Genomic DNA, 223,440 nt, shown 5'->3' on the forward strand with positions numbered 1-223,440 from the left:
GCCCGCCGCCGGCCGCCGCCGCGACCCCCGCCCCGGTTCAGACCGCCGATCCCTTTGGCCTCGAGACCATGCTCGAGTCGAAGAAGGTCGTGATGGTCAAGGGCACCGCCAATTGGGACTCCGCCTTCGACACGCTGATCGACGCCTTCAAGGCGTTGAACACGCTGCTCGACAAGCAGGGCATCAAGCCATCGGGCAATTCGATGATCGTCTACACATCGACGGACGATACCGGCTTCACCTTTCTTGCCCAGATCCCGGTCGATCAGGACCCGAAGAACCTGTCCAAGGACATGAGCATCGGCAAATCGCCTGAAGGCAAGGCGCTGAAATTCGTCCATCGCGGCTCCTACGACAACATGGACAATACGTATGAGGCGATCACCAATCATCTCGACGACAAGAGGCTGGAAGCCAAGGACACCTTCATCGAGGAGTACCTCACCGATCCCCTAAAGACGTCCGAGGACAAGCTCGTGATCAATGTTTTCGTGCCACTGAAGTGAGACTGATGAAAAAGCCTGCCCTACTCGCCGCCGCCCTCGCCGCCACGCTACTCGCCGCGCCCGCGCGCGCCGAGGATTTTCCCTCCGCAATCTCGGTGAGCGGCGAAGCCTCCGTGTCCGCGGCGCCCGATCTCGCGCAAATCGATGCCGGCGTCGCCAACGACGCCAAGACGGCGAAAGAGGCCTCCGATGCCAACAATGCCGCGATGGGCAAGGTGCTGCTGGCGCTGAAGGGCGCCGGGATCGCCGAGAAGGACTACCAGACCTCGCGGCTGTCGCTGCAGCCGCAATACGGCCAGAACAAATCCACCGGCGCCTCGCCGGTGGTCGGCTTCCGCGCCAGCAACCGCGTCACCGTCAAGATCCGCGACGTGACCAAGGTGGCCGGCATCATCGACACTCTGGTCAGCGCCGGCGCCAACGACATCGGCAATATCTCGTTCGAGGTGACGCAGGCGTCAAAGCTGCTCGATGATGCGCGCGAGCAGGCCGTTGCCGATGCGCGGCGCAAGGCGGAGATTTATGCGAAGGCTGCCGGCGTCACGCTGGGCGCGCCGCTCAGCGTCACCGAGGGCGGCGGCCCGGTGCCGCTGTTCAAGGGCCGCATGGCCGAACGGATGGCCGCAGCCCCACAGGCCGCCGTCGCGCCCGGCGAGGAGACGCTGACGGTGACGGTGAATGTGAGCTGGGCGATCAAGCAGGGGCAGTAGCCTCTTTCGTAAGAGGCGCATCGCCGCAACACCAATGGGCCGGCGACCCGATCATACGTCCGGCGGCAGGGGATGGCATTGTTGCCCGATCAATCATTCACGCTGATATCAGTAAAAAGAAACCCCGTCGGCGTCTTGGTAAAGACGAAGATGAGCTCGCCGCAGAAGACGAAGTAACTGTCGTTCTTATAGTCATCGCGATCGTAGACGGCCTTGCCGCGCTGGATACACGCGCGATTTTTCGCCGTGAACGAGGTCCGATAGGTCTTGGCGCCAAATTGCGCGGCGTCGCGAATTGCGTTGTCGTTCATGAACGGCAACCGTGTCATACCGGCGACGGCGGCGGAATCGTTTGCCTTCAGCGCCGCGCGAAACTTCTCGATGAAGCCATCGAATTCCTTCTGCAAGGCAGGAGAAGCGACGGCGTTCCTCGCCTGGGCGGCGGCCGGAGCAAGGTTCACGAGAGCGGTTGCAAGCACAATTCTCAGCAAAAATCCCACAGGCCGGCTTCATCCATCGATTAATAAAGGTCTTCCGACCAAAAGAAATCCATGGTGCTTTGTTGCGTCATGGGCTTTCTGGTTCAACGGCGCAGAACCGCACGCACCTGCCGCAATGGGAGCAAAGCGGACATTGCTTTCGTCGCATCAAGCCGCCGGGTTTATGGATACACGACCTAAATCTCCACCACCTGCCCCGGCAGCATCGCCACGAATCTTTCCTGCGGAATGTTCGCGGCATCCAGCGCCTCGACCAGCGCTGTCGCCGGCGCGTCGATCGCTTCGTCCGTCAGTTGGAACGTGCCGTGGTGATGCCCGAGCGCTTGCTCGGCGCCGCAATCGGCCAGCGCCTTCACCGCATCTTCGGGGTTCATGTGCTGGTCGCGCATGAACCAGCGCGGCTCGTAGGCGCCGATCGGGAGGATCGCCAAGCGCAGCTTGCCGTGCTTCTCGGCGACGCGGCGGAAATGGCGGCCATCGCCATAGCCGGAATCGCAGACCACGTAGATCTTCCCGGCCGGCGTCTCCAGGACAAAGCTCGCCCACAGCGCCTTGTTGCGGTCGAACAGGCCGCGCGCGGTCCAGTGCCTTGTCGGCACTAAATGCACCGCGACGCCTTCGCCGAGTTCGACGCGATCATGCCAGTCGAACGCCTCCACCTTGATGCCGGGATCCCAGCTGCGCATGGTGACGTCGTTGCCGAGCGGGGTGACCACGCGCGGGGCGAAATTCTTGGTGAGCCGCGACAGCGTCGCGATGTCGAGATGGTCGTAATGGCCGTGCGAGACCAGCACGACGTCGATCTTCGGCAGCTTCTCGAAGGCGATGCCGGGGTCGTTGTGCCGCTTCGGCCCGGCGAAGGCGACCGGCGAGACCCGCTCCGACCAGACCGGATCGACCAGGATGTTGAGGCCGCCGGCCTGGATCAGCCAGCTGGCATGACCGACGAAGGAGAGCCGCACCTTGTCGCCGTCAACGCGCGCTGGCGGGGTGTCGGCATGGGGACTGGGCGCCCAATCCGGCCAAGTCGCCCGCTGCCGCTTGCCGCCGAGCTGCCAGCGCAGCACCTCGCGCAGCGATTTCGGCGGCGCCCCGTCCGGATCGAAGAAGGTCAGGCCGTCGAAATGATCGGAGGCGGGGCCGTCATAGGTTTTCATGCTCGACATCCAGAGGGAGGGGACGCCGACCAGCGCACCGGTTCCGGCAAATAGTCCGAAAAGGCGGCGGCGGGTGATCGGCACGGCGGGCTTCTAGGGATGGTTGGAGGGGTAAGACATCACCGCCTATATGGGCGGGGCTGGCGGAAAAGGAACCTGCGACAAAAGGATCACGTTTTCAGAACCTTGCCTTACCAAGGGCGGGCCGACACCCTAACTTTCCTTGACTTTTGGGCGGGAGCGGCGTTTAACCCCGCCACTTTCTCGGAAAGGCTTTCTTTTCGACCCGCCGACCGGCCTCGAGGCCGGAGGTCAACGCCCGACAGCGCTGTGCGCCCTCGGGCGCAAAGGTGTTTGGAAGATGCTTATCCAGGAAGGTGTCATCGCCCGACTTGATCGGGCGATCCAGTATCCCAGAGGCGGCTCGGCTTGAACTGAGGTGCTGCGGCGTACTGGATGCCCCGCCTTCGCGGGGCATGACAGCGGTGAGTTACGGAGCGCTCTTCCCATCGGGAAGACAGCAACAGGACAACGGCATTGTTCGACAATCTGTCGGAACGGCTTGGTGGCATTCTCGATCGTCTGACGGGGCGCGGTGCGCTGACCGAAAAGGACGTCGACGCCGCGATGCGCGAGGTGCGCCGCGCGCTGCTGGAGGCCGACGTCGCGCTCGAAGTCGTCCGCAGCTTCACCGAGCGCGTCCGCGAGCAGGCGATCGGCGCCACCGTCGTCAAGTCGGTCACGCCCGGCCAGATGGTGGTCAAGATCGTCCATGACGAGCTGGTCAACACGCTGGGCGCCGAAGGCCAGACCATCGACGTCAATTCGGTGCCGCCGGTGCCGATCATGATGGTCGGCCTGCAGGGCTCCGGTAAGACCACCACCACCGCAAAGCTCGCCCGCCGCCTGGTCCAGCGCGACAAGCGCAAGGTGCTGATGGCCTCGCTCGACGTCTACCGCCCGGCGGCGATGGAGCAGCTGGCCGTGCTCGGCCGCGACCTCGACATTCCCACTTTGCCAATCGTTGCCGGCCAGCAGCCGCCGCAGATCGCCAAACGCGCGCTGGAAGCCGGCAAGCTCGGCGGCTACGACATCGTGCTGCTCGACACCGCCGGCCGCACCACGCTCGACGAAGAGATGATGGCAGAGGCGGCCGCGATCAAAGCCGCGGCCAATCCGCATGAAGTGCTGCTGGTTGCGGATTCGCTCACCGGCCAGGACGCCGTGAACCTCGCGCGCTCGTTCGATCAGCGCGTCGGCCTCACCGGCATCGTGCTCACACGCGTGGACGGCGACGGCCGCGGCGGCGCCGCGCTGTCGATGCGCGCCGTCACCGGCAAGCCGATCAAGCTGATCGGCACCGGCGAAAAGACCGACGCGCTGGAAGACTTCCACCCGGATCGTATCGCCGGCCGCATCCTCGGCATGGGCGACGTGGTGTCGCTGGTGGAGCGCGCCGCCGCCAATATCGACGCCGAGAAGGCCGCGCGCACCGCCGAGCGCATGCGCAAGGGTCAGTTCGACCTCAACGACATGCGCGAGCAGCTGCTGCAGATGGCCAATATGGGCGGCATCAGCGGGCTGATGGGCATGATGCCCGGCATCTCCAAGATGAAGAACCAGATCGCGGCCGCCGGCATCGACGACAAGATCCTGAAGCGTCAGGTCGCAATCATCGATTCCATGACGCGCGAGGAGCGGCGTCATCCGGACCTCTTGAAGGCCAGCCGCAAGAAGCGCATCGCGGCCGGCAGCGGCCAGAGCGTCGAGCACGTCAACAAGCTGCTGAAGATGCACCGGAACATGGCCGACGTGATGAAGGCCATGAGATCGGGCAAGCGCGGCCCGCTCGCCGGCATCGCGCAGGCGATGGGCTTCGGCGGCGGCATGAAGATGCCCTCGCCCGAAGAGATGAAGGCGCTGCAGGAGAAGATGCAAGGCGCGGGCGGCGGACAAGGCCTGCCGAATCTGCCGAAGGATCTGCCGCCCGGTCTTCGCCAAGGCCTACCGAACCTTCCGGGACTAACCGGGCTGAGCGGCAAGCCGACGCTGCCGGGCCTCGGCGGTTTCCCCGGCAAGAAGAAATGAGGAATTCGTCGCACGGGGATCATCAGCATCTCAGGCGACGCGGAATACCAATCGACCGAACAAAACGTACTTTGCAAAACCACACTTTCAAGGAGAACTGAATGTCCGTCGTTATCCGCCTCGCCCGTGCAGGCACCAAGAAGCGTCCCGTCTATCACGTCGTCGTCGCCGATTCGCGCTTTCCGCGCGATGGCCGCTTCATCGAGCGTCTCGGCCATTTCAATCCGCTGCTGCCGAAGGACAACGAGACCCGCCTCAAGCTCGACATGGACAAGGTGAAGGCCTGGCTCGCCAAGGGCGCGCAGCCGTCGGACCGCGTCGCGCGTTTCCTCGATGCCGCCGGCGTCAAGAAGCGCGAAGCGCGCAACAACCCTGAGAAGGCCGTGCCGCGCAAGGAGCGCAAGGCGCAGGCCGAAGCCGCCGCCAAGGCGTAAGGCCGGATCATGTCGGCGCTGGTCTGCGTCGCGCGGATCGGCGCCGCGCATGGTGTGCGCGGTGCGGTCAAGCTGTGGACCTTCACCGAGGATCCCTTTGCCGTCCGCCGCTACGGTCCGCTGTCGACCAAGGACGGCAGGCGCCAGTTCGAAATCGCGCAGGTGCGCGAGGCCAAAGATCATCTGGTCGCGACATTCAAGGGTGTCGTGACCCGCGATGAGGCCGAGCGCCTCAACGGCATCGAGCTCTACGTCGCGCGCGAAAAACTGCCCGCGACGGACGAGGACGAATATTACCACACCGATCTGATCGGGCTCGCCGCAGTCACAACTGATGGCGATGCGCTCGGCCGCGTGCTCGCGATCCATAATTTCGGCGCCGGCGACATCATCGAGATCGCGCCGCCCAAGGGCCCGACGATGCTGCTGCCGTTCTCCAACGCGGTGGTGCCGGAAGTCGACCTCAAAGGCGGCCGCGTCGTGATCGCGTTGCCGCAGGAGATCGAGGGCGACGCTCCATCCACGGGTCGTCCCGCCTAGTGCGCAAAGCGCACGGGGGCGGGGACCCATAACCACAGGCCGGAATTTTTCGCTAAGCTGATCGCTCCAGCTATCGCAAAACGGGCTGCGGTGGTTATGGGTCCCGGGCTCGCGCTTTGCGCGCCCCGGGACGACGAGATTAGGATGCAATGACCAATCCCTCACCCTGGCGCGCGACGGTGCTGACGCTGTTTCCGGAGATGTTTCCGGGGCCGCTCGGAGTGAGCCTCGCCGGCCGGGCGCTCGCGTCCGGGCTCTGGCAGATCGAGGCGCGCGACATCCGGGCGTCCGCGACCGACCGCCACCGCAGCGTCGACGACACCCCGGCCGGCGGTGGGCCGGGCATGGTGCTGCGGGCGGATGTTCTCGCCGCGGCGATCGATGCTGCCGAGATCGGGCAAGACCCGTCAAAAGCGCGGCCACGCCTGCTCATGAGCCCGCGGGGTCGGCCGTTGACCCAGGCACGGGTGGTCGAACTCGCCCGAGGCCCCGGCCCCCTGATCGTCTGCGGGCGGTTCGAGGGGGTGGACCAGCGGGTGATCGACGCGCGCGGCCTGGAGGAGGTCTCGATCGGCGATTACGTGCTGTCCGGGGGCGAAATCGCAGCTTTAGCCCTGATCGACGCCTGCGTCCGGCTGCTGCCGGGGGTGATGGGCAAGGAAGCCTCCGGAACCGAGGAAAGCTTTTCGGACGGCCTGCTGGAGTACCCCCAATACACCCGCCCGCAGCTGTTCGAGGGGGTTCCGATCCCTGCTGTCCTCACCTCCGGCGACCACGCCAAGGTGGCCGCCTGGCGGCGGGCCAAATCCGAGGCCCTGACGGCCGCCCGGCGCCCGGATTTGTGGGAAAAGGCCGCGAATCGGGGGAGCGGCCAAAAAACGCCAAAAACCAAGACAGACGGGTGACAAACGCTCCGGCTTGCCTTATAGGAGCGGCCAAATCCGCAATGGCTGGATAGACGAATTTTGCGCAGCCCCCCGTTTCCAGGGCTGGGCGCGCCGATGGAGATTTACCCATGAACCTGATCAAGCAGCTCGAGCAGGAGCAATTCGACAAGCTGTCGGCCGGCAAGGACATCCCGGAATTCGCCCCCGGCGACACCGTGATCGTCAACGTGAAGGTCGTCGAAGGCGACCGCACCCGCGTGCAGGCCTATGAGGGCGTCTGCATCGGCCGTTCCGGCGGTGGCCTCAACGAGAGCTTCACCGTGCGCAAGATCTCCTATGGCGAGGGCGTCGAGCGCGTGTTCCCGCTGCTCTCCCCGATGATCGACTCGATCAAGGTGGTGCGCCGCGGCAAGGTGCGTCGCGCCAAGCTCTATTATCTCCGCAATCTTCGCGGCAAGTCGGCCCGCATCGTCGAGAAGCAGGACCGCGCTGCTGCCGTCGGCGAGTAAGCTTTCGCCACCAGGCAGGTCTTTCGAAAGCGCGGGGCTCGGCTCCGCGCTTTTTTGTTGCGTCAGCCGTGCGCGTCAAAGCACTCGCGCTTCCAATTCGGCCTGCTATATATTCCTAGAATGTTTCCAGATCTAACCAGCTTCGCCCGCATCCAGCGCATCGTCATCGACGATCGCTCGCGGCTGCCTGGCCGGTTCTTCGGACGCTTCGCGACCTCGGCAACGTCAGAGCTTAGCCGCGCAGCCTGAAGGCTGCGCTGACGATTTTGTTGCCCGCGCGCTCTGCCGCGCTCATCGCTGACACACATTCTTTGGAGCTCGAGCTCATGTCCAAGCCGACCACCCTGTACGACAAGATCTGGAACGACCATCTGGTGCACGAAGCCGAGGACGGCACCTGCCTGCTCTATATCGACCGCCATCTGGTGCACGAAGTGACCTCGCCGCAGGCGTTCGAGGGCCTGCGCGCCACGGGGCGCAAGGTCCATGCGCCCGAGAAGACGCTCGCCGTCGTCGACCACAACGTGCCGACCACCGACCGCACCAAGCCGAATCCCGACCCTGAAAGCATCGAGCAGATCAAGGCGCTGGCCGAAAACGCCAAGGAGTTCGGCATCGAATATTACAACGAGTTCGACAAGCGCCAGGGCATCGTCCACGTCATCGGCCCCGAGCAGGGCTTTACGCTGCCCGGCACCACCATCGTCTGCGGTGACAGCCACACCTCGACGCATGGCGCGTTCGGCGCGCTCGCGCACGGCATCGGCACCAGCGAGGTCGAGCACGTGCTGGCGACGCAGACGCTGATCCAGAAGAAGGCCAAGAACATGCGCGTCACCGTCGACGGCAAATTGCCGGATGGCGTGACGGGCAAGGACATCATCCTGGCCATCATCGGAGAGATCGGCACCGCCGGCGGCACCGGCTACGTGCTGGAATATGCCGGCGAAGCGATCCGTGCGCTCTCGATGGAAGGCCGCATGACGGTCTGCAACATGTCGATCGAAGGCGGCGCGCGCGCTGGCCTCGTTGCGCCCGACCAGAAGGCGTTCGACTTCCTGCGTGATCGTCCGAAGGCTCCGAAGGGCGCGGCCTGGGACGCGGCGATGCGCTACTGGGAGAAGTTGCGCTCCGATGACGGCGCGCATTTCGACCACGAGCTGCGCCTCGATGCGGCAAAGCTGCCGCCGATCGTGACCTGGGGCACCTCGCCTGAAGACGTGATTTCTGTCACCGGTATCGTGCCCGATCCTGATAAGATCGCGGACGAGGCCAAGCGCATCTCCAAGCATCGCGCGCTGAAATATATGGGCCTGACGGCGGGCACCAAGATCACCGACATCAAGCTCGACCGCGTCTTCATCGGCTCCTGCACCAACGGCCGCATCGAGGACCTGCGGGCCGCGGCGAAGATCGCCGAGGGCAAGACCGTGTCGGCGAACGTCAATGCCATGGTCGTGCCGGGCTCCGGCATCGTGAAGGAGCAAGCCGAAGCCGAGGGTCTGGACAAGATCTTCATCAAGGCCGGCTTCGAATGGCGCGAGCCGGGCTGCTCGATGTGCCTTGCCATGAACCCGGACAAGCTGAAGCCGGAAGAGCGCTGCGCCTCGACCTCGAACCGCAATTTCGAAGGCCGCCAGGGTTTTAAGGGCCGCACCCATCTGGTGTCGCCGGCGATGGCGGCAGCGGCGGCGATCGCGGGCCACTTCGTCGACGTCAGGGACTGGCGCTAAGCTGGTCCCTGCAATCTGATGCGGTGGAAAGCTTCGTCGTGGAAGCTGAAGGATTGGCTCTAACCAGTCTCTCCGTCATGCCCGGGCTCGTCCCGGGCATCCACGAACTCTCTGCACAAGCCCCAAGAACGTGGATGGCCGGGACATAGGCGAGCGGAAGCGACGCCGTCCTTCGGACGGCTATGCCCGGCCATGACGAATGCAGAGCCAGCAATCCACTCACGTCACCAATAGCGGTACGGATAGTGCCACCGCGGCCAGTGGCAGACGCGGCGCGGACCGTAATAGGTCCAGATGATCCGGCAGCGGCGCGGATAAGAGTAGGAAGGATAGTAGCCGCCGACATAATAGGGCCGGTAGAAGTGACGATGCCGGAAATGGGGGCGGTGATGGCCCCAGTGCCGGTGGACCCCGCCATATCCGCCGTGGCGAAAGCCGCCATGGCGATGGATGCCGACATGTCTGTGGTGAAAGGCCGGCGCGGCGCGGAAGCCACCGCCGTGGAAACCGCGGCCGATATGCCCGCCGCCGCCGCGAAAACCGCCGCCGTGAAAATGCCCGCCGCCATGTCCGCCGTGCCCGCCACGGCGAACCTGCGTGACGAGATCGTCGGTCGCGGCCTTCGTCATCGGCGACGTCGCCGGATTGATCAAGGTGAGCGCTTCAGCGCGGCGCGCGCTGCCGGCCGACAGCATCAGCGTCGCGGCGGCCGCAAGCCCGAGCAGGCGCATCGGGCCAGCCCGGCGGCCAAACATTCTCAGCATGGAATCCTCCCTGAATCCGGACGGCAGAGCTGCGACGTCTCGGCCGCGCATTGCCGTTCAATTGCGGTCGCTCCCGAGATCAAGTTGCGGACAGCGATGTGAACGCGCCATGAATGAACGAGGCACAGCGCCGCGCTGCGACGCCGTGCCTCGCGCGATCGCAAAGCCGACGGTCCAAGGCGGCGCCTTACCAGAAGGGCCCATAGGTGAAGACGAACGGCGCCGGCACGCCATAGGGATAGGGACGATAATGGACAGGGCGCGCGTAGTAGCGCGGATCGCGGCGTATGGCAGGCCGTGCGATGTCATAGGTTCGCGCGTGTCGTCGCACATCGAAAACCGCGATCCCCGCCGACGCCTCCGGGACCGTCGCCCTTGGCGCGGCGGACGCGCGAGGCAGCCCAGTGGCCAGCGCGACGGCAAAGGCCCATGCGATCCATCTCGCCATCACACCCTCACGAGGTCGCCGCGAAGTCAGCCCCGGCGCCAGTAGCAGCTCACGCGCGGCACGATCACCGTGCCGCTTGGCCGGTACTCCTGCACATAGGTGGCATTGCAGACCCGGACCGCGTCGGGGCCGGGATTGTAGCGGGGATAGACGCCGTCCGGGCTGTAATAGGGCGTGATGCGCAGGCGCGGCCGCTTGCGCGGCGGGGGGACATCGTCCGGCGAGACCAGTTGGGCCATCCGGATTTCGGAACTGGCGGCCTGCGCCTCGGCGCCGATGCAAAGCTGCGAAAACAACCCCATGCACAGTAGAGTCAGCGCTGTTTTCGCTCGCATTTTTCCGCCCACCCTGAACCGTCCCATCGATCGCCCCACGCTCCCCGTTTTGGCGGCGCCCGTCAACCTCGCCGCGCTTATAAAGCCAGATGCATCAGCGGGAAACCCGCGCTAAGAGGTGCTCATGTGGACGGAATTGAAAGCCCCTTCGCTGGCCGAAATGGAAGCGATGGCTCACGACGTGTTCGAGCGCCTGCCGGCGGAATTTCGCAAGCTTTGCGCGGGCGTGATCGTCCGCGTCGACGACTTCCCGACCGAGGAGGTCCTGGACGAGATGGAATGCGAGAGCGAGTTCGACCTGCTCGGCCTGTTCCAGGGCGTCGGCCTGCCCCAGCAGAGCTTTGGCGACGTGGCACGGCTGCCCAACATGGTCTGGCTCTACCGCCGCCCGATCCTGGATTATTGGGCCGAGCACGACGAAAGCCTCGGCCACATCGTCCGCCATGTCCTGATCCACGAGATCGGCCACCATTTTGGTCTGTCGGACGACGATATGGCCGCGATCGAGGCTAAGGCGGAGTAGGACGCTCTCGGTCCACCTCTCCCCCACCGGGGAGAGGTGAAATTCCGATGCCGCGCCAGTTCGGCTTCAAACCCCCTACGGCAGATTAGATCTGCCGAATTCGGCCTAGGATTTCCGGCCCGATCGCGATAAATAGCCGGTTCCCTGAACCACGTGCGGGAAAGCGCAACCATGGACAAGTTCACCACGCTGGAAGGCGTCGCGGCGCCGCTGAAGATCATCAATGTCGACACCGACATGATCATTCCGAAGCAGTACCTCAAGACCATCAAGCGCACCGGCCTTGGCAAGGGGCTCTTCTCCGAGCAGCGCTACAAGGACGACGGCAGCGAGAATCCGGACTTCGTGCTCAACCAGCCCGCCTATCGCAATGCGAAGGTGCTGGTCGCCGGCGACAATTTCGGCTGCGGCTCGAGCCGCGAGCACGCGCCCTGGGCGCTGCTCGACTTCGGCATCCGCTGCGTGATCTCGACCTCGTTCGGCGACATCTTCTACAACAATTGCTTCAAGAACGGCATTCTGCCGATCCGCGTGTCGCAGGAAGACCTCGACAAGCTGTTCGACGATGCCGAGCGCGGCGCCAATGCGACGCTGACGATCGACCTGCCGAACCAGGAGATCCGCGGCCCCGACGGCGGCAAGGTCAAGTTCGAGATCGACCCGTTCCGCAAGCACTGCCTGATCAACGGCCTCGACGACATCGGCCTCACCATGGAGAAGAAGGCCTCGATCGACTCCTATGAGGACAAGCTCAAGCGCGAACGCGCCTGGGCCTGATCGCAAGTTTTTGTTGAGCCCCGGTGCCGCAAGCGCCGGGGCTTTTTCTTTGTTCTGATTATCCCTTATGACTTCCCGCATGCTGCCCGAGATCGTCACCTTCTGGCATGGCCCGATGGATGCGCTGCGCCAGACCTGTCTGCGCTCGCAACTGGCTGCCGGGCACAAGGTCACGGTCTACAGCTTCGACACTATTCCCGGATTGCCGGCCGGCGTCGCGAATGCCGAGGCCGAGGCGATCCTGCCGCATGCGTTCTCCGAACGCCTGCGGCCGCCGCAGCCGGACGGCAGCTGGCGCGACTGGACCATTCTGCAATTCAGCGACTTCTTCCGCATGAAGCTGATGGCAAAGGGCCTCGGCCTCTGGTTAGATGCCGACGTGCTGCTGTTGAGGCCGGTCGAGATCGATCCGGCAAAACCCTACTTCGCCTGGGAGCGGCCGCGCCAGCTCGGCAATTCCGTGCTCTATCTGCCGCCCGCGCACGGCATCGTTGCCGCCTTCGAAGAGCTGATGGAGCAGGAGGAGCTGACGCCGAACTGGCTGTCCGTGCGCCATCGCATCACCTTCATGATGCGCCGCCTGCGCGGCGGCTCGAACCGGCTCGCCGATATTCGCGTCGCGATCTACGGGCCCGCGGCGCTCACCGCGCTCGCGCGCCGTGCCGGCGAGCTGCAGAACGCATTGCCGAAGCAATCGTTCTACGCCGTGCATGCCGAGCCAAAGCTGTTCTTCGATCCCTCGAGCTATCTTGGCCTGGTCACCGACCCCGCCATCATCGGCCTGCACATCTCGCCGAAGGGACGCGGCGGCGAGAAGCCGATTCCCGGCAGCCTGTATGCCTGGGCGGCGGAGCGGTTCAGGTAGCTCTCCTTTACCTTGAACGATCACACAGCAGCGTAAGAGGTCGTCATGCCCGGGCTCGTCCCGCCTGCGCGGCCGAAGCCGCTTCGGCGAGGCGAAGGCCCGGGCATCCACGTTCTTTGCACTGCCCAGCAAGGCGTGGATGGCCGGGTCAAGCCCGGCCAGGACGATGTGGAAGGACTTACGCTCTCCTTACGATCACATCGTGCCCATCCCAGACACGCTGCAGCGCGTCCGGGACACGAGAGCCATGTCCTTACCGCATTCCCTGTTTGATCCAGCGCAACGCGCTTCTGCATCATTGTGCTTATCTCGCTCCAATTCCGACCGTCCGAATGGAGCTTTCCATGAGCACCGCAACCAGGCCCTACCCCATCGTCCAGGATCTCATCGAGTCCTTCGCGAACTGGGTGAAGCACCGCCGCGAGATCAACGAAATGCGGCAGCTCGACCGCGCCGATTTCGACCGGATCGCCAATGATCTCAGGATCGCGCCGGACGATCTGGAGGAGCTGGTCCGTCATGGCCGGCACGCCGCCGACGAGCTGCCGAAGATGCTCGAACAGCTCGGCATCAGCACTGAGGCGCTCGGCCGCGCGCAGCCGCTGCTGCTCCGCGACCTCGAGCGGGTCTGCTCGCTCTGCAATCACAAGGGACAGTGCGACCGCGATCTCACTGAGGGCACCGCCGCGGAGAATTACCATGGCTATTGCGCCAACGCCTCGACCCTGGAGACGCTCGAGCGTGCCGACCTCGTGCCGCGGTGAGGCATTGCGCTACTCGATCCATTTCGGCGCGTAAGCCATTCCTTGGCTTTGCGCCGTATCGTGATTGATCCAGATTTCGGCGTTCTCGACGCGTAGCAGCTCGACCACCTTGGCCATCGACGCAACCGTCGCCTGCGGGTCGGCATTGAACGACGGCACGCGCATGTGCCGGAGGTTCTCCCGGTTGTGCGCGACGTCACCGCTCAGCAGCACGGCGCCGCGCCGCGGCAGCTTCACCAGCAGCGAGCAATGCCCGGGAGTATGGCCGGGCGTGAAGATCATGCGCACCGCGCCGTCGCCAAATAGGTCGTGGTCGCCATCGACAATCTCGAAAGGCCGCTCCTGCAACGCCTCGTAGTGCGGCAGTGAGTAGCCGAACTCGTCGGGGTCAGGTCCGAACATGGCTTCGAACTCGGCCCGTTGAGCGATCCATCTTGCGTTTTCGAACAGGTCGACATTTCCGATATGATCGAAATGCGCGTGAGAGAGGAGGATGGTGCCGATATCGCGGGGCCGCACCCCGATTTCATCCAATTGGTCCGCGAGAGGCCGGCGCACGATGCCGCGTATGCCGTGTGCGATGATGCGCCCTTCCGGATACTTCGCCAGCTCATCCGCTATTCCCGTATCCCAGATCAGCCACTCACCGCGGTGACGAATGAGATAGGCATTGCAGCTCAACGTCATGGGAATGCCGACATTGATGCCGGGAGAATAGATCGAACCGTCTTCGACCTCAGCAATGCCTCCGTCGAGGATGTAGATCCGGTCGATCGTCGCCATGTGAGAACTCTTCAAGCCGCCGATTCGACGCGCCGCTTCGCCTCGCGCATGTCGCGCCCAGGCGGCATGCCGAACAATCGGCAATATTCCCGCGTAAACTGCGTAACGCTTTCGTAGCCGACCCGATGAGAGGCGGTCGCGATGCTCGCGCCATCGGCCAGCATGGTGCGGCGCGCCTCGATCAGACGCAACTGCTTCTGGAACTGAAGCGGGGTCAGCGACGTGATGCTGCGAAAGTGCAGGTGAAAGGCCGAGTGGCTCATCCCCGCGGCCTTGGCGAGCCGGTCGACACGCAAAGGCTTGGCATAGTCGGCGCGAATGATCGCAACCGCACGGCCGATCCGCTGCGCATGGCTGTCGGCCATACCGAGCGCCCTGATGGCACCACCGTGCCGACCGGCCAATAGCCAATAATGCAGCTCCCGCAGCACTTGGCTCTGGAGGATCGAGGCGGACGAGGGCCGATCGATCAGGCGCAACAACCGCAGCGCCGCATCGCTCACATCCCGCTCCGCTGGCTCGACCCGAAGCGGCTGCGACGGAACATAAGGCGCGGCCCCCATCTCGACGACCAGCCCCTCGATGACGATGGGATCGAGCTCGACGACGAGCGACAAATAGGGCACCGCGGCTGTGGCGCGCGTGATCTGGCTGACCGTCGGCACGTCGCTCGAGATCACCAGCGAATCGCCCGCACCCAGGTCGAACGACGTGGCGCCGACCGCAACACGCTTGGCACCTTGCAGCACCAAAGCGACCAGCGGCTTGGAGATCGCAAATTGGAGCGCGCTCGGCGCGGTCTCACGAATGATCGAGATGCCGGCGAAAGGCGTGGACGCAAGGCCTTTGCCGTCGGCGTGAGCTGCGGCGTAACGGCTGGCGATCTGGAGCAGCGTTTCGGTCACGGGCCCAATCTAGGCCGCGCCATGCATGCGGGCAATTGCCGAGGGGCGATCGGGCAAGAAGACGGGAGTTTCAGGCAAGGCTGCCGCCGGCCGCATTCCTGGAGGATTGGGCAAGACGATCACAGGATCCGGCAACATCGGATGCTCGATCACAGGCAGAAAGGCCCCACCGAAACTTCACGAGGAAGCCTCAAATGCCCACCATTTCGCTCGTCACCGGCGCCAGCCGGGGCCTTGGCCGCAATACCGCAATCGCCATCGCGCGTCACGGCGGCGACGTCATCGTGACCTATCGCAGCGGCGCCGCCGCCGCCCGCGAGGTCGTCACCGAGATCGAGGCGCTCGGCCGAAAAGCGGTCGCGCTCCAGCTCGACGTCACCTCCGTATCGACCTTTCCGGCGTTCGCCGCAAAAGTCGCGTCGGCGCTGGCGGAGCATTGGCACGCCGACAAGTTCGATCATCTCGTCAACAATGCCGGCCAGGGCGAAATGGCCGCCATAGCCGAGACGACGGAGCAGCAGTTCGACGCGCTCTTCGACACCCATGTCAAAGGGCCGTTCTTTCTGACGCAGGCCTTGCTGCCGCTGCTTGGCGACAATGGCCGGATCGTCAACTTCTCGAGCGGGCTGACGCGCGTGTCTTTCCCCGGCTTCTCGGCCTATGCCGCCGCCAAGGGCGCCATCGAGGTTCTGACCGTCTACATGGCAAAGGAGTTCGGCGAACGCGGCATCACCGCCAACGTCGTAGCGCCGGGCGCGATCGAGACCGACTTCCTCGGCGGCGCCGTCCGCGACATGCCGGATTTGAACAAGCAGTTCGCGCAAATGACCGCGCTTGGCCGCGTCGGTGTGCCCGACGACATCGGGCCGATGGTCGCGAGCCTGCTCGGTCCGGAGAATCGCTGGGTTACGGCCCAGCGCATCGAGGTGTCCGGCGGCCAGACGATCTGAGTGCGGCGGCATTGGCGCACTCCGTCGCGAGGCGACGGAGTGTGCGAGCCCTCAGCCCTTCCGCATCACCGCGATCGCATCCGCGATTTCGTCACCGCTACCGTCACCGAGAAAGACCGGACCATCTGCCGGACCGCTGATGGCAGCGTACAGCAGAGCTTTCGCTTGTGCGCATCGTCGGATGGCAACGGGCGTAAATAGTATGACTGTTTGCGCGGCGAGGATGCGGGGAAAGCTCACCGCAAATATCCGTGCTTGATCTCGATTATTAGCTCTGTTTGGATCGCTGCCGTTCCGCAATCCGCATTTCGGATAATCATGGCGAATGAAAGAGATGATTCCCGTCGTTCGTTGGGTGCTCGTTCAACAGAGGACACCGTGACTGCCCACCGCAAGGGCATCGGGAATCGGCTATTGGCGGCGCTGCCGCCGGCGGATCTCGCTTTGCTGACGCCCCACTTCCAGAAGGTCTCGTTCGAACCCGATGCCGTCCTGGTGCGATCGGGCGACGAACTCGACCCTGTCTATTTTCCCCATAGCGGCGCGATCGCCTTCATGCTCGATATGCCGGACGGGCAAACGGTCGCGACCAGCTTGATGGGACGCGAAGGCGCTTTGGCCTCGTTCTCCGTGCTCGGCCCCTCGCCTTCATCCGTGACCGCGATTGCCCGCACAGCCGGCACTGCATCGGTGATTTCCGCCGCCAAATTTCGCGCTGCCCATGCGCAAAGCGCAGCGATCAGGAATGTCGTGCAGGTCCACGCCCGCGCCGTGTTGCTGCAGCTCCAGCATGTCGCCGCTTGCAACGCGCTGCACCGGGTGGATGGCCGCATGGCGCGGTGGCTCCTGCAGCTTCACGACCGCGTTCCCGAGGACCTGCTTCCGGTGACGCAGGAGGCGCTGGCGCAACTGGTTGGGGTCCGGCGGACGACGGTGACTTTGACGATGAGCAAGCTACGCGAGGCCGGCGCCATCCCGTCCGAGCGGCGCGGGTTTGTCGAGATCCATCGGTCGCGGCTCGAGAGGATCGCATGCGATTGCTATGCGCTCATGCAGCGCACGATCGATCGAATGTATTGCCAGGAATTGGCGGCGCCCCAGCCTGCCGATGCGCGATTCCGGCAAAGCGCCATCGCCGCCTCCCACGGAGCAGGCGGTGAATTCAAAGCCGTTTCGCGGGCGGGACGATAGAGTGCAAAACCTGCGGCGCGTGGAGAAGTGGATCTCGCGCCTCAGCCCTTCCCCATCGCAGCGATCGCGTCCGCAATCGCGATCGTGCGCCGGGCCATGTCGGCGTGCAGGCGCTCCACCATCGCACCATCGAGGCGGATCGCGCCGCGCGAGGCGTTCTCCGGCAGTTCGAACGCCGCGATGATTTTTCGCGCGCGGGCGACTTCCTCCTCCGGCGGGGTGAAGATGGCGTTGCAAGCGTCGATCTGGGAGGGGTGGATCAGCGTCTTGCCGTCGAAGCCGAGATCGCGGCCTTGCGCGCATTCGGTGGCGAAACCGTCGGAATTTGCGATGTCGCTGTAGGGGCCGTCGAGGATCTCGAGGCCGTGCGCGCGGCTCGCCAGGATGCAATGGGTGATCATCGGGATCATCGCGGCGCGGCCCGGCAGCATCCGGATCCGCGTCTCGCGCGAGATGTCGTTCGGGCCGAACACGAAGCCCGAGAGACGGCGCGAAGGATCGCGGCCGGCGGCGGCCAGTTCCTCGGCATGCAGCACGGCGCGCGCGGTCTCGATCATGGCCCAGACTTTGACGGTCGGCGCGGCGCCGAGCTCGGCCAGCTTGCGGCCGATGGCGTCGAGATCCTCGACGCTTGAAACTTTTGGAACCAGGATGCCGTCCGGCGAGGCCTTGGCGGCCATGGCGGCGTCATCTGGCCACCAGGGCGTATCGAGGCCGTTGGTCCGGATCAGGACCTCGCGCCTGCCAAAACCCTTGGCGGCGATCGCCGCCGCAATGCCGTCGCGCGCCGCCGCCTTGGCCTCCGGGGCGACGGAATCCTCGAGATCGAGGATCAGGCCGTCGGCGGCGAGATTGCGCGCCTTTTCCAGCGCGCGCGGGTTGGAGCCGGGCATGAACAGATGGCTGCGGCGCGGGCGGGTCATGCTGGCGTTCCTTCCTGGTCTGTCGTCCCCCAGCCGATAGCATTTGGCCTGCCCATTCGAAAGGCTTGTCGGCCTTGGCGGTATGTGATTAGGCATGGGCCATGACGACATTCCCGACGCACTTGCTGGAAGGCTACAAGGCCTTCGCCACCCAGCGGCTGCCGACCGAGCAGAACCGCTATCGTGAGCTCTCGGTCAAAGGGCAGTCGCCTGAGACCATGGTGATCGGCTGCTGCGACTCCCGGGTCTCCCCCGAGGTGATCTTCGACGCGGGGCCGGGCGAGCTCTTCGTCGTCCGCAACATCGCCAATCTGGTGCCGACTTATCAGCCTGACGAAGGCGCTCACGGCGTCTCGGCAGCGCTGGAGTTTGCGGTGACAGTGCTGAAGGTGAAGCACATCGTGGTGCTCGGCCACGCCCAATGCGGCGGCATCCGTGCCTTCATCGACAAGATCGAGCCGCTCACGCCCGGCGATTTCATCGGCCGCTGGATGCAGATGTTCATCAAGCCGGGCGAGGTTGTGGAGCAGCGCGAGCACGAGACCATGGCGCAATTCGTCGAGCGCATCGAGAAGGCCGCCGTGTTCCGCAGCCTGGAAAACCTGATGACCTTCCCGTTCGTCCGCAAGGCCGTGGAGAGCGGCCGGATGCAGACCCACGGCGCCTATTTCGGCGTGGCGGAGGGATCGCTGTTCGTGCTGGACAAGGCGACCAAGGAATTCAGGAACGCACGCGAGGGATAATCCTGCCCACCCAGCGAAATGCGGGGCTATCGCATATGATTTGTGGCAGCGGCCTGCGCGCACGCCTCGTCCTTCGAGACGGCGCTTACGCGCCTCCTCAGGATGAGGCTAATCAGCGTCAGTGCTCCTTGAAACTGTTGCCGCGCACTCCGCCCTCATCCTGAGGAGCCCGCCCAAGCGGGCGTCTCGATGGATGGCCGCAGGGAAAAACTCTCAAAGCGATAGCCCTCCTTGCGCAATAGGGCATATCGGAAGTGCAAATCCTGCCTGACGAATGGCGGACAGGCGCCTGGTTCGCTAGAGTGTTCTCCATTCGCCACTCGCCATTTGCTCCATCATGCTGATCCTTGCCATCGATACTGCGCTCGAAGCCTGCGCGGCCGCCGTTCTCGACACCGACGCCGGCGAGCTCCTCGCACGGGAATCGCAGCTGATGAAGCGCGGCCATGCCGAGGCGCTGATGCCGATGATCGCGCGCGTGATGCAATCGGCCGGCCTTTCCTTCACCTCGCTCGACCGCATCGCCGTCACGGTCGGGCCCGGCAGCTTCACCGGCCTGCGCGTCGGCATCTCGGCGGCGCGGGGCCTTGCGCTTGCGGCGAAACGGCCGGCGGTCGGGCTGACGACGCTGTCGGCCTATGCCGCTGGGGTCGTCGCCAAGAGCGGAACGGTGCCGGTGATCTCTGCGATCGATGCGCGGCACGATCACGTCTATTTCCAGATCGTCGCCGGCGATGGCAGCCAGCTGGTGCGGCCGGCTGTCGCCTCCATCGACGCGGCGATCGCGGCCTCGCAATTCGGCGCGCCGCATCTGGTCGGCAATGCCGCCGGGATCCTCGCAGGTCGCTGGCCGAAGGACGGACCGCAACCCATCGCGGTCGACGCGCAGCCCGCGCCCGACATCAGTTGGGTCGCCTGGCTCGGCGCGGCGGCCAATCCCGACACCACACCAGCGCGGCCGTTCTATCTGAAAGCGCCCGACGCCAAGCCGGCGGCATCGACGCCGCTCGCAGCACAAGCCGCGACCTCATGATGGGATGGCTGTCGGAGTGGTGGCGCGGCGGCACCGCCGCCGTCGAGCCCGCGACCATGCGCGATGCCGCGCGCCTCGCGCAGCTTCACGGCGCCTCGTTCGCGCACGGCTGGGGCGAAGGCGAGTTCGAGAGCATGATGAGCGAGCGCAACACGCTGGTGCATCGCTTGCGGCTCGGCCGCAAGACGATCGGCTTTGCGGTGTCGCGGATCGGCGCGGACGAAGCGGAGATTCTCTCGATCGCGGTGGACGGGGCTTATCGCGGCCGCGGCCTCTCCCGCACGCTGCTGATGACCCATCTCGGCCACCTCGCCGGGCGCGGCGTACGCACCATATTTCTGGAAGTGGAGGAGAACAACCAGCCGGCGCGGCGGCTTTACGATCGAGCCGGATTCGTGGTGGTCGGACGCCGCGATCGCTACTATAAGCAGCCCAACGGGGAACAATTGAACGCCCTTCTGATGCGGCGTGACTTGTCGTAACATCGGCGGCAGAAAGCGCCCGCCCAGGCAGACAACGCTATGACCACACTGAAACATTCTTCTGCGTCCAAGGCATCCGAGATCGAGGCGCGCTGTGCCGCAACGGGCATGCGCATGACCGAGCAGCGCCGCGTCATCGCCCGCGTGCTGGCGGAGGCGGCCGATCACCCCGATGTCGAGGAACTGTACCGGCGCTGCGTTGCGGTTGACGACAAGATCTCGATCTCGACGGTCTATCGCACCGTGAAGCTGTTCGAGGACGCCGGCATCATCGAACGCCACGATTTCCGCGAGGGCCGCGCGCGCTACGAGCAGATGCGCGACAGCCATCACGACCACCTCATCAACCTGCGCGACGGCAAGGTGATCGAGTTCACCTCCGAGGAGATCGAAAAGCTGCAGGCGGAGATCGCCCGCAAGCTCGGCTATCGTCTGGTCGATCACCGGCTCGAGCTCTATTGCGTCCCGCTCGACGACGACAAGCCGACGAATTGATGAACAGTTCTTTCGGCGATCTTTCTTCACCTCTCCCCGTCGGGGAGAGGTGGTACCACCTGCGCGGCACCAGAGTGCCCGACCAAGTAAGGCTCTGATGCCCATCGATCTCATCATCTTCGATTGCGACGGCGTGCTCGTGGACAGCGAGGTGATCTCCTGCCGGGCGCATGCGGACGTGCTGACGCGCCACGGCTATCCGATCACGTCGGAGCAGGTGTTCGCGCGCTTCCTCGGCCGCTCGACAAAGCAGGCCAATCTCGAGATCGAGACCGAGCTCGGCCGCAAGCTGCCCGAGGCCTATCACGGCGATCTCCAGGACGAGCTGTTTCGCGCATTCGAAGCCGACCTCGAAGCGATCCGCGGCATCCACGATGTGCTGGATGTCGTCACGCAAGCCGTCTGCGTCGCCTCGAGCGGCTCGCATCAGCGGATGCGCGTGAGCCTCGGGAGCACCGGGCTCTACGAGCGCCTCGCGCCAAACATCTTCTCGGCCTCGCAGGTGAAGAACGGCAAGCCGGCGCCAGACCTGTTCCTGTTCGCGGCGAGCCAAATGGGCGTGCCGCCCGAGCGCTGCGTCGTGATCGAGGACAGTCTGGCCGGCATCGCCGGCGCCCGCGCCGCCGGCATGACGGTTTTCGGCTTTTACGGGGGCAGCCATTGCCGCGACGGCTATGCGGAAACTTTGCGCCTGGCCGGCGCCGACCTGCTCTTTGCCGACATGCATCAGCTGCCCGAGCTGGTCCGGCGGGTCGCGGCGGACGCTCTGGCGGGCTGATGTTGCCTCGAACCGTCATTCCGGGGCACGCGCGACGCGCGTGAACCCGGAATCTCGCAGTAAAACTCTGGATTCCGGGTTCGCAACTGCGTCGCGCCCCGGAATGACAGGCGGAAATGGCTCCATTCGCTGGATTTTCGGCCCTGCAGCCTATATCTGAGGGCCGTCCTCCAGCTCCATTTCGGGTTCCATGACGCCGCCGCGCAAGCTGCACATCAAATCATATGGCTGCCAGATGAACGTCTACGATGCCCAGCGCATGGTGGACACGCTGGCCCCGGAAGGATTCGTGGAGACGGCGAGCGCGGAGGATGCCGACCTCGTCATCCTCAACACCTGCCATATCCGCGAGAAGGCCTCGGAGAAGGTCTATTCCGAGCTCGGCCGGCTACGCGTCGCCAAGGACGAGGCCGCGCGTGCAGGCCGCGCGATGCAGATCGCGGTGGCGGGCTGCGTGGCGCAGGCCGAGGGCGAGGAGATCGTGCGGCGCGCGCCTGTCGTCGACGTCGTGGTGGGACCGCAGAGCTATCATCATCTGCCGGAGCTGTTGAAGCGCGCCGAGGGCGAAGGCCGCGCGATCGAGACCGAATTTCCCGCCGCGGACAAGTTCGGCTTCCTGGCCCAGCCGAAGCCGGACGCGATCCGCGCGCGTGGCATTTCCGCCTTCGTCACGGTGCAGGAAGGCTGCGACAAGTTCTGCACCTTCTGCGTCGTGCCCTATACGCGCGGCGCAGAGGTGTCGCGCCCCGTCGCGAAGATCGTCGAGGACGTGAAGCGGCTCGCTGACAACGGCGTGCGCGAGCTCACGCTGATCGGGCAGAACGTCAACGCCTATCACGGCGACGGACCGGACGGAAAAACCTGGCCGCTCGGCCGGCTGCTCGAACATCTGGCGGCGATTCCCGGCATCGCGCGGCTGCGCTATTCGACCAGCCACCCCCGCGATGTCGACGACAGCCTGATCGCGGCCCATCGCGACCTCGGTGCCCTGATGCCGTTCGTGCACCTGCCGGTGCAGTCGGGCTCGGACCGCATTTTGGCGGCCATGAACCGCAAACATACCGCCGATGATTACCGGCGGGTCATCGACCGTTTTCGTACCGCACGCCAAGACATTGCTTTTTCATCGGATTTCATCGTCGGCTTCCCCGGCGAGAGCGAGCAAGATTTTCTCGCCACCCTCGCGCTTGTCACGCAAATCGGCTACGCTGCGGCCTATTCGTTCAAATACTCCGCCCGGCCGGGAACGCCGGCCGCGGATATGCAGGAGACGGTGTCCCCCGCCGAGATGGACCAGCGATTGGAGCGGCTCCAGGAACTGATCGACAGCCAGCAATCGGCCTTCAACAAGGCCGCGATTGGCTCAACGGTCGACGTGCTGTTCGAGCGTCCGGCGCGCAAGGAGGGCCAGATCGTGGGCCGCACCGCCTACCTCCAGCCCGCCCACGTAATGGCCGCGCCCGACATCATTGGACAGATCCTGCCTGTCAGAATCGACAGCCTCGAGCGCTACAGTTTTCTCGGCGAGCTCGTGATGCCGCGCAAGGCGCGCGAGCCCGCTTTATCGCAAGCCAGTGGAGCCTGAACCCTTGCCCAAAAGCGCATCGGATTCGTCTTCGTTCGCTCCCAGCCGCAAATTTGACCGCGACATGCAAGTTCCGCCCGAGACCCAGGTCGTCATCGACTTCGACGACAACCGCGCCGCTTCCGCGCTGGTCGGCCCCTACGGCCAGCACCTGGCGCAGATCGAGCGGCGGCTCGGCGTCATCGTCGATTCCAAGGGCAACCACATCACCATCGGCGGCACCCGCGACGGCTGCGACGCTGCGCGCCGCGTGCTGGAGATGCTCTACGCGCAGGCCGCGAAGGGGCACGATCTCGACCAGGGCGAGGTCGAGGGCGCGATCCGCGCCGTGATCGCGCAGGGCTCGCTGTTCGAGTTCGACGCCAAATCGGCCAAATCGATCTTCGACAGCATCAACTTGCGCAAGCGTCCGGTGCGGGCGCGCACCGCCGCGCAGGATTCCTACATCCGCGCGCTGAAGCGGCACGAGCTGGTGTTCGGCATCGGCCCCGCCGGCACCGGCAAGACCTGGCTCGCCGTCGCGCATGCCGCGCAGCTGTTCGAGCGCAAGGAGGTCGACAAGATCATCCTGTCGCGCCCGGCGGTGGAAGCCGGCGAGCGGCTCGGCTTTTTGCCCGGCGATCTCCGCGAGAAGGTCGATCCTTATCTGCGGCCGATCTATGATGCGCTCTACGACCTCATGGATGCGCGCATCGTCGAGCGCGCGCTGCAGACCGGCGAGATCGAGATCGCGCCGCTCGCCTTCATGCGCGGCCGCACGCTGACCAACGCCGCCATCATCCTGGACGAGGCCCAGAACACCACGTCGATGCAGATGAAGATGTTCCTGACGCGTCTCGGCGAGAACAGCCGCATGATCGTGACGGGCGATCCCTCGCAGATCGACCTGCCGAACGGCCAGACCTCGGGCCTGGCCGAGGCGACCCGCCTCCTGAGCGGCGTCGAGGGCATCGCCCAGGTTCATTTCAAGGCGGAGGACGTGATCCGCCACGAGCTCGTGGCGCGGATCGTCGCCGCCTATGAAGGGCCGCCGCAGCGGCCGGCCACCGGTCAATCCTGACGAGGCAGCACCGGACCAAACAGGGCGCGAGCACGGCACCCTTCGTCCGAGACAACACAATGTCCCATTCCAACCTTCCCATGACCGAGGTCCTCGTCGTCGCCGATTGCTGGCAGCGCGAGCCCGATTCCGAAGCCGTGATCCAGCGCGCACTGGCGGCGGCCGCCGAGAGCGTCGACGAAGACGTTGCCGACGCCGAAGTGGCCGTGATGCTGACCGATGATGCCGGCATCCGCACGCTCAACAGCAACTGGCGCGGCATCGACAAGCCGACCAACGTGCTGTCGTTCCCGGCGCTGCAGCCGGAGGGCGCGTGGAAGCCGGGCGATGCCCCGCGCATGCTCGGCGATATCGCAATCGCCTACGAGACCATGCGGCGCGAGGCGGACGAGGAGCACAAGCCGTTCGACCATCATCTGAGCCACCTCGCCGTGCACGGCTTCCTGCACCTGATCGGCTACGACCACGAGAACGAGGGCGACGCCGAGGAGATGGAAGCGCTCGAAACCGAGATCCTCGCCCATCTCGGCATCCCCGATCCCTATGCCGACCGCCCGGGGACGCACTGAGATGCCGGATTCCGAGCCTACTCACGACAATCCCCGCACCACGGCCAATCTGCCGGTTGTGGTGACGCCGGGCGAGGTGCTGCGCCCGAGCGCCGAAAGCTGGCTGCTGCGCGCCATCCGCACGCTGTTCGGCTGGAAGGCGGGGTCGGTGCGCGACGACCTCCAGGTCGTGCTCGACGCCTCGACGCCCGACGACACCGGCTTCTCCGCGGTCGAGCGCACCATGCTGCGCAACATCCTCGGCCTGCACGAGCGCCGCATCGCCGACGTCATGGTGCATCGCGCCGACATCGTCGCGGTGAAGCGCGACATCCCGCTCGGGGAATTGATGGACCGCTTCGAGAGCGCCGGCCATTCGCGCCTCGTCGTCTTCAACGAGACGCTCGACGATCCCGTCGGCATCGTCCACATCCGCGATTTGCTCGCCTTCATGACCGCGCGCGCCCGCGTGTCGGAAGCCACCAAGACCAAGCGCAAGAAGCCGCTGCCGGCCGGGCTCGATTTGCGCGCGGTCGATCTCGCGCTCCCGCTTCACGAGGCGCACATCATCCGCAAGCTACTCTACGTGCCGCCGTCGATGCGGGCGATCGACCTGCTCGCGCAGATGCAGGCCTCGCGCATCCATCTGGCGCTGGTGGTCGACGAATATGGCGGCAGCGACGGGCTGGTCTCGATCGAGGACATCGTCGAGCAGATCGTCGGCGAGATCGACGACGAGCACGATAGCGACGAGCCGCCCTCGATCGTGCGCCTGCCCGACAACGCCTTCATCGCCGACGCCCGCGCCAGCCTCGACGACGTCCGCTCTGTGATCGGCGAGGATTTCGTCACCGGCGAGGCCGGCGAGGAGGTGGAGACGCTGGGCGGCTATCTCGTCAGCTTCGTCGGGCGCCTGCCGGTGCGCGGCGAGGTGATCTCGGGCCCCGGCAATTACGAGGTCGAGGTGCTCGATGCCGATCCGCGCCGCGTCAAGCGGCTGCGCATCGCGACGCGGAAGGAGCGCCCAGCGCCCCGTACCCAGCGCGAGAGCCGGCGGCGTGAAGCCACGCCGGAGAGCGGACAAGCGCCGGCCAGCGACACGCCGACATCGCCGCCGCGCGACGGGGCTGCCTCGCAGTGAGCCCATCGCAGCGCCTTCGGCAAATTGCGCTCGCCATCATCCTCACCTGGGGATGGCAGCGCGCAGTCGTCGCCATGGCGGCCGGAGCGCTGTCGGTGCTGGCGCTGGCACCGTTCAACCTCTTTCCGGTGCTGTTCGTCACCTTCCCGGTGCTGATCTGGCTGATCGACGGCGCCGGGGCCGGCCGCTATGGCGGCGTGCCCGCCGCCGCCCTGACCGGCTATTGGTTCGGGCTCGGCTATTTCGTGCCCGGCCTCTACTGGATCGGCTACGCCTTCTTCGTCGAAGCCGACACATTCGCCTGGCTGACGCCGTTCGCGGTGCTGGGCCTGCCGGCCTATCTTTCGATCTTCACGGCGATCGGCTTTGCGCTGGCGCGCCTGCTCTGGAGCAAGAACGCCACGCGCGTGCTGGCGCTCGCAGCGAGCCTCACCATCAGCGAATGGCTGCGCGGCCATGCGCTGACCGGCTTTCCCTGGAACACGTTCGGCTATGCGCTGTCCGAGCCATTGCCGCTGGCGCAGACGGCCTCGCTGATCGGCCTGTGGGGCGTGACGTTCCTGACGATTGCGATCTTCGCGAGCCCGGCGACGCTGATCGACCGCACGCCGGATCGGCGCCTGCAATGGCGGGTGCCGGCCGCGGCCGTCGCGCTCCTGCTCGTCATGAGCATCTTTGGCGCAATCCGCCTGTCGCTGCATCCGACCACGATCGTATCCGGCGCCAAGCTGCGCCTGATGCAGCCCAACCTGCAGCAGGACGAGAAATTCAACTATGCCGCCAAGCCGGAGGTGATGAAGAAGTACCTTGCGCTGTCGGACCGCGCCTCCGGCCCGCAATCGACCGGCGTGCGCGATGCCACCATCCTGATCTGGCCGGAATCCGCCTTTCCGTTCTTCTTGACCCGCGAAGCCGACGCGATGGCGCAAATCGCCGATCTGTTACCGAAGGGCACGGTGCTGGTCACGGGATCGGTCCGCGCGCCCGATGTGCCGCGGGGCACACCGATCACGCGGGCCTACAACTCGATCTACGTGATCGACCACGACGGCAGCGTGCTCGCCGTCTACGACAAGCTGCATCTGGTACCGTTCGGAGAATTTCTTCCGTACCAGTCGTTGATGGAGAAGCTCGGTTTCGAGCAACTGACGCGTGTGCGCGGCGGCTTCATTCCAGGCACCGTGCGGCATGCGCTCCCCGTTGCCGGCGCGCCGCCCGCGTTGCCGCTGATCTGCTACGAGGCGATCTTTCCCGACGAAGTGGCTGCACGCAACGAACGTCCGGGCTGGATCGTGAACCTGACCAATGACGGCTGGTTCGGCATCTCGACCGGTCCCTACCAGCACCTGGAGCAGTCGCGGATGCGCGCGATCGAGCTCGGATTGCCGCTGGTCCGCTCGGCCAATACCGGCATCTCCGCAGTGATCGATCCGGTCGGCCGCACGGTCGCGAGCCTCGGTCTCGGCCTCGAAGGCATTTTGGACGCAAACCTGCCGGCCGCGATCCCACCGACCGTTTATGCACGGGTGGGTGATGTGCCCGCAATCATGCTCGTCGCGGTGGCCGTGCTGCTGGCGGTCCGCCGACGAATAGGCAAACGCCAGCCCTGATCGCACCGCCGCCGCAGCGGCCGGAATCCTTTGACAACCGTAGTCCCACGGTTGACAGACTGCACGCGGGCTCCCCATTCTGCACCGGCTGCGAAAGATGGCGGTGCATTGCTAAATTTCTCCGCAATGTTTCCCAATAACAGGGTTTGATTTTGACGGTGCTGCACCCGAGGCATGCTTGATCATTGCGCCGAAGGTGGTGTTTGGAGGGCTGAGGAAATGTCGAAAGCGCCCAACCCTGTTGACAAATATGTCGGCAGTCGCGTGCGCATGCGCCGCATCATGTTGGGCATGAGCCAGGAGAAGCTCGGTGAAGCTTTGGGCCTGACTTTCCAGCAGATTCAGAAGTACGAGAAGGGCACCAACCGGGTCGGCGCAAGCCGCATCCAGCAGATCGCGGAGATTCTGCAGGTGCCGGTGTCCTTCCTGTTCGAGGGCGGCCCGAGCGGCGTGCCGGGTCCGGATGGCTTCAGCGAAGGCGCCTCGCCCTCTTACGTCTCGGACTTTCTCGCCACCTCCGAAGGGCTCGCTTTGACCAAGGCGTTCACGCGAATCACTGATTCGAAGATGCGCCGCTCGATCGTCGATCTCGTCGAGCAGATTGCGGCCCGCGAAGGTCCGGACAAGCGTTGAAGCTCATGTCCCCCGCGATTTGAGACTGCATCAAATCTGGCCTATGTCGTCATTTACGACCGCGCTTTGATGCGCGTCCGCTTCGATGATGCGATTCAAAGGCACAGATGCGTCCATGACCGGCTCCAATTGGTTCGATTCACAAACTATTCTCGATGGCATCCGCCGCTGGGTGGAGATCGAGACGCCGACGGAAGCACCTGAACAGGTCAACAAGCTGGTCTCCGTGGTCGCGGAGCAATACGGCGACCTGCCCGTCACGCTCGAGCGCATCGCCGGCACGGACGGCTGCGGCGATCATCTCGTGGCGCGCACGAATTGGGGGCAGGATCAGCCGGGCATCCTGGTGCTGAGCCATCTCGATACCGTCCATCCCATCGGCTTCATCGAGCGCCTGCCGTTCAAGGTCGAAGGCGACGTCGCGTTCGGTCCGGGCATCTACGACATGAAAGGCGGCGCCTACATCGCCCACCACGCCTTCCGCGCGCTTTGCGCGACGGGCGATCGCTCGCCGCTCGGCATCACGCATCTGTTCACCTCCGACGAGGAGATCGGCAGCCCGACCTCGCGCGCGCTGATCGAGCAGGAAGGGCGCAACGCCAAATACGTGCTGGTGACCGAGCCGGCGCGCGACGGCGGCAAGATCGTCACCGGGCGCAAGGGCGTCGGACGCTTCCGGGTATTCATCAAGGGCGTGCCCGCGCATGCCGGCTCGCGGCCCGAAGACGGCCGCAGCGCCGTCCGCGAACTCGGCAACGTCATCCTGGCGCTGGAAGGAATGAACGATGTTGCGCGCGGCGTGACCGTCAATGTCGGCGTGGTGCGCGGCGGCACGCGCCCCAACGTCACGCCCGAGGAGGCCTATGCGGAAGTCGATCTGCGCGTCGTGAGCCTCAAGGACGCGGACGAGTTCGTCGGCAAGATTCTCTCTTTGACCTCGAAGACCGAGGGCGTCACCGTCACGGTCACCGGCGAGCTCAACCGGCCGCCTTACGAGAAGAGCAATGCAGGCGCCTCGCTGTACGAGCATGCCAGGACGCTCGCCGGCGAGATCGGCTTCGAGCTGATCGACACCCACACCGGCGGCGGCTCGGACGGCAATTTCACCGCTCCCTTCACCGCAACGCTCGACGGGCTCGGCGTCGACGGCAAGGGTGCACACACCCATTATGAGCAGCTCTATGTCTCCTCGCTGGCCCCACGCGCGCGGCTGCTCCATCGGCTTTATCAGACGCTGCGATGAGCGAACGTAAATCAAGCCCCGACCGCGACGACAGCGAGCGCGCCTTCTTCGGGCGCCGCAAGGGCCACAAGCTGAGGCAACACCAGGCCGGCTTGATCGAGCAGCTGCTGCCGCATCTTGCCCTCGATATCGACGGTGAGGCGCCGGCGGACGCCTGCGACATCTTCGATCCCGCAGCCGACGACGTCAGGCTCGAGATCGGCTTCGGCGGCGGCGAGCATCTCGCGGCCGAGGCACAGAACTTCCCCACCACCGGCTTCATCGGCTGTGAGCCCTATGTCAACGGCATGGCCAAGATCCTCGCGCAGATCGAGGCGGCCAACATCGGCAACATCCGCCTGTTCGCGGGCGATGCCGCCGAGCTCTTGGCTTGGCTTCCCAAGGAGTCGCTGTCGCGGATCGACCTGATCCATCCCGATCCCTGGCCGAAGCGGCGACACTGGAAGCGGCGCTTCGTCCAGGACCGCACCATTGCCGCGATGGCGCGCGTGCTCAAGCGAGGCGGCGAATTCCGCTTCGTCTGCGACATCGACGATTACTGCGCCTGGACACTGTCGCATCTTGCGCGCTCGCAGGACTTCGTCTGGCTGGCCGAACGCGCCGACGATTTCCGGCTTCCATGGCCGGGCTACACCATGACGCGCTACGGCCGAAAGGCCGCGCGCGAGGGACGCAAGGCGGCTTATCTGCGGTTCAGGCGGGTGGGTTAGCCGTCATTGCGAGGAGCGAAGCGACAAATTGCAAGGCAATTTGCGCTGGCGACGAAGCAATCCAGAGCGTTTTCGCGGAACGAGTTCTGGATTGCTTCGCTTCGCTCGCAATGACGGAGTGGGACGCTAGATCGTCTGCCGGTTGCGCCAGAAATTCACGACGCGTTCGGCGGTGGCCGGCATCAGGCGCGTGAAGTTGATGCGGGCGGCCTCGATATCGGCATCGGCCGGCGTGCGGTTCGGCCCGTACCAAAGCAGGATGAGCGCGCGCACCGTGGGCCAACCGAGGTTCAGCACGCGGCCGAGGATCAGAAGCGGATCGTAGCGGTCGCCCGCAATCAGGCCATCGAGCACCGAGAGCCGAATGCCTGAAAGCGCCGACAGCGCGGCGATCGACTCCTCGTATTTGTGCGCCTTGGCGAAGCCGAGCAGCGCGCTCTCGCCGAGATGGCCCTCGCGCCGCAGGGTCAGCACGGTGTGATGTGCCGCGGAGTAGTCGCGGCGCGGACCCGGCGGCAATGCGGCCTCCTCGATCGCCGCCATCGCGCGCTTGATCTCGGCCTGGCGTGCGGGATTGACCACGGTGGAGAGGCGACGGCGGATGACGTCGAGCGTCCCGTCGAGCAGCTGCTTCAGGTGCTCGCCGGAAAGGTCGTTGCGCTGGCCGATCTTCAGCGTCAGCACGCCGTCCTGCGCCGCGCGCTTGATCATCTCGGAATAGCTGCCCGGTGAGAACACCGCACCGGCATTGGCGGCGGCACGGCGCACCACGTCGCGATCGCCGCGCTCGACCAGCACGTCGGTGACGGCGGGAGACAAAGCTGGACGCTCAGTCATCGCCAGAAGATGACCCTGGCCCTTCAAGCGCGCGATCTCGACCAGCGCCGCCTCCTCGAGCACGGGCGAGCGGCGCAGCACCGGGCCGGCCACCATGATCTCGTTCTCGCGCGCGAGCTGATTGACGAGGTGCGGCGGCGCGTTGTTCAGGCGCGAGAAGCGCTCGGACAGATCGACGCGCGATGCCAGCTCGGCATGGGGCACGAGATCGATCAGGAGATTGTCAAACAGATCGATCAGCTCGGGGCGGAGCTTGTCCGCATCCCGAAAGAACAATTGGGAGATGGCACGCGCGATCTCGCCGCGGCGGCGCGGATCGCCGCGCTTGACGATATCGTCCAGTCCAGGAATGAGCGACGTGGCAACGGTCATGAAAACGCAACTCGAACGGGGCACGCCGCGGGTGCGCCCTAGGTCCAAGCCGCCCCACAATCGGGAAATCTAGGCCTGCTTGATGAAGGAAGCGTTGCAGGGCCCGCAGACGGGCGCAAAAAGGCCCCGTTCCCGCTGCAATGGGCCTTGTCCGGAGAAGCGGAAAGGGCTATATCAGCGCCAATTCATCTTCTCATACGATCCGCGTAGTGAGAGTGGGCCCGCAAGGACCCGCTCTTTTTTATTACCTGAACGCGGCTCGGCGGGAGATGCGCCCGACGTGTGGTCGGGAAAGTTCCGAAGCGGGCTTTGAAATCGTAACCAAGCCTTAACCCAAGCCTTAACCAACGAGCGCTCTGACCCTGGACATGACCGAACCGAACCCTGGTTCCACGGATGCCGAATTGCTGGCCGAGCCGCGGCTCGTGGTCGAGCCCGGCGTCGCGGCACGGGTGTCCGCGGTGGCAGCTCCCGTGCTGCAGGGCATGGGCTACCGCCTGGTCCGGATCCGCATTTCCGGCGAGGCCGGCTGCACCGTGCAGATCATGGCCGAGCGGCCGGACGGCTCGATGCAGATCGAGGATTGCGAGGCGATCTCGCGGGCCCTGTCGCCCGTGCTCGACGTCGCCGATCCCATCGACCGCGCCTATCGGCTCGAGATCTCCTCGCCGGGAATCGACCGCCCGCTGGTGCGCCGCTCCGATTTCGAGCGCTATTCCGGGCACCTGGTGAAGATCGAGATGGCGGTCGCGCATGAGGGGCGGAAGCGCTTCCGCGGCACGCTCGGCGCGGTCGAGGGCGACCGCGTGCATCTGCATCGCGACGATGCCAAGGCTGGCGACGATGCCGACGTTCTCCTGACCATGGAGGATATCGGCGAGGCCCGGCTGGTGCTGACCGACGAGCTGATCGCCGAATCCATGCGCCGCGGCAAGGCCGAGGAGCGCAAGATGCGCAGGGATCTCGGACTGGAGCCGCCGGCTGCACCGCACGCGGAGATCAGTGCGAAGATCACCAAGAACACCAAGCCGAAGAAGAAGCCGGCCCCGACCAACACGAAGAAACATCGCCTTGCCGCCGAACGCGCGCGGCGCGGCGAGATCGAGCCTGACCAAGGAGACTAGCCATGGCAGTCAGCGCCAACCGACTCGAATTGCTTCAGATCGCCGACGCCGTCGCACGCGAAAAGTCGATCGACCGCGGCATCGTCATCGCGGCGATGGAGGACGCCATCGCCAAGGCGGCGCGCGCACGTTACGGCAGCGAGACTGACGTTCACGCCGAGATCGACCCGAAGAAGGGCGAGCTGCGGCTGTCGCGCCACATGCTGGTGGTCGACAAGGTCGAGAATCACTCCAACCAGATCTCGCTGGTGGACGCGCAGCGCGCCAATCCCGGCGCCCAGGTCGGCGACACCATCGCCGACACCCTGCCGCCGCTGGAATATGGCCGCATCGCCGCGCAATCGGCCAAGCAGGTCATCGTGCAGAAGGTGCGCGAGGCCGAGCGCGACCGGCAGTACCAGGAATTCAAGGACCGCATCGGCGACATCGTCAATGGCGTCGTCAAGCGCGTCGAATATGGCAGCGTGATCGTCGATCTCGGCCGCGGCGAAGCCATCATCCGCCGCGACGAGATGCTGCCGCGCGAGGTGTTCCGCAACGGCGACCGCGTTCGCGCCTACATCTTCGACGTCCGCCGCGAGACGAGAGGCCCGCAGATCTTCCTCTCCCGCACCCATCCGCAGTTCATGGCGAAGCTGTTCGCGCAGGAAGTGCCGGAGATCTATGACGGCATCGTCGAGATCAAGGCGGTGGCCCGCGATCCGGGCTCGCGTGCGAAAATCGGCGTGATTTCCCGCGATTCCTCGGTCGATCCGGTCGGCGCCTGCGTCGGCATGCGCGGCTCGCGCGTGCAGGCCGTGGTCAACGAGCTGCAGGGCGAGAAGATCGACATCATTCCATGGTCGCCCGACATCGCGACCTTCGTGGTCAACGCGCTGGCGCCGGCGGAAGTCTCCAAGGTCGTGATCGACGAGGACCGCGAGCGCATCGAGGTCGTGGTGCCCGACACCAACAACCAGCTCTCGCTCGCGATCGGCCGCCGCGGCCAGAACGTGCGCCTGGCCTCGCAGCTCACCGGCTGGGATATCGACATCCTGACCGAGCAGGAGGAATCGGAGCGCCGCCAGGCCGACTTCGAGAACTCGACCCGCGTCTTCATGGAATCGCTCAACGTCGACGAAGTGGTCGGCCAGCTGCTGGCGTCCGAGGGCTTCACCTCGGTCGAGGAGCTCGCGATGGTGGACGTCAAGGAGCTCGCCGGCATCGAGGGCTTCGACGAGGAGACCGCGCAGGAGCTGCAGAATCGCGCCCGCGAATATCTGGAGCAGCAGGAAGCCGAGCTCGAGGCGAGGCGCAAGGAGCTCGGCGTCGAGGACGCGCTCAAGGACGTGCCCGGCGTGACCTCGAAGATGCTGGTGAAGTTCGGCGAGAACGACATCAAGAGCGTCGAGGACCTCGCCGGCTGCGCCACCGACGATCTGGTCGGCTGGACCGAGCGCAAGGAAGGCAGCGAGCCGACCAAGCACGCCGGCGCGCTCGACGGCATCGACATCTCCCGTGACGACGCCGAAGCGATGATCATGCAGGCCCGCGTCAAGGCCGGCTGGATCACCGAAGCCGATCTCGCCAAGCCCACCGAGGAGGCCGAGGCGACCGAAGATCAACCGGCTTAAGGGCAAAGGAGAATGTCGCCCGGATGCTTGCAGATTCCGACCTCGAACTTGACCATGGCCCGCGGACCGAAAGGTCCGCGACCATGCGCATGTGCGCGGTCAGCCGCGAGGTCCGGCCGATCGACGAGCTGATCCGCTTCGTTGCATCGCCTGACGGACAAATAGTTCCCGATCTCAAGCGCAAGCTGCCCGGACGCGGGATGTGGCTCACCGCCTCCCGCAAGACGGTTGCGGAAGCGGTGCGGCGTCACCAATTTAGCAAGGCCTTCAAGCGCGAGCTGCGCATCCCTCAGACGCTTCCCACCGACATCGAGGCGCTCCTGGTCCGGAGCGTGACCGAAGCCCTTGGGATCGCCGCCAAGGCGGGTCAGGTCGTGGCCGGCTTCGGCAAGGTCGAGAGCGCCCTCCGGGAAGGAACGGTCGAGGTCCTGATCCATGCCAGCGACGGGGCCGCGGACGGAATCCGCAAATTGGACATGCTGGCGCGTCAGAATGCCGGGAATCGCGGTGCTAAGGCGCAGATTCCCGTCGTCACCGCTCTGAAATCGGTAGAATTGGATTTGGCACTGACCCGGTCAAATGTGATACATGCTGCCCTGCTCGCGGGCCCGGCGAGCAAGTCATTCCTGTCACGTAGCCAGATCCTGGTCCGATACCGGATGGCGGACGACGACAAGACTGCCGAAAAACCCGGCCAGGATTTCTGAGAGACAACGACGACCCGATTGGATGGTGCGGCAACGCACAACACTGATAAATCAGGATTAGGACTGCTGAATGGTTGATACCAAGACCCCTGGCGACAAGAAGCTGAGCGTTCCGAGCAAGACGCTATCGCTCAAGCCGCGCGTCGAAACGGGCACCGTGCGCCAGAGCTTCAGCCATGGCCGCAGCAAGCAGGTCGTGGTCGAGAAGCGCGGCAAGCGCCGCATTGGCGATGGACCCGAGCCGCACGCGCCCGAGGTGACGGCAAAGCCGGCGCCGGCCGCACCCGCCGCGCCGCCGCGTCCGGCTCCGCCCCCGCCGCGCAACGCCGGTTCCGGCGTGGTGCTTCGCACCCTCACCGAGGATGAGCGTTCGGCCCGTGCCAGCGCGCTCGCCGACGCCAAGCTGCGCGAGGTCGAGGAACGCCGCCAGGCCGAGGAAGAGGCCCAGCGCCGCGCCGCCCGTGAGGCTGCCGAGCGCGCCGAGCGCGAAGCCGCCGAATCCCGCCGCAAGGCCGAGGAAGAGCGCCACCGTCACGAGGACGAAGCCAAGCGGAAGGCCGAGACCGAGGCCAAGAAGCGTTTTGGCGAAGGCGAGCAGCCGTCCGCACCGCGTCCCGCCGCCGCGGCACCGGCCGCCTCCGCACCGCGCCCCGGTGCGCCTGCGTCCCGGCCTGGGACCACCACCACAGCACGTCCGGGAACCACGACGGCGCGCCCTGCAACCACGACCGCGCAGCGTCCGGGTGGACCGGCTGGCCGCGGCCCCGCCGTTGCGGCCGAAGCTGACGACGACGAGGCGCCGCGCCAGATCCGCCGCGGTCCCGGCGGCGCCGCGCGTCCCGTGGTAGCCCCCAAGCCCACCCACAAGCCCGGCCCGCAGAAGGAGCGCGGCCGCCTGACCGTCGTCACCGCGCTCAATGCCGATGAGGTGCGCGAGCGCTCGATCGCCTCGTTCCGCCGCCGCACCCAGCGCCTGAAGGGCCACGCCTCGAACGAGCCCAAGGAAAAGCTCATCCGTGAAGTGGTCATTCCGGAAGCGATCACCATCCAGGAACTCGCCAACCGCATGTCCGAGCGCGCGGTCGACGTCATCCGCATGCTGATGAAGCAGGGCGCGATGCACAAGATCACCGACGTGATCGACGCCGACACCGCGCAGCTGATTGCCGAAGAGCTCGGCCACACCGTCAAGCGCGTTGCCGCCTCCGACGTTGAAGAAGGTCTGTTCGACGCGACCGACGATTCGACCGACACCGAGACCCGTTCGCCCGTGGTGACCGTCATGGGTCACGTCGACCACGGCAAGACCTCGCTGCTCGACGCGCTCCGTCACGCCAACGTGGTCTCCGGCGAAGCCGGCGGCATCACCCAGCACATCGGCGCCTATCAGGTGACATCGCCTGAAACCGGCAAGAAGATCACCTTCATCGACACGCCCGGCCACGCAGCGTTCACCGCGATGCGCGCCCGCGGCGCCAAGGTCACCGACATCGTCGTGCTGGTGGTCGCGGCCGACGACGGCGTGATGCCGCAGACAGTCGAAGCCATTAACCACGCCAAGGCGGCAGGCGTGCCGATCATCGTTGCCATCAACAAGATCGACAAGCCCGATGCCAAGCCCGAGCGCGTGCGCACCGAGCTGCTCCAGCACGAGGTGCAGGTGGAATCTTTCGGCGGCGAAGTCGTCGACGTCGAGGTGTCCGCCAAGAACAAGACCAATCTCGACAAGCTGCTCGAGATGATCGCGCTGCAGGCTGAAATCCTCGACCTGAAGACCAATTCGGAGCGTCCCGCCGAAGGCACCGTGATCGAGGCCAAGCTCGATCGCGGCCGCGGTCCGGTCGCGACCGTGCTGGTGCAGCGCGGCACGCTTCGCGTCGGCGACATCATCGTCGCCGGTGCCGAAATGGGCCGCGTCCGCGCGCTGATCTCCGATCAGGGCGAGACCGTGCAGGAGGCCGGCCCCTCGGTGCCAGTCGAGGTGCTCGGCTTCAACGGCCCGCCCGAGGCCGGCGATCGTCTCGCGGTGGTCGAGAACGAAGCCCGCGCCCGCCAGGTCACCAGCTACCGCGCGCACCAGAAGCGCGAGAACGCGGCAGCCTCGATCTCCGGCATGCGCGGCTCGCTCGAGCAGATGATGTCGCAATTGAAGACGGCGGGCCGCAAGGAATTCCCGCTGATCGTCAAGGCCGACGTGCAGGGCTCGCTGGAAGCCATCCTCGGCTCGCTGGAGAAGCTCGGCACCGACGAGGTCGCCGCCCGCATCCTGCATGCCGGCGTCGGCGGCATCTCGGAATCCGACGTGACGCTGGCCGAAGGCTTCAACGCCGCGATCATCGGCTTCTCGGTTCGCGCCAACAAGGAGGCCGCTGCGGCCGCCAAGCGCAACGGCATCGAGATCCGCTACTACAACATCATCTACGACCTCGTGGACGACGTGAAGAAGGCGATGAGCGGTCTGCTCGCGCCGACCTTGCGCGAAACCATGCTGGGCAATGCCGAGATCCTGGAGATCTTCAACATCTCCAAGGTCGGCAAGGTAGCCGGCTGCCGCGTCACCGACGGCACCGTGGAACGCGGCGCCAATGTGCGCCTCATCCGCGACAACGTCGTCGTGCACGAAGGCAAGCTGTCGACGCTGAAGCGCTTCAAGGACGAAGTGAAGGAAGTCCAATCCGGCCAGGAATGCGGCATGGCCTTCGAGAACTATCACGACATGCGTGCCGGTGACGTGATCGAGTGTTATCGCGTGGAGACGATCCAGCGCTCCCTGTAAGTCCAAATCTTACCGAAGCGTTCGGATCTTTTTGAACTGAGATTGCGGGAGTGCGATGGCCGGTTTTTTCCGGCCATCCACCCCCTCTTCGTTTCAACAGGACAAATGACAATGCCCGTGTCCCAGATGCGGGCATGACGAGGTGATTTTCGAAAAAATGCCACGGCATCATCAGAAGAAGAGTTCCGCGCCCGGCGGCTCGCAGCGTCAGCTGCGCGTCGGCGAGCAGGTTCGCCACGCGATGGCCGATATTCTGGCGCAAGGCAATGTGCATGATGCCGACCTCGAAGGTCACATCATCACCGTGCCGGAGGTGCGGATGTCGCCCGACCTGAAGCTCGCGACGGTCTACGTGATGCCGCTCGGTGGCCGCGACACCGAGATCGTCATCGCTGCGCTCGAGCGCAACAAGAAGTTCTTGCGCGGCGAGGTCGCGCGGCGCGTTAACCTGAAATTTGCACCTGACATTCGCTTCCGCGTCGACGAACGATTCGACGAAGCGGAACGGATCGAGAAGCTTTTGCGAACGCCTGCGGTGCAGAAGGATTTGGAACAGGATCCGCATTCGGATCGGGAAGAAGAGCAATGACCATGGACCCCGCTCACGGCACGATCGGCGGCAACGACACCGATCAGCGCGACGCGCAGACCAACGATTTCGCGGAGATGGGCGGCAATTCGCAGCCGCATCAGGAGCCGCGCCGCGTCAACAACGATCCGCGCGCCAAGCAGCAGAAGGGCAACCAGGTCCGCCGCGACCGCCGCGACGTCCATGGCTGGGTCGTGCTCGACAAGCCGATCGGCATGACCTCGACGCAGGCGGTCGCCGTGCTCAAGCGCCTGTTCAACGCCAAGCGCGCCGGACACGCCGGCACGCTCGATCCGCTCGCCTCGGGGGGCTTGCCGATCGCGCTCGGGGAAGCCACCAAGACCGTCCCCTTCGTGATGGACGGCCGCAAGCGCTACCGCTTCACGGTCTGCTGGGGCGAGGAGCGCGATACCGACGACATCGAGGGCCGGGTGACCGCGACCTCGGACCAGCGCCCGAGCCGGGAGGCCATCCTGGCCCTGCTGCCCCGCTTCACCGGGGTGATCGAGCAGATCCCGCCGCGCTATTCGGCGATCAAGATCCAGGGCGAGCGCGCCTATGACCTCGCCCGCGACGGCGAGATCGTGGAACTGGCGCCCCGCCCGGTCGAGATTCACCATTTAACCCTTGTCGATCAACCAGATAACGACCGGGCCGTGTTCGAGGCCGAGTGCGGCAAGGGCACCTATGTGCGGGCGCTCGCCCGCGATATGGGCCGGATTCTCGGCACTTACGGCCATATCTGCGCGCTGAGGCGGACCCTGGTCGGCCCATTTGGCGAAAACGACATGATTCCGCTGGATCAGTTGGAGGCTTTGTGCGATAGAGCCGCGTCCGGCGAGGGCAGCCTCGCCGACGCGCTTTTGCCCGTTGAGACCGCGCTGGACGACATCCCGGCACTGGCCGTCACTCGGGCTGATGCGGCAAGGCTCCATCGGGGCCAGGCCGTTTTGTTGCGCGGACGGGATGCGCCCACTTGTAGCGGCACAGTCTATGTCACGGTGGCAGGCCGTCTTTTGGCGCTTGCCGAAGTTGGCAATGGCGAAATCATCCCCAAGCGTGTGTTCAACCTGACCGGCCTGACTGCCAGCCCCGGTCGCAACGAGAGAAATTGACGATGTCGATTGCCGCAGAACGCAAAGCGGAAGTCATCAAGACGAATGCCACCAAGGCCGGCGACACCGGCTCGCCCGAGGTTCAGGTCGCGATCCTGTCGGAACGCATCAACAACCTCACCAACCATTTCAAGACCCACGTGAAGGACAACCATTCGCGTCGCGGCCTCTTGAAGCTGGTCTCGACCCGCCGCTCGCTCCTCGACTATCTCAAGAAGAAGGACGAGGCGCGGTACAAGGCGCTGCTCGAGAAGCACAATATTCGTCGTTAAGAGTTCCTGCGCGCGCCACCGGCGCGCGTTTTCGCGCGTGGTTTCGAACGAAAGCGCTTGTTTTAAGCTTTTTGATCGAGGTTGCGCGCACGTCGGATGCAGGTCGTCGGCGGCCGGCATCCGGGCATGAACGGCGAAGACCGCGGTTCGGTGTTCGCAGTCGTGCCGACTGACAGTCCAGCAGCAATCCGGCGGCTGGGCACAACGGGCAAGGCGCCCGTATGACCCGAAAGGATGGACGCCATCCGACATCCAAAAACCATGGCAGGATCGCAGGACGCTGATCATCCGCTCCGATCAGCGTCCCGCAATCTTGCGCATGGTTTTTGTTTTTCGAGAGCCGTCCCTTCTTTCGAGAACCCATGAAAGAAGACCTCTATGTTCAATAAGCATTCAGTCGAAATCGACTGGGGCGGACGCCCACTCAAGCTCGAAACCGGCAAGATCGCCCGCCAGGCCGACGGCGCCGTCGTCGCCACCTATGGCGAGACCGTGGTGCTCGCCACCGTCGTCGCGGCGAAGGCGCCGCGCGAAGGCGTCGACTTCCTGCCGCTGACCGTCGATTACCAGGAAAAGGCCTACGCTGCGGGCCGCATTCCCGGCGGCTATTTCAAGCGCGAGGGCCGTCCGACCGAGAAGGAGACGCTGGTCTCCCGCCTGATCGACCGACCGATCCGCCCGCTGTTCGTCGACGGCTGGCGTAACGAGACCCAGGTGATCGTCACCGTGCTGTCGCACGACATGGAGAACGATCCCGACGTCGTGGCGATGGTCGCGGCCTCCGCGGCGCTGACGCTGTCCGGCGTGCCGTTCAAGGGCCCGATCGGCGCGGCCCGCGTCGGCTTCGCCAACGACGAGTTCATTCTCAATCCGACGCTCGACGAGATGGTCGACACCCAGCTCGACCTCGTCGTCGCCGGCACTGCCGACGCCGTGCTGATGGTGGAATCGGAAGCCAAGGAACTGAACGAAGACATCATGCTCGGCGCGGTGATGTTTGGTCACCGCCACTTCCAGCCTGTCATCAACGCGATCATCGAGCTCGCCGAGAAGGCCGCCAAGGAGCCGCGCGAAGTCACCGTCATCGACAACGCCGCGCTCGAGAAGGAGATGCTCGGCCTGGTCGAGCAGGAGCTGCGCGCCGCCTACGCGATTCCGATCAAGCAGGAGCGTTATGCCGCCGTCGGCGTCGCCAAGGAAAAGGTGATGGCCCACTACTTCCCGGAGGGCCAGGAGCCGAAATACGACAAGCTCCGTGTCGCCGGCGTGTTCAAGGAGCTCGAGGCCAAGATCGTTCGCTGGAATATTCTCGACACCGGCAAGCGCATCGACGGCCGCGACAGCAAGACGGTGCGCAACATCGTCGCCGAGGTCGGCGTGCTGCCCCGCGCCCACGGCTCGGCGCTGTTCACCCGCGGCGAGACCCAGGCGATGGTCGTGACCACGCTCGGCACCGGCGAGGACGAGCAGTACATCGACGCGCTGTCCGGAACCTACAAGGAAACGTTCCTGCTGCACTACAACTTCCCGCCCTATTCGGTCGGCGAGACCGGCCGCCTCGGCGGCACCAAGCGCCGCGAGATCGGCCACGGCAAGCTGGCCTGGCGCGCGATTCGTCCGGTGCTGCCGCCGCACCATGAATTCCCCTACACCACGCGCGTGGTCTCGGAGATCACCGAGTCCAACGGCTCGTCCTCGATGGCTTCGGTCTGCGGCGCCTCGCTGGCGCTAATGGATGCGGGCGTGCCGCTGAAGCGGCCGACCGCGGGCATCGCGATGGGCCTGATCCTCGAAGACAAGCGCTTTGCGGTTCTCTCGGACATCCTCGGCGACGAGGACCATCTCGGCGACATGGACTTCAAGGTCGCCGGCACGGAAGCGGGCATCACCTCGCTCCAGATGGACATCAAGATCGAGGGCATCACCGAAGAGATCATGAAGGTCGCGCTGGCTCAGGCCAAGGACGGCCGCATCCATATCCTCGGCGAGATGGCCAAGGCCCTCACCGCGGCCCGCGCCGAGCTCGGCGAATATGCGCCGCGCATCGAGACCTTCAAGATCGCCACCGACAAGATCCGCGAGGTGATCGGCACCGGCGGCAAGGTGATCCGCGAGATCGTCGAGAAGACCGGCGCCAAGGTCAACATCGAGGATGACGGCACCGTGAAGGTCGCCTCCAGCGACGGCGAGGCGATGAAGGCGGCGATCAAGTGGATCAAGTCGATCGCGTCCGATCCGGAAGTCGGCCAGATCTATGACGGCACTGTCGTCAAGGTGATGGAGTTCGGCGCCTTCGTGAACTTCTTCGGTTCCAAGGATGGTCTCGTCCACATCAGCCAGCTCGCGGCCAACCGCGTGCAGAAGACCTCCGACGTCGTCAAGGAAGGCGACAAGGTCAAGGTCAAGCTGCTCGGCTTCGACGATCGCGGCAAGACCCGCCTGTCGATGAAGGTGGTCGACCAGACCACGGGCGAAGACCTCGAAGGCAAGGACAAGGGCGGCGAGGGCGAGAAGGCCCCGCGCGAAGCCGCCGGCGAGTAAGGCCTCGCGACAGTCCGGAAACGCGAAGGGCGGCCGAGAGGCCGCCCTTTTTCTTTGCCATGCCGCCTGCATCATCGCGGGCCATGCGCGCTTCCGCCGCAGCGTCGGAGTGACCGCGATCGAAACCCGGAATGGTTGGTCTTGCGTAGCTATCGGACCGCCGTACGCTTCATCAGCGGATCGTCCCAAGACAGGAGAACCAAATGACGTCCATATCCCGGCGCCGCCTCATGTTCACTGCAACCGGCCTCGTCGCGGCTGCCGCTGCCCCGCGCATGGCGTTTGCGCAAGCCGGCGCGGCGGCCACAGGGCCGTTCAAGCTCGATCCTTTGGCCTATCCGGCGAATGCGCTGGAACCGCATATCGATGCCAAGACGATGGAAATCCACCACGACCGCCATCATCAGGCGTTCATCACCAACCTGAACAATTTCGCCAAGGACAATCCGCAGATCGCGGGAAAGCCGGTCGGCGAGGTGCTGGGCAATCTCGGGGCCATTCCCGACGCGATCCGCACCGGCGTCCGCAACAACATGGGCGGCCACGCCAACCACACGATGTTCTGGCAGATCATGGGACCGAACGGCGGCAAGCCGGAAGGTGCCCTGCTCGCCGCGATCGACAGCGACCTCGGGGGCATGGAAAAGTTTCAGGCCGACTTCAACGCTGCCGGCGGGCGCGTATTCGGCTCGGGCTGGGTGTTCGTGACCGTCAGCAAGGACGGCAAGCTCGCAATCGAGACGAGGCCCAATCAGGACAATCCGATGATGGACGGCAAGCGGGCCCTGCTCGGCAACGACGTCTGGGAGCACGCCTACTATCTGAACTACCAGAACCGGCGCGCCGATTATCTCAAGGCATGGTGGAATACGGTGAACTGGAAGGCGGTGGGCGAGCGCTACGCTGCCGCGAAGGCCGGCACACTCGACGTGTAACGCCGATCCGGGATGATGAAAAAAGGGCGGCCTCTCGGCCGCCCTTTTGTTTGCGGGCCCCCGATCAGGATCGCGCCGCGATGTCGTAGCGGTCGAGGTTCATCACCTTGGTCCAGGCTTTCGCAAAGTCCTTCACGAACTTCTCCTTGGAGTCCGAGGTGGCATAGACCTCGGCGAAGGCGCGAAGCTGCGAGTGCGAGCCGAAGATCAGATCGACGCGCGTTGCGGTCCACTTGACGGTGTTGGTCTTGCGGTCGCGGCCTTCGTAGACGCCGTCCGCACCGGGCGGTGCCCACTGCGTGCTCATGTCGAGCAGGTTGACGAAATAGTCGTTGCTTAGCGTTCCCACCTTCGAGGTGAAGACGCCGTGCTTCAACCCGCCGGCATTGGCGCCGAGCACACGCAGGCCACCGACCAGCACCGTCATCTCCGGACCGGTCAGCCCCAGCAGCTGGGCGCGGTCGACGAGGGCCTCTTCGGGCTGCATGAACTGATGCCGCTTGCCGATGTAGTTGCGGAAGCCATCGGCTCGCGGCTCCAGCGGGGCGAAGGAGGCCGCATCGGTCTGCTCCTGCGAAGCATCCATGCGGCCCGGCGTGAAGCCGACCTTGACGTCGACGCCGGCATCCTTGGCAGCCTTCTCGACGGCGGCGGTGCCGCCGAGCACGATCAGGTCGGCGAGCGAGACCTTCTTGGCGCCGGATGAGGCGTTGAAGTCCTTCTGGATCTCTTCGAGCTTGCCGAGCACCTTGGCGAGCTGAGCCGGCTCGTTGACCTCCCAGTCCTTCTGCGGAGCAAGGCGGATGCGCGCACCGTTGGCGCCGCCGCGCTTGTCCGAGCCGCGGAACGTCGAGGCCGAGGCCCAGGCCGTCGAGACCAACTCCGGCACCGTCAGGCCCGAGGCCAGGATCTTCGACTTGAGGGCCGCGATGTCCTGCTCACTGACCAGCTCGTGGTTCACGGCCGGGATCGGATCCTGCCAGATCAGCGTCTCCTTCGGCACCAGCGGGCCGAGATAGCGCTGGATCGGACCCATGTCGCGATGGGTGAGCTTGAACCAGGCACGGGCGAAGGCGTCCGCGAACTGATCCGGGTTCTCCAGGAAGCGACGCGAGATCTTCTCATATGCGGGATCGAAGCGCAGCGAGAGGTCGGTCGTCAGCATGGTCGGCCGATGCTTCTTCGACGGATCGAACGCGTCCGGAATGATCGCTTCGGCGTTCTTGGCGGTCCATTGCTGAGCGCCGGCCGGGCTCTTCGTCAGCTCCCATTCGAAGTTGAAGAGATTTTCGAAGAAGTTGTTGCTCCACTTCGTCGGCGTCTTCGTCCAGGTCACTTCCAGACCGCTGGTGATGGAGTCGGCGGAGTGGCCCGCCCCATGCTTGCTCTTCCAGCCGAGGCCCTGGTCTTCAAGCGCACCGGCTTCCGGTTCTGGACCGACCAGCGAGGGATCGCCGGCGCCATGGGTCTTGCCGAAGCTGTGGCCGCCAGCGATCAGCGCGACGGTCTCCTCGTCGTTCATCGCCATGCGGGCGAAGGTCTCGCGGATGTCCTTGGCCGCGGCGACCGGATCCGGCTTGCCGTTCGGGCCTTCCGGATTGACGTAGATGAGGCCCATCTGCACCGCGCCGAGCGGCTCGGCGAGCTGGCGCTCGCCGCTGTAGCGCTCATCACCGAGCCAGGTGCCTTCCGGCCCCCAATAGAGCTCTTCCGGCTCCCAGACGTCGACGCGACCGCCGGCGAAACCAAAGGTCTTGAAGCCCATCGATTCGAGCGCGACGTTGCCGGCGAGCACCATCAGGTCGGCCCAGGAAATCTTCTGGCCGTATTTCTGCTTGATCGGCCAGAGCAGACGGCGCGCCTTGTCGAGATTGGCGTTGTCGGGCCAGCTGTTGAGCGGGGCGAAACGCTGCTGACCGGCGCCGGCGCCGCCGCGGCCGTCGGTGGTGCGATAGGTGCCGGCGCTGTGCCAGGCCATGCGGATCATGAGGCCGCCATAGTGGCCGAAGTCGGCCGGCCACCATTCCTGAGAATCCGTCATCAACGCGGTCAGGTCCTTGATGACCGCGTTCAGGTCGAGCGACTTGAACTCCTTGGCGTAATCGAAGTCCTTGTCCATCGGATCGGACTTGTCGGAATTCTTGTGCAGCACCTCGATGTTGAGCTGCGTCGGCCACCAATCGCGGTTTGAGCGCGTGGGTTTTCCGCCCGAAAACGGGCACTTCGAAGTGTCGTCCATGAATACCTCCTCTGGCGGCGTCGAACTCGCGCCCTTGGCCAGGTAGAACCACTCTAAGCGTCGCGTCCTATCAGGGGAAGTTGACTTTAGTGATCGCTGCGATAGGATTTTCTGATGATCAATCTGACGCTGCGCCAGCTCCGGTATTTCGATGCGCTGGCGCGCCACGGCCATTTCGGCCGTGCCGCCGAGGCCTGCTCGATCTCGCAGCCGGCGCTGTCGATGCAGATCAAGGAACTGGAGGAGACGCTCGGCGGCCTGTTGCTGGAGCGCAGCGCGCGCCAGGTCGCGCTGACCCGGTTCGGCGAGGAGCTGGCGCAACGGGTCCGCGACATCCTGCGCTCGGTCGACGAGCTCGGCGATTTCGCGCGCGCTTCGCAGGACCGCTTCGCCGGCCGCCTGCGCATCGGCATGATCCCGACCATCGCGCCCTATTTGCTGCCCAAGATCACCAAGAACCTCACGCGCATGCACCCGGAGCTCGACATCCGCGTGCGCGAGACCATGACGCCGCGGCTGATCCAGGAGCTGGTGGAGGGCCGGCTCGACACCGCCATCGTGGCGCTGCCGGTGTCGGAGCCCTCGCTCACCGAGGTCGCGCTGTTCGAGGAGAAGTTTCTGCTGGTGCGGCCGGGCGCCGATGAAGGCACGCCGGTGCCGTCGCGCGAGATGATGCGCGAGATGCGGCTTCTGCTGCTCGAGGAAGGGCACTGTTTCCGCGACCAGGCGCTCTCCTTCTGCAACATGCAGGCCGCGCCGCCGCGCGAGATGCTCGATGCGAACTCGCTATCGACGCTGGTGCAGATGGTCAGCGCCGGCATCGGCGTCACGTTGATCCCGGAGATGGCGGTGCCGGTGGAGACGCGCTCCGCCTCGGTCTCGCTGGCGCGCTTCCGCGACCCCGAGCCGTCGCGAACCATCGGCATGGTCTGGCGCAAGACCAGCCCGCTGTCGCGGCAGCTGCTGCAGATCTCCGAGGTGGTGTGCCTGTCCGCGGGCAAGGTGCGCGCGCGGCAATCCCTGCGCGGCCAGAAGGCTTGACTGGCTCATGTCGCATCCGGTCATCCGCCTCGCCCGCTCCGACGAATACGATGAGATCGGCCGCGTCTGGATGGAGAGCTGGGTCTCGACCGGGCTCGGCGAAGCCAGCGACTTCCTGCTGGCCAATTTGCGTGCGCGCATCAAGCGCGAGATCGAGAACGGCTGGAGCCTGTTCGTCGCCGACGATCGCGGCACGATCGGAGCGATGCTCGCGCTGCACCTGCCGAAGCTCTATCTCGACATGCTGTTCGTCGCGCCTGCCCATCAGGGCCGATCGCTCGGCCGGCAATTGCTCGCTTTCACGCGCACGCAAATGCCCGACGAGATCTATCTGCGCTGCGTCCGCGAGAACGAGAAGGCCTGGCGCTGGTACGAGCGCGAAGGTTTTGTGTTCGAGAAGGAAGAGATCGAGCCGTCGAACGGGTTCGTGATGAAGTGTTACCGGTGGAAGCGGCAACGGCCAGGCGGCGGGTAGGACGAGCGGGTCTTCACCTTGCGGTTGTCATCGGCGCGCACTAGTAGATGTCTCTCGTCGATGAGAATATCCTGGAAACCGCAACCTGCATCAGCCGTCCCATGTTTCGCATCTGCTTGACTACGATCTTTCTGTTAGGGCTCATCGCAGGCGCGGCGGCCCAATCCGCTCCATCGCCGGCTCGGCCAGCCAAGAGCACCACGCCGAAAGCCGCCCCGAGCTCCAAACAGGCTGTCGCTGCGGATGCAGGACCGTGCGGGATTGGTCTCATTTCCGTCGTCGGCAACCGGTTCGGTGTTCAGCAGGTTGGCTTCACCATGTTTGGCAACGAGTACGTGCCCGTCGCGATCGATGGCTGGGGACTTGATGACATCGTCATGTCGCGGGTTCGCGCGGCCGCAGCCGGCAAATCTGTCAAGCGCCTCGCTTATTCACCAAGCGCCTGGGCGCAGGCTGGCGGATCCGGATCGCCGATGCTGAGACGAAACCAGGAGCGGCAGGAATTCGTTCAGCAGAGCGCGGCAGGCACCAAATGTCAGCTCTATGTCCTGGTCGAGAGATTTCAGAACGGCTTCAGCAACACGAATCAATCCGTCGAAGGATTTGGCATCGTGAAGTGGGGCAATCCCATCAAGCGACGCACGTTCCTGTTCGCGCTGACCTATATCACCGTGTACGACGGACAGTCGTTCGAGGTCGTCAAGAAGGGCGCGGCGTCAACGGATGCCGAACCCATGATGTCACGCTTGATCGGGATCAACCCGATCAGCGGCCCCAACAAGGAATTGGATGAGACGGCCTTTCCGGCGTCTGCCAACGAGGTGGCGGGCAACCAAGCGCTGCGCGATGGTGTCCGCACGCTGCTGACGACGAGTCTCGACAAAACGCTACCTCAGCTGCTCCAGCAATAAAGGTTCCCGCCATGATCAAGCTTTATTGGTCGCCCCGCTCGCGCTCGTTCACGACGCTCTGGCTGATGGAGGAGAGCGGCCTGCCCTATGAGCGCGTGCTGACCGACATCTCGACCGGCGCGCAGAAGGCGCCGGACTATCTGAAGATCAATCCGATGGGCAAGGTGCCGGCGCTGACCGACGGCGATGCCGCGCTCGCCGAAGCCGCCGCGATCTGCGCCTACATCGCCGACCGCTATCCCGAAACCAGGCTCGCGCCAGCCGTGACCGATCCGCGCCGGGCGCGCTACCTGCAATGGCTGTTCTTCTCGCCGGGCTGCATCGAGCCCGCCATTATCCAGATCTTCACCAAGATCGAGATCCCGACCTCGACCGCGGCCTGGGGCAGCGCGACGCAGGTGTTCGACGTGCTGGAGGCCGCGCTCGAGAAGGGCCCGTGGATTCTCGGCGAGGAATTTTCCGCAGCCGACGTCGTCATCGGCTCCGGCCTGAATTTCGCGGTGCGCCTGTTCAAGATGGTGCCGTCGCGCCCGGCGTTCGACGCCTATCTCGCGCGCTGCACGGCGCGGCCGGCCTTCCAGCGCGCGGAGAAGATCGCGGCGGGTTAAGCAAGCTCTCGTAGGGTAGGCAAAGCGAAGTAGCTGCAGTAGCCCGGATGGAGCGCAGCGCAATCCGGGGCAATCGCATCCGCGGATGAGCCTGTCCCGGATTTCGCTGCGCTCCATCCAGGCTACGAAGCTATTCCGATGACTTCAGATCATCCGGCCGCGGCATCAGGATGACGTTGTAGCCGGAATCCACATAATGGACTTCGCCGGTCACCCCGCCGGAGAGATCCGACAACAGATATAGCGCCGAGCCGCCGAGGTCGTCGAGCGTGACGCCGCGGCGCAGCGGCGAATGCTTCTGCATGAAGGCGAACATCGCCCGCGCCTCGCCGATGCCGGAGCCGGCGAGCGTGCGGATGGGGCCGGCGGAGATCGCGTTGACGCGGATGCCGCGCGGTCCGAAATCGGCGGCGAGATAGCGCACGGAGGCCTCCAGCGCCGCCTTGGCCACGCCCATCACGTTGTAGTTCGGCATCGCGCGCTCTGAGGCGCCGAAGGTCAGCGTGATCATGCTGCCCCCCTCCGTCATCAGCTCGGCGGCGCGCTTTGCGACCTCCGTGAACGAGAAGCAGGAGATCACCATGGTGCGCGAGAAATTCTCGCGGCTGGTGTCGGCATAGCGGCCCTTCAGCTCGTTCTTGTCGGCAAAGCCGATCGCGTGGATCACGAAGTCGAGCTTGCCCCACTTTTCGCGGAGCACCGCGAAGGTGGCATCGACGCTGGCGATGTCCTCGACGTCGCAAGGCAGCACCAGATCGACGCCGAGCTGCTCCGCCAGCGGCTTGACGCGCTTGCCGAGCGCCTCGCCCTGGAAGGTGAAGGCAAGCTCGGCGCCATGGGCATGAAGCGTCCGCGCCATGCCCCAGGCGATGGAATGATCATTGGCGATGCCCATGATCAGACCGCGCTTGCCTTTCATCAAACCTTCCATGCCGCCATCGCTCCTATTTTCGACGTCATCGCCCGCGCAGGCGGGCGATCCAGTATTCCAGAGACCGTCGTGATAAATAGAGAAGCCGCGGCGTACTGGATGCCCCGCCCCCCGTGCGCAATTGCGCACTAGGCGGGGCATGACAAAGTCAGAGATCACGCATCCAGCCGGCTGAACACCAGCGTGGCGTTGGTGCCGCCGAAGCCGAAGGAGTTCGACAGCACGGTGCCGATCTTGGCGTTGTCGATGCGCTTGCGCACGATCGGCATGTCGGCGAACACGGGGTCGAGCTCCTGGATGTGCGCGCTCTCGCAGATGAAGCCGTTGTTCATCATCAGCAGCGAATAGATCGCTTCCTGCACGCCGGTGGCGCCGAGCGAATGGCCGGTCAGCGCCTTGGTCGCCGAGATCGGCGGGCACTTCTCGCCGACGCCGAACACTTTGCGGATCGCCTCGATCTCCGGCGGGTCCCCGGCCGGCGTCGAGGTCGCGTGCGGGTTGATGTAGTCGACCTTGGTTTTCACCGTCGAAATCGCCATGCGCATGCAGCGCTCGGCGCCTTCGCCCGACGGCGCCACCATGTCGTGGCCATCAGAGGTCGCGCCATAGCCGACCACCTCGCCATAGATGCGCGCGCCGCGCGCCTTGGCATGCTCGAGCTCTTCCAGCACCAACACGCCGGCGCCGCCGGCGATGACGAAGCCGTCGCGATTGAGATCGTAGGGACGCGAGGCCGTGGCCGGCGTGTCGTTGTACTTCGAGGACATCGCGCCCATGGCGTCGAACAGCACCGACAGTGACCAGTCCAGCTCCTCGCAGCCGCCGGCGAAGATGACGTCCTGCTTGCCGATCTGGATGGTCTCGTAGGCATTGCCGACGCAATGGTTCGAGGTCGCGCAGGCCGATGAGATCGAATAGTTCACGCCCTTGATCTTGAACCAGGTCGCGAGCGTCGCGGATGCCGTGGAGGACATCGCCTTCGGCACCGCAAACGGGCCGACGCGCTTCGGTCCCTTGGAGCGGGTGATGTCGGCGGCTTCGACGATGGTGCGCGCCGAGGGGCCGCCGGAGCCCATGATGATGCCGGTGCGGATGTTGGAGACTTCGTCGGGCGACAGGCCGGAATCCTGGATCGCCTGCTCCATCGCGATGTGATTCCACGCCGCGCCCTGGCCGAGGAAGCGCATCGCGCGGCGGTCGACCACCGTCGACGGATCGAGCGACGGCTCGCCTTGCACCTGCGAACGGAAGCCGAGCTCGGCATATTTCTCAGCCCGCGAAATGCCCGACTTCGCCTCGTGAAGGCTCGCAAGCACTTCCTGGGTGTTGTTTCCGATCGACGAGACGATGCCCATCCCGGTGACCACAACCCGCCTCATGACAGCCTCGCCTCAATCGTTGTCTTCTTAGTGATGCGCTCAGCCCAGGCTCGTGCCCTGCTTGAACAGGCCGACCTTCAGATCCTTGGCGCGATAGATAATCTGGTCATCGACCGAAAGCCACCCGTCGGCGATGCCGAGCACGAGCTTCGAACGCATCACGCGCTTGATATCGACGTTGTACACAACCTTGCGGGCGTCGGTCAGCACCTGGCCGCCGAACTTCAGCTCGCTCAGGCCAAGCGCCCGGCCGCGGCCTTCCCCCCCGCTCCAGCCGAGGTAGAAGCCGACCATCTGCCACAGCGCATCGAGTCCGAGGCAGCCGGGCATGACCGGATCGTTCTTGAAATGGCAGCCGAAGAACCAGAGGTCGGGCTTCACGTCGAGCTCGGCGCGCACCAGACCCTTGCCGAACTCACCGCCATTGTCGTTGATGTCGGTGATGCGGTCGAACATCAGCATCGGCGGCAGCGGCAGCTGGGCGTTGCCTGGGCCGAACATCTCGCCGCGGGCACAGGCCAGCAGATCTTCATAGTCGTAACCGTTGCGCCTGTTCAGCATTCACGAGCCTCTGTTCAAATCCCGATTGAGCGGCGTTCCTGGCGAAAATGGGCCCGTCTCGATCGGACCGCCAATCGCCACCGCCGGCCGCGACTTGCGCAAGCTTCGCATGGATTGCCAACCGGGCCTCCATGCCCGGCTGCGCCAAAATCGGCTAAGCGGAACCGCGCGCTCTCTAACACAGGCCATTTCGGGTAGCAAAGCGCAGAGATGAAGGTAAAATGACGGGCTCCCCCAACCGGTTCCGAGCCTAATTAGAACGTCTCTAGTTGCGAGAAACTTGCATCTGCATCTTTCTCTTCTTATGTTACAGGGAGATATTGTTCACGTGTGCCCGAAATCTTGGAAATGAACGAGAATACCGCGTCCCAACACGACGACGACCATGCCGCGGCCCTCCTGTCCGGCCGCCAGCCGGCCCTGACCGGGTGTCCCTGGCACGACGTCAACGAAATGCTGCAGTCCGCGGGGTTGCGGCCGACGCGCCAGCGCATGGCGCTGGGCTGGCTGCTGTTCGGCAAGGGCGCACGCCACCTCACGGCTGAAATGCTCTACGAGGAAGCCACCCTCGCCAAGGTCCCGGTGTCGCTGGCGACCGTCTACAACACGCTGAACCAGCTCACCGATGCCGGCCTGCTGCGCCAGGTCAGCGTCGACGGCACCAAGACCTATTTCGACACCAACGTCACCACCCACCACCACTATTATCTCGAGAACAGCCACGAGCTGGTCGACATCGAGGATCCGCATCTGGCGCTGTCCAAGATGCCGGAGGTGCCCGAGGGCTACGAGATCTCCCGCATCGACATGGTCGTGCGCCTGCGCAAGAAGCGCTGAGCTAATCCTGCATCACTGATTTGGTCGTCATGGCCGGGCATAGCCGTCCAAAGGGACGGCGTCGCTTGCGCTCGCCTATGTCCCGGCCATCCACGTTTTGGGACTAGTCAGAAGAGCGTGGATGCCCGGGACAAGCCCGGGCATGACGTTGGGGCGGCAGATTGCTCCGCCGCCCGACGGCGTCAGTTGACCTGCTCGTCCGAATAGACGCCCCAGAGGCGCTCCTGCTGGATCCAGCCGTCGAAGCCATTGCCGATGACGCGGCACCAGCCTGCGGCGCATTTCTTGACCTGGGTGACGACGCCGGCCTGGAGCTTGGCCGCAACCGCGCTGTCGGGATCGGGCCGGTCATAGATCGGAGCCAGATCGTCCTTGTGCTTCATGGTGACGACCGCGGTGCGGCGGCCCGACAGCAGCGAATGATAGACCCAGCCCTCGGCGCCTTCGGAATCGCGCACCCGGCGCCAGTTCTCGAACTCGGCGGTAATTTCGACCGGCAGGCCGGCGCGGGTGTAGACCCAGGCGACGTCATTGTCCTTGGTCGGGCCGGCGCGGACGTTCACGTGATCCGATTTGAGGCTGACATAGCGCGGCACCGGCAAGCCGCTGGTGGTCTGCGGGGTATTGTCCTTCGCCGCATGCGAGGGCCCGACCGAGGCGCTCAACCAGGTGCAAACGAGCGCCATCACCCAACAAAAACGCCCCAACGCCATCAACCCGTCTCCTTCGAAGACCCGGCACACCGGGCCCTCACCCCAAATTCCAAACCCTGCCGCGCCTGCCCCTTCTCCCCGCCCCACGCGGGTTCCAAGCCCAAAGCCGTGGTTCTTGTCTTGGCCCGGCCTTCTGCTAGAGAGAACGGGCACTTGAGCAACCAATTGGCCCCGATTTTCCGGCCGGAAATGTCGGGTGAGCTTGGAGGAAACGCCGGGGACGGACACGGCAAGGGCAGTGTCGAACAACCGGGTTAATGAGGCCTCAACGACCGGCCTTTGGCGACAGAGGCGGCCTGCGATGTCTCATGAGAGCAGGACATGTCGGTGAAGAAAAAGCCCCTCGTCGTGGTGACGCGCAAGCTGCCGGATTCGATCGAGACGCGGATGCGCGAGCTGTTCGACGCGCGGATCAATCTCGACGACACGCCGATGTCGCCCGAGCAGATCGCGGAAGCCGCCCGCACCGCCGACGTGCTGGTTCCGACCGTGACCGATCACATCAGCGCCGAGGTCGTCAACCAGCCCGACTGCAAGCTCCGCCTGATCGCCAATTTCGGCAATGGCGTCGACAATATCGACGTCGCAGCCGCCCATGCCCGCGGCATCACCGTCACCAACACGCCGAAGGTCCTGACCGAAGACACCGCCGACATGACCATGGCGCTGATCCTCGCGGTGCCCAGGCGAATGATCGAAGGCGCCTCGATCCTGACCGAAGGCAAGCCCTGGGCCGGCTGGTCGCCGACCTGGATGCTCGGCCACCGCATCGGGGGCAAACGCCTCGGCATCATCGGCATGGGCCGCATCGGCCAGGCGGTGGCGCGCCGCGCCCGCGCCTTCGGCCTGCAGATCCACTATCACAACCGCCGTCCCGTCGCCCCCGTGATCGCCGAGGAGTTAGGCGCGACCTATTGGGAAAGCCTCGACCAGATGCTGGCGCGGATGGACATCATCTCGGTGAACTGCCCGCACACGCCGGCGACCTATCACCTGCTCTCGGCGCGGCGGCTGAAGCTGATCCGAAAAGACGCCTATATCGTCAACACCGCGCGCGGCGAGGTCACCGACGAGGACACGCTGATCAAGCTGATCGAAGGCGGCGAGATCGGCGGCGCCGGCCTCGACGTCTACGAGCACGAGCCCGCGGTCAATCCGAAGCTGGTGCGGCTCGCCAGAGCCGGCAAGGTGACGCTGCTGCCGCATATGGGCTCGGCCACGATCGAAGGCCGCGTCGAGATGGGCGAGAAGGTGATCATCAACATCCGCACCTTCCTCGACGCCCACAAGCCGCCGGACCGCGTGCTGCCGAGCATGCTGTGAGGCTGTGCTCCGGCGGACGGATGGTTATCCTATGCGCCCCCGGGCAAATTGAACCTAGCTCGCGATTTCAAGACTGGCCGCCACGTCCTCACCTGTACGTGCAAGCCGACGTATCCGCGTCTCCTCGATGCGTAACGAAAGATCTCGGATCAGCTCCATAACGTCTGGTGCGAGGCCAGCCGTGTTTACGATCTTGATGTTGTAAGGGGGCTTGAGTGCGTTCATTCCGCCCCCGAAGATTGAATCCAAAAAGGCAGCCACCATGTCGCCATGCCACTCCGGTGCCCCTATTGCTGCCTTGAGACCTGATCGAAAATCCTGAGCTGTTTTCCAACTACTGGCGTCGAGTTCTACTGTTCGCATAGTGCTCTCAGTGCCGTCCGGTGTCCTACTCGCGGTGGATGCTCAAGTCATCGAACACGGGCCCGTCGCCGTTGAGCGGATTGGCGGGATCGCGTGAATAGCGCAGCGTCTCGAAGCGCATCGCGCGCGCATCGATCATCAGGAGGCGGCCGACGAGGCCGTCGCCGAAGCCGACGATCTCGCGGATGGCCTCCAGCGCCATCATCGAGCCGAGCACGCCCGCGAGCGCGCCCATGACGCCGGCCTCTGCACAGGCCGGCACCGTGCCGGGCGGCGGCGCTTCCGGAAACAGGCAGCGGTAGGTCGGATTGAACTCGCCCTGCTCGTTCGTCTCATGCGCCCGGATGGTGGTCAGCGAGCCGTCGAAGGTGCCGAGCGCCGCTGATATCAGCGGCCGCTTGGCGAAGAAGCAGGCATCGGAAACGAGATAGCGCGTCGAGAAATTGTCGGAGCCGTCGAGCACCAGGTCGTAATCGCCGATCAGGCTGAGCGCGTTATCCGCGTTGAGCCAGGTGGCGTGACCGATGAAGCGGACATGTGGGTTGAGCGCCGCGATCCGCTCGGCGGCACTCTCGACCTTGTGCCGCCCGATATCGGGCGTCGTATGGATCACCTGACGCTGCAGGTTGGACAGCGACACCACGTCGTCGTCGACCACGCCGAGCGTGCCAACGCCGGCGGCGGCCAGATACATCAGCGCGGGCGCGCCGAGCCCGCCGGCGCCGATCACCAGCACCGAGGCCCGCTTCAGCGCCGCCTGGCCGGGGCCGCCGACGTCGCGCAACACGATGTGGCGGGCATAGCGTTCGAGTTCGTCCGGGCTCAGCATCGTCGTACGCCTCTCCTACCAAGCCGCCGCTCTCAACCCTCATGGTGAGGAGGCGCAAAGCGCCGTCTCAAACCATGCAGGCCCCGATTTCGCCGCGGCCATCCTTCGAGACGCGGCCTCGAGGCCGCTCCTCAGGATGAGGATCTCAGCTCGCGGCCTCTACGCCACTGAACCACCGCAACATTGTTCGCGACCAACGAGATGTGCTTCAATCGCATGCTTTTCAATGTTTTGGCGTTCAACGGGCTGGCTGGATTTGTCATGAGATCGATGCTTGCGGCAACACTGATGTTGGCGGCTGCCACGGGCGCGCACGCCCAGATGACGACGCCCCAAGTGCCAGGCGCCACCCCGAAAACGGTCCAGACCGTTCCGGTCAAGCCCCCTGCGATGCAGACGCCGTCCGCGACGGCCGATGGCATGGCCAAAGCCGAGCGGCTGGCGCTCCAGTCCGACCTCGCCTGGGTCGGACAATATAACGGCGCCATCACCGGCGACGTCAGCGAGCGCATGGTCAACGCCATCAAGGAGTACCAGAAGGCCAAGGGCGGCAAGCCGACCGGCGTGCTCAATCCGCAGGAGCGCACCGCGCTCACTGAGGCGGCACGCAAGAAGCAGGAGAGCGTCGGCTGGAAGATCGTGACGGAGCCGACCAGCGGCGCCCGGCTCGGCATTCCCGGCAAGCTGGTGCCGCAGCAGGCAAGCGACGCCAACGGCTCGAAATGGACCTCGCCGACAGGGACGGTGCAGGTGGTTCTCAGCCGCCGCAAGGAAGTGAGCCCGACCTCGGCCAAGCTCGCCGATCTCGAGAAGGAGCCGTCCGGCCGCAAGGTCGATTACACCGTGGTGAAGCCGGATTTCTTCGTGCTGTCGGGCTTGCAGGGCCAGAAGAAGTTCTACGTCCGCGGCACCTTCAAGGGTGACGAGGTCCGCACCATGACGATCCTCTACGACCAGGCGACAGAGAATACGGTCGAGCCGGTCGTGATCGCGATGTCGAGCGCGTTCAACGCGTTTCCGTCGGGACCGCTGGCCGGGCCGCCGCCGCGCAAGACCGTTGAATACGGCACCGGCATCGTCGTCAGCGAGGACGGCGCGATCGTCACCGACCGCCTCGTCACCGACGGCTGCCTTGCGATCACGATCGCCGGCCATGGCAGCGCCGACCGTCTCGCCGAGGACAAGGAGCACGATCTCGCGCTGCTGCGCATCTACGGCGCGCGCGACCTGAGGCCGCTCAGCCTCGCCGGAGGGGCCGCGAAGACCAATGTCGATGTCGTCGGCATCGCCGATCCGCAAAGCCAGGGCGGCGCCGCCGCGGTGTCGAGCCTCAAGGCCGCGTTGACGCCGGCGACGAGCGGCAATTCCGCGCTCGCGCCGCCGCCGGCGGTCGGCTTCTCCGGCAGCCCAGCGGTCGACGCCGACGGCAAGTTTGCCGGCATTGCGCTGCTCAAGCCGGCCATGGTCGCAGGGCCTGCGACCTCGGTCCCGGCATCACAGGCTTTGATGGTCTCGGCGGAGGCGGTGCGCGGATTCCTGAAGGCGAACGGGGTCACGGCGAACGGCGCGTCGACCGATGCCAAGGCCTCCGTCGTGCGCGTGATCTGCGTGCGGAAGTAGGGCGCGCGAGCGCACCACTCTCTCGTGTCCCGGACGCGGTGCGGCATGAAATGCCGCTCCGCTGCGCCGGGACCCAGATCCCAACAGTCGCGCTTGTGGCTTCTGGGCCCCGGCTCTGCAGCGCACCGCTATCGCGTTGCGCCTTGTCCGGGCCACGGCGGAGAGAACCGCCTCACGTACCTCTACGGAGCCGGTAATGGTACGGATTCGCTGGTATTCGCGATTCCGCCATCATCGTTACCGTTGATTCGGACCTCCGCGATCCCCTTTGGATCGGGCCGGCACGTCCTGAGCGAGAAGCGCTCAGCATCCAGAAGCGATGCACGTTCGCGTGGCGTATCCCTGACCCAGCACTCCAAAGGATTGACCTTCAATGCACACGATCGTACTGGCCACCCAAAAGGGCGGCAGCGGCAAGAGCACGCTCGCCGTCGGCCTCGCCTTGGCCGCCAAGCAGGCCGGCTTCACCGTCCGCCTGATCGAGACCGACCCGCAGGGCACCCTCTCCAACTGGCAGCGCCGCCGCTCTACCGACGATCTCGTCGTCGAGCCGATCTATCACGCCGCCGATATCGCGCCGCGTCTCAAGATGCTCGCCGACAGCGGCCTCCAGCTCGCGATCGTCGACACCGCCGCCGGCCTCAGCGCCGCCACCACCGCCGCGATCCGCCATTCCGACCTCTGCCTGATCCCGGCCCGTCCCAGCGTCGCCGACATCGAGGCGACCGTCTCGACGCTCAGCGTCGCCCGCGCCTGGAAGCGGCCTTACAGCTTCGTGCTCAACCAGACGCCGATCCGCGGACAGCGCATCGACAACGCCGCGACCGCGCTCGCCGAGGAAGCCGCGCTCGATCTTGCCGAGGTGCTCGCGCGTCCGCTGATCGTGATGCGCAACGATCACCAGGACGCGCTTGCGAGCGGCCTTGCCGTGAGTGAATTCGGGCCGAACGGCAAATCGGCGGACGAGATCCGCGGCCTCTGGCGCTGGATCGAGACCCGGCTCGAGCTCGAAGCCACCACCAATGTCCTGATCGACCAGGTCATCTCGGCTGCGCACGGCATGCTGCAGATCGCTGCGGAACAGGCGGCGGACGAGACCACGGCACTGGCGTCCTGAGCGGGGCGATCGCTCGGACGACAGTCGGGCTCTTCGCCATCCGGTGAACGGGCCCAAGCGACGAAGCAGTTCGGCCACCAGCCCGGCCGGATTGCTTCGCCTCGTGCGTTGTAGCGAGGGCTCCCGTAGCCTGGATGAAGCGAAGCGCAATCCAGGAAGGTCTCTCCGCGGAGAGGCCGGCCCCGGATTACGCTGCGCTCCATCCGGGCTACGACGCTGCGGCAATCCCGACGGTCACTTTTGACATTTCGGGCACCAGAAGGTCGAACGACCGTTCTGCACGAACCGCTTGATCGTGCCGCCGCAGCGCGGCGTCGTGCATTTTTCGCCTTCGCGGTCATAGACCTTGAACGAGTGCTGGAAATAGCCGAGCTCGCCGGTGGTCTGGCGGTGATCGCGCAAGCTGGAGCCGCCGGCCTTGATCGCATCGTTCAGCACGGTGTGGATCGCGCCGACCAAGCGCTGCGCATGATCCGTCGGCTCGCCCTTCCTGGTGGATAGCGTCGCAGCAATGCGCCGCGGCGACAGATGCGAGCGGTGCAGCGCCTCGCAGACATAGATGTTGCCGAGCCCGGCCACCACGCGCTGGTCGAGCAGCGCGGCCTTCAGGCTCGTGGTCTTGCCTTGGCAGGAGCGCGCCAGCATCGCGGCGTCGAATTCGTTGCCGAGCGGCTCGGGGCCGAGCCCGCGCAGCAGCGGCTCGTCTTCGAGCGCGCCACGCGCAATCACTTTCATGTATCCGAAGCGGCGCGGATCGTTGAAGACGATGTCGGCGCCCGAGGACATCCGAAACAACACGTGGTCGTGGGCGGAATCCTTGGCCTTCGGATAGTGAAACTCGCCGGGCTGAGCCTCGTTGTCCGGCTTGATGACGCGGAACGAGCCCGACATGCCCAGATGCATCAAGAGCACGTCGCCGGAGGCGAGATCGGCCATGAGATATTTTGCACGGCGCCCGAGGCCCGTGACGACCTGCCCCTTGAGCCTGGCCACGAAGTCGGGCTGGAACGGAAAGCGCAAATCTGGCCGGCGGGCCTCCGCGTCGAGGATTTTCGCGCCCTCCATCACGGGCTGAAGACCGCGGCGGACGGTCTCGACTTCGGGCAATTCAGGCATGGTCGGGCATTCACCTTATGAAGGCGGTGTGATAGCGCCATTGCGGCGGGCGGGCCTATGGTCCGCCGAGTGGAGTAGAGTAATGGATCGGCCGGGCGAAACCACGCATTTTGGCTTCAGGGACGTTCCCCTCGGGGACAAGCAGACGCTGGTGAACGATGTGTTTCGCAGCGTGGCGTCGCGCTATGACCTGATGAACGATTTGATGTCCGGTGGCCTGCACCGGGTCTGGAAGGACATCATGATCACCGCGCTGGATCCGCCGAGGGGCGACCGGCCGTTCGCGCTGCTTGACGTCGCCGGCGGCACCGGCGACATCTCGTTCCGTGCCGCCAAGTCCGCCGGCCCCGGCTTCCACGCCACGGTGTGCGACATCAATGCGGACATGCTGGCCGTGGGGCGCGAACGCGCCGCCAAGCGTCATCTGGACACCCAGGTCGATTTCGTCGAAGGCAATGCCGAATCGCTCGGCTTCGCCGACCGCAGCTTCGATGCCTATACGATCGCTTTCGGCATCCGCAACGTGCCCCGGATCGACCTTGCGCTGCGCGAGGCCTATCGCGTGCTGAGACCCGGCAGCCGCTTCCTGTGCCTGGAATTCTCCACTGTCGAGATGCCCGGCCTCGGCAAGCTCTATGATCTGTTCTCGTTCAAGGTGATCCCCCCGCTCGGGCGCATGGTCACGGGCGACGCCGAATCGTACCAGTATCTCGTCGAGTCCATCCGCAAATTTCCGAAGCCCGCCGCCTTCGCCGACATGATCCGCGAGGCTGGCTTTGCCCGCGTCAGCTGGCAGACACTCTCCGGCGGCATCGTCGCATTGCATTCGGGCTGGCGTTTGTGATCTCTGCCGTCACCCACATTGCGCGCCTGATCCGCGCCGCGTTCGTGTTTGCGCACGAAGGCGTGTTCGGCGCGGTCGATCCGAGCCTGGTGCCGCCGCCGGGACAGCTCGCGCTGAAGCTGGCGCGCATCATCGAGCGCCGTGGCGCCAAGCAGGGACCGCGGATCTCGCGCGCGCTGACGCGGATGGGCCCGGCCTATCTCAAGCTCGGCCAGTTCCTGGCCACGCGCCCCGACGTGGTCGGCGTCATCATGGCGCGCGACCTCGAAAGCCTGCAGGACCGCCTGCCGCCGTTTCCGCAGCAGGAAGCCGAGGCCACGATCGCGACCTCGCTGGAACGGCCGCTGACGGACATCTTTGTGAGCTTCGGCCCGCCGGTCGCGGCGGCCTCGATCGCGCAAGTGCATCGCGGCGAGGTGGTGCGCGACGGCATCCGCAAGTCCGTCGCGATCAAGGTGCTGAGACCCAACGTCGCCGCGCGCTTCCGCCGCGATCTCTCCGATTTCTTCTACGTCGCGCACAAGGCTGAGGCCTATTCGGCCGAGGCGCGGCGCCTGCGCCTGATCGAGGTCATCAACACCATGTCGCGCTCGGTCGCGATGGAGATGGACCTACGGTTAGAGGCTGCCGCGCTGTCGGAGATGGCGGAGAACACGCGCGACGATCCCGATTTCCGCGTGCCCGCCGTCGACTGGGACCGCACCACGCACAACGTGCTGACGATGGAATGGATCGACGGCATCGCGCTGAACGATCACAAGCGCCTCGCCGAGGCGCGGGTCGACCTGCCCGATCTCGGCCGCAAGGTGATCCAGAGCTTCCTGCGCCACGCGCTGCGCGACGGCTTCTTCCACGCCGACATGCATCCGGGCAATCTGTTCCTGGATGACGCCGGCCGCCTCGTCGCGGTCGATTTCGGCATCATGGGCCGGCTCGGCATGAAGGAGCGGCGCTTCCTCGCCGAGATCCTGCTCGGCTTCATCACCCGCGATTATCGCCGCGTGGCCGAAGTGCATTTCGAGGCCGGCTATGTGCCCGCGCATCATTCGGTCGAGAATTTTGCCCAAGCCATCCGCGCCATCGGCGAGCCGATCCACAACCGCACGGCGGAAGAGATCTCGATGGCGCGGCTGCTCACGCTGCTGCTCGAGGTCACCGGCCTGTTCGACATGACGACGCGGCCCGAGCTGATCCTGCTGCAGAAGACCATGGTGGTGGTCGAGGGCGTGGCGCGCGGCTTCGATCCCAAGCTCGACATCTGGCGGATCGCCGATCCCGTGGTGCGCGAATGGATCGAGCGCAACCTCGGACCCATCGGCCGCATCGAGGGCGCGCTCGCCGGTACCGGGGACATCGCGCGGGTCTTGATGCGCCTGCCTGAGATCGCCGAGCGGTCGGTGAAGGTGCTCGAGCAGCTCGAGACCATGACGCGGGAGGGCATCAGGCTTTCGCCGGAGAGCATCGCGGCGATGGGACGCAGCGAGGGCCGCAAGAACCGCTGGCGCACCGTGGCGCTCTGGATCATCGCCGCGACCTTCATCGGGATTCTGATCGCCGTCCGGAATCTGTGATTGCACTGCAATCACTGGAGTGATAGCATCGCTATCATTCCGTGCCGGAGGGCGTCATGGCAAGCCTGACCATCCGCAAGCTCGACGACGCCGTCAAAACCTATTTGCGGCTGCGCTCGGCCAAGAACCACAGGTCGGTCGAAGAGGAGGTCCGGGTCATCCTGCGGGAGCTGATCGAGGGCCGCGAGGAGCCGCTGACGCCGTTTGCGGTGCCCTCCGCCGCCCCGACGCCGCAGCGCAGCGGCGCCGTTCCCGAGGTCAGCGTCACCCTGATCATCGGCGGCGGGATCGCGGCCTATAAGTCGCTCGACCTGATCCGCAGGCTGAAGGAGCGCCGCATCGAGGTCCGCTGCGTGCTGACCAAGGCGGCGCAGCAATTCGTGACGCCGCTGGCCGCGAGCGCCCTGTCGCATGAGCGCGTCTATACCGACCTGTTCGACCCGCAGAGCGAGTTCGATGCCGGCCATATACGCCTCGCGCGCGACTGCGACCTGATCGTGGTGGCGCCGGCCACGGCCGACCTGATGGCGAAGATGGCGAACGGCCATGCCGACGACCTCGCCAGCGCCATCCTGCTCGCGACCAACCGCAAGGTGCTGCTGGCGCCGGCGATGAATCCGCTGATGTGGAGCAACGCGGCGACGCGCCGCAACGTCGCCCAGCTCCAGCGCGACGGCGTTGTGCTGATTGGCCCGAATGCGGGCGAGATGGCCGAGGCCGGCGAAGCCGGAACGGGCCGCATGTCGGAAGCCATCGAGATCGCCAATGCCGCCGAGCGCCTGCTGCGGCCGCCGACGCCGAAGCCGCTCGCGGGCACGCGCGTGCTGATCACCGCCGGTCCCACCCATGAGGCGATCGACCCGGTGCGCTATATCGCTAACCGTTCCTCCGGCAAGCAGGGCTTTGCCATTGCCGCCGCCGCGCAGGCCGCGGGCGCCGAGGTTACTCTGGTGAGCGGTCCGGTCGACCTCGACGATCCCCCGGGCGTGACGGTGAAGCATGTCGAATCGGCGCGGCAGATGCTGGAGCAGGTCAAGGCCGCGCTTCCCACCGACGTCGCGATCTTCGCCGCCGCAGTCGCCGATTGGCGCGTCGCCAATGAAGGCGAGCAGAAGCTGAAGAAAACCGCGGCCGGCATGCCGCCGCTGCAATTGGTCGAGAACCCCGACATCCTCGCCACGATCTCCAAGCTCGCCGACAAGCGCCCGAGGCTCGTGATCGGCTTTGCCGCCGAGACCGAGCACCTCATCGACAACGCCAAAGCAAAATTAGCGCGCAAGGGCTGCGACTGGATCGTCGCCAACGACGTCTCGCCCGCCACCGGCGTGATGGGCGGCGACCGCAACACGGTCCACCTGCTCAGCCGCAAGACCGGTGCGCCGGACGGCGAGATTGCAGTTGATTCCTGGCCGGCGATGACCAAGGAACAGGTCGCCATCGAACTGGTCGCGCATATCGCGAAGAGCGTGACCGGCAAATCCCTGGAGTCCGCATCTTGAGCACGAAGGTGACCGTCGAGCTGCAACGCCTCACCCACGCTGAGGGCCTGCCGCTGCCGGCCTATCAGACCAGCGAAGCCGCCGGCCTCGATCTGATGGCCGCGGTGCCGGACAACGAGCCCATGACGCTCGCACCAGGCCAATACGCGTTGGTGCCGACGGGCCTTGCCATCGCCTTGCCGCCCGGACACGAGGCGCAGGTGCGGCCGCGTTCGGGGCTGGCGGCCAAGCATGGCGTCACCGTGCTGAATTCGCCGGGCACGATCGATGCGGACTACCGCGGCGAGATCAAGGTGATCCTGATCAACCACGGCACCGCGCCTTTCGTGATCAAGCGCGGCGAGCGCATCGCCCAGATGGTGATCGCGCCGGTGCAGCAGGCCGCGCTGGTTCCCGTCGCCACATTGTCGTCGACCGACCGCGGCGCCGGCGGTTTTGGTTCGACCGGGCGCTAACCCAAGACAACTCCAGCCGAATCATCCGCAGAATCACGCGCCTTGGAACCGCGCGGCCCGCATTTTTTTGGGGCCGCCTTTGCGTTCACGATCTGGACTCTTACCGGCGGAGTCGCGGTGAGGGTATTGTCTTTTGATTCGCGCGCGACGGGGGTCGCCGCGCGCAGATTCGTGCGGTCTTGAATTTCCGCGTCTTGGGGCAACTATGTCAGGCGTGATCGTGTCGATGCGTCGGACGCTGCTGTCGTGCACCTCGCTGGCGCGCAACGGCTTGGTGGGAGGCGCTCTCGCAGCGCTGCTGCCGGCTGCGCCGGCCAAGGCCGCCGACCTCATCGACACCCTCGCCCTCGTGATGGATCTCAACCGGCAGGAACTCGCGGTGCTCGCCACCGCGCTGGCCCTGCTCGGCTTTTCGGTGATGGCCGCGATCCTGTTGATGCGCACGCGGGTGCGCACGGCGAAGAACGAGGCGCGGCTGCGCGCGCGGATCGGGGAACTTCAGCTCCAGGCCGACCGCTTCGGCGCACTGTTGTTCGCCGAGCCGCAGATCCTGATCTCATGGCCGGCGGGCGACAACCGCGCGCAGATTTCCGGCGATATCGCGCTGGTGCTGCCGCGCGATTCCTCGCCGCAGCGCGTGCTGGCGTTCGGAACCTGGCTGCCGCCGGAACCGGCGCTGCTGATGGACCATGCGGTCGATGCGCTGCGCGAGCGCGGCGACGGGTTCCAGCTGACGCTGACCACCGCGCACGGCCATATGCTGGAAGCGATCGGGCGCGCCATCGGCGGCCAGGCCATCGTCCGCATTCGCGAGCTCTCGGGCCTCCGCCGTGATCTGGCCGAAACCAATCTGCGCTACAAGGCGCTCTCCGACGAGACCGAGATGCTTCGCGGCTTTGCCGCGGCCGCACCGTGGCCGATCTGGGCGAAGGGCGAGAACGGCGCGCTGACCTACGCCAACCCGGCCTATGTGCGCGCCACCGAGGCGACCAGCGCCATCGATGCCCAGGAGCGCAAGCTCGAGCTGCTCGACAGTGACGACCGCAATGCGATGGAGCGGGGGCTCAAGGACGCCGCCAATTTCACCTCGCGGCTGCCGATCGTGGTCGGCGGCGAACGGCGCATCTACGACGTGCGCGCTGTCAATGTCGGCAGCGGCAGCGTCGGCGTCGCCATCGATGCCAGCGAGGCGGATGCGCTGAGCTCGGCGCTGGTGCGCATGGCGGAGGCGCACCGCCGCACGCTCGACCAGCTCTCCTCCGGCGTTGCCGTGTTCGACGGCCAGCGGCGCCTTGCCTTCTACAACGATTCCTATCGCCGGCTGTGGGATCTCGATCGCAACTTCCTCGACGCCCATCCGGACGATTCCAGCGTGCTCGACCAGCTCCGCGCCGCGCGCAAATTGCCGGAGCAGCCGGATTTCCGCGCCTGGAAGGCCAAGCTGCACGAGGCCTATCGCGCGGTCGAGACCGCCAAGGACACCTGGTTCCTGCCTGACGGCCGCGCGCTCTCGGTCGTCACCACGCCGAACCCGGAAGGAGGCGTCACCTATCTGTTCGACGATGTCACCGAAAGCCTCGACCTCGCCCGCCGCTTCGACGGCCTGATCCGCGTCCAGCGCGAGACGCTGGACAGCCTCGCCGAGGGGGTCGCGGTGTTCGGCAGCAACGGCAAGGCGCAGCTGTTCAATCCGGCCTTCGTGCGGATGTGGAAGCTGTCGAGCGATGCCATGCGCGACGAGCCGCATATCCAGACCGTCGAAGGCTGGTGCCATCAGCTGTTCGACGATCCGCAAGTCTGGCGCCAGATCCGCGAGGCCATCACCGCGATCGAGAACCGCGCCGACCTGCCGCTGAAGCTGGAGCGCAAGGACGGCAGCGTGCTCGACGGCATGATCCGGCCGCTGCCGGACGGCGCCACCATGCTGACCTTCCAGGACATCACCGACACCGAGAATGTCGAGCGCGCGCTGCGCGAGCGCAACGAGGCGCTGGAGGCGGCCGACCAGATGAAGGTGGATTTCGTCCACCACGTCTCCTACGAGCTGCGCTCGCCGCTCACCACTATCATCGGCTTTGCGCATTTCCTCAGCGATCCCTCGACCGGACCGCTGACGCCGAAGCAGGCCGAATATCTCGACTACGTCACCAAATCGACCAACGCTCTGCTCGCGCTCACCAACAACATCCTGGATCTCGCCACCATCGACGCCGGCGCGATGAAGCTGGAACTCGGGCAGGTCGACGTCAGCAAGGCCATCGAGCTTGCCGCCGAGGGCATCCAGGACCGGCTCGCCACCGACCGCATCCGCCTCAAGGTCGAGATCGCGCCCGACGTCGGCAGCTTCGTCGGCGACGAGAAGCGCGTGGTGCAGGTGCTCTATAACCTCCTCGCCAATGCCGTCGGGTTTTCTCCACAGGATTCCACCGTCGGCATCAGCGCGCGGCGCACCGAACGCAGCGTGGTCTTCACCGTGACAGATTCCGGCCCTGGAATACCTGCCGACATGAAAGACAAGGTGTTCAACTGGTTCGAAAGCCGCTCGCAGGGCTCGCGTCACCGCGGCGCCGGACTCGGCCTGTCGCTGGTGCGCTCCTTCGTCGAGCTGCATGGCGGCAAGGTGCGGGTGGATTCGATCGTCGGCCGCGGCACGGTCGTGATCTGCGATTTCCCGACCGACCAGGCGGCGCATCGCGACGCCGCCGAATGACGGAAACAACCACATTCTCCGTCGCGCTTCACAACGAGACGGCCACGGCGCAGCTGATGGCCGACCTCGCGCTGCTGGTCGGTCCCGGTGACGTCATCACCCTCACCGGCGATCTCGGCGCCGGCAAGACTGCGGCGGCGCGCAGCCTGATCCGCTATCTCGCCGCCGACGACGCGCTGGAAGTGCCAAGCCCGACCTTCACGCTGGTGCAGGGCTACGAGCTGCCACCCTTCCCGGTGCTGCATGCCGATCTCTACCGTGTCGAGGAGGAGAGCGAGCTCGAGGAGATCGGGCTGTCGCCGCTGCCCGATGCCACGCTGGTGCTGATCGAATGGCCGGAGCGCGCTCCGTCGGCGATGCCCGAGGACCGCATCGACATCGCGCTGACGCACCGGCCGGCGCTGGGCGCGAGCGCGCGTGCCGCCGACATCACAGGCCATGGCAAGAGCGCAGCTACAGTTGCGCGGCTGAAGGCGCTGCGCGACTTCCTCGACGCATCCGGTTACATCGATGCGACGCGCAGGCGCATGCCGGGCGACGCCTCGACACGCTCCTACGCGCGGCTCGTGCGCGATGAGGAGATCGTCATCCTCATGAACTTCCCGCAGCGGCCCGACGGCGCGGCGCTCTACGACGGAAAATCCTACAGCGCCGCGGTGCATCTGGCCGAGAACGTAAAACCCTTCGTCGCCATCGACGAAGGCCTCCGGGCGCAGGGGATCTCCGCGCCTGCGATCCATCATTTCGATCTCGACCAGGGCTTTCTGATCTCCGAGGATTTCGGCAGCGAGGGCGTGATCGAGGGCGATCCGCCGCGGCCAATTCTCGGGCGCTACGAAGCCGCCACCGACGTGCTGGCGATGCTGCACGGCAAGACGCTACCGGAGACGCTGCCGCTGGACGGGCAGACCTACGCGATCCCGGTCTTCGACGTCGAGGCGCTGCTGATCGAGATCGGGTTGATGCCGGAATGGTATCTGCCCGATCGCAACACGCCGCTGAGCGATGAGGCGCGCGCGGAATTTTTTGCGATGTGGCGCGAATTGCTGAAGCGGCCGCTGGCGGCGCCGAGGACGTGGATCATCCGCGACTATCACTCGCCCAACCTGATCTGGCTCGGCAACCGCAGCGGCATCGAACGCGTCGGCGTGATCGATTTCCAGGATGCCGTGCTGGGGCCGCAATCCTACGACGTGGTGTCGCTGCTCCAGGACGCTCGCATCGACGTCCCCGAGACCATCGAGCTGACGCTGCTGTCGCGCTACATCAAGGCGCGGCGGGCGCAGGACACGAGCTTCGACGCCGCCGGCTTCGCCGAGCTCTACGCGATCATGTCGGCGCAGCGGAACACGCGCCTGCTCGGCACCTTCGCCCGGCTCAACCGCCGCGATGGCAAGCCGCATTACCTGCGCCATCAGCCGCGGATCTGGACCTATCTCCAGCGCTCGCTGGCGCATCCCGCGCTCGCCCATCTGCGCGACTGGTATCTCGCCAACGTCCCGCCGCCGGGCTGATTCAGGACCGATTTACCGGCCGTTAGCCAAGATGTCGCTATTCTGGCGCCGAGGGAGCCGGAACATTGCGGGGCTGGAGCGGGGGCAGATGGCAGCGAAAGCGGATCAGCGCGGAAATAGCCGGGTTATTTTCGAGCGCGGGTTTTCGGCCCAGATGATGGGAATCGACGGCACCTGGCGGCGCGACTGCACCATGGAGGACGTCTCCGAGAGCGGCGCCAAGCTGACCATCGACGGCTCGGTCGAAGGCCTGCATCTGAAGGAATTCTTTCTCCTGCTGTCGTCCACGGGGCTCGCCTACCGGCGTTGCGAGCTGGCCTGGGTCAATGGCGACCAGATCGGCGTCAATTTCCTGAAAGTCGGCGACAAGAAGAAGAAGGTACGTTCCACAGCCGTTGGGGCGTGACGGCAACACCCGTCGTACAACCGTCACGGCGGGTGGTTAAGGCGGTCGAGATGCGGTGCGGCGATTCGAGCCTCGTGTTAGGATTGCGACGCGAAAAGGTCTGAGAAGGGGAAGGATGTCCGTCAAACCGACCAAAGCCATGGTGCTCGCCGCAGGGTTTGGCCTGCGCATGCGCCCCCTGACGGACAAGATGCCGAAGCCGATGGTGCCGGTCGCAGGACAGCCGCTGCTCGACCACGTGCTCGACAAGCTCGGCCAGGCCGGCGTGACCGAGGCGGTGGTCAACGTGCACTATTTGCCGGACCAGATCATCGACCACGTCGCATCACGCCAGCTTCCGCGCGTGACGATCTCCGACGAGCGCGACCAGGTGCTCGGCACCGGCGGCGGCGTCGTCAAGGCGCTGCCGTTGCTCGGCGATGCGCCGTTCTTCCACGTCAATTCCGACACGCTGTGGATCGACGGCGTGCGCTCCAACCTGACGCGGCTCGCCGAAAACTTCGATCCTGATCGCATGGACATCCTGCTCCTGATGGCGCCGACCGCGACCAGCATCGGCTATGGCGGCCGCGGCGATTACGGCATGCTGGCCGACGGCGCCTTGCGCAAGCGCAAGGAGAAGGAGGTCGTTCCGTTCGTCTATGCCGGCGCGGCGATCATGTCGCCCGCGATCTTCGCGGACGCGCCTCAGGGCGAATTCTCGCTGACGAAGATGTTCGATCGCGCGGGCGAGCAGGAACGGCTGTTCGGCCTGCGCCTCGACGGCGTCTGGATGCATGTCGGCACGCCCGACGCCGTGCACGCCGCGGAAGAGGCGTTTTTGGAGAGCGTGGCGTAGGGGCTGCCTCGAAGACGGTGCCGTAGGGTGGGCAAAGGCGCCCTTGCGCCGTGCCCACCATCTGTCTCGACCTCAAAAATGCGTGGGCACGCTTCGCTTTGCCCACCCTACGAGACCTGTTCGGTCCGGCGAACAGCGGGGACTACTCGCCCGCACCCATGACCATTTGACCCCGTCTCCCTATATTGCCTGATCCTTCGAATCAGGCAGCTCATGCGCGTCTTCAGCGTTCCCATCTCAGTTCCGTTCCTGCGCACGGTCGTCACCGCCCTGCTCGATGGGCGGCTGGTCGAGGGATTCGAGGCGCGCAAGGAACCGGCGCGGCTGGCGGACGCCACGCTGTATCTGCCGACGCGGCGCGCCATGCGGATCGTGCGCGAAATCTTCCTCGATGAAATGAAAGCGGATGCCGTCGTGCTGCCGCGCATCGTCGCGCTCGGCGATATCGACGAGGACGAGCTCGCTTTCGCGGGCGAGAGCGAGCAGTTTTCCGGGACCGCGCCGCTCGACATTCCGCCGCGCCTGGGCGAGCTCGAACGGCGCCTGACGCTGGCGCAGCTCGTCGCCGCCTGGGCCAAGGGCCCGGTGCTGGCGCCGCTGGTCGTCGGCGGCCCCGCCTCGACGCTGGCGCTGGCGTCCGATCTCGCGCGCCTGATCGACGACATGGTGACGCGCGGCGTCGACTGGAGCGCGCTCGACGGCCTCGTGCCTGATAACCTCGACCGCTACTGGCAGCACTCGCTCGAATTCCTGCGCATCGCCCGCATCGCCTGGCCCAATCATCTCACCGAGATCAACCGGATCGAGCCAGCTGCGCGACGCGACCAACTGATCGAAGCGGAAGCCAAACGGCTGATCGCGGATCCGCATGGCCCCGTCATCGCGGCCGGCTCGACCGGCTCGATGCCGGCCACCGCAAAGTTCCTGCATGCGGTCGCCTCGCTGCCGCATGGCGCCGTGGTGCTGCCCGGTCTGGACACCGATCTCGACGACGATTCCTGGCGCAGCATCGGCGGCGTGCGCGATGCGCTCGGCAAGTTCGCGGAGCATCCGGCGTCGAACCATCCGCAATACGCCATGAATGCGCTGCTGCAACGCTTCGGCATTAAGCGCAGCGATGTCGAGATCTTGCAGCCGCCGGCGGAAGACGGCCGCGAGCTGCTCGCGTCGGAATCGATGCGGCCGTCCGCCAAGACCGAGGTCTGGCACGACCGGCTGAAGCAGCCCGATGTCGCCGCGAAGATCGCGGGCGGCATGAAGAACCTCGCGGTGGTCGAAGCGCCCAATCCTGAAATGGAAGCGCTCGCCATCGCCATTGCGATGCGCGAGGCCAGGCACCTGGACAAATCCGCGGCGCTGGTCACGCCCGACCGCGCCTTGGCGCGGCGGGTGATGGCGGCGCTGACCCGATGGGATCTCGCCTTCGATGATTCCGGCGGCGACGTCTTGATGGAAACATCCGCTGGCACGTTTGCGCGCCTTGCGGCAGAGGCCGCCACCAAGGGCCTGGAGCCGCCGACGCTGCTGGCGATGCTGAAGCATCCGCTGTGCCGGCTCGGCCGCGCGCCGGGGGCGTGGAAGATGGCGATCGAGAGCCTGGAGCTTGCGCTGCTGCGCGGCACGCGCCCGCCGGCAGGCACGGCCGGCCTCCTGCGCGAGTTCAACCGCTTCCGCGAGGAGCTGGCAAAGCTGTGGCGCAGCGAGGTCTCCGCACTGCATCGCGCCGAGCCGCGGGCGCGTCTCAAGGCCGAGGATCTCGATCGCATCCAGGCTCTGATCGACGCCCTGCAAAAGGCATTGGCGTCGATCGAGAGCCTGCCGCCGGCGAAGCCGTATGATTTCGCGGAGCTTGCGCATCGGCATCGCGAGATCATGATCGAGCTGTCGCGCGACGAGCAGGGCATTCCGCTCGCCTTCGAGGATCGCGATGGTCTCGCGCTCGCCGGCGCCTTCGACGATCTCTTGCGCGGCGGCACGACCAGCGGATTGCTGGTGCAGCTAGCGGATTACCCGGACGTCTTCCAGACCGCGTTCAGCGATCGCGCGGTGCGGCGGCGCGACAGGCCGGGCGCGCGGCTGCAAATCTACGGCCCGCTGGAATCGCGCCTGATGCAGGCCGACCGCATCATCATTGGCGGCCTGATCGAAGGCGTCTGGCCACCGGCGCCGCGCATCGATCCCTGGCTCAGCCGGCCGATGCGCCACGAGCTCGGGCTCGATCTGCCGGAGCGCCGCATCGGCCTGTCCGCCCATGACTTCGCGCAATTGCTCGGCGGCGACGAGGTCATTCTCACTCATTCCGCAAAGGCCGGCGGCGCGCCGGCGGTGGCCTCGCGCTTCCTTCATCGGCTGGAGGCGGTGGCCGGCGATGAGCTCTGGAAGGCGGCGGTTCGCGCCGGCGAGACATATGTGCAGTTCGCCGCGGCGCTCGACCAGCCCGACGAGGTCAAGCCGATCAAGCAGCCGGAACCACGGCCGCCGCGCGCGACACGGCCGCTCAAGATGTCCGTCACCGAGATCGAGGACTGGCTGCGCGATCCCTACACGATCTACGCCAAACGTATCTTGCGGCTCGATGCGCTCGATCCCGTCGACATGCCGCTCTCGGCCGCCGACCGCGGATCGGCGATTCACGATGCCATCGGCGAATTCACGGAAAGCTATGCGGCGCGTCTGCCCGACGATCCCGCGCGGGTGCTGCGCGCGATCGGCGAGAAGCACTTTGCACCGCTGATGGAGCGGCCCGAAGCACGGGCGCTGTGGTGGCCGCGCTTCCAGCGCATCGCGCGCTGGTTCGGCGAATGGGAGACGTCGCGGCGCGAGGCGATCGCGGCGATCGTCGCGGAGACCCGTGGCGAGATCTCGATCATGCTCGATCCTCAGCGCAGCTTCCGCCTTTCCGCGCGCGCCGACCGCATCGAACGCCGCCAGGGCGGCGGCTACGCCATCCTCGACTACAAGACCGGCCAGCCGCCGACCGGCAAGCAGGTCCGCATGGGCCTGTCGCCGCAGCTGACGTTGGAAGCCGCGATCCTGCGCGAGGGCGGCTTTCCCGACATCGACGCCGGCGCCTCCGTGAGCCAGCTCGTCTATGTCCGCCTCAGCGGCAACAATCCACCCGGCGAGGAGCGCATCCTCGAGCTCAAGTTCAAGCCGGGCGACGAGCCGCAGCCGCCGGACACCGCGGCCGCCGAGGCGAGGGCAAAGCTGGAAGCGCTGATCCGCGCCTTCGAGGACGAGAACCAAGCTTATACATCGCTGAACCTGCCGATGTGGGCGAATCGCTACGGCACCTATGACGACCTTGCCCGGATCAAGGAATGGTCCGCGGCCGGCGGGTTGGGGATCGAGGAATGGTGAAGGCGCCGCGTCCCATCCCCGACGAGGTGCGCGCGCGGCAGGCGCGCGCATCCGATCCGACCGCGTCGGCCTTCGTCTCGGCCAACGCCGGCTCGGGCAAGACGCATGTGCTGGTGCAGCGCGTGATCCGCCTGCTGCTCTCGGGCGTGCCACCGGAGAAAATTCTCTGCATCACCTTCACAAAAGCTGCCGCCGCAAACATGGCCGAGCGCGTGTTCACCACGCTCGGTCATTGGGTGACGCTGGACGATGACGCGCTCGACGCGGCGATCCGCGCGGTCGGCATCCCGCATCCCGGCGCAAAACTGCGCCGCGATGCGAGAAAGCTGTTCGCCTGCGCGCTGGAGACGCCGGGCGGGCTGAAGGTGCAGACCATCCACGCACTGTGTACCCGCCTGCTCCAGCAATTTCCGTTCGAGGCCAACGTTCCCGCACGCTTCGCCGTGATCGACGAGCGCGACCAGACCGACATGATGGAACGCGCCAATTTGAAGGTGCTGCTGGAAGCCGCACGCGATCCGGAGAGCGTCACCGGCCGCGCGCTGCTGACGGCGATGGCGAGCGCCGCGGATGTCACCTTCAAGGAGGTCGTGCGCGAGGCGTGCCTCAGCCGCGATCATTTCATGGCCTGGACCGACCAGGCCGGCAATGCGGAAGCCGCAGCGGCGCAGATGGCTGCGGTGCTGGGCGTTGACATCGGCGACCGTATCGAAGCCGTCGAGACGGAAATTCTCGACGGCCCGTTCCTGCCGCGCGCGCGCTGGGACGACATTGCCTTCGCGCTGGAGGACGGCAGCAAATCCGACAATGACCAGGCAGGGCGGCTGCGCGCGGCAAAGGTGTTTTCCGGCAGCGATCAGGTCGACGCCTATCTGTCCGTCTTCCTCACCGACGACAAGCTGCCGCGCAAGGCGGTGCTGACCAAGAAGTTCTGCGATCACAATCCCTCCGTGGCCCGCCTGTTCGAAGCCGAGGCGCAGCGCCTTGCAGGGCTGATCGAAAAGCGCCGCGCCGTGACGGTTCGGGACCGCACCGCGGCCCTGCTGCATATCGCGACAGCGGCCGCCGCGAATTACCGCCGCGAGAAGCAGGAGCGCGGCCTGCTCGACTACGACGACCTCATCGACAAGACGCTGGCGATGCTGGACCGCATCGCCTCGGGCTGGGTGCATTACAAGCTCGACCGCGGCGTCGATCACGTGTTGATCGACGAGGCGCAGGATACCAGCCCGCGGCAATGGGACATCATCGCGCACATCATCTCCGAGTTCACCGCCGGCGAAGGTGCGCGCGAGGGGCTGAACCGCACCATCTTCGCTGTCGGCGACGAGAAACAGTCGATCTTCTCGTTCCAGGGCGCAGCTCCCCACGAGTTCGACGCGCGCAGGCGCGAGCTGCATCGCAAGTTCACCGCCGCCGGCCTGAAATTCGATCCGGTCGCCTTCACCTATTCGTTCCGCTCGGGTGCGACGATCCTGCATTCGGTCGACCACGTCTTCCGCGATCCCGCGATCTACAAGAGCATCCATTCGGTCGAGATCGGCCATCCCCTGCACAATTCGCTGAGCGATGCCGGCCCGAGCGTGATCGAGCTGTGGGACCTCGCGGAGGCCGACGATCGGCAGGACATCGAGGGCTGGCGTGCGCCGTTCGATGGCGTCGCAGTCACCAGCCCCGAGGTCAAGCTTTCCCGACGCATCCAGGCCGAGATCAAGCGGCTGGTCGAGAGCGGCACGCTGACAGGGCACGAGGGCGAGCGCCGTCCCTTGCGCTATGGCGACATGCTGATCCTGGTGCGCCGGCGCGGCAACGCATTCGATGCCGTGATCCAGGCGCTGAAGCACGCCGGCATTCCGGTCGCCGGTGCCGACCGCCTCAAGCTCACCGAGCACATCGCCATCATCGACTTGATGAACCTGGCCGACGCGCTGCTGCTGCCGCAGGACGATCTCGCGCTCGCGGTGGCGCTGAAGAGCCCGCTGTTCGGGCTCGATGACGACGATTTGTTCACTCTCGCCTGGGACCGCAAGGGCTCGCTGCGCCGCGCGCTCGGCGAGCACGCGGCCACAAGCGAAAAATTCACCACGGCGTTGCGTCGCCTGGAAGCCTGCGAGATCCGCGCCCGCGAGGAGACGCCGTTCGCGTTCTACGCCTGGCTGCTGGGCGGCGATGGCGGGCGTGCGCGCATCCTGCGCCGGCTCGGCCACGAGGCCAATGACGCGCTCGACGAATTCCTGGAGCTCGCGCTGAACTACGAGCGCAAGGCGCCGGCTTCGCTGCAGGGCTTCATGGCCTGGCTCCGCTCGGCCGACACCGAAGTGAAGCGCGACATGGAGATCTCGCGCGACGAGGTGCGGGTCATGACCGTACACGGCGCCAAGGGCCTGGAGGCCTCGGTCGTGTTCATGGTCGACACCACGTCTTCGCCCGCGGACTCGCAGCGGCTGCGGCTGATCCAGGTACCGCGCGGCAATGGCGGCGAGGTCGTGGTCTGGGCCGGCCGCAAGGCCGACGATCCCAGGCCTGTCGCCGAGGCGCGCAAGGCGATGCTGGAGGAGACCGAGGACGAATATCGCCGCCTGCTCTACGTCGCTATGACGCGCGCGGCCGATCGGCTGATCGTCGGCGGCTGCATGCCCGGCAACGTGAAGACGGTGCGCAAGCTGAGCTGGTACGACCTCGTCGACACCGGGCTCAAAGGCTCGGGCCTCGACAAGCAGGTGATCGAGACGCCGCTCGGCAAGGTCACCCGGTTCGCCCGTCCTGAGGACGTCGCGGCGCTGGGCGCGCCGGCGGCCTCCGTGCACCAGACCATCGCGCTGCCGGAGTGGCTGCGGACACCGGCCCCGCGCGAGACCATCGACGAGGATCCCGTGCGCCCCTCGGGCCAGCCTGCCGAGGAGGGCCGCAGCGTCCGATCGGGCGAATCGGTGCAGTCGCGCGCGCTGGCGTTGCAACGCGGCACGCTGGTGCATCGCCTGTTGCAATCGCTGCCCGAGATCGCCGGCGAGCGCCGGCGCGAGGCCGCGCTCGGCTTCATGGCGCGCAACGCCGCGGACTGGCCGGAGGCCGATCGCATCGCACTGGCCGACAAGGTGCTCGCCCTGATCACGGAGCCGCGTTTCGCGCCCGTCTTTGCCGCCGGCAGCCGGGCGGAGGTCGCGATCGCCGGGCGGCTGGAGCGGCCGGGCCGCACGCCGGCCCTGGTATCGGGACAGATCGACCGGCTGGTCGTGCGCCCAGAGGAAGTCCTGATCGTCGACTTCAAGACCAACCAGGCAGCGCCCAAAAGCGCGGCCGAGGCGCCGGCGACCTATGTCCGCCAGCTTGCGCTGTACCGGGCGGTGCTGTCGCGGCTTTATCCCCAAAGGTCCGTCAGGGCCGTCCTGCTCTGGACCGAGGCCCTTGAATATATGGAGATTTCGGCCCCCGCGCTGGACGCGGCGCTGGCATCCCTTCATCTCGGTGTGAGCGTCCTTGACCCGGCAAGGGGCCGTTCATAGGTTCACCCCATGATCCCGGGCGCGATTCCAGGTCGCGCCGATTCTCTTTCAACCGAGTGAGGTACTCCCAATGGCCGTTAGCAAGGTTTCCGACGCCGATTTCGAAGCCGAAGTGCTCAAGGCGAACGGCCCCGTGGTCGTCGATTTCTGGGCCGAATGGTGCGGCCCCTGCCGCATGATCGCACCCGCACTCGACGAGATCGCCGGCGCGATGGGCGACAAGGTCAAGATCGTGAAGCTCAATGTCGACGAGAGCCCGAAGACCGCCTCGAAGTATGGCGTGATGTCGATCCCGACCCTGATGATCTTCAAGGGCGGCGAGATGGCCTCGCGCCAGGTCGGCGCTGCGCCGAAGGCGAAGCTGCAGCAATGGATCACCTCCGCGGTCTGATCCACTGGCGCAGGATTATTGGCGCAAGATTATTTTCGACAACGGCCGGCGAAAGCCGGCCGTTTGGCGTTGATGGGGCGTGTTCAGCGTATGACGAGTCCTGCCCTTGCCTGTTCCTCCCCGAAAGCGCGACCGCAAGCCAACCGCTCTCGCCGCAATGGAGGCGCGTTCGGTCGACGCGATCCCGCGCGGCGGTGAATGGCAATATGAGCCCAAGTGGGACGGCTTCCGCTGCCTGCTGGCGCGCAACGGCAGCAAGGTCGACCTGCGCTCCAAATCGGGCGAAGACCTCGCGCGCTACTTCCCGGAAGTCGTCACTGCTGCCTTGGAGCTGAAGGCCGACCGTTTCACGCTCGACGGCGAAATCGTCGTGCCGCACGGCAAGAGCTTTTCCTTCGACGCGCTGCTGCAACGCATTCATCCGGCGGCAAGCCGCGTGAAGAAGCTCTCGGTGGAGACACCGGCGCTCTACCTCGTCTTCGATCTGCTCGCGACATCCGGGCAGAAGGGCCTGGCTGAGAAGACGCTGCGCGAGCGCCGGCCGGCGCTGGAAGCCTTCGCGAAAGCCAACATCAAGGGCAGCCTGTTCCGCCTCTCACCGGCGACCACGAGCTACGCCACGGCCAAAAAGTGGCTGGCGCGATCCGGCGGCGGCTCGGACGGCGTCATCGCCAAGCGGATCGATCTGCCCTACCAGGCGGGCAATCGCGACGGTATGCAGAAGATCAAGAAATTCCGCAGCGCCGATTGCGTGGTCGGCGGCTTCCGCTACGCCACCAACAAGATCGCCGGCCGAAACGTCGTCGGCTCGCTGCTGCTCGGGCTCTACGACGATGACGGCCTGCTGCATCACGTCGGCTTCACCTCGGCGATCAAGGCGGAGGCGAAGCCTGGTATGACCGATCGGCTCGAAGCACTGATCGGCGAGCCCGGCTTCACCGGCAACGCGCCGGGCGGGCCGAGCCGCTGGTCGACCGAGCGTTCCGCAAAGTGGTGTCCGCTCAAGCCGAAGCTGGTGATCGAGGTCTGCTACGACCATTTCAGCGGCGAACGTTTTCGCCACGGCACCTCGATCCTGCGCTGGCGCCCGGACAAGGCGCCGCGGCAATGCACATTCGAGCAGCTGAAGCAGAAGGCGGCCGATCCGATGAAGCTGTTGAAGTAGCCCGGTAGCCCGGATGGAGCGGAGCGTAATCCGGGAATCATGCCCCAAGCAACGATGGCCCCGGATTGCGCTCCGCTCCATCCGGGCTACGCAGCAACACCTACTAGATCCACCCCGTCGCCAGCGCGTTCGCCAGTTCGGGCTGACCGTTGCGCCGCGCGAGCGCCGCCATAACCTCGTGATCGTAGGCGACATGCCGGAACGTCACCTGCCAGGCAGCATCGACGCGTTCGAGGATCGCATAGCGCGCGTGCGGCGTGCCGGCCTCGACGACATGCGGGTACGGATGCTTGTCGCGAAAACCGGGGCTGCCGACACTGCCGGGATTGACGATCAGCCGGCCGTCGCGCAGGCGCACGGCGCGGGCGAGGTGGGTGTGGGCGCACAGGATCAGGGATTGCGTGATGCCTTGGGCGAGTTGCTCGATGTGGTCGAGCGCGGACAGCGCCACCGTGCCGTCGGGATGCACGCTGTCGAGCCAGTACACCTCGTCATTGTGTGGCGTCGCGTGGCAGAGAAACACCTGGTCACGGAACACCCGGGTCATCGGCTGTGCGCGCAGCCAGTCGAGTTGCCCGGCATCGAGGGCTGCATAGGCGGGACGATCCCACGACCCCATCTTCTCCGGCGGACGGTCGAGCAAATAGCGGTCGTGATTGCCGAGGACGTGCACGGCGTCGAGCGGCATCAGGATCTCAATGGTGCGGCGCGCATCGAGCGGGCCACTCAGCATGTCGCCGAGATTGACGATGTCGGCAATACCGAGCGCGCGGATGTCGGCGAGCACGGCTTCCAGCGCGAGATAGTTTCCGTGGATGTCGGCAATCGCGGCAAAGCGCATTGGCATTTCCTGTAGCCCGGATGGAGCGCAGCGTAATCCGGGACCTTCCTTGCTTGTGGCACGATCCCGGATTGCGCTTCGCTCCATCCGGGCTACGGCAACCTCTATGCAGGCGGCGTGCCGTTGATGGCCAGCACGTGGCCGGCGAGATACAGCGAGCCGGTGATCAGGATCCGCGGCGGCAGCTCGTAGGCGAGCTGCGCCAGCGCGCGCAGGGCGGCCTCGACGCCGGGGGCAGGCTCGACGCGCATGCCGAGGCTGCGCGCGGCATCGGCGAGACGGTCGACCGGCATCGCATTCTCCGTGTCGGGAATCGGCACTGCGATGATGTGGCGGGTGAGGCCGGCGAAATTGGCGAGGAAGGCGTGCGCATCCTTGTTGGCCATCATGCCGGCGATGATCACCAGCGGCCGGGACACCCGCTCCTCGAGGTCGCCGAGCGCGGCCGCCGCAACGCGCCCGCCCTCGGCATTGTGGCCGCCGTCGAGCCAGATCTCCGAGCCCTGCGGACCCCAGGACAGCAGCTCGCCAGAGGTGAGGCGTTGCATCCGCGCCGGCCAGTCGGCGCCGACAATGCCGGCCTCGAAGGCGCCGTGGTTGACCTTGATGGTCGGCAGCGCGCGCAGCGTCGCGATCGCGAGCCCGGCATTGGCGAATTGGTGGCGCCCGAACAGACGCGGCGCCGGCAGGTCCATCAAGCCGCGATCATCGGAATAGACGAGACGTCCGCGCTCGACATTGACGTGCCAGCTCTCGTTTGCGGCGAACAGCGGCGCGCGCATGCGCCGCGCCTGCGCTTCGATCACGCCCATCGCCTCCGGCATCTGCTCGGCGCAAATCACGGGCACGCCGCGCTTAATGATCGCGGCCTTCTCGCCGGCAATCGATGCCAGCGTATCGCCGAGGAAATCCATGTGATCCATGCTGACGGGCGTGATCACGCAGGCCGTGGGCTGATCGACCACATTGGTCGAATCGAGCCGGCCGCCGAGGCCGACTTCGAGCAGCACGATGTCGGCCGGGTTCTGCGCGAACAGCAGGAAGGCGGCCGCGGTCTTCAGCTCGAACAATGTGGCGGGCTCGCCGGCATTGACGCGCTCGACCTCTTCAAGCGCGGCACGCAGCTCGTCGTCGCCGACGAGCACACCGCCACTGAGGCGGCCGAGCCGGAAGCATTCGTTGATGCGGACGAGATAGGGGGACGTGTAGGCGTGGACGCGCAGGCCTGAAGCCTCCAGGGTCGCGCGCAGGTAAGCCAGCGTCGAGCCCTTGCCGTTGGTGCCGGCGATGTGGATCACGGGCGGCAGCTTGCGCTCGGGGTGGCCGAGCCGCTCGAGCAGACGGTGCATCCGCTCCAGCCCGAGATCGATGCGCTTCTGATGCAGGGCCGACAGCCGCCCGATCACTTCATCGAGCGGTGTCCTTGCACGGTCAGGGGAGGCGTTCACGCGTGCGGCGCAGCCGGCGCCGTCTCGGCGGCCGATACGATCTGCGCCGGGCTTGCGACCGGCTGCACGGACTTCGATGCGCCTTCCTGCGCCGGCGCCTTGGTCAAGAGGCGGCAGAGCCGCGCCAGCGTCGGGCGCAGCTCATGACGGTGCACGACCATGTCGACCATGCCGTGCTCCTTGAGGTACTCGGCGCGCTGAAAGCCTTCAGGCAGCTTCTCGCGGATGGTTTGCTCGATCACGCGCGCGCCGGCGAAGCCGATCAGCGCGCCGGGCTCGGCGATCTGCACGTCGCCGAGCATCGCATACGACGCGGTGACGCCGCCGGTTGTGGGATTCGTCAGCACGACGATGTAGGGCAGCTTGGCCTCGCGCAGCATCTGCACCGCAACGGTGGTGCGCGGCATCTGCATCAATGACAGGATGCCTTCCTGCATGCGCGCGCCGCCGCTCGCGGCGAACACGATGAACGGCGACTTCTTCTCGACCGCGAGCTCCATCCCGCGCACGATGGCCTCGCCCGCGGCCATGCCGAGCGAACCGCCCATGAAGTCGAAATCCTGCACGGCGACGACGACGGCGGCGCCTTCGAGCTTGCCGTAGCCGACCTTGACCGCATCGTTCAGATTGGTCCGTGCCCGCGCGTCCTTGATGCGGTCGACGTATTTCTTCTCGTCGCGGAACTTGAGCGGGTCAGGCGTGACCTCGGGCAGCGCGATGTCGAACCAGGTCTCGTTGTCGAAGATCGACTTGAGACGCGCCACTGCGCCCATGCGCATGTGGTAGTTCGAGCCGGGGATGACGAACTGGTTGGCCTCGACGTCCTTGTAGAACACGAGCTGCCCGGAATCCGGGCATTTGATCCACAGGTTCTCCGGCGTCTCCCGCCGCAGCATGTTGCGGATCTTCGGCCGGACCACGTTGGTAAGCCAGTTCATGGTTTGCTCCGATGTGCGATCCCGCTGGGAATCGCCTGAAGGATATATGGCGGCCGGACATCTGCCCGGCAAGCCGCCGTGTCGCCCGCGTTAGAGCATGATCCGGAAAAGTGTGAAGCGGTTTTCCGACCAGATCATGCTCAAACTAAAGAGCTACAGCGGAATTATGGCCTATTCCGCCGCCTGCTGCGCGCCCTTGACGCCCTGGGCCAGAGCGGCCGTCAATTCGGCGACGGCGTTAACGGTCTTGGCGGTCGCCCGTCCCTCGGCATCGAGGCTATTCTTGAGGGCGTCCACCAGCGCGGTGCCGACCACCGAACCATCGGCCTTCTCGGCAATGGCGCGCGCCGTCTCCGGCGTGCGGATGCCGAAACCGACACAGATCGGGAGCCTGGTATGCCGCTTGATGCGCGCGACAGCTTCACCGACGGCATTGGCGTCCGCCGCCGCCGCACCGGTGATGCCGGCGATCGAGACGTAATAGACAAAGCCTGATGTGTTCGCGAGCACCGCAGGCAGGCGCTTGTCGTCAGTGGTCGGCGTCGCCAGGCGAATGAAGTTGAGCCCCGCCTTCAGCGCAGGAATGCAGAGCTCGTCGTCTTCCTCCGGCGGCAAATCGACGATGATCAGGCCGTCGACGCCGGCCGTCTTGGCATCAGCCAAGAACTTGTCGACGCCGTAGATGTAGATCGGATTGTAATAGCCCATCAGCACCAGCGGCGTGACATTGTCGTCCTTGCGGAAGTCGCGCACCAGCTCCAGCGTCTTCTTCAAGGTCATGCCGATCTTGAGCGCACGCAGGCCTGCAGCCTGGATCGAAGGACCATCCGCCATCGGATCGGTGAAGGGAATGCCGAGTTCGATGACGTCGGCGCCGGACTTCGGCAGCGCCTTGACGATCTCGAGCGAGGTCGCGGGATCGGGATCGCCGGCCATCACATAGGTGACAAAGGCCGCGCGGCCTTGGCTTTTCAGCTCGGCAAAACGGGTATCGATACGCGTGGTCACTTCTTGCCCCTCAGGATGTCGCCGACCTGCGGGACGTCCTTGTCGCCGCGGCCGGAGAGATTGACGACCATCAGGTGGTCCCGCGGCCGCTTCGGCGCGAGCTCCATCACCTTGGCGATGGCATGCGCGGGCTCGAGCGCGGGGATGATGCCTTCGAGCTTTGACAGCAGCTGGAACGCGGCGAGCGCCTCGTCATCGGTCGCGGAGAGATAATTGACGCGGCCGACCTCGTGCAGCCAGGAATGCTCAGGGCCGATGCCGGGATAATCGAGACCGGCCGAGATCGAATGCGCGTCCTGGATCTGGCCGTCGGCATCCATCAAGAGATAGGTGCGGTTGCCGTGAAGCACGCCGGGGCGGCCGCCCGCGATCGAGGCCGCATGCAGCTGCGTCAGGCCATGGCCGGCGGCTTCGACGCCGAAGATCTCCACGGAGGAATCATCGAGGAACGGATGGAACAAGCCCATCGCGTTGGAGCCGCCGCCGATGCAGGCCACCAGCGAATCCGGCAGGCGCCCCTCGATCTCCTGCATCTGCGCCTTGGTCTCGTCGCCGATGACCGACTGGAAATCGCGCACCAAGGTCGGATAGGGATGCGGACCGGCCACCGTGCCGATGCAATAGAAGGTGTTATGCACGTTGGTGACCCAGTCGCGCAGCGCCTCGTTCATGGCATCCTTCAGCGTGCGCGTGCCCGACTGCACCGGCATCACCTTGGCGCCCAGCATCTCCATGCGGATGACGTTGGGCTGCTGCCGCTCGACGTCGACGGCGCCCATATAGACCACGCATTCGAGGCCAAAGCGTGCGCACAGCGTCGCGGTGGCAACGCCGTGCTGGCCCGCGCCGGTCTCGGCGATGATGCGCTTCTTGCCCATGCGCCGTGCCAGCATGATCTGGCCGAGCACGTTGTTCACCTTGTGCGAGCCGGTGTGGTTGAGCTCTTCACGCTTGAGATAGATCTTGGCGCCGCGGAGATGCTCGGTCAGGCGCTCGGCGAAATAGAGCGGCGAGGGCCGGCCGACATAGTTCTTGAGGTAGCCGTTCATCTCGGCCTGAAACGCCGGATCGGCCTTGGCCTCGGTGTAGGCCTTCTCCAGGTCGAGGATCAGCGGCATCAAAGTTTCGGCGACGAAGCGTCCGCCGAAAATGCCGAAATGGCCGCGATCGTCGGGGCCGCTGCGGTAGGAGTTTGGCTTGGCAATGTTCATCGGACGCTTAACTCTTGGGTGGCGCGCGCGGCGCGGATGAAGGCCTTGATCATGTCAGGATCCTTGACGCCGGGCGCGCTCTCGACGCCCGAGGACACGTCGACGCCGCTGGCGCGGGTGACACGAAGGGCCTCGGCGAGATTCTCGGCGTGCAGCCCCCCCGAAACCATATAGGGCAGTTTCAGATCGAGCTTTTCGAGCAGGTGCCAGTCGAAGGGCTCCCCGAGACCGCCGGGCCGCGTCGCGTCCTTCGGCGCGCGCGCATCGAACAGGATGCGATCGGCGACCGCGGCGTAGCCGGGCAGCACCGCGAGATCGGCCGCTGTCGCGACCGGGACCGCCTTCATCACCGGGCGGCCGAAGCGTTGCTTGAGGTCGCGCAGCCGCGCCACGCTCTCCCCGCCGTGGAGCTGGAAGATGTCCGGCGACAGCGCGTCCATGATGTTGTCGAGCGTTGCGTCATCGGCATCGACCGTGAGCGCCACCTTGAGCGCGCGCCGCTTGACCTGACGGCCGAGGTCACGGCCGAGTTCCAGGGACAGGTGCCGGGGCGACGGCGGAAAGAACACGAACCCGACCATGTCGGCGCCCGCCTCGAGCGCCGTTTCGAGCGTCTCGGGCGTGGACAGGCCGCAGATCTTGACGAGCAGGGACATGGTCTCAAAGCGGGTAGAGGCCGCGGGTCCGCGGCCGGAAAACGGGGCTTTTCGGTCGGGGCCGCTTCTACAACGTCGCGCGCTGCTTGTCTCGCCCGACGGGCCCGTACAGGCCCATCCCGGAGGGAACGGGAAGGCGCTGGGACTCCGCCTTCGCTGCCGTCGCCTGGGCCCGCAGATCGGCCAGTTCGGCCCTGACGGCCCGGGCCTCCGCGTCATTCCGGCGCGCCGCGCGCCGCCAGCGCCGCTGGCCGAGCCAGACGGCGGAGCCGCCCGCGACAACGCCCAGGGCCGCCGCCAGGATCAGCAACAGGAACAGCGGCAGGGTGATCGACAGCGAGGGGTCGTCGGCAATGAAGGGGTCGAAGGAGACCGTGACGAAATGCCTGTTGGCGACGGCGAACGCCACCAGGATCAGGCCCAGCGGAAGTACGATCAGCGCGGTCAGGAACTTTCGCATCTGGCTTCGCTCGCCTTGAATCAAGCTTGCGGCCGCATCCTGTGCGACCGCGAAAAACCCCAAAGCGCGCTCACATCGCGCTCTAGTCTACGCCGCCGGGATCCGGATGGTCGCGGTTCAGCCGCTCGCGCATTTCCTTGCCGGTCTTGAAGAACGGAACGCTCTTCTGATCGACGGGCACATGGGCGCCGGTGCGTGGATTGCGCCCTGCACGCGCAGGGCGATGCTTGACCGAGAAGGCACCGAAGCCGCGCAGCTCCACGCGATCACCGCGTGCAAGCGCCGCTACGATCTCTTCGAGAATCGCATTCACAATGTTCTCGACATCCCGCTGGTACAGATGCGGGTTGTGCTCGGCGATACGCTGAACAAGTTCGGATTTGATCATCGAGAGATAGGACCCGGGAGCGTGCGGATGACCATTTCCGTGAAAATACCGTGATCTGTCAAGACGCTAAATCAAGGATGGGCGTCGTGAAAATGCGTGACAAATGCCGAAAAAGCAGGCTGCGCCAGCACGCGTCAGACGCGAAAAAGCTCTGAAACTCGCCTGCCGACGGTCAGTTGGACGCAGCCGGCTGCCACAAGGCCAGCATTCCATCCATTCCGAGCCGATCCACCGCCTGCGCGACGCCGGTTTGCCCGATCTGGTGCGCGATCGAGCCCAAACCGAGCGCTTCCAGCGTCAATGCGGCCGCCGTCTTCAGGAACGGCAGGTCGCCGAAGCGCGGCTGGAGCTTGTAGTCGCGCACCGGTAGCCCCTTCTTGACGCCCTTCTGCTCGACCAGCCAGGTCACGGCCGTCTTCTCGTCGCCGATCTGATCGATCAGCTTGAGATCGATCGCCTGGCGCCCGGTGAAGACGCGGCCGTCGGCGACTTTTTCGAGCTGCGTGTCATCCATGCCACGCCGCTCCTTCACCATCCCCTTGAACCAGGCATAGGAATCCTTCACCAGCGCATCGAGCGCGGCGCGCGCCTCGGGACTGGTCGGCTCAAAACCGTTGGGCGCCGCCTTCAGCGGCGAGGACTTCACCTCCTCGACCTTGACGCCGATCGTCTTCATGAGCTCGGAGAGGTTGGGGTACTGGAACAGCACGCCGATGGAGCCGACCAGGGAGCTTTGCTGGGCGACGATGTGGTCGCTCGCAATCGCGGTGATGTAGCCCCCGGAGGCGGCCAGCCCCTCGACCACCACTACCAGCGGCTTTTTCGCCTTGAGACGGACCAGCGAGTCATAGAGCTGCTCGGAGCCTGCGGTGGTGCCGCCGGGCGAGTTGATGTGAACGATGACGGCGGCGGCCTGCGAATTCTCGAGCCGCTCCAGCGCCTGCGTGCGGTCGGAATCGCTGCGGATCAATCCCTCTATCTGGACGCGCGCGATCGAGCCGGCGGATGCGAGGGTGCCGCGTGCACCGGGCGTCGCAATCAGCGCGAAGCTTGCAATCGCCGCGATCGCGATCAGCGCCGCCATCACCCGCCAGAACGTCAGCTTGCGGCGGATCCTGCGGCGATCGACGATGATGTCCGAATCGAGCGACATCGGAATATCTCCAAATGAAAGATCAGGCGCGTTGTGCCGTCACGGCGTGACCATTGGCCTATCTCGATACATCAATTGCGGCGCAATTTGAAGAAAACAAGGCCTCGTGTGGGGCAAGCAAGTCGTCGCAGACTCGGTCGTCGTCCCCGCCTAGTGCGCAATTGCGCACGGGGGCGGGGACCCACAACCCCAAGGAGGAGTCGTCGAGCGAGCTGGCAACTCCGAGTCTTCGTCAAACTCCTCCCTGGGGTTATGGGTCCAGGATCGGCGCTCCGCTTCGCGTCGCTTGTCCGGGACGACAGCGGAGTTCGTGGAGACAGCAACAAAAAAGCCCCGGCTTGCGCCGGGGCCTTGATGTCGCAAAACGGACGTTTCGCTTACTTGCTGTCGCGGTTCTTCAGCGCGGTGCCGAGGATGTCGCCCAGCGTCGCACCCGAATCCGAGGAGCCGTACTGCGCGATGGCTTCCTTCTCTTCGGCGACTTCGAGCGCCTTGATCGACACCTGGACCTTGCGGGCCTTCTTGTCGAACTGGATGACGCGGGCATCGACCTTCTCGCCGACGGCGAAGCGTTCGGCGCGCTGGTCGTTGCGGTCACGGGCGAGCTCGGAGCGCTTGATGAAGGTGGTGAAGTCGGTACCGGCGATCTTCACCTCGATACCGCTTTCCTTCACTTCGAGCACTTCGCAGGTCACGACCGCACCCTTCTTGACATCGCCCGGCTCGGCGAAGGGATCGCCTTCGAGCTGCTTGATGCCGAGCGAGATGCGCTCCTTCTCGACGTCCACATCGAGCACCACGGCCTTCACCATGTCGCCCTTCTTGTAGTTGTCGATCACCTGCTCGCCCGGAAGCTTCCAGTCGAGATCGGAGAGGTGGACCATGCCGTCGACGTCGCCCTCGAGGCCCAGGAACAGACCGAACTCGGTCTTGTTCTTGACCTCGCCCTCGACCACCGAACCGGTCGGGTGCTTCTCGACGAAGACCTCCCAGGGGTTGCGCATGGTCTGCTTGAGGCCGAGCGAGATGCGGCGCTTGACGGAATCCACTTCCAGCACCTGCACGTCGACTTCCTGCGAGGTCGACACGATCTTGCCGGGGTGCATGTTCTTCTTGGTCCACGACATCTCGGAGACATGGATCAGGCCTTCGATGCCCGGCTCGAGCTCGACGAACGCACCGTAGTCGGTGATGTTGGTGACGCGGCCGGTGAAGCGGGCACCCAGCGGGTACTTGGCTTCGATGCCCTGCCACGGATCGTCCAGCAGCTGCTTCATGCCCAGCGAGATGCGGTGCGTCTCGTGGTTGATCTTGATGATCTTGACCTTCACGGTCTGGCCGATCGAGAGCACCTCGGTCGGGTGGTTGACGCGGCGCCACGCGATGTCGGTGACGTGCAGGAGGCCGTCGATGCCGCCGAGGTCGACGAACGCACCGTAATCGGTGATGTTCTTGACCACGCCGTCGATGACCTGACCCTCTTCGAGGTTCTGCACCAGCTCCTGGCGCTGCTCGGCCCGGGTCTCTTCGAGCACCGTGCGGCGGGACACGACGATGTTGCCGCGGCGGCGGTCCATCTTCAGGATCTGGAACGGCTGCGAGTTGTTCATCAGCGGCGCAACGTCGCGGATCGGCCGGATGTCGACCTGCGAGCGCGGCAGGAAGGCCACGGCACCGTCGAGGTCGACGGTGAAGCCGCCCTTGACCTGGTTGAAGATGACGCCGTTGACCTTCTCGTTGTTCTGGAACGCCTTCTCCAGCTTGCCCCAGCTCTCTTCGCGTCGCGCCTTGTCGCGCGACAGCACGGCTTCGCCGAGAGCGTTTTCGATGCGATCGAGGAACACTTCCACCTCGTCGCCGACCTTGAGGTCGCTCTCACGGCCGGGGCCGGAAAATTCGCGCAGCGCGACGCGGCCCTCGGTCTTCAGGCCGACGTCGATGACGGCCATGTCCTTTTCAATTGCAACCACCTTGCCCTTGACGACGGAGCTTTCCTGCAGGTTGCCACCTGCGAAGGACTCGTCGAGCATCGCGGCGAAATCGTCGCGCGACGGGCTATAGGTATCAGCAGAAGTCGAAGCCATTTGTTCTCCAGTTGCGGATGTCTTGCCGGCCGTTGGGTTCATGGGCGCATCGCGCGCGCAGTGTCGGAAGGTCCGCAAGACCTTCGAGCGACCGCTCGTTGCCCTGATCTAGCGACCAGAACAGCGGAAGCGGGCCGGCTGAGGCCCGCGCGTTCGATACGTTGAAAGCTTGTCCGGAACCTGGATCGCGCCGGTCCCGAAACCGGGACGAAGCGTATCGACCTCAAAGAGCGGGAGCGGGCACTTCCTCCAATGACGGCGGCGGCTTAACCCCGCGACCGGCCCGCTCGGACAGCCTCGATAATGTCGATGGCGGCCCGGACGCCGCCTTCTATATCCAGTTGGGAGTTATCTAGCAAGTAAGCATCCGGGGCCGGTTTCAGAGGCGCAATCGGCCGATTCTTGTCACGTTCGTCACGCTGGAGGATGTCGGCGAGCACGGCCGCCTCGTCCGCCTCCTCGCCCCGCGCTTTGGCCTCCATGGTGCGGCGCCGCGCGCGGACCTTGGGGTCGGCGACCACGAAGATCTTCACGTCGGCATGGGGGCAGATCACGGTTCCAATATCGCGGCCGTCGAGCACGGCGCCGGGCGGATCGGCGGCGAACTGGCGCTGGAAATTGACCAGGACCTCGCGAACCCGAGGGATTGCCGAGACGATCGAGGCCCCCTCGCCGGCCTTCTGGGTCTTCAGCGCAGGATTACCGAACTTTTCGGGATCGAGCTCCAACGCGGCCTGCACCGCGGCCGCCTCATCGTTGAGATCGTGCCCCGACTGCATCAAGGCGTAGGCGACCGCGCGATAGATCACGCCGGTATCAAGATGACGATAGCCGTAATGGTGGGCGAGACGCTTGCCGAGCGTCCCCTTGCCCGAAGCCGCGGGCCCGTCGATGGCGATGATCATGAAAACTCGGCCCCTAGCGAACGCATCATCGGAATGAAATCCGGAAAGCTGGTGGCGATGAAGGCGGTGTCGTCGACCGTAACAGGCTGATCGGAGGCGCAGCCCATCACCAGCGCGGACATCGCGATGCGATGGTCCATATGGGTGGCGACAGTGCCGCCGCCCGGGACGTGGCCGCGACCCCTTACGATCAGATCGTCGCCGGAGACCTCGACCTTGACGCCGTTGACGCGCAGCATGGCGGCGGTGGCTTCAAGCCGGTCGGATTCCTTGACGCGCAGCTCCTGCAGGCCGCGCATGATCGTGGTGCCTTCGGCGAACGACGCCGCCACCGCCAGCACCAGATATTCGTCGATCATCGACGGCGCGCGCTCGGGCGGCACCTCGACGCCGCGCAGCTTCGACGCCCGCACGCGCAAGCGCGCCATCGGCTCGCCGGCATCGCCGCGCACTTCGCTCTCCTCGATGGAGGCGCCCATTTCGCGCAGCGTGGTGAACAGCCCAGTGCGCAGCGGATTGGTCATGACGTCGGACAGCACGACATCGGAGCCCTCCACGATCAGCGCCGCGACGATCGGGAACGCAGCCGAAGAGGGATCGGCGGGCACCACGACATTGGCGCCATGCAGCTCGGGCTGGCCCACCAGCGTGATGCGGCGGCCGTGCCGGCCTTCCTGGACCGAGGTGATGTCGGCGCCGAAATGCTTCAGCATCAGCTCGGTGTGGTCGCGGCTGGCCTCGGTCTCGATGACCGTGGTGGTGCCGGGAGCGGCGAGGCCCGCCAGCAGCACGGCCGATTTGATCTGGGCCGAGGCGACCGGGGTCTTGTAGACGATCGGCAGGGGGTCGCGCGCGCCCTGGAGGGTCAGCGGCAGGCGCCCGCCCTCGCCGCCGGCGGTGACTCTGGCACCCATCTTTTCCAGGGGATCGAGGATCCGGCGCATCGGACGGCTGCGCAGCGAGGCGTCGCCGTCGAACACCGCCGAAATTGGGCAGCCGGCGACGGCGCCCATGACCAGCCGGCAGCCGGTGCCGGAATTGCCGAAATCCAGTGCTGCCTTGGGCTGGGCGAAGCCTCCGACCCCGACGCCGTTGACGGTCCAGGCGAAATCGCCGGTGCGCTCGACGCTGGCGCCCAGCGCCTGCATCGATTTGGCGGTGTTGAGGACGTCCTCGCCCTCGAGCAGGCCCGAAATCCTGGTCTCGCCGACCGCGAGCGCGCCCAGGATGAGGGCGCGGTGGGAGATCGACTTGTCGCCGGGCACCCGTACTTTCCCGGTCAGGGGACCGCTGGCGCGAGACTGGAGCGGCCTCGGTTGGTCGGAATGGGTCAAGATTGTGTCCTTGAATAGGCCCGGTGGGCTGGCGCGCAGGTACCACATGGTCCGCGCCCCGTCACGGGCATGTCGTTCTCCCGTAATGCGCTATTGACAGCGGGCCGCCAACTAGCCAAGTGAAGCACCGCTTTTCAGACATTCCCAGGATTCCTGCCGTGGCCAAGTCCGAACTCGGAACCAAACGTATTTGCCCGACCACGGGCAAGAAGTTCTATGACCTCAACAAGAATCCGGTGATCTCGCCCTATACCGGCGAAGTGGTGCCGATCGCCCCGGTCGCTCCTGCCCGCGGCCCCCGTGCGGCCGAGGCCCGCAACATGGCCCAGGACAACGCGCCGGAGCCGGCGGAGACCGAGGAGTTGGTCTCGCTCGAGGAGGCCGATGCCGAGGAGAACACCGGCAAGGTCAAGGCGGTCGTGCCCGAATCGGAGGACGATATCGAGGTCGACGAGACCCTCGATGACGATGACGACGACGATTCGACCTTCATTGCCGACGAGGAAGAGGGCGATGAGGACGTGACCGACATCATTGGTGATGTCGGCGGTGATGAAGAGACTTGAGATCAGCCCTGATCTGTGAAAAAGGGTGCACCGCGCGAGTCGGAAGGCTCGCCGGTCCGGGGTGATCGACCAGGTTCACTCCGTCTAGGGTTAAGGGGCCATAGCTCAGCTGGGAGAGCGCTTGCATGGCATGCAAGAGGTCGGCGGTTCGATCCCGCCTGGCTCCACCACGCTTCGCCCTCCGGGCTACGCGTGGCGCAGCCGCGCGGAGCCCGAAGGGTGAAGCGTGGTGTCCGGCGAAGCCCGAAGGGCGAAGACGGACTCTACGAAAACCCCTACTCCCCGATCACCGCATTCAGCCGATCCCTCAGCGCGACGATCTCGTCCTTCATCGCGACCAGCTCCGACACCGAGCAGTCCGATGCCGCCAGGATCGATTGCGGCACGCTGCGGGCCTTTTCCTTCAGCGCATGGCCCTGCGGCGTCAGTCCGATCAGAACCTGGCGCTCGTCCTCACGCGAGCGGGTGCGCCTGACGAGATGGGCGGCCTCGAGGCGCTTCAGCAGCGGCGTCAGCGTGCCCGAATCCAGGAACAGCTTCTCGCCGATCTCCTTGACCGGCACGTCGTCGCGCTCCCACAGCACCAGCATGACCAGATATTGCGGATAGGTCAGGCCGAGCCGATCGAGCAGCGGCTTGTAGACGCGGTTAAAGGCGTGCGTAGCGGAATAGACCGCGAAGCAGATCTGGTTGTCGAGACGAAGCGGGTCTACCGCCGTTGATTTCCGGGCCATGAAGAATCCTGCGCGTTTCTCCCATTCTGGGCCCGGCCGGCGCCAGATTCAATTGCGAACAATTAAATGTGAGGCGCGACGAATTAGATTGCGCGCAATCTAATTGTCTGCGATAAAGCTTGCACCCCAACCCGGAAAGACCCGAGGAGACGACAATGTCTGTGAACGTCCTCTACAAGACCAGCGCCAAGGCCACCGGCGGCCGCGACGGCCATGCTGCGACCCTCGACGGCGCGCTCGACGTCAAGCTCACCACGCCGAAGGAGCTCGGCGGTGGCGGCGGCGCTGGCAACAATCCCGAGCAGCTGTTTGCGGCCGGCTATGCCGCCTGCTTCATCGGCGCGATGAAGTTCGTGGCCTCGCAGGGCGGCCCGAAGGTGCCTGCCGACGCCTCGGTCACCTCGACCGTCGGCATCGGCCCGCGCTCCGAGGGCGGCTTCGGCCTCGATATCGACCTCGCGGTCTCGCTGCCGGGCCTTGCCCGCGCAGACGCCGAGGCGCTGGTGGCGAAGGCGCATCAGGTGTGCCCGTACTCCAATGCCACGCGCGGCAATGTCGACGTTCGCCTGACGGTGGTCTGATCGGCAGCGCGGATTGGCTGGCCCGGGAATCCCCCCTCGGGCCGGCCGCATCCGAGGGAATTTGCCACCCCGCGGCATGGCTGCACGCCGGCGCATGCGGCTCCACGCTCGGCGCCATTGCCGGCGCAAACAAACCTCGCTAGGCCTGTGAGCCAATGATCGACACAGGGAAGCGAAGGCATGACTGAAGCAGCAACGGGCGCCATGAGCGGACTGCGCGTCATCGATCTCACGCGCGTGCTCGGCGGTCCCTACTGCACCCAGATCCTCGCCGACCACGGCGCCGACGTGATCAAGGTCGAGCCGCCCGCGGGCGACGAGGTGCGTGAATGGGGCCCTCCGTTCCACGAGGAGGATGCGGCCTATTTCGTCGGCATCAACCGCAACAAGCGCTCGATCGGCCTCGACCTCGCCTCCGAGGGCGGCCGAATCGTGCTGCTCAAGATGCTGGAGACCGCCGACGTCCTGATCGAGAATTTCAAGCCGGGCACGCTGGAGAAATGGGGCATCGGCAACGACGTCCTCAGCAAGAAATATCCCCGCCTCGTGCATTGCCGGATCTGCGGCTTCGGCGCCGACGGCCCGCGCGGCGGCAACCCCGGCTATGATGCCATCATCCAGGCCATGACCGGCATGATCGCGGCGACCGGCTCGCCCGAGAGCGGGCCGATGCGGATCGGCGTGCCCTTGGTCGACATCACCACCGGACTTTATGCGGCAATCGGCATATTGATGGCGCTGTCGGAGCGGCAGCGCTCCGGCAAGGGGCAGTTCCTGGAGACGACGCTGTACGAGACCGGCCTTGCCATCATGCATCCGCACACCGCGAATTATTTCATGCATGGCAAGCCGCCGGGTCTCACCGGCAACGAGCATCCGAACCTCGTGCCTTACGCGATCTTCCCGACCAAGACCGACAACATCTTCATCGGCGTCGGCAATGACGGCACCTTCCGCAAGCTGGCGAAGGAGATCGGCAAGCCCGAGCTCGGCACCGATCCGCGCTTTGCCCGCAACAAGGACCGCATCGCCAATCGCGAGGCACTGCGCGCCGAGCTTGCCGCCGTGTTCAGCCAGCACGAGGCCGAGCCGCTGTGCAACCGCCTGCTCGCGGCCGGCCTGCCTGCAGGTCCCGTGCAGAAGATCGACCAGGCGTTGACCAATCCGCACACGATCGCGCGTGGCGATATTATCGAGAAGGACTGGTACAAGGGCGTGGCCTCGCCGATCCGGCTCGACCGCAGCAAGCCGAGCCTGCGCCGCGTGCCGCCGAAATTCAGCCAGCATGCGGCCGAGGTGCTGGGCGAGTTCGGCTATTCCAAGACCGAGATCGACGCGATGGTCGAAAAAGGCACGGTCTGCGGTCCCGAGCGGAAACGCTGAGCTAAGGCGAGCGTCAACGGTGGTGCGCTCCCTCTCCCGCTTGCAAGTGGGAGAGGTTCGGAGCCCGCGGCACGATAGTGCCTCATCTCAATGCCGCACTGCGGCGCGCGCACGCATGTGCAGCGCGAACGAGTTGGCTGACGGCTCCGTCTTGGCCTATTTGACAACTTCCCATTTGGCCGCGCTTGCTGCTTTCGTTTCTCCCGCTTACACAGTCATGTGAACGTCATATGGCGCTGCTAGCGCAAGCGCTTCTTTAGTGACGGGCAAGGGAGGTTCTTGATGGCTCTTCGACATTTTGGCACGGCGGCGGCCGTCGCACTCACAATTGGTCTCGGCGCGTCGCCGGCGCTTGCCGTGACCGAAATCCAGTGGTGGCACGCGATGACCGGCGCCAACAACGACGTCATCGTCAGGCTCGCCAACGATTTCAACACCACGCAGAGCGACTACAAGGTGATCCCGACCTACAAGGGCAACTACGCCGACACGATGAACGCCGGCATCGCCGCGTTCCGCGCCGGCAACGCGCCGCACATCATGCAGGTGTTCGAGGTCGGCACCGCCACCATGATGGCAGCGACCGGCGCCGTGAAGCCGGTCTACAAGCTGATGGCCGAGACCGGCGAGAAGTTCGATCCGAAGGCCTATCTGCCTGCGATCACCGGCTATTACTCGACCTCGAAGGGCGAGATGCTGTCCTTCCCGTTCAACTCGTCCTCGACCGTGATGTGGGTCAACCTCGACGCACTGAAGAAAGCGAATGTCGAGGTGCCGAAGACCTGGCCCGAAGTGTTCGACGCCGCCAAGAAGCTGAAGGCGGCCGGCCACGCCACCTGCGGCTTCTCCAACTCCTGGGTCACCTGGGTCAATCTCGAGCAGCTCTCCGCCTGGCACAACGTGCCGCTCGCCAGCAAGGCCAACGGCCTCGACGGTTTCGACACCGTGCTGTCCTTCAACGGTCCGCTCCAGGTCAAGCATCTCGAAAATCTGGTCGAGCTCCAGAAGGACAAGACCTACGACTATGCCGGCCGCACCAACACCGGCGAAGGCCGCTTCACGTCGGGCGAATGTCCGCTCTACCTGACCTCGTCCGCGTTCTTCGGCAACGTCAAGGCGCAGGCCAAGTTTGCCTTCACCGCGGTGCCGATGCCCTATTACCCGGACGCCAAGGGCGCGCCGCAGAACTCGATCATCGGCGGTGCCTCGCTCTGGGTAATGGGCGGCAAACCGGCGGACGATTACAAGGGCGTCGCCAAATTCTTCTCCTTCCTCTCAGACACCGATCGCCAAGTCTACATCCACAAGGCCTCGGGCTATCTGCCGATCACCAAGGCAGCCTATGAGAAGGCCAAGGCGGATGGCTTCTACAAGGATCAGCCCTATCTGGAGACGCCGCTGCTCGAGCTGACCAACAAGGAGCCGACCGAGAATTCGCGCGGCCTGCGCCTCGGCAACATGGTGCAGCTCCGTGACGTCTGGGCGGAGGAGATCGAGCAGGCGCTGGCCGGCAAGAAGACCGCCAAGCAGGCGCTGGACGCGGCCGTCGAGCGCGGCAACACCATGCTGCGCCAGTTCGAAAAGACCGCCGTGAAGTAAGGCGACAAGCGGCAGGCCGGTCCCCCGGCCTGCCGCGCTGGGGCATCATGCAAAAGCAAGCCATTTTCCAATCGAAGCTGTTGCCCTATGCGCTGGTTGCGCCGCAACTCGCGATCGTCCTGATTTTCTTCTACTGGCCGGCCTTGCAGGCGATGATCCAGTCGTTCCTGCTGCAGGACGCCTTCGGCCTGTCGACCAGCTTCGTCTGGTTCGAGAACTATATCGAGCTGTTCAAGGAGCCCGCCTATTTCGAGGCGATCCTGCGCACCTTCTTCTTTTCGTTCGCGATCGCGGTGTCGTCGCTGTCGTTCGCGCTGCTGCTGGCCGTGATGGCAGACAAGCCGCTGCGCGGCTCGATGCTCTACCGCACGCTGCTGATCTGGCCCTATGCGGTGGCGCCGCCGGTCGTCGGCGTGCTCTGGATCTTCATGCTGCATCCCTCGCTCGGCGTGCTCTCGCGCTACCTGCGGGCGCTGGGCATCGACTGGAATCCACTGCTCGACGGCGACCAGGCCGCAGCGCTGATCATCCTGGCCGCCGCCTGGAAGCAGATCTCCTACAACTTCCTGTTCTTCCTCGCCGGCCTGCAGAGCATCCCCAGAAGCGTGATCGAGGCGGCTGCGATCGACGGCGCCCGCCCGATGCGCAGGTTCTGGACCGTGATCTTCCCGCTGCTGTCGCCGACCATCTTCTTCCTCCTGGTCGTCAACATCGTCTACGCCTTCTTCGACACGTTCGGCATCATCGACACGATGACCCGCGGCGGTCCGGGCAAGTCGACGGAGACGCTGGTCTACAAGGTCTATACCGACGGCCTGCTCGGCGGAAACCTCGGCAGCTCCGCGGCGCAATCGGTGATCCTGATGATCATGGTGATCGTGCTGACGGGCATCCAGTTCCGCTTCGTCGAACGCAAGGTGACCTACTGATGGTCGAGGAAGAAGGCTTTCGGCGCTACATTGCCCATATCATCCTCTGGATCGGGATCGCGATCGTCGCCTTCCCGGTCTATCTCGCCTTCGTGGCGTCCACCCAGGACAACGCGGTGATCGCCAACGGGCAGATGTCGTTGCTGCCCGGGGGTCATTTCTTCCAGACCTACTACCAGACCATCTTCATCGGCACGAGCGGCTCGACCCGCGAGCCGGTCGGCAACATGATGCTGAACTCGCTGGTGATGGCGCTGCTGATCGCGCTGGGCAAGATCGCGGTCTCGATCATCTCGGCCTATGCGATCGTGTATTTCCGCTTCCCGTTCCGGATGGCGCTGTTCTGGCTGATCTTCATCACGCTGATGCTGCCGGTCGAAGTCCGCATCTATCCGACCTACAAGATCGTCGCCGACCTGCACATGCTCGACAGCTATGCCGGCCTGTCGCTGCCGCTGATCGCATCGGCCACCGCGACGCTGCTGTTCCGCCAGTTCTTCATGACCGTGCCGGACGAGCTGCTGGAGGCCTCGCGCATCGACGGCGCCGGCCCCTTCCGCTTCTTCTGGGATACGCTCTTGCCGCTGTCGCGCACCAACATGGCGGCGCTGTTCGTGATCCTGTTCATCCTCGGTTGGAATCAATATCTCTGGCCGCTCTTGATCACCACGCGCGACGACATGCAGACCATCCAGATCGGCATCCGCAAGATGATCACCACCACCGACGCGCTGACCGAATGGCCGATCGTGATGGCAACCGCCGTGCTGGCCATGCTGCCGCCGGTGTTCGTCGTCGTCGTCATGCAGAAATTGTTCGTGCGCGGCCTGGTCGAGACGGAGAAGTAGAGACTTATGGCCAACGTCACCCTGCGCAGCGTCCGCAAAACCTATCCCGGCGGCTTCGAGGCCATCAAGGGCGTCGACGTCGATGTCGGCGACGGACAGTTCTGCGTGCTGGTCGGCCCCTCCGGCTGCGGCAAGTCCACGCTGCTGCGCATGGTCGCGGGGCTGGAGACGGTCACCGGCGGCGAGATCGACATCGGCGGCCGCGTCGTCAACGGAGTAGAGCCCGCCGATCGCGACATCGCGATGGTGTTCCAGAACTACGCGCTCTATCCGCATATGAGCGTCTACAACAACATGGCCTATGGCCTGCGCAACCGCGGCATGGCCGAGGCCGAGATCAAGACCCGCGTCGAGGAAGCCGCGCGCGTGCTCGAGCTCTCCGCCATGCTGGAGCGCAAGCCGCGCCAGCTCTCCGGCGGCCAGCGCCAGCGCGTCGCCATGGGCCGCGCCATCGTGCGCCAGCCGAAGGTGTTTTTGTTCGACGAGCCGCTGTCCAACCTCGACGCCAAGCTGCGCATCGCGATGCGGGTCGAGATCCGCAAATTGCAGCGCCGGCTCAACACGACGTCGATCTACGTCACCCATGACCAGCTCGAGGCGATGACGCTGGCCGACATCCTCGTGGTGATGAACGGCGGCCAGGTCGAGCAGGTCGGCAATCCGCTTGATATCTACGAGAAGCCGGCGACGACCTTCGTCGCCTCCTTCATCGGCGCGCCGCCGATGAACTTGATGTCGACGCGGCCCGAGGAGATCCGGTCGCAGCTCGCCGGCAGCGCCGCGGCCGATGCCGGCATCGTCGGAATCCGCCCGGAGGATTTTGTCATCACCGACGAGACGCCGGCCGGCGGCCTCGCCCTGCCGCTCACCGTCGAAGCCATCGAGCGCGTCGGCGCCGAGACCTTCGTCTACGGCTCCCGCGAGCAGGAGGACCAGCGCGTCGCCGCCACGCCCGGCGAGCTGCCGCCCGGCGAGGTCATCGTCCGCATTCCCGGAACCCAAGCGCCCGCCATCGGCGCGAGAATCCGTGTCGCGGCGGTGCGGGCGAAGCTGCATCTGTTCAGTGACGACGGGCGGACGCGGCTCAAGGGCTGAGCGGCTCCGGGGCCCGACGACAAAGGTGCGAAAACAACCCCATGCACAGTAGAAGGGGCTCTGTTTTCGTTGGGATAAATCGCCTCGCACGACGCGTCATGCCAACATGACGAACCAGGCGCTCGGGCTTGGCGGAAAGTGGCCCGTCCACAGCCTCTCCCGCTACCTGCTTGAACCCACAGGGGAACATGCCCATATTGCTGATCAAGGGGCGCCGCTCGCGGGCCCTGATGCACCAAAGTCGCTTTCTGCGAGGACTTTGTAAACTATGTCTCGTGTTCCAACGCTCTCCAGTCCCTTCCTGCTGGGCTTCGACGAGATCGAGCGCGTGCTCGATCGGGTCGTCAAAGGCGCCGACGGTTATCCTCCCTACAATATCGAGAGGTGCGACCGCACGGACGGCCAGCCCGAGCGTTTGCGCATCACGCTGGCGGTCGCCGGATTTACGCGCGACCAACTCGATGTAACCATTGAGGAAAACCAGCTCGTGATCCGCGGGCGGCAGCAGGACGACAAGACCCGGCAATACATCCATCGCGGCATCGCCGCGCGCCACTTCCAGCGCACCTTCGTGCTGGCGGAGGGGATGCTGGTGCTGGGTGCGGATCTGAAGAACGGGCTGTTGTCGATCGATCTGGCCCGGCCTGAACCGGAGCGGATCGTTAAGACAATCGCTATCAATGAGCACGAATAATGGAACGAGTAGCGGACTCGACCGCTTAGTGTTCCAGAGGAGTCGAGACCATGAGTGAAGGTCACGTTGCGTTCGAATACGAAGCCAAGAACGTCTCTCCGGAGACGCTGGCAACCCTGGGCGAAGGCCATATCGCCTATGTGAAACAGATCCGCTCCGAGGACGTGCCGGGCCTGTTCCCCGAGGCACCCAAGATCGCGCCGGGCCTCAAGCTTTTCGCGCTCCATGCCGCCGACGGCACGCCCATCATGCTGACCGACAGCCGAGAAGCTGCGATCGCCAACGCCTGGAGCAACGAGCTGCAAGCGGTGAGCGTGCACTAAAGCGCGCGCGTCGCACGAATAGGGTTTCAAACGGGCATGCCTTCGCAAGAAGGCGTGCCCGTTTTCATTTGGGCGGCGAGGTATTCGCGTCGCCATCGCCAGCCGACGGGAATTCGGTGACGTCCCCGCCCGCGTGCGGCGGGGCAATCGCATGTGACTTGTGGCGGCGGTCTGCGCGCACGCCTCGTCCTTCGAGACGGCGCTGACGCGCCTCCTCAGGATGAGGCTAATCAGCGTCAGGTCCCGTTGCTGCCGCGCACTCCGACCTCATCCTGAGGAGCCCGCCTCCAGCGGGCGTCTCGAAGGATGGCCGCAGGAAAAACTCTCAAATGCGATATCGCTGGCGTGCGGGCGGCCTTGGCTCTTGCACGCACGAGACCGTCATCAATCCGTGATTTGACATTTAGTTCGGGTTTGTCAAATCTGACAAAATGCAGGCCAAGGCCCCTCCCCAGGACCGGATCCTCGACGGTGCCTTGCGCGTGTTCCGGCGCCACGGCTTCCGCCGCTCCTCGATCGAGCTGGCGGCGGAGGAAGCCGGACTGACGCGGCAGGCGCTCTATCATCACTTCGCCTCCAAGGAGGCGCTGTTTCGCGCCGTGCTCGAGCGGATCTACGCGCAGGGGCTCGCTGCCGAAATCGCGGCAGCGAAGGCGGCGGAAGAAGCGGGCCTCGATCTTGCCGACATCCTGGTCGCCGAGATCGGCGCGCGAATGCAGTCGCTCCTCGCCTCGCTCAAGGATTCGCCCCATACCGAGGAGCTGTTTTCCGAGCACCTCGCGCAGGCGCGCGACCTCTACCAGAGCTATTCCAGCCGTTTCGCCGACGAGATCGCAACAACGATCGCGCGGGTGTGCCGCAAGCGAAAGCTCAGGCTCGAAAGCGGCATCAGCGTGCGCGAGCTCGCGCGCTGCGTCGAGATGGCGATCCACGGCGCCAAATCCGCCTTCCCTTCCATGCAGCCGGTCGACGCGTTCCTGAAACAGCTCGAGACCATGCTGCGCATGCTGATCGCCGGCGCGATGGCGCCGGCCGCAAAGAAGTCCCAACGCAAAACGGGAGTTCGAAAATGACCAGCACGACCATCAATGGACGGCCTCTGGCGCTGCCCGACGATCCGGATGCGCTCTTGATCGACGTGATCCGCGATGGCGGCCTCACCGGCACCAAACTCGTCTGCGGCTCCGGCGTCTGCGGCGCCTGCACCGTGCTGCTCGACGGCACGCCGGTCGTGAGCTGCCTGTTGCCGGCGCAGGCGGCCGCGGGCAAATCGCTGACGACCATCGAGGGCGTCGGGGCGGCCGGATTGCATCCGGTGCAGAAGGCGTTCATGGCGCACGACGCCCTGCAATGCGGCTTCTGCACACCCGGCTTCGTCGTCGAAGCCGCCGCCTTCCATGACGGCTGGCGCGCGACCAAGGGCGCGGCGACACCCTCGCGCGAGGAGATCGCCGCCGCGCTATCGGGACATCTCTGCCGCTGCGGCGCCTATGAAGGCATCTATCGCGCCGTCGCCGAAGCATGCTCGGGCCGCTTCGACGGTAACGAGCCCATCGCGCCGCGGCTGGAAGCCCGCGACAAGGTGACGGGACTGGCCCGCTACGCCGTCGACGTCCACCATGACGGACAGCTCGAAGGCGTCATCCTGCGCGCGCACGTCGCGCATGCGAGGATCACCGGGCTTGATCTGGCGCCGGCCCGCGCCATTGCCGGTGTTGCCGCGGTCGTTCCGCTGCTCGACGACGACAACATGGTCCGCTTCGTCGGCGCGCCGATTGCAGCCGTCGCGGCCAAGGATCGCCGCACCGCACTGCAGGCCATCGCCGCGATCAGCTTCAAGCCCGAGCCTTTGCCCGCTGTGATCGGGCTCGATGCAGCGCGACGCGACGATGCACCGGTCGTGTTCGAAAAGAAGGACCGCAAGCGTGCCGGCAACGTGTCCGAGGGCGCAGGCGGCGCTCCGGTGTCGTGGAAGGGCAATGTGCGCGGGCCCTCGGCGCCGTTCTCGCAGAAAGCCAAGCGCGCCAAGAGCTGGCTTGACGAGGCGCGCCAGCAACGCAATCCGCTGCTGGTCGAGGAGACCTTTCGCGTCTCGACGCAACAGCACGCAAGCCTCGAACCACATGCCGCCGTGGCCAGGTTCGATGGCGATCAGCTCATTGTGCACATCTCGACCCAGGCCATCCACGAGAGCATGGAGAAGCTCGCCAAGCGTTATGGCCTTCCGCACGACAAGGTGCGTGTGATCGCCGATCATGTCGGCGGCGGATTCGGCTCCAAAGGCAGCGTTGGGCTGGAGACCATCGCCGCGATCGAGCTTGCGCGCGCCGCGAAAGCGCCGGTGCGCGTCGCCTTCGATCGTGAAGAGGAGCTTTCCGTCACCGGCTATCGTCCGGCCGCCGAGCTGAAGCTGTCCTTGCTGCCTTCTGCGGAAGGCCGCCTCAAGGCGCTGTCGCTCACTGCCCATGCAGACACCGGCGCCGCCGTGAACTCGCTGATCGCGGGCCTGGCGCGGCTGATCTATCCGGCCGAAGCAAAGGAGCTCGTCGACTTCGACGTGCTCAGCAATTTGCCGCCCGGCGCGCCGTTCCGCGGCCCCGGCGGTCCGCCGATGTCGTTTGCGCTGGAGCAGGCGGTCGACGAGGCGGCGCTGCGCATGAAGATGGATCCGATTCAGCTGCGCAAGCTCTGGGACCCCGATCCCAACCGCCAGCGACTGTACGACTGGGCTGCCGGCCTCGACGTCTGGAAGAGCCGCAAGCCAGCCGCATCGCAGACCGGCCGCTACCGGCAAGGCGTCGGCGTCGCCACCGGTTACTGGCTCTATCTCTGGCAGACCGGCTCCTCGGTCGAACTCGCGATCAAGGGCGGCCGCATCGTCGCAAGCTGCGCGGTCCAGGATATCGGCACGGGCACACGCAGCGTGATCGCCAACACCGTCGCGAAGGCGTTCGATCTCGAGCCGCATGATGTGGACGTTCGCATCGGCCGCTCCAGCCTGCCGCGCGGACCGGGCTCCGGCGGCAGCCGCGTCACCGCCTCGGTGGTGCCGCCGACCTTGCTCGCCATCGACAAGCTGAAAGCGGAAATCAGGCGCACCGCCTCTCGCACACCTGCTCCGGGCTCGAACGCGCCGTGGCGCGAGATGATCGCGGCTTCTCCTGATATCGCCGTGTCGGCCAAGCGCCAGGAGGACGGCAAGCCGCCGCCCGGCGTCAGGCCCGCGCTGCACGAGGCGGGCATCATGGGCCGGGTGTTCGGTTGGGTGCTGCGTCTGATGAGCCACATGGTGGTCGGCGCCGGCGTGCCGAGCTCGGTGCAGGTGATGGAAGTCGAGGTCGACACCTGGCTCGGCCATGTGCGCGTGCTCAACGCCTATACGGGCCTCGCGGTCGGCAAGCTCGCCGCGCCGGCGCTGGCGCGAAGCCAGGCCGCGGGCGCGGTGATCCAGGGCATCGGCTACGCACTCTATGAGACGCGGGAGACCGATCCTTCGAGCGGCCACATCTTGAGCGGCAGCATGGAGGATTACCGCATTCCGGGGATCGCCGACATGCCGAAACTGGACGTGCATTTCGACGAAGCCGGTTTCGAGCATGTGCCGGGCGGCAGCGTCGGCATCGGCGAAGTCGCCACCGTGCCGACCTCGCCCGCGATCGCCAACGCCATCCGCGATGCGATCGGCGTGAGACTGACTGAAATTCCGTTCCGGCCCGATCGTCTTGTGGCCGCGCTGAAAGGGAGGGATGCAGCATGAGTGTCGCCGTCATCACCGCCAATCCCACGCCTGAATTCCGCGCCGGAGGCACCGACTTCAGCGAACGCCGCCGCAGCGGGGTGTCGCAGGGAATGCTGATCGATATCTCGACCAGCGGCGACAAGACGATCAGCTGGGGAGCCGATGGAGCGGCCCGGATCGGCGCGCTCGCCACCATCGCCACGATCGCGACCGACGCTCGCATCCTCGCCGTTTATCCCGGCATTGCGGCGAGCGCGCAGGGACTCGCCACGCCACAGGTGCGCAACGTTGCCACGCTCGGCGGCAATCTCGCGCAGCGTTCACGCTGCTGGTATTTCCGCCGGGCCGACATCGATTGCCTGAAGAAAGGCGGCAGCACCTGCCCTGCCCGTTCCGGCAATCATCTCTATGGCGTTGCCTTCGATCTCGGACCGTGCATCGCGCCGCATCCCTCGACCATGGCGGCGGCTCTGCTCGCCTATGATGCGACCATCACCACGGACCGGCGCAGCGGATTGACGATTAGCGGTCTCCTCGGCGACGGCTCGGTCGCGCACGCCGATCATACACTCGCAGCAGGCGAGATGATCAAGAACATTGCGCTTCCTGCTCCGCTCGAGGGCGAGCGCGCTTCCTACAAGCGGGCGATCAGCCGGACCTATGCGGAATGGCCGCTGGTGGAACTCTGCGCCCGCGTCGTGATCGCCGGCGGCAAGTTCCAGCTGGTGCGTCTCGCTGCCGGCGGCGTCGCGCCCGTGCCGCTTCGCCTCACCGCCGTGGAAGTCCAGCTCAGCGGCAAGCTTGCCAATGCGGCATCGATCGCAGAGGCGGCGAAAGCGGCGAGCTCGGGTGCCAAGCCATTGCCGATGACGGCCTACAAGCTCGATCTCCTGCAAGGGCTGGTGCGCGACGTGCTGGAGCAGCTTTCGGGCTAAAGCGCGATGAGATGAGGCTTGATCACGCAACGACGGAGGTGCCCTCCCTCTCCCGCTTGCGGGAGAGGGTTGGGGAGAGGGTGCTTCCGCAATGGGACAATCCCCAAGGGGAGAAAGCCCTCACCCGCGCCTTCGGCGCGACCTCTCCCGCAAGCGGGAGAGGTTGCACCGAGCCCGTGGCGATCGATGCAACCTACACCCATTACGCTCTAGCCGCCTGAGCGACCTGCCAGCCGCGCACGGATATCCGGCTTCAGCACCTTGCCGACCTTGGAACGCGGCAGATCGTCCCAGACTTCGATCTGCTTCGGTGTCTTGACGCTGCCGATCCGCTGCTTGACGAAGGCCGCCAGCGCCGTCGCATCGACGCTCTGGCCGGCACGGGGCTGCACCACGGCGACGATCCGCTCACCCCATTTCTCGTCGGCGAGGCCGATCACGGCGCAATCCTGGACCGCCTCGTGCGCCCGCAGCGCGTTCTCGACCTCGATCGAGTAGACGTTGAACCCGCCGGTGATGATCATGTCCTTGGCGCGATCGACGATATAGAGGTAGCCATCGTCGTCGATGTAGCCGACGTCGCCGGTGTGGTGCCAGCCATGCGCGGAAGCCTCCGCCGTGGCCTCAGGATTTTTGTAATAGCCTTGCATCACCAGGGAGCCGCGAACCACGATCTCGCCGCGTGAACCGGTCGGCAGCAAATTGCCGTCGCCATCCATGATGCCGGCCTGCACCAACGGGCTGATCCGCCCCGCCGAGGCGAGGCGCTCCATCGCGATCGTGCCATCGGCATTGTAATGCTCGTCAGGTGCCATCATCGAGATCATCATCGGCGCTTCAGTCTGACCGAACAACTGCGCCATGGGCCCGATGCGCCGCAGCGCCTCCGCAAGCCGTGCGGCCGAGATCGGTGCCGCGCCGTACCAGAAGCATTGCAGAGACCCGAGCTTCGCGGAGTCGAGCTTGGGATGATCGAGCAGCATGTAGATCAATGTCGGCGGCAGGAAGGTGTGCGTGACATGGTAGCGCTCGATCAAATCGAGGAATTCGGCGGTGTCGGGGCGATGCATGATCACGACGCGGCCGCCGAGCGCCATGATCGGGAAACACAGCACACCGGCCGCATGGGTCAACGGCGCGAGCGCGAGATAGATCGGACGCCCCCTGAAGGGATAGCCCATCAGCGTCAGCGCCGTTATGGCTTCGATGTTGCGGCCCGACAGCATGACCCCCTTCGGTTTTCCGGTGGTGCCGCCGGTGCCCGGAAGCATCGCGAGATCGTCGACCGTCTCGCGTTGATATTGGTCGGTGGCAAGGCCAGCGAGCCAGCCGTCGAACGAGGGCGCGAAGGGCAACTCGGCATCGAGGCAGACGAGGACGCGCAGCTTCGGCAGCTCTGCACGCACCGCCTCGACCATCGGCGCGAAGCTCGAGTGAAACAGCAGCAGGCTGCAATCGAATTGGTCGAGGATGAGCCGGCTTTCGGCCGCCTCGTTGCGCGGATTGATCGGGCACCAAACCGAGCCCGCGCGGGAAATGCCGAACACGCATGCAAACGCGACCGGATCGTTGCCGGAAAGGATTGCGACCTTCTCGCCGGCAGCAATACCCGATCGCGTGAGCCCGCGCGCGACGCGATAGCTCAGCAACTGCACCTCGCGGTAGCTGAGATCGCGCCCGTCCATGGTCAGGCACGGCGCATCGGGGCCGAGCGAGGCACCTTTGTCGAGGTAATCGATGAAGCGCATGATCAATCCCGGAAGCAGCTGGCGGGTGGCGCGCGGCCGCGCCACCCGTGATCTTGCTCAGTCGTGCACGGTGAGGATCGGTCTGCTGACCAGCCCGAAGCTGCGCAGCTGGCCGAGCAGCTCGTGGTGACCGAATGCCTGGCAGCCGGAGGCGAAGCCCACGCGCTTGGGCGGCTGCTGCAGCAGGTGCGCCGCGGCATAGGCCTGCAGCAAGCCGGTCTGCTTGTAATTGCTGTTGCCGTTGATGACGCAGTGCGCGCGCCCCAATGGGCCGGAGGCATGCACCGAATCCAGCGACTTGTTGACGCGCGGGTTCTCGCGCGGCGGCATGGTGTTCATCACGCCGGCGGCGGTCTGCGCCAAAGCAGCGTAGCGGTCGTCGGGGTTCATGTCCTTGGTCGCGTCCAGCGCGGCGGCGACGATCTGCGGCACGCCCAGCATCAGCGCGCGGTTGAACACGCCGCCCAGCACCTTCACATTGGCCACACGCGGATCGCGCTTGAACCACACCGGATGCGAGGTGCCGCCCCAGGGCAGCGCCAGTGCGAGCTCATGCTGGCCGGGGATGGCGAGGTTGTAGAGGCCGGCATCCACCTGATGCTCGACATACTTGTTCTGCTCCAGATAGTAGGCCTTTGCCATCGCGGCGTTGACCAGGATGGTCTGCGTCGAGGCGATGGTCGGGCTGCCGCCCCAGAACACGGCGATGTCGAGCGTGTCGAGGCCGGGCGTCTCCAGGCACAGCTGCGCCGCAATCTCACCGGTGGTGTACATCTGCGCGATGCCCGGCGCGAGCAGCAGGCCGGCATTGGCGAACTTCGTGCCCCATTCCTGCTCGAGCGTGATCAGCCAGTCCTGCTCGCCTGTCGTGTCGGTGTAGTGGCATCGGGACGCCCAGCAGGCCTGCACCACCTCGGCGCCGAACCTGGCGAAGGGGCCCACGGTGTTGAGCACCACCGAGGCACCGTTGAACAACTCCGTCAGTGCGCTCACGGTGTGCGGCACTTCCACCACCTCGTAGTCGGCGGTCTCGATACCGGCCACGTTCGCCTTCATTGCGGCGTTGAGCTTCTCCGCGCTGCGCCCCGCGGCGATGAAGGGGATGTTGTACTCGCGTAAGTATTCGCAGACCAGGCGGCCGGTGTAGCCGGACGCGCCATAGACGATGACGGGCTTCTTCGCGCTCATTGTCGTTCCTCCGAAATGTTCGTTGTCAGGTTTGCAGCTCACATTCCCATGCCGCCATCGACCGGCAGTCCGATGCCGGTGATGAAGCGCGCCTCGTTCGAGCACAGGAACACCGCAGCATTGGCGATGTCGCCGACCTCCGCGAGCTTGCCGAGCGGCGTCTGCTCCACCACCGAGCCGACCGCGGCGTTGACGTCGGGCGCGAGACCGATCTTGACGATGTCGTTGGCCAGCTGCAGGCCCATGTCGGTCGGGATCAAGCCAGGATAGATGCAGTTGACGCGGACGCCATAACCGAGCTTGCCGGCCTCCATCGCAGCGACCCGTGTCATGCGATCGACCGCGGATTTCGTGCCGGAATAGACCGCGATGCTCGGGAAGGCGATCGTCGCCGCGACAGACGCGATGTTGACGACCGCGCCGCCTTTGCCCGCCGCTCCACCCGGCCGCATCGCGCGGAAGGCGTGCTTCATGCCGAGCACGGTGCCGACGATGTTGACGTCGCACATCCGCCGCGCATCCTCGGCCCTGATCTCGCTGACCAGCGACGTGATCTCGATGCCGGCATTGTTGATGAGGATGTCGTAGCCGCCGAGGGTGGCGACCGTCGCAGCAGTCGCTTTCTCCCACTGCGCATCGTCGGCGACATCGAGATGCACGAAGCCGGTCTTCACTCCGAGCCTGGCGATCTTGCCGGCGCTATCCTTGCCGGCGTCATCGAGAATGTCGCCGATCATGACCGCCGCACCGGAGCGCGCCAGTGCTTCTGCAATAGCCGCTCCTATCCCGCGGGCTCCGCCGGTGACCAGGGCTTTGCGGCCATCAAGACTCTTCTCACTCATCGCACGTCCTCCCTTGGCTTGGACTGATCTGTTGGACTGATCTGTTCGCTGATGATCGGTGCGTGCTGGGTTGGCAGCACGGTGCCGGCGCGGTTGCGCAACGGCATGCGAGTCCGTTCCGGCGGCGCGGCGCCGGCGAGTGCATTTCCTCCATTTGCTGACGTCTTGACGACTGTCCAAATTTCTTGGCGCGCACACTCCTCCCGGAACTTGACAGTTGTCAAGGACAAAATTTGACAGTTGTCAAAGAGGATGGTCTGTAGACGATGACCGACGACGTGATCGTGGTGACCAAGAGACGGGAGACAGCGCGACGATGGCGCGGCAAGCGACAGGAGCGGCGAAGCGAGAGGCCGTGGCGGAGATCGTGCGAGACGACAAGTTCAACGCGCGACGCATCGAGCTTGCCGAGGCCGCGCTCGAAACGCTTGGAGAGCTCGGCTTCGCCCGGACCAGCCTGCGGGAGATCGCGCAGAACTCGGCGTTCACGCACGGCGTGTTCCACTATTATTTCAGCGACAAGCTCGACCTGATCTGCTGCTGCGTTCGCCACTACAAGGCCAAGTGCGTGACGCGCTATGACGAGGTCGTCGCGACAGCGACGAGCCGCGACGAATTGACGGAGGGCTTCCTCGCCAAGCTCGCAGCAACGCTGCAGAACGAAGCCCGCATGCACCGGCTTTGGTACGATTTGCGCTCGCAGGCGATGTTCGAGGCGGCGTTTCGCAAGGATGTCCTCGAGATCGACAAGAGCCTGGAAGCGATGATCTGGCGCATTGCCTCGCGCTATGCCGAGCTCGGCGGCAAGCGGCCGGCGTCGTCGCCAGGCGCGCTCTACGCGCTGTTCGACGGTCTGTTCCAGAGTGCGCTGCTCAAGCACCTCGCGGGTGACAAGAGGGCGGTCCCCGAACTGCTCGACGAAGTCCGGCGCCTGCTGCCGACGGTCTGCTGAAGCGCGGAAGCGGCGCCCCCGAAGGCGTCGCCGCACGAGACCTGCACGTTAGCGCCATCCAAATTGATCGTCCGTCTCGAAACTGCTTAGATGCGGCATGCCGCCGAAAGTCGAACGTCTGCCCAAGCAGCAATTGTGGTTTCCGGCCGGGCGCTATTTTCTGCGCACCATCAAGCGCGATGACGCCTCGCAGCGCTGGGCGGACTGGTTGTCCGATCCCTGGACGGTGCATGTCCTCAACACGTCACCGCGCGCGATGACCAAGGCGGAGATCGCCGACTACATCAAATCCTTCGATCAGCGCGAACGGCTCCTGCTCGGGATATTCGAGCGTGGCAGCCGCATCCATGTCGGCTTCATCCGCCTCGACATCAACGCGGCGGCGAGCGAGGCGCTCGTCAGCGCCGTGATCGGAGAAAAGGAGCACCGCAATGCCGGAGCGACGGTGAACACCTTCATTCCGCTGCTCAGGTTCGTGTTCGACGATCTCAAGCTGAGCCGCATCCGCGCGTTCGTGCTGGAGCGCAATCAGACGACCATTCAATATCTGTCCAAGCTCGGATGGACGCTCGAGCCCGAACCCGAAAAACCGGTGCGATCGCATACGGATGGATCGCTTCTGGTATTGCGTCGGATGATCTGGCACCGGCCCGGTTTCCAGGCCTGGTTGAAGAGCCCGATCGGGCAGCGGATCGTGAATCGCATGGAAGCGGCGCGAGGTTGAGCCCCGGCCGCTCCCTTTGTCTGCTTAAGCGATCAATCAGTACTTCGCGACGACGGGTGACCCGCCGAACCGATAGTTGATACCTACCTTCACGATATCGATGTCCTGACGAATATCGATCAACGCGGTGGTGGCGGCGGCTGGATTGGCGAATCCCACGCGCTTGCTGTCGAAGCCGTAGTGAGTGTACTCGACCAAGGCCGACCAGTTCGGGGCGAAGGCCCACTCGACACCGGCACCTGCCACCCAGCCGACACGATCGGCGCTGGCGCTTGAATTGCAGGGCTCAAAAACGAGGAATCCCACACCGGGACAAAAGAAGCCGCCAATCGACGAGAAATTGTTCAGATTGTATCGGTCATGCGCAAACCCGACGCCGCCCTTGCCATAAACGAGCAAGCGATCCCATGTGTAGCCGACCCGACCCGTGACGCTGGCGACCCAGTCGGTGCGGCTCGATAGAGTGGCGGGCGCGCCGGTCTTTCCGGCGAAGAAGGGATCGTTGGCGGTGCCGTGAAGATCGGTGGCCGTGAAATCGCCGGCAATCCCGAGCACCCAATTGCTGGCAAATTGGTAGTCGCAACCTACCTGAACGCCTCCTACAATTCCGACGTCTCCGTTCACCCCAATGCGATCACCAGGCACACTGCCTATAGTCATTGCAGGCGAGATGACCGCCCCCGTTCCGATGCCGGGATCCGTGAAGCCCGTTCGGCTCGCACCGCCGCCGACATGACCCCCGACATAGCAGCCGGTCCAACTGAAAGGCACGGCCGCCGCAACCGGCGCTTTCGTGTAGGGACGAGCTCCCAGATCGGCACCTTGAGCGGAGCCTGCGACAATCAGAGCCGACGTCGCCAGCAGCAGTCGTTTCATTCGTCACCCCCGAAGCAATCAGCGATAGAAATCTCCGGTAAGGTACATCGGCCGGCCTCCGCGCGCTGTATTCGAGGAGCAACACTCCGATACATTTGGTACTTCGATACTGTTTGATCACAACGCGCCGCAACACGGCGCCTTAAGCCTGATGACGGCGCTCCAGGCTGAACTATCCGATCGTCGGATGGCTTCGCACCGGCGCGGCCGAGTTCAGGTCACGCCCCTGCCTCACCGCCCCGCCGGAATCAGCGCCCGCATGATCTCCGGCTTCCAGCTTTGACGCGCGCTGTCGAAGGCTGCGAAATCATGATCGAATTGCCAATAGGCCCAGGCCCAGCCGAGCCGCTCCGCGCTTCGCGCCACGAACGACAGATATCTCGTCCGTGCTTCGGCTGGCGCGGCCTCGTATACGCCGAACTCACCGAGATAGATCGGACGCTTCTCCCGTTCGGACCAGGACCGGATCTTGTCGAAATCGGCGCGCGCCTTCTGCTCGTCCTCCGGCGTGCCCCAATCGAGCGGGCCTAATTGCGAGAACGTCGGCGACCACGGTGCGCCCTGATGGGTGAAGCGGATCGGCGCGTAATAGTGAAACGTGACGATGATATTTCGGTCATCCGGCGGCAGGACCAAGTCCTCGACGGGCATCTCGTCGACGTTGAGAACCGCGGCGATCACCGGCCGCCGGGGGTTGGTGGCGCGGATGATGCCGAGACATTCGTTCAGAAGGGCGTTCCAGGCGGCGGACGTCATCTGCCCGCCCGGCTCATTGAGCACCTCGAAGACGAGCCTCGGATATTTTCCGGCATAGCGCGCGGCGATTTGCGTCCAGAACGCTTTCAGCTTCCCGGCGCACTCGGAGACGTCGCGCTGACAGATATGGGTATCGTGCTCGTCCAGGATGGGGATGAGATTTCGGGCGAGCACCTCCTCGATCACCGCATCGAGCCGCCTCAAGACGATCTCATCCAGCGCATTCTCCGGGTCCATGAACTTGAAGCCGAAGAAATTGATCCGGACGTGCGAGAACCCGGCGCGCCTGATCGTGGTGAGGTTGTCCAGACGAAATGGCGCGTTCCGGCCTCCCTCCCAAATGCCGTCATAGCCGAGGATGTTGATGCCGCGCCCCAGTTTTGGGGGCGCGGACGCGGCCTGTCCGGCTGCTTCTGCCGGGGAGCAGATTGCAAGCACGGATAGCGTCATTGCGAGACCGAAAGTTACAGCCCAGCGGACGCAGATGGCATTCATCCCGCCTGCCCCATCATTTCTGCAGGCCCTGCTGCGGCACCGGCCGGCACACTGCGAAGAAGAATGCAACGAGCAGCACCGAGGTGAACATGGTCGAGCGAAGGAACATCGTCTCCGTGAAATTCGATTGAAAGCTGAGGACGACGAATCCGATGATGAGAGCGCAGTGGCGACGGTCGATCGTCCGCGTGGCGATCAGGTACAGGACCTTTTCCGAGAACAGATAGACGCTCGCCACGAAAAGCACGGATCCCAGGAATCCCGTTTCCATCGCCACCGCGATGTAGCCGCTATGATAATTGTCCAGCACCCAGCCGTGGTTCTGGTTGAAGTAGTCGTAAATGGCAGGGCGCGTCCAGAACCCGTTGATGCCGAAGCCCAGCAGCGGCGCATCGTCGAAATGGCTGATGGCGTACTGCCAGATGAAGGTTCGCTCGGTCAGATTGATGGTCGATTCGCCGAGATGGATGGAATCGTAGCCCGTGACATAGAAATACAGGATCAGGAGCGCAGCCAGGATGCACATGACGACCGGCAGCACCGCGTAAATCCTCATGCAGCGGATCGACCATAGGGAGGTCATGAGCAGTGCACCGGCGGCAATTGCAACGGCACCGGCACCACGCGATTCCGAGGCGATGACGCATGTCGATCCCAGGAGAAACGTAAGCAGAAAAACTGTCCAGCCCTGGCCCGTCATCTTCTGATAGCAGGCAAAGAACATCAGATAGGCGCTGATGAAGCCGAGGGTCTGCTTCGATTCGTAGATTCCCTGCCACTGGCCGTTGTGCATCCAGCTCTGATCGACGCCGATCTCGGGCACGAAAACCGCACACAGGGCCGAGGCGGCGACCAAGATGAAGAGCCCCAGCGCCGTCGCTCCGACGATCTCGTCAATGTCGATCCGCGTGATCAGGCAGTACGCACCGAAGGTCGTCATCACGAGGGCCGCGCTCTTCATGATCGCCGCGGTGGCGAGGCCGGTCCAGAGCACGGAAACAGCGGCGAGAGCATAGAATGCGACCAGCGCGATGAAATCGGGATTGGGCTGCACCCGCAGGCAGGGTCGCACGAACGCACTGGCGTAGATCAGGATGACCCACATCAGAAGCGCAACGGCCTGTTGCACGAAGCTCCATTCTGCGGGAAGCAGCGCGGGCTGCAGGACACCCATCGACGCGATCACATTGACGGTGATCGAGCCACGCATCACGATTCTGGCGAGCTTCTCCACGCCGACGCGGGGCGCTGTCCAGATCGCGCTGGCGTCCTCCTCGGAATCGTGCAGGCTGGTCATGAGCGGACCGCCTGAAGCGCGGCGGATCTTCCCACACCGTGCACTACGAGCGCCTTCGCACGCGCGCCTACCGCGGGCATCGGCCGGTCGAGGCCTGATTCCCAGAGCCGTTCTCCCGCCGCGGCGGCGAGGCGCAACGGCGTCATTCCATTCCCAGTCACGTCCGCTCGGTCCACGGCTTCGAACGGCTCTCAGCGGATTTTGGCGCCGCCCACTGTGCCGTGCGTCTCAGGCGGGAAGATTGTCCTACCTTCTACCTTTGAGATCAAGGTGGCATGACGGGACGCCGCCCTCACAATCAGGTGCGAGACACGATTGGGCCCTTGCCGGGCGGGAAAAAAGAAACGTTACGCCGCCGTTGCCGGCGGCAGCGCCAGCACGGAATAAATCGCCTGCGCATCGCGCGAGGCGCGGAGCTTCTTGGCGATGTCCTGGTCGCGCAGCAGACGGGCGATGCGGGCGAGCGCCTTGAGGTGATCGGCGCCGGCGCCTTCGGGGGCCAGCAGCAGGAAGACGAGATCGACCGGCTGGCCGTCCATCGCCTCGAAGTCGATCGGACGATCGAGCCGCGCGAACAGGCCGAAGATCTTCTCCAGCTTGGGCAGCTTGCCGTGCGGAATGGCGACGCCATAGCCGACCGCGGTGGTGCCGAGCTTCTCCCGCTGCAGCAGCACCTCGAACACCGAGCGCTCGTTCTGCCCGGTCAGCTCAGCGGCCTTGGCCGCAAGCTCCTGCAAGGCCTGCTTCTTGCTGTTGACTTTCAATGCCGGGAGAATCGCCTCGGGTGCGACCAGATCGGTAATCGGCATGGAAGCTTTCCGAGGTGAATTAAACCGTCAGGTTCCGATTTGGCCAGCTTGATAGACCAAGCTCGGCCGGCGTCAATAACATGAAGCAGGAGGCGGACTTAGCCCCGATCCAGATGTGGGGGGCTTCTACTCCAACGCAATCCCGGTGCCAACTCCCGCGTACGGCTTTGCCCCCGTCATTGTTAAGGGCCGGGATGGTACGGGCGCCGGCTGGCGGGCCTAGCCACCGCCCTGGCCGTCCACCTTGGCTCCCGGCGGGTCGATCCAACCCACATTGCCGTCCGCCCTGCGGTAAATGATGTTCACCCGGCCGGACGAGCCATGCTGGAATACCAGGCAGGGTGCCCCGCTGAGGTCGAGTTCCATGACGGCTTCGCTGACCGAGAGCCGCTTCAGCGACGTGGTTTGCTCGGCGATGATGACGGGGCTGTAGCCGGCGACTTCCTCTTCGCCCTCTCCGGGCGCTTCCAGCACATAGCTGGTGGCGTCGAGCGCAGCCATCGCCTCGGAGGCGGCATGGGCCTTGCGCGCGGAGCGGTCCTTGAGCCGGTTCTTGTAGCGCCGCAGCCGCTTCTCGATCATCACCAGCGCCTGGTCGGCACTGGCATAGGCATCCGGTGCGTTCGAATCGGCTTCCAGCGTGATTCCCGAATCGAGATGCAGGGCGCAATCGGTGCGAAAGCCGAAGCCGTCCTTGCTCAGCGTGATGTGGCCGGAATAATTGCCGTCGAAATATTTGCGCAGCACCTCGTCGGTGCGGTCGGCAACGCGGCCGCGCAGCGCCTCGCCGACGCTGATGCTCTTTCCCGAGATTCTGAGAGTCATGTGATGCCTCGCTTGGTTGGTGCCCAGCTTGGATCGGTCTCGATGGGGCATCGAGAGTAGCGCGATTTGGCGCCAGCGCAATCAGGCCGGTTCGGGATTGCGGGAGCGATCGGACAAGGCGGTAGAGAGGACGTTACCAAGAGCGCTCTGCTTGTCGCGGCGGCGTTGCACCGAGGAAGGTATGCGCATGGCTTCGCGGTACTTCGCGACCGTGCGGCGGGCAATATCAATGCCCGAGGCGCGCAAGCGTTCCACGATGGTGTCGTCCGACAGGATCGCGGAGGGCTCCTCCGAATCGATCAGCTGCTTGATGTGGTGACGCACCGCTTCCGCCGAATGCGCTTCGCCCCCGTCGGCCGAGGCGATCGAGGCCGTGAAGAAATATTTCAGCTCGAACGTGCCGCGGTTGGTCGCCATGTATTTGTTGGCGGTGACACGCGACACCGTGGATTCGTGCATCTGGATGGCGTCGGCGACGGCCTTCAGATTGAGCGGGCGCAAATGGGCGACACCGTGGGTGAAGAACCCGTCCTGCTGGCGCACGATCTCGGTCGCCACTTTCAGGATGGTGCGGGCGCGCTGGTCGAGCGCGCGCACGAGCCAGGTCGCGTTCTGCAACGCATCCGTGAAATAGGACTTGTCGCCGTCCTTGCCGATCTTCTTCGACAGCTCGGAATAATAGGTCTGGTTGACGAGCACGCGCGGCAAGGTGTCGCTGTTGAGCTCGACATGCCAGCCGCCGTCGGGACCCGGGCGGACATAGACGTCGGGCACCATGGTCTGCAGGCGCGCCGAGCCGAACTTCATGCCGGGCTTGGGATTGAGGCGGCGGATCTCGCCGATCATGTCGGCGATGTCCTCGTCGTCGACGCCGCAGATCTTGCGGAGAGCCGCGATGTCGCGCTTGGCGAGCAGATCGAGATGCTCGACCAGCGCCTGCATCGCGGGGTCGTAGCGGTCGAGCTCGCGCAGTTGGATCGCCAGGCATTCGCTTAAGGAACGCGCGCAGACCCCGGGCGGATCGAATTTTTGCAGCACGGCGAGGACGCTTTCGACCTCGGCCTGCGACGCGCCGAGACGCTCGGCGGCTTGGCCGAGATCGGGCGGCAGATAGCCGGCCTCGTCGACGAGGTCGATCAGGTACTGGCCGATCATGCGTTGCGCGGGCGCGGTGAAGGCAACCGAGAGCTGCTCGGCGAGATGGCCCGACAACGTCGTCTCGGCCGCGACAAAAGCTTCGAGATTGTAGTCTTCGTCACCGGAGGCGCCGCCGCCCCATTCGGTATAGGTGGTTGGCGCGGCATCCTGCGCGTTGCGCGCGGCCGCCTCGGCCGGCTCCTCGGAGAAGACGTTGTCGAGGCCGGTGTCCAGGGTTTGCTCGATCTCGGCGCGGGTGCCGAGATCCTTGCTCATCCATTCTTCCTGGCCCGGCTCGAAGCCTTCCGCGCTGCCGCCGAAGCCGTCCTCGCCCGGACCGTCGTTCTGGCCGTCGGAATCGCCGTAATTGGCCGCCTCGGCCGGAGCTTCGCCCGCGGGGGCCTCGTCACTGGCCCGTTCCAGCAGCGGGTTTCGCTCGAGCTCCTCCTCCACGAAGGTCGTGAGATCGAGATTAGACAATTGCAGCAGCTTGATCGCCTGCATCAGCTGCGGCGTCATGACCAGCGACTGCGATTGCCGGAACTCTAATCTCTGCGTAAGCGCCATGAAGCAAGAACCGATCCCAAAAGTTGGTCCGATTTTTGCTTATCCTAGTCTCAGCCCGATGTACACGTCTTGACGAATTGGAAAAAAGGGCTAGAGGCGGAATTCCTCGCCAAGGTAAAGGCGGCGCACGTCCGGATCGGCAACGATCTCATCCGGGGTTCCCTCGGTCAAGATTTCCCCGGCATAGACGATATAGGCACGGTCGGTGAGGCCGAGCGTCTCGCGGACATTGTGGTCGGTAATCAGCACGCCGATGCCGCGATTGGTGAGATGGCGGACGAGGTCCTGGATGTCGCCGACCGCGATCGGGTCGATGCCGGCGAAGGGCTCGTCGAGCAGCATGTAGTTCGGCCGCGTCGCCAGCGCGCGCGCGATTTCGACGCGGCGACGCTCGCCGCCGGACAGCGCGATCGACGGTGATTTCCGCAAGCGCGTGATGTTGAACTCGTCGAGCAGCGAGTCGAGCTGCTGCTCGCGCTTCTTGCGCGAGGGCTCGACCACTTCGAGCACGGCGCGGATGTTCTGCTCGACGGTGAGGCCGCGGAAGATCGAGGCTTCCTGCGGCAGATAGCCGATGCCGAGCCGCGCGCGCTGATACATCGGCAGCTTGGTGACGTCGTGGCCGTCGAGCTCGATCGCGCCGCGATCGGCCTTGATCAGGCCGGTGATCATGTAGAACACGGTGGTCTTGCCGGCGCCGTTCGGGCCGAGCAGGCCGACGGCCTCGCCGCGACGCACATAGATGCTGACGCCGCGCACCACCTGGCGGCTGCCGAAGGCCTTTTCCACACTATGCACAGCCAGGAAGCCGGGCCGCTTCAACAGCTGCGGCGCGCCGGCACCGTTGGACCTGGCGGCCGTTCGGACGGGATGAACCGCCTGCGGACGCGGCTCGGCCTGATAGTCGGCCTCGTAGTCGCCCGTGTAGTCACCTTGGAACTGGTCGGGCCCGCGGGGCTGGTCGCGGGCAATCGGCGTGTCCCTGACGGGACTGGGCACGAGGCCGCCGACGCTGTCCCCGAGCGCAGTGATGTCCTGACGCGCAAATCCTGGCCGGCCGCGCTTGGCGGGGCGCCGACGGAACATGCTGAAGAGATCGACCATCCCCGCCTTCTAGCCTTTGGCGTCGTCTTGCGCGAAATCCGCGCGATCTGTCGCGCCAGCCTGAGCGATTGGCCGACGCAGCATGGGTGAAGGAATGTCTCATGCCCAGTGAAACACGCCCGAAAAGCGGCGGACCCGCTTCGAAAGCCCTGCGCGCTAGATACAGGCTCGCCGGGCAGGCTTCAACCCTCGGTTCGGCCGCATCAGAACCAAGCCGTTGAATTCATTTTGGTTTACTTGCACCGGGTAACTGCAAAGGCGGCGCGCCGCCGGGCTTGCCCGAACCGCAATCATTGCTGGAGCCCTGCGGCAGCAGGACCTGAACCCGGCCGCTGTCGGATTCCACACGTGACACGCCGGTCGTCATATCGACAGTCAGCCGATCGCCCCGCATGACGTTCTTGCACTGGGTCATGACGACTTGGCCCGAGCCCCCGCCGAACATGGTGATCAGGTTGGTCTTGGTGTCGAACACGGCGGTCTCCCCCGTCACCACCTGGTCCTTCTGGGTGACCACGACATTGCCGCGCGCCTCGAGCCGCTTGATCGAGGAGCTGCCGCCCGGACCCGGCTGCGCCGACTGCATCGGCGCGCTCTTGGTCGCTTTCGCCGCAGGCTGCGGCGCGGCCGGCTTGTCGCCGCCGCCCGAATCGTAAAACACCACCAGCGTCTTCGAGGTCATGGTGGTGTCGCCCTGCACGACCTTCACATTACCGGAGAAGGTCGCCTCCTTCTTCTTGTCGCGCATCTCGAGCGAGGCCGCTTCGATCTGAATTGGCTGATCGCGGTTTTGCGTAAAGCCCTGCAGCGCGTTGTTGGGCGCAGTCGCCGAACTCTGCGTGCGGCCTTCACCGGATGCGATCAAGACACCAAAGGCAAGCGCGGCTGCGCTGACGATCGCGCTGCGCCTGTTGTCGTTGCGCGAGAAGAACTTCATCATGAAAATCACTTCGAATTGGCAGACTTGTTCTGAGGCGTGCGCGTCTTCGTCGGCGCAGGCTCGGTAGGTCCAGGCTGAGCAGCGGCGGGTTCATCCAGCTTGTCCAGATGCATCACCACATTGCCCTCGAAGCGGATGACGTCGCCGCCTTCGGTAATTCGCAGGCGATCCGCACTCAGCGTGCCGTTGGTCAGCTTGACGTCGACGCGCTCGTCCGAGGAGACCGTGCCCTTGCCCATGTCGACGAAGGCGGAATTGAGCCGCGCCTCGTAGCCGGTCGAGGTGCGCAGCAAGATGTCCTTGCGCAGATCGAGCTGCTGCTGCTTGTTGTCGAAGCGGCCGGTGCGGGCATCGAGGAACAGGGTCGACTTGTCCTCCATCAGCACTTTCGCACGCAGGTCATTGAGATCGACATGATCGGGATCGGTGATGTCCTGCGTCGCGGTCTTGGCCCAGAGCTCATAGGGCCGCTGGTCCGGCGTGTAGCCGGCGAGGTGCGGCGATTCCATCGTGATCTTGGTGCCCGACACCACCAGATTTCCGGAGTCGAGCGGCAGCTTCGGCATCAGCATGCGGAACGGATTGAAGATCGAGACGCCGACGATGACAGCCATGGACAGCACCACAGCACTCGGGACCGCGATGCGCAGAATCCGCACCAGGCGGCTGTGGCGGGCCGCGCTGGCAAACTTCGCCGCAAGCGCGGCGTCGTAGGTGGGGTTCTGGGCCGAATTCACCGGGGTTCCTGCTTACCTGTCTCCTGACGTATCGCTCGCCCTTATCCGGTCGAGGGGGCGCACCCCATTCTATCCGTCGCCGCCCAAATATGCAGCCGGCGACAGGCCGTTACGAAAGTGTCCGAAACGGGGCGGCAATCCCGGGCCAACCGCCACGGGGGGCCTTCAGGAGTGCGCGAAAATGTCCTCTTCCGCCCAGCCCTGGAGGTCCAGTAGGGCGCGGGTCGGCAGGAAGTCGAAACAGGCCTGCGCCAGCTGGCTGCGGCCTTCCCGCACCAGCATGGCGTCCAGCCGCTCGCGCAAGGCATGCAGATGCAGCACGTCGGAGGCGGCGTAGGCGAGCTGCGGCTCGCTCAGGCTGTCGGAACCCCAGTCGCTGGACTGCTGCTGCTTGGAGAGGTCAATGTTGAGCACCTCGCGGACGAGGTCCTTGAGGCCGTGGCGGTCGGTGTAGGTGCGGGTCAGGCGGGAGGCAATCTTGGTGCAATAAATCGGCCCGGTCATGACGCCGAAGGTCTGGTACAGCACCGCGACATCGAACCGCGCGAAGTGGAAGATCTTCGTGACCGCCGGGTTGGCCAGCAGCGCCTTCAGGTTCGGCGCGTCGGTGTGGCCCTTGGGGATCTGCACCACGTCGGCGCTGCCGTCGCCGGGCGAGAGCTGCACCACGCAGAGCCGGTCACGGTGCGGGTTCAGCCCCATGGTCTCGGTGTCGATCGCGACCGCTCCGGTGTAGCGGGACAGGTCGGGCAGGTCGCCGCGGTGCAGGCGTACGGTCATGAAACCCTCGGGTCGAATCGGTGCGTCGATATCATAGGCTAGAGCATGATCCGGAAAAGTGTGCAGCGGTTTTCCGAAAAGATCATGCTCAATCAATAACCTAAAGCGCGATGACGATTCATCTTAATCGCATCGCGCTTTAGTCGAATGGATCGCGATGTAGCCAGTCGCAACAGGTCACGCAAGCGGCCGTGATCTTACGGGTCGGTCAGATCGCGGCGAGCATGATGCAGATCATCGCCGCGACTGCGGTGCGGCTGGGGCCGTCCCGGAACGCGTACAGGATCGGATCGTCCGGCATCTCGCGGCGATGCGCCATCATCAGAGCACGGCCGAACCAGTACAGCAGCAGCGGTGTGAGCAGCCACAGCATCCAGGGGCGGCTGTAGAGCGGCGTCACCGCCGAGGACGAGACGTAGAGCGAGAACACGGTCACCGCGTTCATGGCGCTTGCCGCCGCCATCGCGGCGATGACGTTAAGGTCGGTGACGCGATAGTCGCGGTTGGAGGGATCGGCGAGGCCCACGCTCTCGCGCATGCTGAGCTCGCTGAAGCGCTTGATCAGGGCGAGCGAGGTGAACACGAACAGCGAAAAGATCAACAGCCATTCCGACAGCACCACGCCGACGCCGACCGCGCCGGCGACGATGCGAAGCGTGTAGAGGCCGGCGAGCGTGACGATGTCGACCAGCATCTTGCGCTTGAGCACGAGCGAATAGGCGATCGTGGTGCCGAGATAGAGGCCGAGCACGCCGAGAAACAGCGGCGAGATGCAGAGGCTGGCGGCAAGCGCGAACAACCACAATGCAGGAATGGCCGACAGCGCCGACGAGATCGGCAAATCGCCGGCCGCGAGCGCGCGGTGGCGCTTGCTCGGATGCTGCCGGTCGGCGGCGAGATCGAGCAGATCGTTCATCAGATAGGCGCCCGAAGCGCAGGCCGAGAACGCCAGGAATGCGAGCAGCGCGTAGCCGAGCGTCCAAAGGTCCAGCTGATGCGCCGTGAGCGCGGGCACGAACACCAGCGTGTTCTTGGCGTATTGATGAACCCGCAGCGCCTTCACCCAGGTGGCGAGGCCGGCTCTGCGGACCTCGCGATTTTCGATGCGCGTGATGGAGGCACAATCGAACGGCACGCGCCCCGCCGCGAGATCGGCGTGCGTGACGACGCCATCGAAGCCGAGATGCGCTGCCATCGCCGCGGCATGAGCGGCGAGCCGATCCGCGACGAGATAGATCTTCTCACCGCGCGCCCGTGCCGCCAGCGCCCGGTTCATCACATCGGAATCATAGGGCAGATGGGCGTAGTCGATCTCGGCTCGCGCCAGGATCGCCGTGAGCGCCGCCATCCCCGCCCGTCCGCCCGCACCGAAGCGCGCCAGCATGCGGCCGGGGCTGGAGAACAGCGCCTCCATCAGCAGCTCGGAACGCAGCAGCGCGCCTCCGAGGTCGATGACGAGGGTCCGGGCCGCCGACGGCTCGGACAGGCCAGGATCATACTGGGAGGCACGCTGCTCCATCCGAAAAAGCTCTGACTTGCCGTGACATGACCGGCATTCGGCCGGGGGAGCAGGAAATTGGACGGCCAACCCTATGGGAACATTCACTAAAGGCGGCTTAATTCACCTGGAGAGATGGGGCGGCTTCCGCCCGAGGCGCTGTTGCCCGGATCCCACAATCCGGCGCGAGCTTCCTGTACCGTCAGAACTTTTGCTTCGCGCGCCGTGGATATCGTCCCGGCCCACCCTATCTGCCAATTTCCCTCCCCGGGGGTCCCACCCTGGATCAGGTGCCATGACCGAACCAACGCTCGCTGCGCCGATCGACGACCAGCGTCCGCGCGGATTTTCGCGCTACCAGGCGCTCCTCATCGCGCTGCTGGCGCTGACGCAGTTCACGATCATCCTCGATTTCATCATCATGTCGCCGCTCGGCGCTATCCTGATGCCCGCGCTCGGCATCACGGCGGGGCAGTTCGGCGTTGCCGTATCGGCCTACGCGTTCAGTGCGGGACTATCGGGCATCCTCGCCGCCGGCTTTGCCGATCGGTTCGATCGCAAGCGCCTCCTGCTGTTCTTCTATGTCGGCTTCACGCTCGGCACGCTGCTGTGCGCGGTGGCGCCGAACTACCATGTGCTGCTGATCGGCCGGATCGTGACCGGATTGTTCGGCGGCGTGATCGGCGCGGTCGTGCTCGCCATCATCACCGACCTGTTCTCGTTGCAGATGCGCGGCCGCGTGATGGGAATCATCCAGACGGCGTTCGCCGCCAGCCAGGTGCTCGGCATTCCCGCCGGCCTGTTTCTCGCCAATTACTGGAGCTGGCATGTCTGCTTCATCGCCATCGTGGTGCTGTCGATCGTGACGATCGCCATCATCGCCTTTGCCATGGAGCCGGTCGACGCGCATCTGAAGCTGAAGCAGGACAGAAACCCGTTCCGCCATCTGGTCGCGACGGTCGGTGAGCCGCGCTACACGCTCGCCTTCGCCGTCACGACGCTGCTGGCGACCGGCGGCTACATGCTGATGCCGTTCTCCAGCGCCTACACCGTGCACAATCTCGGCATCGACATCACGCATCTGCCGACGATCTATCTCGTCTCCGGCCTGTTCAGCATCGTCACGGGACCTCTGGTCGGCCGCGCCAGCGACGCGTTCGGCAAATATCCGACCTTCGTGTTCGGCTGCGCCATGACCGTCCTCATGGTGCTGATCTACACCCATCTCGGCCACGTCTCGCTCGCGACCGCAATCATCGTCAACGTGCTGATGTTCGTCGGCATCTTCTCGCGCATGATCCCCTCGCAGGCGCTGATGTCGGCGATCCCCGATGCGAGCCAGCGCGGCTCGTTCAGCGCGGTCAGCGCCTCGCTGCAGCAACTCTCCGGTGGGCTCGGCTCGGTGCTCGCCAGCGCGATCATCGCGCAAGGCGCGGACGGCGCGCTGCTCCATTTTGACCGGATCGGCTACGTCGTCGTGACCACGACGATCATCACGCTGGTGATGATGTACTTCGTGCAGAAGGCGGTGGCGGAGCGGACGGGGAAGCGGGTGGTGTGAGGGGGAGAGGAGCCGCCGTCCGAATTCGTTTTCCGCGCGGTGGAAGTCACCTGCTTTGTTGCGGACACAGTGCCGCACGTCACGCAGCCACGTTCTTCGCTAGTTTCATTCGATCGGTCCTCGCGACTCGACAAGAAACAACAAGACCAAGGGCGGGAAATGAGAAAGCTGACACGACGAACATTCGTGATGGGTTCGGCCGTCGCTTTGTGCGCGCCGGCTGTAAGGACCGAGGCGCAATCCGCGTGGCCGTCCAAATCGATCAGGATCATCGTGCCCTATCCACCGGGCGGCCAGACCGACGGCATCGCGCGCGCGTTCGGCGACTTCCTGGCGCGGCAGGTGGGCAAGCCGGTCATCGTCGAGAACAAGGGCGGCGCCGGCGGCGTCATCGGCGTGGCAGAAGCGAAACGCGCCGATCCGGACGGCACCACCATCCTGTGCACGATCTCGTCGTCGCTGATCCAGAACCGCGTCACGGTAAGAGACCTGCCCTACGATCCCGAAAATGATTTTACCTATCTGACGATGGTCATCGGCGCTGGCGGTCCGGTCGTGGCGGCGAAGAAGACCGGTGCGACCAACCTGCGCGAGTTCATCGAATACTGCAAGAAAGTCGGCAGCGTGAACTGGGGATCCTACGGCGTGGGCTCGACGCCGCACGTCCTGATCGAGACGATCGCCAAGCAATACGGCATAAAGGTTCAGGTCATCCAGTATCGCGGCGAGGCGCCGATGTGGAATGACGTCGCCGGACAGACGCTTGATGGCGCCGCCGGGAGCTATGCCGCAGCCGCGCCCGTCATCCAAGCCGGCACCGGCAACCTGATCGGCGTGGTCGGCACCCGTCTGCCGCCCCATCCGGACACGCCGACCATGACCGAGCAAGGCGCCGTCGGCGACTTCTACAATCTGCGTCCCTTCACCACGTTTGCGGTGCCGTCCGGCACGCCGCGGGATATCGTCGATCGCCTCTCGCCGCTGCTGATCCAAGCCGGAACCGATCCGAAAGTTCAGCAGATGCTGAACAACTTCATCCTGTCATCGCCGGCCGATTTCGAAACGACGAATCGGATCTTCAAGCGCGACAGCGACGTGATGCTCCGCATCCTGGGCGATCTCGGCGTCAAGCCGTCGGATTAGCCGCGTCGCGGCCTAGTAGCCCAGCCCGCTTTGCTCGTCGTGGCTCTCCGTATTCGGCGCCCAGCCGACATCGAGCGGATCATGGCGACACTCCGGGCGTCTGCCGGCGTGTCAAATGCACGGTCGTCGTTGCGGAGCCGCCCAGATGGTTTCCAGATATGACGTGCAGAAGGCGGTGGCGGAGCGGACCGGGAAGAAGGTGGTGTGAGGAACGGCTCCTGCTCCACATACGGGTGAACCCACGCCGGGCCTCCGGTGACCAAGGTTGCATCGATGCGCCGAACGGAGATCTCCCGTGAAATTCAAGCTTGCCGCCGCGATTCTCGCCGCAGGCCTCCCGCTGGCATCGATGGCTTTCGCCCAAGACACCGCCCAGAGCACCGCGCCAGCCGACCTTGCCGTGATCGATGCCTGCCTGAAGAAGGTGGAGAAAACCGGCGGTTTCGGCAGCGCCTGCGTCGGGCTCGTCGCCGACCCCTGCATCAAGGCGGCAGAGGGCGCGAATGACGATGTCGCCAGATGGAAGGCCTGCGCGGCGCGCGAACTCGCCGTCTGGACGCAGAAAACCAGTGAGGCGCTGAAGAAGGTTCAGGCCGGCGGGTTCGCCGACGCGATCAAGGCCGTCAATGACTCGCAGAAAGTTTTCGCCGCCTCGCGTGATCGCCTCTGCGCGGTCTTCGACAACGTCGACCCCGGCATGTACCGGGGCGGCGCGAGCTACTGCCGCCTGCGCGAGACCGCGAACCGCTCGCTGAGCCTGATCAAGCTGGGCGCTGCGGTCAACGAGCACTGAGGCTTCCTAGGGGGGCTCGGGTCACCGGCCTTGCCGGCACCTTCCGACGTGGCGACGACGGCCATTCGGCGCCATGAGCGCCGTGCTTCGGTGTCGCGGACCGGTCAGCAGCTCGATGTCCTGCGGATGAGCGATTTCAATCGCTTGAGCAGGGGATGGTGCCCAGGAAAGGACTCGAACCTTCACGGCCGTTAAGCCACTGGCACCTGAAGCCAGCGCGTCTACCAATTCCACCACCTGGGCATGCCGTTTGGGGCACGGAGGCGGTTACTACGGTTCGGTGACGCCGTTGTCAATTCATGCGTGAGGCCGGGGTCGGGATGCCGATTGCGCATCGCAAACCGGCCCGATACAAGCCTGACAAGACGCACTCTTTTCCGCAGGAACGGCTCCCATGGCATCGAATCTGGACACGCTGGTCACGGTTTTCGGCGGATCGGGGTTCTTGGGCCGCAGCGTCGTCCGCGCCCTGTGCAAGCGGGATTACCGGGTTCGGGTTGCGGTGCGGCGGCCGGAACTCGCCGGATACCTGCAGCCGCTCGGCCGGGTCGGGCAGGTTCACACCGTGCAGGCGAATCTGCGCTATCCGGCCTCGGTCGAGGCGGCGCTGCGTGATTCGCATGTCGTGATCAATCTGGTCGGCGTGCTCACCGAGAGCGGCAAGCAGACGTTCGACGCCATCCAGGCCAGGGGCGCCGAGACCGTCGCCAAGGCGGCTGCCTCCGCAGGTAGCGCGCTGGTGCATGTCTCGGCGATCGGGGCCGATGCGCAGTCGCCCTCACGCTATGCCAGGGCCAAGGCGGCCGGCGAAGCCGCGGTCATGGCCGCGGTTCCCTCCGCCACGATCTTCCGCCCCTCCGTGATGTTCGGCCCCGAGGACCAGTTCACCAACCGCTTTGCCGCGCTGGCACGGATGTCGCCCGTGCTGCCCCTGATCGGCGGCGAGACCAAGATGCAGCCGGTCTATGTCGGCGACGTCGCCAGCGCGATCGCGGATGCTGCCGACGGCAAAGCCAAGGCGGGCGCCACTTACGAGCTCGGCGGGCCGGAAGTGCTGACCATGCGCGAGATCATCGAGGCGATCCTCGAAATCACCGACCGCAAGCGCATGCTGGTGCCGCTGACGTTCGGCCTCGCCCGCTTCCAGGCCAACTTCCTGCAATTCGCGCCGGGCGCGTTCAAGCTGACGCCGGACCAGGTCACGCTGCTCGAGCGCGACAATATCGTGTCGGATGCGGCGAAGGCGGCCGGGCTGACGCTGGAAGGCCTCGGCATCCAGGCCGACTCGCTGGAAGCGATCGCCCCGCAATATCTCTGGCGCTTCCGCCCGCAGGGCCAGTTCCAGCGCATGAGCGTGTGAGGGATCTTCTTTACCTCGCCCCGCTTTGCGGGGAGAGGTCGGATTGCGCAGCAATCCGGGTGAGGGGGTACAGGTCTCTCGAAGACCGCTCGTGCGGAGAGAGGCCCCTCACCGCAACCCTCTCCCCGTAAGAACGGGGCGAGGGGGTGCACTGTCGCTGGAGCGAAGACTGGCCTGTTACACGACTTTCAAAACTTCAGCTTCTTGAACACCGCTTCCGGCAGCGTCTTGATGATCAGCATCACGAGGCGCCATCTGCCGCTGACATAGACGATGTCGGTCTTGCTCTCGACGGCGCGAAGGATCGCAGCGCCGACGACGGGGGCTTCGACGGTGAGCGGGCCGATCAGCTTCATGCCTTCGGTCATCCTGGTGCGGACGAAGCCGGGCTTGACCGTGACAACGTGCACGCCGCCACGGCTGGCGCGGGCGCGCAGGCCGGACAGGAAGGCGGAGAAGCCGGCCTTGGCCGAGCCATAGACATAGTTGGAGGCGCGGCCGCGATCGCCGGCGACCGAGGACACGCCGACCAGCGTGCCGCTGCCGCGGCCCAAGAACTTCTCCGCGAACAGGCCGAGGATCAGCGCCGGACCTTCGTAGTTGGAGCGCATGATCGCGGTGGCCTGGGCGAGATCGCTCTGCGCGCTCTCTTGCACACCAAGCAGGCCGACGATCGAGATGACGACATCGGGCAGCGCGGGCAGGCCGCCGACGAAGCCCTCGAATGAGGCGGTGTCGAGCACGTCGAATGTGTGAACACCGACCTCGACATCGTAGCGCGCGCGAAGATCGGCGGCGTCAGGCTCCAGCGCGCCGACGCCGCGGCCGGCGAGCCCCACATCGTATCCCGCTTTGGCAAAGGCGCGCGCCGTGGCGCGGCCGATGTCGGATGAGCCGCCCAGCACCAGTACAGACTTGCGCGACGTCACGGCCTAGACCTCATCGAACAGACGTTGTGAAAGCTTGGAGCGGATGTTGCCGGCGGGGTCGAGCGCTTTGCGGATCGCGTTGAAGCGCGGCAGGGCGGGATAGCCGGCTTCGAGCGTCTCGCGCGACTGGCGCGCATCCTTGGCAAGATAGAGCCGGCCACCGGCCGCGACAACGAGACGGTCGATCTCGTCGAGAAAATTCAGGATGTCGCCGCGCACAGGGAAATCCAGCGCCAGCGTGTAGCCGGGCAGCGGAAACGACAGGATGCCCTCGCCCTCGCCGAGCTTCTTCAGCACCGCGAGGAAGGAGGCATCGCCGCGCCGCGCGACGCGACCCAGAATCTCGCCGACCACGTCCCGCGCGCCGTTCTCCGGGATCACGCATTGATGCTGCAGAAAGCCGCGCTTGCCGTAGATGCGATTCCAGTCGGCAATGCTGTCGAGCGGAAAGAAATAGGGATAGAGCGAGACCACATGGCTGCCGCCGGCGCGGCGCGCGCCCATGCGATAATACAGCTCGTTGAAAACGCGGATGCTGAAGCGGTTCAGCGTCATCGAGGGCAAATCGATGGGCACGCCAAGACCGGGATGCTTGCCGGCGGGAAACGCCGCGGCGCCGGCAGGAAGCTCGTCCTTGCCGGCGTGCTCGCCGAGATAGATCAGCGAGCGGCCGAGATCCTTGCCGCGGGCGGCGCAATCGATCCAGGCCACCGAATAGGTCGCGGCATCGCCTGCATCGAGCGCGCGCATCGCGGCATCGAGGTCGGATGCCGAGATCACGCGCTCGCGAATCCACCCCGTTTCGACCTTGCGCAGCCGCAAGGTCGCTTCGAGGATGACCCCGGTCAGGCCCATGCCGCCGATCGTCGCAAAGAATGCGTCGGAGTTCTGCTCGCGCGAGGCTTCGATCAATTCGCCCTCGCCCGTGCGCAGCAGGATGCTGTCGACATAGCGGCCGAAGCCGCCTTCACAATGGTGATTCTTGCCGTGCACGTCGGCGGCGATGGCGCCGCCAATCGACACGAAACGCGTGCCGGGCAGCACGAAGGGCAGGAAGCCGCGCGGGCCGAAGGTCTCGATCAGGTCCGAGAGCAGCACGCCGGCCTCGAGGCGGATTCGGCCGGTCGCCGGATCGAACCACCTGATGCGGTCGAAGCCCGTCATCGTCACGGTCCTGACGGTCCCGATCGCGGCATCGCCATAGGCACGGCCATTGCCGCGCGCCACGGTGCCGGACACGATGGCGTCGGCAACCGACGCGAACGCGCGCGGACGCAGCATCTCGGTATCGACGACCGGGAAGCGCCCCCAGCCGCTGACGAGGGTCATGGCTCAGCTCCTGCGCCGGGCGCGCCGCCCGGCATTGCGAAACTGAGTACCGATCAAAAGCTTATATTGCGTTGAAAGCGTAGCCCGGATGGAGCGCAGCGTATTCCGGGATCGTGCCCCAAGTGATGACGGACCGGGATGCGCTGCGCTCCATCCGGGCTACGGACACAGGGCCTACCGTCCCAGCGCCAGCGCGATCAGGCCGAGGGTGCCGACGATGACGCGCCACCAGGCGAACAGCAGGAAACCGTGCCGGGTGACATAGGTCAAAAACGTCTTCACCACGATGATCGCGGTGATGAACGACACCACGAAGCCGATCGCGACGATGTTGATGTGGTCCATCGTCATCTCGGCGCGGCTCTTGTAGAAGTCGTAGGCGAACGCGCCGATCATGGTGGGGATCGCCAGAAAGAACGAGAATTCCGCCGCCGCGCGCTTGTCGGCTCCGAGCAACATCGCGGCGACGATGCTGGCGCCGGAGCGCGACACGCCCGGGATCATGGCCACGCACTGCGCGATGCCGATATAGAGATACATCAAGAGCGGAAATCTGGTGGCATCATACTCGCGCGGCTTGAGCTCGAGCTTGTCGACCCAGAGCAGGACGGCGCCGCCGACGATCAGTGTGAAGCAGATGACCCACGGATTGAACAGCAGGAGCTTGATGTACTTACCGGCGACGAGGCCGACGATGACAGCGGGCAGGAATGCGACCAGCACGCCGATCACGAAGCGGCGAGCATAGGCATCGCCCGTGAACAGGCCGATCACGACGTCCCACAGCTTGCGGAAGTACAGCCCCACGATCGCGAGAATCGCGCCCAGCTGGATCAGAACCGTAAACGAATCCCAGAACGCGCCTTCGCCGAGATGAAAGAAGCGCTCGGCGATCAGGAGGTGGCCGGTCGAGGATACGGGAAGGAACTCGGTCACGCCCTCGATGATGCCGAGGATCACTGCCCGTATAGCGTCTGACATATTTACGGTCCATTTCGGCTGGAAAAGCGGGGCTCTTCTCGCCTATTCGACCCCGTGCCGCAATCGCAAAATGCCAAATCACGCCCTTGCTTCGAGGTTTTGAAGGACTAGTGTGGCGCCGCACAAACATTGATGGATTCTTAAGCACCATCACATAGTCAAAGGCTTCATGTTTACGCTGTTTCATCATCCGTTCTGTCCGCATTCGCGCTTCATTCGCCTGATCGCGGGTGAATACGGGCTCGACCTGAAGCTGATCGAGGAGCGCAGCTGGGAGCGGCGCGAGGCGTTTCTGCTGCTCAATGCGGCCGGCACCACGCCTGTGCTGGTGGACGACGAACAGCCGCCGATTCCGGGCGCGGCCATCATCGCCGAATATGTCGACGAGGCCTATGGCGGCGGGATGGGCGTCAAGCGCCTGATGCCGGAGACGCTTGCCGAGCGTGTCGAGGTGCGCCGGCTGATGGCCTGGTTCAACGAAAAGTTCTTCGAGGAGGTCTCGCATCCTCTCGTCACCGAGCGCATCTACAAGCGCTTCATGAGCGAGGAGAACGGCGGCGGGCCGCCTTCGGCCGACGTGATGCGCGCAGCGAAGGCCAATGTGCGCTATCATCTGGCCTATATCGGCTGGCTGGCGCAGACCCGCAACTTCCTCGCCGGCGACCGGCTCACCTACGCGGATCTCGCCGCCGCGGCGCACCTTTCGGCGATCGACTATCTGGGCGACGTGCCATGGAGCGAGGACGACGCAGCAAAGGCGTGGTACGCGCGGGTGAAATCCCGCCCGTCGTTCCGTCCGCTCCTCAGCGAATGGCTGGCCGGCGTGCCGGCGTCGCGGACCTATGTGGACCTGGATTTCTGAGCTGCGACCCGACTGAACTGAAGGCGGCGCTGGCGCGCGAAGCGCACGCGCTCGGCTTCGACTGCATCGGCGTCACCGCGCCGGGCTCGATCGATGCAGCCGGACAACACTTCCTCGAATTCATCGCCTCGGGCGGCCATGGCGACATGGATTGGCTTGCGAACCAGCCGGAGCGCCGCGTCGACCCGCGCGGGCTGTGGGCCGATGTGCGCAGCGTGATCATGCTCGGCGTCAATTACGGTCCCGACACCGATCCGCTCGCGATCCTGAAGCAGCGCACGCGCGCGGCGATCTCGGTCTATGCGCAAGGCGACGACTATCACGACCTCATCAAGAAGCGGCTGAAGGCGCTGGCGCGCTGGCTGGTCGCGACCGCGCCGAGCGAGGTGAAGGTGTTCGTCGACACCGCGGCGGTGATGGAGAAGCCGCTGGCGCAGGCCGCGCATCTGGGCTGGCAGGGCAAGCACACCAATCTCGTCTCGCGCGAGTTCGGCTCGTGGCTGCTTCTCGGCGCGATCTACACCACGCTGGAGCTGCCGCGCGACGAACCCGAGATCGATCATTGCGGCTCGTGCCGAGCCTGCCTCGACATCTGCCCGACCGCGGCGTTTCCAGCGCCCTACAAGCTCGATGCGCGGCGCTGCATCTCCTATCTCACCATCGAGAACAAGGGCCCGATCCCGCACGAGTTTCGCAAGAGCATCGGCAACCGCATCTATGGCTGCGATGATTGCCTTGCCGCCTGCCCCTGGAACAAGTTTGCGCAAGAGGGGCGTGAGGCAAAACTCGCCGCGCGCGACGAGTTGCGCGCGCCCTCGCTCGCTGAGCTGGCACGGCTGGACGACGCGGCATTCCGGGCGCTGTTCACGAAATCGCCGGTGAAGCGCATCGGCCGCGACCGGTTCGTGCGCAATGTGCTGATTGCGATCGGCAACTCAGGCGAGGTGGCGCTGGCTGAGGCGGCGCGGCGATTGTTGGATGACGCAAGTCCGCTGGTGCGCGGCGCGGCGGTGTGGGCGCTGGGCCAGTTGCTGGCGCGCGAAGAGTTTGAGGCGATGAAGGGTGCTGCGATCAGTAACGAGCACGACGAGAGTGTGCGCAAGGAGTGGCGCGCCGCTTCCTAGCTCACCGTAGTCATTCCCCGCGAAGGCGGGGAATCCAGTACGCCGCGGCCTATCGATTCAATCACAACTGCCGCGGAGTACTGGATCGCCCGGTCAAGCCGGGCGATGACACTCGTGTTGTGGCTGGCACATGCTCTCACCACCCTTGATTTCCCCGCCCATTCCCGCAATCTCGCGCGTCATGACAAGCATGCCTTTCTTCACCCGCGACGGCGATACATTCCATCCGACGGAAGTCGCCAACGGTCCATGGGATCCGAAATCGCTGCACGGACGCGTCATCGTCGGCCTGCTCGGCTTCGTCATCGAGGAGCGCCATTCCGGGCCCGAATTCGTGCCGGCGCGGCTCACGGTCGACATGTTCCGGCTGCCGACCATCGACAAGCCGATCGAAGTGACGACGCGGCTGGTGCGCGACGGCATGCGCATCCGCGTGGTGGAAGCGGAGTTCTTTTCCGGCGGGGTCAGCATGGCGCGCGCCTCGTGCCAGCTGCTGCGCAAGACCCAAAATCCCGATGGCAATGTCTGGTCGCCGCCGAACTGGGACGCACCGAAGCCGGCCGAGATCCCCAAGCCGGCCGATCCCAGGCTCGGCATGAACGGCAAATGGGCGACACGCCCGATCGTCGGCCATATGGGCTCGCTCGGCCCGCGCAGATTGTGGATGAGCGAGGTGCGTGAGCTCGTCGCGGGCACCCCGATGACGCCGTTCGTCCGCGTCGCCACCGGCGCCGATTTTGCGAGCCCGTTTGCCAATGCCGGCGACCAGGGGCTCGGCTACATCAACAGCGATGTCACGATCTATCTGCACCGCCTGCCCGTGACAGAGTGGATCGGCTTCGAGGTGGTGAACCACCAAGCCACCGACGGCGTCGCGATCGGCGAATGCTGGCTCTATGACGAACAGGGTCCGATCGGCACCGCGACGGTGGCCGCGCTGGCGCAGCGCAAGCCGATGGTGAATCCGTCGAAGCGGTAGGAGCGCGCGCCTCTCTCCGGTCGTCATTCCGGGATGCGCCGTCAGGCGCAGACCCGGAATCCATCGGGCCGCAGGCCAAGAGTTGAAATGGATTCCGGGTTCGCGCTTCGCGCGCCCCGGAATGACGACCTAGTCCAAATGCCGCTGCATCTCTGGCCGCGCCTTCAGTTCGGCACCCTGCTTGGCGACGATCTTCGCGATCCGCGCCGGGGCGAAGTTCAAATCGACGAACGCCGGCGCGGTGTTGGCGACCTCGTGATAGCTCGCGATCCTGCCGCCCTTCAGCGTCATGATCGCAACGCCCTCGAACATCGCCCGCGCGCCGTTTGCTTCCGGCAGGGTCGATCTATAGCTGAAGGTGTAGCGCGCATAGAGCGTGGTGCCGTCGGTGACGGGATCATGCATGTCCCAGCGGAAATCGGTCGCCGTGCGGTAGAACCAGTCGTCGATCATCGCGGCGATCTTCGCGCGGCCGGCGAAGGCGCCGTAGAAGACATCGTGATAGACGCCGTCCTCGGTGAACAGCTGGGCGAAGGCTTCGCCGTTGCGCTGCTCGACGGCATCGCAGAAGGCGCGCAGCATGGCGGTGGTGGTCATTGGCGTTGCCTCCCAGTTGTTATGCCCTCTCCCCTTGCGGGAGAGGCCAGCTCCGCTCGTTGACGCGCATTTCGTTCGGGTGAGGGGTTGCTTCCGCGAGTCCAACTCTCATTCGGGCCCGTGGAGAGAACCCCTCATCCGACTTCGCTTCGCGAAGCCACCTTCTCCCGCAAGGGGAGAAGGAAGATGACACATCACCCGATCTCAGCCACCGCCGCAAGAATGCGCGCGATGTCCTGCGGGCGGGAGAGGCGGTGATCGCCGTCCTGGATCATGGTCAGCACGACGTCGTCGGCCGGCAGGCGATGAGTCAGCGCAAACGCGTGCTGCCAGGGCACATCAGGGTCCTTCGCGCCTTGCAGGATGCGGACGGGGCAGCCGAGATCGATGGCGCTGCCCAGCACGAGGTGATTGCGTCCCTCCTCGATCAGGTTCCGCGTGATCGGATAGGGCGAGCCGTCGCCATATTCCGACGGGCGCAGCCAGAAACCCTTGGTCTCGATTTCCTTCTTCACTGCGGGCGAAAAATTCTTCCACATCAGCTCTTCGGTGAAATCGGGCGCCGGCGCGATCAGCACGAGCCCTGCAAGCGACGCTTTGCCGGCACGCTTCCTGATCTCGCGGGCGAGCAGCAGCGCCATCCAGCCGCCCATCGACGAGCCGATCAGGATTTGCGGGCCGTCGCAGAAGCGTTCGAACACCGCAACGCTATCCTCGAGCCAGCTGCCGATCGTCCCAATGGCGAAATCGCCGCTGGATTCGCCGTGGCCGGAATAGTCGAACCGGACGATTGCGCGGCCGCGCTCGTGGGCCCAGGCATCCAGCGCCACGGCCTTGCCGCCCTGCATGTCCGACTTGAATCCGCCCAGCCAGACCAGGCCGGGGCCTTTTCCGGGACGGCGGCGCACCGCGATCCTGCGTGCGGACGGCCCCTCGCCCACATCGATGAACTCAAGCACCGCATCGGGAATTGCGTCGGTCATGGAACGTTTACTCTGGCTGTGCGGTTTGAGCTGTCCGGACCTGTTCCGAAAGCACGACCGGCATCGGTATTGGTCCTTTGGGACGCTTGCGGAACAGAGGCAAGGTGTCTATGTCGGTCAGCGTGCCGAGGGCCGTGACCAAAATGCCTCGCATTTGAGGGTTTTTCGCGCCTCGCACCAGCGACTTGCTTGCCGGCAAACGCATCTTCCTTCAAAATAGCCGCTTCTTTCACAACTTTGGAGAACCACCCATTCGCCGTCCTAATAAAGCTCCGCCCGCTGCCAGCAAAGACGGGCCGCGCATCAATGATGATATCCGCAATGCGCAGATCCAGCTGATCGACCAGACCGGTGACAACAAAGGTACGGTCGAGACCGTCGTCGCCATCCGCATGGCGCAGGAAGTCGGGATGGATCTGGTCGAGATTTCGCCGAATACCAGCCCTCCCGTCTGCAAGATCATGGACTACGGGAAGTATAAGTATTCCGCTCAGAAGAAAGCCGCGGAAGCCCGCAAACGGCAGAAGACCGTCGAGATCAAGGAGATCAAGCTCCGTCCGATGATCGACGACCACGATTACGACGTGAAGATGCGCGCGATGCAGCGCTTCTTCGAAGAGGGCGACAAGGTCAAGATCACGCTGCGCTATCGCGGCCGCGAAATGGCGCACCAGGAGATCGGCACCAAGCTGCTCGACAAGATCAAGACCGACGTCGCCGAGCTCGCCAAGGTCGAGCAGGACGCGCGGTTCGAAGGTCGCCAGGTCGTAATGGTGCTGGCGCCGCGCTGACGCGCAACGCTTTAGGACCTCGAGAATTCAACGGCCCGTCCGGATCCCCGGCGGGCCGTTTTGTGTGTCAGGTCCTCGTCGCCTGCCAGGTTCCGCTGCACTGGTCGCCGGAGATAATTCCCTTCCACGACCCGGCGCCGTTCACGCCGGCGAGCCGGCCGCCGCCACTGGCGTGGGAGGCGCCGACCGAGACCTGCACGGCGACAGCGCCGGAACGGTTGACCCGGCCCGAGACCCGGCCGCCGCCGGCGGAGGAGACGCGGGTGCCGGTCACGGTGAAGGGAACGCTGTAGCCCGAGCTGCAATTGCCGCGGGTGGTGGCGAAGGTGACGTTCCAGATGCCGTCATAGCCGCCGGCGCGGGCGTCAGCCGCCTGTGGCAGCGCAGCCGCGGCGAGCACGGCGAACAGCGCCAGAGGGCGCGGGCGGGCGAATGAAATCAGAAGTTGCGGGAAATGAGCCATTTTGGACCTGCTTCAGGCGAGAAGGCTTGGACATGAGGGGTGGCAGCGTTCAATAGTCGGCGGGCAGGTTGCGGCGGTTCATCGTTGCCAATTGGCCTCTCCTCTGTCATAAGCCCAGCCTTCACCGCCCGGCTGATTTACGGGCTGCCGTGGCGGTGTCTCGTGCGGGTTTCGCGCCTGTTCGCAAAACTTGAGCACAATCAACGCTCTAACGAGCATTTTTGACGGTCCAGCCGCCTTCGCGGGCGGATCTCTGTGGCCATTAGGAGAGCCAAATGCCCAAGCTGAAGACCAAATCGGGCGCTAAAAAGCGCTTCAAGGTGACTGCCACCGGCAAAGTGATGCACGCCCAGCGCGGCAAGCGTCACGGCATGATCAAGCGGACGAAGAAGCAGATCCGTCAGCTCCGCGGCACCCGCGTGCTGTTCAAGACCGACGGCGACAACGTCAAGAAGTACTTCTTGCCGAACGCCTGATCGGGTCCACGATCATTGCCACCTCTGCCGCGCATCCCGCGGCGATCCGATAACCAAGTCATCTCTGAAGGATCTCGTCATGTCTCGCGTCAAACGCGGTGTGACCGCCCACGCCAAGCACAAGAAAGTCTACAAGGCCGCCAAGGGCTTCTATGGCCGCCGCAAGAACACCATCCGCGCCGCCAAGCCGGCCGTGGAAAAGGCCCAGCAATACGCCTTCCGCGACCGCAAGCGTCGCAAGCGCACCTTCCGCGCGCTCTGGATCCAGCGCCTCAACGCCGCGGTCCGTCCGTTCGGCCTGACCTACAGCCGATTTATCGACGGCCTTGCCAAGTCGGGCATCACCGTGGACCGCAAGGTGCTGTCGGATCTCGCGATCCGCGAGCCCGCCGCGTTCCAAGCGATCGCCGAGAAGGCCAAAGCCGCGCTGGCGGCGTAAGCCGCCCCACTGCGCGACTTGCGCAGCGTTCAGCTTGTGATGGCCCGGGCAGAGGCGCGTGTCGCGCGTTCATCGCCCCGGCCGTCATCTCTCGCGCATACACTTCTCCGACGTGGATGCCCGGCGAATCTAACGCGAAGATGCGCTTCGCGCTTTTGGCCGGGCGTGACGGGCTAGGATCATCGGCTCAGCATCCTGGCCAAAAGGGATTGCCATGACCGATCTTGCCCAGCTCCAAGCCCAGATCATCGCCGACATCGCCGCCGCTGCCGACGAGGCCGCGCTCGAGGCCGTGCGTGTTGCAGCCCTCGGCAAGAAGGGCTCGATCTCGGCGCTGCTCGCCACGCTCGGCAAGATGTCGCCGGACGAGCGCAAGACGCAAGGCGCGGCGATCAACCAGGCCAAGGACGAAGTCAGCCAGGCGCTTGCTGCGCGGCGCGACGTGCTGAAGTCGGCGGCGCTCGATGCGCGGCTGGCGTCCGAGACCGTCGACGTGACCCTGCCGCTGCGCGATGCGCCGGCTGAGGCCGGCCGCATCCATCCGCTGAGCCAGGTCTGGGACGAGCTCACCACCATCTTCGCCGACATGGGATTCTCGGTGGCCGAAGGCCCCGATATCGAGACGGACGATTACAACTTCACCAAGCTGAATTTCCCGGAAGGCCATCCGGCGCGCGAAATGCACGACACGTTCTTCTTCCATCCGAAGCAGGACGGCTCGCGCATGCTGCTGCGGACCCACACCTCGCCGGTGCAGGTGCGCACCATGCTGAGCCAGAAGCCGCCGATCCGCGTGATCTGCCCGGGCCGCACCTATCGCATCGATTCGGACGCGACCCACACGCCGCAATTCCACCAGGTCGAGGGCCTCGTCATCGACAAGAGCTCGCATCTCGGCCATCTCAAATGGATCCTGCACGAGTTCTGCAAGGCGTTCTTCGAGGTCGACCACATCAACATGCGCTTCCGGCCCTCGTTCTTCCCGTTCACCGAGCCTTCGCTCGAAGTCGACATCCAGTGCCGCCGCGACAAGGGCGAGATCCGCTTCGGCGAGGGCGAGGATTGGCTCGAGATTCTCGGCTGCGGCATGGTGCATCCGAACGTGCTGCGCGCCTGTGGCATCGATCCCGACGAGTACCAGGGCTTCGCCTGGGGCATGGGCATCGACCGCATCGCCATGCTGAAATACGGCATCGCCGATTTGCGCCAGCTGTTCGACAGCGACGTCCGCTGGCTGAGCCACTATGGCTTCAAGCCGCTCGAAGTGCCAACGCTTGCCGGAGGGCTCAGCACGTGAAATTCACCCTCTCCTGGCTGAAGGATCATCTCGAGACCGACGAGCCGCTCGAAAAACTCGCCGACAAGCTCACCATGATCGGACTCGAGGTCGAGAACATCGAGGACAAGGCGAAGGCGCTGAAGCCGTTCACCATTGCGAAGGTGATCTCGGCCGAGCAGCATCCGAATGCGGATCGCCTGCGCGTCTGCATGGTCGACACCGGCGACGGTGGTGCGCCGGTGCAGGTGGTGTGCGGCGCGCCGAATGCGCGCGCCGGGCTCGTCAGCGTGTTCTCGCCGCCCGGCACCTACATTCCCGGCAAGGATATCACGCTCGGTGTCGGCACCATCCGCGGCGTCGAGAGCCGCGGCATGCTGTGCTCGGCGGCCGAGCTGCAGATCTCCAACGATCATGACGGCATCATGGAATTGCCGGCGGACGCGCCAATCGGTGCTGCCTATGCCGAATGGGCCGGCCTCGGAGATCCCGTCATCGAGATCAATCTGACGCCGAATCGGCAGGACTGCACCGGCGTGCACGGCATCGCGCGCGATCTCGCCGCCGCCGACATGGGCAAGTTCAAGGATCCCACGATCAAGCCGATCAAAGGCGAATTCCCCTGCCCCGTGAAGGTCACGGTCGAGGATGCCACGCTCTGCCCGGGCTTCGCGCTCCGCCTCGTGCGTGGCGTCAAGAACAAGCCGTCGCCGGAATGGCTGCAGAAGCGGCTGACCGCGATCGGGCTGCGTCCGATCAACGCGCTGGTCGACATCACCAATTTCATGACCTACGACCGCGCACGCCCGCTGCACGTGTTCGACGCCAAGAAGGTGAAGGGCAATCTCGTCGTGCGCCGCGCGCGCGAGGGCGAGAGCCTGCTGGCGCTCGACGGCCGCACCTACAATCTCGATCCCGCCATTTGCGTGATCGCGGACGAGCACGGCGTCGAATCGCTCGCCGGCATCATGGGCGGCGAAGCATCGGGCTGCGACGAGAACACGACCGATGTGCTGATCGAATCGGCGCTGTGGAACGAGATCAACATCGCCCAGACCGGCCGCAAGCTCGGCATCAATTCGGACGCGCGCTACCGCTTCGAACGCGGCGTCGATCCGGCCTTCATGGTGCCCGGCATCGAGCTCGCGACCAAGCTGGTGATGGAGATGTGCGGCGGCGCGCCCTCTGAAACCGTCCTGGTCGGCAAGACCTTTGGCGACGACCGCCTGATCGAATTCCCGATCACCGAAGTCAAGCGCCTGTCTGGCATTGAGGTGCCGCAGGTTGAGATGAAGCGCATCCTGACCCATCTCGGCTTCATAATGGCGGGTCCCGGCCCGGTGGTAAAGGTCGCAGTGCCCTCGTGGCGCTCCGACGTGCACGGCAAGGCCGACATCGTCGAGGAGATCGTCCGCATCTTCGGCGTCGACAAGGTGCCGATGACGCCGTTCGAGCGCGGCGACGAGCCGCGCAAGCCGGTGCTGACGCCGCTGCAGCTGCGCACCCGCCGCGCGCGGCGCGCGCTCGCGAGCCGCGGCATGGTCGAAGCCGTGACCTGGTCGTTCATCGCCAAGCCTGCGGCCGAATTGTTCGGCGGCGGACAGCGCGAGCTCGAGGTTGCCAACCCGATCGCCTCGGATCTCTCCGACATGCGCCCGACCCTGCTGGCCGGCCTGATCGCGGCGGCGCAGGCCAATGCCGATCGCGGCTTCGGCGATGTCGCGCTGTTCGAGGTCGGCCAGGTGTTCAAGGGCGATCGCCCGCAGGACCAGTTCATGGCGGCGAGTGGCGTGCGCCGCGGCCTTGCTTCGTCCGAAGGGCTCGGCCGGCACTGGACCGGCTCGGCGCAGGCCGACGTGTTCGACGCCAAGGCCGATGCGCTGGCGGTGCTGGCGGCCGCCGGCGCGCCGATGCAGGCGCTGCAGATCGTGGCGGGTGGTCCCGGCTGGCTGCATCCGGGCCGCTCCGGCACGATCCAGATCGGGCCGCAGAACGTGCTCGGATATTTCGGCGAAGTGCACCCCAGAGCGCTCGAAGCGCTCGGCGCCGACGGGCCGCTTGTCGTGTTCGAGGTGATCCTCGACCGCATCCCCGAGGCGAAGAAGAAGCCGACGCGCGCCAAGCCCTTGATCGAGCTCTCGGCCTTCCAGCCGGTGTCGCGTGACTTCGCTTTCATCGTCGACCGCGCCGTCAAGGCCGGCGACATCGTTCGCGCGGCGCAAGGCGTCGACAAGAAGCTGATCACCGGCGTCAATGTCTTCGATATCTACGAAGGCAAGGGCATCGATGACGGCAAGAAGTCGATCGCGATCGCGATCACGCTGCAGCCGCGCGAGAAAACCCTGACCGATCAGGAGATCGAGGCCGTCGCCACGAAGATCGTGGCCGAGGTCACCAAGAAGACCGGCGGCACGTTGCGCGGATGAGTCCTGCTGACTTCCTTCCGAAGGACGTCAGCCTCACGATCGCGGCGGCGCTCTGCGCCGTCGCTTTCGTTTCGGGCACAGCGCGCGGCTTCTCCGGCTTCGGTTCGGCGCTGATCTTCATGCCGCTGGCGAGCAGCATCGCGGCACCGCGGCTCGTTGCTGCCCTGCTTCTCGTCATCGATTTCGTCGCAGCCGCGCCGCTGCTGCCGGATGCATGGCGGAAGGCCGATCGCAAGGCCACGGCCGTGATAGTGCTGGGCGCGCTGATCGGCGTACCCATCGGCACCTATTTCCTCAGCGTGCTCGAACCCGTTACCACGCGCTGGATCATCTCCTGCTTCGTAGCGGCGCTGCTCCTTCTGCTGCTGTCGGGCTGGCGCTATCGCGGCAAGGACCATGCCTGGCTGTCGGTGGGCATCGGCGGCCTCTCCGGCTTCTGCAGCGGGCTCGCGCAAACCGGCGGCCCGCCGATCGTCGGCTACTGGCTCGGCCGCCCGATCGCGCCGATGGTCGCGCGCGCCAATATCGTGCTGTTCTTCGGCGCCTCGGATTTCTTCTCGATGATCAGCTACGCGGCGACCGGCCTGATCAGCCGCGAATCGCTGGTGCTGTCGCTGATCGTCGGCCCGGTCTATGCGGTTGGCGTTGCGTTCGGCAGCTCATTGTTCGGCCGCGCCAGCGAGAAGGTGTTTCGCGGCATCTGCTACGCGCTGATTGCGATGGCCGTGATTTTCGGGCTCCCGGCGTTGGACGGGGTGTTGCGGTAGCTACTGCCGCGGCACACGCCGCTTCTTCGTCGACTGGGTCGGCACGTCGGCCGGCTCGTCCTTCAGCGCGCCGATCTTGCGCAAGGCGGCGTCCGCGGCGCGTTCGCCGCTTTCCCAGGCGCCGTCGACGGTGCCCCAGAGCGTCTCGTGCGTGGCTTCGCCGGCGAGGAACACATTGCCGATCGGCTCGGCCAGGGTCCTTCGCGACAGCTGGCCGCCCGGCGAGGCTGCCGACATCGCGCCCATGACGTAAGGCGAGGCGTTCCAGCGCGTGGCGCTGGTCTTCTGCACCACGGAAGCGGCCTCGCTGCCGAACAGCTTCGTGATCCATTCCCTGGCGAAAGCCACCATCGCCTTCTCGCCCTGCTCGGCGAGATCGCGGCCGAACGAGCCGCCGACATCGATCGAGCACAGCAAGGAGCCGCCGATATTGGCGAACATCAGCGCCGTGCGGGTCGAGTTGCTCTGCTCGATGAGGATGTCGTCGCGCGACAGGCCGAGCGGATTGCCCGGCAGCTGCAGCACGATGCGATCGTAGCTACCGAGGCTGAGCTTCGATGCCGCATCCAGCGTCCGCTTGGGAATGTCGGGCGCGAACTTGATCGCGCCCGATGTCAGCACATTGGTCGAGACCGTGACGATGGCGGCGCGCGCCGCGATCTTGCCGGCTTGCGTCTCGATGCTGACGTCGCGATTGCTCCAGGCGATGCGGCTCGCCGGCGTCGACAGCGCCACCGGCGCCTGCTCGGCGAGCCTAGCGATCAGTGTGCCCAAACCCTGGCGGCAGGCGATCGCCGCGTTGCGGTCCTGCGCGCGTCCCTTGTCGATCGCGGAGAGCTCCTTCAGGTCCTTGCCGGCAAAGCTCGCGCCCAGCATGAACTCGGCCGCGCCGGCCCAGTCGCCGAGATCCTTCGGCATCACCGATGCGCAGGAGGTGTCGAGCTTGCCCCGCCCGGCCTCGTCGATGGCGCGGTTGGCGCGCACTAGGGCGGCCAGGAACTGCTCGGTCTCGCCCGCGCGGGCATTGCGGCGGCCGATGCGCATCTTCTGGCCCGAGGGCGCCGGCAGCACGTCCAGCCCGGCACTGCGCGCCAGCCGGATCATCGGGTTGGTGTCGGGATTGTACATCCAGCGCGCGCCGCGGTCGAATGGCGTGTCGAAAGTGGTGCTGTCGGTGATGCAGCGGCCGCCGACCTGCGCGGCCGCCTCCACCACGATGACCTTGCGGCCCGTCGCGATGATGCGCCGCGCCGCGGCAATTCCCGCCGCCCCCGCGCCAATCACGACGATGTCAGCCTCGCGCGGCAGGGGCGCGGCCGATGCGCGCAGCACCGGCATCGCCGCAAGGGCCGCCGACGCCGAAAGAAAGCCGCGGCGCGTGATTGTCATGTCATGGTTTCCGGGGACTTGCGGCGAACGTGAACAGCCCGCGAACCTTGCCGTATCCGATGTTGCGCAGCAACCAGGATGGTGAATCAACCATGCTTGATCTCACAGAGTGATGAACCGAATTGCAACACGTTTCGACCATGATAGAGAAGGGAAAAAGACGGCCGGAAAAGGCCGTGGGGGGTTGAGATGGGGACGGTCCTGGATTCTGTCGGCAAGGTGATTGCCGCGTACCTCTCAAAGGAGGTGCCGGGCTATGAGCCGTTCACGCCGAGCGACCCCGAGCATCTGCGCGGCATCATCGAGCCCGGCGACGTGCTGTTGGTCGAGGGCAACAACCGCATCTCCGGCATCATCAAATACCTGACGCAGTCGACCTGGTCGCACGCCGCGCTCTATGTCGGTCCGATCGATGGGGCAGAGGAGCCCAATGGCGAGCCGCATGTTCTGATCGAGGCCAATATCGGCGAGGGCGTCACCTCGGCGCCGCTGTCGAAATATTTCCCCTATCACACCCGCGTCTGCCGTCCGGTCGGGCTGTCCTATGAGGATCGCACCACGGTGTGCCGCTATGCGATCAACCGCATCGGCTTCGGCTACGACACCAAGAACATCGTCGACCTCATGCGCTATCTGTTCCCGCTGCCGATACCGCAGCGCTGGCGCCGACGCATGATCGCGATCGGCTCGGGCGACCCGACCAAGATCATCTGCTCGGCGCTGATCGCGCAGGCCTTCGACGCCGTGCGCTACCCGATCCTGCCGAAGATCACCAAGGCCGGCAGCCGCGCCGCACGGCGCGAGATCCTGCACATCCGCGATTCCTCGCTCTACATGCCCCGCGACTTCGACATCTCGCCCTATTTCGAAGTCGTCAAACCCACCATCGTGCACGGGTTCGACTACACCGCCTTGCACTGGGCAGACAAGCAGAAGCCGCTCGAGGAGGTGGCGGGCTCATTCAGTGTGTTTCCAGAAGCGCTCGTGGCGCCGCCGCTCGCTCCTGAAGCGGCTGACGAAGCGACGTCGGGTGAAATTCCGGCTCAAGAAGTGAGCGCGCCGCCTGCGCGAGCCAGCGTGGCTTTCTCCGAGCATTTTGTACAACTGAGCGAGCTCGCGATGTATCGCGCGCGGGCGCGGGAGATGACGGCTTAGGTTCGCACGGTCTCGTAGGGTGGGCAAAGGCGCAAAGCGCCTTGCCCACTTTCTGGCGCGATCACTGATCGATGGTGGGCACGCTCCGCTTTGCTCACCCTACGAGACTTCGCCACGAGCGCAGCGAAGCAACGACGGTGGAGAGAGCGCGCGCTACCGATCCGCCCGTCCGATCACCGCCATCAGCTCCGCGATCTTGGCGCGCTGGTCGGCCTTGTCGCCGCTCGCGATGGCGTGTTCGACGCAATGGGCGACGTGATCCTTCAAAACCTCTTCCTCGACCCGGCGCAACGCGGCGCGCACCGCCGCGATTTGCGTCACGATGTCGATGCAGTAGCGGTCTTCCTCTACCATTCTCGAGAGGCCACGAACCTGGCCCTCGATCCGGCCGAGGCGTTTTCCGACGGATGCCTTGATGTCCTTGCGCATGGGGTCTATATACCCCTACCGGGTATAGGTTTCAAGAGCAAGCGCAAAGGCCGGAACATGGCAATGAACAACAACGAGCACGAGCATCGTCACAGCGCGGGAACGCATTCCGGATGCGGCTGTTCCACGAAAGCTGCAGCGCCGGCGGCGAAGCCCGAGGCTACCTCGTGCTGCGGCGGCCACGGCGATCACGCCGGCCACGACCATCATCACGGCGACGCCGCAACCAAGGTCAAAGATCCCGTCTGCGGCATGATGGTCGATCCCGCGACCTCGAAGCATCGCATCACACATCACGGCGAGACCTTCCATTTCTGCTCGTCCGGCTGCCGCACCAAGTTCGCCGCCGATCCCGCTAAGTATCTTGCCAAGGACAAGGTGCCCGAACCGGAGATGCCCGCGGGCACGATCTACACCTGTCCGATGCACCCGCAGATCCGCCAAGTCGGTCCGGGCACGTGCCCGATCTGCGGCATGGCGCTGGAGCCTGAGGTCGCAAGCCTTGAGACCGGCCCCAATCCCGAGCTCGCCGACATGACGCGACGGTTCTGGATCGGCGGCGTGCTGTCGCTGCCGCCGATCGCGCTGGAGATGGGCGGCCACCTCGCGGGCCCCCACAGCTGGATCGATCCGACCCTGTCGAACTGGATCCAGCTCATCTTCGCAACACCCGTGGTGCTGTGGGCCGGCTGGCCGTTCTTCGTCCGCGGCTGGCAGTCGCTGCTGACGCGCAATCTCAACATGTTTACGCTGATCGCGATGGGTACGGGCGTTGCCTATGTCTACAGCGTGCTCGGCACGGTCACGCCGCAGATCTTCCCCGCCACCTTCCGCGGCCATGAGGGCGCGGTCGCGGTCTATTTCGAGGCGGCCGCCGTCATCACCGTCCTGGTGCTGCTCGGCCAGGTGCTGGAGCTGCGCGCTCGCGATGCGACCTCGGGCGCAATCAAGGCGCTGCTGCAGCTCGCGCCGAAGACCGCGCGCCGCGTCGACGCCGACGGCAGCGAGCACGAGGTCGAGATCGACACGCTGCACGCCGGCGATCGCCTGCGCGTCCGTCCCGGCGAGAAGGTGCCGGTCGACGGCATCATCCTCGAAGGCCGCTCGTCGCTCGATGAATCGCTGGTAACGGGCGAATCCATGCCGGTCACCAAGGAGACCGGCGCAAAGGTCATCGCCGGCACGCTGAACCAGTCCGGCAGCTTCATCATGCGTGCCGACAAGGTCGGGCGCGAGACGCTGCTGTCGCAGATCGTGCAGATGGTCGCGGACGCGCAGCGCTCGCGCGCCCCGATCCAGCGCCTGGCTGACCAGGTCTCCGGCTGGTTCGTGCCGGCCGTGATCGTCGTTGCCCTCGCCGCCTTCGGTGCCTGGGCCTGGTTCGGACCGGAGCCGCGGCTGGCCTTCGGCCTGGTCGCGGCTGTCAGCGTGCTGATCATCGCATGTCCCTGCGCGCTCGGCCTCGCGACGCCGATGTCGATCATGGTCGGCGTCGGCCGCGGCGCGCAAGGCGGTGTGCTCATCAAGAACGCCGAGGCGCTGGAGCGTATGGAGAAGATCGACACGCTCGTGGTCGACAAAACAGGCACGCTGACCGAGGGCAAGCCCAAGGTGGTGACGATCGCGCCGGCGTCCGGCTTCGCGGAAGAAGACATCCTCCGGCTGGCGGCCACCGTCGAGCGCGCCAGCGAGCATCCGCTGGCCGACGCCATCGTGCGCGCGGCCAAGGAAAAGCAGCTCACCCTCGGCCAGGTCGAGCAGTTCGACTCGCCGACGGGCAAGGGCGCGACGGGCAAGGTCGACGGCAAGACCATCGTGCTCGGCAATGCCAGATATCTGTCGTCGATCGGCGTCGACACCCATTCGCTCGCCGCCGAAGCCGAGCGGCTGCGCGGTGACGGCGCCACCGTGATCAACATGGCCGTCGACGGCCGGCTTGCCGGCCTGTTTGCGATCGCAGATCCGGTCAAGGCCTCGACGCCGGAGGCGCTGAAGGCGCTAGCGGCGGAAGGCATCAAGGTGATCATGCTGACCGGAGACAACCGCACCACGGCCGAGGCCGTGGCGCGCCGGCTCGGCATCGCCGAGGTCGAGGCCGAAGTGCTGCCGGACCAGAAGAGCGCGGTAGTGACCAAGCTGCAGAAGGCCGGCCGCAGCGTCGCCATGGCCGGCGACGGCGTCAACGACGCGCCGGCGCTGGCGGCGGCCGAGGTCGGCATCGCCATGGGCACCGGCACCGACGTGGCGATGGAGAGCGCCGGCGTGACGCTGCTCAAGGGCGACCTCGTCGGCATCGTCCGCGCGCGAAAACTGTCGCAGGCGACGATGAGCAACATCCGGCAGAACCTGTTCTTCGCCTTCATCTACAACGCCGCCGGGATTCCGATCGCCGCCGGCGTTCTCTATCCGGCGTTCGGTCTGTTGCTCTCCCCGATCATCGCCGCGGCGGCGATGGCGCTGTCCTCGGTGAGCGTGGTCGGCAACGCGCTGCGGCTGCGTGCGACGCGGCTGTAAGGACGCTGTGTAGCCCGGATGGAGCGTAAGCGAAATCCGGGGGTCCTGCCGCATATTGCACCGTCCCGGATTGCGCTTCGCTCCATCCGGGCTACGGTTCAGAGGACATAAGCGGGAGCATCTGATGCAGCGGATTACCATCACGATCGAGGACGATCTCCTGGCGGAGATCGACGCCGCGGCCGAAGCGCGCGGTTACCAGAACCGCTCCGAGATCATCCGCGACCTCGCGCGCGCCGGCCTGCAGCGGAGCGCCGAGGACACCGCGCAAACCGGCCAATGCGTTGCCGGCCTCATCTACGTCTATGACCACGCAGCGCGCGATCTGTCGAAACGGCTGGTGCAGGAATTCCACGGCCACCACGACCTCGCGCTGGCGACGCTGCATGTCCACCTCGACGACAACAATTGCATGGAGATGACGGCGCTGCGCGGCGCGGCCTCCGAGGTCAGGCATTTCGCCGACCACATCATCGCCGAACGCGGCGTACGCTACGGCCGCGTGGTGATGATCCCGACCGGGGATGGCAAGCCGGCGAAGGCGCGCAAGCATGGGCATAGGCACGATTAGGCTGAATCTTACCCTCCAGGGGAGGGTAAAGAAGAAATCGCGCCACCTTCACCGACAAGGGGAGACGGCCCACCGCCCTTGCCGAAGCCGCATCCGGTGTCTACCTCTCGCGCAGTGTCTACCTCAGAGGGTCCCCCATGCTGGATGCCGCCATTAAGGCGCTGTCGCAATTGATCTCGCCGCCGATGCGCTCGATCCTGTGGCGGTCGATCGGGCTCGCGTTGGTGCTGATCACCGTGCTGGCGATCGGCTTGCAGCGGCTGCTCAGCTGGTTTGCGACCTCCGGCGAGGTGTGGCTGGAAGGCCTGCTCGGGCCGGGCTGGCATTCTTCGATCGAGGTTCTCTCCTGGATCGTCTCGATCGTGACGGGTCTCGGCGTCGTGTTCGGCGGCATCTTCCTGATGCCGGCGATCACCTCGCTGGTGGCGAGCCTGTTCGTCGACGACGTCGCCGACATCGTCGAGCGCGAGCATTATCCGGCCGAGCGGCCGGGCGCGGCACTGCCGTTCAGCCGGGCGATGCTCGAGGGCATCAAGACCGCGCTCGTGGCCATCCTGGTCTATCTCGCCGCTCTGCCGCTGGTGCTGTTCGCCGGCGCCGGTTTCCTGATCTTCTTCCTCGCCGCCGCCTGGCTGCTTGGCCGCGAATATTTCGAGCTCGCCGCGATGCGCTTCCGCCCGCCGGAGGAGGCCAAGGCGATGCGGCGCGACAATGCCGCGACCATCTTCACCGCCGGCCTGTTCATCGCCGCCTTCGTCTCGATCCCGATCGTCAATCTGGCGACGCCGATCTTCGGCATGGCCTTCATGGTCCACATGCACAAGCGCCTGTCAGGCCCGCGGCCCGAGTTGATCGAGCCGGCGCGGCAGGTGCGATAGCGGCGCCGAGGCAGCGCTGCCTCACACCGTCTTCTCCGGCCAGCGGCAGAGATCGTTGATCAGGCAGACTTCGCAGCGTGGCTTGCGCGCGATGCACGTATAACGGCCGTGCAGGATCAGCCAATGATGCGCGTGCAGCATGAACTCGGCCGGGATCACTTTTTCGAGGCCGAGCTCGACCTCGAGCGGCGTCTTGCCGGGCGCTAGGCCCGTGCGATTGCCGACGCGGAAGACGTGGGTGTCGACTGCCATCGTGTGCTCGCCGAAGGCCATGTTGAGCACGACGTTGGCGGTCTTGCGACCTGCGCCGGGCAACGACTCGATCTCGGCCCGCGTGCGCGGCACCTCGCCGCCGAATTCACTGAGCAGCTTGGCCGACAGCGAGATCACGTTCCTGGCCTTGGTGCGGTAGAGGCCGATCGTCTTGATGTACTCGCGCAAGCGCTCCTCGCCGAGATCGAGCATCTTCTGCGGGGTGTCGGCAACCTCGAACAGCGCACGCGTCGCCTTGTTGACGCCGGCATCGGTCGCCTGTGCCGACAGCACCACCGCGACCAGCAGCGTGAACGGGTTGACGTGCTCGAGCTCGCCCTTGGGCTCCGGATTGGCCTTGCGGAAACGGCTGAAGACTTCGTGGACCTCGGCCGGCGTCCACGGTCTTGTGGCTTTAAGTGATTTCTTCGCGGGCGCCTTCGGCTTGGTCGCGGCCGGTCTTGCCATTTTCTTCGGCACCGCCGCTTTGCGCGGGACCGGCTTGCGGGTGATTTTCGCCATGATCGGGATATACTGATGGACGATGAGCACAGGCAACGAAATTGCGCGATCGCGATCTGAGAGCGAGGATGAGCCTCAGATCTTCTCCGCGCTGCTGACGCCGCACCGCTCGCTGAACCGCACCGGCTTTCTCGCCGTGATGCTGTTCCTGAGCGCCGTCGGCTTCGTCACGGGCCTCGCTTTCCTGATGATGGGCGCCTGGCCGGTGTTCGGCTTCTTCGGTCTCGACGTGCTCGTGATCTGGTGGGCCTTCAAGGTCAATTTTCGCGCGGCACGGGCCAGCGAGGAAATCGTGGTGACGCCGTCGGAATTGCGGGTGCGGCGCGTCAGCCATCGTGGCCAGGTTGCCGAATGGACCTTCAATCCGCTCTGGGTCCGGCTCGACCAGGAGGTCGATGAGGAATACGGCATCGAGCACCTTTATCTGATCTCTCGCGGCCGCCGCCTGCTCATCGCAGGCTTTCTCGGGCCTGAAGAAAAGACGAGCTTTTACAAGGCTTTGGTTGAGGCCCTCAACGCCGCGCGGCGTGGCCCGACCTATCATCCGGCGACCTGAGCACAGTCGGAAATCGGGTGGTTTCGCGCCAGTCCCTCCCCTACATTTCCGGTCATGATGACCCTTGCGATACATGACCAGCGCCTGGCCAGGCCGGGCACCCAGAACGCCGCGTTGCGCGACTATGATTCGGTGCGGCGGGCGATCGCCTTCATCTCGGCGAACTGGCGCGCGCAACCGACCATCGAGGCGATGGCGGATGCCGCTGGCGTCACGCCGGATGAGCTGCACCATCTGTTCCGCCGCTGGGCTTCGATCACGCCGAAGGCTTTCATGCAGGCACTCACCCTCGACCACGCCAAGAACCTGCTCAGGGATTCCGCCAGCATCCTTGACGCGGCGCTCGACTCCGGCCTGTCCGGGCCGGGCCGGCTGCACGACCTCTTCGTCACCCATGAAGCGATGTCGCCGGGCGAATGGAAGAACGGCGGTGCCGGCCTCACCCTGCGCTACGGCTTCCATTCCTCGCCGTTCGGCACAGCGATCGTGATCGCCACCGACCGCGGCCTGTCGGGCCTCGCCTTCGCCGATCACGGCGAGGAGAAGATCGCGCTCGCCGACATGACGCGGCGCTGGCCGAACGCCACCTATGTGGAAGATCACGAAGGCACCGCGCCGCTCGCAGCGCGTATCTTCGATCCAAAACTGTGGCGTCCGGACCAGCCGCTTCGCGTCGTGCTGATCGGCACCGATTTCGAGGTGCGGGTGTGGGAGACGCTCTTGAAGATTCCGATGGGCCGCGCAGTGTCCTATTCCGACATCGCCTGCAACATCAGGAATCCCAAGGCTTCACGCGCCGTCGGTGCCGCCGTCGGCAAGAACCCGGTCTCGTTCGTCGTGCCCTGCCATCGCGCACTCGGCAAGAGTGGCACGCTCACCGGCTATCATTGGGGCATCACCCGCAAGCAGGCGATGCTGGGCTGGGAGGCCGGGCAGCTGGGGCTGCAGTAGGCAAGATGCAGTAGGATTTCGTAGGGTGGGTTAGCGCAGCGTAACCCACCTCTCTGGTTTCCGCAGAACAGAAGTGGTGGGTTACGCCAGCGACTGCGCTTTGCGCAGTCGCCGTCTAACCCACCCTACGGCACCGCGCTTGCGGCAAAGTCTACCCCGCCAGATCCAGTTTCGACGCCACGGTCGAATCCGCGTTGAGGCGGTAGATGATCGGCACGCCGGTGGCGAGCTCGCGCTTCAAAATGCCTTCGGGCGAGAGCTTCTCCAGCACCATGATCAGTGCGCGCAGCGAGTTGCCGTGGGCGGCAACCAGCGTGCGCTTGCCGTTGAGCACACCGGGCAGGATCTCCTGCACGTAGTACGGCAACGCGCGCGCGAGCGTGTCCTTCAGGCTTTCGCCGCCGGGCGGCGGCACGTCGTAGGAGCGGCGCCAGATCAGCACCTGCTCCTCGCCCCATTTCTTGCGGGCGTCGTCCTTGTTGAGACCGGAGAGATCACCGTAGTCGCGCTCGTTGAGCGCGAGGTCCTTCGAAGTCGGCAGACCCTCCTGGCCGAGCTCAGCGAGGATGAGATCGAGCGTGTGCTGCGCGCGCGTCAGCACCGAGGTGTAGGCGACGTCGAACACCAGGCCCTGTGCCTTCAGCTTGCGGCCGGCTTCTTTGGCTTCCTTCACGCCGAGCTCGGTGAGGTCAGGGTCTTTCCAGCCCGTGAACAGGTTCTTCAGATTCCATTCGCTCTGGCCGTGGCGCACGAGCACGAGAAGGCGTTCGCTCATTGACTGCTTTCCGTTGCTTGATTGGATCAGATATCGTCGAGGCCGAGCACGTCGGCCATGGTGTAGTGCCCCGGCTTCTTGCCGTGCGCCCACAGCGCCGCCTTGAGCGCACCATGGGCGAACAGCATGCGGTCCTCGGCCTGATGCGACAGCGTCAGGCGCTCGAACGGGCCGAGGAAGGTCACGCTGTGATCGCCGGCCACGGTGCCGCCGCGCAAGGAGGCGAAGCCGATATTGCCCGGCCGACGGGCGCCGGTGATGCCGTCCCGGCCGCGTTCGGAATGGTCATCGAGAGTAACCCCGCGGCCGCTCGCTGCGGCCTGCCCCAGCATCAGCGCGGTGCCCGAGGGTGCATCGACCTTCATGCGGTGATGGGTCTCGACGATCTCGATATCAAAACTCTGGTCGAGCGCCTTGGCAACGCGCCTGACCACGGCGGCGAGCAGATTTACGCCGAGACTCATATTGCCCGACTGCACCACCACGGCGCGATTGGTGACGCTCTTGATCACGGCATTGTCCGAGCCGGACAGGCCGGTCGTGCCGATGACGTGCACGAGGCCGCGTTCGGCGGCGATCGCGACGTTGGCGATGGTCGCCGCAGGCACTGTGAAATCGAGGATGCCGTCGGCCTCCTTGCACATCGCCCAGAGATCGGCGGAGAGCTTGATGCCGTTGGCGGGCAGGCCGGCGAGCACGCCGGCGTCCTTGCCGAGCAGCTGGGAGCCCGGCGCCTCCAGCGCGCCGGCCAGCACGGCGCCCTCGCTTTCAGCAATCGCCCGCACCAGCGCCCGGCCCATCCGGCCGCCGGCTCCCGCAACAATCAAGCGCATGTCGGACATGGTGTGATCCTCTTCGAGGCCGTTGTAGCGGGGGGAGGCAGTTCCGGCAACCGAGGGGCGATCGGGGGGCGCAGGCGCTCTTACTTTTTCCCTGGAGGGGCCCGGAACGAGCGTAGCTCGCCCGTGGGTCGGCACGCGATCGAGCAAAGCGAGATTGCGTGACGGGGTGGGGTGACGGTCTCTCCGCGACGAACAGTGCCCGGTGGAGAGATCACCCCGCCCCGCTCGCGCTGCGCGCGATCGACCCTTCCCCTCCAGGCCCCTCCAGGGAGGGTAAGACGGGATCGAGCCTCAGCCGTCCTGCGGCTGCGGGCCGTCGTAGCCTTCGATGACGATGAGGTCGGCGATCGAGTGCGGCTGGCGCACCTTGATGTTGGCCTGGTATTCCGGCGAGTTGTAGCAGGCGAGCGCCGTCTCGTAGTCAGGGAATTCGATCACGACGTTGCGGTTGCGGCTGGCGCCTTCGACGGCGGTGAACTTGCCGGCGCGGACGACGAAGCGGCCGCCCCATTTCTTGAAGATCGGGCCGTTGGCGATGGCGTAGGGCTTATAGCCCTCGTCATTGCTGACGTCGACACGCCCGATCCAGTAGCCTTTTGCCATTGTTCTTCTCCCTGTTGTTTAGTGGGTTAGCCGAGCGCTTGCGCGATCTCGGCGTGGATGGTGTCCGCGACCGCCTTGGGATCGGCGGCTTCCACAACCGGGCGCCCGACGACCAGATAATCCGCGCCGGCGGCGATCGCACGGCTAGGCGTCATGATGCGCTTCTGGTCGCCGCTGGCGGCGCCCGCCGGACGAATGCCGGGGGTGACGAGGCTCATCTGGTGGCCGACGATCTTGCGCAGGCTACCCACCTCCTCCGGCGAGGACACGAGGCCATCGACACCGAGCACCTGCGCCTGCTGCGCACGCGCCTCGACCAGCTCCGACACGCTGAGCCGATAACCGGCCGCATGCAAATCGTCGTCGTCGTAGGACGTCAGCACCGTCACGGCGAGGATCTTCAGGCTGGCCCTGCCGCGGCCTTCGACGGCGCCCTTCATGGTCTGCGGATAGGCGTGCACGGTGACGAAGGTCGCGCCCAGCTTGGCGACGCTCTCCACGCCGCGCGTCACGGTGTTGCCGATATCGTGCATCTTGAGATCGGCGAACACCTTCTTGCCCGCATCAGCGAGCTTGCCGATCAGCGGCAGGCCGCCGGCATAAGCGAGTTGATAGCCGATCTTGTAGAACGTGACGCTGTCGCCGAGCTTCGCGATCATCGCCTCCGCGGCATCAACGCTCGGCAGATCGAGCGCAACGATCAGGCGGTCCTTCGGGGCGATCTCGGCTGGCGTCATGTCACCTCACATCATGCGTTGGGAAACGTCGATCAACTGCGTCACCAGCTGCTTCAGCGCGGCGATATCGCTCTCGTTCTTCAGCCTGTCCCTGTCGTCATAGGCCTGGTCGGCAAAGGCGAGCGTGAGCTGGCTGGCAATCACGTTGGCGTGGCAGGCGGAGAGGATCAGCCGCAGCGCCTGCAGCGCGCGGGCGGCACCTAACCGGCTCTGGGACGCGCCGGCAAGCGCGAAGACCCGGTTGCGGAACACCTCTCCGCGCGCCTCGTGCAGCTCGTGCACGCGGCTGACCCAGTCGATCGCGTTCTTCAGGAGCGGCGGCACCGAGGCGTTGTATTCGGGCGAGACGATGAGGACACCGTGATGCGTGCCGATCATGCGCTTCAGATTGATCGCGTGCTTGGGCACGCCCGATTTGGCCTGGAGATCGCCGTCATAGATCGGCAGCGGAAAATCGGCGAGCGAGATGCGGGTGACGTCGACGCCGGCCTGGACGAATTCGTAAGCAGCCACAGCCGCCAGCTTCGCATTGTGCGAGCCGGTGCGCAGCGAGCCGGGAATGATCAGGATCTTGGGGGCTGGCATCCAATCTCATGCATTCGGCGAAACGAGCCCGCCGCGCAAAGAGGAGCCGGCGGATTTAATGCTTGCGATACACCCAGACGCGGGCCGGCGGAAGGTTCATCCAGATCCGTTCCGAGGCCTCTGTGGACACGCCGGACAGCGATTTCGGGATCGGCGGCACCACCGCATAGGTGAACTGGATGAAGGGCGCACCGGGCGCGAGCGCGGTGAAGGCATCGCGGATGAGCCGCAGCCGCGTCAGCATCGGTTTGGTGACGAGCGGCAGGCCGGACACGACCGCGCTGGCCGGCGCGCTCAAGACATTCCAGAGCGTGTCGCGCAGGCGGTAGGCATCGCCCTGCACCACCTTGGCTTGCGGGTAGCGGTCGCGCAGCAGCGCGCAGAAGCCGGGATTGTATTCGACGAGAACGAGACGTTTCTGGTCGACCCCGCGCTCGATCAGCGCGGACGTGATGGCGCCGGTGCCGGGTCCGAGCTCGACCACCGGTGCGTCGGAATCGGGATCGACATAATGAGCCATGGTCCGCGCCAGCAGCTTGCCGGACGGCATCACCGCGCCCATGTGCAAGGGCTTTTCGATCCACGACCTGAGAAAGCGCACCTCGTCATCGAGACGAGGCTTCTTCAACGCACGCGCGGACGATGGCAATGGCATGTCGGGACCGGACGGAACCGCAGGACCGCGGCGTGTCAGAAAATGGTCATAAAGACGTATAGGCCGGAGGCGATACGGTCAAGACGCGTCAGTTCGCCCGATTGCCGAAGAAATCCTTGACCTTGGCGAAGAAACCCTCGGCTTCCGGCTGGGTGTTGCCGGAGGAGAGCTTCTCGAACTCGGCCAGCAATTCCTGCTGCTTCCTGGTGAGGTTCTGCGGGGTCTCGACCATGACCTGAACGTACATGTCGCCCATCTGGCGCGACCGCAGCACCGGCATACCCTTTGATGCAATGCGGAATCGGCGGCCCGACTGGGTGCCGGCGGGCACCTTCACCTTGGTCTTGCCTTTGTCGATGGTCGGCACCTCGAATTCGCCGCCGAGCGCGGCGGTCACCATCGAGATCGGCACGCGGCAATGCAGGTCCGCGCCGTCGCGCTGGAAGAACTGATGCTGGGCCAGCGAGAGGAAGATGTAGAGATCGCCGGGCGGCCCGCCGCGGACGCCAGCCTCGCCCTCGCCGGCGAGCCTGATCCGTGTGCCGTCCTCGACACCTTGCGGAATGTTGACCGAGAGCGTCCGCTCGCGGGTCACCCGCCCTTGTCCCGAGCAGGATGGGCAGGCGTCCTCGATCATCTGACCGCGGCCCTGACAGCCCGGGCAGGTCCGCTCCAGCGTGAAGAAGCCCTGCGACTGCCGCACGCGGCCGGCGCCGCCGCAGGTCGAACAGGTCTTCGGCTTGGTGCCGGCCTTGGCACCGATGCCCGAGCAGGCCTCGCAGGTGACCGAGACAGGAATCTCGATCTGCGCGGTCTTGCCGCCAAAGGCTTCCTCGAGGGTGATTTCCATGTTGTAGCGCAGATCGGCGCCGCGCTCGCGGCCGCCGCGGCCGCGCTGCCCGGCCATGCCGAACAGGTCCTCGAAGATGTCGGAGAAAGAGGAGGCGAAGCCGGCACCGAAACCGGCGCCACCGCCGAAGCCGCCGCCCTGCTCGAACGCGGCGTGGCCGTAACGGTCATACGCGGCCCGCTTGTCCTTGTCCTTCAGGACCTCGTAAGCCTCGTTGATTTCCTTGAACTTGACTTCGCTGGTCTCATCCCCGGGGTTGCGGTCGGGATGGAATTTCATCGCCAGCTTGCGGAACGACGATTTCAGCTTGCCTTCGTCGGCGTCGCGTTCGACTTCGAGGGTCTCGTAATAGCAGCGCTTGGTGGACGTGGACATGATGGGCTCGGTCTATCCAATCGCGATTCAAGTTGGCGCGGAACAACGCTGACATGCGGCGGTATGAGCGCCCTTCGACCTTGCGGCGGAGGGCAGCCTGGCAGCGCTGAGAATAACGGCTGGGAATTGATCGATCGTAACGGGGCCGACTTTGAAGGAGCCTTGAAAGGAGTCCTGGCCCGTCCGTCCCGACACGACGGCCTCCCCCGCAAGGGAGGAGGCCGGTAGCGTGTGTGGGGTCCAAGCCGTCCGCATCGTCACCCTCTCGGGGCTTAAGCGGACTTCTTGTTGTTCTTGTCGTCGTCGACCTCGGTGAATTCCGCGTCGACGACGTCGTCCTTGGCCGCATCCTTCTTGGCGTCGGCCTCGGCCTGCTGCTTGTACATGGCCTCGCCGAGCTTCATCGAAGCCTGCGCCAGCGTCTGGGTCTTGGCCTTGATCGCCTCGGCATCGTCGCCCTTCAACGCTTCCTTGAGGTCGCTGACGGCATCCTCGATGGCGCGGCGCTCGCTCTCGGCAACCTTCGAGCCGTGCTCGGCCAAAGCCTTCTCGGTCGAATGCACCAGGCCATCCGCCTCGTTCTTGGCGGTGACGGCCTCGCGGCGCTTCTTGTCCGCCTCGGCATTGGCCTCGGCGTCCTTGACCATCTTCTCGATGTCGGCTTCCGACAGACCGCCGGAGGCCTGGATGCGGATCTGCTGCTCCTTGCCCGTGGCCTTGTCCTTGGCCGAGACGTTGACGATGCCGTTGGCGTCGATGTCGAAGGTCACCTCGATCTGCGGCATACCGCGCGGCGCCGGCGGAATGCCCATCAGGTCGAACTGACCAAGCATCTTGTTGTCGGCCGCCATTTCACGCTCGCCCTGGAAGACGCGGATGGTGACGGCGTTCTGGTTGTCCTCAGCCGTCGAAAACACCTGGCTCTTCTTGGTCGGGATCGTGGTGTTGCGGTCGATGATGCGGGTGAACACGCCGCCCAGCGTCTCGATGCCCAGCGACAGCGGGGTGACGTCGAGCAGCAGCACGTCCTTGACGTCGCCCTGGAGCACGCCGGCCTGGATCGCAGCGCCGATCGCCACGACTTCGTCCGGGTTGACACCCTTGTGCGGCTCCTTGCCGAACAGCTGCTTCACGACTTCCTGGACCTTCGGCATGCGCGACATGCCGCCGACCAGCACGACCTCGCCGATCTCACCGGCGGTGACGCCGGCGTCCTTCAGCGCCTTGCGGCAGGGCTCGACGGTCTTCTGGATGAGGTCGTCGACCAGCGCCTCGAACTTGGCGCGGGTGAGCTTCATCGTCAGATGCTTCGGGCCGGTCTGGTCCGCGGTGATGAAGGGCAGGTTGATCTCGGTCTGCGTCGTCGACGACAGCTCGATCTTGGCCTTTTCAGCGGCTTCCTTCAGGCGCTGCAGCGCGAGCTTGTCGTTGCGCAGGTTGATGCCCTGCTCCTTCTGGAACTCGTCGGCGAGATAACCCACGAGGCGCATGTCGAAGTCTTCGCCGCCGAGGAAGGTATCGCCGTTGGTCGACTTCACCTCGAACACGCCGTCGCCGATTTCGAGAATGGAGATATCGAACGTACCGCCGCCGAGGTCATATACCGCGATGGTGCCGGCCTTGGTCTTGTCAAGGCCATAGGCGAGCGCGGCCGCGGTCGGCTCGTTGATGATGCGCAGCACTTCGAGGCCCGCGATCTTGCCGGCGTCCTTGGTCGCCTGGCGCTGAGCGTCGTTGAAGTAGGCAGGAACGGTGATGACGGCCTGCTCGACCTTCTGGCCGAGATGGGCTTCGGCGGTCTCCTTCATCTTCTGCAGGATGAAAGCCGAGACCTGCGAGGGCGAGTAGGTCTGGCCGTCGGCCTCGACCCAGGCGTCGCCGTTGGAAGCCTTCACGATCTTGTAGGGAACGAGCTTCTTGTCCTTCTCGACCATCGGGTCGTCGTAGCGGCGGCCGATGAGGCGCTTCACTGCGAAGAAGGTGCGCTCGGGATTGGTGACGGCCTGGCGCTTGGCGGGCTGACCGACGAGGCGCTCACCGTCATCCGTGACGGCGACGATCGAAGGCGTCGTGCGCATGCCTTCGGAATTCTCGATGACTTTGGCGTTCTTGCCATCCATCACGGCGACGCACGAATTCGTGGTGCCGAGGTCGATCCCAATGACCTTTCCCATGGTCCTGATATCCTTCTTTTTGCGGCAGGTTGGCTGGGCCCAAGAGGCACCCGAACCGAAACCCCCTAAGATCAAACATCCGCGATATTGCGATGATTGAGGCTCATATAGGAGGGGGGGAGGGGCCCGCAAGGACCGAAGCTAGGTTTCTGCCGCTAAAACATCGGGTTTTGGAAGGTGATATCCGGGCTCAACCGCCCTTGCGGGTGAGGAATTATTAACAGGTCCGGGCGTCGGCAAGCCCCCGCACCCGCAAGCCCGCCCGCCCTGTTGCGGCGAGGCCAAACCGGCTAAAAGGCGGACCGACCGCACAGCCGGCGCAGCTGCTTCGCGCGACAAAGCGGCCCGGTGGCCGACCATCGAACGGCCTCAATGTGAACCAATCAGAGTGGCCATGAAGCTGATCCGCCCCCTCGCCGCGCTCGCCCTCCTCGCCGTAACAGCGCTTCCGGCCTTCGCCGCCGACGTCGTTTTCCCACCCGGCTTGCGTCTCGGCATGGTGCCGCTGATCGGCCTCAGCACGGCCAAGACCTTTCCGGGCTTCGAGAGCGAGGACGGCAACGTCAAGGTGCTGGTCACCGAGCTGCCGCCGGCCGCCTATGGCGAGGTCGTGAGCGCCTTCAATTCCAATCCCGGCGGGACCGGCGGCGTCAAGCAGGACAAGGTCGAGACCCCCGCTGGCCTTGCCTATTTCACCACCGAAAGCGGCAAGGCCGGCGATACCCCGGTGAAGCGGTATTCGATGATCGTGCCCGGCGCCGGCTTCTCCGGCTATGTCGCGGTACAGATCCCGGAGAATGCGACCAAGATCTACACGGACGAGGCGGTGCGACAGATGTTCGCGAGCGCCACCACCCGCAGGCAGGTCTCGGCCGAGGAGCAGATCGCGCTGCTGCCGTTCAAGATCACCGATCTCGCCGACTTCAAGGACATCAAGACCCTGGCACCGGGCTCGAGCATCATCCTGGCCGACGGCGATGAGAGCGTGGGCTACGAGGCGAGGCCGTTCATGATCCTCGGCCTGATCGGCGCCACCCCGCAAGCCGCCGACGACCGCGCCCGCTTCGCCCGGGAGGCGGCGCTCCAGATTCCCGGCGTGCGCGAGTCGCGCATCACCATGTCCGAGCCGATCCGCATCAACGGCCAGCAAGGCTTCGAGACCCGGATCGACGGCGTCAGCGGCAAGGACAAGGTCCCGGTGACGGTGGTGCAGTGGATCCGCTTCTCGAGCGGCGGCGCATCATTGCGCATCATCGCCAGCGCCCCGCGCGACCAATGGCAAGTCGCCTTCACCCGCTTCCGCGCCGTGCGCGACGGGATTCAGCCGAAGGGGTAGGGCGCAGCCGGCGCTAATCGTGGTTGGTCGCAGTTTCACGAAGAACCTTCGCCCAACTTCTCCCTGTGGTTATGGATCCCGGGTTCGCGCTTTGCGCGCCCCGGGATGACGGCGCTATGGGCTTTGTCAGCCCACGCGCTGGACAGAACCGGCCGCATTTTCAGGCTTCTGTTCGTACACGAACGGAACTAGGCTTCCTCCCTTTGGATCATCCTGGAGGGGAGGTAGACATGCTGGTTCGGCGACAGGTCTTGGCAATGCTTGGAACGACGGCGCTGGCGACGCTCGCGCCAAGCGCGCTGTTCGCGGCCGCACCGATCAAGCCGGACGAAGCGTCCGCGCTGCTCGTGATCGACGTGCAGAACTGCTTCCTGCCCGGCGGCAGCCTCGCGGTGAAGGAAGGCGAGCAGGTGGTGCCGGTCATCAACAAGATCTCGAAGGCATTTGCGAATGTGGTGCTGACGCAGGACTGGCACACGCCGGGCCACGTTTCGTTTGCGTCGGTTCATTCCGGCAAGAAGCCGTTCGAAACGGTCGACCTGCCCTACGGCAAGCAGGTGCTGTGGCCGGACCATTGCGTGCAGGGCACCGAGGGCGCGGCGCTGTCGAAGGACCTGTCGATCCCGCACGCCGAGCTCATCATCCGCAAGGGATTTCACAAGAACGTCGACAGCTATTCGGCCTTCCTCGAGGCCGACGGCAAGACCTCGACCGGGCTCGCCGGCTACCTGAGGGGCCGCAAGATCAAGCGCGTCTTCGTCGCTGGTCTTGCGACAGACTTCTGCGTCGCCTGGACCGCGCTCGACGGGCGCAAGGCGGGCTTCGAGGTCTATGTGGTGGAAGACGCCTGCCGCGGCATCGACACGCAGGGCTCGCTCGCCAAGGCCTGGGCCGACATGGCCAAGGCGGGCGTGAAGCGGATTCAGTCTGCGGATATCGCGGTGAGCGCGTAGGCGGCGCGCCATCTTCCGTCATTCCGGGGCGCGCTTCAGCGCGAGCTATGGTGCGCAATTTGCGCACCTGAGAATCCATTGTGCGGTTGTCTCTGCTGTTCGATGGATTCCGGGTTCTCGACTTCGCCGAGCCCCGCAATGACGCCAACACTCAGTTCGCCGCGCTGCTCGATTCGTTGTTGTTCGCCGCGGGCGCAGTCTTCGCGCCGCCCTTGGCGACGCCGACCAGCGCCGGGCGCAGCACGCGGTCACCGATGGTGTAGCCGGCCTGCATGATCTGCACCACGGTGCCCGACGGCACCGACGCGTCAGGCACTTCGTACATTGCCTGGTGGAAGTTCGGGTCGAACTTCTGGCCCTGAGGATCGAGCTTCTTCACGCCGTGTTTTTCCAGCGCGTTGAGCAGCGCGCGCTCCGTGAGCTCGACGCCCTCGATCAACGAGACCAGGCCGGGATCGGCCGCAGCACGCGCCTCCGCCGGAACGGCATCGAGTGCGCGCTGGAGATTGTCGGCGATGTCGAGCACGTCGCGCGCGAAGCCGGTGATGCCGTAGAGGCGGGCGTCGGCGACTTCCTTTGCGGTGCGCTTGCGCAAATTCTCCATCTCGGCCAGCGTCCGCAGCATGCGGTCGCGCGCTTCAGCCGCTTCCTTTTGCAGGGTTTCGACCGAACCCGGCTCGGGATCGTCGGGCATGATGTAGGGTTTCGACACCACGGGCTCGCCGGTCGCTGCAGTCGTGTCTTGGGGTTGCCGGTCTTGCTCGGTCATCGGCTCTGATCTCGAACTCGTTTCAGGGATGTTGGCCCGGATATCGTGCTTAAGCCCGCGAAAATCAAGCGCCCGTGATCGGCAGAAAGGCCGGTCAGCCCCCCAACAGGCGGCTGACGATGCGGGCGGCGTAGTCCACGGTCGGGATCACGCGGGCATAATTCAGCCGCGTCGGGCCGATCACGCCGAGAACGCCGACGATGTGGCCGGCGGCATCCCGATAGGGCGAGATGATGGTGGAGGACCCCGACAGCGAGAACAGCTTGTTCTCACTTCCGATGAAGATGCGCACGCCTTCGGCGGTCTCGGCCCGGCCGAGCAGATCGATCACGCCGCGCTTGGTCTCGAGGTCGTCGAACAACAGGCGAACCCGCTCCAGATCCTCCAGCGCGTGCAGATCTTCGAGCAGATTGGCGTGGCCGCGGACGATGAGCTGACGGTCCTCGCTCTCGCCGCCGGACCAGCTGGCAATGCCGGCCGAGATCACTTTCTGTGTCAGCTGATCGAGCTCGGCACGGGCCTCGCCGAGTGCGGTCTCGAGCTCGAGCCGCGCTTCGGCCAAGGTCCGGCCGCGGATCCGCGCATTGAGGAAATTGCCGGCCTCTGTCAGCGCCGAAGAGGGAACTCCGGGCGGCAGCGTCAACACGCGGTTTTCAACCTGGCCGTCTTCGCCGACCAGGATCACCAGCGCTTTTTCCGGTTCCAGGCGGACGAATTCGATGTGCTTCAGCCGCGCATTGGATTTCGGCGTCAGCACGACGGCGGCGGCCCGGGTCAGGCCGGAGAGCCGCATCAAGGCCTGGTCCAGCGCCGCCTCGACCGATTGCGCCTCGCCGACGGACGAGAGCTGGCTCTGGATCGCCTGCCGCTCGGCCTCGTTGAGGTCGCCGACCTGCATCAGGGCATCGACGAAGAAGCGCAGGCCCAGTTCCGTCGGCAGTCGGCCGGCGGAGGTGTGCGGGGCATAGATCAGGCCGAGCTGTTCCAGATCGGCCATGACGTTGCGCACAGATGCCGGCGACAGCGGCATCGCAATCAGGCGGGAAATGTTGCGCGAGCCGACCGGCTCACCGGTCGCGAGATAGCTTTCGACAATTTGACGAAAGATGTCGCGGGAACGCTCGTTGAGCTGGGCAAGGCCTGCGCGCGGCGCGATCAGATGGATCGGATCGTGATGGGCCACAGACGGTAACTCCTCTCAGATCCTTATAATTTGTCCATCCGGGCCGCGTCTGACAAGCGTGGCGTTTGCAGGCCGACGGTCAGGGGGTGAATAAGCCCTTGCCGCCCACCCCCGCCCCACCTACAAGCACCGCGAACAGCCTATTCCCGTGAGTTTTGGAGATTTCCCATGCGGCCAAGCCGCCGTGCGCCCGACGAATTGCGCCCCGTGACGCTGGAGCGCGGCGTGGTCAAATATGCGGAAGGCTCGTGCCTCGTTAAATTCGGCGACACCCATGTGCTGGTCACCGCCACACTGGAGGATCGCCTGCCGCCGTGGCTGAAGGGGCAGGGCCGCGGCTGGGTCACCGCCGAATACGGCATGCTGCCGCGCGCGACCTCCGAACGCACCCGCCGCGAGGCCTCCGCCGGCAAGCAGAGCGGCCGCACGGTCGAGATCCAACGCCTGATCGGCCGCTCGCTTCGCACCATCGTCGATCTCGAAGCTCTCGGCGAGCGCCAGATCACGGTCGATTGCGACGTGCTCCAGGCCGACGGCGGCACGCGCACGGCCTCGATCACCGGCGCCTGGGTCGCGCTTGCCGATTGCCTCAACTGGATGAAGGCGCGCAACATGGTGAAGGCCAACGTGATGCGCGACAACGTCGCCGCGATCTCCTGCGGCATCTACAACGGCACGCCGGTGCTCGATCTCGACTATGCCGAGGATTCGGAAGCCGAGACCGACGCCAATTTCGTCATGACCGGCGATGGCCGCATCATCGAGGTGCAGGGCACCGCGGAACGCGAGCCGTTCACGCAGGACGAGTTCCTGAAGCTGATCGCCCTGGCGCAGAAGGGCATTGCGCGTCTGGTGGACTTGCAGAAACTGGCCGTGGCGTAGTCAATAGGCCCATGCACCGCCGAATCACCGACAAGCTCGTCATCGCCACCCACAATCCCGGCAAGCTCGCCGAGATGAGGGAGCTGCTCGCGCCGTACGGGATCGAGGCGGTGTCGGCCGGCGAGCTCGGCCTCGACGAGCCCGAGGAAACCGGCAACGATTTCCGCAGCAACGCCGCGATCAAGGCGATCGCCGCGGCGGAGGCGACCAAGCTGCCCTCCTTCGCCGACGATTCCGGCATCGTGGTCGATGCGCTCGATGGCGCGCCGGGAATCTACAGCGCGCGCTGGGCCGGCCCGACCAAGGATTTCAACGCGGCGATGGCGCAGATCGAGCGCCTGCTGCAGGAGCGCGGCGCCACCACGCCGGACAAGCGCAAGGCCCACTTCGTCTCCGCGCTTTGCGTGGCCTGGCCCGACGATCATCGCGAGGAGGTCGAGGCGCGCGTCGACGGCACGTTGATCTGGCCACCGCGCGGCACGGCCGGCTTCGGCTACGACCCGATGTTCCTGCCGGACGGGCACATCCGCACCTTCGGCGAGATGACCAGCATCGAGAAGCACGGCCTGCCGCCGCTTGGCCTCGGCCTGTCGCACCGCGCCCGCGCTTTTCGGAAACTGGCGGAGATCTGCCTTGAGCCGCGCTAACAAGGATGCGTTTGGCGTCTATGTGCACTGGCCGTTCTGCCTGTCGAAGTGCCCCTATTGCGACTTCAACAGCCATGTCCGCCATGCCGCGATCGACGAGACGCGCTTCGCCGCCGCGTTCGGGCGTGAGATCGCAACGACCGCCGAGCGCGCGCCCGGCCGCGAGGTCACCTCGATCTTCCTCGGCGGCGGCACGCCGTCACTGATGCAGCCCGCCACCGTCGGCGCGGTGTTAGACGCGATCGGCAAGCACTGGACCGTCGCAGGCGACGTCGAGGTAACGCTGGAAGCGAACCCGACCAGCGTCGAAGCCACGCGCTTTGCCGGTTATCGCATCGCCGGCGTCAACCGCGTCTCGCTGGGCGTGCAGGCGCTCGACGACGCCTCGCTCAAAGCGCTCGGCCGCATGCACAGCGCGCGCGAAGCGCTCGATGCCGTCGCCATCGCGCGCCGCGCGTTCGACCGCTATTCGTTCGACCTGATCTACGCCCGCCCCGACCAGACGCCGGCGATGTGGGCGGGCGAGCTGCGGCACGCCATCGATGAAGCGGCCGAGCATCTGTCGCTCTATCAATTGACGATCGAGGAAGGCACGCCCTTCTTCGGCCTGCACCAGGCCGGCAAGCTGAAGACGCCGGACGAAGCGGTCGCCCGCGCGCTCTACGACGTCACGCAGGAGACCTGCGACAAGCTCGGGCTGCCCGCCTACGAGATCTCCAATCACGCGCGGCGCGGCGCCGAATGCCGGCACAATCTGGTGTACTGGCGCGGCGAGGAATATGCCGGCATCGGCCCGGGCGCACATGGCCGTCTCGACATCGACGGCGTGCGCCACGCCACCGCCACCGAGAAGCGTCCCGAGGCCTGGCTGATGCGGGTCGAGACCAACGGCGACGGTGTCGTCAGCGACGAGCTCCTCAACAGCGAGGAACGCGCCGACGAATTCCTGCTGATGGGATTGCGGCTCGCCGAAGGCATCGATCCCGAGCGCTACAAGGCCCTCGCCGGCCGCCCGCTCGACCCCCGCCGCATCGCGCTCTTGCGCGAGGAAGGCGCGATCACCGTGGATGCAACGGGACGGTTGCGCGTGACCAGCAGCGGTTTTCCGGTGCTGGATGCCGTGGTCGCGGATCTCGCGGCTTAGCGGATCTCGTAGCCCGGATGGAGCGTAGCGCAATCCGGGACGGTCTCACCGCGTGGACAGAACCCGGATTACGCTGCGCTCCATCCGGGCTACGAAACCATTACGCCCCAAAGCTCTTCGGCGAGCCCGCCACCGCAACGCCGCCGCCTTGCGTCACCTTCATCACGGCAAGTCCGCGTTCATTGGTGCCATCCGCACGGAAGCGAAACAGGCCGTCGATGCCGGCAAAGCCGGAGGGGTTGGTGAGCACGTCGGAGGAGAAGCGCTGGCCGCCTTGCGTGCGCGCCAGCGCGGCAACGAGCGCGACCGCGTCATAGGAAAGGGTCGCGGTGCGGATCGGCTCCGCGCCGTATTTCGTGCGGTAGCGGCCGGAGAAGGCGCGGAAGCCGGCCGGATCGGGCGCGGCGTAAAGGCCGCCCTGCAGCGCGGCGCTGGCATAGACGCGCGGATTGTCCCACAGGCCGGTGCCGAGCAGCTGGATGTTGCGCAGGTTCGCGCCCGCGGCCGTCATCGCATCCGCCACTGACACGACGGCATCGCCGTCATCGGCAATGAATAGCGCGTCCGCACTGCCGAGCTGCTGCGCCACGGTGCGCGCGGGCGTGGCGCGATCGGCACCGTATTTCTCGAACGCAACGATGCGCCCGCCGCGCCGCGGCACCGCCGCCTTCACCGCGGCCTCGACGACATTGCCATAGGCGTTGTCGGGCACCAGCACCGCGACGGAGCGCTTTCCGATGCCGGCGGAATATTCGACGATGCGGTTGACGTCGGACTCCGGCAGGAACGAGAGCAGATAGACGCCGCGTCCGGCGATGCTGGAATCGGTCGAGAAGGCGATGACGGAAATGCCGCGCGTGCGCGCGACCTGCGCCACCGCCGGCACCGATTGCGCGAACAGCGGCCCGAGGATGATCTCGGCACCCTCGTCGACCGCCTGCTGCGCGCCGGCCTGCGCGCCTTGCGGGCTGCCATTGTCGTCCTTGATCAGGAGCTGGATGTTCGGGTTCTGGAACTCGGCCAGCGCCATCTCGGCGGCGTTGCGCATCGATTGCGCGGCGAGCCCGGCATTGCCGGCTGCGGAGAGCGGCAGGATCAGGCCGACCTTCACGCCGCCGGTGCCGGCGGTCGTCGCCTGCTGCTGCGGTCCTGCCGGCTGGGCGGGCGGCGCGGAGCTCGAGAACGGGTTGGAGAACTGGCTGAGGCTTTGCTGCACGCCGGCGCAGGCCGACAGCACGGGCGCGCCGAGCAACAGGCCGAGCGCAGTCCGCCGGGTCGCCCCTGGCGATCGGGACCCCGGAAGGTGAGACTTTGGATGACGCGGGCCGACCATGGCAGCTTCTCTTCCGACCCGCCGTTCGCCGGCCGATCACGACATTGCTTTCCGCGACACAGGCCGCGGATTCAGGCAGTGTGTCGGCAAATAGTTAACCAAAACAAAAGGATAACAATCGCTTAACGCGGCCGCAATCCCGTCCCGGCTACTCTTCGCCGTCACTCATTCACTCATCAAGGCGGCGTTTCCGTCGCGAATATGGCGCGAGGGCCCCTATTGCCTCCCGGCGCGATCTCGACCGATCACATTCCCGTCCGTTCCTCGCCCCTCACCTGGATACGATCTTTGGGCACGATCTTTTTCGGCGAGCCGGTTCCCAGCCTTAGCGATCGTGCCTAAGTTGGCTCCATTATGCGCGCAAAGCCGGCCCCGATAAATACGCCTGAAGCTCAAGACGCCGCCTCGCGCGGTTTCTCCATCGATGCCCATCGGCTCGCGGCGCCGAAGGCCGCGCCGGGCCTCCATCTGGTCGCGACCCCGATCGGCAATCTCGGCGACATCACCCTGCGGGCGCTGCAGACCCTCGCCGGCGTCGACGTCATCGCGTGCGAGGACACCCGCATCACGCGCCGCCTGACCGAGCGCTATGCGATCACGGCCCAGCTCAAGCCATATCACGAGCACAATGCGGAGGCCGCGCGTCCCAAAATCCTCGAAGCCCTCGGGCAAGGCGGCTCGGTCGCGCTGGTGTCGGACGCCGGCACGCCGCTGATCTCCGATCCCGGCTTCAAGCTGGTGCGCGAGGTCTGCGCCGCCGGCCATGCGGTGTATGCGCTGCCCGGCCCGTCCTCGGTGCTGGCCGCGCTGTCGGTCGCCGCGCTGCCGACCGACCGCTTCTTCTTCGAAGGCTTCTTGCCGGCGAAATCAGCCGCGCGGCGCAGCCGTCTCACCGAGCTCGCCCGCATTGACGCGACGCTGGTGATGTTCGAGTCAGGCAACCGCGTGCAGGATACGCTGGCCGATCTCGCCGAGATCATGGGGCCGCGCGAGGCCGCGATCTGCCGCGAGCTGACCAAGCTGCATGAGGAGATTTCGCGCGCCACGCTGAGCGAGCTGGCGCGCGAGGCTGCAACGCTGGAGACACGCGGCGAATTCGTGCTGGTGATCGCTCCGCCCGCGGCCGACGCCGAGGTTCTGACATCGGACGCGCTCGATAGTCTGTTGCGCGAGCAGCTTGCCGCGCACAGCGTCAAGGATGCCGTGGCGCACGCGGTCGCGTTGTCGGGCCGTCCGCGCCGCGAGGTCTATGCCCGCGCGCTCGAGCTCGCAAAGGACTCGCGGGGCAGCGATGGCGAAGACTGAGATTCCTGCGGAACCGAAGGTCGCGTCGCCCGAGCGCGTCGCAGCGTTCCAGACCGGTATTTCCGCTGAGAGCCGCGCCGCCGCCTACCTCATGGCCAAGGGCTACCGCATTCTCGCCAAACGTTACCGCACGCCGCATGGCGAGATCGATATCGTGGCGCGGCGCCGCAATCTGATCGCCTTCGTCGAGGTTAAGGCCCGCGCCACGCTGGACGAGGCCGCATTCGCCGTGACGCCGCGCCAGCAGCAGCGCATCATCGACGCCGCCCAAGGCTGGCTCGCAGCGCATCCCGAGCATGCCGAATTCGAATTGCGATTCGACGCCATGCTGATTGCGCCGCGCTCGCTTCCGCGCCATGTGTTGGCGGCATTCGACGCCTCGACCTGAAAGGCAGCCCATGAAACTGAACGTCGCCGTCCAGATGGACCCCATCGCCCGCATCAACATCAAGGGCGATTCCACCTTCGCGCTGCTCTTGGAGGCGCAGAAGCGCGGCCATGGCCTGTCCTATTACACCCCCGACAAGCTCTCGATGGTCGGCGAGGAGCTGGTCGCGCCGGTTCAGCTCCTGACCGTGCGCGACGAGCCAGGCGACCATTTCACTCTCGGCGAGCCCAGGCGCGAGGCGCTGAACGGGTTCGACGTGGTGCTGCTCCGCCAGGATCCGCCGTTCGACCTCGCCTACATCACCTCGACGCATTTCCTGGAGCGCATCCATCCGAAGACGCTGGTCGTCAACGATCCCGCCTCGGTGCGCAACGCGCCGGAAAAGCTGTTCGTGATGAATTTTCCGCAGCTGATGCCGCCGACGCTGATCTCGCGCGACCTCGATGAGATCAACGCGTTCCGCGACAAGTACGGCGCGGTGGTCATGAAGCCGCTGCACGGCCATGGCGGCGCGGCGGTATTCCGCGTGATGCCGCAGGACATGAATTTCGGCTCGCTGTTCGACATGTTCTCGGTGACGTTCAGGGAGCCCTGGGTGATCCAGCAATTCATCCCCGAGGTGAAGCACGGCGACAAGCGCATCATCTTGGTCGACGGCGAGTTCGCCGGCGCGGTGAACCGCGTGCCGGCCGCCGACGACCTCCGCTCCAACATGGTGCGCGGCGGCGCGGCGCAGGAGACGGAGCTCACCCCGCGCGAGCGCGAGATATGCGCCACGGTCGGCCCGGCGCTGCGCGAGCGCGGCCTGCTGTTCGTCGGCATCGACGTCATCAACGGCAATCTCACCGAGATCAACGTGACCTCACCGACCGGCATCCGCGCCATCGCACGGCTCGGCGGCCCGGATGTCGCGGCGAAGATCTGGGACGTGATCGAAGCGAAGCGGAAGAAGTAGAGCTCTGCGCGCAGCCCGGATGGAGCGTTAGCGAAGTCCGGGATGCTAACGACGTATTCACCATGACGCCGCGCGCGCCGTGCGAACGTACGTGCCCGCGTAGGTGAAACTACGGGGCTGTTGGCCGACCCAATAACGCCGCGTTCACCATCTGCCGAAAACCAGCATCGCGGCCGGCGATCACGTCGGCCTCGCAACACCCCTTATACTTTTGCTGCCTACTCATCGATGCGGGGGAACACGCCAGGTGCGGTTCGAGTGCCCCGCGTAAGAGTAGAAGCGTATGAATACCGCACGCATTGTCGTTCTCGTCATCGCTCTCGGCGCCGGCGGCGTCGCTGCATATCTGGCGAGCGGCTATCAGAATCCGCCCGCGGCCGTCCTGCCCGTCGCCGAGAAGCTGCCGACGGTCGAGGTCCTTATCGCCAAGAACGACATCCAGCTCGGCCAGGCCGTCAAGCCCGAGGACCTGCAATGGCAGGCCTGGCCCGCGGCAACCGCCAGCAGCGCCTTCATCCGCCGCGACAGCAGGCCCGAGGCACCGACCCAGATCGCGGGCTCGATCGCGCGCGTGCCGTTGATGCAGGGCGAGCCGATCCGCGAGCAGAAGCTGGTCAAGGCCGAAGGCTCCGGCTTCATGGCCGCGATCCTGCCGTCCGGGATGCGTGCCGTCTCCACCGAGATTTCAGCCGAAACCGGCGCCGGCGGCTTCATCCTGCCGAATGACCGCGTCGACATCGTCCTGACCCGCCGGCTGAAGAATCCGGACGGCGGCATCACCAACGGCCCGACCGGCGGCAACGACCTCATCCTGTCCGAGGTCATTCTCACCAACATCCGTGTGCTCGCGATCGACCAGGCCCCGAAGGAAAAGGAGGGCCAGAACGCGGTGGTCGGCAAGACCGTCACGCTCGAGCTGCGGCCCGACCAGATCGCCACGCTTTCGGCCGCACGGCAGGGCGGCACTCTGACACTCGCGCTGCGCAGCATCGTCGATGCCAACGCAGTCGACGGCACGCCCGAGGACCAGGCGATCAAGCGCCCGGGCGGCGTGAACGTAATCCGTTACGGCGTCCAGGCACGGCAACTGACGTCACAGAAGTGATGGGGACAGCATGAACTACGGGGGTGATCGGACGGGCTTGCGCATTCGGGGGAAGCGCGTGCGCTCGGTCCTGGCGGGGACGATGTTGGTGCTGGGGCTGCTCGCGGCTTCCGGCGTCCTCAGTGCTGCGGAGGCGCCGGTCGGCGACCAGGCGCCGATGCAGGCGTCGGATCTCGGCTTATCGTCGGTTGGGACTATCGCACCGGCGCGGTCGCGCTTTCTGTCGCTCGGCATCGGCAAGTCCGTCGTCATCGACCTGCCGCGCGAGGTCAAGGACGTGCTGGTGGCCGATCCCAAGATCGCCAATGCGGTGATCCGCTCGGCCCAGCGCGCCTATATCATCGGCGGCCAGGTCGGCCAGACCAACGTCGTGTTCTTCGCGGCCGATGGCCAGCAGGTCGCCTCCTATGACATCGCGGTGAAGCGCGACCTCAACGGCATGCGTTCGGCACTGCGCCAGTCGCTGCCGGGCGTGCAGATCGAGGGCGTCGGCGACAGCGTGATGCTGACCGGCTCGGTGTCGAGCCCGGTCGAGGCCCAGCAGGCCGGCGACGTTGCCGCAAAGCTGGTCGGCGGCGCGGACAAGGTCGTCAACAACATCGTCGTGCGCGGCCGCGACCAGGTCATGCTCAAGGTCGTGGTCGGCGAAGTCCGCCGCGACATCGTCAAGCAGCTCGGCGTCGATCTCAGCGCCAGCCTGAATGCCGGCACGGCGGTGGTGAATTTCAACAATTCCAATCCGTTCTCGGTCTCTGGCGGACCGATCGTCAGCAGCAATGGGCTCGGCGTCACCGGCCTCGCCAAGGGCGTCGCCACCGTCAACGCCACGATGCGGGCAATGGAAAGCGCCGGCGTCATGCGGACCCTGGCCGAACCGAGCCTCACCGCGATCTCGGGCGAATCCGCCACTTTCATCGCCGGCGGCGAATTCCCGATTCCCGGGGGCTATGCCTGCGATCCGGTCACTCACGTCTGTACCACCCAGGTCACCTACAAGAAGTTCGGCATCTCCCTGAACTTCACCCCGGTCGTGCTCAGCGAAGGCCGCATCAGCCTGCGCGTGATGACCGAGGTCTCGGAGCTGTCTAACACCAACTCGATCACGTTGACGCAGGCCGTGACCGGGTCCTCGACCAACTCGATCACCATTCCATCGATCCAGACCCGCCGCGCCGAAACGACGCTGGAAATTCCCTCGGGCGGCTCGATGGCGATGGCCGGCCTGATCCAGCAGCAGACCAAGCAGGCGATCAACGGACTGCCTGGTGTCGACCAGGTGCCGATCATCGGCGCGCTGTTCCGCAGCCAGGACTTCGTCAACAACGAGACCGAGCTGATGGTGATCGTGACGCCTTACGTGGTGCGCGCGGTTGCCCAGAAGGAATTGTCGCGGCCCGACGACGGCTTCGCGCCGGCCTCGGACGCACAGAGGGCGCTGCTCGGCCGGGTCAACCGCCTCTATGGCATCGCGAGCCGTGTCGATCCGGTCGCCGGCACGCCGGGCGATTTCGGCTTCATCATCGACTGAGACGAACGGTTTGGGGACCGGGCAAGGCAGGGGCAGGAGGGATCAGGGGATGACGACAACATCAGCCGATCGACGGCGCAATTTGCGGCTCGCGCTGGCACTGACGGGCCTCTCCGTCATGCTCGGCGCCTGCAACACCACCGAGATCGTCACCCAGACGGTGCCGACCGATTATCGCCAGCGCCATCCGATTGCGGTGCAGGAAGGCAAGAAGTCGATCGTGATCTTCGTCGGCAAGAGCAGAGGCGGCCTCTCGGCTGCGCAGCATTCGGACGTCGCGGGCATCGCGCGGGACTGGATGCGCGAAGGCACCGGCTCGGTCGCCGTCGATGTGCCGGTCGACACCGCCAATTCGCGCGCGGCTGCCGCAACCTATCAGGAGATCCGCTCGGTGCTCACGTCCGGCGGCGTGCCGTCGCGCGCCATCGTCCAGCGGCCCTATCGCCCCGATGATCCCGGGCTACTGCCCACCATCCGCCTGAGCTATTCCAAGATCACCGCGGTCGCCGGCCCCTGCGGGCTGTGGCCCGAAGACGTCGGCCCCAACATCCTCAACCCCGGCTACACCGAGAACCGGCCCTATTTCAATCTGGGCTGCGCCAGCCAGCGCAATCTCGCCGCGATGATCGACAACCCGGCTGACCTAGAGCAACCGCGCGCCGAGACGCCCGCCTATACCGCACGGCGCGAGATCGCGTTCGATCGCTATCGCAAGGGCACGACGACGACGACCACCTATCCCGAATCCGACAAGGCCAAACTCAGCGATACCGCCAAATGACAGGCATCCACGACGAAGACGCGGACGATCCGCAGCATCCCGAGGAACACATCGCGCCGGTTCCTCGCATTTCGGTGCAAGCCTTCTGCGAGACCGAGCAGACGCTCAAGGCGGTGACGGCGGCTGGCCAGGATCGCCGGCTCGCCAAGGCCCATCTCAGCGCCAAGGACGGCGGCCTCGCCGCGGCGATCGAAGCCTATGAATCGATGCCGACGCCGAACGTGATCGTCATCGAGTCCGACGGCACGCGCGACATCCTCGAAGGACTGGACGACCTCGCCGGCGTCTGCGATCCCGGCACACGCGTGGTCGTGATCGGCAGCCCCAGCGACACCGCGCCCTATCGCGAGCTGGTGCGCCGCGGCGTCAACGACTACGTGGTCGGCCCGGTCGAAACCATCGACGTGGTCCGCTCGATCTGCAGCCTGTTCTCGGCCTCGGAAGCCATCATCACCGGCCGCGTCATCGCCGTGGTCGGCGCCAAGGGCGGCGTCGGCGCGTCCACCGTCGCGCATAATTTGGCCTGGACCATCGCCCGCGATCTCTCGCTCGATTCCGTCGTGATCGATCTCGACCTCGCCTTCGGCACCGCGGGCCTCGACTACAACCAGGATCCGGTGCAGGGCATCGCCAACGCGGTGCTGTCGCAGGACCGGCCGGACACGGCGCTGATGGAGCGCCTGCTCGCCAAATGCACCGATCGCCTCAGCCTCCTGGCGGCGCCCGCCACGCTCGACCGCGTCTACGATTTCGGTGCCGAAGCCTTCGATGCCGTGTTCGACACGCTGCGCATGACGACGCCCTGCATCGTGCTCGACGTGCCCCATCAATGGTCCGGCTGGACCCGGCGCGCGCTGGTGAATGCCGACGACATCGTGATCGTGGCCGAGCCCGATCTCGCTAACTTGCGCAACACCAAGAACATGCTGAGCGTGCTGAAGGCGGCGCGACCGAACGACCGGCCGCCGCTGTACTGCCTCAACCAGGTCGGCATGCACAAGCGTGCGGAGATCGAGGTCAAGGCCTTCGCCAAGACCATGGAGAGCCAGCCGATCGCGGTGATCCCGTTCGATTCGAAACTGTTCTCGACCGCGGCCAATAACGGCCAGATGATCGCGGAGGTCTCCAGGACCCACCGCACCACCGTTCTGTTCCAGAATATGGCGAACCGCCTCGCCGGCCGCGGCGAGGTGAAGAAGCCGAAGCGCTCGCTGCTCGAGCCGCTTTTGAAGAAGCTGAAGGGCAAGTCGGGGCGCAGCTCGGCCCCGCATCGCAAGGCGTCGTAGGCGCGGCTTATTTGAGCATGATCTCCGCGCAAACGCCTTCCGCGTTTGTCGCGAGGGAAAACCGCTTCACACTTTGCGCTGACGCGGCCCTTCGGGTCCGGATCATGCTCTAGGGCGGACTACCTGTCCGCCCGCTGCTGCTTTTTCGCCAGCAGCTGCTTCAGCGCCGCGACCTTGGCCGCGCCCTGGTCCGGCGGCAGATCTGCCTTGACGAGGATTTCGGCCTCGGCCTCGCGACCCTGCAATCCCAGCACGAGTGCCAGATTGGCGCGGACCCGCGCATCGTTCTGATTGCGCTGATGGGCGCGGCCGAGCACCTGTTCGGCCTTCGAGAGATTATTTTGCAGCATGTAGGACAGGCCGAGATTGGACAGCACGGTCGGCTCGTTCGGCACGATCTTCAACGCCGCGGCGTAATATTGCTGGGCTTCCTCGTTGCGGCCGAGCTGATCGAGCACAGCCCCTTGCGCCGACAGGATGCGCCAATCGGGATCCTCGGGCGAATGCGCCCGGCCGAGGACGTCGAAGGCCTGCTGGAAATTGCCGTTGTCGGCGAGGGCGCGGCCGTAGCCGGCGAGCAGCGCCTTGTTGCCGGGACGGGCGAGCACGGCCTGCTCCAGCACTGCGACCGCCTGCGCGCGCTGGCCGCTGCCACGCAGCGCCTTGCCGTATTCGAGAGCAATGGCGGGATCGCTCGGCTTGGCGCGATAACGCTCGCGAAGTGCGTCCATCTCCGGCGTGGGGTCGGCCTTGCTGTCGGACTTGCCGTCAAGCTTGGCGGCGGACTCCCGCTTGCCGCCGAGCGCACCGGTGACGTCGTCGATGCCGGCCGTCTGACAGCCGCCGAGGGCGAGGATCAGGACGGCGGAACACAGATATCCCGCCGGGGATAAGGCGAGGAACGAACGCTTGGGCATACTCTGATCACTCGGCAACTGATCAGAGATGCTTACCCATTAACGCTAAAGTCCCGTTAAGGAGGCGCGCCTGTTGAGGTTCAGTCGACGAACTCGGCGCCGAATTCGCAGCCGATGCGCCAGCGCAGGCGGCATTGGCGGGAATAATCAGGCGCGAAGATGATGGTGAATTGCGGCGGCACTTCCAGAAATTCCGCCACCACTTTCACGCCGCCATCCGAAATGTCCGTGATCGTGCAATCCCGCGGCAGCGAGCCCGCGCCAAAATGGATCTTGGCGAGGCGGCTGCACACCCGACGTTCGCTTCTCCGGCGATTTGCAAGCATTTGAACTGTTCACCCGTTAGACCACGGCCCATCCCGCAGCCCTAGGAGTAGCGGACATTCGTTGGAATGTGCTGAGGAGAGAAGGCGGCATTCGAGACGTAGTGTCTGGGCTGCGTTTACGATTGGTTAGGATTTGACCGGCCGCCAAGCGATTGTTCCCGTATTGTTCTTGCGGAAACGGCCGCGCTCTGCTACCCCTAATTGCAGCAATGGGCAGGCTGGTTCGGCATGGTTCAGCGGGTTTCTACCGTCGCCTTTGAGGGGATCGAGGCCCGCGCGGTCGACGTGCAGGTGCAGGTCGCGCCTGGCCTGCCGGCCTTTGCCATCGTCGGCTTGCCGGACAAGGCGGTGTCGGAGGCGCGCGAGCGGGTGCGCTCGGCGCTGATCGCCTCGGGGCTGGCGCTGCCGGCGCGGCGGATCATCGTCAATCTGGCCCCGGCCGACCTCCCGAAGGAGGGCAGCCATTACGACCTGCCGATTGCGCTTGGGCTGATGGCCGCGATAGGCGCCATCCCGCCCGATGCGCTGACCGGCTTCACCGTGCTCGGCGAGCTCGGCCTCGACGGCTCGATCGCGCCGGTGGCCGGCGTCCTTCCCGCCGCGATCGGCGCCAATATGCGCGAGGAAGGACTGATCTGCCCGGCGTCCTGCGGCTCCGAGGCGGCGTGGGCGAGCCCGGACATCCAGATCATTGCCGCACACTCGCTGATCCAGATCGCCAACCATTTCAAGGGCACCCAGGTGCTGTCGCGGCCGACGCCGAAGGTGCACGAGGCCGCCGCCTCGACGCTCGACCTGCGCGACATCAAGGGCCAGGAAAGCGCCAAGCGCGCGCTGGAGATCGCGGCCGCCGGCGGGCACCACCTGCTCATGATCGGCGCGCCGGGCGCGGGCAAATCGATGCTGGCCGCGCGCCTGCCCTCGATCCTGCCGCCGCTGTCGCCTAGCGAGCTGCTCGAGGTCTCCATGATCGCCTCGGTCGCCGGCGAGATCGAAGGCGGCGCGCTGACGGCGCGGCGCCCGTTCCGCTCGCCGCACCATTCCGCCAGCATGGCCGCGCTCACCGGCGGCGGCGCGCGCGCCAAGCCCGGCGAGATCTCGCTGGCACATCAGGGCGTGCTGTTCCTCGACGAATTGCCGGAGTTCGATCCGCGCGTGCTGGATTCGCTGCGCCAGCCGCTGGAGAACGGCGAGGTCGCGGTGTCGCGCGCCAATCATCGCGTCACCTACCCTGCCCGCTTCATGCTGGTCGCGGCGATGAATCCCTGCCGCTGCGGCAATGCGTTTGAGCCCGGCTATGCCTGCAAGCGCGGCCGCATCGACCGCTGCACCGGCGATTACCAGGCGCGCATCTCCGGTCCGCTGATGGACCGCATCGATCTGCGCATCGAGGTGCCGGCGGTGACGGCCGCCGACCTGATCCTACCGCCGCCGTCGGAAGGATCGGCCGAGGTCGCCGCCCGCGTGGCGGCGGCGCGCGACATCCAGCTGGCGCGCTATGCGGATGCAGGCCTGCCCCATTTCCGCACCAATGCTGAAGCCCCCGCCTCCGTGCTGGAGGAGATCGCAAAGCCGGATGCGCAAGGCGCCAAGCTGCTGCGCGACGCCGCGGAGACCATGCGCCTGTCGGCGCGCGGCTATCACCGCGTGCTGCGGGTGGCGCGAACGCTGGCCGACCTCGACCATGCCGACAAGATCGGCCGGCTGCACCTCGCCGAAGCGCTGTCGTACCGCGCACGCGCGGAGGATGTGCGCCAGCTGGCTTGATCATTCCGCGCATCAACCCGGCGGTAACGACTTTCCTTTACGCTCTGCAAACCATAAGGCCCGACGCGTTTCGGTTGTGAGTTCCCGGGGCCTAGCGAGTAGAGCGTCATGTTGCGTTTCAAGTTCCTGGCCTCGGCTGTTCCCCTGTTGGCGGCTGCGGTGTTCGCCCGCGCCGAGATCGGATCGGTGTCGCATCCCTGCATCGCGTTGGGCGACACATCGGTCGAGCTCACCTCGCTGTTCTGGACCGCCGGCGTGCATGTCGCCTTCACCGACGATCCCGCGCAGGCGACGGTGCGGGTCCAGATCACCGAGGATGCCGACGCCGCGGATTTTGCCGTGGTCGACGACGGCCTCGGCTCCGAGCCTGACACCTGCCAGGCCAGCCCTTCGACGCGTCTCGTCTCGATCGCCGCGCAGCCGGTCGACGGCGGCCAGGTGGTCTATCTCTCCAGCGAAGGACCGGCGGATTACCGCATCTATGTGCGCTCAAAGACGTTCTCGCCGCGCGAGGCGGCGGCGCTGATCGTCGGCGCCCGCGGCGGCCATGGCCGCTTCCAGGCGGCATCGCTTTAGAGCTTTGTGTTTGAGCATGATCTCCGCGCAAACACGTTCCGCGTTTGTCGCGAAGGAAAACCGCTGCACACTTTTCGCTAACGCGGCCCTTCGGGTCCGGATCATGCTCTGACCCGTTAACGTCTCGTCAACCCTGTTCGGAGGCGGCGCCACCGCCGCAATTTGTTCGCAAGGTCGGCGGGCCATCGTCGCACGCGGCGGCGGGGTTTCAGGCAAGGGTCGGTTGCGATGGGTCGGACGTTCCGGATCAAGGTGCGCATGCGTCGTTTCAGGCGACGGCATCCGAGGCTCGCTTTCGCGATCCGCTCCTTCATGATCTTCTCGGCGACGTTTGGCGGCGCCTATGGTTTCGTCTCCGGCAGCCGGTCCGACAATTCCGGCTACGATCCCCACACCTTTGCGATCGGCGCCAGCTTCCTGTTCGCGCTCGCCTGCCTCGGCCTTGCGACGCTGAGCATGCGCCTGCGCTTCGTCAATAAGCGGCTGCGGACGCTCGCCGCCCACAATGAGGCCTTGATCGACCGCAATTGGGAGCTGAAGGAAGCGGAAGAGCGCGCCCGCAGCCTGTTCGAGCAGCAGGGCGACCTGATCGTGCTGCGCGCTACCGACGGCCGCATCACCTTTGCCAACGAGGCCTATTGCGCGCTCGCAGGACAGGCGCGCAGCGCGCTGGTCGGCACGCGCTTCGATTTCGACGTGCTGGAGCAGGGCGACAGTGCCCGCGAGAGCAGCGGCACGCGCATCCACGACCAGAAGATCGCAACCCCGCTCGGCGCGCGCTGGATCGCCTGGCGCGAGGGCTATGTCCGCCTCGATGCCGGCCAGCCCGCCGAGTTGCAGAGCGTCGGACGCGACGTCACCGACCGCACCGAGACCGAGCGCGCATTGTCCGACGCGCGCGACCAGGCCGACGCCGCCAACCACGCCAAGTCGCGCTTCCTGGCGATGGCCTCGCACGAGATCCGCACCCCCCTAAACGGCATCATCGGTATGGGCGGCCTGTTGCTCGACACCGATCTGACGCCGGAGCAGGCGACCTATGCCAGGGCGGTGAAGACCTCGGGCGAAGCCTTGATGGCGCTAATCGAGGAGCTGCTCGACTATTCCAAGATCGAGGCCGGCAAGCTCGACCTCGATCAACGTCCCTTCGCGCTCTCGACCCTGGTCGAGGAGATCACCGAGCTGCTCGCGCCGCGCGCGCAGGCGAAGACGCTCGAGATCGCCGCCTATGTCGACGAGCGCCTGCCGCTCGAAGTGGTCGGCGACGCCGCGCGGTTGCGCCAGGTGCTGCTCAACCTCGCCGGCAACGCCATCAAGTTCACGAGCAGCGGCGGCGTGGCACTGATCGTCGAGCCCGGCATCTGGCCGACCGAAATCAGCTTCCTGGTTCGCGACACCGGCATCGGCATCGCAGCCGAAGCCCAGCAGCGCATCTTCCGCGAATTCGAGCAGGCCGACGAGCGCGTCGCCCGCACCTATGGCGGCACCGGACTTGGCCTCGCCATCAGCGAGCGCATCGTCAAGCGCATGGGCGGCCGGATCACGCTCACGAGCGAGCCGGGCAAGGGCTCGACCTTCGAGGTCGCGGTGCCGCTTCCGCCGTCGCAAGGCGGCGCTGGGCAGACCGCATTTCCGAGTCCCGACCTCACCGGCAAGTCGATGCTCCTCGTCGCCGACGGCATCGAAGCCTCGCTCATCGCGCGGCGCCTCGAACGCTGGGGCGGCCAGACCTGCCTGGTTGCAGATGCGGCGGTCGCCGAAGCATTGCTGCCGGAACGCTCCTGGCACACGGTGCTGATCGATCGGGCGATCGGCCCAGCCGCGGCCGATCAGCTCGGTGAGGCCGCCCGCGCGCATGCCTTGCAGCGCCTCGTTCTGCTGACGTCGAGCTCGCGCCACGAGAAGCTGTCGCCGGCTTTCACCGGCTTTCTGGTGAAGCCGCTGCGCGCGGCCTCGCTCGCCGCACGCCTTGCCCTGACGCCGGAGGTCGCCTCGCCCGATCTCGCGCCGGAGCCGCCGCCGGCCTCCGCCGGCCCCGCGCCGGCGAAAGGCCTGTCGATTCTCGTCGCCGAGGACAACGAAATCAACGCCTTGCTGATGCGCTCGCTGCTGACCAAGCTCGGCCATCGCGTCGTCATTGCCGTCCATGGCGAGGCCGCGCTGGAATCCTGGCTCGCCGCCTCATCGGCCGGCACGCCCTACGATCTCGTGCTGATGGACATCCAGATGCCGCAGCTCGACGGCATCGAGGCGACAAAGCGCATCCGCGCGCACGAGGCCGCGCTGGGCGATTCCCGGACGCCGATCCTGGCGCTCACCGCCAACACGCTGTTGGAGGATCGTTATGCCTGCTTCGAGGCAGGCATGAACGGATTTCTGATCAAGCCGGTCGACCGTGAGAAACTCGAGGAGGCTCTGGCGGGCCTCGCCGCATCCCGGCACCAGACGGTTCCGGATCTCACGGGAACCTGATCTCGTCTGACGATCGCAATTGAAATTGAGCGCGTTGCGCGTCACGATCCCACCGGGGGCATTTTGCAACCAAAGGATTTGCGCATGAACGTGCTTTGCCGCCTCGCCCTGATTGTTCTTCTGGCTGGAATCTCCCGCCACGCAGCCGCCGACACACCGGACCTCATCTCGTCGCTCAAGCAGGGCGGCTACGTCCTGATCTTCCGACACACCGCGACTGACGACAGCCAGAAGGATGTCTATCCCTTCAAGTTCGACGACATGAGTGCCCAGCGTCAGCTCAGCGAGAAGGGCAGGGACGCGGCGCGCCAGATCGGGACGGCGATCAAGGACCTCGCGATCCCCATCGGCGACGTCTACACCAGCCGGCTGAACCGCGCGGTCGAGGCCGGCAAGCTGATCTCCGGCCGTGAGGTCAAGCCGGTCGATGCCCTGACCGACAGCAGCAACGCCAGCGCATCGGGAATGGCAAACCCGACCGGCGCCAATGCCAAGGCCGGGCAGGCCGTGCGTCAGCTCGTCGATGCGCCGCCGCAAGCCGGCACCAACACCGTCCTGGTCACCCACAAGACCAACATCGCCGATGCCTTCGGCAAGGACGCCGGCAACGTCGGGGAAGGCGAGGCCTTCGTCTACAAGGCCGGCAGCTCGGGTCCCGCCACCTTCGCAGGGCGCATCACGCTTGCGGATTGGATCGCAAAAGCGGGCAGGTGAGGACCTGCCGCTCCGCCACGATGTTGTGCTACGGACATCATCTGGCGAACGAGCGAAGAGCTGGCGAACACGTGAGAACATCGGAGAATCGTTCATTCCTCATCCTGCTCGGCGCGATCTCCGTCGCGTTCGTCTGGGTGCTTTGGCCGTTCTCCGGTGCCGTGTTGTGGGCCACGCTGCTGGCCATCATCTTCGCCCCGTTCTATCGACGGATCCTGAAATCCGTGCCCGAAAAGCACAACCTTGCCGCCCTCGTCACCGTCATCGTGGTGGTCGTCATGGTCCTGATCCCCGTGGCGATCATCATCGCGTCGCTGATCGACCAGGGCGGGGAGCTGTATCAGCGCGTTCAGAGCGGGGAGATCAGCCTCGCTCATCCCCTGCAGCAGCTGAAATCCGCGCTGCCCGCCTGGGCTGCGTCGCTCGGGGATCGTCTGGCCGGCATCGATTTTTCGGCCCTGAGGGAGCGCCTGTCGGGTCTGGTCGTCCCTGCCGGCCAACAGCTGGCCGGGCATGCGATCAACATCGGTCAGGTGACGCTGGAGTTCGTCGCAAGCCTGCTCGTGATGCTGTACCTGCTGTTCTTCCTGCTGCGCGACGGTGACGAGCTCAATGCCCGCATTCGCGAGGCGCTCCCGCTGAGCCCGAACCATACCGCGGAAATTCTCGATGTCTTCACCCTGGCGGTTCGTGGAACGATCAAGGGGATCGTTCTCGTCGCGTTGATACAGGGAGCACTCGGCGGGCTCATCTTCTGGCTGCTCGGCCTCACCGCGCCGCTGCTGGCGGGCGCGCTGATGGCGCTGCTCTCGCTGCTGCCGGTGCTCGGCTCCGCGCTGGTCTGGGTTCCGGTTGCGCTTTACCTGCTTGTGGCAGGTTCGGTCACGAAGGGACTCATCCTGCTCGCTTTCGGCACCTTCGTGATCGGCCTTGCGGACAATTTTCTCCGCCCGATCCTGGTCGGCCAGTCGATCCAGATGCCGAGCTATATCGTGCTGCTCGCCACGCTGGGCGGCCTTGCGACGTTCGGAGCGAACGGGTTCGTGATCGGCCCGCTCGTCGCTGCAATGTTTCTGACGACGTGGCACATCTTCGTCGTCTCGAAGTCGAAACAGGGGGCCCCGAAATGATCGTCATGCCGGGCCTGGAGCGGGCGATCCGGCCGATGCGCAATCTCATGCAGCAGAGACAATAAAGCGCGGTGCAGACAGCTTGTCCGGCGTCGTCTGGCCTCCCCGGAAGACGGTATTTGCCTGCGCGGCGCGCTTGCAATGGGGGCACACGAAGAGATGCGCGATGACCGGGGTCGGCTCGTCCGTGAGCAATTCCGAGCGGAACCACTTCATCTCGACATGGCAGTCCGGGCAGACCGGAGCTTCCAGCTGCTCCGCAGCGCTCCTGAGACGATCAACCATGGTGTGCCCCCGCCGTTTTCCAAGGAATAGCGGAATACCCATCGTTGGTCTGCATCAAAAGATACTCTGCGCGAATGGGCAGGGCCCGGGCACCAAGGCGATTACAGCCGCCTGAGCGCCACGCTCTCCACCGTGTGGTCGGCGCCCTTCTTGAGGATCAGCGTCGCACGGGGCCGGGTCGGCAGGATGTTGTCCTCGAGATTGGCGAGGTTGGTACGCTCCCAGATCGCGATCGCGGTCGCGGTGGCTTCCTCGTCCGACAACAGAGCATAGCGGTTGAAGTAGGATTTTGGATTGGTGAATGCGGTGTCGCGCAGCGCCAGGAAGCGCTTGATGTACCATTGCCGCAGCGCCGCCTCGTCGGCGTCGATATAGACCGAGAAATCGAAGAAGTCGGAAACCACCGGCACCGCCTTGCCGTCGCGCGGCAGCTTGCCGGTCTGCAGCACGTTGACGCCTTCGACGATCAGGATGTCGGGCTGGTCGATCTCGGCCCATTGGTTCGGCACGATGTCGTAGGTCAGATGCGAATAGACCGGCGCACGGACGTGGCGGCGGCCGGCCTTGATGTCGGAGAGGAAGTTGAGCAGCATCGGCAGATCGTAGCTCTCCGGAAAACCCTTCTTCTGCATGATGCCGTGCCGCTCGAGCACCGCATTGGGATAGAGAAATCCGTCCGTGGTGATCAGCTCGACTTTCGGCCGCGGCGACCAGCGCGCCAAGAGGGCCTGGAGCACGCGTGCCGTGGTGGATTTCCCGACCGCCACCGAGCCGGCGACGCCGATGATGTAGGGCACCTTGCGGTCCCTGATGTTAAGGAACTGGCGCTCGGCGTAGTACAGCCGCTGCATGGCATCGACGTAGATCGACAACAGGCGCGACAGCGGAAGATAGATGTCTTCGACCTCCTGCAGGTCGAGGCGATCGTGCAGCGAACGCAGCCGGTCGAACTCGCCCGGCTCGAGCGTCATCGGCGTATCGTCGCGCAGTCGCGCCCATTCCTCACGCGTATAAACGCGGTAGGGATTGTACTGCTGCTCGGGTGCGCGGATATCCATGACGCCGCCTTTCCGTTGCGATCTATTCGCCCTTGCCTAGCCGCCCTTGCGCGACGCCTTCTCTTCCAGCCCCGACATCGAGGTCCGCTTGTCCAACGCGGCCTCGACCTCTTCCAGCTTTATGCCGCGCGCCTTCAGCAGCACAAGGAAATGATAGAGCAGGTCGGCACTTTCAGCGATCAGATGCGCGCGATCGTTTTCGACTGCAGCGATTACGGTTTCGACTGCTTCCTCGCCGAACTTCTTGGCGCAATGCTCGGGGCCTTTGTCGAGCAGCTTGCGGGTATAGGATGCTTCGCCGCCGGACGCTGCGCGGGCGTCGATGGTTTCGGCCAGATCATGGATCGTGAAACGCGGCATCGGACTCACTCGGAAACACATGGGACCACGGCGGCCATCCCCGTCCGCCAATGTAGCATCGTTACGAACCGGAGTCGTCAGGCATCCAGGCGCATCGGCAGCCCACGCTGCGCCATGTGCTCCTTGGCCTCACGAATCGTAAATTCCCCGAAATGGAAGATCGAGGCCGCCAGCACCGCGGTGGCGTGCCCGTCGCGGATACCGTCGACGAGATGGTCGAGATTGCCGACGCCGCCCGAGGCGATCACGGGAACGGGAACGCTGTCGGCGATCGCGCGGGTCAGCGGAATATCGAATCCCTGCCTTGTGCCGTCGCGGTCCATCGAGGTGAGCAGGATTTCACCGGCGCCGAGCGAAACCACCTCCTGCGCGTATTCGATCGCGTCGATGCCGGTCGAGTTGCGCCCGCCATGGGTGAAGATCTCCCAGCGGTCGCCGCCCGGACGCTTGATGCGCTTGGCATCGATCGCGACCACCACGCACTGCTCGCCGAATTTTTCAGCGGCTTCCTTGACGAATTCGCGCCGCGACACCGCGGCGCTGTTGATCGAGACCTTGTCGGCGCCGGCGCGCAGCAGCGTCTTGATGTCGTTGACCTCGCGCACGCCGCCGCCGACGGTGACAGGCATGAAGCAGGCTTCCGCCGTGCGCCGGACCACGTCCAGCATGATGCCGCGGTTCTCATGGGTCGCGGTGATGTCGAGGAAGGTGAGCTCGTCGGCGCCGGCGGCGTCATAGGCGATGGCGGCTTCGACGGGATCGCCGGCATCCCTGAGATCGACGAAGTTGACGCCCTTGACGACGCGGCCGTCCTTGACGTCGAGGCAGGGGATCACGCGCACCTTGAACATGGGTCAGCTCCTGCGCGCGTCGCGGATCAACGTGAGGGCGGCGGCGGGATCGAGCCGGCCGTCATAGAGCGCGCGGCCGGCGATCGCGCCGGCGAGCTTCTTCGCGCGCGGCGTCAGCATGGCTTTCACGTCCTCGATCGAGGCGAGGCCGCCGGAGGCGATCACGGGAATCGAGATGGCATCGGCCAGCGCGATGGTCGCCTCTAAGTTCAAGCCCTTGAGCAGGCCGTCTCGCGCGATGTCGGTGAAGATGATGGCGGCAACGCCCGCATCCTCGAAGCGCTTGGCGATCTCGAGCACCGTGACCTGCGAAGTCTCGGCCCAGCCTTCGACCGCAACCTTGCCGTCACGGGCGTCGAGCCCGACTGCGACGCAGCCGGGGAATGTCTTCGCGGCGGACTTCACCAGCTCGGGATCGCGCACCGCGGCGGTGCCGATGATGACGCGAGTGATGCCCTTGTCGAGCCAGGCTTCGACGGTCGCGAGATCGCGAATGCCGCCGCCGAGCTGCACCGGGATCTTGATCGTCTTCAGCATCGCCTCCACGGCGTCGGCATTCACCGGCTTGCCGGCGAAGGCACCGTCGAGGTCGACGACGTGGAGATATTCAAAGCCCTGCTCGGCAAAGCTCTGCGCCTGCGCAGCCGGATTGAGGTTGAACACGGTCGCGCGCGCCATGTCGCCTTGCTCGAGGCGCACGCACTGGCCGTTCTTGAGGTCGATCGCGGGAAAGAGAATCACGGTTTCCATCGCAAGAAGTTCGAGATCAGGGCCAGCCCGAAGCGCTGGCTCTTCTCGGGGTGAAACTGCGTGCCGATGGCGGTGTCCTTGCCGACGATCGCGGTGACGGGCCCGCCGTAATCGGCGCGCGCAAGCACGTCCGCCTCGCTGGCGGCGTTGAGATGATAGGAGTGCACGAAATAAGCGTGCTGGCCCTTGGGACCGAGCGGCAGCTTGTTCAACACCGGATGCTCCTGCAGCAGGTCCAGCGTATTCCAGCCCATGTGCGGGATCTTCAGGCTTTCATCGCGCGGCGTGATCTTCTCGACGTCGCCGCCGATCCAGTTCAGCCCTTCGGTGACGACATGCTCCTTGCCGCGGCTCGCCATCAGCTGCATGCCGACGCAGATGCCGAAGAACGGCCGCGCCTTGACGCGCACCGCTTCGGTGATGGCCTCGACCATGCCGTTGACGGCATCGAGCCCGCGCCGGCAATCGGCGAAGGCACCGACGCCGGGCAGCACCAGGCGGTCAGCCTCGTAAGCCTGGTCCGGATCGCTGGTAACAAAGACCTTTTGCGGGCTCTCCAGGCTGCGCGCGGCGCGCTCGAAGGCTTTCGCGGCTGAATGCAGATTGCCGGAACCGTAATCGATGATGGCGACGCTCATCTTGACCCTCCCGGTTCTGGAAACAACCCAATGATGCCGCCGGCCGGAATCGGCGGCGGGTTCGAGAATGGCTGACCCGGCACATTGCGGGTCGGCGGCGGGCCGCCGCGATCGACGGCCCATTGATCGCCAGCGCTGCCGTTCTGCTTCTGGCTCCAGCGTTCGAAGAAGCGGCGCTCCGCAGTGTCGCTGTCATCAGCGACGACGATATCCAGCTGCCGCCACTTTCCGCGCGACAAGGTCCAGCGGCGCAGGCTCGAGGCTTCGAGGCCCATCAGCACCGCGACGATGCAATCGGCGAAGAAGATCGAGGAGCGCCCGACGCCGAGGCTCGACAGCCCCGCGTTGAACGCGGCCAGGAAGATCAGATAGCCGATCAGCGCCAGCCACAGCCGATTCCACAACAGCCAGAACGGACCGAAGATCATCGCCCAGAAATGAAAGCCGTCGCGCACGAACACGAACTTGTCGGTCGCGCGCGGGTCGGCTCCTGCGGGTGAGGGAGCGTGAACTGTGTAGACAGGCATGGTGATGCCCCGTTCTCGAAATTCAGTGATGCCGCCAGCAGCGTTCGCCGCAAGACGGAAGATGTCAGCCGCCGAGCGAGCCCTTGGTGGACGGGATTTCGCCCGCCGCCTTCGGATCGATCGCCACGGCCGTGCGCAGCGCCCGCGCCAGACCCTTGAAGCAGGACTCGGCGATATGATGGCTGTTATCGCCATATAGGGTCTCGACGTGGAGAGTCACGCCGGCGTTGATGGCAAAAGCCTGGAACCACTCGCGCACCAGCTCGGTGTCGAACTCGCCGATCTTGTGCCGGGGGAAGTCGGCCTTGAACACCAGGAACGGGCGGCCCGAGATGTCGATCACCACGCGCGTCAGCGTCTCGTCCATGGGCATGTGCACGCCGGCATAGCGGGTGATACCCGCCATGTTGCCGAGCGCCTGCTTGACCGCCTGGCCAAGCGCGATGCCGGTGTCTTCGGTGGTATGGTGATAATCAATGTGCAGATCGCCCACCGCCTTGACCGTGAGGTCGATGCGGGAATGGCGGGCGAGAAGATCGAGCATATGGTCGAAAAAGCCGATGCCGGTCGCGATATTGGCCACGCCGGTGCCATCGAGGTTCACGGAGACCTCGATGTCGGTTTCCTTGGTCTTGCGCTTGATCGTCGCGGTGCGCATTGAAAGCTGGCTTTCATCCTAGCTAGGGAGCCGAAAACGCCAGTCTCTTAACAGCCAAATGACACCTTCGCTACTGCGGGAAGGGCCGGCCGGACCTCTACTTCTGCCTATGGTGAGCGAAATTCGGCCCGGAACGGCCCGTTGTGCCCTTGGTCTCGACCGCCTAAATCAGGCCGGACAGTGAGGTATTCATGCAGGACTCCCAGAACAGCTCGCCGGGCTGGCACGGCACCACGATTCTAACGGTCCGCAAGGGCGGCAAGGTGGTGGTCGGCGGCGACGGCCAGGTCTCGATCGGCCAGACCGTGATCAAGTCCAATGCCAAGAAGGTCCGCAAGCTCGGCAAGGGCGACGTCATCGGCGGCTTTGCCGGCGCCACGGCTGACGCCTTCACGCTATTCGAGCGGCTCGAATCCAAGCTCGAGCAATATCCGGGGCAGCTGACCCGGGCGGCGGTGGAGCTCGCCAAGGACTGGCGCACCGACCGCTATCTTCGGCGGCTGGAGGCCATGATGATCGTGGCTGACAGGGACGTCTCCCTCGTGCTGACAGGCACCGGCGACGTGCTCGAACCCGAGGCCGGCGTGATGGCGATCGGCTCCGGCGGCAATTACGCGCTGGCGGCAGCCCGGGCCCTGCTCGACACCGACAAGGACGCCGAGACCATCGTCCGCCGCTCCCTGGACATCGCCGCGGACATCTGCGTCTACACCAACCGGAATCTGACGATCGAGAGCCTGGCTACGGGGTAGGGCGGAGGGGTCATTTGTCCGAGTGCCTCTCCGCACGGTCGGTGCAACCTCTCCCGCTTGCGGGGGAGGTCGGCGCGAAGCGCCGGGTGGGGGCTCTTCCCTCTGGGGGATTGTCCCATTGCGGAAACACCCTCTCCCCAACCCTCTCCCGCAAGCGGGAGAGGGAGAGCAGCACCGCTGTGGACGCTAGATGACGCAAAGCTACGCCTTCCGTCCCATGACCGCGGCCGACATGCCGCTGATCCGGCGCTGGCTCGCCGCACCGCATGTTGCCGAATGGTGGCATGATCCGGAGACGCTTGAATTCGTCGGCGGCGACCTCGATCATCCCGACCTGGCGCAGTTCATCGTCAGCCTTGACGGCCGGCCTTTCGCCTACCTGCAGTGCTACCGGCTCGGCGATTGGCATATCAGCTTCGGCCCGCAGCCCGTGGGCACTCGCGGCCTCGATCAGTTCATCGGCGAGGCCGACATGCTCGGATGCGGCCACGGCTCCGCTTTCATCCGCGCCTTCATCGACCAGCTCTTCGCGCGCGGTGTGCCGCGCATCGTGATAGACCCGAGTCCTTCCAATGCGCGCGCGATTCGTGCCTATGAGAAAGCTGGCTTCGTGCCGCAGCACGAGATCGTCACGCCCGATGGTCCCGCACTCCTGATGATCCGAGACCCATGACGCTCGCCGCAAGCCCCGCCGCCAAGACCACATTCCCGCCGCTCGCCTGGGCCGGCATCGCGCTGTTGCTGCTGGCGCTGCAGGCCGCGATCCTGCTGGCGATGGGGCGGGTGCCGATCTGCGCCTGCGGCACCATCAAGCTGTGGCACGGCGTGGTGAACAGCTCGGAGAATTCTCAGCAGATTGCAGACTGGTACACGTTCTCACACGTCCTGCACGGCTTCCTGTTCTACGGCCTGACCTGGCTGCTGTTCGCGCGGTTTCCCTTGCTGTCTCTCTCCTGGCCCGCACGGCTGATCATCGCCATCCTGATCGAAGGCGCCTGGGAGATCGTCGAGAACTCGCCCTTCATCATCGAGCGCTACCGCGCCGGCACGATCTCGCTGGATTATTACGGCGACAGCATCCTCAATTCGGTCTCGGACAATCTGGCCATGATCTTGGGGTTCCTGGCCGCTCGCGCGCTGCCTGTCACCGCGACCGTGCTGCTGGGCATCTCCTTCGAGATCGTGCTGGCGCTCCACATTCGCGACAATCTGACGCTCAATATCCTGATGCTGATCCATCCGATCGATGCCGTGAAGCAGTGGCAATCCGGCCCGCCGATCATCTGACCCAAAATGCGGCTTGTCCTTGGCCGTCTCTCGCCCTAGCTAATCAGACATGACAGACTTCTCCCCCCGCGAAATCGTTTCCGAACTCGACCGTTTCATCGTCGGCCAGGGCGACGCCAAGCGCGCCGTCTCGATCGCGCTGCGCAACCGCTGGCGCCGGCAGCAGCTCACCGGCTCCTTGCGCGAGGAGGTGCTGCCGAAGAACATCCTGATGATCGGCCCCACCGGCGTCGGCAAGACGGAAATCGCGCGGCGACTCGCCAAGCTCGCGAATGCGCCGTTCCTGAAGGTCGAAGCGACCAAGTTCACCGAGGTCGGCTATGTCGGCCGCGACGTCGAGCAGATCATCCGCGATCTCGTCGAGGTCGCAATCGCGCAGGTGCGCGAGCGAAAGCGCAAGGACGTGCAGGCGCGCGCCCAGCTTGCCGCCGAGGAGCGCGTGCTGGATGCGCTGGTCGGCGCCAATGCGAGCTCGGCGACACGGGAATCCTTCCGCAAGAAACTGCGCGCCGGCGAACTGAACGACAAGGAAATCGAGATCGAGACGCAGTCGTCGGGCGGCGGCATGCCGATGTTCGAGATCCCGGGCATGCCGGGGGCGCAGATGGGCGCGATCTCGCTCGGCGACATCTTTGGCAAGCTCGGCGGCCGCAGCAAGACGCGCCGGCTGACGGTAGAGAGCTCGCACGAGATCCTCGTCAACGAGGAATCCGACAAGCTCTTGGACACCGAGCAGCTGACGCTGGAGGCGATCAGCGCGGTCGAGAACAACGGCATCGTGTTCCTCGACGAGATCGACAAGATCTGCGCTCGCGACGGCCGGGTCGGCGGCGACGTCTCGCGCGAGGGCGTGCAGCGCGATCTCTTGCCGCTGATCGAAGGCACCACGGTCTCGACCAAGCACGGCGCTGTCAAGACCGACCACATCCTCTTCATCGCCTCCGGCGCCTTCCATGTCGCCAAGCCGTCCGACCTCTTGCCGGAATTGCAGGGCCGCCTGCCGATCCGGGTCGAATTGCAGGCTCTGACCCGTGACGACATGCGCCGCATCCTGACCGAGCCCGAGGCCTCGCTGATCAAGCAATATGTCGCCCTGATGCAGACCGAAGGCGTGACGCTCGACATCACCGACAGCGCCATCGATGCGCTGGCCGACATTGCGGTTGCCGTCAATTCAACGGTCGAGAACATCGGCGCCCGACGGCTGCAGACGGTGATGGAGCGGGTGCTGGACGAGATCTCCTTCACCGCCCCCGACCGCAACGGCGAGACGGTCCGGCTCGATGCGGATTACGTGCAAAAGCACATCGGCGACCTCGCCAAGAATGCGGATCTGAGCCGCTTCATTTTGTGATTCGGAGCGGTCACGCTATTGATGCGGCGTGACCGTACGCATCCTGCAAAATCCCTGGCGGCTCCTGCTCGCGATCAACGCGGCGGTCATCGTCGGCGTGCTCATTCACAAGATCCAGCTGCCGCCTTACGTCCCGTACATCCATCTCCTGGTCGACTATCATTTCGGCTTCATCAAGCGCGCACTGATCGGGGCAATCGTCGCGCTGTTCACCGACAAGGTGCCGGTGTGGCTGGTGTTCGCGCTCGGCGGGGCGACGTGGCTGGCAACGCTGGGCCTCTATGCCAGGCTGTTCCAGAACACGTTCGGCTTCTCCGCGAAAACGCTGCCGCTGTTCGTCTTCACCGCGGGCTCGCCGTTCTTCCTGAAGAACTTCATGCACACGCTTGGCCATTTCGACATCTATGGCTGCGCGCTGGCGATCATCCTGCTGCTGATGCCGGCGGGCTCGCTGGTCTTCGTGGCGACGGCTGCGCTGTTCTCGATCGTTCTCGTGCTGATCCATCACATTCATCTCTTGATGTACGTGCCGACGATCATCACCATCGTCGTGATCCGGCATTACCTTGCTTACGGTTGTGACCGCAGCAATGTTGTCTTCGGCGGGGTCGCTCTCGCCATTGTCTCCGCGCTGTTCTTCGCCGCGCAGTTTCTGGGAACGATGCCGGTCCCCGAAGCGGACTTCGTCGCCTATCTCAAAAGCCGGATGGCCGATCCTGCGCGCATCGACCTCTTGCAATTCGCCTACATCTGGTACCAGCCGCTGGCGAAGGAGGTTGCCGACACCTGGGGCCGCCTGCCGCACAACATCCTCGGCGTGCCCGTGTTCGCAGCTCTGATCTGGCTGCACGCGCCGCTGTGGCGCTTCTTTGCCAGCCTGATCGGCGCGCTCGCCAGCGATCTGCACAAGCGGCTCGTCATCGCAGCACTGGTCGGCATCAGTGTCGCCTATCTCGTGATGTTCGCGATGGTGTTCGACTATTCACGCTGGATCTCGAACTGGGCGGTCTGCATGTTCCTGATCCTTCACGCGGTGAACATGCTGCCGGCCAAGCAGGAAGCTGCGCTGATTCCGGCGGAGGATCGCAAGACCAACATTTTCGGTTTGATCCTCACGCTGATCCCACGCGTCGGAATCATCCGACCGTTTTAGAGGTAGACCCAGCCTCAGAAAAGGTGAGCTCCCTCACCCGCTTGCGGGCAGGGCTATCGCATTTGAGATTTTCCCTGCGGCCATCCTTCGAGACGCCCGCTTGAGGCGGGCTCCTCAGGATGAGGTCGGAGTGCGCGGTGGCAGTTTCAACGGGCACTGACGCCGATTAGCCTCATCCTGAGGAGGCGCGTCAGCGCCGTCTCGAAGGACGAGGCGTGCGCGCAGACCGCCGCCACAAGTCATATGCGATTGCCCTGCGCTTGCGGGGGAGGGTTGGGGAGAGGGTGTCTCCACAGAGGGATTCCCCAAGAGGAGAGAGCCCTCACCCGCCGCGCTTCGCGCGTCGGCCTCTCCCGCAAGCGGGAGAGGCAAGGGAAGCCGCATGCGCCGAGACTGCTACCCTCTCGCCCGCCTGATCCGCACATACAGCGCCCCCTCGCCGCCATGGCCGATCGCGGCTTCCTCGAAGCCGACCACGAAGGCGCGGAATTCCGGCAGGCTGAGCCATTCCGGCACTTGGCGGCGGAGCACGCCGCTTTCGCCGCCACTGCGTCCCTTGCCGGTGATGACGAGCACGAAGGTGAGGCCGTCCTGATGGGCGCGGTGCAGGAAGCCGGCCAGCGCGCGATGGGCGCGCATCTGGGTCATGCCGTGCAGATCGAGCCGTGCCTCGATCTCGCTGCGGCCGCGCGACAGCTTGGTTCGCTCGCGCTTGCCGAGCGGCGCTAGCGGCGGAATCGACGGCTTTGCAGCGCGCGGCGCCGGTGCAGCGGCAACCGGCCTTGACGGTGGCGAAGTCCTCGTCACCTGGGACCCGGGCGAAGATTCGGCGCGCGGGGTAGCATGCGCCTTGGCCGCGCGATGCTTCCGCAGCGGCTTGACATGCTTTGCGACGAGATCCCACAGCTCGCGCTCCTCCTCGCTCAGCGCGCGACGGCGCGGCGAGGGGCGAGGCTCCAGCACGGGCGGACGGGACGGCCGTTTCATTGCGGGCGATGAGGACGATTCTTTGCCGGACGGCGCGGCTCAGGGGCAGGCTCGATCGCGGGACGCGGCACCGGCAGCGGAACCGGGCCGGCGACGGCGACTGTTTCGGTCTTGCCTTGCGCCGCCGCGGCGACGGGCGTGCCGGTCTTTGCCGGATCGGTCTGCGGAAACAGCTTTGCGATCTTCTCGGCGGGCCTTGGGTCCGGGATTGGCAGCTTCGCGGCGCGCGGGGCGGGATCGAGGCTCTTCGGCACCAGCATCACGAATTGCATGGGGTGGCGCAGCCGGCCGGAGACACGGCCGGCATCCGCGCCGGCGCCGAAAAACAGATCGGCCCGTGCTGGCCCGATGATGGCAGAGCCGGTGTCCTGCGCGATCATCAGCCGGCGGAACGGCGTCTTGGCGCGTTCTGACTCGATCGGAAGCTCGCCCTCGATGAAGAACGGCGTGCCGTAGACATGCAGCGATTTGTCGACGGCGATGGAGCGCCCCGCGGTCAAGGGAATGCCTTGCGCGCCGACTGCCTCCTCCTTGTCGGAGAGATTGACCTCGCGGAAGAAGATGTAGGCGCGGTTCGCGCGGCGCAGCTCCTTGGCGCCGTCGGGGTTCTGCGCCATCCACTCCCTGATCTTCTGCATCGACATCTCCTCTCTCGGGATGATGCCGCGCTCGATCAGGATGCGACCGACCGCCGTGTAGGGATAGCCGTTATAGGCGTCGTAATTGAGTCGAACCGAGCTGCCGTCGTCGAACTTGATGCGGGCCGAGCCCTGGATCTGCGCGAACAACAGATCGGTCGGATCCTTCAGCCAGGCGATCTCGAGCCCCCGGCCGGCGATCTTGCCGTCCTCGATCTCGCCGCGGTCGTAATAGGGCACCAGCTTGCGGCGGCCGATCTTGCGATAGACCGGGCCCTTGTTGGGCAGGCTGAGCGCATCCTGCTTGTAGCCGCGCACAAACAAGTTCGAGGGACGGCGATAGACCGGCACGTTGTAGACATCGGACTGCGTGCGCGCCCCCTCCAGCACCGGCTCGTAATAGCCGGTGACGAAGCCTTCGGGCTCGCCGAGCCGCGAGATCCGCAGCGGCGTGAAATTCTCCTCGAAGAAGGTCTTCGCTTTGCCGTCGTCGGCGAGATCGAGCGTTTTAGCGACGCGGCAGGGCTCACCCAGCGATGTGCCCAAAGCTTTGGGCTCGGCCTTGGCTTCGCCGTTCTGCGCATTGATCGGCTTGCAGCTGGCGCGAAAGGTCTTGTACGCGGCGAGATGATTGTCGTCGCCCCACCCCTTCACGTCCGCCCAGGCCAGCGGCAGATATTGCGCGCCGGGAATTTCGAAGGGCAGGGTGAGCTGCGGATAGGGCAAGGCTCGTGGCGGAGCGGCAGGCGTTCGCGGCAGATGGTGGTGGTGGCTGCGATGGTGACGCCGCGCCGCCTCGGCGCCGAGCGAAAACGACGACAGCGCGACGGCAGCTGCGCAAAGCGCCGTCGCGCCGTTCTTCAGGAAGATCTTAATTCGCGCTTCCGGTGCCAACCAGCTTCCAGTTCGGATCGCGAGAGGAGGTGTCGCGGGCGAAAGTCCAGATATCGGTGATATCGGCGACCGTGTCGGCGCTGCCGTCGACGATGTTGCCGGCCTTGTCGCGGGTGGCCGAGATCATCTGCGAGACGAAGCGCACGGTGAGCTGCGCACTGCGATCGCGCAACTCGGCGCCGACGAGCTCGGCCTTGTCGATCGACACGAAGCGCGTCTCGGTCTTCTGCTCGTTCTTCTCGCGTTCCTTGATCGCAGCGTCGAAGCTTTCATAGACGTCCGACGACAACAGATCGCGCAGCGCGCGGCGGTCGCCATTGGCGAAGGCCAGCACGATCATCTCGTAGGCGCCGCGCGCGCCCGAGAGGAAATGGCGCGGGTCGAAGCTGGAATCCTTCTCGACGATGGCATCGAGACCCTGCGCCAGCGGCGTGCCCGGCTCGGTCAGCCCCTTCCAGCGATCGGACGGCGCGGTCGGCTCGGCCGTCGGCGCCAGCGGGGCCTGGTCGATCACCTTGCCCGGCATGGTCACGACGTTGTTGTCCTGGGCGCCTCCGAGCGCGTTGCGGGCGGCGGTGCGATCGAACGGCGGCCGCTCGTTGCCGGTGCGCTGCCCCAGCACGCTACGCAGCCGCAAGAAGATGAAGACGGCCAGCGCCAGGAATATGATGGTGTAGATGTCCACGTCGTATTCGCTTTCTGGTCTTTGCAGGGCTCGTTGCCGGGAAAATCAATCCGGCCAGTAGACCGTTCCTTACATAAACGGCAAGTCTACATCACCATTTTGGGTCCACGTCAGGTCCGTGGGATGTAGGCACGAAATCTGGCCCGGCCAATGGCGCCTTTTGGCACAGCGTCAAGTGTAGCGCGTTTTATGCTTAAGGGGAAACCCGATCCTGCCCGGAAATGGCGCATCTTCAATCGTTTAAGGCGAAATTTCGCGGAAAAGGCAGGAGGAACGTCAAAGCCGCGATTGCGGCCCGAATTCCCGGTCCGGGACCGTTCGTCCTTGTGGAACGAGCCGGCCCTATGTTAGCCAACCGCCGCGAAATTCAGCCCCCAATCGGGTAAGGAGACACTTTCATGACCAACGGTAACGGTACCCCTCCCGAGGCGGCCCAGGCTCCCCAGCTCAACGTGCTGGCGCAATACACCAAGGACCTCTCGTTCGAAAATCCCAACGCGCCGAGCTCGCTGCAGCCGCAGAGCCAGCCGCCGCAGATCAACATCCAGATCAACGTCAACGCCAACAATCTCAGTGAACAGGAATTCGAGGTGACGTTGTCGGTCGAGGGCAAAGCCGAGACCGCCGGTAAAGTGATGTTCTCGTTCGAGCTCGCCTATGCCGGCGTGTTCCGGATCGTCAACGTGCCCAAGGAGAACCTGCACCCGCTGGTCATGATCGAGTGCCCGCGCCTGTTGTTCCCGTTCGCACGCGAGATCATTGCGACGGCGGTGCGCGATGGCGGGTTCCCGCCGCTGATGCTGGATCCGGTCGACTTCGTCGGTCTCTACCGCCAGAACATGGAGCGGCAAATGGCCGCTCAGGGCGGACAGGCCGGTCAGGCCTGAGCCGCCGCCAGCGCGACTGGAGCGGGCAGGTACTCGTTCCAGATCGCCTTGTCGCCGAGCGTTGCGATGAAGGCCCGATGAGCCTCGCGCTCGGCTTCGGAAATCCGCGGCGCGAGCGGCACCGGGCGTTGCCGCCGCGGCGCATCGCCGGCGCTATTGACCCTGATCTCCTCGGCGTCCGAGGCCAGCAGCAGCTGCGACTGCCGCGCTCCGACCAGATCGACATAGACCTCGGCGAGCAGCTCGGCGTCCAGCAGCGCGCCGTGCTTGGTACGGTGTGAATTGTCGATCGAATAGCGCGAGCAGAGATCGTCGAGCCGGTTGGACACGCCGGGATGCTTGCGACGCGCCAGCAGCAGCGTATCGACCAGGCGCTCGCGCGGGATCGCGGTGCGCTTGATGCGGTCGAGCTCGGCATTGATGAAGCCGATGTCGAACGAGGCGTTGTGGATCACCAGCGGGGCGTCGCCGATGAACGCCAGAAAATCGTCGGCGACCTCGTGAAACAACGGCTTGGTCGCCAGGAATTCGGACGACAATCCGTGTACCGCAAACGCTTCCGCCGGCATGTCCCGCTCGGGGTTGATGTAGACGTGATACGTCTGTCCGGTCGGCATGCGGTTGAAGATCTCGACGCAGCCGATCTCGACCAACCGATCGCCGCGCAGCGGATCGAGGCCGGTGGTTTCGGTGTCGAGGACGATTTCGCGCATGTCTCTTGGAAGCCGTGTGAGGCGGCGAATCAGGTCCGCCGCTGCGGCATCTTAACGACCTCGGCCAGGATGTGCGCGATTTGGGCCCGCACGGGGTCAAGTCCGTGTGAGGTATCCACCACGAAATCGGCCCGCTTGCGCTTCTCGGCATCCGGCATCTGCTTGGCGATGATGGCATCGAGCTTGGCCTCGTCCATCGTGCCGCGCGCCAGCACCCGCTGGCGCTGCAGCTCGGGCGAGGTCGAGACCACGACCACGGCATCGACCCGCTTCTCGCCGCCGGTCTCGAACAGCAGCGGGATGTCCAGCACCACGACCGGCGCCTTGGCGGCCTCGGCGTCGGCAAAGAATTTCTGCCGGGACGCGCCGAGCATGGGATGAACGATCTGCTCGAGCTGCTTGATCGCGGCGGGATCGTGCACGACACGCGCCGACAGCTTTTGCCGGTCGACCTTGCCATTCGCGGTGGTGCCGGGGAAAGCGGCCTCGATCGCGGGGGCGGCCTCGCCCTCATAGAGCTGATGCACTGCGGCATCGGCGTCGTAGACGGGGACGCCGGCCTCCGCGAACAATTTCGCGGTGGTGGATTTGCCCATCCCGATCGAGCCGGTCAGTCCGAGAATTCGCATCAGCACCCAGCCTTCTCTCGCATCTACACCGCAATTAGCTGCTCGCTGCGCAGATACGCAAGCAGCGGCAGCAGCGGCAGGCCGAGAATGGTGAAATGGTCGCCCTCGATGCGCTCGAACAGATGGATGCCGAGGCCCTCGAGCTGATAGGCGCCGACGCTTCTGGTCACAGCGTCGCCCGCGGCGTCGAGATAGGCCGAAAGATCGGCTTCGCTCATTCCCCGCATGGTCATGCGCGCCACGGAAACGTCCTCGAAGAGAATCCTGCCATCCTGCGCCACGGCGACGGCGGAATTCAGCTCGTGCGTCCGACCGGCGAGATCGCGCAATTGCGCCAGCGCCTGGGCGCGGCCTGCCGGCTTGTTGAAGAGACGGCTCCCGAGCGCCAGCGTCTGGTCGGCGCCGATCACATAATGTCCGGGATAACAGGCAGAAACAGCCTTGGCCTTTTCGCGGGCCAGCAGCAGGGCGATCTCGCGCGGGTTGGAGAGCTTTGACGCGGCCTGGATGCCACGCTCGTCGATATCAGCGGTGACAGCCTCGAATGCGAGCCCGGCATTGGCCAGCAGCATTTTGCGCGCGCTGCTTTGCGAGGCCAGGATCAACGGACTTTTGCCGCGCCACAGACTCATCGGCGACACTTACTCGGACGGCCGGTTGCGCTGACGATCGCTATACAGCTTCATGATCGCCGCCGCGGTTTCCTCGATGGAGCGGCGCGTGACGTCCAGCAGCGGCCAGTCATGCTTGGCGCTCAGCTTGCGCGCGAACGCGACCTCCTCCGTGACCGACTGCTTGTCGGTGTAGGTATCGCTACCGCTGCTGGACTCGGCGCCCATGGACAGCAGGCGGTTCTGCCGGATCTGAATCAGGCGTTCCGGCGTCGCGTGCAGGCTGACCACCAGCGGCCGCGTCAGCGTCTCCAATTGCGGGGGCACCGGAATGCCCGGCACCAGCGGCACGTTGGCGGTGCGAATGCCGCGATTGGCGAGATAGATCGATGTCGGCGTCTTCGATGTCCGGGACACCCCGACCAGTACCACGTCGGCCTCGTCGAGACCTTCGACATGCTGACCGTCGTCATGGATCATCGTGTAGTTCAAGGCATCGATGCGCTTGAAATATTCCGCGTTGAGCACGTGCTGGGCGCCGACACGGCCGGTGGTCGCTGCTCCCAGATAGGCCTCGAACAGCTGCATCACCGGTCCGATGATCGACAGGCTCGGAACATTGATCTGCTTGCACTTATCCTCGAGTCTGGCGACCAGATCCTTCTCGAGCAGCGTGAACAGCACGATCCCTGGCGCTTCCTCGATCTCATCAAGCACGCGGTCGAGCTGCTTCTGGCTGCGCACCAGCGGATAGACGTGCTCGACCGGCGTCACGTTGGCGTATTGGGCCGCGACCGCGCGCGCCACGGTGATGAGCGTCTCACCCGTGGAGTCCGAGACCAGGTGGAGATGGAAATAATTGTTCGAGGTCGGCACAAAAACCCTTTGAATTTCGTTGGGGCGGTTTGTGGATTTCTGTGGAGCTTAACCTCTCGGAAAGGGATGTGCGACACCAGGGGCGGGACAAGGCGTGATTTTCTTCACACCGCTGCCGGTCAGGACAAATCCGACGCCCCGCCGAGAGGGAAGCGGGATTGCGCGGACAAGTCCCTTGATAAGCTGCCGATACAATCGCGCAAGCCTTTGAAGCCGGCTGACTTATCGGAAGTCGACAAAGGCTGTCCGGAATATGTGGATGGATGTGAACAAGCGCGCGTGAACGCGCGGACGGAATTGCGTGAGTCCAATCCACGGTCACATAGACTCAAACCTTAAGAATCTAAGATTCTAGATTTGAGGAAGGCGCTACAGAGGGATATGTGTGCGGGGTAAGACCTTAACGGGTTCTTACTATCCCCAGCGTTCCCCGCGCTGGGCAGCAAGCCGGACCCCCGAAAATGTTCGAAGACGTCTATCTCTGGATCAAGGCGCTGCACGTGATCGCCGTCATCTCCTGGATGGCCGGCATGCTCTACCTGCCGCGGCTGTTCGTCTATCACTGCGAGGCCGAAATCGGCTCGAAGCAGTCGGAGACGTTCAAGGTGATGGAACGCCGGCTGCTCAAGGCGATCATCAACCCCGCGATGATGGCCACCTGGCTCGCCGGGCTCTATCTCGCCTGGTCCGGGCATTGGTTCTCGTTCGGCTGGCTGCACGTCAAACTGGCACTGGTCCTCGTGCTCTCGGCGGTCCACGGCTATTTTTCACGCTGGGTCAAGGATTTCGCCGCCGATCGCCGCCCGCGAAGCCAGAAATTCTATCGGATTATCAACGAGGTGCCGACCGTCCTGATGATTTTCATCGTTATCATGGTGATCGTGAAGCCGTTCTAGGCAAACTGCGCGACGATTCGCTCAGCGCTTCGGCTTGCGGAGCGCTAGGCGATTTTCTATATTATCGATATCCCACCCAACGCAGGCGGATGTGGTTGTGTCCGAGCCTTCCAGAGGCCGGACCCCGCATCAGGATTGAAGCCTCACCGGCGTTCACCTTGCCAGACCTGCGGACCTTACCTGCACCTGCTCGCGTCCGCATTTCAGAGCCTCCTCGCACCCCCTCTTTTCAGGTTACCCCACAGGACCACCCCAATGCGGGAAATCAAACTCGAAGACCTCAAGTCCAAAACGCCGGCCGAGCTCGTCTCGTTCGCGGAGGAGAATGGGGTTGAGAATGCCAGCACCATGCGCAAGCAGGAGCTGCTGTTCGCCATCCTCAAGCAGCTGGCGCTCGCCGAGACCGATATTGTCGGCCAGGGCGTCGTTGAAGTTCTCTCCGACGGCTTCGGCTTTCTCCGCTCGCCTGACGCGAATTATCTGCCGGGTCCTGACGACATCTACGTGTCGCCCTCGCAGATCCGCCGTTTCGGCCTGCGCACCGGCGACACCATCGAAGGTCACATCCGCAGCCCGAAAGAGGGCGAGCGCTACTTCGCGCTGCTGAAGGTCAACACGCTCAATTTCGAGGATCCGGAAAAGGCCAAGCACAAGGTCAATTTCGACAACCTCACGCCGCTGTTTCCGAATCAGCGTTTCCGCATGGAGATCGACGATCCCACGCGGAAAGACCTGTCTGCACGCGTGATCGACATCGTCGCGCCCATCGGCAAGGGCCAGCGCGCCTTGATCGTGGCACCGCCGCGTACCGGTAAAACCGTGCTGATGCAGAACATCGCGCATTCGATCACGCACAATCACCCCGAATGCTATTTGATCGTGCTCTTGATCGACGAGCGTCCGGAAGAAGTCACGGACATGCAGCGCTCGGTGAAGGGCGAGGTCGTGTCCTCGACCTTCGACGAGCCGGCGGTGCGCCACGTCCAGGTCGCCGAGATGGTGATCGAGAAGGCAAAACGCCTGGTCGAGCACGGTCGCGACGTCGTGATCCTGCTCGATTCGATCACGCGCCTCGGCCGCGCCTACAACACCGTGGTGCCGTCATCCGGCAAGGTGCTGACCGGCGGTGTCGACGCCAACGCGCTGCAGCGTCCGAAGCGCTTCTTCGGCGCGGCCCGCAACATCGAAGAGGGCGGCTCGCTGACCATCATCGCGACCGCGCTGGTCGATACCGGCAGCCGCATGGACGAAGTCATCTTCGAAGAGTTCAAGGGCACCGGTAATTCGGAGCTGATCCTGGACCGCAAGGTCTCGGACAAGCGCACCTTCCCGGCGATCGATATCTCGCGCTCCGGCACCCGCAAGGAGGAGCTCATCACAGATCCGCAGGTGCTCAAGAAGATGTACGTGCTCCGCCGCATCCTCAATCCGATGGGGACGATGGACGCGATCGACTTCCTGCTCGACAAGCTGCGCTCGACCAAGAGCAATTCGGAGTTCTTCGACTCTATGAACACCTGAGTGCACTGCAACAAGGACTTCCGGGCGCCTTCGGGCGCCCTTTTTGTTGCGGTTTTGCTGCAGCGAAGGTGCAGCATGAGCGGCAGCCGGTGCTCGACCTAGGTTTCTCACTAACCTTTTGATATTGAAAAGTAATTCTTGAAATCCTAGTTGGCCTCCTCTTGCGATCAGGCCAACTGCAGCAGAATGCTGCGGTTATATTGCGGTGCAAAATCGATTTGCTGCAGAACCTGGTGCAGCAAATCCGGTTGCTCTCGATCGCGAGAAACGGACGTTTGCGTTTTCGGCCGCAGCCGGACAAATAGGCTATGCATCCACGAGACCAGACCATTTTCGCGCTGTCATCCGGGCGGGCGCCCAGCGCGATCGCCGTGGTCCGCGTCTCCGGCTCGCAAGCCGGCGCGGCGTTGACGGCGCTCGCGGGCCGCCTGCCGGCGCCGCGACAGGCGAGCCGTCGGCTGCTCCGGGACGGCGCGGGCCAGCCGATCGACGATGCGGTCGTGCTCTGGTTTCCAGGACCGGCCAGCGCCACCGGCGAGGATGTTGCCGAGTTTCACGTTCATGGCGGCCGGGCGGTGCTCGCGGCGCTCCTCGCTGCAATTTCCGATATCCCGAATACGCGTGCGGCCGACCCCGGCGAGTTCACGCGCCGCGCCTTCGAGAATGGCAAGCTCGACCTGACCGAGGCCGAGGGGCTCGACGACCTCATTCACGCCGACACCGACCGCCAGCGCCGCCAAGCGCTGCGCCAATTGCAGGGCCTGCTTGGCGACCGCGCGCGCGACTGGCGCGAGCGCATCATCGAGGCCTCCGCGCTGATCGAGGCCGGCATCGATTTTTCCGATGAAGGCGACGTGCCGGCGGAGCTGCGGGCGCCGGCGGTGAAAGCGATCAGAGCGCTTCACGACGAAATCACGAAAGTGCTTGCGGCACAGGGGCATTCTGAACGGCTGCGCGAGGGCCTTGTCGTTGCCATCGCCGGCGAGCCGAATGTCGGCAAGTCGACGCTGATCAACCAGCTCGCGCGCCGCGAGGTCGCGATCGTCTCGCCGCATGCCGGCACCACGCGCGACGTCATCGAGGTGCAGCTCGACCTCGACGGCTATCCCGTCACGGTCATCGACACCGCTGGCATCCGTGAGACCGAGGATCCGGTCGAGCAGGAAGGCGTGCGCCGCGCCCGCGCGCGCGCCGAGGACGCCGACCTGGTGCTGTGGCTGGTGGAGGGCGGACAAGCCGTCGATCCGGATGCAACGCGCTCACGTTGGACAGCGGCGGACGGTGCTGTTCCGTCCGGCGGCTCGGTCTGGATCGTGCGCAACAAGATTGATCTCGGCGGGGGCGGAGGAGGCGGGCCGAGCGAGTTCGGGATCTCGGCAAGCCGGGGCTACGGCATGCCTGAGCTGGTCGAGGCGCTGGTGAAATTCGCTTCGGAATTCTTTGGAACGACCGAGGGCGCCATGGTAACCCGGGCGCGCCAGCGCGAATTGTTGAGCCGGGCCTCAGACAGCTTGCGCCGGAGTCTGGACCTTGTAGAAAACGGTGAGGAGCTCGCGGCCGAAGAGCTGCGGGCGGCCGCCTATGCCTTGGGCCGGCTCTTGGGCCGGGTAGACGTCGAGGACGTCCTTGGGGCCATCTTCCAGAAGTTCTGCATCGGAAAGTAGAGTTCTTCATTGTAGAATTAGCGCTGGTTCCATTTCTTCTGTTTCACGTGAAACAGGGACCCCGGTTCCGCGCAGTGGTCTTTTTAGTTGTTTCACGTGAAACTGCGCCGGGGCGAGTGTCGGTCGCCGTTCCGATCTCCCAAGAGAGTGTCAAGGCGACGACCGTGCTTCGAATCTCGTCATTGCGAGGAGCCCTTGTGACGAGGCAATCTAGACTGTCTTCGCCGCGAGATTCTGGATTGCTTCGCTGCGCTCGCATTGACCTATGATGCAGCTGCCCGCGTTCGACTCGCAGCTCCGGTAACCAGGCAAGGAGCACGTGATAAAGGCTTGTGTGCTTGGCCATCTGCCGCTGTGAGCTCCCGATCGTGTTTCACGTGAAACATCATATGGCTCAATGCCGCTCCTACTGTGCATGGGGTTGTTTTCGCGAAAGTGCTTCCGACCTGGACCGCGCTTGTTTCACGTGAAACACTTCACCCGAGTTTCTACTTCCGGCTTTCTCGCCGCTAAGCTAGAAGTCCGTCCATGCGAACAGAGCGAGAGAGCTTCGACGTCATCGTCATCGGCGGCGGTCACGCCGGCTGTGAGGCCGCGGCTGCTGCTGCCCGGATGGGGGCAACGACCGCTCTGGTGACGCACCGTTTCTCGACCGTTGGCGCGATGTCCTGCAATCCCGCCATCGGCGGGCTCGGCAAAGGGCATCTGGTCCGGGAGGTCGATGCGCTCGACGGCCTGATGGGCCGTATGGGCGATGCCGGCGGCATTCAGTTTCGCGTTCTTAATCGTCGGAAAGGTCCGGCCGTCCGCGGTCCGCGGGCCCAGGCCGACCGCAAGCTCTACGCGGCGGCGATGCAGGCCGCGATCCGCCAGACCGAAGGTCTTTCCGTCATCGAGGGCGAAGCCGACGAGCTGGTTGTAGTCGATGGCCGGGTGTCCGGGCTTCGCCTGGCCGACGGCCGGGAGCTCCGGGCAGGGGCCGTTGTCGTGACCACCGGCACCTTCCTCCGCGGTCTCATCCATCTCGGCGAGAAGAACTGGCCCGCCGGACGCGTCGGCGAGGCGCCTGCGATGGGCCTTTCCAGCTCCTTCGAGCGCGCCGGCTTCACTCTTGGACGTCTCAAGACCGGGACGCCGCCGCGTCTCGACGGCACCACCATCGACTGGTCCGCAGTCGAGATGCAGCCCGGCGACGAGCCGCCGGAGCCGTTCTCGGTGATGACCGAGCGGATCACGACGCCGCAGATCCAGTGCGGGATCACCCGGACCACGTCCGCGACCCATGAGGTGATCCGGGCCAATGTCCATCGCTCCCCGATGTACTCCGGCCAGATCAAGAGCTCCGGTCCACGCTATTGTCCCTCGATCGAGGACAAGATCGTCCGCTTCGGCGACCGCGACGGTCACCAGATCTTTCTGGAGCCGGAAGGGCTCGACGACACGACCGTCTATCCCAACGGCATCTCGACCTCGCTCCCCGAAGAGGTCCAGCTCGCGATCCTCGCCAGCATTCCTGGCCTGGAGCGGGTGAAGATGGTCCGCCCGGGCTACGCCATCGAATACGACCACATCGATCCCCGCGAGCTCGATCCGACCCTCCAGACCAAGCGTCTGCGTGGTCTCTTCCTGGCCGGGCAGATCAACGGCACCACCGGATATGAGGAAGCTGCCGGGCAGGGCATCGTCGCCGGCCTGAATGCCGCGCTCTCGGCCAGCGGTGCCGCGCTCACAGTGTTCGACCGTGCCGACGGCTATCTCGGTGTGATGATCGACGACCTCGTCACCCGCGGGATCAGCGAGCCCTATCGCATGTTCACCTCCAGGGCAGAGTACCGGCTGACCCTGCGGGCCGACAATGCCGACCAGCGTCTGACCGAGAAAGGGATCGCTCTGGGATGTGTCGGCAGCGCCCGGATCAGGCATCATCGCGCCAAGATGGACGCCCTGAACGCTGCCCGGACGTTGTCGAAGTCCCTGACCATCACCCCGAACGAAGCCATCAAGCACGGGCTGTCGCTGAATCGGGACGGCCAACGCCGATCGGCGTTCGAGCTGATGGCCTATCCGGAGATCGGCTGGAGCCAGGTCCGCGCGATCTGGCCTGAGCTGTCGGCCATCGATCCCGTCATCGCGACCCATCTCGAGATCGACGCCAAGTACGACGTCTACCTGGAGCGCCAGAGCGCCGACGTCGAAGCCTTCCGGCGCGACGAGGGTATGGTGCTGGCGGATGTCGATTACCAGCTCGTGCCCGGTCTCTCCAATGAAGTGCGCGCCAAGCTGGAGAAGGCACGACCGTTCACCGTCGGCCAGGCCGGCCGGATCGACGGGATGACGCCGGCGGCGCTCGGCATTCTCGCGGCCTATCTCCGCCGCGAGGCACGGAAGACTTCCAAAGCAATCGCATAAAGCCAATCGCATAGGCGTTTCACGTGAAACAGCGCGGATCGGGCGGAGATCGACCGCCATCGCGAAGACCCGGAGCGGGTGAGGGCGCCGGGCAGCGAAGTGAACCTGGAGTGGCCAGCCCGAAGATCAGCAAGGCCGCGGCCAACGACAAGGTGCTCGATTCGATCATCGCCGCTGACAAGACCGCCGCTATGAAGCTCGCTCCCGTTTCACGTGAAACCGAGGAGCGGCTTGATCGCTACATCGCGCTACTCCGGGAGTGGCAGGCCAAGACCAATCTCGTCGCGCCATCGACTTTGCCAAACCTCTGGACCCGGCACATCGCTGACTCGCTCCAGCTCATCGATCTCGCACCGGCTGCAAAACGGTGGGCTGATCTCGGGAGCGGCGGCGGATTTCCCGGCGTCGTGCTCGCCTGCGCCATGGCCGGCACGCCTGGCGCGAGCGTCCATCTGGTCGAGCGAATCGCCAAGAAGGCCGCCTTTTTGCGCGAAGCGATCCGCGTCACCACATCTCCGGGAGTCGTACATCTCGCTGAGATCGGGGATAATGTGGATAGAATCACCGGCCCAGTCGATTGCGTCACCGCGCGTGCGCTGGCTCCGCTACATCAACTCATCGGCTTTGCGGAGCCGCTGATGCGCCAGGGCGCAAAGGCATTGTTTCTCAAGGGTCAAGATGTAGAGGCTGAATTGACCGAAGCCGCTAAATATTGGAATATTCGGCCACAGCTCTACCAAAGCCGCACGGGCGACGGCTGGATCGTGGAGCTCAATGCCGCCGAATGGCGCCGCTGAGGGGTGAGTGGGGAATTGCGATGAGCGTGATTGACGAACCGCAGCAAGAACAGACGGCCCAAAAGACCGACGAGGTCCCCCACGGCCATCCGCGCATCCTCGCGCTGGCGAATCAAAAGGGCGGGGTGGGGAAAACAACCACAGCGATCAACTTGGGCACGGCGCTCGCGGCGATCGGGGAGCGCGTCCTGATCGTCGATCTCGATCCTCAGGGCAACGCCTCGACCGGCCTCGGCATCGATCGCCGCAACCGCTCCTGCTCGACCTACGACGTGCTGATCGGCGAAGCCGCCTTGCGCGAGGCGGTGGTCTCGACCGCGGTGCCGCGGCTGCACATCGCACCATCGACCATGGATCTCTCCGGCCTCGAGCTCGAGCTCGGCACCACGCCCGGCCGCGCCTTCAAGTTGCGCGATGCGATCGGCGCGCTCAACAACAACGTCTCGCCGGACGCCGACTACACCTACGTGCTGATCGACTGCCCGCCCTCGCTCAACCTGCTTACGGTCAATGCGATGGCGGCCTCGGATGCGATCCTGGTGCCGCTGCAATGCGAGTTCTTCGCGCTCGAAGGTCTGTCGCAATTGTTGCAGACCGTGGAGCAGGTGCGCTCGACACTCAATCCGAATCTGTCGATCCACGGCATCGTGCTGACCATGTTCGACTCGCGCAACAACCTGTCGAACCAGGTCGTCGCCGACGTCCGCCAGTTCATGGGCGAGAAGGTCTACAAGACCATGATCCCGCGCAACGTGCGCATCTCGGAAGCGCCGTCCTACGGCAAGCCGGTGCTGGTCTACGACCTCAAATGCGTCGGCAGCGAAGCTTACTTGCGCCTCGCCACCGAAGTGATCCAGCGCGAGCGCGAGTTGCGCACCACGCATTGACAATGCCGTAGGGTGGGCAAAGGCGTCTTCGCCGTGCCCACCGTCTTCCGCACCCAATCGGTGGGCACGCTTCGCTTTACCCACCCTACGATAATTCAGTTCTGGAGTGCTGCACCGTGAATCCAAGGGAGCTGGCGATGGCCGACGAAGCGCGTTCGCGACTGGGCCGGGGTCTTGCAAGTCTGATCGGTGACGTCGGCGGCGAGGCTCAGCATGTCGATCGTCCGCGCGCGCAGCGCAAGGTGCCGATCGAATTCATCAAGGCCAATCCGCGCAACCCGCGCCGCACCTTTTCGGACACCGAGCTGAAGGAGCTCTCGGAGTCCATCAAGCAGCATGGCGTGATCCAGCCGATCGTGGTGCGTCCGGTGAAAGGCGCGCAGGATCGCTACGAGATCATTGCCGGCGAACGGCGTTGGCGCGCCTCGCAGATGGCCGGCCTGCACGAGGTGCCGATCGTCCCGGTCGACATCAGCGACAGCGATGCGCTGGAATTCGCGATCGTCGAGAACGTGCAGCGCGAGGACCTCAACCCGATGGAAGAGGCGCAGGGCTATCATGCGCTCGCCAACGAGTTCAAACGCAGCCAGGAGGACATCGCCAAGGTCGTCGGCAAGAGCCGCAGCCACGTCGCCAACATGATGCGGCTGACCAAGCTGCCAGCGGAAGTGCAGGCCTTCATCGCGACCGGCGAGCTGACGGCCGGCCACGCCCGCGCGCTGATCGGCGTGCCCGATCCACTCGCCGCCGCCAAGCGCATCGTCGAGGAAGGTCTCAACGTCCGCCAGGCCGAGGCGCTTGCGCATGAAGAGGGCGTGCCGGAGCGCAAGCCGCAGAAGGCGCGCGCCAGCGGAGGCAAGGAGAAGGACCCCGACACGATCGATCTGGAGAAGCGCGTCAGCGACGCGCTCGGCCTCAAGGTCACCGTCAATCACCGCGATCCCGGCGGCTCCGTGCAGATCAACTACCGCAACCTCGATCAGCTCGACGAGGTGATGAAGCGGCTGGCCAAGGGCGCGCTGTAGCGCCATTTTGACGCCACTCTCTCCACGCGTTATTGCGAGGAGCTCGCGACAAAATTGCGAAGCAATTTTGCGCTGAAGCGGCGAAGCAATCTAGAATCTTTCCGCGGAGGGACTCTGGATTGCTTCGCTGCGCTCGCAATGACGTGGTGAGAGCGGGGGCCTAGCCCCGCCGTTTCGCATTCGCCGCGATTGCCATCAGCGCGCGCTGGGCGATGGCAGCGGTGAGGGTGGACTGTTTGCGCGTGTCGAGGGCGGCGGTCGCCAGCTGCTCGATCACAGCGGCGAGCCGCGCCGGGCTGAAATTGCGCAGCGCGGTTTCGACCGCGGGCTTTCGTGAAAAATGCAGGCGCGGAAAGCCGCCGTCGAGCACGGCGGAGGCAGGCGTGCCGTCGGCAATCGCCAGCGCCGATTTGTGCAGCCACGCGGCCTGGCGCTGCGCGGCCGAGATGATCACGCCGGGATAGGTCCCGGCGATCATTGCCTTTGCAAACTCGGTCTCGACGATGTCGGGCCGCCCGGCGAAGGCACCGTCGACGATCGGATCGAGCTTCAGCTCCGAGGCATCGGCGACCACGGCCATGACGTCATCCAGCGTGACCTCGCCCTTGCCATGGGCGTAGAGCGTCAGCTTGCGCAGCTCATTGCGCGAGGCCTGACGGTCGCCGCCGAGGAACGACATCAGCGCCGCGCGGGCGTCCGGCGCGATGCGCAAATTCGCGATCCGCAGCTCGTCGTCCATCAGCTTGGCAAGATCGCGCTCGGTGTCGGGATAACAGCCGATCGCCACGGCGGTCTTGGCTTTCTCGCAGGCCTTGCGCAGCGGCGATTCCGGGCGGAGCTCGCCGGCCTCGATCACGATGCGGCAATCCTTCACGTTCATCTCGGCCAGAGTCTCGATGCCGGAGGCAAAGCTGCGCGAGCCGGCGCGAACGCGGATGGCGCGTCGGCCGCCGAACAGCGGCACCGTCATGGCTTCGTCGACCAGGCGCGACGGCTCGGCGGAGAGCTCGTCACCGTCGAGCTTGACCAGCGAGAACGGATCGTTGGGATCGTCGACGCCGGACGCGATCAACGCGTCGGCGCGCTCGCGCACGAGGCCGGCATCGGGACCGTAGAGCAGGATGATCGGACGGCCCGCATCGGGGCGGGCGAGGAAGGCGTCGATCTCTTTTCCGCGCAGTGCGACCATATCGTCCGATACTCGTCATTCCGGAATGCCTCGTCAGAAGGCGAACCCGGAATGACGGAAGCGTATTACGTTCCCGCGGTGAAGAACGAGGCGAGCCGGGTGGTGATGTTCTCGGCGATCTCGTTGGCGGCCCGGTCTTCGGCATCGCGCACGGCGCGGGTGCGCGAGAAGCGCTGATAGGACCCCGGCATGTCATAGGACACGCGCGAGAAGGTCGAGCCGGTCATCACAGACTTGCCGGTTACGACTTCGACCAGATTGTACTGGGCGTCGATGCCGAGATTTTCGCTGGTCGGCAATCCCGTTGCGGAGCTGACGATCAGGGAGGAGCGGCTGGTGGTGAAGCGGATGTCGAGCCGGTGGGTCGGCGGCATGCCCGTCGCCGTGCCGTAAAGCTTGAAGGCCAGCGCGTTGCGGATCTCGACGCCGACGCGGGCCTCGCGGGACGCATTGGGTTTGTTGATCGGGGGCAGCTCGACCCCCATCAGCTTCTCGCGCAGGCCCGGGGTGCCGTCGCTGCGCTCGGCATACATCGGCTGGAAGCAGCCGGCCGTCAGCGCCGCCAGCGCGGCAACTGCCAGCAAGCGGGCTGCGATACGGGTCCTAGCCGACAACATTCACGATCCTCTTGGGAACGATGATCACCTTGCGGACGGGCTTGCCGTCCAGGGCCAGCTTTACCGCATCGAGGGCCAAAACGGCAGCCTCGATTTCCGGATTTTGGGCCGCTGTTGCAACTGTGACCTCACCTCGCTTCTTGCCGTTGACCTGCACCACCAGGGTCACGCTGTCTTCAACCAGCAAATCGCGTTCGATTTGCGGCCAATCGGCCTCCGAAACCAGCCCCTTTCGGCCAAGACCATTCTCAAAAAGCACCTGCCAGCACTCCTCGGCGAGGTGCGGCATCATCGGCGAGAACAGCTGGACCAGGATCTGGCTGGCCTCCTGGATCGCCCAAGCCAAATCTGGAGCGAGGTCCGGGGCAGGTTGGCCGGGGCGCTGGAGCACCTCCGAGAAGGCATTGGTGAATTCGCGGATATGGGCGAGGCAAACGTTGAAGTGCAGCCGCTCGATGCCGGCGGTGACCTTGTCCAGCGCGCCGTGGGCGGCCTTGCGCAAGGCGGTGGCGTCCGGGCCGAAGCTGGCCGGCCGGGCTGCCGGCGCAGCCTTGCCGAGGGTGGCGGCATCGTTCACCAGCCGCCACAGCCGCTGCACGAAGCGCGAGGCACCCTGGACGCGCTCGTCGCTCCAGATCACGTCGCGGTCGGGCGGGGAGTCCGACAGCATGAACCAGCGGGCGACGTCGGCGCCATAGGTCTCGATGATGTCGTCGGGGTCGACCGTGTTCTTCTTCGACTTGGACATCTTCTCGATCGGGCCGATCGCGATGTCTTCGCCCGTCGTCAGCAGCGTGGCGCGGCGTCCGTTGCCGCCGACCTCGACCTTCACCTCGGCCGGCTGCACATAGCTGCCGTCGGCCTTCTGGTAGGTCTCGTGCACCACCATGCCTTGCGTGAACATGCCGGCGAACGGCTCGTCCAGCGCGATATGTCCGGTCGCTTTCATCGCGCGGGTGAAGAAGCGGCTGTAGAGCAGATGCAGGATCGCGTGCTCGACGCCGCCGATATATTGGTCGACCGGCAGCATCCGGTTGGCGACCGCAGGCGTGGTCGGCGAAGCCTCGTTCCAGGGATCGGTGAAGCGCGCAAAGTACCAGGACGAGTCCACGAACGTGTCCATGGTGTCGGTTTCGCGTTGAGCCTTGCCGCCGCATTGCGGGCAGGTGACGTGCTTCCAGCTCGGATGATGATCGAGCGCGTTGCCCGGCTTGTCGAAGGTCGCATCGTCAGGCAGCTTCACGGGCAGGTCGGCATCCGGCACCGGCACCACGTCGCATTTCGGACAGTGAATGACGGGAATCGGGCAGCCCCAATAGCGCTGGCGCGAAATGCCCCAGTCGCGCAGACGGAAATTCACCTGGCGCTCGCCGACCGGCGCGTTGCCGCGCAGCTCCGTCTCGAGCCGCTTCGCCACCTCTTCCTTCGCCTGCTCGATGGTCATGCCGTCGAGGAAGCGCGAATTGATCATGCGGCCGTCGCCGTCATAAGCGGTGTCGGTGATGACGAAGCTCTTCGGGTCCTGGCCTTCCGGGCATACGACGGGCGTGTTGCCGAGAGCGTACTTGTTGACGAAGTCGAGGTCACGCTGATCGTGCGCCGGGCAGCCGAAGATGGCGCCGGTGCCGTATTCCATCAGCACGAAATTGGCGACATAGACCGGCAGCTTCCAGGAGGGATCGAACGGGTGCACCGCGCGGATGCCGGTGTCGAAACCCTGCTTCTCCGCGGTGTCGATGATCTCCTGCGCGGTGCCGATCTTCTTGATCTCGGCAACGAACGCCGCAAGCTCAGGGTTCTTTGCGGCGGCGGCCTGTGCCAGCGGATGATCCGCCGAGATCGCCATGAACTTTGCGCCGAACAGCGTGTCCGGGCGCGTCGTGAAAATCTTCAGCTCGCTCTCGCCGGCCGGCGTCGTCGCCGCATCCAGCGCGAAGCGGATCAACAGGCCTTCCGAACGACCGATCCAGTTGCGCTGCATCAGCCGCACCTTGTCGGGCCAGCGGTCCAGCCCGTCGAGCGCCGACAGCAGCTCCTGCGAGTACTTCGTGATCTTGAAGACCCACTGGTTCATCTCGCGCTGCTCGACCACGGCGCCCGAACGCCAGCCGCGGCCGTCGATCACCTGCTCGTTGGCGAGCACGGTCATGTCGACGGGGTCCCAGTTCACCTTGCGCTTCTCGCGCTCGGCAAGTCCTGCGCGCAGGAAATCCAGGAACATCTTCTGCTGGTGCTTGTAGTAGGAGGGGTCGCAGGTCGCGATCTCCCTGGACCAGTCCAGCGACAGCCCGATCGAGCGGAGCTGCTTCTTCATCGCGGCGATGTTGTCGTAGGTCCAGGCCTTCGGGGCGACCTTGCGCTCGATCGCGGCGTTCTCGGCCGGCAGGCCGAAGGCGTCCCAGCCCATCGGATGCAGCACGTTGAACCCCTTGGCGCGCATGAAGCGGGCCAGCACGTCACCGAGCGTGTAATTCCGGACATGGCCGATATGGATGCGCCCGGACGGGTAGGGGAACATCTCGAGCACGTAATATTTCGGCCGCGGATCGTCGTTCCTGGAGACGAAGATCGCCTGCTCGTCCCAGAGGCGTTGCCAGCGCGGTTCGGCGTCGCGGGCGTTATAGCGTTCGGAGGTCATGGAATCGTTGGGTTTTCGTGGTTCGGCCGTCTCAAGACGGCGGACTAGGCCATAGAAGCCCTTAAGGGGTCAATGGGTTGCCGCGTTTTGGGAACCGACCCCCTCCGCATAACTACGAGGGTCCGCGTTGGGGTGTGATTAAGGCGTCGGTGCCAAGTTGCGATCCGACAAGGCCGCGTTACCGCACATGGATTCCAGCTTCGACGATCCCGATTACGACTATGCCGCGTCCGTCGCCGGGCGGGCGATGCGGAGCATGGCCGAACAGCGGATTGCACCGACCCCCGCCAACTTTGCCGTCTGGTTCCAGTACTTCGCGGGCAGCCATGACGATCTGCGCAACGCGATCGATCTCCTGATTGACCACAATCGTCCCTTCGACGCCCAAACCAATCAGGATCTGTTCGAGACCTACGTCGCGCCCCAGGTGAGTGCCGTCGTGGTCGACACGTCCGAGCGGCTGCAGGCGCTGATGGGGACGGCGAAGGAGTTTCTGACGACGGCGATCGCCGACAATCATTCGCAAATGCAGGTCATCAGCCAGGTGGCTGACCAGGGCAAGGCCGGCGTCGATCCAAAGCTGCTGGTTGCCCAGCTCATGAACGAGCTGGCGCGGGCGGCCACGCGGGCGACGCGGCTGGAGGCAGGCTTTGCGGAAAAGACCCGCGAACTCGACGTGATCCGCGATTCGCTGTCGCGGTCCGAGCAGCGCGCCCGGACCGACACGCTGACCGGGCTGGCGAACCGGCGGGCCCTCGACGAATTCCTGCGCAAGGCGCAGACGACGGCGGAATGGGGCGAGCCGCTCAGCGTGCTGATGCTCGACATCGACTACTTCAAGTCGTTCAACGACAATTTCGGCCACGGTGTCGGCGACCAGGTGCTGCGCCTGATGGCCAAGGTCCTGCGCGAGAAGGTTCGCGCGCAAGATCTGCCGGCCCGCTATGGCGGCGAGGAGCTGATCGCGGTGCTGCCGGACGCCGATCTCGCCGCTTGCGCCGAGATCGCCGAACGCATCAGGCGCGCGATCGCAGATTGCACGCTCACGCGTCGCTCGACCGGCGAGACCCTGCCCGGCATCAGCGTGTCGATCGGCGTGGCGCAATACCGGGTCGGCGAGGCGATCACGGATCTGATCGAACGCTGCGACCGTGCGCTCTATCTCGCCAAGGGCGGCGGCCGCAATCGTGTGGTGACGGAGATCGAGCTCGAGCGGGCCGGGGCTGCGGGCTAGCCGTCAGCGACGGTATGCTCCATCGCCCCGCCGCAAGCGGAGCGAGGTGAAGAACCAGCGCTTTAGGCGCTCGCCACCATCATCATCTCGGCCGTGCCGGTCGCGATCGCCTGCACGCCGTGCTCGACGACATTGTTGCGGCCACGATGCTTGGCGGCGTAGAGCGCGGCGTCGGCGGCTTCGATCAGGTCGCCGGGACGCAAGGATTCGCTCGGCTTGGTCGCGGCGACGCCGATCGAGACCGTGACGATCATGTGGTTCGAGGTGATGTGAGGCAGGCAGAGCCTCAGCACGGCCGAACGCACCTGCTCGCCGATCGCGACGGCGCGCGTCACGTCGGTGTTCGGCAGCAGCAGGCAGAACTCCTCGCCGCCGTAGCGGGCCGCGAAGCCCATCGTGTCGGCGGCGATGCCGGACAGTGATTCGCCGAGCCGCGTCAGGCAGGAATCGCCTTCGAGATGGCCGTAGGTGTCGTTGAACAGCTTGAAATGGTCGACGTCGATCATCAGAAGCGCCAGCTCGCTGCCATATTGCTGCGCGCGCATCCATTCGAAATCCAGCCGGCTCTGGAAGCCGCGGCGGTTGGCGAGACCGGACAGCATGTCGATCGACGCCATCACCGTCAGGCGGTCGTTGCTTGCGATCAGCTCGCGCTCGCGCTGGCTCAGCTGCGCGGCCATCGCGTTGAATGCGCGGGCCAGCGGCACGAACTCGGCGGGCAGGCGATTGCGCGCGGCGCGCGCCGACAGGTCGCCCTCGCCGAGCCGCTTGGCCATGTCGGCGAGCATCTCGATCGGCTTGATCACGAGCTTTTCGGCGGCGATCAGCGCGCCGAGCAGGACGAACATGAGCACGAAGGCGAGCTGCAGATAGGCGGTGCGGATGTCGCGGCTGACCGCTGCGGATACCTTGTCTTCGTCGATGCTGGCGATCAGGCGGGCATTGGTGCCGGCGATGCGGATATAGCTGACCGCGCGGCGGGAGCCGTCGGCGGCGAGAAAGGACAGCGAACCCTCATCCTGATCAGAGCGCAGCGCCTTGTCGGCGATCGCGGACATCAGCGGCATGTTGTCGAGCGGACGGCCGACCGCGCTGTGCTGATCGGCCGGGGCCGCCAGCACGGTGCCCGCGCTGTCGACCAGCACCGCAGTGATGCCGGCGCGACCGCCCAGATTGTTCATGACCTTCGACATCCAGTCGAGATTGACGGTGGCGAGCACGACGGCATCGGCCACACCGCTGAAGGCGGAGACCGGATAGACCGCCATCACCGTTGGCGACGGTACCGGTCGCGACATGATGAAGTCGCTCAGCACGAAGCGGCCGGTTTCCTGGGCCTGCTGGAAGTACGGTCGGTCGCTGAGATCGAGGCCGACATACATGTTGTTGGTGGCGCATTGGATGCGGCCGTCCTGGCCGGCGATCAGAAGCGTGCGGATCCAGGGCAGGCTCGACGGCAGGCTCGCGCGCAGCACGTCGCAGCTCTTGCTGATGCCGCCGGCGGAGGCGCGGATGAAGGCCTCCGATTTCAGAATGGTCTCGACCGACGAGATTACCTGGCGCTGCGCATCGGCGCTGTGCCTCGCCACCGTGGTGAATTCAGCCGCGGCCTGCGCAACTTGCCGCGCGCGCGTGTCTTCGAGGGAACGGATGCGCTCGATCATCAAGGGCGTCACGAGAATCACCGCGAGCAACGCAAGCCGCGCCCGGATACCGAGAACCTGCTTGAGTTTCGCGCGCTTGCGGTTGAGACTGACGCTTGCCATTTTCGCTACCCACCCCGCGGGCTAAGGTAAAGCGAAGGGTTCAAAAACTGTTTCTTGAACTCGGTAAAATTGGACCTAACTCGGGCTAAGGTCACAACCACGAGACGTCATGACGGAAGCCAACGTCGCGCCGGTCACCGGCCATTCACCAAACGCGCTCGCCGCGGTCGAAGCCGAAATTGCACGCGCCTGCAGGGACGCGCAGCGTGACCGCGCCTCGGTCACGCTGATCGCCGTGTCCAAGACGTTCGCGGCGGATGCAATTATCCCGGTTATCGCCGCAGGACAGCGCGTATTTGGCGAGAATCGGGTGCAGGAGGCCAAAGCCAAGTGGCCGGCGTTAACGTCTGCTTACCCCGATATCGCGCTGCATCTGATCGGGCCGCTGCAATCCAACAAGGCGAAAGAGGCGGTTGCGCTGTTCGACGCCATCCATTCGGTCGACCGTCCGAGCATTTGCCAAGCGTTAGCCAAGGAAATCGAATCCCAGAACAGGCACCCGCAGCTGTTCGTCCAGATCAACACCGGCGAGGAGCCGCAGAAGGCCGGGATTGCCCCGGGCGAGGCCGATGCCTTCATTGCAAGCTGCCGCGACACCTACGGGCTGACGATCTCCGGATTGATGTGCATCCCGCCGGTCGACGAGCCGCCCGCCGCGCACTTTGCGCTCACCGCCAAGATCGCCGCGCGCAATGGCTTGACGAATCTCTCGATGGGCATGAGCGCCGATTTCGCGACCGCCATCATGCTGGGTGCCACCCATGTGCGCGTCGGCAGCGCGATCTTCGGGCATCGGTAATTGCCGTTGGCGAGGGCCGATGCCGCCCGAACGCTGTCAATATTGTCGCAAGGGCTCCTCGCAATGACGGCGGTGTGCCTCACCCGATGATGATCTTTGTGCGCGGGCCCAGGCGCCGCAGCAATTGCAGCATGGCGGATTTCGTCATGGAGACGCAGCCGGCGGTCGGGCCGAAATTGTCGCGGGCAAGGTGCAGGAACACCGCGCTGCCGCGGCCGGCGATGCGGGGTCGGGTGTTGTGGTCGATCTCGATGATGAAGTCGTAGAGATGGTCGGCGCGCTGGAGCCGGTCGCCGCCCTGCCCCTCGCCGAGCCGGATGCTCTGGTTGTAGCGGCGGTCCCGCGGATCCTCGCACCAGGCGTCCACGCCGGTGATCATCCGGGCCGGCAGGAACGTCCGGGGACGGCTGTGCCGGTCGCCCCGCCACCACAATTGCCTGGGCCGGAAGCTGCCTCTGGGGGTGCCGCCATCGCCCTCGCGCTTGTTGGCGAGAATGCCGCCTCGCCCCAGCGCAACCGGAATGGTCAGCGCTCCCGCCGTCAGCCAGCCTCGACGCGGATTGCCGGCAGCAGGCTTAACGCGGATCGCCGAGAGCGGCCCGGGGCCTCGATTCCTGATGTAACCGACTGAAGCTGCTTTGTTTTTCATGTGAACGTGCAATGTCGAATTCATTACAGGACATTCATCCAAACGTCCTGCTATTCTGAGTTAGAGTGCTTCTGGCTTGTGAATCGGTAACAGCCCACTACTTCAACACGAACAACAATAATCACGGCGACCTTAAACTTCCCCTCGCGGCTGGGTGCGGCATGGATGTGCCGCCGAGCCGGACCCCAAAAGGATGACCCCCTATGGCCAATGCCCGCAAGATCCTGATCGTGGATGACGATACCGATCTGCGCGACACGTTGGTGGAGCAATTATCGCTACACGAAGAATTCGAAGCCTCTGCGGTCGATACCGGCGCCAAGGGCGCCAGCGCCGCGAAGGCCAATTCCCCCGATCTGGTTCTGATGGATGTCGGCCTGCCCGACACCGACGGCCGCGAGGTTGTCCGCTCGCTGCGGAAGGGCGGCTTCAAGGCCCCGATCATCATGCTGACCGGGCACGACACCGATTCCGACACGATCCTGGGCCTGGAATCCGGCGCCAACGACTATGTGGCAAAGCCCTTCCGTTTCGCGGTGCTGCTGGCGCGCATCCGCGCCCAGCTCCGTCAGCATGAAGCCAGCGAGGACGCGGTGTTCTCGGTCGGACCCTACTCCTTCCGTCCCGGCTCGAAGATGCTCACCGCGGCCAATGCCCGCAAGGTCCGCCTCACCGAGAAGGAAACCGCAATTCTCCGCTTCCTCTACCGGGCCGGCCAGATGCCGGTGTCGCGCGAGACCCTGCTCCAGGAGGTTTGGGGCTATAATTCCGGCGTCACCACGCACACGCTGGAAACCCACATCTACCGCCTCCGCCAGAAGATCGAGAAGGACGCCGCCAACCCGGAGATCCTGGTGACGGAAGCCGGTGGCTACAAGCTGGTGCCGTGATACGCTTCGATGGCGTGCGAATCGTTTTAGATCGCACGCCTTCGAGCCTCGGACCTGAATGTCAATCGACGATGATGTAGCGCTTCTCGAGCGTGTCCCGACACTGCGCCTGTTGGGAGACGCCTCGTTGCGCATGCTGGCGATCGGCTCGGAGCAGCGTGATTTCGTCCGCGGCGACGTGCTGTTCAATCTCGGCGACGACGCCGACGCCGGCTTCGTGGTCCAGCGCGGCGCCTTCCGGGTCGAGGACGGCGCCGGCGCCGAAATGATCGCCGGTCCCGGCGCGTTGATCGGCGAGCTCGCGCTGGTGGTGCCGATGAAGCGGCCGTCGAGCGCGGTCGCGCTGGAGCATTCCTCCGTCATCCGCGTCGCCCGCAGCCTGTTCCAGCGCGTGCTCGAAAGCGATCCCGCTGCGGCGGTGCGCCTGCGCGACGAGTTCGCGGTGCGCTCCAGCCAGATCGCCAGTGATATCCTGATGGCGGGTGCGAAGCTGACGAGCTGAGCCCTCGTCATTCCGGGGCGCGACGAAGTCGCGAACTATGGTGCGCAATTGCGCACCTGAGAATCCATTGAGCGGCAGAGTCAATTGATGAATGGATTCCGGGCTCGCGCCAAGTGGCGCGCCCCGGAATGACGAGGGCGGCTCACACCTCCAGCGTCACCGTCACAGGCACGTGGTCCGATGGCCGCTCCCAGCTGCGCGCATCGCGCAGAATCCTGAAATCGCTGACTGCATCCTTCAGCGCGCGCGAGACCCAGATGTGGTCGAGCCTGCGGCCGCGATCGCCGATGGTCCAGTCGGCGGAGCGGTAGCTCCACCACGTATAGACCTTCTCCGACATCGGGATGCGCTCGCGCGCGACGTCGACCCATTCGCCGGCCGCGAGCGCCGCCTTCAGCTTCTCCGTTTCGACAGGCGTGTGCGAGACCACTTTCAGCAGCTGCTTGTGCGACCACACGTCGTTCTCGTGCGGGGCGACGTTGAGATCGCCGACCAGGATGTGGCGGTCCTCACCGCGCGGATGCAGCGGCTCGCACGCTTTCATCTCGTCGAGGAAGCGGAGCTTGTGGTCGAATTTCTCGTTCAGCGCGGGATCGGGAATGTCGCCGCCCGCGGGCACGTAGAAATTATGCAGCACCAGTGGTTTTGCGATGCCCGCCTTTTCACCGAACGACACCGAGATGTGGCGCGAATCCACCTTGTCGCAGAAGGTGCGGATGTCCTTCGATTCGAACGGGATCTTCGAGATGATGGCGACGCCGTGATAGCCCTTCTGACCGTTCAGCGCGACGTGCTCGTAGCCGAGCCGCTTGAAGCGCTTCAGCGGAAAAGCATCGTCGATGCACTTGGTCTCCTGCAGGCACAGCACTTCTGGCCGCGCGCTCTTGAGAAATTTCGCGACCAGGTCGATGCGTAGCCGCACCGAATTGATGTTCCAGGTTGTCAGGGAAAGACGCATAGGAAATGCGTCTTAGCATGGATTGGCGTGGGGAAAATGCTTGTCCACAGCGAGCTCTCGTAGGGTGGGCAAAGCGAAGCGTGCCCACCGTGATGGCCGTGAGGAGAGGTGGTAGGCACGGCGCAAGAGCGCCTTTGCCCACCCTACGGCAGCGGAGCGCTCAACCCCGCGACGGCGTGTTGTAATTGGTGAAATCGATCTTGAACATGTTGGGGTCGAGCTTCTTGCTCGAGTCCAGATTGTACACCGCAATCGTCGTGTCGTAGCCCTGCGGATCGGTGACGGTCCACTGCTTGAGCTGGCCGTCCTTGGCGCCGAACATCAGCAGCAAGCGGCTGGTGCCGACCAGGGCCTGCTTCTCCTCGATGGTGACGCTGACGAAGACGTCGTCGGCCGAGACGCCAACGACATTGGTGTCCCTCATCAGGTCGATGCGGTCGGACAATAGAAAGCGCAGCGGCGTCTGCGACAGCGGGTAGACGTCCTGGGTCGCGAGCTTGCGGTCGCGCACCACGAGCGAGGATCCGTCGGCGACGATGTCGATCGGGCTCGGCGCATCATATTCGAAGCGTACCTTGCCGGGTTTCTGGATGTAGAAGTCGCCCTGCGTCTTGCTGCCGTCGGGACCGACCTGGACGAAATTCCCGACCAACGTCTGCAGCGACGACAGATAGGCGCTGACCTTGGCCGCCTGCGCTTTCTGGTTGGCGTCGAAGGTCTGGAAGATGCTGCTCGGAACGTTGCGCCGCGGATCCGGGATCACCGGATTGGGCGGCGCCTGCGTCGCGCCGGTGACGGCCGGCCCACCGGCGGTCGCGCCGCCGTCACGCCCCTTCGGCGCGGGCTTCGGCACCGGCACGGTCTGCGCGAAAGACGCAGCGGTCACCATCGCGGCGGTGACGAGAAGCACGCCGGCCATGCGCGCGCTTCGCGCGGCGATGGTGGCAGCGAATCGAATGTCCGGATGTCTGATCAACGCGTCGTCCTGTGTGGCTGGGCGCCCTTTTACCGTGATTTCGGGCAAAAGCAGATATCGAATTTGCGTGAAATGTTGCTCAGAGGCTCCTCGCCTCACATATGGCTGTCTTCTTCCTCGACCAGAATCTCGCGCTTGCCGGCATGGTTGGCGGGACCGACGATGCCTTCCAGTTCCATGCGCTCCATCAGCGATGCGGCGCGGTTGTAGCCGATTTGCAGGCGGCGCTGGATGTAGCTGGTCGAGGCCTTGCGATCGCGTTTGACGATCGCGACCGCCTGCTGGAAGAGATCGCCGCCGCCATCGCCGCCCATGCCGGTGGCGTCGAACACGGCACCGTCCTCGTCCTCGGTCGGCTCTTCGGCGGTGACGGCTTCGAGATATTCCGGCTGTCCCTGCGTCTTGAGGTGACGCACCACCTTCTCGACTTCCTCGTCGGAGGCGAACGGTCCGTGCACGCGGCTGATGCGGCCGCCGCCCGCCATGTAGAGCATGTCGCCCTGGCCGAGCAGCTGCTCGGCGCCCATCTCGCCGAGAATGGTGCGGCTGTCGATCTTGGAGGTGACCTGGAAGGCGATACGGGTCGGGAAGTTCGCCTTGATGGTGCCGGTGATGACGTCGACCGACGGACGCTGCGTCGCCAGGATCACGTGCAGGCCTGCGGCCCGCGCCATCTGCGCCAGACGCTGCACCGCGCCTTCGATGTCCTTGCCGGCGACCATCATCAGGTCGGCCATTTCGTCGACGATGATGACGATGTAGGGCAGCGGATCGAGCGAGAGCTTCTCTTCCTCGTAGATCGCCTTGCCGGTTTCCTTGTCGAAGCCGGTATGCACCGTGCGCGTCGGCTCCTCGCCCTTGGCCTTCAATTCGAGCAGGCGCGTGTTGTAACCGTCGATGTTGCGCACACCGAGCTTGGCCATGTTCTTGTAGCGCTCTTCCATCTCGCGCACGGCCCATTTCAGCGCGACCACCGCCTTCTTCGGGTCGGTCACAACAGGCGTGAGCAGATGGGGAATGCCGTCATAGACGGAGAGCTCGAGCATCTTCGGATCGACCATGATCAGGCGGCACTGGTCCGGCCGCAGCCGGTAGACCAGGCTGAGGATCATGGTGTTGATCGCGACCGACTTGCCCGAGCCGGTGGTACCGGCGATCAGCATGTGCGGGGTGCGCGCGAGGTCGATGATGACGGGGTCGCCGCCGATGGTCTTGCCGAGGCAGAGCGGCAGCTTCGCCACCGTGTCGGTCGCCTCCTTCGCCACCAGCAATTCGCGCAAATAGACTTTCTCGCGATGCGCGTTCGGCAGCTCGATGCCGATCGCGTTGCGGCCGGGCACGACGGCGACGCGTGCCGACAGCGCGCTCATCGAGCGGGCGATGTCGTCGGCAAGGCCGATCACGCGCGAGGACTTGATGCCGGGCGCCGGCTCCAGCTCGTACAGCGTAACGACCGGACCGGGATTGGCCTTCACGATCTCGCCGCGCACGCCGAAATCCTGCAGCACGCCTTCGAGCGAACGGGAATTGTTCTCCAGCTCGGCCTTGCTGAGCGGCTGGCGATCGCCGGCCTTTGGTGCGGCCAGCATGGAGACGGACGGGAGGTCGAACTTGTCGGAGGATTTCTTGGAAGCGGGCTTCGGCGCGGCTTTCTTCTTCGGGGCGCGCGCGGCGGGCTCCTCCTCTTCCTCCTCCTCGTCCTCCAATTCGTCTTCGTGCTCGTCCTCGTAGTCCTCGTCTTGAGACTGCGGTGAGATCGACGGCGCCGAGCGGCCGCCGCCGAGATTCGGCTCCTGCCGGCTGAACTGGGCGGCCTTGGTCTTCGGTCCGCTCGAGACCAGCGAGCGGTAGGCGGCACCACACAGCCAGATCAGCCGCGCCTTGGTGCTCATCAATGCATGGAACAGCCAGCCCAGCGAGACCGAACCCCGATCGCTCTCCTCGTCTTCGTCGAGCGGCTTGTCGTCATCGGCGACCTCAGCGATCTCGTCGTCTTGCTCGCGCGCGCCGAGGCCGCAGGCGATCAGGAAGGTCGCTGTCATCGCGGCGAACAGGATCGTGCCCAGCACGATGCGATAGATCGTACCGGCCGGCCCGAAGATCACCGCGGGCGCGCGCACCAGCGCATCGCCGACCACGCCGCCGAGGCCGGTCGGCAGCGGCCAGGCCCCGCCATGCTGAAAGCAACTGACGAAGCCTGCCGCGATCACCGTGCAGAGAATCCAGGAGCCGAGCCGCAGCGCCTCGCGGTCGAACGGCCGATGCGTCATCATACGCCAGCCCCAGACCGCAACGGTCAGGACCAGCATGATCGCGCCGAGCCCCAGGATCTGCATGGCGAGATCGGCGCCGATCGCGCCGGCATAGCCGAGGATGTTGCGGATCGGCCGCGAGGTCGCGTGGCTGAGACTGGGATCCTGCACCGACCACGTCATCAGCGCCGCCGCGGCGATGCCCGCCAGCGCGATCAGGCCGAGGCCGGCGAGCTCGCGCATGCGCCGTGCCAGCCCCTCGCGGATCGAGGGCGGCAGATGGCCGACCAGAGGAATGACGCGTTCGATTGCCGACATGCTCACGGGCCCCGCCTAACCCAGAGTCTCGACCAGCCGGTGCAGCGCCTGCGCCGTGGTCTCGCCGTCCTGCACCAGTGCGAGGCGGATATAGCCTGCGCCGGGATTGAATCCGTCAGGCTGCTGTCGCGCCAGGAAGCTGCCGGGCACCACGCGCACGCCGGCTTCCTTGAACAGCTTGAGCGTCACCGACACGTCGTCGCCGATCTCGGAGGTGTTGAGCCAGACGCAGAAGCCGGCATCGGGGCGGCGATAGCCGTAACGATTGCCGATGATCTGGTCGGCGAGGTCGAACTTGATCCGGTACAGCCGCCGATTCTCCTCGACATGCGCCTCGTCGCCATAGGCGACCGTCGCGACATGCTGCAGCGGCACCGGCACCTGGGGCGCGGCGATGTTGCGCAGCTCGAGGAACATGCCGATGAACCTCTTGTCGCCGGCGGCAAAGCCGACGCGCAGGCCCGGCAGGTTGGAGCGCTTCGACAGTGACTGGAACGCGACCACGCGCGTGAAGTCGGGGCCGGCGCATTCCAGCGCGCTGCCGGGTGCCTCGCGGGTGTAGATCTCGGAATAGCACTCGTCGCTGAGGATCACGAAGCCGTAGCGGTCGGCGAGCTGCTTCAAGCGCTTGAAGTAGCCGGGCCTCGCCACCGAGCCCTGCGGATTGGCGGGCGAAGCCAGGTAGAACGCCACCGTGCGCGCCAGGGTCGCTTCGTCGATCGCGTCGAGGTCGGGCAGGAAGCCGTTCTCGACCGTGGTCGGCAGATGGACCGGCTCGCAAGCGGCCGCAAGCGCGCCCGCGCCGTAGACCGGATAGAACGGGTTCGGCATCAGGATCGCGGGCTTGCCCGGACGCGGGCCGACATAGCGCGCGGCCGCGATCGCGGCGAGGAACAGCCCCTCGCGGCTGCCATTGAGGACGAGAATCTCGCTCTCGGGGTCGAGCGGCCGCGGCAGCTTGAAGCGCGTCGACAGCCAGGCCCCGGCGGCGTTGCGGAACGGATCGGTACCCTTGTTCGCGGGATAACGGCCGAAATCGGCGATGTGCTTGGCCAGCACCGGGCCGACGAAGTCGGGCACGGGATGCTGGGGCTCGCCGACCGCAAGCGAAATCAAGGGCTTGCCCGGCTGATGCGGGGCCAGCAGCTCGTTCAGCCGGACGAAGGGCGAGCGTTCGGAATCGGAGCCATTACCGCCCTGCGGCGCACGGGATGAAGCGGTCAGAGCCATTCGTTGGGCGCCAGTACTCTTGGAACGGCCGGTCGCTACCATAGGCGCCGGCGGGAAGCGGTTCAGTTCACCATAGATAGGGCGAGGTTAAGACGCGATTAACCATCGGCCGCCGCCCGCGTCCAGAGCGGGAATAATGGGGCCGGAGACAGCGGCGTGCATGGACGGTCCCCCTCCCCCGGAGGTGCCTGCAGGCGGAGCCATCAAAAGAAAGGGGCTCCAGCTTGCGCTGGAGCCCCTCAACGGTCAGGGCATTGCCGGGTATGTGCCCGAACCGTAGTTGTGGACGCGGTCCCCGAAGAGACCGCGCCCGGGAGGAGAGGGTCACATGTTGTAGGCGCGCTCGGTGTGCTCGGTGATGTCGAGGCCTTCACGCTCGCTCTCGACATTGGCGCGGAGGCCGACGATCACATCGACAACCTTGAAGAGGATCGCCGAGCCGACGCCCGACCACACCAGCGTGGTGCAGACGGCCTTGATCTGGGCGAGCATCTGCGTGGCGAAGTCGTAATCGGCGACCTTCGGCGGGATCGCCGAATAGTCGATGATGCCGGCGCCGCCGAGCGCGGGGTTGACCAGAATGCCGGTGCCGATGGCGCCGACGATGCCGCCGATGCAGTGCACGCCGAACACGTCGAGCGAGTCGTCGTAGCCGAGCGCGTTCTTCACCACGGTGCAGAAGAACAGGCAGACCACGCCGACGACGAGGCCGAGGACGATCGCTCCCATGACGCCGGAGAAGCCGGCGGCGGGCGTGACGGCCACGAGGCCCGCGACGGCGCCTGAGATCACGCCGAGCACGGAGGGATGACCCTTGATGATCCACTCCGCGAACATCCACGACAGCGCGGCGGCTGCGGTGGCGACGAAGGAGTTGGTCATGGCGAGCGCAGCGCCGCCGCTGGCCTCGAGGTTGGAACCGGCATTGAAGCCGAACCAGCCGACCCAGAGCAGCGAGGCGCCGATCATCGACATGGTCAGCGAGTGCGGGGCCATCAGCTCCTTGCCGTAGCCGACGCGCTTGCCGATCAGGAGAGCGCCGACGAGGCCCGCGATACCGGCGTTGATGTGCACCACGGTGCCGCCCGCGAAGTCGATCGCGCCCATCTTGAAGATCCAGCCGGCATCGGCGTTGAGCTCGTCGAGCTTGGCCTGGGCCGCGGTCTTCGCCGCCGCGTCAGTAGCGGCAGCCAACGCTTTGGCCGCATCCTGGATCAGGTCCGGACCCTGCCAGTACCAGACCATGTGCGCGATCGGGAAATAGACCAGCGTCACCCAGAGCGGAACGAACAGCGCGATCGCCGCGAACTTCATGCGCTCGGCGAAGGCGCCGACGATGAGAGCGGGCGTGATCGCCGCGA

The 223,440-nt window shown here is 65.3% G+C and carries 215 protein-coding genes and 2 tRNA genes (1 of these 217 only partly in view); 124 read left to right on the top strand and 93 right to left on the bottom strand.

Features of this window, described 5'->3' with window-relative positions:
- Both I6F16_RS23930 and I6F16_RS23935 read left to right on the top strand, forming a co-directional pair.
- The coding region (locus tag I6F16_RS23930) for a GyrI-like domain-containing protein (protein ID WP_225113770.1) at positions 1-506 on the top strand (506 nt) is incomplete at its 5' end.
- A 5-nt stretch (positions 507-511) separates the two neighbouring features.
- On the top strand, positions 512-1,216 hold the full coding sequence (locus I6F16_RS23935) for an SIMPL domain-containing protein (RefSeq protein ID WP_225113771.1): 705 nt from the start codon (positions 512-514) through the stop codon (positions 1,214-1,216).
- 89 nt (positions 1,217-1,305) lie between these two features.
- Here I6F16_RS23935 and I6F16_RS23940 read toward each other — a convergent pair whose 3' ends face one another.
- Positions 1,306-1,716, bottom strand: a complete 411-nt coding sequence (locus tag I6F16_RS23940) for a hypothetical protein (protein WP_225113772.1) — start codon at positions 1,714-1,716, stop codon at positions 1,306-1,308.
- A 176-nt stretch (positions 1,717-1,892) separates the two neighbouring features.
- Complete coding sequence (locus I6F16_RS23945; RefSeq protein ID WP_225113773.1) at positions 1,893-2,957, bottom strand: MBL fold metallo-hydrolase; 1,065 nt, start codon at positions 2,955-2,957, stop codon at positions 1,893-1,895.
- A gap of 453 nt (positions 2,958-3,410) precedes the next feature.
- On the opposite strand from I6F16_RS23945, the gene ffh reads away from it, so the two are divergent.
- From ffh to leuC, 6 genes are all read left to right on the top strand, one after another.
- The gene (gene ffh, locus I6F16_RS23950) at positions 3,411-4,961 is read left to right on the top strand and encodes a signal recognition particle protein (protein ID WP_225113774.1); all 1,551 of its coding nucleotides are present in this window, start codon (positions 3,411-3,413) and stop codon (positions 4,959-4,961) included.
- 101 nt (positions 4,962-5,062) lie between these two features.
- Positions 5,063-5,395, top strand: a complete 333-nt coding sequence (gene rpsP / locus I6F16_RS23955; protein WP_025032875.1) for a 30S ribosomal protein S16 — start codon at positions 5,063-5,065, stop codon at positions 5,393-5,395.
- A 6-nt stretch (positions 5,396-5,401) separates the two neighbouring features.
- Entirely contained in the window at positions 5,402-5,935 is a 534-nt protein-coding gene (gene rimM / locus I6F16_RS23960; RefSeq protein ID WP_225113829.1) for a ribosome maturation factor RimM, read from the top strand.
- 149 nt (positions 5,936-6,084) lie between these two features.
- Complete coding sequence (trmD, locus tag I6F16_RS23965; protein WP_225113775.1) at positions 6,085-6,840, top strand: tRNA (guanosine(37)-N1)-methyltransferase TrmD; 756 nt, start codon at positions 6,085-6,087, stop codon at positions 6,838-6,840.
- 110 nt (positions 6,841-6,950) lie between these two features.
- Positions 6,951-7,331, top strand: a complete 381-nt coding sequence (gene rplS / locus I6F16_RS23970) for a 50S ribosomal protein L19 (RefSeq protein WP_036008895.1) — start codon at positions 6,951-6,953, stop codon at positions 7,329-7,331.
- A gap of 326 nt (positions 7,332-7,657) precedes the next feature.
- Entirely contained in the window at positions 7,658-9,064 is a 1,407-nt protein-coding gene (gene leuC, locus I6F16_RS23975; protein WP_036024581.1) for a 3-isopropylmalate dehydratase large subunit, read from the top strand.
- A 224-nt stretch (positions 9,065-9,288) separates the two neighbouring features.
- Here the strand turns inward: leuC and I6F16_RS23980 are convergent, their stop codons facing one another.
- The 3 genes from I6F16_RS23980 to I6F16_RS23990 form a co-directional block, all read right to left on the bottom strand.
- Positions 9,289-9,828: a hypothetical protein gene (locus tag I6F16_RS23980; RefSeq protein ID WP_225113776.1), complete on the bottom strand. Its 540-nt coding sequence runs from the start codon at positions 9,826-9,828 to the stop codon at positions 9,289-9,291.
- A gap of 187 nt (positions 9,829-10,015) precedes the next feature.
- Positions 10,016-10,276, bottom strand: coding sequence for a hypothetical protein (locus tag I6F16_RS23985; RefSeq protein ID WP_225113777.1), 261 nt, complete (start codon positions 10,274-10,276; stop codon positions 10,016-10,018).
- 26 nt (positions 10,277-10,302) lie between these two features.
- Positions 10,303-10,578, bottom strand: a complete 276-nt coding sequence (locus I6F16_RS23990; RefSeq protein WP_225113830.1) for a hypothetical protein — start codon at positions 10,576-10,578, stop codon at positions 10,303-10,305.
- 157 nt (positions 10,579-10,735) lie between these two features.
- On the opposite strand from I6F16_RS23990, the gene I6F16_RS23995 reads away from it, so the two are divergent.
- The 4 genes from I6F16_RS23995 to I6F16_RS24010 all read left to right on the top strand — a co-directional run bounded on the left by I6F16_RS23995 (position 10,736) and on the right by I6F16_RS24010 (position 13,540).
- Positions 10,736-11,134, top strand: a complete 399-nt coding sequence (locus I6F16_RS23995; protein WP_036008911.1) for a metallopeptidase family protein — start codon at positions 10,736-10,738, stop codon at positions 11,132-11,134.
- A gap of 171 nt (positions 11,135-11,305) precedes the next feature.
- Positions 11,306-11,911 (top strand): 3-isopropylmalate dehydratase small subunit, encoded by a 606-nt coding sequence (gene leuD / locus I6F16_RS24000; protein ID WP_027573022.1) that lies wholly within the window; start codon positions 11,306-11,308, stop codon positions 11,909-11,911.
- 79 nt (positions 11,912-11,990) lie between these two features.
- Entirely contained in the window at positions 11,991-12,776 is a 786-nt protein-coding gene (locus tag I6F16_RS24005) for a hypothetical protein (RefSeq protein ID WP_036040796.1), read from the top strand.
- 344 nt (positions 12,777-13,120) lie between these two features.
- On the top strand, positions 13,121-13,540 hold the full coding sequence (locus I6F16_RS24010; protein ID WP_109145541.1) for a hypothetical protein: 420 nt from the start codon (positions 13,121-13,123) through the stop codon (positions 13,538-13,540).
- Positions 13,541-13,549: 9 nt separating this feature from the next.
- Here I6F16_RS24010 and I6F16_RS24015 read toward each other — a convergent pair whose 3' ends face one another.
- Both I6F16_RS24015 and I6F16_RS24020 read right to left on the bottom strand, forming a co-directional pair.
- Positions 13,550-14,323 (bottom strand): N-acyl homoserine lactonase family protein, encoded by a 774-nt coding sequence (locus I6F16_RS24015; RefSeq protein ID WP_109141842.1) that lies wholly within the window; start codon positions 14,321-14,323, stop codon positions 13,550-13,552.
- A gap of 11 nt (positions 14,324-14,334) precedes the next feature.
- On the bottom strand, positions 14,335-15,228 hold the full coding sequence (locus I6F16_RS24020) for an AraC family transcriptional regulator (RefSeq protein WP_036040800.1): 894 nt from the start codon (positions 15,226-15,228) through the stop codon (positions 14,335-14,337).
- A 194-nt stretch (positions 15,229-15,422) separates the two neighbouring features.
- On the opposite strand from I6F16_RS24020, the gene I6F16_RS24025 reads away from it, so the two are divergent.
- Positions 15,423-16,178: an SDR family oxidoreductase gene (locus I6F16_RS24025; RefSeq protein ID WP_225113778.1), complete on the top strand. Its 756-nt coding sequence runs from the start codon at positions 15,423-15,425 to the stop codon at positions 16,176-16,178.
- A gap of 51 nt (positions 16,179-16,229) precedes the next feature.
- On the opposite strand, the gene I6F16_RS24030 is transcribed toward I6F16_RS24025, so the two are convergent.
- Positions 16,230-16,418, bottom strand: a complete 189-nt coding sequence (locus I6F16_RS24030) for a hypothetical protein (protein ID WP_225113779.1) — start codon at positions 16,416-16,418, stop codon at positions 16,230-16,232.
- Positions 16,419-16,556: 138 nt separating this feature from the next.
- Between I6F16_RS24030 and I6F16_RS24035 the strand changes: the two genes are divergently transcribed.
- On the top strand, positions 16,557-17,369 hold the full coding sequence (locus I6F16_RS24035; RefSeq protein WP_036024531.1) for a Crp/Fnr family transcriptional regulator: 813 nt from the start codon (positions 16,557-16,559) through the stop codon (positions 17,367-17,369).
- Between the two features lie 41 nt (positions 17,370-17,410).
- On the opposite strand, the gene I6F16_RS24040 is transcribed toward I6F16_RS24035, so the two are convergent.
- Complete coding sequence (locus I6F16_RS24040; protein ID WP_036008938.1) at positions 17,411-18,292, bottom strand: CoA ester lyase; 882 nt, start codon at positions 18,290-18,292, stop codon at positions 17,411-17,413.
- 101 nt (positions 18,293-18,393) lie between these two features.
- Between I6F16_RS24040 and I6F16_RS24045 the strand changes: the two genes are divergently transcribed.
- The 13 genes from I6F16_RS24045 (at position 18,394) to trmB (ending at position 30,353) form a co-directional block, all read left to right on the top strand.
- Positions 18,394-19,035, top strand: a complete 642-nt coding sequence (locus tag I6F16_RS24045; RefSeq protein ID WP_036008941.1) for a carbonic anhydrase — start codon at positions 18,394-18,396, stop codon at positions 19,033-19,035.
- 337 nt (positions 19,036-19,372) lie between these two features.
- A complete protein-coding gene (gene tsaB, locus I6F16_RS24050) occupies positions 19,373-20,068 on the top strand; it encodes a tRNA (adenosine(37)-N6)-threonylcarbamoyltransferase complex dimerization subunit type 1 TsaB (protein WP_225113780.1) in 696 nt (231 codons plus the stop codon).
- Positions 20,065-20,550, top strand: coding sequence for a ribosomal protein S18-alanine N-acetyltransferase (gene rimI / locus I6F16_RS24055; RefSeq protein WP_036008947.1), 486 nt, complete (start codon positions 20,065-20,067; stop codon positions 20,548-20,550). The genes tsaB and rimI overlap by 4 nt, the downstream gene beginning before the upstream one ends.
- A gap of 39 nt (positions 20,551-20,589) precedes the next feature.
- Entirely contained in the window at positions 20,590-21,045 is a 456-nt protein-coding gene (locus tag I6F16_RS24060; RefSeq protein ID WP_225113781.1) for a Fur family transcriptional regulator, read from the top strand.
- A 97-nt stretch (positions 21,046-21,142) separates the two neighbouring features.
- Positions 21,143-21,823, top strand: a complete 681-nt coding sequence (locus I6F16_RS24065; RefSeq protein ID WP_036008953.1) for an HAD family hydrolase — start codon at positions 21,143-21,145, stop codon at positions 21,821-21,823.
- A gap of 190 nt (positions 21,824-22,013) precedes the next feature.
- Positions 22,014-23,408 carry a tRNA (N6-isopentenyl adenosine(37)-C2)-methylthiotransferase MiaB gene (miaB, locus tag I6F16_RS24070; RefSeq protein ID WP_225128081.1) on the top strand — a complete coding sequence of 465 codons (1,395 nt, stop codon included), beginning with the start codon at positions 22,014-22,016 and terminating at the stop codon, positions 23,406-23,408.
- Positions 23,409-23,472: 64 nt separating this feature from the next.
- Positions 23,473-24,468, top strand: coding sequence for a PhoH family protein (locus I6F16_RS24075; RefSeq protein ID WP_225113783.1), 996 nt, complete (start codon positions 23,473-23,475; stop codon positions 24,466-24,468).
- Positions 24,469-24,527: 59 nt separating this feature from the next.
- Positions 24,528-25,037, top strand: coding sequence for an rRNA maturation RNase YbeY (gene ybeY, locus I6F16_RS24080; protein ID WP_036008983.1), 510 nt, complete (start codon positions 24,528-24,530; stop codon positions 25,035-25,037).
- A gap of 1 nt (position 25,038) precedes the next feature.
- Entirely contained in the window at positions 25,039-26,157 is a 1,119-nt protein-coding gene (locus I6F16_RS24085) for a hemolysin family protein (protein ID WP_225113784.1), read from the top strand.
- Positions 26,154-27,767, top strand: coding sequence for an apolipoprotein N-acyltransferase (gene lnt, locus I6F16_RS24090; protein WP_225113785.1), 1,614 nt, complete (start codon positions 26,154-26,156; stop codon positions 27,765-27,767). The genes I6F16_RS24085 and lnt overlap by 4 nt, the downstream gene beginning before the upstream one ends.
- A gap of 219 nt (positions 27,768-27,986) precedes the next feature.
- Positions 27,987-28,400: a helix-turn-helix transcriptional regulator gene (locus I6F16_RS24095; RefSeq protein ID WP_018319423.1), complete on the top strand. Its 414-nt coding sequence runs from the start codon at positions 27,987-27,989 to the stop codon at positions 28,398-28,400.
- An 85-nt stretch (positions 28,401-28,485) separates the two neighbouring features.
- Entirely contained in the window at positions 28,486-29,643 is a 1,158-nt protein-coding gene (locus I6F16_RS24100; RefSeq protein ID WP_225174048.1) for a M20 family metallopeptidase, read from the top strand.
- Entirely contained in the window at positions 29,640-30,353 is a 714-nt protein-coding gene (trmB, locus tag I6F16_RS24105) for a tRNA (guanosine(46)-N7)-methyltransferase TrmB (RefSeq protein WP_225174049.1), read from the top strand. Before I6F16_RS24100 ends, trmB begins: the two co-directional genes overlap by 4 nt.
- A gap of 126 nt (positions 30,354-30,479) precedes the next feature.
- Here the strand turns inward: trmB and I6F16_RS24110 are convergent, their stop codons facing one another.
- A complete protein-coding gene (locus I6F16_RS24110; RefSeq protein ID WP_225174050.1) occupies positions 30,480-31,562 on the bottom strand; it encodes a DUF2336 domain-containing protein in 1,083 nt (360 codons plus the stop codon).
- A 368-nt stretch (positions 31,563-31,930) separates the two neighbouring features.
- Between I6F16_RS24110 and rimP the strand changes: the two genes are divergently transcribed.
- The 9 genes from rimP (at position 31,931) to I6F16_RS24155 (ending at position 43,234) form a co-directional block, all read left to right on the top strand.
- Positions 31,931-32,686 (top strand): ribosome maturation factor RimP, encoded by a 756-nt coding sequence (gene rimP, locus I6F16_RS24115; RefSeq protein ID WP_124162444.1) that lies wholly within the window; start codon positions 31,931-31,933, stop codon positions 32,684-32,686.
- Between the two features lie 2 nt (positions 32,687-32,688).
- The gene (gene nusA, locus I6F16_RS24120; protein ID WP_036024506.1) at positions 32,689-34,299 is read left to right on the top strand and encodes a transcription termination factor NusA; all 1,611 of its coding nucleotides are present in this window, start codon (positions 32,689-32,691) and stop codon (positions 34,297-34,299) included.
- 23 nt (positions 34,300-34,322) lie between these two features.
- On the top strand, positions 34,323-35,006 hold the full coding sequence (locus tag I6F16_RS24125; RefSeq protein WP_025032907.1) for an RNA-binding protein: 684 nt from the start codon (positions 34,323-34,325) through the stop codon (positions 35,004-35,006).
- A 70-nt stretch (positions 35,007-35,076) separates the two neighbouring features.
- The gene (infB, locus tag I6F16_RS24130; protein ID WP_225128072.1) at positions 35,077-37,782 is read left to right on the top strand and encodes a translation initiation factor IF-2; all 2,706 of its coding nucleotides are present in this window, start codon (positions 35,077-35,079) and stop codon (positions 37,780-37,782) included.
- A 157-nt stretch (positions 37,783-37,939) separates the two neighbouring features.
- Entirely contained in the window at positions 37,940-38,371 is a 432-nt protein-coding gene (gene rbfA / locus I6F16_RS24135; protein ID WP_036008998.1) for a 30S ribosome-binding factor RbfA, read from the top strand.
- Positions 38,368-39,486 (top strand): tRNA pseudouridine(55) synthase TruB, encoded by a 1,119-nt coding sequence (gene truB, locus I6F16_RS24140; RefSeq protein WP_225174051.1) that lies wholly within the window; start codon positions 38,368-38,370, stop codon positions 39,484-39,486. Before rbfA ends, truB begins: the two co-directional genes overlap by 4 nt.
- A 2-nt stretch (positions 39,487-39,488) precedes the next feature.
- Positions 39,489-39,758 (top strand): 30S ribosomal protein S15, encoded by a 270-nt coding sequence (rpsO, locus tag I6F16_RS24145; RefSeq protein WP_008540131.1) that lies wholly within the window; start codon positions 39,489-39,491, stop codon positions 39,756-39,758.
- Between the two features lie 378 nt (positions 39,759-40,136).
- Positions 40,137-42,299, top strand: a complete 2,163-nt coding sequence (pnp, locus tag I6F16_RS24150) for a polyribonucleotide nucleotidyltransferase (protein ID WP_036024490.1) — start codon at positions 40,137-40,139, stop codon at positions 42,297-42,299.
- A gap of 203 nt (positions 42,300-42,502) precedes the next feature.
- Positions 42,503-43,234 carry a superoxide dismutase gene (locus tag I6F16_RS24155; protein ID WP_036024489.1) on the top strand — a complete coding sequence of 244 codons (732 nt, stop codon included), beginning with the start codon at positions 42,503-42,505 and terminating at the stop codon, positions 43,232-43,234.
- Between the two features lie 64 nt (positions 43,235-43,298).
- On the opposite strand, the gene katG is transcribed toward I6F16_RS24155, so the two are convergent.
- Positions 43,299-45,473 carry a catalase/peroxidase HPI gene (katG, locus tag I6F16_RS24160; RefSeq protein ID WP_225174052.1) on the bottom strand — a complete coding sequence of 725 codons (2,175 nt, stop codon included), beginning with the start codon at positions 45,471-45,473 and terminating at the stop codon, positions 43,299-43,301.
- A gap of 114 nt (positions 45,474-45,587) precedes the next feature.
- Between katG and I6F16_RS24165 the strand changes: the two genes are divergently transcribed.
- The 4 genes from I6F16_RS24165 to I6F16_RS24180 are packed head-to-tail and all read left to right on the top strand — an operon-like array spanning position 45,588 to position 48,508.
- Positions 45,588-46,514: a hydrogen peroxide-inducible genes activator gene (locus I6F16_RS24165; protein ID WP_036009013.1), complete on the top strand. Its 927-nt coding sequence runs from the start codon at positions 45,588-45,590 to the stop codon at positions 46,512-46,514.
- 7 nt (positions 46,515-46,521) lie between these two features.
- The gene (locus tag I6F16_RS24170; protein ID WP_036009017.1) at positions 46,522-46,989 is read left to right on the top strand and encodes a GNAT family N-acetyltransferase; all 468 of its coding nucleotides are present in this window, start codon (positions 46,522-46,524) and stop codon (positions 46,987-46,989) included.
- A gap of 47 nt (positions 46,990-47,036) precedes the next feature.
- Positions 47,037-47,900: a hypothetical protein gene (locus tag I6F16_RS24175; RefSeq protein ID WP_146207651.1), complete on the top strand. Its 864-nt coding sequence runs from the start codon at positions 47,037-47,039 to the stop codon at positions 47,898-47,900.
- Between the two features lie 11 nt (positions 47,901-47,911).
- The gene (locus I6F16_RS24180) at positions 47,912-48,508 is read left to right on the top strand and encodes a glutathione S-transferase family protein (RefSeq protein ID WP_036024484.1); all 597 of its coding nucleotides are present in this window, start codon (positions 47,912-47,914) and stop codon (positions 48,506-48,508) included.
- Between the two features lie 130 nt (positions 48,509-48,638).
- On the opposite strand, the gene fabI is transcribed toward I6F16_RS24180, so the two are convergent.
- The 3 genes from fabI to fabA all read right to left on the bottom strand — a co-directional run bounded on the left by fabI (position 48,639) and on the right by fabA (position 51,379).
- A complete protein-coding gene (fabI, locus tag I6F16_RS24185; RefSeq protein WP_036024482.1) occupies positions 48,639-49,439 on the bottom strand; it encodes an enoyl-ACP reductase FabI in 801 nt (266 codons plus the stop codon).
- Between the two features lie 155 nt (positions 49,440-49,594).
- Entirely contained in the window at positions 49,595-50,818 is a 1,224-nt protein-coding gene (gene fabB, locus I6F16_RS24190) for a beta-ketoacyl-ACP synthase I (RefSeq protein WP_225174053.1), read from the bottom strand.
- A 39-nt stretch (positions 50,819-50,857) separates the two neighbouring features.
- Positions 50,858-51,379 (bottom strand): bifunctional 3-hydroxydecanoyl-ACP dehydratase/trans-2-decenoyl-ACP isomerase, encoded by a 522-nt coding sequence (fabA, locus tag I6F16_RS24195; protein ID WP_036009034.1) that lies wholly within the window; start codon positions 51,377-51,379, stop codon positions 50,858-50,860.
- Positions 51,380-51,727: 348 nt separating this feature from the next.
- Here fabA and irrA point away from each other — a divergent pair, with 348 nt between their 5' ends.
- Entirely contained in the window at positions 51,728-52,216 is a 489-nt protein-coding gene (irrA, locus tag I6F16_RS24200) for an iron response transcriptional regulator IrrA (protein WP_036009037.1), read from the top strand.
- 182 nt (positions 52,217-52,398) lie between these two features.
- On the opposite strand, the gene I6F16_RS24205 is transcribed toward irrA, so the two are convergent.
- Positions 52,399-52,929: an SH3 domain-containing protein gene (locus I6F16_RS24205; protein ID WP_036009040.1), complete on the bottom strand. Its 531-nt coding sequence runs from the start codon at positions 52,927-52,929 to the stop codon at positions 52,399-52,401.
- Positions 52,930-53,250: 321 nt separating this feature from the next.
- On the opposite strand from I6F16_RS24205, the gene I6F16_RS24210 reads away from it, so the two are divergent.
- Entirely contained in the window at positions 53,251-54,252 is a 1,002-nt protein-coding gene (locus tag I6F16_RS24210) for a D-glycerate dehydrogenase (RefSeq protein ID WP_036009043.1), read from the top strand.
- Between the two features lie 54 nt (positions 54,253-54,306).
- Here the strand turns inward: I6F16_RS24210 and I6F16_RS24215 are convergent, their stop codons facing one another.
- The gene (locus I6F16_RS24215) at positions 54,307-54,615 is read right to left on the bottom strand and encodes a hypothetical protein (RefSeq protein WP_225113795.1); all 309 of its coding nucleotides are present in this window, start codon (positions 54,613-54,615) and stop codon (positions 54,307-54,309) included.
- Positions 54,616-54,640: 25 nt separating this feature from the next.
- Positions 54,641-55,444 (bottom strand): molybdopterin-synthase adenylyltransferase MoeB, encoded by an 804-nt coding sequence (gene moeB / locus I6F16_RS24220; RefSeq protein WP_225113796.1) that lies wholly within the window; start codon positions 55,442-55,444, stop codon positions 54,641-54,643.
- A 261-nt stretch (positions 55,445-55,705) separates the two neighbouring features.
- On the opposite strand from moeB, the gene I6F16_RS24225 reads away from it, so the two are divergent.
- Together I6F16_RS24225 and I6F16_RS24230 are read left to right on the top strand one after the other, a co-directional pair.
- Positions 55,706-57,064, top strand: coding sequence for a serine protease (locus I6F16_RS24225; protein WP_225113797.1), 1,359 nt, complete (start codon positions 55,706-55,708; stop codon positions 57,062-57,064).
- A gap of 373 nt (positions 57,065-57,437) precedes the next feature.
- Complete coding sequence (locus I6F16_RS24230; RefSeq protein WP_225113798.1) at positions 57,438-58,181, top strand: ParA family protein; 744 nt, start codon at positions 57,438-57,440, stop codon at positions 58,179-58,181.
- A gap of 234 nt (positions 58,182-58,415) precedes the next feature.
- Here the strand turns inward: I6F16_RS24230 and mutM are convergent, their stop codons facing one another.
- Complete coding sequence (gene mutM, locus I6F16_RS24235; RefSeq protein ID WP_225113799.1) at positions 58,416-59,297, bottom strand: bifunctional DNA-formamidopyrimidine glycosylase/DNA-(apurinic or apyrimidinic site) lyase; 882 nt, start codon at positions 59,295-59,297, stop codon at positions 58,416-58,418.
- An 82-nt stretch (positions 59,298-59,379) separates the two neighbouring features.
- Between mutM and ubiE the strand changes: the two genes are divergently transcribed.
- The 12 genes from ubiE to I6F16_RS24295 all read left to right on the top strand — a co-directional run bounded on the left by ubiE (position 59,380) and on the right by I6F16_RS24295 (position 77,553).
- On the top strand, positions 59,380-60,141 hold the full coding sequence (gene ubiE / locus I6F16_RS24240; protein ID WP_225174093.1) for a bifunctional demethylmenaquinone methyltransferase/2-methoxy-6-polyprenyl-1,4-benzoquinol methylase UbiE: 762 nt from the start codon (positions 59,380-59,382) through the stop codon (positions 60,139-60,141).
- The gene (ubiB, locus tag I6F16_RS24245) at positions 60,138-61,712 is read left to right on the top strand and encodes a 2-polyprenylphenol 6-hydroxylase (protein ID WP_225113801.1); all 1,575 of its coding nucleotides are present in this window, start codon (positions 60,138-60,140) and stop codon (positions 61,710-61,712) included. The genes ubiE and ubiB overlap by 4 nt, the downstream gene beginning before the upstream one ends.
- Positions 61,713-61,768: 56 nt before the next feature.
- On the top strand, positions 61,769-63,211 hold the full coding sequence (coaBC, locus tag I6F16_RS24250) for a bifunctional phosphopantothenoylcysteine decarboxylase/phosphopantothenate--cysteine ligase CoaBC (protein WP_225174054.1): 1,443 nt from the start codon (positions 61,769-61,771) through the stop codon (positions 63,209-63,211).
- Positions 63,208-63,666 carry a dUTP diphosphatase gene (gene dut, locus I6F16_RS24255; RefSeq protein ID WP_225113802.1) on the top strand — a complete coding sequence of 153 codons (459 nt, stop codon included), beginning with the start codon at positions 63,208-63,210 and terminating at the stop codon, positions 63,664-63,666. The genes coaBC and dut overlap by 4 nt, the downstream gene beginning before the upstream one ends.
- Positions 63,667-63,871: 205 nt before the next feature.
- The gene (locus I6F16_RS24260; RefSeq protein WP_036024463.1) at positions 63,872-66,376 is read left to right on the top strand and encodes a PAS domain-containing sensor histidine kinase; all 2,505 of its coding nucleotides are present in this window, start codon (positions 63,872-63,874) and stop codon (positions 66,374-66,376) included.
- On the top strand, positions 66,373-67,890 hold the full coding sequence (gene tsaE / locus I6F16_RS24265; RefSeq protein ID WP_225113803.1) for a tRNA (adenosine(37)-N6)-threonylcarbamoyltransferase complex ATPase subunit type 1 TsaE: 1,518 nt from the start codon (positions 66,373-66,375) through the stop codon (positions 67,888-67,890). Before I6F16_RS24260 ends, tsaE begins: the two co-directional genes overlap by 4 nt.
- Positions 67,891-67,978: 88 nt before the next feature.
- Positions 67,979-68,296 carry a PilZ domain-containing protein gene (locus I6F16_RS24270; RefSeq protein ID WP_225113804.1) on the top strand — a complete coding sequence of 106 codons (318 nt, stop codon included), beginning with the start codon at positions 67,979-67,981 and terminating at the stop codon, positions 68,294-68,296.
- A 115-nt stretch (positions 68,297-68,411) separates the two neighbouring features.
- Positions 68,412-69,134: a nucleotidyltransferase family protein gene (locus tag I6F16_RS24275; RefSeq protein ID WP_225113805.1), complete on the top strand. Its 723-nt coding sequence runs from the start codon at positions 68,412-68,414 to the stop codon at positions 69,132-69,134.
- Between the two features lie 213 nt (positions 69,135-69,347).
- Complete coding sequence (gene addB / locus I6F16_RS24280; protein ID WP_225174055.1) at positions 69,348-72,494, top strand: double-strand break repair protein AddB; 3,147 nt, start codon at positions 69,348-69,350, stop codon at positions 72,492-72,494.
- On the top strand, positions 72,488-75,997 hold the full coding sequence (addA, locus tag I6F16_RS24285; protein ID WP_225174056.1) for a double-strand break repair helicase AddA: 3,510 nt from the start codon (positions 72,488-72,490) through the stop codon (positions 75,995-75,997). Before addB ends, addA begins: the two co-directional genes overlap by 7 nt.
- A gap of 70 nt (positions 75,998-76,067) precedes the next feature.
- Entirely contained in the window at positions 76,068-76,388 is a 321-nt protein-coding gene (gene trxA / locus I6F16_RS24290; protein ID WP_008540017.1) for a thioredoxin, read from the top strand.
- A 157-nt stretch (positions 76,389-76,545) separates the two neighbouring features.
- A complete protein-coding gene (locus tag I6F16_RS24295) occupies positions 76,546-77,553 on the top strand; it encodes an ATP-dependent DNA ligase (protein WP_225174094.1) in 1,008 nt (335 codons plus the stop codon).
- A gap of 103 nt (positions 77,554-77,656) precedes the next feature.
- Here I6F16_RS24295 and I6F16_RS24300 read toward each other — a convergent pair whose 3' ends face one another.
- The 12 genes from I6F16_RS24300 to aroA all read right to left on the bottom strand — a co-directional run bounded on the left by I6F16_RS24300 (position 77,657) and on the right by aroA (position 89,979).
- Positions 77,657-78,394 carry a metallophosphoesterase family protein gene (locus tag I6F16_RS24300; RefSeq protein WP_225174057.1) on the bottom strand — a complete coding sequence of 246 codons (738 nt, stop codon included), beginning with the start codon at positions 78,392-78,394 and terminating at the stop codon, positions 77,657-77,659.
- Positions 78,395-78,498: 104 nt separating this feature from the next.
- Positions 78,499-79,842, bottom strand: a complete 1,344-nt coding sequence (locus I6F16_RS24305) for a folylpolyglutamate synthase/dihydrofolate synthase family protein (protein WP_225174058.1) — start codon at positions 79,840-79,842, stop codon at positions 78,499-78,501.
- A complete protein-coding gene (gene accD / locus I6F16_RS24310) occupies positions 79,839-80,780 on the bottom strand; it encodes an acetyl-CoA carboxylase, carboxyltransferase subunit beta (protein WP_225174059.1) in 942 nt (313 codons plus the stop codon). Before accD ends, I6F16_RS24305 begins: the two co-directional genes overlap by 4 nt.
- Before the next feature lie 171 nt (positions 80,781-80,951).
- Complete coding sequence (trpA, locus tag I6F16_RS24315; RefSeq protein ID WP_225174060.1) at positions 80,952-81,788, bottom strand: tryptophan synthase subunit alpha; 837 nt, start codon at positions 81,786-81,788, stop codon at positions 80,952-80,954.
- The gene (gene trpB, locus I6F16_RS24320; RefSeq protein ID WP_036009112.1) at positions 81,785-82,999 is read right to left on the bottom strand and encodes a tryptophan synthase subunit beta; all 1,215 of its coding nucleotides are present in this window, start codon (positions 82,997-82,999) and stop codon (positions 81,785-81,787) included. Before trpB ends, trpA begins: the two co-directional genes overlap by 4 nt.
- Positions 82,996-83,655 carry a phosphoribosylanthranilate isomerase gene (locus I6F16_RS24325; RefSeq protein ID WP_036009115.1) on the bottom strand — a complete coding sequence of 220 codons (660 nt, stop codon included), beginning with the start codon at positions 83,653-83,655 and terminating at the stop codon, positions 82,996-82,998. The genes trpB and I6F16_RS24325 overlap by 4 nt, the downstream gene beginning before the upstream one ends.
- Before the next feature lie 67 nt (positions 83,656-83,722).
- Positions 83,723-84,115 carry a lipopolysaccharide assembly protein LapA domain-containing protein gene (locus I6F16_RS24330; protein ID WP_036009133.1) on the bottom strand — a complete coding sequence of 131 codons (393 nt, stop codon included), beginning with the start codon at positions 84,113-84,115 and terminating at the stop codon, positions 83,723-83,725.
- A gap of 82 nt (positions 84,116-84,197) precedes the next feature.
- Positions 84,198-84,503 (bottom strand): integration host factor subunit beta, encoded by a 306-nt coding sequence (locus I6F16_RS24335; protein WP_025032949.1) that lies wholly within the window; start codon positions 84,501-84,503, stop codon positions 84,198-84,200.
- A 172-nt stretch (positions 84,504-84,675) separates the two neighbouring features.
- On the bottom strand, positions 84,676-85,656 hold the full coding sequence (gene sppA / locus I6F16_RS24340) for a signal peptide peptidase SppA (protein ID WP_036024439.1): 981 nt from the start codon (positions 85,654-85,656) through the stop codon (positions 84,676-84,678).
- A 377-nt stretch (positions 85,657-86,033) separates the two neighbouring features.
- Positions 86,034-87,740, bottom strand: a complete 1,707-nt coding sequence (gene rpsA / locus I6F16_RS24345) for a 30S ribosomal protein S1 (RefSeq protein ID WP_036009120.1) — start codon at positions 87,738-87,740, stop codon at positions 86,034-86,036.
- Positions 87,741-88,006: 266 nt separating this feature from the next.
- Complete coding sequence (gene cmk / locus I6F16_RS24350) at positions 88,007-88,645, bottom strand: (d)CMP kinase (protein ID WP_036024437.1); 639 nt, start codon at positions 88,643-88,645, stop codon at positions 88,007-88,009.
- The gene (gene aroA / locus I6F16_RS24355; protein ID WP_225113811.1) at positions 88,642-89,979 is read right to left on the bottom strand and encodes a 3-phosphoshikimate 1-carboxyvinyltransferase; all 1,338 of its coding nucleotides are present in this window, start codon (positions 89,977-89,979) and stop codon (positions 88,642-88,644) included. The genes cmk and aroA overlap by 4 nt, the downstream gene beginning before the upstream one ends.
- A 158-nt stretch (positions 89,980-90,137) precedes the next feature.
- Between aroA and I6F16_RS24360 the strand changes: the two genes are divergently transcribed.
- Positions 90,138-90,545, top strand: coding sequence for a TIGR02300 family protein (locus I6F16_RS24360; RefSeq protein ID WP_036009126.1), 408 nt, complete (start codon positions 90,138-90,140; stop codon positions 90,543-90,545).
- A gap of 94 nt (positions 90,546-90,639) precedes the next feature.
- Positions 90,640-90,715 (top strand) — tRNA-Ala (locus tag I6F16_RS24365).
- A 105-nt stretch (positions 90,716-90,820) separates the two neighbouring features.
- Here I6F16_RS24365 and I6F16_RS24370 read toward each other — a convergent pair.
- A complete protein-coding gene (locus tag I6F16_RS24370; protein WP_225113812.1) occupies positions 90,821-91,279 on the bottom strand; it encodes a MarR family transcriptional regulator in 459 nt (152 codons plus the stop codon).
- A gap of 155 nt (positions 91,280-91,434) precedes the next feature.
- On the opposite strand from I6F16_RS24370, the gene I6F16_RS24375 reads away from it, so the two are divergent.
- From I6F16_RS24375 to I6F16_RS24425, 11 genes are all read left to right on the top strand, one after another.
- Positions 91,435-91,860, top strand: coding sequence for an organic hydroperoxide resistance protein (locus tag I6F16_RS24375; protein ID WP_036009140.1), 426 nt, complete (start codon positions 91,435-91,437; stop codon positions 91,858-91,860).
- 180 nt (positions 91,861-92,040) lie between these two features.
- On the top strand, positions 92,041-93,243 hold the full coding sequence (locus I6F16_RS24380; protein WP_225174061.1) for a CaiB/BaiF CoA-transferase family protein: 1,203 nt from the start codon (positions 92,041-92,043) through the stop codon (positions 93,241-93,243).
- 282 nt (positions 93,244-93,525) lie between these two features.
- Positions 93,526-94,842, top strand: a complete 1,317-nt coding sequence (gene ugpB, locus I6F16_RS24385) for a sn-glycerol-3-phosphate ABC transporter substrate-binding protein UgpB (RefSeq protein ID WP_036009146.1) — start codon at positions 93,526-93,528, stop codon at positions 94,840-94,842.
- 47 nt (positions 94,843-94,889) lie between these two features.
- A complete protein-coding gene (gene ugpA, locus I6F16_RS24390) occupies positions 94,890-95,771 on the top strand; it encodes a sn-glycerol-3-phosphate ABC transporter permease UgpA (RefSeq protein WP_036009149.1) in 882 nt (293 codons plus the stop codon).
- Positions 95,771-96,619: a sn-glycerol-3-phosphate ABC transporter permease UgpE gene (ugpE, locus tag I6F16_RS24395; RefSeq protein ID WP_225113814.1), complete on the top strand. Its 849-nt coding sequence runs from the start codon at positions 95,771-95,773 to the stop codon at positions 96,617-96,619. The genes ugpA and ugpE overlap by 1 nt, the downstream gene beginning before the upstream one ends.
- A gap of 6 nt (positions 96,620-96,625) precedes the next feature.
- Positions 96,626-97,714: a sn-glycerol-3-phosphate import ATP-binding protein UgpC gene (locus I6F16_RS24400; RefSeq protein WP_109141873.1), complete on the top strand. Its 1,089-nt coding sequence runs from the start codon at positions 96,626-96,628 to the stop codon at positions 97,712-97,714.
- A 268-nt stretch (positions 97,715-97,982) separates the two neighbouring features.
- On the top strand, positions 97,983-98,408 hold the full coding sequence (locus I6F16_RS24405; protein ID WP_024338612.1) for an Hsp20 family protein: 426 nt from the start codon (positions 97,983-97,985) through the stop codon (positions 98,406-98,408).
- Positions 98,409-98,458: 50 nt separating this feature from the next.
- The gene (locus I6F16_RS24410; RefSeq protein ID WP_007598581.1) at positions 98,459-98,731 is read left to right on the top strand and encodes a DUF1150 domain-containing protein; all 273 of its coding nucleotides are present in this window, start codon (positions 98,459-98,461) and stop codon (positions 98,729-98,731) included.
- A 431-nt stretch (positions 98,732-99,162) separates the two neighbouring features.
- On the top strand, positions 99,163-99,804 hold the full coding sequence (locus I6F16_RS24415; RefSeq protein WP_225148349.1) for a TetR/AcrR family transcriptional regulator: 642 nt from the start codon (positions 99,163-99,165) through the stop codon (positions 99,802-99,804).
- On the top strand, positions 99,801-102,488 hold the full coding sequence (locus I6F16_RS24420) for a molybdopterin-dependent oxidoreductase (RefSeq protein WP_225148350.1): 2,688 nt from the start codon (positions 99,801-99,803) through the stop codon (positions 102,486-102,488). Before I6F16_RS24415 ends, I6F16_RS24420 begins: the two co-directional genes overlap by 4 nt.
- Positions 102,485-103,405, top strand: coding sequence for an FAD binding domain-containing protein (locus I6F16_RS24425; protein WP_225174062.1), 921 nt, complete (start codon positions 102,485-102,487; stop codon positions 103,403-103,405). Before I6F16_RS24420 ends, I6F16_RS24425 begins: the two co-directional genes overlap by 4 nt.
- Before the next feature lie 209 nt (positions 103,406-103,614).
- Here I6F16_RS24425 and I6F16_RS24430 read toward each other — a convergent pair whose 3' ends face one another.
- From I6F16_RS24430 to I6F16_RS24440, 3 genes are read right to left on the bottom strand one after another with little or no spacing between them, the layout of a single operon-like run.
- Positions 103,615-105,153, bottom strand: coding sequence for an AMP-binding protein (locus I6F16_RS24430; protein WP_225174063.1), 1,539 nt, complete (start codon positions 105,151-105,153; stop codon positions 103,615-103,617).
- Between the two features lie 57 nt (positions 105,154-105,210).
- A complete protein-coding gene (locus I6F16_RS24435; protein ID WP_036009171.1) occupies positions 105,211-106,341 on the bottom strand; it encodes a DUF5938 domain-containing protein in 1,131 nt (376 codons plus the stop codon).
- Positions 106,342-106,379: 38 nt separating this feature from the next.
- A complete protein-coding gene (locus tag I6F16_RS24440; protein ID WP_074447578.1) occupies positions 106,380-107,183 on the bottom strand; it encodes an SDR family oxidoreductase in 804 nt (267 codons plus the stop codon).
- A 316-nt stretch (positions 107,184-107,499) separates the two neighbouring features.
- Between I6F16_RS24440 and I6F16_RS24445 the strand changes: the two genes are divergently transcribed.
- Together I6F16_RS24445 and I6F16_RS24450 are read left to right on the top strand one after the other, a co-directional pair.
- Positions 107,500-108,135: a TetR/AcrR family transcriptional regulator gene (locus I6F16_RS24445; RefSeq protein ID WP_050991851.1), complete on the top strand. Its 636-nt coding sequence runs from the start codon at positions 107,500-107,502 to the stop codon at positions 108,133-108,135.
- A 97-nt stretch (positions 108,136-108,232) separates the two neighbouring features.
- Positions 108,233-108,859 (top strand): GNAT family N-acetyltransferase, encoded by a 627-nt coding sequence (locus tag I6F16_RS24450; RefSeq protein ID WP_225113821.1) that lies wholly within the window; start codon positions 108,233-108,235, stop codon positions 108,857-108,859.
- A gap of 36 nt (positions 108,860-108,895) precedes the next feature.
- On the opposite strand, the gene I6F16_RS24455 is transcribed toward I6F16_RS24450, so the two are convergent.
- The 11 genes from I6F16_RS24455 to I6F16_RS24505 all read right to left on the bottom strand — a co-directional run bounded on the left by I6F16_RS24455 (position 108,896) and on the right by I6F16_RS24505 (position 120,701).
- Positions 108,896-109,735, bottom strand: a complete 840-nt coding sequence (locus I6F16_RS24455; RefSeq protein ID WP_225113822.1) for an outer membrane beta-barrel protein — start codon at positions 109,733-109,735, stop codon at positions 108,896-108,898.
- A 231-nt stretch (positions 109,736-109,966) separates the two neighbouring features.
- Positions 109,967-110,986, bottom strand: a complete 1,020-nt coding sequence (locus I6F16_RS24460; protein WP_225113823.1) for a cellulase family glycosylhydrolase — start codon at positions 110,984-110,986, stop codon at positions 109,967-109,969.
- Positions 110,987-110,999: 13 nt separating this feature from the next.
- Positions 111,000-112,283 carry an O-antigen ligase family protein gene (locus tag I6F16_RS24465; RefSeq protein WP_225113824.1) on the bottom strand — a complete coding sequence of 428 codons (1,284 nt, stop codon included), beginning with the start codon at positions 112,281-112,283 and terminating at the stop codon, positions 111,000-111,002.
- Between the two features lie 347 nt (positions 112,284-112,630).
- The gene (ptsN, locus tag I6F16_RS24470) at positions 112,631-113,092 is read right to left on the bottom strand and encodes a PTS IIA-like nitrogen regulatory protein PtsN (protein WP_008141251.1); all 462 of its coding nucleotides are present in this window, start codon (positions 113,090-113,092) and stop codon (positions 112,631-112,633) included.
- Positions 113,093-113,311: 219 nt separating this feature from the next.
- The gene (gene raiA, locus I6F16_RS24475; RefSeq protein WP_036009184.1) at positions 113,312-113,917 is read right to left on the bottom strand and encodes a ribosome-associated translation inhibitor RaiA; all 606 of its coding nucleotides are present in this window, start codon (positions 113,915-113,917) and stop codon (positions 113,312-113,314) included.
- A gap of 81 nt (positions 113,918-113,998) precedes the next feature.
- Positions 113,999-115,621 (bottom strand): RNA polymerase factor sigma-54, encoded by a 1,623-nt coding sequence (gene rpoN, locus I6F16_RS24480; protein WP_225113825.1) that lies wholly within the window; start codon positions 115,619-115,621, stop codon positions 113,999-114,001.
- A gap of 90 nt (positions 115,622-115,711) precedes the next feature.
- Positions 115,712-116,725, bottom strand: coding sequence for an LPS export ABC transporter ATP-binding protein (lptB, locus tag I6F16_RS24485; RefSeq protein WP_036024403.1), 1,014 nt, complete (start codon positions 116,723-116,725; stop codon positions 115,712-115,714).
- Positions 116,726-116,948: 223 nt separating this feature from the next.
- Positions 116,949-117,665 carry an LptA/OstA family protein gene (locus I6F16_RS24490; RefSeq protein ID WP_036024401.1) on the bottom strand — a complete coding sequence of 239 codons (717 nt, stop codon included), beginning with the start codon at positions 117,663-117,665 and terminating at the stop codon, positions 116,949-116,951.
- A 5-nt stretch (positions 117,666-117,670) separates the two neighbouring features.
- Positions 117,671-118,402, bottom strand: a complete 732-nt coding sequence (gene lptC / locus I6F16_RS24495) for an LPS export ABC transporter periplasmic protein LptC (RefSeq protein WP_225113826.1) — start codon at positions 118,400-118,402, stop codon at positions 117,671-117,673.
- Between the two features lie 165 nt (positions 118,403-118,567).
- Positions 118,568-119,182, bottom strand: a complete 615-nt coding sequence (locus I6F16_RS24500) for a ribonuclease D (RefSeq protein ID WP_225113827.1) — start codon at positions 119,180-119,182, stop codon at positions 118,568-118,570.
- Between the two features lie 208 nt (positions 119,183-119,390).
- Entirely contained in the window at positions 119,391-120,701 is a 1,311-nt protein-coding gene (locus I6F16_RS24505; RefSeq protein ID WP_225174064.1) for a UbiA family prenyltransferase, read from the bottom strand.
- A 274-nt stretch (positions 120,702-120,975) separates the two neighbouring features.
- Here I6F16_RS24505 and I6F16_RS24510 point away from each other — a divergent pair, with 274 nt between their 5' ends.
- The 3 genes from I6F16_RS24510 to I6F16_RS24520 all read left to right on the top strand — a co-directional run bounded on the left by I6F16_RS24510 (position 120,976) and on the right by I6F16_RS24520 (position 124,177).
- A complete protein-coding gene (locus tag I6F16_RS24510) occupies positions 120,976-122,241 on the top strand; it encodes an MFS transporter (protein ID WP_225174065.1) in 1,266 nt (421 codons plus the stop codon).
- A gap of 273 nt (positions 122,242-122,514) precedes the next feature.
- Entirely contained in the window at positions 122,515-123,384 is an 870-nt protein-coding gene (locus tag I6F16_RS24515) for a tripartite tricarboxylate transporter substrate binding protein (protein ID WP_193760605.1), read from the top strand.
- 295 nt (positions 123,385-123,679) lie between these two features.
- Complete coding sequence (locus tag I6F16_RS24520) at positions 123,680-124,177, top strand: lysozyme inhibitor LprI family protein (RefSeq protein ID WP_057030568.1); 498 nt, start codon at positions 123,680-123,682, stop codon at positions 124,175-124,177.
- Between the two features lie 156 nt (positions 124,178-124,333).
- Here the strand turns inward: I6F16_RS24520 and I6F16_RS24525 are convergent.
- Positions 124,334-124,420, bottom strand: a tRNA-Leu gene (locus I6F16_RS24525).
- Positions 124,421-124,571: 151 nt separating this feature from the next.
- On the opposite strand from I6F16_RS24525, the gene I6F16_RS24530 reads away from it, so the two are divergent.
- A complete protein-coding gene (locus I6F16_RS24530; protein ID WP_225114673.1) occupies positions 124,572-125,537 on the top strand; it encodes a complex I NDUFA9 subunit family protein in 966 nt (321 codons plus the stop codon).
- 188 nt (positions 125,538-125,725) lie between these two features.
- On the opposite strand, the gene I6F16_RS24535 is transcribed toward I6F16_RS24530, so the two are convergent.
- The 3 genes from I6F16_RS24535 to I6F16_RS24545 form a co-directional block, all read right to left on the bottom strand.
- Complete coding sequence (locus tag I6F16_RS24535) at positions 125,726-126,466, bottom strand: SDR family oxidoreductase (RefSeq protein WP_225114672.1); 741 nt, start codon at positions 126,464-126,466, stop codon at positions 125,726-125,728.
- Between the two features lie 3 nt (positions 126,467-126,469).
- Positions 126,470-127,795: an FAD-binding oxidoreductase gene (locus tag I6F16_RS24540; protein ID WP_225114671.1), complete on the bottom strand. Its 1,326-nt coding sequence runs from the start codon at positions 127,793-127,795 to the stop codon at positions 126,470-126,472.
- A gap of 174 nt (positions 127,796-127,969) precedes the next feature.
- The gene (locus tag I6F16_RS24545) at positions 127,970-128,776 is read right to left on the bottom strand and encodes an undecaprenyl-diphosphate phosphatase (protein WP_036003355.1); all 807 of its coding nucleotides are present in this window, start codon (positions 128,774-128,776) and stop codon (positions 127,970-127,972) included.
- A 169-nt stretch (positions 128,777-128,945) separates the two neighbouring features.
- Here I6F16_RS24545 and I6F16_RS24550 point away from each other — a divergent pair, with 169 nt between their 5' ends.
- From I6F16_RS24550 to I6F16_RS24560, 3 genes are all read left to right on the top strand, one after another.
- Positions 128,946-129,638: a glutathione S-transferase family protein gene (locus I6F16_RS24550; RefSeq protein ID WP_225114670.1), complete on the top strand. Its 693-nt coding sequence runs from the start codon at positions 128,946-128,948 to the stop codon at positions 129,636-129,638.
- Positions 129,587-130,762 carry a tRNA epoxyqueuosine(34) reductase QueG gene (gene queG / locus I6F16_RS24555; RefSeq protein ID WP_225114669.1) on the top strand — a complete coding sequence of 392 codons (1,176 nt, stop codon included), beginning with the start codon at positions 129,587-129,589 and terminating at the stop codon, positions 130,760-130,762. Before I6F16_RS24550 ends, queG begins: the two co-directional genes overlap by 52 nt.
- A gap of 181 nt (positions 130,763-130,943) precedes the next feature.
- On the top strand, positions 130,944-131,741 hold the full coding sequence (locus I6F16_RS24560) for an acyl-CoA thioesterase domain-containing protein (protein ID WP_225174066.1): 798 nt from the start codon (positions 130,944-130,946) through the stop codon (positions 131,739-131,741).
- A gap of 129 nt (positions 131,742-131,870) precedes the next feature.
- On the opposite strand, the gene I6F16_RS24565 is transcribed toward I6F16_RS24560, so the two are convergent.
- Positions 131,871-132,338, bottom strand: a complete 468-nt coding sequence (locus I6F16_RS24565) for a nuclear transport factor 2 family protein (RefSeq protein ID WP_225114667.1) — start codon at positions 132,336-132,338, stop codon at positions 131,871-131,873.
- 194 nt (positions 132,339-132,532) lie between these two features.
- Positions 132,533-133,321, bottom strand: a complete 789-nt coding sequence (locus tag I6F16_RS24570) for an alpha/beta hydrolase (protein ID WP_225114666.1) — start codon at positions 133,319-133,321, stop codon at positions 132,533-132,535.
- Between the two features lie 251 nt (positions 133,322-133,572).
- Here I6F16_RS24570 and infC point away from each other — a divergent pair, with 251 nt between their 5' ends.
- On the top strand, positions 133,573-134,112 hold the full coding sequence (gene infC, locus I6F16_RS24575; protein WP_074447655.1) for a translation initiation factor IF-3: 540 nt from the start codon (positions 133,573-133,575) through the stop codon (positions 134,110-134,112).
- Between the two features lie 67 nt (positions 134,113-134,179).
- On the opposite strand, the gene I6F16_RS24580 is transcribed toward infC, so the two are convergent.
- Positions 134,180-134,575, bottom strand: a complete 396-nt coding sequence (locus I6F16_RS24580) for a hypothetical protein (protein WP_036024380.1) — start codon at positions 134,573-134,575, stop codon at positions 134,180-134,182.
- A 275-nt stretch (positions 134,576-134,850) separates the two neighbouring features.
- Here I6F16_RS24580 and rpmI point away from each other — a divergent pair, with 275 nt between their 5' ends.
- The 5 genes from rpmI (at position 134,851) to I6F16_RS24605 (ending at position 139,959) form a co-directional block, all read left to right on the top strand.
- The gene (rpmI, locus tag I6F16_RS24585) at positions 134,851-135,051 is read left to right on the top strand and encodes a 50S ribosomal protein L35 (RefSeq protein WP_008539890.1); all 201 of its coding nucleotides are present in this window, start codon (positions 134,851-134,853) and stop codon (positions 135,049-135,051) included.
- 79 nt (positions 135,052-135,130) lie between these two features.
- Entirely contained in the window at positions 135,131-135,490 is a 360-nt protein-coding gene (gene rplT, locus I6F16_RS24590) for a 50S ribosomal protein L20 (RefSeq protein WP_027550107.1), read from the top strand.
- 214 nt (positions 135,491-135,704) lie between these two features.
- Complete coding sequence (pheS, locus tag I6F16_RS24595; RefSeq protein ID WP_057030559.1) at positions 135,705-136,787, top strand: phenylalanine--tRNA ligase subunit alpha; 1,083 nt, start codon at positions 135,705-135,707, stop codon at positions 136,785-136,787.
- Positions 136,784-139,192: a phenylalanine--tRNA ligase subunit beta gene (pheT, locus tag I6F16_RS24600; protein ID WP_225174067.1), complete on the top strand. Its 2,409-nt coding sequence runs from the start codon at positions 136,784-136,786 to the stop codon at positions 139,190-139,192. The genes pheS and pheT overlap by 4 nt, the downstream gene beginning before the upstream one ends.
- On the top strand, positions 139,189-139,959 hold the full coding sequence (locus tag I6F16_RS24605) for a sulfite exporter TauE/SafE family protein (protein ID WP_225114664.1): 771 nt from the start codon (positions 139,189-139,191) through the stop codon (positions 139,957-139,959). Before pheT ends, I6F16_RS24605 begins: the two co-directional genes overlap by 4 nt.
- Here the strand turns inward: I6F16_RS24605 and I6F16_RS24610 are convergent, their stop codons facing one another.
- Complete coding sequence (locus I6F16_RS24610) at positions 139,960-141,348, bottom strand: NAD(P)/FAD-dependent oxidoreductase (protein ID WP_225114663.1); 1,389 nt, start codon at positions 141,346-141,348, stop codon at positions 139,960-139,962.
- A 189-nt stretch (positions 141,349-141,537) separates the two neighbouring features.
- On the opposite strand from I6F16_RS24610, the gene I6F16_RS24615 reads away from it, so the two are divergent.
- Entirely contained in the window at positions 141,538-142,503 is a 966-nt protein-coding gene (locus I6F16_RS24615) for a YiiX/YebB-like N1pC/P60 family cysteine hydrolase (RefSeq protein WP_057030555.1), read from the top strand.
- A gap of 153 nt (positions 142,504-142,656) precedes the next feature.
- Here the strand turns inward: I6F16_RS24615 and I6F16_RS24620 are convergent, their stop codons facing one another.
- A complete protein-coding gene (locus I6F16_RS24620) occupies positions 142,657-142,932 on the bottom strand; it encodes a metal-sensitive transcriptional regulator (protein ID WP_036003300.1) in 276 nt (91 codons plus the stop codon).
- Between the two features lie 63 nt (positions 142,933-142,995).
- Between I6F16_RS24620 and I6F16_RS24625 the strand changes: the two genes are divergently transcribed.
- The 3 genes from I6F16_RS24625 to I6F16_RS24635 all read left to right on the top strand — a co-directional run bounded on the left by I6F16_RS24625 (position 142,996) and on the right by I6F16_RS24635 (position 146,895).
- On the top strand, positions 142,996-145,446 hold the full coding sequence (locus I6F16_RS24625; protein ID WP_225174068.1) for a heavy metal translocating P-type ATPase: 2,451 nt from the start codon (positions 142,996-142,998) through the stop codon (positions 145,444-145,446).
- A 124-nt stretch (positions 145,447-145,570) separates the two neighbouring features.
- Positions 145,571-146,017: a nickel-responsive transcriptional regulator NikR gene (gene nikR, locus I6F16_RS24630; RefSeq protein ID WP_225174069.1), complete on the top strand. Its 447-nt coding sequence runs from the start codon at positions 145,571-145,573 to the stop codon at positions 146,015-146,017.
- A gap of 137 nt (positions 146,018-146,154) precedes the next feature.
- Positions 146,155-146,895 (top strand): sulfate transporter family protein, encoded by a 741-nt coding sequence (locus tag I6F16_RS24635; protein WP_225148381.1) that lies wholly within the window; start codon positions 146,155-146,157, stop codon positions 146,893-146,895.
- A gap of 21 nt (positions 146,896-146,916) precedes the next feature.
- On the opposite strand, the gene nth is transcribed toward I6F16_RS24635, so the two are convergent.
- Complete coding sequence (gene nth, locus I6F16_RS24640) at positions 146,917-147,669, bottom strand: endonuclease III (protein WP_225174070.1); 753 nt, start codon at positions 147,667-147,669, stop codon at positions 146,917-146,919.
- A gap of 22 nt (positions 147,670-147,691) precedes the next feature.
- On the opposite strand from nth, the gene I6F16_RS24645 reads away from it, so the two are divergent.
- Both I6F16_RS24645 and I6F16_RS24650 read left to right on the top strand, forming a co-directional pair.
- Positions 147,692-148,225, top strand: a complete 534-nt coding sequence (locus I6F16_RS24645) for a DUF2244 domain-containing protein (RefSeq protein ID WP_225174071.1) — start codon at positions 147,692-147,694, stop codon at positions 148,223-148,225.
- Between the two features lie 54 nt (positions 148,226-148,279).
- Positions 148,280-149,176, top strand: a complete 897-nt coding sequence (locus I6F16_RS24650) for a bifunctional helix-turn-helix domain-containing protein/methylated-DNA--[protein]-cysteine S-methyltransferase (protein WP_036024351.1) — start codon at positions 148,280-148,282, stop codon at positions 149,174-149,176.
- Between the two features lie 151 nt (positions 149,177-149,327).
- Here the strand turns inward: I6F16_RS24650 and I6F16_RS24655 are convergent, their stop codons facing one another.
- The 8 genes from I6F16_RS24655 to dnaK form a co-directional block, all read right to left on the bottom strand.
- Positions 149,328-149,951 (bottom strand): 2,3-bisphosphoglycerate-dependent phosphoglycerate mutase, encoded by a 624-nt coding sequence (locus I6F16_RS24655; RefSeq protein ID WP_036003261.1) that lies wholly within the window; start codon positions 149,949-149,951, stop codon positions 149,328-149,330.
- A 26-nt stretch (positions 149,952-149,977) separates the two neighbouring features.
- Complete coding sequence (gene dapB / locus I6F16_RS24660; RefSeq protein ID WP_036003259.1) at positions 149,978-150,793, bottom strand: 4-hydroxy-tetrahydrodipicolinate reductase; 816 nt, start codon at positions 150,791-150,793, stop codon at positions 149,978-149,980.
- A 291-nt stretch (positions 150,794-151,084) separates the two neighbouring features.
- Positions 151,085-151,396 carry a DUF1330 domain-containing protein gene (locus tag I6F16_RS24665; RefSeq protein WP_036003256.1) on the bottom strand — a complete coding sequence of 104 codons (312 nt, stop codon included), beginning with the start codon at positions 151,394-151,396 and terminating at the stop codon, positions 151,085-151,087.
- 26 nt (positions 151,397-151,422) lie between these two features.
- Positions 151,423-152,133: an orotidine-5'-phosphate decarboxylase gene (pyrF, locus tag I6F16_RS24670; protein WP_225113131.1), complete on the bottom strand. Its 711-nt coding sequence runs from the start codon at positions 152,131-152,133 to the stop codon at positions 151,423-151,425.
- 6 nt (positions 152,134-152,139) lie between these two features.
- Positions 152,140-152,718 (bottom strand): NAD(P)H-dependent oxidoreductase, encoded by a 579-nt coding sequence (locus tag I6F16_RS24675; protein ID WP_225142477.1) that lies wholly within the window; start codon positions 152,716-152,718, stop codon positions 152,140-152,142.
- A 55-nt stretch (positions 152,719-152,773) separates the two neighbouring features.
- On the bottom strand, positions 152,774-153,373 hold the full coding sequence (locus I6F16_RS24680) for an rRNA adenine N-6-methyltransferase family protein (protein WP_036003251.1): 600 nt from the start codon (positions 153,371-153,373) through the stop codon (positions 152,774-152,776).
- A gap of 88 nt (positions 153,374-153,461) precedes the next feature.
- Positions 153,462-154,598 (bottom strand): molecular chaperone DnaJ, encoded by a 1,137-nt coding sequence (gene dnaJ / locus I6F16_RS24685; RefSeq protein WP_225142479.1) that lies wholly within the window; start codon positions 154,596-154,598, stop codon positions 153,462-153,464.
- A gap of 272 nt (positions 154,599-154,870) precedes the next feature.
- Entirely contained in the window at positions 154,871-156,772 is a 1,902-nt protein-coding gene (gene dnaK / locus I6F16_RS24690; RefSeq protein WP_036003245.1) for a molecular chaperone DnaK, read from the bottom strand.
- A 394-nt stretch (positions 156,773-157,166) separates the two neighbouring features.
- Between dnaK and I6F16_RS24695 the strand changes: the two genes are divergently transcribed.
- Complete coding sequence (locus I6F16_RS24695; protein WP_225135135.1) at positions 157,167-158,108, top strand: hypothetical protein; 942 nt, start codon at positions 157,167-157,169, stop codon at positions 158,106-158,108.
- Positions 158,109-158,338: 230 nt separating this feature from the next.
- The gene (gene pncA, locus I6F16_RS24700) at positions 158,339-159,061 is read left to right on the top strand and encodes a bifunctional nicotinamidase/pyrazinamidase (protein ID WP_036003240.1); all 723 of its coding nucleotides are present in this window, start codon (positions 158,339-158,341) and stop codon (positions 159,059-159,061) included.
- Positions 159,062-159,212: 151 nt separating this feature from the next.
- On the opposite strand, the gene grpE is transcribed toward pncA, so the two are convergent.
- Both grpE and hrcA read right to left on the bottom strand, forming a co-directional pair.
- Positions 159,213-159,830, bottom strand: a complete 618-nt coding sequence (gene grpE, locus I6F16_RS24705) for a nucleotide exchange factor GrpE (RefSeq protein WP_036003237.1) — start codon at positions 159,828-159,830, stop codon at positions 159,213-159,215.
- Between the two features lie 94 nt (positions 159,831-159,924).
- Positions 159,925-161,013, bottom strand: a complete 1,089-nt coding sequence (hrcA, locus tag I6F16_RS24710) for a heat-inducible transcriptional repressor HrcA (protein WP_036003234.1) — start codon at positions 161,011-161,013, stop codon at positions 159,925-159,927.
- A gap of 168 nt (positions 161,014-161,181) precedes the next feature.
- Between hrcA and rph the strand changes: the two genes are divergently transcribed.
- From rph to hemW, 3 genes are read left to right on the top strand one after another with little or no spacing between them, the layout of a single operon-like run.
- Positions 161,182-161,895 carry a ribonuclease PH gene (gene rph, locus I6F16_RS24715; protein ID WP_036024340.1) on the top strand — a complete coding sequence of 238 codons (714 nt, stop codon included), beginning with the start codon at positions 161,182-161,184 and terminating at the stop codon, positions 161,893-161,895.
- An 11-nt stretch (positions 161,896-161,906) separates the two neighbouring features.
- On the top strand, positions 161,907-162,542 hold the full coding sequence (gene rdgB / locus I6F16_RS24720) for an RdgB/HAM1 family non-canonical purine NTP pyrophosphatase (RefSeq protein ID WP_057030547.1): 636 nt from the start codon (positions 161,907-161,909) through the stop codon (positions 162,540-162,542).
- Entirely contained in the window at positions 162,529-163,686 is a 1,158-nt protein-coding gene (gene hemW, locus I6F16_RS24725) for a radical SAM family heme chaperone HemW (RefSeq protein ID WP_225174072.1), read from the top strand. Before rdgB ends, hemW begins: the two co-directional genes overlap by 14 nt.
- A 100-nt stretch (positions 163,687-163,786) precedes the next feature.
- Here hemW and I6F16_RS24730 read toward each other — a convergent pair whose 3' ends face one another.
- Positions 163,787-165,019, bottom strand: a complete 1,233-nt coding sequence (locus I6F16_RS24730; protein ID WP_128265735.1) for a penicillin-binding protein activator — start codon at positions 165,017-165,019, stop codon at positions 163,787-163,789.
- 354 nt (positions 165,020-165,373) lie between these two features.
- Between I6F16_RS24730 and rsmI the strand changes: the two genes are divergently transcribed.
- The 7 genes from rsmI (at position 165,374) to I6F16_RS24765 (ending at position 172,367) form a co-directional block, all read left to right on the top strand.
- Complete coding sequence (gene rsmI / locus I6F16_RS24735; RefSeq protein ID WP_057030544.1) at positions 165,374-166,324, top strand: 16S rRNA (cytidine(1402)-2'-O)-methyltransferase; 951 nt, start codon at positions 165,374-165,376, stop codon at positions 166,322-166,324.
- Complete coding sequence (locus I6F16_RS24740; RefSeq protein WP_036003220.1) at positions 166,311-166,712, top strand: YraN family protein; 402 nt, start codon at positions 166,311-166,313, stop codon at positions 166,710-166,712. The genes rsmI and I6F16_RS24740 overlap by 14 nt, the downstream gene beginning before the upstream one ends.
- Positions 166,713-166,722: 10 nt before the next feature.
- Positions 166,723-167,667, top strand: a complete 945-nt coding sequence (gshB, locus tag I6F16_RS24745; protein WP_036024326.1) for a glutathione synthase — start codon at positions 166,723-166,725, stop codon at positions 167,665-167,667.
- A gap of 283 nt (positions 167,668-167,950) precedes the next feature.
- The gene (gene cpaB / locus I6F16_RS24750; RefSeq protein ID WP_225113138.1) at positions 167,951-168,772 is read left to right on the top strand and encodes a Flp pilus assembly protein CpaB; all 822 of its coding nucleotides are present in this window, start codon (positions 167,951-167,953) and stop codon (positions 168,770-168,772) included.
- 10 nt (positions 168,773-168,782) lie between these two features.
- Positions 168,783-170,300 (top strand): type II and III secretion system protein family protein, encoded by a 1,518-nt coding sequence (locus I6F16_RS24755; protein ID WP_225113139.1) that lies wholly within the window; start codon positions 168,783-168,785, stop codon positions 170,298-170,300.
- Positions 170,301-170,349: 49 nt separating this feature from the next.
- Entirely contained in the window at positions 170,350-171,081 is a 732-nt protein-coding gene (locus I6F16_RS24760) for a CpaD family pilus assembly protein (RefSeq protein WP_225113140.1), read from the top strand.
- Positions 171,078-172,367 carry an AAA family ATPase gene (locus I6F16_RS24765; RefSeq protein WP_036003204.1) on the top strand — a complete coding sequence of 430 codons (1,290 nt, stop codon included), beginning with the start codon at positions 171,078-171,080 and terminating at the stop codon, positions 172,365-172,367. Before I6F16_RS24760 ends, I6F16_RS24765 begins: the two co-directional genes overlap by 4 nt.
- Positions 172,368-172,486: 119 nt before the next feature.
- Here I6F16_RS24765 and I6F16_RS24770 read toward each other — a convergent pair whose 3' ends face one another.
- On the bottom strand, positions 172,487-173,284 hold the full coding sequence (locus I6F16_RS24770) for a tetratricopeptide repeat protein (RefSeq protein ID WP_225113141.1): 798 nt from the start codon (positions 173,282-173,284) through the stop codon (positions 172,487-172,489).
- A gap of 80 nt (positions 173,285-173,364) precedes the next feature.
- Positions 173,365-173,610 (bottom strand): PilZ domain-containing protein, encoded by a 246-nt coding sequence (locus tag I6F16_RS24775; protein ID WP_018644993.1) that lies wholly within the window; start codon positions 173,608-173,610, stop codon positions 173,365-173,367.
- A 228-nt stretch (positions 173,611-173,838) separates the two neighbouring features.
- Here I6F16_RS24775 and I6F16_RS24780 point away from each other — a divergent pair, with 228 nt between their 5' ends.
- From I6F16_RS24780 to I6F16_RS24800, 5 genes are all read left to right on the top strand, one after another.
- Positions 173,839-175,377, top strand: a complete 1,539-nt coding sequence (locus I6F16_RS24780; protein WP_225113142.1) for a YifB family Mg chelatase-like AAA ATPase — start codon at positions 173,839-173,841, stop codon at positions 175,375-175,377.
- A 108-nt stretch (positions 175,378-175,485) separates the two neighbouring features.
- The gene (locus I6F16_RS24785) at positions 175,486-175,953 is read left to right on the top strand and encodes a hypothetical protein (RefSeq protein WP_036024312.1); all 468 of its coding nucleotides are present in this window, start codon (positions 175,486-175,488) and stop codon (positions 175,951-175,953) included.
- Between the two features lie 228 nt (positions 175,954-176,181).
- Positions 176,182-178,425 carry a PAS domain-containing hybrid sensor histidine kinase/response regulator gene (locus tag I6F16_RS24790; RefSeq protein ID WP_225113143.1) on the top strand — a complete coding sequence of 748 codons (2,244 nt, stop codon included), beginning with the start codon at positions 176,182-176,184 and terminating at the stop codon, positions 178,423-178,425.
- Between the two features lie 84 nt (positions 178,426-178,509).
- Positions 178,510-179,139 carry a histidine phosphatase family protein gene (locus I6F16_RS24795; RefSeq protein WP_225113144.1) on the top strand — a complete coding sequence of 210 codons (630 nt, stop codon included), beginning with the start codon at positions 178,510-178,512 and terminating at the stop codon, positions 179,137-179,139.
- Between the two features lie 71 nt (positions 179,140-179,210).
- Positions 179,211-180,269: an AI-2E family transporter gene (locus tag I6F16_RS24800; protein ID WP_225113145.1), complete on the top strand. Its 1,059-nt coding sequence runs from the start codon at positions 179,211-179,213 to the stop codon at positions 180,267-180,269.
- A gap of 45 nt (positions 180,270-180,314) precedes the next feature.
- Here I6F16_RS24800 and I6F16_RS24805 read toward each other — a convergent pair whose 3' ends face one another.
- From I6F16_RS24805 to hisB, 8 genes are all read right to left on the bottom strand, one after another.
- On the bottom strand, positions 180,315-180,554 hold the full coding sequence (locus I6F16_RS24805; protein WP_036003274.1) for a hypothetical protein: 240 nt from the start codon (positions 180,552-180,554) through the stop codon (positions 180,315-180,317).
- A 101-nt stretch (positions 180,555-180,655) separates the two neighbouring features.
- The gene (gene coaA, locus I6F16_RS24810) at positions 180,656-181,612 is read right to left on the bottom strand and encodes a type I pantothenate kinase (RefSeq protein ID WP_036003185.1); all 957 of its coding nucleotides are present in this window, start codon (positions 181,610-181,612) and stop codon (positions 180,656-180,658) included.
- A gap of 36 nt (positions 181,613-181,648) precedes the next feature.
- Entirely contained in the window at positions 181,649-181,972 is a 324-nt protein-coding gene (locus tag I6F16_RS24815) for a phosphoribosyl-ATP diphosphatase (protein WP_036044993.1), read from the bottom strand.
- Between the two features lie 77 nt (positions 181,973-182,049).
- Positions 182,050-182,823 carry an imidazole glycerol phosphate synthase subunit HisF gene (gene hisF, locus I6F16_RS24820; RefSeq protein ID WP_225113146.1) on the bottom strand — a complete coding sequence of 258 codons (774 nt, stop codon included), beginning with the start codon at positions 182,821-182,823 and terminating at the stop codon, positions 182,050-182,052.
- A 3-nt stretch (positions 182,824-182,826) separates the two neighbouring features.
- Entirely contained in the window at positions 182,827-183,564 is a 738-nt protein-coding gene (hisA, locus tag I6F16_RS24825; RefSeq protein ID WP_225113147.1) for a 1-(5-phosphoribosyl)-5-[(5-phosphoribosylamino)methylideneamino]imidazole-4-carboxamide isomerase, read from the bottom strand.
- Positions 183,561-184,211: an imidazole glycerol phosphate synthase subunit HisH gene (hisH, locus tag I6F16_RS24830; RefSeq protein WP_036003163.1), complete on the bottom strand. Its 651-nt coding sequence runs from the start codon at positions 184,209-184,211 to the stop codon at positions 183,561-183,563. The genes hisA and hisH overlap by 4 nt, the downstream gene beginning before the upstream one ends.
- Positions 184,208-184,738: a DUF2628 domain-containing protein gene (locus tag I6F16_RS24835; RefSeq protein WP_109141959.1), complete on the bottom strand. Its 531-nt coding sequence runs from the start codon at positions 184,736-184,738 to the stop codon at positions 184,208-184,210. The genes hisH and I6F16_RS24835 overlap by 4 nt, the downstream gene beginning before the upstream one ends.
- Before the next feature lie 64 nt (positions 184,739-184,802).
- Positions 184,803-185,396, bottom strand: a complete 594-nt coding sequence (gene hisB, locus I6F16_RS24840) for an imidazoleglycerol-phosphate dehydratase HisB (protein ID WP_036044988.1) — start codon at positions 185,394-185,396, stop codon at positions 184,803-184,805.
- A gap of 191 nt (positions 185,397-185,587) precedes the next feature.
- Between hisB and hslV the strand changes: the two genes are divergently transcribed.
- The 5 genes from hslV (at position 185,588) to I6F16_RS24865 (ending at position 189,942) form a co-directional block, all read left to right on the top strand.
- Positions 185,588-186,148: an ATP-dependent protease subunit HslV gene (hslV, locus tag I6F16_RS24845; RefSeq protein ID WP_036003154.1), complete on the top strand. Its 561-nt coding sequence runs from the start codon at positions 185,588-185,590 to the stop codon at positions 186,146-186,148.
- Positions 186,149-186,338: 190 nt separating this feature from the next.
- Positions 186,339-186,821 carry a GNAT family N-acetyltransferase gene (locus I6F16_RS24850; protein ID WP_109141961.1) on the top strand — a complete coding sequence of 161 codons (483 nt, stop codon included), beginning with the start codon at positions 186,339-186,341 and terminating at the stop codon, positions 186,819-186,821.
- Entirely contained in the window at positions 186,818-187,435 is a 618-nt protein-coding gene (locus I6F16_RS24855; RefSeq protein WP_225144164.1) for a DUF2585 domain-containing protein, read from the top strand. Before I6F16_RS24850 ends, I6F16_RS24855 begins: the two co-directional genes overlap by 4 nt.
- 49 nt (positions 187,436-187,484) lie before the next feature.
- The gene (hslU, locus tag I6F16_RS24860) at positions 187,485-188,789 is read left to right on the top strand and encodes an ATP-dependent protease ATPase subunit HslU (protein ID WP_036003145.1); all 1,305 of its coding nucleotides are present in this window, start codon (positions 187,485-187,487) and stop codon (positions 188,787-188,789) included.
- A 28-nt stretch (positions 188,790-188,817) separates the two neighbouring features.
- Positions 188,818-189,942, top strand: coding sequence for a hypothetical protein (locus tag I6F16_RS24865; RefSeq protein ID WP_225113149.1), 1,125 nt, complete (start codon positions 188,818-188,820; stop codon positions 189,940-189,942).
- 396 nt (positions 189,943-190,338) lie between these two features.
- On the opposite strand, the gene I6F16_RS24870 is transcribed toward I6F16_RS24865, so the two are convergent.
- Genes I6F16_RS24870 through I6F16_RS24880 form a run of 3 tightly spaced genes read right to left on the bottom strand, consistent with a single transcriptional unit; the run spans position 190,339 to position 193,146 of the window.
- The gene (locus tag I6F16_RS24870) at positions 190,339-190,929 is read right to left on the bottom strand and encodes a Smr/MutS family protein (protein ID WP_036003140.1); all 591 of its coding nucleotides are present in this window, start codon (positions 190,927-190,929) and stop codon (positions 190,339-190,341) included.
- Entirely contained in the window at positions 190,926-192,461 is a 1,536-nt protein-coding gene (locus I6F16_RS24875; RefSeq protein ID WP_225113150.1) for an MltA domain-containing protein, read from the bottom strand. Before I6F16_RS24875 ends, I6F16_RS24870 begins: the two co-directional genes overlap by 4 nt.
- Positions 192,439-193,146, bottom strand: a complete 708-nt coding sequence (locus I6F16_RS24880; protein ID WP_036003134.1) for a Tim44/TimA family putative adaptor protein — start codon at positions 193,144-193,146, stop codon at positions 192,439-192,441. Before I6F16_RS24880 ends, I6F16_RS24875 begins: the two co-directional genes overlap by 23 nt.
- Positions 193,147-193,544: 398 nt before the next feature.
- On the opposite strand from I6F16_RS24880, the gene secB reads away from it, so the two are divergent.
- Positions 193,545-194,033 carry a protein-export chaperone SecB gene (gene secB / locus I6F16_RS24885; protein ID WP_036003132.1) on the top strand — a complete coding sequence of 163 codons (489 nt, stop codon included), beginning with the start codon at positions 193,545-193,547 and terminating at the stop codon, positions 194,031-194,033.
- On the opposite strand, the gene dnaQ is transcribed toward secB, so the two are convergent.
- Genes dnaQ through I6F16_RS24905 form a run of 4 tightly spaced genes read right to left on the bottom strand, consistent with a single transcriptional unit; the run spans position 194,024 to position 196,862 of the window.
- A complete protein-coding gene (gene dnaQ, locus I6F16_RS24890; protein WP_109141966.1) occupies positions 194,024-194,746 on the bottom strand; it encodes a DNA polymerase III subunit epsilon in 723 nt (240 codons plus the stop codon). The two genes, secB and dnaQ, sit on opposite strands and share 10 nt — an antisense overlap.
- A 29-nt stretch (positions 194,747-194,775) precedes the next feature.
- The gene (coaE, locus tag I6F16_RS24895) at positions 194,776-195,375 is read right to left on the bottom strand and encodes a dephospho-CoA kinase (protein WP_109141967.1); all 600 of its coding nucleotides are present in this window, start codon (positions 195,373-195,375) and stop codon (positions 194,776-194,778) included.
- Positions 195,376-195,398: 23 nt separating this feature from the next.
- Complete coding sequence (locus tag I6F16_RS24900; protein WP_225174073.1) at positions 195,399-196,007, bottom strand: Maf family nucleotide pyrophosphatase; 609 nt, start codon at positions 196,005-196,007, stop codon at positions 195,399-195,401.
- A gap of 9 nt (positions 196,008-196,016) precedes the next feature.
- Positions 196,017-196,862, bottom strand: a complete 846-nt coding sequence (locus I6F16_RS24905) for a pyruvate, water dikinase regulatory protein (protein ID WP_036003121.1) — start codon at positions 196,860-196,862, stop codon at positions 196,017-196,019.
- Between the two features lie 461 nt (positions 196,863-197,323).
- Between I6F16_RS24905 and hemJ the strand changes: the two genes are divergently transcribed.
- The 7 genes from hemJ (at position 197,324) to I6F16_RS24940 (ending at position 206,061) form a co-directional block, all read left to right on the top strand.
- Positions 197,324-197,758 (top strand): protoporphyrinogen oxidase HemJ, encoded by a 435-nt coding sequence (gene hemJ, locus I6F16_RS24910; protein ID WP_225174074.1) that lies wholly within the window; start codon positions 197,324-197,326, stop codon positions 197,756-197,758.
- 255 nt (positions 197,759-198,013) lie between these two features.
- Positions 198,014-199,279, top strand: a complete 1,266-nt coding sequence (gene rho / locus I6F16_RS24915) for a transcription termination factor Rho (protein WP_008133567.1) — start codon at positions 198,014-198,016, stop codon at positions 199,277-199,279.
- A gap of 308 nt (positions 199,280-199,587) precedes the next feature.
- A complete protein-coding gene (mnmE, locus tag I6F16_RS24920; protein ID WP_225174075.1) occupies positions 199,588-200,943 on the top strand; it encodes a tRNA uridine-5-carboxymethylaminomethyl(34) synthesis GTPase MnmE in 1,356 nt (451 codons plus the stop codon).
- Between the two features lie 528 nt (positions 200,944-201,471).
- On the top strand, positions 201,472-203,352 hold the full coding sequence (gene mnmG, locus I6F16_RS24925; protein ID WP_225113155.1) for a tRNA uridine-5-carboxymethylaminomethyl(34) synthesis enzyme MnmG: 1,881 nt from the start codon (positions 201,472-201,474) through the stop codon (positions 203,350-203,352).
- A 191-nt stretch (positions 203,353-203,543) separates the two neighbouring features.
- Positions 203,544-204,149: a 16S rRNA (guanine(527)-N(7))-methyltransferase RsmG gene (rsmG, locus tag I6F16_RS24930; RefSeq protein ID WP_225113200.1), complete on the top strand. Its 606-nt coding sequence runs from the start codon at positions 203,544-203,546 to the stop codon at positions 204,147-204,149.
- A gap of 20 nt (positions 204,150-204,169) precedes the next feature.
- A complete protein-coding gene (locus I6F16_RS24935; protein ID WP_025033064.1) occupies positions 204,170-205,036 on the top strand; it encodes a ParA family protein in 867 nt (288 codons plus the stop codon).
- Between the two features lie 137 nt (positions 205,037-205,173).
- The gene (locus tag I6F16_RS24940; protein WP_036003095.1) at positions 205,174-206,061 is read left to right on the top strand and encodes a ParB/RepB/Spo0J family partition protein; all 888 of its coding nucleotides are present in this window, start codon (positions 205,174-205,176) and stop codon (positions 206,059-206,061) included.
- A gap of 160 nt (positions 206,062-206,221) precedes the next feature.
- Here I6F16_RS24940 and holA read toward each other — a convergent pair whose 3' ends face one another.
- The 3 genes from holA to leuS form a co-directional block, all read right to left on the bottom strand.
- The gene (gene holA / locus I6F16_RS24945) at positions 206,222-207,250 is read right to left on the bottom strand and encodes a DNA polymerase III subunit delta (protein ID WP_225113156.1); all 1,029 of its coding nucleotides are present in this window, start codon (positions 207,248-207,250) and stop codon (positions 206,222-206,224) included.
- Positions 207,251-207,315: 65 nt separating this feature from the next.
- Positions 207,316-207,867: an LPS assembly lipoprotein LptE gene (lptE, locus tag I6F16_RS24950; protein ID WP_036003091.1), complete on the bottom strand. Its 552-nt coding sequence runs from the start codon at positions 207,865-207,867 to the stop codon at positions 207,316-207,318.
- Positions 207,854-210,505 (bottom strand): leucine--tRNA ligase, encoded by a 2,652-nt coding sequence (gene leuS, locus I6F16_RS24955; protein WP_225113157.1) that lies wholly within the window; start codon positions 210,503-210,505, stop codon positions 207,854-207,856. The genes lptE and leuS overlap by 14 nt, the downstream gene beginning before the upstream one ends.
- 187 nt (positions 210,506-210,692) lie before the next feature.
- Between leuS and I6F16_RS24960 the strand changes: the two genes are divergently transcribed.
- Complete coding sequence (locus I6F16_RS24960; protein ID WP_225113158.1) at positions 210,693-211,739, top strand: GGDEF domain-containing protein; 1,047 nt, start codon at positions 210,693-210,695, stop codon at positions 211,737-211,739.
- A gap of 62 nt (positions 211,740-211,801) precedes the next feature.
- On the opposite strand, the gene I6F16_RS24965 is transcribed toward I6F16_RS24960, so the two are convergent.
- Positions 211,802-213,505 carry a diguanylate cyclase gene (locus I6F16_RS24965; RefSeq protein WP_036003074.1) on the bottom strand — a complete coding sequence of 568 codons (1,704 nt, stop codon included), beginning with the start codon at positions 213,503-213,505 and terminating at the stop codon, positions 211,802-211,804.
- Positions 213,506-213,614: 109 nt separating this feature from the next.
- On the opposite strand from I6F16_RS24965, the gene I6F16_RS24970 reads away from it, so the two are divergent.
- A complete protein-coding gene (locus I6F16_RS24970; protein ID WP_036003069.1) occupies positions 213,615-214,304 on the top strand; it encodes a YggS family pyridoxal phosphate-dependent enzyme in 690 nt (229 codons plus the stop codon).
- 79 nt (positions 214,305-214,383) lie between these two features.
- Here the strand turns inward: I6F16_RS24970 and I6F16_RS24975 are convergent, their stop codons facing one another.
- Positions 214,384-214,953 carry a L,D-transpeptidase family protein gene (locus I6F16_RS24975; RefSeq protein WP_036024277.1) on the bottom strand — a complete coding sequence of 190 codons (570 nt, stop codon included), beginning with the start codon at positions 214,951-214,953 and terminating at the stop codon, positions 214,384-214,386.
- Positions 214,954-215,156: 203 nt separating this feature from the next.
- On the opposite strand from I6F16_RS24975, the gene I6F16_RS24980 reads away from it, so the two are divergent.
- Both I6F16_RS24980 and I6F16_RS24985 read left to right on the top strand, forming a co-directional pair.
- Positions 215,157-215,843, top strand: a complete 687-nt coding sequence (locus I6F16_RS24980) for a response regulator (RefSeq protein WP_008142830.1) — start codon at positions 215,157-215,159, stop codon at positions 215,841-215,843.
- Between the two features lie 58 nt (positions 215,844-215,901).
- Positions 215,902-216,345: a cyclic nucleotide-binding domain-containing protein gene (locus I6F16_RS24985; RefSeq protein WP_025033074.1), complete on the top strand. Its 444-nt coding sequence runs from the start codon at positions 215,902-215,904 to the stop codon at positions 216,343-216,345.
- A 142-nt stretch (positions 216,346-216,487) separates the two neighbouring features.
- Here I6F16_RS24985 and I6F16_RS24990 read toward each other — a convergent pair whose 3' ends face one another.
- The 5 genes from I6F16_RS24990 to I6F16_RS25010 form a co-directional block, all read right to left on the bottom strand.
- On the bottom strand, positions 216,488-217,303 hold the full coding sequence (locus I6F16_RS24990) for an exodeoxyribonuclease III (RefSeq protein WP_036003067.1): 816 nt from the start codon (positions 217,301-217,303) through the stop codon (positions 216,488-216,490).
- A gap of 160 nt (positions 217,304-217,463) precedes the next feature.
- Positions 217,464-218,222, bottom strand: coding sequence for an outer membrane lipoprotein carrier protein LolA (locus I6F16_RS24995; protein WP_036003066.1), 759 nt, complete (start codon positions 218,220-218,222; stop codon positions 217,464-217,466).
- 152 nt (positions 218,223-218,374) lie between these two features.
- On the bottom strand, positions 218,375-220,855 hold the full coding sequence (locus I6F16_RS25000; RefSeq protein ID WP_036024275.1) for a DNA translocase FtsK: 2,481 nt from the start codon (positions 220,853-220,855) through the stop codon (positions 218,375-218,377).
- A gap of 9 nt (positions 220,856-220,864) precedes the next feature.
- The gene (locus I6F16_RS25005; RefSeq protein ID WP_109141975.1) at positions 220,865-222,079 is read right to left on the bottom strand and encodes an aminotransferase class I/II-fold pyridoxal phosphate-dependent enzyme; all 1,215 of its coding nucleotides are present in this window, start codon (positions 222,077-222,079) and stop codon (positions 220,865-220,867) included.
- A gap of 324 nt (positions 222,080-222,403) precedes the next feature.
- Positions 222,404-223,440, bottom strand: partial view of an ammonium transporter gene (locus I6F16_RS25010; RefSeq protein ID WP_036003055.1) — the 3' portion only. 412 nt of this gene lie beyond the right edge of the window; 1,037 of the gene's 1,449 nt are visible here — the last part of the coding sequence; its start codon lies off the right edge, out of view; its stop codon occupies positions 222,404-222,406.

This window comes from Bradyrhizobium sp. IC4060 (assembly GCF_020193715.1).
GTDB lineage: Bacteria > Pseudomonadota > Alphaproteobacteria > Rhizobiales > Xanthobacteraceae > Bradyrhizobium > Bradyrhizobium yuanmingense.

Excerpts from the sequence above, each read along its gene's own strand:
- I6F16_RS23935 (WP_225113771.1), top strand. The coding sequence starts at position 512 with ATGAAAAAGCCTGCCCTACTCGCCGCCGCCCTCGCCGCCACGCTACTC.
- rpsP (WP_025032875.1), top strand. The coding sequence starts at position 5,063 with ATGTCCGTCGTTATCCGCCTCGCCCGTGCAGGCACCAAGAAGCGTCCC.
- trmD (WP_225113775.1), top strand. The coding sequence starts at position 6,085 with ATGACCAATCCCTCACCCTGGCGCGCGACGGTGCTGACGCTGTTTCCG.
- rplS (WP_036008895.1), top strand. The coding sequence starts at position 6,951 with ATGAACCTGATCAAGCAGCTCGAGCAGGAGCAATTCGACAAGCTGTCG.
- leuC (WP_036024581.1), top strand. The coding sequence starts at position 7,658 with ATGTCCAAGCCGACCACCCTGTACGACAAGATCTGGAACGACCATCTG.
- I6F16_RS23980 (WP_225113776.1), bottom strand. The coding sequence starts at position 9,828 with ATGCTGAGAATGTTTGGCCGCCGGGCTGGCCCGATGCGCCTGCTCGGG.
- I6F16_RS23985 (WP_225113777.1), bottom strand. The coding sequence starts at position 10,276 with ATGGCGAGATGGATCGCATGGGCCTTTGCCGTCGCGCTGGCCACTGGG.
- I6F16_RS23990 (WP_225113830.1), bottom strand. The coding sequence starts at position 10,578 with ATGGGGTTGTTTTCGCAGCTTTGCATCGGCGCCGAGGCGCAGGCCGCC.
- I6F16_RS23995 (WP_036008911.1), top strand. The coding sequence starts at position 10,736 with ATGTGGACGGAATTGAAAGCCCCTTCGCTGGCCGAAATGGAAGCGATG.
- leuD (WP_027573022.1), top strand. The coding sequence starts at position 11,306 with ATGGACAAGTTCACCACGCTGGAAGGCGTCGCGGCGCCGCTGAAGATC.
- I6F16_RS24005 (WP_036040796.1), top strand. The coding sequence starts at position 11,991 with ATGCTGCCCGAGATCGTCACCTTCTGGCATGGCCCGATGGATGCGCTG.
- I6F16_RS24010 (WP_109145541.1), top strand. The coding sequence starts at position 13,121 with ATGAGCACCGCAACCAGGCCCTACCCCATCGTCCAGGATCTCATCGAG.
- I6F16_RS24015 (WP_109141842.1), bottom strand. The coding sequence starts at position 14,323 with ATGGCGACGATCGACCGGATCTACATCCTCGACGGAGGCATTGCTGAG.
- I6F16_RS24025 (WP_225113778.1), top strand. The coding sequence starts at position 15,423 with ATGCCCACCATTTCGCTCGTCACCGGCGCCAGCCGGGGCCTTGGCCGC.
- I6F16_RS24040 (WP_036008938.1), bottom strand. The coding sequence starts at position 18,292 with ATGACCCGCCCGCGCCGCAGCCATCTGTTCATGCCCGGCTCCAACCCG.
- I6F16_RS24045 (WP_036008941.1), top strand. The coding sequence starts at position 18,394 with ATGACGACATTCCCGACGCACTTGCTGGAAGGCTACAAGGCCTTCGCC.
- tsaB (WP_225113780.1), top strand. The coding sequence starts at position 19,373 with ATGCTGATCCTTGCCATCGATACTGCGCTCGAAGCCTGCGCGGCCGCC.
- rimI (WP_036008947.1), top strand. The coding sequence starts at position 20,065 with ATGATGGGATGGCTGTCGGAGTGGTGGCGCGGCGGCACCGCCGCCGTC.
- I6F16_RS24060 (WP_225113781.1), top strand. The coding sequence starts at position 20,590 with ATGACCACACTGAAACATTCTTCTGCGTCCAAGGCATCCGAGATCGAG.
- I6F16_RS24065 (WP_036008953.1), top strand. The coding sequence starts at position 21,143 with ATGCCCATCGATCTCATCATCTTCGATTGCGACGGCGTGCTCGTGGAC.
- miaB (WP_225128081.1), top strand. The coding sequence starts at position 22,014 with ATGACGCCGCCGCGCAAGCTGCACATCAAATCATATGGCTGCCAGATG.
- I6F16_RS24075 (WP_225113783.1), top strand. The coding sequence starts at position 23,473 with ATGCAAGTTCCGCCCGAGACCCAGGTCGTCATCGACTTCGACGACAAC.
- ybeY (WP_036008983.1), top strand. The coding sequence starts at position 24,528 with ATGTCCCATTCCAACCTTCCCATGACCGAGGTCCTCGTCGTCGCCGAT.
- I6F16_RS24085 (WP_225113784.1), top strand. The coding sequence starts at position 25,039 with ATGCCGGATTCCGAGCCTACTCACGACAATCCCCGCACCACGGCCAAT.
- I6F16_RS24095 (WP_018319423.1), top strand. The coding sequence starts at position 27,987 with ATGTCGAAAGCGCCCAACCCTGTTGACAAATATGTCGGCAGTCGCGTG.
- I6F16_RS24100 (WP_225174048.1), top strand. The coding sequence starts at position 28,486 with ATGATGCGATTCAAAGGCACAGATGCGTCCATGACCGGCTCCAATTGG.
- trmB (WP_225174049.1), top strand. The coding sequence starts at position 29,640 with ATGAGCGAACGTAAATCAAGCCCCGACCGCGACGACAGCGAGCGCGCC.
- I6F16_RS24110 (WP_225174050.1), bottom strand. The coding sequence starts at position 31,562 with ATGACCGTTGCCACGTCGCTCATTCCTGGACTGGACGATATCGTCAAG.
- rimP (WP_124162444.1), top strand. The coding sequence starts at position 31,931 with ATGACCGAACCGAACCCTGGTTCCACGGATGCCGAATTGCTGGCCGAG.
- nusA (WP_036024506.1), top strand. The coding sequence starts at position 32,689 with ATGGCAGTCAGCGCCAACCGACTCGAATTGCTTCAGATCGCCGACGCC.
- I6F16_RS24125 (WP_025032907.1), top strand. The coding sequence starts at position 34,323 with ATGCTTGCAGATTCCGACCTCGAACTTGACCATGGCCCGCGGACCGAA.
- infB (WP_225128072.1), top strand. The coding sequence starts at position 35,077 with ATGGTTGATACCAAGACCCCTGGCGACAAGAAGCTGAGCGTTCCGAGC.
- rbfA (WP_036008998.1), top strand. The coding sequence starts at position 37,940 with ATGCCACGGCATCATCAGAAGAAGAGTTCCGCGCCCGGCGGCTCGCAG.
- truB (WP_225174051.1), top strand. The coding sequence starts at position 38,368 with ATGACCATGGACCCCGCTCACGGCACGATCGGCGGCAACGACACCGAT.
- rpsO (WP_008540131.1), top strand. The coding sequence starts at position 39,489 with ATGTCGATTGCCGCAGAACGCAAAGCGGAAGTCATCAAGACGAATGCC.
- pnp (WP_036024490.1), top strand. The coding sequence starts at position 40,137 with ATGTTCAATAAGCATTCAGTCGAAATCGACTGGGGCGGACGCCCACTC.
- I6F16_RS24155 (WP_036024489.1), top strand. The coding sequence starts at position 42,503 with ATGACGTCCATATCCCGGCGCCGCCTCATGTTCACTGCAACCGGCCTC.
- katG (WP_225174052.1), bottom strand. The coding sequence starts at position 45,473 with ATGGACGACACTTCGAAGTGCCCGTTTTCGGGCGGAAAACCCACGCGC.
- I6F16_RS24165 (WP_036009013.1), top strand. The coding sequence starts at position 45,588 with ATGATCAATCTGACGCTGCGCCAGCTCCGGTATTTCGATGCGCTGGCG.
- I6F16_RS24170 (WP_036009017.1), top strand. The coding sequence starts at position 46,522 with ATGTCGCATCCGGTCATCCGCCTCGCCCGCTCCGACGAATACGATGAG.
- I6F16_RS24175 (WP_146207651.1), top strand. The coding sequence starts at position 47,037 with ATGTCTCTCGTCGATGAGAATATCCTGGAAACCGCAACCTGCATCAGC.
- I6F16_RS24180 (WP_036024484.1), top strand. The coding sequence starts at position 47,912 with ATGATCAAGCTTTATTGGTCGCCCCGCTCGCGCTCGTTCACGACGCTC.
- fabI (WP_036024482.1), bottom strand. The coding sequence starts at position 49,439 with ATGGAAGGTTTGATGAAAGGCAAGCGCGGTCTGATCATGGGCATCGCC.
- fabB (WP_225174053.1), bottom strand. The coding sequence starts at position 50,818 with ATGAGGCGGGTTGTGGTCACCGGGATGGGCATCGTCTCGTCGATCGGA.
- fabA (WP_036009034.1), bottom strand. The coding sequence starts at position 51,379 with ATGCTGAACAGGCGCAACGGTTACGACTATGAAGATCTGCTGGCCTGT.
- irrA (WP_036009037.1), top strand. The coding sequence starts at position 51,728 with ATGAACGAGAATACCGCGTCCCAACACGACGACGACCATGCCGCGGCC.
- I6F16_RS24205 (WP_036009040.1), bottom strand. The coding sequence starts at position 52,929 with ATGGCGTTGGGGCGTTTTTGTTGGGTGATGGCGCTCGTTTGCACCTGG.
- I6F16_RS24210 (WP_036009043.1), top strand. The coding sequence starts at position 53,251 with ATGTCGGTGAAGAAAAAGCCCCTCGTCGTGGTGACGCGCAAGCTGCCG.
- I6F16_RS24215 (WP_225113795.1), bottom strand. The coding sequence starts at position 54,615 with ATGCGAACAGTAGAACTCGACGCCAGTAGTTGGAAAACAGCTCAGGAT.
- moeB (WP_225113796.1), bottom strand. The coding sequence starts at position 55,444 with ATGCTGAGCCCGGACGAACTCGAACGCTATGCCCGCCACATCGTGTTG.
- I6F16_RS24225 (WP_225113797.1), top strand. The coding sequence starts at position 55,706 with ATGAGATCGATGCTTGCGGCAACACTGATGTTGGCGGCTGCCACGGGC.
- I6F16_RS24230 (WP_225113798.1), top strand. The coding sequence starts at position 57,438 with ATGCACACGATCGTACTGGCCACCCAAAAGGGCGGCAGCGGCAAGAGC.
- mutM (WP_225113799.1), bottom strand. The coding sequence starts at position 59,297 with ATGCCTGAATTGCCCGAAGTCGAGACCGTCCGCCGCGGTCTTCAGCCC.
- ubiE (WP_225174093.1), top strand. The coding sequence starts at position 59,380 with ATGGATCGGCCGGGCGAAACCACGCATTTTGGCTTCAGGGACGTTCCC.
- coaBC (WP_225174054.1), top strand. The coding sequence starts at position 61,769 with ATGGCAAGCCTGACCATCCGCAAGCTCGACGACGCCGTCAAAACCTAT.
- I6F16_RS24260 (WP_036024463.1), top strand. The coding sequence starts at position 63,872 with ATGTCAGGCGTGATCGTGTCGATGCGTCGGACGCTGCTGTCGTGCACC.
- tsaE (WP_225113803.1), top strand. The coding sequence starts at position 66,373 with ATGACGGAAACAACCACATTCTCCGTCGCGCTTCACAACGAGACGGCC.
- I6F16_RS24270 (WP_225113804.1), top strand. The coding sequence starts at position 67,979 with ATGGCAGCGAAAGCGGATCAGCGCGGAAATAGCCGGGTTATTTTCGAG.
- I6F16_RS24275 (WP_225113805.1), top strand. The coding sequence starts at position 68,412 with ATGTCCGTCAAACCGACCAAAGCCATGGTGCTCGCCGCAGGGTTTGGC.
- addB (WP_225174055.1), top strand. The coding sequence starts at position 69,348 with ATGCGCGTCTTCAGCGTTCCCATCTCAGTTCCGTTCCTGCGCACGGTC.
- addA (WP_225174056.1), top strand. The coding sequence starts at position 72,488 with ATGGTGAAGGCGCCGCGTCCCATCCCCGACGAGGTGCGCGCGCGGCAG.
- trxA (WP_008540017.1), top strand. The coding sequence starts at position 76,068 with ATGGCCGTTAGCAAGGTTTCCGACGCCGATTTCGAAGCCGAAGTGCTC.
- I6F16_RS24295 (WP_225174094.1), top strand. The coding sequence starts at position 76,546 with ATGGAGGCGCGTTCGGTCGACGCGATCCCGCGCGGCGGTGAATGGCAA.
- I6F16_RS24300 (WP_225174057.1), bottom strand. The coding sequence starts at position 78,394 with ATGCGCTTTGCCGCGATTGCCGACATCCACGGAAACTATCTCGCGCTG.
- accD (WP_225174059.1), bottom strand. The coding sequence starts at position 80,780 with ATGAACTGGCTTACCAACGTGGTCCGGCCGAAGATCCGCAACATGCTG.
- trpB (WP_036009112.1), bottom strand. The coding sequence starts at position 82,999 with ATGAACATTGCCAAGCCAAACTCCTACCGCAGCGGCCCCGACGATCGC.
- I6F16_RS24325 (WP_036009115.1), bottom strand. The coding sequence starts at position 83,655 with ATGTCCCTGCTCGTCAAGATCTGCGGCCTGTCCACGCCCGAGACGCTC.
- I6F16_RS24330 (WP_036009133.1), bottom strand. The coding sequence starts at position 84,115 with ATGCGAAAGTTCCTGACCGCGCTGATCGTACTTCCGCTGGGCCTGATC.
- I6F16_RS24335 (WP_025032949.1), bottom strand. The coding sequence starts at position 84,503 with ATGATCAAATCCGAACTTGTTCAGCGTATCGCCGAGCACAACCCGCAT.
- sppA (WP_036024439.1), bottom strand. The coding sequence starts at position 85,656 with ATGTCGCTCGATTCGGACATCATCGTCGATCGCCGCAGGATCCGCCGC.
- rpsA (WP_036009120.1), bottom strand. The coding sequence starts at position 87,740 with ATGGCTTCGACTTCTGCTGATACCTATAGCCCGTCGCGCGACGATTTC.
- cmk (WP_036024437.1), bottom strand. The coding sequence starts at position 88,645 with ATGATCATCGCCATCGACGGGCCCGCGGCTTCGGGCAAGGGGACGCTC.
- I6F16_RS24370 (WP_225113812.1), bottom strand. The coding sequence starts at position 91,279 with ATGGCCCGGAAATCAACGGCGGTAGACCCGCTTCGTCTCGACAACCAG.
- I6F16_RS24375 (WP_036009140.1), top strand. The coding sequence starts at position 91,435 with ATGTCTGTGAACGTCCTCTACAAGACCAGCGCCAAGGCCACCGGCGGC.
- I6F16_RS24380 (WP_225174061.1), top strand. The coding sequence starts at position 92,041 with ATGACTGAAGCAGCAACGGGCGCCATGAGCGGACTGCGCGTCATCGAT.
- ugpB (WP_036009146.1), top strand. The coding sequence starts at position 93,526 with ATGGCTCTTCGACATTTTGGCACGGCGGCGGCCGTCGCACTCACAATT.
- ugpA (WP_036009149.1), top strand. The coding sequence starts at position 94,890 with ATGCAAAAGCAAGCCATTTTCCAATCGAAGCTGTTGCCCTATGCGCTG.
- ugpE (WP_225113814.1), top strand. The coding sequence starts at position 95,771 with ATGGTCGAGGAAGAAGGCTTTCGGCGCTACATTGCCCATATCATCCTC.
- I6F16_RS24400 (WP_109141873.1), top strand. The coding sequence starts at position 96,626 with ATGGCCAACGTCACCCTGCGCAGCGTCCGCAAAACCTATCCCGGCGGC.
- I6F16_RS24405 (WP_024338612.1), top strand. The coding sequence starts at position 97,983 with ATGTCTCGTGTTCCAACGCTCTCCAGTCCCTTCCTGCTGGGCTTCGAC.
- I6F16_RS24410 (WP_007598581.1), top strand. The coding sequence starts at position 98,459 with ATGAGTGAAGGTCACGTTGCGTTCGAATACGAAGCCAAGAACGTCTCT.
- I6F16_RS24415 (WP_225148349.1), top strand. The coding sequence starts at position 99,163 with ATGCAGGCCAAGGCCCCTCCCCAGGACCGGATCCTCGACGGTGCCTTG.
- I6F16_RS24420 (WP_225148350.1), top strand. The coding sequence starts at position 99,801 with ATGACCAGCACGACCATCAATGGACGGCCTCTGGCGCTGCCCGACGAT.
- I6F16_RS24425 (WP_225174062.1), top strand. The coding sequence starts at position 102,485 with ATGAGTGTCGCCGTCATCACCGCCAATCCCACGCCTGAATTCCGCGCC.
- I6F16_RS24430 (WP_225174063.1), bottom strand. The coding sequence starts at position 105,153 with ATGCGCTTCATCGATTACCTCGACAAAGGTGCCTCGCTCGGCCCCGAT.
- I6F16_RS24435 (WP_036009171.1), bottom strand. The coding sequence starts at position 106,341 with ATGAGCGCGAAGAAGCCCGTCATCGTCTATGGCGCGTCCGGCTACACC.
- I6F16_RS24440 (WP_074447578.1), bottom strand. The coding sequence starts at position 107,183 with ATGAGTGAGAAGAGTCTTGATGGCCGCAAAGCCCTGGTCACCGGCGGA.
- I6F16_RS24445 (WP_050991851.1), top strand. The coding sequence starts at position 107,500 with ATGGCGCGGCAAGCGACAGGAGCGGCGAAGCGAGAGGCCGTGGCGGAG.
- I6F16_RS24450 (WP_225113821.1), top strand. The coding sequence starts at position 108,233 with ATGCCGCCGAAAGTCGAACGTCTGCCCAAGCAGCAATTGTGGTTTCCG.
- I6F16_RS24455 (WP_225113822.1), bottom strand. The coding sequence starts at position 109,735 with ATGAAACGACTGCTGCTGGCGACGTCGGCTCTGATTGTCGCAGGCTCC.
- I6F16_RS24460 (WP_225113823.1), bottom strand. The coding sequence starts at position 110,986 with ATGAATGCCATCTGCGTCCGCTGGGCTGTAACTTTCGGTCTCGCAATG.
- I6F16_RS24465 (WP_225113824.1), bottom strand. The coding sequence starts at position 112,283 with ATGACCAGCCTGCACGATTCCGAGGAGGACGCCAGCGCGATCTGGACA.
- ptsN (WP_008141251.1), bottom strand. The coding sequence starts at position 113,092 with ATGCCGATTACCGATCTGGTCGCACCCGAGGCGATTCTCCCGGCATTG.
- raiA (WP_036009184.1), bottom strand. The coding sequence starts at position 113,917 with ATGACTCTCAGAATCTCGGGAAAGAGCATCAGCGTCGGCGAGGCGCTG.
- rpoN (WP_225113825.1), bottom strand. The coding sequence starts at position 115,621 with ATGGCGCTTACGCAGAGATTAGAGTTCCGGCAATCGCAGTCGCTGGTC.
- lptB (WP_036024403.1), bottom strand. The coding sequence starts at position 116,725 with ATGGTCGATCTCTTCAGCATGTTCCGTCGGCGCCCCGCCAAGCGCGGC.
- I6F16_RS24490 (WP_036024401.1), bottom strand. The coding sequence starts at position 117,665 with ATGATGAAGTTCTTCTCGCGCAACGACAACAGGCGCAGCGCGATCGTC.
- I6F16_RS24500 (WP_225113827.1), bottom strand. The coding sequence starts at position 119,182 with ATGACCGTACGCCTGCACCGCGGCGACCTGCCCGACCTGTCCCGCTAC.
- I6F16_RS24505 (WP_225174064.1), bottom strand. The coding sequence starts at position 120,701 with ATGGAGCAGCGTGCCTCCCAGTATGATCCTGGCCTGTCCGAGCCGTCG.
- I6F16_RS24510 (WP_225174065.1), top strand. The coding sequence starts at position 120,976 with ATGACCGAACCAACGCTCGCTGCGCCGATCGACGACCAGCGTCCGCGC.
- I6F16_RS24530 (WP_225114673.1), top strand. The coding sequence starts at position 124,572 with ATGGCATCGAATCTGGACACGCTGGTCACGGTTTTCGGCGGATCGGGG.
- I6F16_RS24540 (WP_225114671.1), bottom strand. The coding sequence starts at position 127,795 with ATGACCCTCGTCAGCGGCTGGGGGCGCTTCCCGGTCGTCGATACCGAG.
- I6F16_RS24545 (WP_036003355.1), bottom strand. The coding sequence starts at position 128,776 with ATGTCAGACGCTATACGGGCAGTGATCCTCGGCATCATCGAGGGCGTG.
- I6F16_RS24550 (WP_225114670.1), top strand. The coding sequence starts at position 128,946 with ATGTTTACGCTGTTTCATCATCCGTTCTGTCCGCATTCGCGCTTCATT.
- queG (WP_225114669.1), top strand. The coding sequence starts at position 129,587 with ATGGCTGGCCGGCGTGCCGGCGTCGCGGACCTATGTGGACCTGGATTT.
- I6F16_RS24560 (WP_225174066.1), top strand. The coding sequence starts at position 130,944 with ATGACAAGCATGCCTTTCTTCACCCGCGACGGCGATACATTCCATCCG.
- I6F16_RS24565 (WP_225114667.1), bottom strand. The coding sequence starts at position 132,338 with ATGACCACCACCGCCATGCTGCGCGCCTTCTGCGATGCCGTCGAGCAG.
- I6F16_RS24570 (WP_225114666.1), bottom strand. The coding sequence starts at position 133,321 with ATGACCGACGCAATTCCCGATGCGGTGCTTGAGTTCATCGATGTGGGC.
- I6F16_RS24580 (WP_036024380.1), bottom strand. The coding sequence starts at position 134,575 with ATGGCTCATTTCCCGCAACTTCTGATTTCATTCGCCCGCCCGCGCCCT.
- rpmI (WP_008539890.1), top strand. The coding sequence starts at position 134,851 with ATGCCCAAGCTGAAGACCAAATCGGGCGCTAAAAAGCGCTTCAAGGTG.
- rplT (WP_027550107.1), top strand. The coding sequence starts at position 135,131 with ATGTCTCGCGTCAAACGCGGTGTGACCGCCCACGCCAAGCACAAGAAA.
- pheS (WP_057030559.1), top strand. The coding sequence starts at position 135,705 with ATGACCGATCTTGCCCAGCTCCAAGCCCAGATCATCGCCGACATCGCC.
- I6F16_RS24605 (WP_225114664.1), top strand. The coding sequence starts at position 139,189 with ATGAGTCCTGCTGACTTCCTTCCGAAGGACGTCAGCCTCACGATCGCG.
- I6F16_RS24610 (WP_225114663.1), bottom strand. The coding sequence starts at position 141,348 with ATGACAATCACGCGCCGCGGCTTTCTTTCGGCGTCGGCGGCCCTTGCG.
- I6F16_RS24615 (WP_057030555.1), top strand. The coding sequence starts at position 141,538 with ATGGGGACGGTCCTGGATTCTGTCGGCAAGGTGATTGCCGCGTACCTC.
- I6F16_RS24620 (WP_036003300.1), bottom strand. The coding sequence starts at position 142,932 with ATGCGCAAGGACATCAAGGCATCCGTCGGAAAACGCCTCGGCCGGATC.
- I6F16_RS24625 (WP_225174068.1), top strand. The coding sequence starts at position 142,996 with ATGAACAACAACGAGCACGAGCATCGTCACAGCGCGGGAACGCATTCC.
- nikR (WP_225174069.1), top strand. The coding sequence starts at position 145,571 with ATGCAGCGGATTACCATCACGATCGAGGACGATCTCCTGGCGGAGATC.
- I6F16_RS24635 (WP_225148381.1), top strand. The coding sequence starts at position 146,155 with ATGCTGGATGCCGCCATTAAGGCGCTGTCGCAATTGATCTCGCCGCCG.
- nth (WP_225174070.1), bottom strand. The coding sequence starts at position 147,669 with ATGGCGAAAATCACCCGCAAGCCGGTCCCGCGCAAAGCGGCGGTGCCG.
- I6F16_RS24645 (WP_225174071.1), top strand. The coding sequence starts at position 147,692 with ATGAGCACAGGCAACGAAATTGCGCGATCGCGATCTGAGAGCGAGGAT.
- I6F16_RS24650 (WP_036024351.1), top strand. The coding sequence starts at position 148,280 with ATGATGACCCTTGCGATACATGACCAGCGCCTGGCCAGGCCGGGCACC.
- I6F16_RS24655 (WP_036003261.1), bottom strand. The coding sequence starts at position 149,951 with ATGAGCGAACGCCTTCTCGTGCTCGTGCGCCACGGCCAGAGCGAATGG.
- dapB (WP_036003259.1), bottom strand. The coding sequence starts at position 150,793 with ATGTCCGACATGCGCTTGATTGTTGCGGGAGCCGGCGGCCGGATGGGC.
- I6F16_RS24665 (WP_036003256.1), bottom strand. The coding sequence starts at position 151,396 with ATGGCAAAAGGCTACTGGATCGGGCGTGTCGACGTCAGCAATGACGAG.
- pyrF (WP_225113131.1), bottom strand. The coding sequence starts at position 152,133 with ATGACGCCAGCCGAGATCGCCCCGAAGGACCGCCTGATCGTTGCGCTC.
- I6F16_RS24675 (WP_225142477.1), bottom strand. The coding sequence starts at position 152,718 with ATGCCAGCCCCCAAGATCCTGATCATTCCCGGCTCGCTGCGCACCGGC.
- I6F16_RS24680 (WP_036003251.1), bottom strand. The coding sequence starts at position 153,373 with ATGCCATTGCCATCGTCCGCGCGTGCGTTGAAGAAGCCTCGTCTCGAT.
- dnaJ (WP_225142479.1), bottom strand. The coding sequence starts at position 154,598 with ATGTCCACGTCCACCAAGCGCTGCTATTACGAGACCCTCGAAGTCGAA.
- dnaK (WP_036003245.1), bottom strand. The coding sequence starts at position 156,772 with ATGGGAAAGGTCATTGGGATCGACCTCGGCACCACGAATTCGTGCGTC.
- I6F16_RS24695 (WP_225135135.1), top strand. The coding sequence starts at position 157,167 with ATGAAGCTGATCCGCCCCCTCGCCGCGCTCGCCCTCCTCGCCGTAACA.
- pncA (WP_036003240.1), top strand. The coding sequence starts at position 158,339 with ATGCTGGTTCGGCGACAGGTCTTGGCAATGCTTGGAACGACGGCGCTG.
- grpE (WP_036003237.1), bottom strand. The coding sequence starts at position 159,830 with ATGACCGAGCAAGACCGGCAACCCCAAGACACGACTGCAGCGACCGGC.
- rph (WP_036024340.1), top strand. The coding sequence starts at position 161,182 with ATGCGGCCAAGCCGCCGTGCGCCCGACGAATTGCGCCCCGTGACGCTG.
- rdgB (WP_057030547.1), top strand. The coding sequence starts at position 161,907 with ATGCACCGCCGAATCACCGACAAGCTCGTCATCGCCACCCACAATCCC.
- I6F16_RS24730 (WP_128265735.1), bottom strand. The coding sequence starts at position 165,019 with ATGGTCGGCCCGCGTCATCCAAAGTCTCACCTTCCGGGGTCCCGATCG.
- rsmI (WP_057030544.1), top strand. The coding sequence starts at position 165,374 with ATGCGCGCAAAGCCGGCCCCGATAAATACGCCTGAAGCTCAAGACGCC.
- I6F16_RS24740 (WP_036003220.1), top strand. The coding sequence starts at position 166,311 with ATGGCGAAGACTGAGATTCCTGCGGAACCGAAGGTCGCGTCGCCCGAG.
- gshB (WP_036024326.1), top strand. The coding sequence starts at position 166,723 with ATGAAACTGAACGTCGCCGTCCAGATGGACCCCATCGCCCGCATCAAC.
- cpaB (WP_225113138.1), top strand. The coding sequence starts at position 167,951 with ATGAATACCGCACGCATTGTCGTTCTCGTCATCGCTCTCGGCGCCGGC.
- I6F16_RS24755 (WP_225113139.1), top strand. The coding sequence starts at position 168,783 with ATGAACTACGGGGGTGATCGGACGGGCTTGCGCATTCGGGGGAAGCGC.
- I6F16_RS24760 (WP_225113140.1), top strand. The coding sequence starts at position 170,350 with ATGACGACAACATCAGCCGATCGACGGCGCAATTTGCGGCTCGCGCTG.
- I6F16_RS24765 (WP_036003204.1), top strand. The coding sequence starts at position 171,078 with ATGACAGGCATCCACGACGAAGACGCGGACGATCCGCAGCATCCCGAG.
- I6F16_RS24770 (WP_225113141.1), bottom strand. The coding sequence starts at position 173,284 with ATGCCCAAGCGTTCGTTCCTCGCCTTATCCCCGGCGGGATATCTGTGT.
- I6F16_RS24775 (WP_018644993.1), bottom strand. The coding sequence starts at position 173,610 with ATGCTTGCAAATCGCCGGAGAAGCGAACGTCGGGTGTGCAGCCGCCTC.
- I6F16_RS24780 (WP_225113142.1), top strand. The coding sequence starts at position 173,839 with ATGGTTCAGCGGGTTTCTACCGTCGCCTTTGAGGGGATCGAGGCCCGC.
- I6F16_RS24785 (WP_036024312.1), top strand. The coding sequence starts at position 175,486 with ATGTTGCGTTTCAAGTTCCTGGCCTCGGCTGTTCCCCTGTTGGCGGCT.
- I6F16_RS24790 (WP_225113143.1), top strand. The coding sequence starts at position 176,182 with ATGGGTCGGACGTTCCGGATCAAGGTGCGCATGCGTCGTTTCAGGCGA.
- I6F16_RS24795 (WP_225113144.1), top strand. The coding sequence starts at position 178,510 with ATGAACGTGCTTTGCCGCCTCGCCCTGATTGTTCTTCTGGCTGGAATC.
- I6F16_RS24805 (WP_036003274.1), bottom strand. The coding sequence starts at position 180,554 with ATGGTTGATCGTCTCAGGAGCGCTGCGGAGCAGCTGGAAGCTCCGGTC.
- coaA (WP_036003185.1), bottom strand. The coding sequence starts at position 181,612 with ATGGATATCCGCGCACCCGAGCAGCAGTACAATCCCTACCGCGTTTAT.
- I6F16_RS24815 (WP_036044993.1), bottom strand. The coding sequence starts at position 181,972 with ATGCCGCGTTTCACGATCCATGATCTGGCCGAAACCATCGACGCCCGC.
- hisF (WP_225113146.1), bottom strand. The coding sequence starts at position 182,823 with ATGTTCAAGGTGCGCGTGATCCCCTGCCTCGACGTCAAGGACGGCCGC.
- hisH (WP_036003163.1), bottom strand. The coding sequence starts at position 184,211 with ATGAGCGTCGCCATCATCGATTACGGTTCCGGCAATCTGCATTCAGCC.
- I6F16_RS24835 (WP_109141959.1), bottom strand. The coding sequence starts at position 184,738 with ATGCCTGTCTACACAGTTCACGCTCCCTCACCCGCAGGAGCCGACCCG.
- hisB (WP_036044988.1), bottom strand. The coding sequence starts at position 185,396 with ATGCGCACCGCGACGATCAAGCGCAAGACCAAGGAAACCGACATCGAG.
- hslV (WP_036003154.1), top strand. The coding sequence starts at position 185,588 with ATGCAGGACTCCCAGAACAGCTCGCCGGGCTGGCACGGCACCACGATT.
- I6F16_RS24850 (WP_109141961.1), top strand. The coding sequence starts at position 186,339 with ATGACGCAAAGCTACGCCTTCCGTCCCATGACCGCGGCCGACATGCCG.
- I6F16_RS24855 (WP_225144164.1), top strand. The coding sequence starts at position 186,818 with ATGACGCTCGCCGCAAGCCCCGCCGCCAAGACCACATTCCCGCCGCTC.
- hslU (WP_036003145.1), top strand. The coding sequence starts at position 187,485 with ATGACAGACTTCTCCCCCCGCGAAATCGTTTCCGAACTCGACCGTTTC.
- I6F16_RS24870 (WP_036003140.1), bottom strand. The coding sequence starts at position 190,929 with ATGAAACGGCCGTCCCGTCCGCCCGTGCTGGAGCCTCGCCCCTCGCCG.
- secB (WP_036003132.1), top strand. The coding sequence starts at position 193,545 with ATGACCAACGGTAACGGTACCCCTCCCGAGGCGGCCCAGGCTCCCCAG.
- dnaQ (WP_109141966.1), bottom strand. The coding sequence starts at position 194,746 with ATGCGCGAAATCGTCCTCGACACCGAAACCACCGGCCTCGATCCGCTG.
- coaE (WP_109141967.1), bottom strand. The coding sequence starts at position 195,375 with ATGCGAATTCTCGGACTGACCGGCTCGATCGGGATGGGCAAATCCACC.
- I6F16_RS24900 (WP_225174073.1), bottom strand. The coding sequence starts at position 196,007 with ATGAGTCTGTGGCGCGGCAAAAGTCCGTTGATCCTGGCCTCGCAAAGC.
- hemJ (WP_225174074.1), top strand. The coding sequence starts at position 197,324 with ATGTTCGAAGACGTCTATCTCTGGATCAAGGCGCTGCACGTGATCGCC.
- rho (WP_008133567.1), top strand. The coding sequence starts at position 198,014 with ATGCGGGAAATCAAACTCGAAGACCTCAAGTCCAAAACGCCGGCCGAG.
- mnmE (WP_225174075.1), top strand. The coding sequence starts at position 199,588 with ATGCATCCACGAGACCAGACCATTTTCGCGCTGTCATCCGGGCGGGCG.
- mnmG (WP_225113155.1), top strand. The coding sequence starts at position 201,472 with ATGCGAACAGAGCGAGAGAGCTTCGACGTCATCGTCATCGGCGGCGGT.
- rsmG (WP_225113200.1), top strand. The coding sequence starts at position 203,544 with ATGAAGCTCGCTCCCGTTTCACGTGAAACCGAGGAGCGGCTTGATCGC.
- I6F16_RS24935 (WP_025033064.1), top strand. The coding sequence starts at position 204,170 with ATGAGCGTGATTGACGAACCGCAGCAAGAACAGACGGCCCAAAAGACC.
- I6F16_RS24940 (WP_036003095.1), top strand. The coding sequence starts at position 205,174 with ATGGCCGACGAAGCGCGTTCGCGACTGGGCCGGGGTCTTGCAAGTCTG.
- holA (WP_225113156.1), bottom strand. The coding sequence starts at position 207,250 with ATGGTCGCACTGCGCGGAAAAGAGATCGACGCCTTCCTCGCCCGCCCC.
- lptE (WP_036003091.1), bottom strand. The coding sequence starts at position 207,867 with ATGTTGTCGGCTAGGACCCGTATCGCAGCCCGCTTGCTGGCAGTTGCC.
- leuS (WP_225113157.1), bottom strand. The coding sequence starts at position 210,505 with ATGACCTCCGAACGCTATAACGCCCGCGACGCCGAACCGCGCTGGCAA.
- I6F16_RS24960 (WP_225113158.1), top strand. The coding sequence starts at position 210,693 with ATGGATTCCAGCTTCGACGATCCCGATTACGACTATGCCGCGTCCGTC.
- I6F16_RS24965 (WP_036003074.1), bottom strand. The coding sequence starts at position 213,505 with ATGGCAAGCGTCAGTCTCAACCGCAAGCGCGCGAAACTCAAGCAGGTT.
- I6F16_RS24970 (WP_036003069.1), top strand. The coding sequence starts at position 213,615 with ATGACGGAAGCCAACGTCGCGCCGGTCACCGGCCATTCACCAAACGCG.
- I6F16_RS24975 (WP_036024277.1), bottom strand. The coding sequence starts at position 214,953 with ATGAAAAACAAAGCAGCTTCAGTCGGTTACATCAGGAATCGAGGCCCC.
- I6F16_RS24980 (WP_008142830.1), top strand. The coding sequence starts at position 215,157 with ATGGCCAATGCCCGCAAGATCCTGATCGTGGATGACGATACCGATCTG.
- I6F16_RS24985 (WP_025033074.1), top strand. The coding sequence starts at position 215,902 with ATGTCAATCGACGATGATGTAGCGCTTCTCGAGCGTGTCCCGACACTG.
- I6F16_RS24990 (WP_036003067.1), bottom strand. The coding sequence starts at position 217,303 with ATGCGTCTTTCCCTGACAACCTGGAACATCAATTCGGTGCGGCTACGC.
- I6F16_RS24995 (WP_036003066.1), bottom strand. The coding sequence starts at position 218,222 with ATGGCCGGCGTGCTTCTCGTCACCGCCGCGATGGTGACCGCTGCGTCT.
- I6F16_RS25005 (WP_109141975.1), bottom strand. The coding sequence starts at position 222,079 with ATGGCTCTGACCGCTTCATCCCGTGCGCCGCAGGGCGGTAATGGCTCC.